Source organism: Erythrobacter sp. JB2-19, assembly GCF_057365005.1.
The window spans coordinates 451,238-673,395 of record NZ_CP200290.1; the positions used below are offsets into that span (position 1 = coordinate 451,238).

The following is a 222,158-nucleotide window of genomic DNA, read 5'->3' on the forward strand; positions in this document are numbered from 1 at the left end:
GCAGGGATAAACGCGTCTACCTGCTGCCCGACACGGAATGCATCGCCTTCTGGCAGTGCATAGATCACCTGAAGCACGCGAACATCGACCCGCTCTGCTGCGCTATTTGTCAATTGACGTTTGGGCACAACCTGCGGCTCTGCGCGGACGAATTTCGCCTCGACCTGGCGATCTGCCGCGCCGCGCGGGCTGACGATGGCCGATGCGCCAAGGCTCAGGCGGACGGCTTCATTCTCGTCAACGTCGACCCGCACGTGGAGCGGCCGTGTCTCACCCATTTGGATGAAGGGCAGCGAATTGCCGCCCCCTTGATTGGAGACGAACTCGCCGGGGCGGATGTTCACCGCGAGGATTTCGCCAGCAATGGGTGCGCGCACGGTCAACCGGCCAAGCTCGGTTCGTGAACTCGCCGCGCCCGCTTGGGCGGCGGCCAGGCGGGCGCGGGCAAGCTCTAACCTGCTCGTTGCCGCGGCAACCTCGCCTTCGGCCTGAATAACTTCGGATTGGCTGACTGCGGCTGGATCGTCGATCTGGGTATATAACGCGAGTTGCCGCTGTGCATTGTTGCGCGCGGTTTGAGCTTCGCGAATGGCCGCGCGGGCTTCACCAACGGCTGCGTTTGTTTCCTGGAGGCGAGCGCGAATGGCTCTGTCGTCGACGACAAACAGCGGCTGTCCCTTCTCAACGAAATCGCCCGGCTGAACTCGCAGGTCGGCGATCAGGCCTGAGAGGGCCGTCCCGACATCGATAATCTCGCTCGATGGTTCGACCAACCCTGCGCCGGCCACGCGCGCTGAATTGGCAAGTTCGCCGCTCGCTTTGGGCGGTTCACGGTCAGGCTCGGATAATTCGCGATCGGGCAGGCCCGTCACGATGAAATACACCGCCGCAATCAGGCCAATGATGGCCAGTATCGGCATGATCTTGCGTGAGAAGCTGAGATTTTCAGGTAAAATAGCCATGGCTGTGCCTCGAAGGGAGAACGAAAAGGTTTAGTGGTCGTCCGGCATTTCTGTGCCGTCATGCGTGACCCGCCCGTCCTCAAGCACGAGGATGCGGTCAGCGAGATCGAAAATGCGGTTGTCGTGGGTCACAATGATGCAGGCGCGGTCTTCGGCGACCGCAACCTCTCGCAGCAAATCCATCACTCTGCGCCCGGACTTGGCGTCCAATGCAGCGGTTGGTTCGTCGCACACCACAAGGCGGGGTTCATGAACCAATGCGCGGGCAATGGCGACGCGTTGCTGCTGTCCCCCAGAGAGCTGTTTGGGCAGCTTGTTCGCTTGATCGCCAATGTTGAGAGCGTCGAGCAATTCGATCGCTTTGCGCCGCGCTGGCTCCATGGCCATGCCTTGAGCGATCAGCGGCACGGCAGCGTTAGCCGCCGCATCGATTGAGGGAATGAGATTGTACTGCTGAAAAATGAAACCGATGTTTTCCAGGCGGAAGTTCACAAGCTCTGTGTCGCTAAGATTGTAGATGTCGGTGCCGAACACACGAACCTCGCCCTCGGTCGGCCAAAGGATCCCGCACATGATGGAGATCAAGGTGGTTTTGCCGGAGCCGCTTTCACCAACGACATAGGTCAGCTCACCGGGCTGAATATCGGTGTCGATACCGTGCAGCACGCGGATCGTGGACTGCCCGGCCTGAAAGTCGCGCACGATTCCGCGGGCGCAAATCGCGGCCTCGCGCGGCGCGGCGTCGGATTCAGATACACTTTGCGTCTGTGCCATATCGCTCACCGGAACACCGCTGCTGGCTCTGTGCGCAGCACGCTGCGGATCGCTATAAAGCCTGTAATCGCGAGGATGATAATGACCGAGGCTAGGCTCACCAGCGGGATTTGCCAGGGAATATAGAACCCTTTGAAGAAGGGGTTGCCTGAAAAAGCGTAGAGAAAGCCAACGGTCCCCAGCACGCCGATGGCGTAACCAATGAAGCCGACGAGGCCCGCTTGGACGGCGACCATGCGGATGATCTTGGCGTTGGTCACACCAATCGCTTTGAGCGCCCCAAACTGCTTAATATTGTCTCTGATGAATAGGCTGAAAGTGAGGCCAACAATCGCCACGCCGACTATGAAGCCAAGTAAGACGGTGATTCCAAAATTGGTCGGGATACCAGTGTTCTCAATGATGAAGTCCACACCAGCCTGCGCCAACTCGTCGCGGGTTTCGGCTTTCAGACCGGTTTGCTCTTCAATGCGATCCGCGACGCCTTCGGCGGTTTCGCCGTCGCTAATCCCGGCGAGCACAAAACTCATTCGGTTGCGCGTGCCCGGCACGTAATTGAGCGCTTGGCTGTATTTCGTGTAAAGCGTGACCTGGCTCGTAAAGCTCGGGATTGCATCGGCAACGCCGCGAACAACGGCGCGCTGGTCGTTGAGCTCTAGTCTCTGGCCGATGGGATCGGTCCCATCCTCAAACATATTGTTGATGCCGACATCATCGATCACGACAGTGTCCGGTTGAGCAAAAACGTCTAGCGATCCCTCAACCATATTCTTAGGCAGGCCAATCAAGCTCGCATCATCAACTCCGATGATTGTGACGCCTTCAAGATCTCCGTTGCTTGTGCGGACGTTTGCAGCGGCGCGCAGGTGCGGGACAGCCCATTCCACGCCAGGCACGGAGCGCACTTGGTCGAGCGCTGTCGCAGGCATCGCAAAGTTCACATCGGTCGTCCGGCTGACCGGATCCATCACCCAAATCTTGGCCGTTGGTACATTGTAGACGCCGCTTGCGCCGCGCTCGACCAGATTCACGAAGATGGTCAGCTGCTGCGTGATCAGCAGGGTTGAAAAGCCAATACCGAACAATAGCCCGTAGAACTTTTGGGCATCGCCGGTCAGCATTCGTATCGCAATCCAAAGCACGTGGCGGGAACCTTTACGGCGAGAGGGGGTTGCGTCTTTGTGACGTCTATCACATTATTGAACGGTCGCGTTTAAATGAACGGAGCCGTTCACTTTGTCAACCCAGTTTCAAAAAAGAACCGGAAGGCCGGTCGATATTGCGAAGCGAGAGGCAATCGTGGAGGCCGGTGCGCGCGCCTTTTTTAATGTTGGATTTGCGGCAAGTTCGATCGAGCAGATCGCTGCCGATGCCGGCGTATCAAAAGTCACAATCTACAATCACTTTAGCGATAAGCGCGGGTTGTTCGCCGCAGCTGTTGACCATGAATGCGAAAAAATGCGCGGCTATTTCTCGATCGATTCGGCCTCTGACGCATCAATTAAAGAGCGTCTGCGTGTGATTGGAGAGGCAATGTTTGCCTTTCTTTCGCGCCCAGAAATGGTCCAATTCGAGCGACGAATTGCCGCCGAGACAGAAACCAATCCGTCGATTGGGCGAGAATTTCTCGAAGCTGGGCCTTGGCGGATGAAGGGAGCATTCAGTAAATTTCTTGCTCATGCCGACGCGTCAGGGGAGCTATCCGTGCCAAATCCTGACTTGGCCGCGGAACAGTTTGTCGCAATGTGCAAGGGAATGGGCGACCTGGAACAGCGTTTTGGTGAGGTGATAACGGCGGAGGCCAGGGACGCCCGGATCAGCGGCGCAGTCGAAGTGTTCCTGCGCGCCTACTCGCCTGTAAAAGCATAACCAATTGGCTTGAATCGCAAAAACAGATCATTCTGTTCGCAATTTCGCATGATCCGATACGTATAAGGATGTCTTGCCATTCATCTCTGCTCACCTACATAATCGGGTGAGAACAAGGAATCTGAGCGCATGAGCGACGAAAACGACCCGCAGCAAACACCACCTGAAAACCCAAACCCTTGGGTCAAACAATTGATGATTTGGGGCGGCATCTTCATGGCGCTGCTCGTCGTGGTATCGATGTTCAGCAATTCCAATGCTGCGCCTGGCCAGCAGATGAGGTATTCTGAATTCCGCGAAGCAGTCGCTGAAGGGCGCGTTTCAGAGGTGCAGATTGCGCCGGACCTGATCACGGGCAAACTTAAGAACAATGACGAGACGTTCTCGACTGTCCCGGTGCCGAGCGACGATCAACTCACTCAATTGCTCGACGATAACGAAGTGAAATATGCCGGACAGGCCCCTGAGCAAATGAATGTGCTCTGGGTTATCTTGATCCAGGCCTTGCCGTTTATCCTGATCCTCGGGATCGCATTCTTTGCGCTGCGCCAAGTGCAAAAAGGCGGTGGCGGCGGCGCCATGGGCTTTGGAAAGTCCAAGGCTAAAATGCTGACTGAACGCCAGGGCCGCGTCACATTTGATGACGTCGCAGGCATTGATGAGGCTCGCGAAGAGCTTGAGGAAATCGTCGAATTTCTGAAAGATCCCCAGCGGTTCTCCAAGCTGGGCGGTCAAATCCCGAAAGGCGCATTGCTGGTCGGTTCGCCTGGTACCGGTAAGACTTTGCTAGCTCGCGCGATTGCGGGCGAGGCGGGCGTGCCGTTCTTTACGATTTCGGGTTCTGACTTTGTCGAGATGTTCGTTGGCGTTGGCGCAAGCCGCGTGCGTGACATGTTTGAACAGGCCAAGAAGAACGCTCCGTGTATCGTCTTCATCGACGAGATTGATGCGGTTGGCCGCTCACGTGGCCATGGCCTGGGCAATTCCAACGATGAGCGTGAGCAGACGCTTAACCAGCTCTTGGTTGAGATGGATGGTTTTGAGGCGAACGAAGGCATCATCATCATCGCTGCGACCAACCGTCCCGATGTCCTCGATCCAGCGTTGCTGCGTCCGGGTCGTTTCGACCGTCAGGTTGTGGTTCCGATCCCTGACATCGATGGCCGGGAAAAGATTCTTGGCGTTCACATGAAGAAGGTGCCGCTGGCACCGGATGTGAACCCGCGCACGATTGCTCGCGGTACGCCTGGCTTCTCAGGCGCTGATCTCGCTAACCTGGTGAACGAGGCCGCTTTGCTGGCCGCGCGCCGGAACAAACGCTTGGTCGCCATGCGTGAGTTTGAGGATGCGAAGGACAAAGTCATGATGGGTGCGGAGCGCCGCTCCATGGTAATGACCGAGGATGAAAAGAAGATGACCGCCTATCACGAGGCGGGCCACGCGATTGTCTCCGTCCACGAGGAAGCATCCGATCCGATCCACAAGGCGACGATCATTCCGCGCGGCCGCGCTTTGGGTATGGTGATGCGCCTGCCAGAGCGGGACAGCTATTCCTACCACCGTGACAAAATGCACGCGAACCTGTCTGTCAGCATGGGCGGACGTGTGGCTGAAGAGATCATTTTTGGTCACGACAAGGTTAGCTCTGGTGCTTCGTCTGACATCCAATATGCGACCGACTTGGCCCGCAATATGGTGACCAAATGGGGCATGTCGGAGAAGCTTGGTCCGCTGCAATATGAGCAGAGCCAGGAAGGTTATCTGGGCATGGGCCAGACTGCCCGTACAATGGGCGGTGCAGAAACGAACAAGTTGATCGATGCTGAGATCAAGGGCCTGGTCGATGGGGCGCATAAGCGCGCGACCCAATTGCTCAAGAAGCATGAGGATCAATTGCACCTCTTGGCGCAGGCCATGCTCGAATATGAGACCCTGACCGGCGATGAGATCAAGCAATTGCTCGACACAGGTAAGATGGACCGGCCTGATGAGCCGAAAGGCCCAGCGGTGGTTCAGCCGGCCCATGGCTCTGCGATCCCGAAAGCGGGTAAGCGCTTTGGATCGAAAGATGACAAAGGCGGGGCCGCACCGCAGGGCGCATAACCTCGATCTAAATCATGCAAGTAAATTGGGGCGTCTGGGGCAACTCAGGCGCCCTTTTTGTCAGGAAGCATTCGGTTGGCCGCCGGCACTTGTCGCGCTCAGAACGCTCCAATCATCAACAGCAGCCATGCGAAACCAAACGTGATCGGCAGCATGATCATACTCAGCAATGTACTCGTTCGCCAAAAGGCCGAGAAATGTGACAGATTATAGGCGCCCTTAAGTTGGCGGTAGATGTGCACCGGCGGAATGAGAAACGTGATCAAGACGATCCAGCCTTCGCTTACCCCAGCCAAAATCAGCATCGAGACGATGATGAACAGCATCGACATAAATGCCAGCGAGTAAGTCACAAAAATCGCATGGTCATAGGCCTTGAAGCGGCGCTTCCAAAAGAACAGGATCCATACGAACGGGATCGATAAAGGGATCAATAGCCAGCTGAATTTATAGGCGTTGTTCTGGAGCTTATAGAGCATCAGTCCCGGGTTTTCATTCCACTTCTTGATGATCCCCTCGTCAAATGCGTCGATACCGGTGCCATTGAGTGAGCTCGGTCCGGCGGCGTCTGGCACCATCTCATCGACCGTATTTATTCCTTTGACGGCTTCTTCCGCCTCTCTAAGCGCAATTTCCGCTGCCAATCGTCCTGGCGAGCCTGTGGGCATGTTCTCAAGCGCTTCAGCCGCAGCATCGCGGTCCGCTATCACTTGCTCTTGCGCTTCATCCAAAGAGATATAGACGTTGGTGCTCTCTGGCAGGGTGGTTGGTGTGCTAATCCCAGCGATTTGGAACACTGCGAACATCAGAAAGACGGTGAACAGGAACATCGCCATCGGGCTGACGAACTTCGCGCGTTCCCCGTCGATATAGCGGCGAGTCAATTGGCCGGGCTTAAACACCAGCATTGGCAATGTGCGCCACAGCTTTCCATCCAGGTGAAGGACACCGTGGATCAAATCATGGGCGATTGCGGCTAGGCTGCTGTGGATGTGCCGTTTCTGGCCGCAGGCAGAGCAGTGCTCGCCCGTCACCTCGGACCCGCAATTCTTGCAGGTGGTTACGGCGTCGCCGTTTGCGTTCAGTGCAGCGTTCTCGCCGTGTGCCGGTTCGACAGCGCGGCTGGCCATGCCCCCTTCAATCGCGGCGCCAACGCCTTCGGTTATGTCGCTCATAGCCCCCTCAATCCACCTGCTGCCTTATAGGCAGCATGGGAGCCAAGGCGAAAGACCTGAGGTTGCCGTATTTCAATCATTTTGAGGAGAAGCGATCAGATAGGCACAAAAAAGGCCGCCAACCGGCAGCCTCTTTCGTAAACTGCGCACAAAAGCGCGCGTGAATGTGTCAGCAGTCTTAGCTGCCGTCGTAGTCCGAACCGATCGACGTTGAGCGTGTCGGAGCCGAAGCGGTAATCCGCAGGGCTTCTGCAGATTGGCTCAGCGAACCGATTTCATCGGCATCATCTTCATCATCAGGAAGGATTTTTTGAAGTCCGGTAACCAGCGCTTCTTTCAATTCCTTCGGCTTGATTGTCTGCTCGGCGACTTCGCGCAGGGCCACAACCGGATTCTTATCACGGTCGCGGTCGAGGGTCAGTTCCGCACCGCCAGAGATTTCGCGCGCACGCTGAGCTGCGAGCAGCACCAGATCAAAGCGGTTTGGAACCTTGTCTACGCAATCTTCAACGGTAACGCGTGCCATACTGGCCTCTTAAATTAGATTTTTCGGAAAAATGAGCGCTGCAGTTAGTCGCAGGGCCGGTCTGAGTCAAGAAATGCGAGCTTTCTGCGGTTCGCGGACTAAGAGGGTGAGACTATGCAAACCGCTCCCGATCCTGCCGAAACGCCAACGAGCGATTACAGCGATTCAGATAGTTTCCAGATAGAAGCTCAGGGCCACGTGTTTACGTTCTACCCCAGAGGTTCAGACAGACTTGCCGCCTTGCTCGGTCATATTGACGAAGCGGAACGCTCTCTGGAGGTTTTTTATTACCTCTTTCAAGATGATGCCTCAGGCACAAAAGTGCGCGATGCGATGGTTAGGGCGGCTGAGCGCGGGGTAAAGGTTCACCTGATCGTCGATGCCTTTGGCAGCGATGCCCCGCCCGATTTCTTCGAACCATTGGAAAGAGCCGGAGGGCGTTTCTCCATCTTCTCTCCGCGTTGGGGTGTGCGATACCTTATTCGCAACCATCAAAAATTCGCGATCGCCGATGGTGTGCGAGTGATGACGGGTGGCTCCAACGTCTCTGACCACTATTATGACCCTCCAGAGAAGAACGGCTGGTGCGATCTTGGCGTGGCAATTGAAGGCCCCGTTGCTGGCCGATTTGGCGAATGGTTTGGTAGTATCTGTAGCTGGGTGGAAAGCGAAGGGGCACAGTTCCGCCGAATTCGCAAAATGGTGCGAGATTGGGATCCTGGCGACGAGCAGGTGCAGCTCGTACTTGGCGGGCCAGTCGTGCGTGCGCAGAATTGGGCGTATCGGCTGAAGAAAGACTTGGCGAAGGCCACAAGGCTGGATTTCGTGACTGCCTATTTCTCTCCGCCACTTAGCATTCGGCGTCAAATGGCCCGTGTCGCAAAGCATGGTGATGTGCGAATGATTACGGCGGGAAAGTCGGACATTATGGCGACGATCGAAGCGGCGAGATTGCTGTACAATCGCTTTCTCAAAGCGGGCGTTCGCATCTTTGAATTTCGCCCGTGCAAACTGCACATGAAATTGCTCGTCGTGGATGCGATCAGCTATTTTGGCAGCGCCAATTTGGACCGCCGGTCTGTGCGGATCAATCTGGAGCTGATGGTACGGGTGGAAGATGAAGCGTTGGCTGAGCGCTTGCGTGAATTCATGAATCACTTGGAGAGCGCCAGCGTGCCAATCACGCCGGAGTGGTACAGCGAAAACGCCACCTTCTTGACGCGCCTGCGCTGGCGATTGTGGTTCTATTTTGGCTTGGCGGATGCCTGGGCCGCACGCAGGCTCAATTCCTGACCACGTTGGTCTTTCGCCTCAATATCACTCGTATCCGTAATCCGAATAATCCTTCAGATTTGGCGAGGTAAATTTGGTGAACTCGCTTTGGAAATGCAGCGGGACCATACCGGTCGAGCCGTGACGCTGCTTCGCAACGTTGACCGCAGCCTTGTTCTTGACCTGCTCGTAAGATTCTTCCCAGGCGCGGTATTTCTCAACCGCTTCTGGAGTGCTCGCCTCGGTCGGGAAATCGGGCCTGGTAGCCTCCAGATAATAATCGTCGCGATAGACGAACCAGACCATATCGGCGTCTTGCTCAATCGAGCCCGATTCGCGCAAGTCAGAGAGCATCGGGCGTTTGTCTTCGCGCTGCTCCACCGCACGGCTGAGCTGCGAGAGCGCGATCACTGGGACACTTAGTTCCTTCGCAAGCGTCTTTAGACCGCGGCTGATCTCAGAGATTTCGTTGACCCGGTTGTCATTGGCGCGGCCCGAACCTTGCAGCAGCTGCAAATAGTCGACCACGATCAGGCCGATGTCATGACGCCGCTTCATCCGCCGCGCGCGTGTCCGCAAGGCACCGATGGTGAGGGCAGGCGTGTCGTCAATGTAGAGGGGCAGTTCGGCAAGGCGCTGGCTGGCGAAGGACAGTTTCTGGAAGTCCTCCCGGCTCATTTTACCGCTGCGCAAAGCCTCAGAACTGATCTCCGCTTGCTCGGCGAGGATACGCGTCGCGAGCTGGTCGGCGCTCATCTCGAGGCTGAAGAAGGCGGCCGGTGCGCCATAGTTGAACTCGCCGCCGTCCTGCTCCCAATTCAAATGGGCTTCGGCGCAATTGAAGGCGATATTGGTGGCAAGCGATGTCTTGCCCATGCACTGGGCGGCCAGCGAGGATGATAAGGTCGGATGAGTGCAGGCCCGATGTCTTGCGATCAATCGAGTCCAGACCTGTCGTCTTTCCCGATAGCCCGCCGCCCGAGTTCATCGCGGCCTCGGCCATCTTGATCGCGGTGAGGGCCGCGTCGCGGAAGGTCGAGGCCTCGCTACCCGTCGCCGCGCCCTCGGCAACCTTAAACAAGTCCGCTTCGGCTTGGGAAATCCGGTCCATCGGATCGACTTCTTCACTGGTATCCAGCGCGCCTTCGACAAGGCCTCGGCCCACGCTGACAAGCTCCCGCAGCAGAGCGAGATCGTAGATTTGCTGAGCCAATTCGCGAGGGGCCAGCAGGCCTGCGCCGTTCGCTGTCAGCTGAGCCAGATAGCTCGTGCCGCCCAGTTCTTTCAGCGCCTCATCACTCTCAAAATACGGGCGCAGTGTGACCGGGCTGGCGGTCGCATTGCGCTCAATCAAAGTGAGGATGCGAGTGTATATCCGATCGTGCAAAGGCTCGAAGAAATGATCTGGGCGCAATGGCGTCTGCAATTCCTCAATCACCCGGTTGTCGATCAGTACTGCACCCAGAAACGCCGCTTCCGCCTCAAGGTTAGAAGGCAGCTTACGCGCATTGTCGGTTTGAGAATCGATGGGGAGAAGAATTTCAGGTTCGGCCATGCGCGTCTCTTGCGCAGCGGATGGGAAATGGCGCAAGGGCAAATGGCGGCAAATTCGCCTCACTTGGCTGTGGATAGCGGGGATGGTTGATCGAAGTGCTTGAACTGTCCCGATACGATCTGCGAAGGCGATGCTTGTAATGGTGACGCCAAGCGAATCTTCTGCGAGCCAATCGGGCAATTATCGCATCACGCATGTTGCGCTGGATGAGGAGACGATCCTCTGGCGCAATGCAGATGTTGAGCAGGAACGGCGCGTCGCGATTTATGACCTGATTGAGGAAAACAGCTTTAAGCCGTTGCGCAGTGCAGAGCGCGGTTCAGATGGACCATACCGGTTGCAATTGTCGGTGCGTGATGGCCGGCTCGCGATGGATATCAGCGATACAGACGAAACGCTGCTTGAAAGTCTGGTGATTGGCCTGGCGCGCTTTCGCCGTCCGATTAGAGAATACTTTGCCATTTGCGACAGCTATTATCAGGCCATTCGCAAGGCGACGCCGTCAGAGATTGAGACGATCGATATGGCGCGGCGCGGTATTCATAATGATGCTGCAGAGCTCTTGCTTGAACGCTTAGAAGGTAAAGTGGAAACCGATTTCGCCACGGCCCGGCGATTGTTCACGCTGATCTGCGTTTTGCATATCAAAGGCTGAAGGCAGGGGCAGGGCACAAGACGTGGTAAGCAGTCGTTCCAAGACCAAGGCCAAACGGCAACGCCCCGCGCGCACGGGGAAACCTCGCCGTGGGCGCTTGCTGGTGTACGCAGCTTCCAGCTTCGCATTGCTGGCGATCGTCTATGCTGCTTGGTTCTGGTGGGACATGCGCAGTTGGCGGCCTGATGAGGCGGTCTTTCCAGAGCAGGGCGCGGTGGTCGCCAGTGGAGCAAAGAACGTCCGGTTTGAAACGCTCAAGGCGCTGGGCGGACAATTCGTCTATCTTGATTTGGGCGATCCGATTGCGCGGCCTGATCCTGAGTTTGCGAAGCACTTAAGTGCGGCCGAGCGCAGCGGGATGAAGGTCGGAATGCTGCATGTGTTCAACCCGTGTCAGCGTGCAGACCCGCAATCGGCCCGCTTTACTCGGATGGTTCCGCGCAGCGCCGACCTGCTGCCGCCCGCGATTGCCTTATCAATGGTGGCTGACACCTGCGAAGATGCGATCAGCGATGCAGCGGTCGAAAGTGAGTTGATGACTTTAATCAATCAGATCGAAATGCATGCGGGCAAGCCAGTGGTGCTAAAAATCAGCCGCGAGTTTGAAGAACGCCATTCGGTGGCTGGCAATATTGAGCGCGACCTTTGGCTGGAGCGTGACCGCGCAAAACCGGCCTATGCCGGGCGGCCTTGGCTGCTATGGAGCGCTAACAGCCAATTGGTCAGTGAAGCGGCAAAGGAGCCTATAGAATGGGTGGTCATCCAGAATTGAATGTCGGCGAACTGGTGGCTGCTGCGCGCGAAGCGGCTGAGCATTCCTACTCGCCATATTCCAATTATTCAGTCGGGGCTGCGCTGTTGTTTGACGACGGGACGGTCGTGACCGGCACCAATGTTGAGAATGCAAGCTACGGACTCGCGCTGTGTGCGGAGACGATCGCAGTGTCCAAGGCGATGGCTGATGGCCGGCGCGGCGGACTGATAGCGGCGGCCGTGACGGGGCCGCATGACAGCGGCGACGGGGAACCGATCACGCCATGCGGGCGGTGCCGCCAGGTGCTGAATGAATTGGCGCAATTGGGCGGGACCGACCCGGAGATTTTGTGCGTCGGCGCGGATGAGATCCGTCGCGTCGCCCTCTCACAGCTGCTCCCGCACGCATTTGGGCCTACACATCTGGCTTAGGATCAGGGCCCTAATTGCCGAAAATGTCACCCAAGGCCTTGCCAACATCGCCAAGCGGGTTTTTGCGAAAAGCGCGCTCTTCGTTGCCGATGTAAGAGAAGATTCCGTCGAGTCCCTGATCGGTCACGCTGCTGTTGATCCGTTCACGATTGAGCCCGGCCGCGCTGATAAAGCGGTGCTGGCTCGATAGCTTTTCAAACTCACCATAAACGCCCAGCTCTTCCAGCGCGCTGTCGACCAGCGGAGAGAGCTTGCCTTGCAGCGTGTCATTTGCGCTGCTGCGCAGATAGCGGGTGCCGCCGTCACCTTTCGAAATGATGCCTGGCGCATCGGTGATCGAGAGATCGCCAATTGCATCGCGAAAGATTGGCTTGGCTTCGCCTGCCGCGATGCCAGCAGCATCATTGATCCGGCGAGTGACACCATCAAGAATCCCGAGCTTTCGCCCTGCGCCCAGGATTGAGCCGAGCAGTCCGCCGCGCTTCTTGCCGATGATGGGCAGGCCAATGCGAATGGCCTCATCGCCGTAAAAGGCGCCGGGCTGCGCGAGCTGGTCGAGAGCGCTGTCGCTGGCCTTGCCCAGCAATGAGGTCAGACTTAGCCCTTGGGCATATGCAGGGGCAGGGAGCATTGCCGCAATGCCGAGCGCCCCTGTTCCAAGCAGAATATCGCGGCGATTCCAGTTCAAATTTGCGGCCATTATCTCATCCCCTTTTTATGCAATATGCTTGATAGTAACACATCGCGGGCTGCGAGCAGACTGAACCGGATGTAAAATCCTATTGCGGCTCATCCAGCCATTCTAGCAGTGCAGCTAGGCAGTCTCGGGCGAGCAGCTTACAGCGCTCTGGTGACCAACCTTGCTCTGGCTCTGGCGCATCGGCCAAATCCTTATACGGCATTTCCAAAGTCATGGCCGTACAGCCGAAACGTTCCGCAACCAAATTGGTGCTGATCCCGAGATTGGCCTTGCCAGCGGGGGCTTTTGGATAGCCGAGCTTTGTTTGAAAGTCTGGCGTCCGCCGGTCCAAAATGCGCTGATAGCGGTAGAACTCCTCGCCTTGCTCGTCGGTCCAGGATGGAATGCCTTCAAAGCCTGCCAGAAACACGGCGGGGATCGCCTCATCGCCGTGTGCGTCAATTGCAAAGTCGACGCCGGTCGCGTCCATATGATTGCGGATCGCGAGGACTTCGGGCGATTTCTCGGCACTTGGCTCGTTCCATTCGCGGTTCAAATTGACGCCAACTGCATTCGTGCGCAGATGGCCGCGGCGTGATCCATCCGGATTGCAATTGGGCATAATGTGTAGGCGGCATTTGCGGCGCAATGCCCGCGCGACCGGATCAGTCGGATCGGTCAGACATTCCAGCACGCCCTCCATCCACCATTCTGCCTGTGTTTCACCGGGGTGCTGGCGCGCATAGAGCCAGACGGAACGTTCACCTTCGCCCATTTCAAGGCAATCGATCGGTTGGCCATCCAGAGTGGTGCCAAGGCGTAGGAGGTCTACACCTTCGCTAGCGGCGGCCTCTGATACTAGGTCATGATGCCGTTCCATGGAGTAGGGCGCGAAATAGGCGAACCAAGCGATATTGCCCGACGGGACATAGCTGATGGTTAGCGTGCCATTGGCCTCGCTTTTGTCAAAGCTGCTGGTCGCGCGCGCCCAGAATTCGCGATCCTCGGACACGCAGGCGTTATAATCAGGCCAGCCGCCTGTAAACGCGCTATCATTAAGGTCAGTGATCTTCAGCGTTAGCTCTTCGCCGGCTGCGCAAGTGACCCGGAAATGGAACCACTGAGCAAACTCCGACATGTGGTCCTTGCGCAGGGCCAGTTTGGCGGTGTTTCCGGAGACGGAGAGAACTTGGATATTGCCGCTGTCAAACTCGGCATCAATGGCAATGTCATTCACTATTTTTGTCACTCACTCGTCTCAATATCTTGCAATTCAATCGTTACGGTGTCGCCATTGCCCCCTGGGAAATCACGAAACAAGGCTTTTGCTAAAATTGGTGCGCTTGAGGCTGCCTGATCTTCAGGTGTGTCCTGCGACACTTCGATTTGAGCGCGCCCTTCCCACAGGTTACCTGGAGATGATGTTTGGGCGCCGGCAGGCCGTAATGTGACAGCCAGCTCAGTGCCGATACGTGCGCGGTTGCTGCCGCCGCCCAGATTGATCCCAATCCCTAGGCCAACGCCGGAGCCAAACGATCCAGTCCGGCCTCCGACCCCGACACTAACGGGCCCGCCGCCTTGGCGCTCGCTCTGCGCTTCAAAACGTTCGAGCGAAATGCTGGCGATAGCGTTTGCTTCGCTGCGCGGTCCCTCGCGATAGCCAAGCGCCACAAGCTCTGCTGCCACCGCGGCTTTATATGGGGCGAGTTCAAGGTCTGCATTGCTCTCGTCAGGCGCGCTTTCGACAAACACAATGCCCTGGCCAATTTGGCCAAGCGTGTCTTGCTGATGGAACCGAGTGACCGAAACAGGGCTGGGCGGCGGAACGGTGGCGCAGGCGCCTAGTGCGGTGGTGGCAGCCAATGCGATGAGCATCGCTGCTTGTTTCATAATGGGTTGAGCCATGTCGGCCTCCTTTAAATATGTGCGACGTTTGATCGCGTAATCCCGTTTCAGCGGCGCACTGTTTGGACCCATTGGCGCGATTGTGCAAAACTGCGTTTCTTTCGATGAGCCATCTACGCTTTTGCACATGTAGCTTGCTAAGGCCTCCCTATGACCGAATTTTCTAAAGTCCCAGTTTTAGTAACAGGCGGTGCCGGTTACATTGGCAGCCATGCGGTGCTTGCGCTTAAAGATGCAGGCTGGCCAGTTGCGGTGATCGACAATCTCACAACCGGCTTTCGTTTTGCGATTCCCGATAAGGTTCCGCTTTACGAGGGCGACATTGAGGATGGGGAGTTGCTGGCGCGCATATTTGCCGAGCAGGGAACGGGTGCGATCATGCATTTTGCGGGTTCGATAATCGTTCCTGAAAGCGTCGAAAATCCGTTGAAATATTATCATAACAACACTGCGAAGAGCCGGGCCTTGATCGAGGCTGCGACCAAGGCAGGCGTGCCGCATTTCATTTTCTCGTCTACCGCCGCGACCTACGGGGTACCAGAAACATCGCCTGTGACCGAGGACACGCCGCGCAATCCGATCAATCCCTATGGCTGGTCGAAACTGATGACCGAGCAAATGCTGGGGGACGTATCTGCGGCGCATGATCTCAACTACTGCGCTCTACGCTATTTCAATGTCGCGGGCGCTGATCCTGAGGCGCGCAGTGGGCAATCAACCGCTGGGGCAACGCATCTTATCAAGGTCGCGGTTGAGGCAGCGCTGGGCAAACGCGAATCGGTGAGCGTGTTTGGCACGGATTATGACACCACCGATGGAACCGGGGTTCGCGATTACATCCATGTCAGCGATCTGGCGGCGGCGCATGTGCTGGCGCTTGAGGCACTTATTGAGCAGCCCAAACGCTCCCTCACGATGAACTGCGGATATGGCCGCGGTTTCTCGGTTCTTGAGGTACTGGACGCGGTTGATCGCGTGACGAATCGCCCGATTAACCGCGTGCTTCAAGGACGCCGCGCTGGCGATCCCGATTCGCTCGTCTCTGACCCAAAGCGGATTCAGTCCACTTTGCCGTGGCAGCCCAAGCATGCTGACCTCGACACGATTATCACCCATGCGCTTGCCTGGGAGCGGAAGCTGTCAGATCTGCGCTAGATCGTATGGCGTATGAATTTACGGCCTAGATTGCTTGACCTTGGCGGTCTCTGGCGCTAGTGGCCGCTCAACAAATTCCGCGCGTCGGGGCTATCTCCGGCGCGCTTACCTTTGGAAGACAGACAATGAAAATCCGCAACAGCCTGAAGTCGCTGAAAAACCGCCACCGCGATTGCCGAGTGATTCGTCGTCGCGGCCGCACTTATGTGATCAACAAGACCAATCGCCGTTTCAAGGCGCGTCAGGGCTAATCAGTCCTGTTATGGCCAATTGTCCAAGAGGCAATTGAGCAACCGCACCGGCCCGCCTCCGCAATGGAGAGCGGGCCGTTGCCGTATTTGGAGCATTCCCAATGAGTAAGGCACCGGCTGCGGTCGTGTTTGATGTGGGGCGCGTGCTGTTCCACTGGCAGCTTCGGGCTCTTTTCGAAAAGCTGATCGAGGACCCTGAAGAGCTCGACTGGTTCCTCGCCAATGTCGTGACCGAAGAGTGGCATTTCCAGCATGATCGCGGTTGCCCGCTGGGTGACATGGTTCCCGAACGCATTGCAATGTTCCCAGAATATGAAGCGCATCTCAATGCCTACACCACACGTTTTAACGAGACCGTGCCCGGCCCCGTCGAGGGGACGCATGATATCGTCAAGCGCCTGCATGCCGATGGGGTGCCGCTGTATTGCTTGACCAATTTTGGGCATGAATTCTGGAACATGTTCCGCCCCGAACATCCGATCTTTGACCTGTTTGAAGATATCATCGTGTCAGGCACAGAGAAGGTCGCAAAGCCTGATCCGCGCATTTACGAGCTTGTCGAGGAGCGAAGTGGTTTTGGGCCTCAAGAGCTGTTCTTCACCGATGATAATGCTGCGAATATTGAGGCGGCACAGGCTCGCGGTTGGTCGGCGCATTTGTTCACCGATGCGCAAAATCTAGAAGCGCAATTGCGCTCCTCTGGCTTCTTGGCGGCATAAACCAAAAGACCCCCGGCGCCGGTTGGGGAAGCGCCGAGGGCCATCATTCATCGTCCGAGTTGGAGAGCTTCGGACGAGAGGAGGTCTTTTAGGTAGGCTTACTTGCCGTTGCACTTGGCCAGCTTGTCTGCTGCCAGCTCTTCACCCTTGGCGGTAAAACTCACGATCTCACCGAATTCACGTGAGAGGCCGCGGCAGATGCGAAGTGGGCGTGAAGGACCTTTGTTCGCGACACACGTGGTGCCTTTGCATGACCAAGCGACGCCCGATGCGACAGTGCGGCTGTCATCTGCGGGCTGAGCAAGAGTTACGGTGTAGTAAGGGCCGCTCTTCGCCATCGCGGGCGCCGTTGCCACACCGAATGTCAGGCCAGTGTAAACTAATGCCATTGCGAAAACCGATAGGCGGCTGAAACGTGAAAGGGAGAGGGTCATCGTTCATTCCTTGTTTGAGATGTTTAATCAGTTGCAATTCAAAACCAGTTGCGAATCACTACCTAAGCGATTAGGTTTTGAGTTGCAACTAAAAACTGAAATCTTTTTGCGTCATCTGAAAATCGCGCTAAAAAGGTTTCAGGGAGAGGACTGAATTATGGGCGATATCCGCGAGCCATTGCGTGAACTAACTGAGTGCGGCCTACCGCAAGCGCTTGAAGTTATGGGCGAACGCTGGTCATTTATGATTCTGCGGGCGAGCTTTAACGGTCTACACCATTTCGAGGAGTTCCTCAGTGAACTCGGCATTGCGCGCAATATTCTGTCCAACAGGCTGGCGAAATTGGTCGAACATGGGATCCTGAAAAGAGAGCCATGCGCCGATGATCGCCGCAAAATTGAATACCGGCTGACGCCCAAAGGCTTCGATTTGCTCCCTGCGATGCTTGCGCTTCGCCAATGGGGCCAGAAATACGGTGTCGAGGTGGAGGAAAGCCCTGTGCTTGTCGATGAGCAGGACCGCCTGCCGATTGGTCCGGTGTCAATCCTCGCTCATGACGGACGCATTTTGACGCATGAAGATCTGTGGCTGGTCGCGCGTGAAAACCTGGGCAAGCGGGCTGATGGCTCAATCGCCTCTGTCGAAGGCGATCTATCGCGCGGCGATGTGGTTGATCTGGCCGCCGCCAAGCGCGCGGCGGGCTAATCCTGAGGCCTGCCTGTTTTCTACATGCGCGCGGGTTGGTGGCGATAGCTAAGCGCCTCGGCGATATGCGCACGTCCAACAGTCTCGGCTCCTGAGAGATCAGCGATTGTCCGCGCGACCCGAAGCATTCTGGTGTATCCGCGCGCTGACAGGCGCAGCTTCTCCGCCGCCTGCATGAGCAATTGCCGACCGGGATCATCTGGCGAGGCATAATGTTCCAGCTTCTCGCCATCGAGTTCCGCATTGGATCGAACACCGCGTCCCTCCTGAACTCGGCGAGCTGCTGCGACTCTTTGCGCCACGGCTTCACTGCCTTCGCTCGCTGGCGGCAGGGCCATATCCATCGCGCTGACTGCGGCCACTTCAACATGCAGATCGATCCGGTCCAGCAAGGGGCCGCTGATGCGCGCTTGGTATTCGGTGGCGCAGCGCGGCCCGCGCGCGCAAACATGGCCCGGTTCGCCGGCATGGCCGCAGCGGCAGGGGTTCATGGCGGCTATCAATTGCACTCTGGCCGGAAAGGTAACGTGCGCATTGGCGCGGGCGACATCGACATGGCCCGTCTCCAGCGGTTGTCTGAGGGAATCGAGCACTGGACGCTGAAATTCGGGCAGTTCATCTAGGAACAGCACGCCGAGATGCGCCAGGCTGACCTCGCCAGGGCGGACTTTCAGGCCGCCTCCGGTCAAGGCGGCCATGCTGGCTGAGTGATGCGGTGCGCGGAAGGGCCGCGACCGGCTGATCCGTCCGCTGTCGAGCAATCCGGCGACCGATTGCACCATCGACACCTCCAACGCTTCGCTGGGCGTAAGTTCGGGCAAGATGCCGGGAAGGCAGGATGCGAGCAGGCTCTTGCCCGATCCCGGCGGCCCCATCATCAGCATATTGTGCCCGCCGCTGGCGGCGATCTCGAGCGCGCGCTTGGCGGTTTCTTGACCCTTAACTTGTTTCAGGTCTGCGCCAATCGGCTTTTCCTCTATCGCACCTCGCTCTGGCTCTGCCAGGGTCTGCGTGCCTTTGAGATGATTGAGCAGGCTGACCAGATCCTTCGCCGCCAATACCGGTATTCCGCTGGCCCATTTTGCCTCAGGGCCTTGCTCTGCCGGGCAGATTAAGCCGATTTCATTTTCACTCGCATGCAGTGCGGCCAGCAATGCACCCGGCGTGGCGACAATTCGGCCGTCAAGTGAGAGCTCTCCAACGGCCAGCCAGTCCCCCAATTGCTCTGCATCGGTCACGCCCATCGCCGCGAGCAGCGCGAGCGCAATTGGCAAATCATAGTGCGAGCCGTCCTTTGGCAGATCGGCGGGAGACAGATTTATGGTGATCCGCTTCGGGGGCAGGGCAAGGCCCATCGCAGCCAGCGCGGCCTGCACTCGCTCTCGGCTTTCGCTGACGGCTTTATCTGGCAATCCGACCACGGTGAAGCGCGGCAGGCCGGACGCGACTTGGCATTGCACCTCTACGCCGCGCGCCTCGAGCCCGAGATAAGCGACCGTTTTGACCAGTGCGACCAAAGAGTAACCCCCTAATAACTATAGTGCGATAGCCACCCAAAACTCATTCATTCGCACTATTCGATTGCATAGGTGCAATTCCTAAACGTCTTGGCAAGCATAAAACTTCGCCATTCCTAAAATATGTCGATTCTAAAGATTAGGGATGCAACATGTTACTCGCCTGCTCATCGCTATTTTCAGCTTACTTGCATTGCCAAGTGTTGCCGCTGCGCAAGAATTTGCAGCATCGCGGTCAGTCGCGGTGGAACGTTGGGTGGAAGAATGGGACCCTGCGGCTCAGCGCTGGGTGCGTCTGCAGTCTTCAGCCGCTGCGCCCGCTAGTTTCCAGTCGGTTTCGGCAGGCAGCAGCGCAGTTATCACCGAATACACTTATGTAGAACCGCAAGCCGACGCGATGACGACCCGCTATGCAGCGCCGCTGCCGGCTGCTGCGCGGCCAGCGAAAGCGGCATTGGCGCAATATGGTCCGTTCCAAGTTCTTGATGAGAACCGCGCCACTGTGGTTGGCTCAACCAACCGGATGAGCCCGCAATACTTCAACGCGATGCTACGCGATTTCCCAGGTCTTAAGCACCTTGAAATGATCGAGGCTCCGGGCACCAGCGATGACATTGCCAACCTTGCCGTGGGCCGCGCCATTCGCGCCGCTGGCCTCTCAACCCATGTTCCCGACGGCGGCTCTGTGCGCTCTGGCGCGGTTGAGCTGTTCCTGGCGGGCAAGACCCGCACTATGGAAGACGGGGCCGAGTTTGCGGTGCATTCCTGGCTCGACAACCATGGTCGTCAACCACAAGACTTTGCCCCGGACGCGCCGGAAAACCGTCTCTATCTCGACTACTACACCGAGATGGGCATGAGCGATGTGCGCGCGCGCGACTTTTACGCAATGACCAATTCTGTGCCGCATCAAAGCGCCAAATGGCTCGGCGCGGACGAAATGCGCACGTGGCTGCGCCCTGAGCGTCCTGCACGTGCTCCAAAGGTTGAGCGCCAGCGCCAGATTGATCTGAACTTTATCATGATGCCGACCATCAAACTGGCATTCAACGATATCGCTCATGTTGAGCTCGCAATGCTTGACTCAGGGTGCGCTTTCCCATAATTGCGCGCTCGTAATGCGGTCGCCAGCAGGCGGCCCTTTTTATTCGCGCGGCAATAAAGATTATCATATTGCTGAGCACACTGATTTCGAGGACGATATGAAGCGGACATTCCAACCAAGCAATCTCGTGCGCGCCCGCCGCCACGGTTTCTTCGCTCGCAAAGCAACGCCAGGTGGCCGCAAGGTTCTGCGCGCTCGCCGCAAGCGTGGCCGCAAGACCCTTTGCGCGTAAATTAGACTGGTCGGCGTCCCTGCTGGGACGCGCAGTTTTTGCTAACGACTGAGACGTCGTATGCTGCGGGCTCCCATTGGGGGCCCGTTCTGCGTATAGCAGCACCTTAATGGCTCAAGTTCTTACAAAGCGGTCTGACTTTTTGGCGGCGAGATCGCGGTTTGCGTGTGGCGCGGCCGGGGTTTGTTTTGCTCACCCGTCCCAATGGCGGTTTGGGTCAGCGCTATGGCATTACCGTGACCAAAAAGATCGGCAATGCCGTGGTTCGCAACCGAATGAAACGCAGGTTCCGCGAAATACTGCGCGCGGCTTTGCCTCAGTTTGGCCTGCCGGATCATGATCATGTGTTGATTGGCCGCGCAGGCGGAGTGGAGCGCGACTTTGATGCGCTGGGTCAAGAGCTTGAGCATGCACTGGAGCGCGCCAAGGCGGGGAAGGGCGATCCGGCCCGTGGACGCAGGCCGCGGCGCGGCAAGCGCCAAATTCCCAGCCAGAAGATCAGTGGTTCAACCCCATCATGAAGCACGTTCTGATCTTTATCGCCAAGCTGTGGCAATGGGGGCCAAGCCGGATTTTGCCGCCGACATGCCGCTATGCGCCGTCGTGTTCGCAATACGCGATCCAAGCCTTGGGGAAATATGGCGCGATCAAGGGTGGATGGCTGGCGACGAAGCGGCTAATGCGCTGCCATCCGTGGGGCGGGCATGGATATGATCCCGTCCCTTGAGTTCGCATTTTTGACTGTCATACCTATATAACACGCCTGCTGCCAAATCGGGCAAACACACAAACAGGATTTACTCTTGGACAATCAGCGTAATTTGTTGCTGGCCGTAGCGCTTTCAGGTCTGCTTATTCTCGGTTGGGATGTGGCCATGCGCCAGTTCTATCCGGATGCCGCGATCACGGCGTCAACCGAAGAGGTTGACCCAGCGGCGGCTGCGAGCGCGGGCGATGTCCCGGGAACCAGCGTCGTTGCAGCGGACTTGCCCAGCGGCGTGACGCCTGCGGCGGGGCCAGTTGATCTGGATGCAGCCTTGGAAAACCCGCTACGGGTGGCGATTGATGCGCCGCGCCTGGCTGGCTCAATCAACCTCGTCGGTGCGCGAATTGATGACATTGTCCTAAAGGATCATCGTCAGACGATTGACGACGACAGCGGCCCGGTGCGGCTGTTCGCGCCGGATCGCACCGACAACCAGTATTTTGCTGAGTTTGGCTTTCTCGCCAATGCTGAGCGGCTGGGCCCGGATGTCGTCTGGACTGCCGACGGGGAGAGGCTGACCGTAGATACGCCGGTCACGCTAACACACACGGCCGCCGATGGACTGACCTATTCGATCAAGCTTTCGATTGATGACAACTACATGCTGGAGGCGGTGCAAACCGTATCCAATGCTGGCGAAGCTGCGGCGGTGGTTCAGCCATTCTCGCTGATCAACCGCACGAGCGCCAATGCCTCGGCAGACGAATTTATTGTCCACGCGGGCCCAGTCGGTGTGTTTGGCGGCACGATCGACGAAGAATACGCATATGACGACCTTGATGAAGTCCCGAGCTACACCCCTGAGGGTCAAGCCAATTGGCTTGGCTTTACAGATCGCTACTGGCTTTCCGCACTTGTCCCGGGCGAGGGAAACTTTGAAACCAACTTCCGTGCACTAGGCGGAGAGATTTACCGCAGCGATCTGATCTATGATGCTGTCACCCTGCCTGCCGGGCAATCCATTGAGCAAACAACGCAGCTGTTCGTGGGCGCCAAAGAGAGTGCGGTGCTGGATTCATATGAGGAGAGCGGGATTGATGACTTCGGTCTGGCGATTTCATGGGGCTGGTTCTGGTTCCTTGAGAAACCGCTGCTGCTGCTGCTCAAGACTCTGTTTGATTTCGTTGGCAATTTCGGTGTCGCGATTGTCCTGCTCACTGTGATCATTCGCGGATTGCTGTTCCCGATCGCGCAAAAGCAGTTCGCCAGCATGGCCGCGATGAAGGCGGTTCAGCCTAAGATGAAGGCGATCCAGGACCGTTATAAGGACGACAAGCAGAAGCAGCAGCAAGAGATTATGAAGCTGTACAAGGATGAGAAGGTCAATCCGCTCGCCGGCTGTTTGCCGCTGCTGATTCAGATCCCGATCTTCTTTGCGCTCTACAAGGTTCTGATCCTGGCGATCGAAATGCGGCACGAGCCGCTCGTTGATTTCTGGATTAAGGATCTGTCCGCACCAGATCCCTGGACAATCCTCAACCTGTTCGGCCTTCTGCCATTTGAAGTGACCGGTTTCTTGGGTATTGGCGTGCTCGCTGTGCTGCTTGGTGTGACCATGTGGCTCACGTTTAAGCTGAACCCATCGGCAATGGATCCGATGCAGCAGCAAATCTTTAACTTCATGCCGTGGATTTTGATGTTCGTGATGGCGCCGTTTGCGGCCGGTCTGCTGCTTTACTGGGTAACGTCGAACATCCTCACCTTGGCTCAGCAAAGCTACCTCTATTCAAAGCACCCGCAATTGCGCGCTGCTGCTGAGAAGGAAAAGGCCGAGAAGGAGCGCAGTAAAGCGCTTGAGGACCAGTCAAAGGGCGAGGCGTGACCCCAGAAAAAGAGCAGCAAGAGCAAGAGGAGCGGGCGCAGAAATTTCGTGAACGCGCCGCTTCCAAGCTCTTCTCCGGGCGCGTGGACTTCCTGTTGTCCGCGCCCCAGCTCAAATTCCTGCCCGAGCCGACGGTGCCGGAAATTGCCTTTTGCGGGCGTTCCAATGTCGGCAAGAGCTCGCTTTTGAACGCGCTAACCGGGCGTCGCTCAATTGCGCGTACCTCCGTTACGCCGGGCCGGACGCAGGAGCTAAATGTTTTCGAGGTGGGTGAGCCGACCCAGTTCCGGCTCGTCGACATGCCGGGCTATGGCTTTGCCAAGGCGCCGCCCAAAGTGGTCGAGACATGGAAGAAGCTGGTGCGCCAGTACCTTCGCGGACGGCCCGTTCTTGCTCGCAATCTTGTGCTCGTCGACTGCCGCCACGGGCTCAAGGATGTTGACCGCGAAATGATGACCATGCTGGACGAGACAGCCGTCGGCTACCGCGTTGTCCTGACCAAGGCGGATAAGATCAAAGCCAGCGAGCTGGCCAAAACGGCAGAGGCGGTTTCCGCTGAGGCGCGCAAACATGTGGCTGCCTTTCCTGAACTGCATATCACCAGCAGCGAGAAGGGCATGGGTATTGCGGAGCTTCGCGCAGCCGTGTTGCTGGACGCTATGGGTGAGAGTTACTTCACCTAAAGATTACTTCGTAAACAGCTGATCGGGATCGGCGAAAGCCTTCATCTCGATCGCATTGCCGGAAGGGTCGCGAAAAAACATCGTCGCTTGCTCCCCGGTTTCGCCTTTGAAGCGCACCGTTGGCTCGATCACGAACGTTGTGCCCGCGTCTTTCAGCCGCTCCGCCAACGCTTCCCAGGCGAGCATATCCAAGACCAATCCGAAATGCGGCACCGGTACGCCGTGACCATCGACAGGATTGCTCGCGCTATCGCCAGCCGCACCCGGTGCCAGATGCGCAACAATCTGATGACCATGGAAATCAAAGTCGATCCATTCGTCGCTGCTGCGGCCCTCTGCGCACCCCAGGACGCCTCCGTAAAAAGAACGCGCGGCGGCAAGATCATCAACCGGGAAGGCGAGGTGGAATGGTGGTGTAGCCATGTCTGGGCGAAGAGCCTTTCTGTGATTGGATGCTAAGAAGTAACCCGTTCAGCCTCGACAGCGAAACACTGAATATCTAGGGCATCGCAAAGCGAGGCGGATAATTGCCTCAAACCTCTAAGCCCCGCAAGATGGAGCAAGCCGTCATGAAGCTGATTATCGGCAATAAGAACTATTCCAGCTGGTCCCTGCGCGGCTGGCTGGCGGCAAAGCAATCTGGTCTGTCATTTGAAGAATTGACGGTGCCGATCCTCGGCGAAGGCTGGGAAGAGCAAAAGCAAGGCATGGGCGAGATGCAACCTTCGCATGGCAAGGTTCCGATCCTGTGGGATGATGACAAGGTCATTTGGGACAGCCTCGCGATCATGGAATATCTCGCCGACAAAGTTGGGCGCGACCGTTTCTGGCCAAAGGATGAGAGCGCGCGCGGGATGGCCCGCGCCATGGTGGCTGAGATGCACTCATCCTATGCCGCACTGCGCAAAGACCTGCCGATGAATGTCCGCCGCAAGGTGAAGCTGGAAGAGGTATCGGAAGAGGCGCGTCAGGACATCGTCCGTATCCTGACCCTATGGGCGGAGGCGCGCTCGCGGTACGGTAGCAGCGGGCCATTCCTGTTCGGAACCTTTGGTGCTGCGGACATCTTCTATGCGCCGGTCGTCTCACGCTTCATCACTTACGGCATCGGCGTTCCGGGCTTTGCGGAGGCCTATATGCAAGCGGTGTGGGAACACGCCTGGATGCAGGAATGGATCGGAGCCTCTGAAGAAGAGCAATGGGTGATTGAACAGTACGAGACAATCGGCTGATGCGTGCCTTCGCAAGGCTATGGCTGTGCGCCTTGGCAATCATGCTCGCTGCACCAAGCCCTGCTTTCGCTTGGGGTTTTTATGCGCATGGCAAGACCGCTGAGATCGGCGAGGCAAATATCTCGCCCAAGGCACGCGCAGAAATAGCGCGATTGCTGCGCTCGGAGGCGCTGCTTGGCACGCCGGAATGTTCGCTTTCCACGTTAGAAGAGGCCTCTGTCTGGCCGGACTGCGTCCGTCGGACTCGCTGGCGCTGGGGCTACACCGCCGCCTGGCATTATCGCACGACACCGATTTGCGAGGCTTACAATCCGCGCGCCAATTGCTCTGGCGGGAATTGCGTCACCGCCCAGATTGAGCGCAGCCACCGCATCCTAGCCGACGAAAGCCTGCCGGATCATATCCGCTTGGAAGCGCTGGCCTTCATGGTCCATTTCGCGGGCGACATTCATATGCCGCTGCACTCGGGCGATAAGGATGATCGCGGCGGCAATGACCGAGAGGCGGACTATGGGATCGTCCCCAGTCTCAATCTGCATTGGATCTGGGATGGTCCCTTGGCGGAGCGCGCGATCACCAGTGGTGAGCGACCTGTTGTTCGGTCCTACAGCGCAGCAGAACGCAGCGAACTGGGCGGCGGATCACCGGCGGATTGGGGCCAGGAAAGCTGGAAGATTGCCCGCGATTTCGTCTATCCGACCGCCTTTGACACGCAGGATGTTTGCGGAGGCCAGCTGCCAAACAAGACCGCCCTCAGCCAAGAGGACATCGTCAAAGGCGTGCCGATCGCGCGGCGGCGCGTCCAGCAGGCTGGCATCCGCATTGCCGAGCTGCTCGAAAGCGCTTTTGCCCCAGGACCATTGCCGGAATCGGAGCGGCGCGGGCGATAATCGGCGCACCAGTGCGAAAAGCGGGTTTGGCGAAGTCACACACCCTGCTAAGCCTAGCGACGATGACCACAGTTCTTGAGATTGCGCAGCGACTTATCGCAGCGCCCAGCGTTACGCCAGCGACCGGCACGGTGTTCGATGCGATGGAGGCGATGCTGGCCCCGCACGGCTTTGCGGTGCATCGTTTCACGCGCGGCGATGGCCCAGAGGGCAGCGATGAAGCAGCGGTTGAGAATCTGTTCGCGATGCGCAAGGGGCCTGCAGGTTCCAAGCATTTCGCCTTTGCAGGCCATCTGGACGTCGTCCCTCCCGGTGAGGGCTGGACCAGCGCTCCGTTCGAGCCGGAGATCAGAGGCGACCTGTTGTATGGCCGCGGCGCGGTCGATATGAAGGGCGCGATCGCCGCCATGATCGCTGCCATTGCCGATGTGCCAGCGGATGCGGGCACGATCAGCTTTATCATCACGGGCGATGAGGAAGGCCCCGCGCTGCACGGTACGCGCGCGCTGATCGACTATATGTGCGAGCAGCATATTCAGCCTGATCTGTGCCTTGTGGGTGAGCCGACCAGCGTTAACAGGCTCGGTGATATGATGAAGATCGGACGGCGCGGCTCCGTCAATATCTGGCTGAGCGTTGAAGGCACCCAGGGCCACGTCGCCTATCCGCATCTGGCCGATAATCCTCTGCCGAAACTGGTGGCGATGCTTGCCGAGCTTGATGCGCTTACTTTGGATACAGGCACCGATTGGTTCCAACCGTCCAATCTGGAAATCACCGATCTGGCCGTCGGAAACAAAGCGCACAATGTGATCCCGGCAAAGGCGGAGGCGCGCATTTCGATCCGCTTCAACGATTTGCACAGCGGCGCCAGCCTGTCTGACAGGGTCAGCTCCATCGCCGAAAACCACGGCGGGGCAGCACGGCCGATCATTTCGGGCGAGCCGTTTCTGACTGAGCCAGGGGCATTTTCGCAGATGATCGCCGATGCGGTTGAGGCGGAAACTGGCATCGCGCCAGAGGCATCAACCAGCGGGGGCACGTCGGACGCGCGTTTCCTGCGCAATGTCTGTCCAGTGATTGAATTTGGGCTTTGCAACGCAACCATGCATAAGCGCGATGAAGCGGTCGCCATTGCTGATTTGGATGCGCTGGCCCGGATATATACGAATGTGGCCTTGGCCGCTCTAAAACACGACTAAACGCGGGAGCGCAGATGTGCTGAAGGCTTGGTTCAATATTCCCTTGTGGCAACGCGTTATCGGGGCGCTCATTCTGGGCATTGCTCTCGGCCTCTACTGGGGGCCGGAAGCAGAGAGTATCAAGTGGATCGGCGACTTCTTCATCAAGTCGATCAAGATGCTGGTCGTCCCACTGATCTTCTTCAGCCTTGTCGCGGGTGTCGCGGCCATCGGCGATCTGCGGAAGCTTGGCGCGGTTGGCGGACGAGCCATTATTCTGTTCGTGGTGAGCGGACAGATCGCTGTCTGGTTGGGTTTGGCTCTTGGAACCGCCGCTGTGAATTTGGGGCTTTTCCCGAGCAAGGAAGAGCTTGGCACGCCCGAAGTTCCGACGCCTGAACCCAACGAAACCACTGCCGTCGATATGGTGCTCTCCGTCGTCCCTGAAAGCCCGGTGCAGGTGATGGCGGATGTCGCTGTGCTTCCGCTCATCGTATTCTCCCTCCTGATCGGGATCGGCATTCTGATGGCCGGGCGCGACGGCGAACCGGTGCAGAAGATTTTCGATAGCGGCGCGATTGTGATGCAAAAGGTCACGATGATCGTGATGGAGCTGACCCCGTTTGGCGTGTTTGCTCTGATGGCTTGGGTCGCGGGCACGCTCGGCGTGGATGCCCTGAAGGCATTGAGCTGGCTTGTCGTGCTCAACTATCTGGGCTGCTTCCTGATCATCGGCGTCATGTATTCGGCGATGATCAAACTGATCGCGAAACTGCCGATCATCGATTTCTTCCGCGGGATCGTGGATGCGATTGCGGTGAGTTATTCCACGGCCAGCTCCAATGCGACGTTGCCGGTTACTTTGCGCTGCGCAGAGCGAAACTTGGGCATTCCCAATTCCATCGCCGCGTTCGTGATCAGCCTTGGCGCGACGATCAATATGAACGGCACGGCGATGTATCTGGGTCTTGCGACCCTGTTCGGCGCGTCAATCTTCGGTGTGGATCTCAGCTGGGGTCAGTATTTCCTCATCTCAATCCTCGCGACGCTCGGCGCGATTGGCGCGGCGGGCATTCCGGGCGCAGGCCTCATAATGATGGCGCTGGTGTTTGGCGCTGTGGGAGTGCCGCTGGAGACCATCGCCTTTGTGGCCGGTGTTGACCGGATCATGGATATGATGCGGACCACCACCAATGTGAGCGGCGATGCAGCCGTAGCGACCACAGTGGCGAGCCTGCTGGACGAGATCGACCGCGAGGAAATGATCAGCGCGGATGATGTGTGAGGACTAAATGAGTCCCTACAAGAGAGCGGCTCTCTTGGTGCTCGCCACGGTGCCGCTTCTATTGACCTTTGTGGAGCTTGCTGGCCGTGACAATGTGGTAGGTGCCATTATTGCAGCTGCGGTAGTCTTGCTCACTTGGGGCGGCGCAATTCTGACGAGATGTCCCAAGTGTGGTCGCTCGGTGCTGCACCATGTCTTTCGTGCTGGAATGCCGTGGCCACGAAAAATCTGCGACGACTGTGGCTATGACCTGACCCGGCGTTAACGCCCCTTCGGCTTCTCAAGCACCTTCTTCCTAAAGCTGCATAGATCCACCAGCTGGCAGCGCCAGCATTCAGGCGTTCGTGCTTTGCAGACATAGCGGCCATGCAGGATTAGCCAGTGATGCGCGTGCAGGCGGAAGGGCTGCGGTACGCGCTTTTCCAGCTTTGCTTCGACCTGTTCCGGCGTCTTACCCTTGGCCAGGCCAGTGCGATTGCCCATCCGCAGGATGTGCGTGTCGACTGCAAAGGTCTCTTGGCGAAACCAGCAATTGAGCACGACATTCGCCGTCTTGCGCCCCACGCCGGGCAGCCGGACGAGGTCTTCACGTGTGTCAGGCACTTCGCCGCCATAATCGTCGATCAGCAATTGTGAGAGCGCGATGACATTCTTGGCTTTGGAGTTGAACAGACCGATTGTCTTGATGTGCTCGGTGAGGCCTTCCAGTCCCAGATCGAGCATCTGCTGCGGTGTCGTTACCTTCGCAAACAGCGCGCGCGTCGCCTTGTTGACGCCAACATCGGTTGCCTGCGCAGACAGGGCCACGGCGACGACCAGTTGATAGGCATTGCCATATTCCAGCTCGGTCTCGGGCTCTGGATTGTCTTCAGCCAGACGGCGGAAGAATTCGAAGATCTGGTTTTTGGTCATTGGCGGTTGATCACAATCCCAAAACGTCGTTCATTGTGTAGCGTCCAGCGGGTTTACCGATCAGCCATTCCGCCGCTTTCACTGCGCCGCGCGCAAAGATCATGCGGTTTTCTGCGCTGTGCGACAGCGTGATACGCTCCTCATCCCCCGCCAGAATGACGCTGTGATCGCCGGCAACGCTGCCGCCGCGCAGCGCCGCAAAGCCAATTGCGCCTTCGGCTCGCGCGCCAGTGTTTCCGTGCCGTCCGCTTTCCATATTGTTTGTAAGATCAATACCGCGCCCTTCAGCCGCCGCCTCGCCAAGCAGTTTGGCCGTGCCAGAGGGAGCATCGACCTTGTAGCGGTGGTGCATTTCCAGCACCTCAATATCCCACTCCGAGCCAAGCTTAGCGGACGCCTCACGCACCAGATGAGCCAGCAGGGTGACGCCCAGTGAAGTGTTGCCGGTTTGAAGCACAGGGATGGTCTCAGCCGCTTTGTCGATCGCAGCGAAGTGTTCCGTTTCCAATCCCGTCGTCCCAATCACAATCGGTGCGCTGGCGGCAAGCGCAGCGTCTAGGTTCGCTTGTAATGCGGCCGGAGCGGAAAAGTCGACCAGCGCGTCAGACACGGCCGCCAATGGGCCAGGCGTCTCGCCTTGATCCACGCCGCCCGCCAATTGATGGCCAGCATCCGCGATGGCCTGGCTTAAGGCTTCGCCCATTCGCCCCTTGCTGCCGATAATTCCGATTTCCGCCATTGCTACCAACCTATTCAAAGTGTTTGATGGCCTCATGGCAGACATTGAACGCATCGTCATCCTGACAGGCGCAGGAATTTCCGCAGAGAGCGGGATTGATACATTTCGATCTGCTGGCGGGCTGTGGGAACAGCACAAGGTTGAAGATGTAGCGACGCCAGATGGGTTTGCGCGTGATCCCGATCTGGTGCTTGGGTTTTACGATATGCGGCGCGAAGCGCTGGCGACAGTAGAGCCGAACGATGCCCACCGCGCGCTGGCGCGGTTGAGCCAGGAATTTGCCGGCGAAGTGCTGCTGGTCACGCAGAACGTTGATGATCTGCACGAGCGCGGCGGTGCCTGTGACGTGCTGCATATGCATGGGCAATTGAAAAGCGCGCTGTGCCAATCATGCGACATTCGTTCGCCCTGGGATGCCCCGATGGCGGATCGCCCGCCATGCCCGGTTTGTCAGGCACCGGCCCTGCGCCCGGATGTCGTGTGGTTTGGCGAAATGGCGTATCAGATGGATCGTATCTACGCGGCCTTACTGACCGCAGATTTGTTCGTCAGCATTGGCACTAGCGGCGCGGTCTATCCAGCGGCGGGCTTCGTCCAGGAAGCAAAGGCAGCGGGCGTGCAGACATTGGAGCTCAATCTGGAGCCAAGCGAGGGTACACATCATTTTTCGGAGGCGCGCCATGGGCCGGCCAGTGCTTTGGTGCCGCAATGGGTGGATGAGGTGTTAGGCGATTGAGGTTCCGCAACCCTTGCACGCTGCGTCTTTGGCAATGCTGAGCGTGCGCATACCGGGCTTCATCCCGTTCAGGATATGAATTTTACCCCATTGCGGATCGCCAAAGGCGCTCACACCGCTGAGCAAGACACGCACGGCCTGCATGGCTGCAAAGCTGCCAGCCCAGCCCGCCATCGCGCCCAGCATGCCGTCCTCCGCGCACGTGTCGCAGTCTTCTGCATCAAACGCATCGCCGACAAAGCAGCGATAGCAGGCATGGTCAGCTAGGTGGCCGGCAAAGGCACCAACTTGGCCCTGAAAACGGCCAACGGCTGCGCTGAGCAGAGGCACACCGGCCGTCACACATGCATCGGATACCGCCAAACGCGTGGCAAAATTGTCTGTGCCATCGAGTACCAGATCAGCGCTACCGATCAGGCCGTGGGCATTATCAGGATCAATCCGGGTGTCAGAGATCTCCGCGTCGATCTCGTCATCGAAATTTGCCAGCCATCGGCGCGCCGAAACAGCCTTGCCATGCCCAACATCGCGGGATGAAAAAATAGTCTGGCGCTGGAGATTGCTGGTATCAACCACATCGTCATCGACCAATGTGAACCGCCCAATTCCGCTTGCCGCCAGATATTGCAGCGCTGGCGATCCAATCCCGCCAAGCCCGATCATCGCGATATGTTTATCAGCGAGTGCGACCTGACCCGCGCCGCCAATCTCCGGCAGCACAATATGGCGCGCAAAGCGATCAAGACGGGCAGGGGATAATGCGCTGGAAACAGTCATGCACCGCCTGTTGGCACCATGTTCACAGCCTGTCGACAGCCTGTGGGCAAGGCTGTTGATGACCCTGTCGACAGACTGTTGGGTTCTTGTGAACTTCAGGAGCCAGCGTTCACATCCGCTTGGCTATCTTGTGGGCTAGGCCGTCCTCAAAAAATCAACTCTCCAGCTGGCGCAACAGACTACGCACATCGCCATCCATATCCGCATCGCGGGTACGCAGATCTTCGATCAGCCGTACTGCGTGGATAACTGTCGAATGATCCCGGCCACCAAATTTGCGGCCAATCTCTGGATAGCTGCGCGGTGTCAGCACCTTCGCAAGATACATTGCGACCTGACGCGGCCGAACAACGGCACGGGCGCGGCGTTTGGACGACATCTCACTGCGATCAATCCGGTAGAATTGGCAGACGGTGCGTTGGATCTCATCAATTGTGATCCGGCGGCGATTGGCCGAAAGAATATCGGTCAGCTGTTCTTCGGCGAGCTGCAGGGATACCTCTTGGCCGGTCAGCTGCGCATAAGCGATCAGCTTATTGAGGCCGCCGACCAGCTCGCGGATGTTGCGAGTGATGGTGCGGGCGAGGAAATCGATCACATCGTCCGGCACGTTGAGAGGCGCAAAACGGGTGAGTTTCGATTCAAGGATCTTGCGGCGCAGCTCAATGTCGGCTGCTTGGATGTCCGCAACCAGACCCATCGACAGACGGCTCAGGAGACGCGGTTCAACCCCGTCGAGCGCCTGCGGCGCTCGGTCAGCGGCAAAGACGAGGCGTTTGCCCTCAGCCAAAAGCGCATCGATCGTGTAGAGCAGCTCTTCTTGGGCGCTTGCCTTGCCGATGATGAATTGGATGTCGTCAACCAGCAGCAGATCAAAGCTGCGCAGCCGCGCCTTAAACTCGATCATCTGGTTGGCTTTAAGCGCTTGGACAAACTCGACCATGAAGCGCTCAGCAGAGCAGTAGAAAATCCGTGCGCGAGGGTGCGCTTGCAGAAACGCATGGCCAATCGCGTGCAGCAGGTGGGTCTTACCCTGGCCGGTCGCAGCCTTCAGATAGAGCGGTGAGAATTGCGGCTGCTCAGTTGCGGCCATACGCTGCGCGGCATTGCAAGCGAGCACATTGGCCTCGCCCGTGACGAAGGCAGCAAAGGTCAGTGATGGGTCAAGCCCTACGGAGCTGGTGAAGCCTGCATCGCCAATCGTGCCTGCAGCCATCGCAATCGCACTGGCATCCGCGTCATTGGCTGGGCGGCGGCCATTGTCCAGCCGCAGCTCTGGCAATTGGCGGCGTCCGGGGTGAACTTGCACGCGAACATTGCGAACTTCGCTGCGCGCAATCTTCCAAGCGAGTTGCAAGCGGTCATGAAACCGGTCTTGCACCCAATTGGCAGAAAACTCAGTTGGCAAAAACAGATCGAGCGTGCCGGTATCTTTATCAATGCCGCCAACCTGGATCGGTTTGATCCATTGGCTGTGCAATTGATGGCCCAGATCCTTGCGAAGTCCTTGGCTGATATCTGACCAATCGGCAGCGAGGTTCACAGCTTCGGAATCTTCCATCAAGTCGTCATCTGCTTTCCGACGCGTAGACCGCGCCTTATCTATTTTATGAACCATCGTACGTAATCCTGTGCCAACTCCAGAGCCGCTGATCTGGAGCGTTTCCCCAACTTCATGACAGGCAAAGCCTTCCCATGACCCGGAATCCAAAGATCCGGGTTTCCCCTCTTCATTCAAACTTTAAAAACCCAGGCTGTCCCGCCCCGAGTCAGTTATGATGTACCTATGCATTTCACCATCAGGCAAGGGTGCATAATGTAAAAAAACAGAAATATTTCTATTGACTCGGCTGTGACCCGCAGGCCTGCGTTCAACGCGCTGAATTACCTTTAATTTTTGGTTTATGACCGTGCGAATCGCGGGGAATCCTAAGCTCTCAGTGTGTCAGGCTTGTCATGTTTCCCGCAAACAAAAAGGGCCGAGCCAATACGGCCCGACCCTTATGTATATTTCTCCGCAATAATACGGATGCGAGTGGGTGCGAATCAGAGCGCAGCGACTCGTTTTGAGAGACGCGACATTTTCCGCGCGACTGTGTTTTTGTGCATAACGCCGCGAGCAACACCGCGAGCCATTTCAGGTTGAGCAGCCTTGAGCGCTTCAGCAGCAGCAGGCTTGTCGCCGGCTTCGCAAGCGGCTTCGACCTTTTTCACAAAACCGCGGATACGGCTCATGCGGGCTGTGTTGATTTCCGCACGGCGATTGTTGCGGCGGATGCGTTTGCGGGCTTGCGGCGTATTGGCCATATCTGTTTCTGTCTCGCGGTTTCTGCGGGCCACCAATGATGGCCTGATCTCTAATATCGTTTGCTCGAAGAATCGGCGCTCAGGAATTCACCCGTTCGCCGGAAAACGCGGCACATAGGGCCAGCCTTGCGAGATCGTCAATGATTTTGGTGCCGCCCTGGCTGAGGGTACGTCAATCTAAGCGGCGCTCATTTTTGACACTTGGAGCAGAACCACGTGCTGCGTCCGCCTTGTGCTATGCGCTTGATAGTTCCACCATCTTCATTGCGGCATGCCTCACCCGTCCGGTCATAGACATCAAAGCGCGTCGCAAAATAGCCCAGTTCGCCGTCGGGCTGCGCATAATCTCGTAAGGTCGAACCGCCATCGCGGATCGAGGTCTCAAGCACATTGCGAATGGCTGGCACTAGCCTGGCCAGCTGCGGCTTTGTCACCTTGCCACCTTGCTTGCGGGGATGAATGCCAGAACGCCACAGAGCTTCGCAGACATATATATTGCCTAGACCAGCGATAATCCTCTGGTCGAGCAGGCATAATTTGATCGACTGGGTCTTGCCTTTCAGCGCCGCTTTCAGGTGATCCACGCTGAGGCCATCGCCCAATGGCTCCGGCCCAAGGTTTGCAAATTGCGGCCACCGGTCCAGCGCATCACTCGGCACTAGATCAACTGAGCCGAAGCGGCGCGGATCGCAAAGCGCAAATTGGTGATCGTCTGTCTCGATGATCAGATGATCGTGTTTGTCGGGCGTTTCAGGATCGATTCGCCAGCGTCCACTCATTCCCAGATGGAAGACCATCGACTGGCCGCGATTGAGATCAATGAGGCCATACTTGGCGCGCCGTGAAAGGCCGGTGATCACTGCGCCAGTCATCACTTGCACCAAGTCTGGCGGAAAGGGACGGCGCAGGTTGGGGCGGTTCAATTGGACGCGCGAAATACGTTCACCCAGCATAAAGCGCTCTAGCCCGCGAACGGTGGTCTCAACTTCTGGTAATTCAGGCATTGTTCTTAGGCTCGCTGATACTCGCGAACCGTAGCCACCCGCTCCCTCCACCCTTCCACCCGGAGCCTACCGGGACACCATCCGGGTGGAAGGGTGGAGGGAGCGGGTGGCTACGGCAGCTTTCGGCAGAAGCCGAAAGCATCGCAACAAACATACGCTGTAACAAGCTTTGCGCGCTGCACAAACTCCCCTAAGGCTCTGCGCCATGAGCGAAAAGACAGTATCCTTCGGTTACGAAGAAGTGGCCCCAGAGGAAAAGACCCGCCGCGTTGGTGATGTATTTTCCAGCGTCGCGGGCAAGTATGACATCATGAACGATGCGATGTCGGGCGGTATGCACCGTTTGTGGAAGGACCGTTTTGTCAGGCGGGTGAAGCCACAGGCTGGCGAGACGATCCTCGATATGGCAGGCGGCACCGGTGATATCGCCTTTCGCATGGCGCCCAGCGGCGCAGCGATCACGGTGTGCGACATCAATCAGGATATGCTCGATGTGGGCGTTGAGCGGGCGATGGATCGCGGCCTGCAGGACGATGAAGGTTCGCTGGTCTGGTCGTGCCAGAACGCGGAGGAACTTAATTTTGCCTCCAGCAGTTTCGATGCCTACACAATCGTATTTGGTATTCGCAATGTCACCGACATTCCAAAGGCTCTGCGTGAGGCAAACCGCGTTCTGCGACCTGGCGGACGTTTTTTCTGCATGGAGTTTTCGACCACGGAATGGCCGGGCTTCAAAGAGGTCTACGACGTTTACTCGCATAAGATCATGCCGAAGATGGGCAAGATCATCGCCCAAGATGAAGAAAGCTATCGCTATCTTGCTGAATCGATCCGCCGTTTCCCAAAAATGCCGGAGTTTGAGCAGATGATCCGCGATGCGGGCTTTGCCAACACCAAGGTGGAGCCGATCCTAGGCGGCGCAGTGGCCATTCACTCGGGGTGGAAGATCTAGGGTGACGCAGCCCGCTACACATCTTTTCCGCCTGCTGAAGTGGGGCATCACGCTCGCTCGCCGCCGCGCGCTCGTCGGTATCGAGAATGATCCCAATGCACCGCCTCCTGTGCGGCGATTGGTCAAGCTGGCGCGCTGGATATCTCTTACCGGCAAATCTGGTACTCCCGACTATGCGGGGGCTTTTCGCGCGATTGGTCCGGCGGCGATCAAGCTGGGGCAATCTTTGGCCACCCGGCCAGATATTGTGGGCGAGGAAGCAGCGAACAATCTGCTCAGCCTGCAGGACAATTTGCCACCTGTGCCTTTCGCTCAGATCAAGGCCGTGATTGAGGCCAGCTTTGGTGCGCCGCTGGAGACTCTGTTCCGCGAAATAGACCCCAATCCCGTGGGCGCGGCATCCATTGCTCAAGTTCACAAGGGTGTGACCACGGATGGCCGCGAAGTTGCGATTAAGGTGCTGCGGCACTGGCATTCGCGAAAAATTTGCGCGTGATATTCAAACCTATGAATGGGCGGCGGCGCACCTTGAGGCATTTGGCGGCGAAGCAGAACGGCTGCGTCCGCGCCTGACAATTGCCAATTTCAAACGCTGGACCAATAGCGAGCTTGATCTACGGCGCGAGGCGGCCTCTGCATCAGAGCTGGCCGAGGGCATGGCCGGTATCGAGGGATACCGCATTCCGGAGATCGATTGGGACCGCACCAATGGCCGCGTCCTGACCGTCGAGTGGATCAACGCGGTCAAGATCAGCCGGATTGAAGAGCTGAAAGCGCAGGGGCGCGACCTGCCGCATATCGCCGAACGCCTGGTGATATCCTTTCTGACGCAGGCGATCAGCGCCGGCTTCTTCCATGCCGATATGCATCAGGGCAATCTGTTCGTTGAAGAAGACGGCACGATTGTCGCGATTGATTTTGGCATCATGGGCCGGATTGATCGGCGCGCGCGGCAATGGCTCGCAGAGATCCTTTATGGCCTGACGACGGGCAATTATAAACGCGTGGCCGAAATTCATTTCGAGGCGCAATATGTGCCGAGCTATCACTCGGTTGGCGAATTTGCGACCGCACTGCGCGCCGTTGGCGAACCGATGCGCGGCAAGCCGGTGAGCGAGCTGAGCGTTGGACAAATGCTCGATGGGCTGTTTGCGATCACGCGGGATTTTGACATGCAGACGCAGCCGCATCTGTTGCTGCTGCAAAAGACGATGGTGATGGTCGAAGGCATCGCGACCCAGCTCAACCCTCAGATCAATATGTGGGACACATCGGCGCCCTATGTTCGCGGCTGGATCCGGGACGAATTGGGGCCAGAGGCCGCGGTTGCCGAACGGATTAAGGAAGACACGCAAACCTTCCTGCGTCTGCCCGGTTTAATCCGCCGGATTGAGGACCGCTTCCCAGCGAAAGGTGGCGCGCCAGAACAGCCTCCGCTGCCCGATGTGCCATTGATGACCGACCGCAAACCGCGCCAGGGCGGCAGTGTGCTTGGGTACCTCGTTGCGGGCGTTGCCGGGGCAGGCGCAATGTTTGGCGCGATGGCGCTGGGTTTGATCGGTTAAATTATCGCTGATTTTACTCGATTTAATGTCCCATTGATCAAGCTTAATTAACCATTGTATCCCAAGGAACTCGCTTGGGCTTGGCCCAAGGGCGCTGTACGTCTAGGTTCTGAAACAGCGTTAATGTGATGTGAGGGAGTGACGCGAGTGATTGTTTGCTTGCCCGGCCCATGTGTAAGTCTATGTGTGAGGACGCAAAAATGACCGAAGCACGGCCGAAAATCCTGTTGGTCGTGGGCGGCGGAATTGCCGCTTACAAGGCTTGCGAGCTGGTTCGCCTGATCCGCAAAGGCGGCGGCGATGTCACTTGCGTTGTGACCAAAGGTGGTCAGCAATTCGTCACGCCCATGTCGCTCGCCGCTTTGAGCGAAAATCAAGTTTACACCAATCTCTGGGATCTCAAGAACGAGATCGAGATGGGGCATATCGAGCTGAGCCGTGAGGCTGACCTTGTGGTCGTCTGCCCGGCGACGGCCGATCTCTTGGCCAAAATGTCGTCTGGGATCGCAGACGATCTGGCGACCACTTTGATCCTGGCAACGGATAAGCCAGTGATGGCCGTGCCGGCGATGAATGTGCGCATGTGGGAGCATGAAGCAACCCAGCGCAATATCGAATGGCTGCGCCAGGCGGGTGTCAATGTGCTGGACCCCGATGAGGGGCCGATGGCCTGCGGCGAGTTTGGCTATGGCCGCCTGCCAGAGCCGGATGCGATCTGGCGCGAAATTGCGTCTTACTTTGACATTGAAGTTGAAGAGCCGGTCGCACCAGCGGCCACTCCCGTTGCTGTGCCTGCCAATGACGGACCGGACGATGAGTATGAGGTGGAGGCGATTGAGCCTGAACCGGAGTACGAAGAAGAAGACCCGGAGAGCAAAAGCGGCGGTCTGGGCGGCCTGTTGTCGATGATTATTCCGCGTTCCACTGCAAAGCGCACGCATGAAGAGATCGAGACCGAGTATGTCGAAGCGGCTGATCTCGATGATGCCGAGGCGGCGGAGTTGGCCGAAGACGGTGAGATCGAAGAAGCGCCTGAGTTCAATCCGGACTTTGGTGGGCCTCTGCTCGCCAAGAAGGGCGGAGCAGGCGCTGCGCCGCCGATGGATCCAAGTGCGATCAACCACGAAGTCGACAAACGCAAAGCCGCGCCCGAGCTGACCGGGCCAGTGGCATCCTTGGAGGACGGCGTTCAAGCCGCGCTGGATGATGCGCTGGGCGGCGGCGGTTTTGATGTTGATCCGAACTACCGCCCGCTTGAGGGACGCCATGTGCTCGTGACCGCCGGGCCAACGTGGGAATCGCTCGATCCGGTGCGCTACATCGCCAATCGCTCAAGCGGTAAGCAAGGTTTTGCCATTGCCGCTGCTGCCGCTGCGCTGGGCGCAAAGGTCACTCTGGTGGCTGGGCCAGTCGCCTTGCAAACGCCCGCCGGTGTTGACCGGATTGATGTCGAGAGCGCTGCGCAAATGTCAGAGCGGGTGAAAGCGGCTCTTCCCGCAGATGCAGCCGTGATGGTGGCAGCCGTGGCCGACTGGAAACCGAAAGAATACATGTCTGAGAAGATGAAGAAGCGCGGCTCGGCTCCGCCAGCATTGCTGCTTACTGAAAATCCAGACATTCTCACAAATCTTGCCGCCGGTTCCAACCGCCCAGAACTGGTCGTCGGCTTTGCGGCTGAGACCGAAAATGTGCTCGAAAACGCTAAGAAGAAGCGCAAGCGCAAGGCCGCCGACTGGATCGTGGCCAATGATGTATCCGGCGATGTGATGGGCGGCAATGAAAACACCGTACATATCGTTTCAAGTGAAGGGGTGGAAAGCCTCGACAAGATGCCTAAGCGTGCCGTTGCTTTGGCACTGGTTGAGCGCATCGCAGAGACTTTGACCGCCGAGGCCGCCGAATGAGCGGTCAGCCGGGTGCTCCGGGCGCCGGAGTAGAACCATCTGCGCCAATTTCCGTTGAACTGAAACGCTTGCCTCACGGTGCAGGCTTGCCTTTGCCAGCATACGCCACGGACGGCGCCGCAGGCATGGACATTGTCGCGGCAGAAGATGTCACTATTGATCCAGGTGCGCGCCATGCCGTTGCAACCGGCCTCGCGGTCGCCATTCCCAAAGGGTTTGAAATTCAGGTGCGCCCGCGCTCCGGCCTCGCACTGAAGCATGGGATTACCGTTCCCAATACGCCCGGTACAATCGATTCTGATTATCGCGGTGAGCTAAAAGTCATCATGATCAATCACGGCGGTGAACCCTTCGCAATTGCGCGCGGTGACCGGGTTGCTCAGCTGGTGCTGGCTCCTGTTACGCAAGGTGCCTGGGTGGAGGTAGAAGAGCTCGACGCGACGAAGCGCGGCGCGGGCGGATTTGGTTCCACCGGCGGCCACGAAAAGCTTTAGCAGCGCTCCAAACGCAAAAAAGGCGGCGCCGTCTCCAGCACCGCCTCTTCAATCCCGTCCAAGGGAAAGGGGTGATCGGCCTTCCGACTAGTCGGTGCGGCGGACCTTTTTGCTTTCTGGCTTAATGGTGATGCGCAAAGTCTCGCCCGAATTGCCGGGGAAGTCTGTGAACATCGCATCCACCAGGTTCGGAACCAGATATTGCAATCGGTTTGAGCTGGAGACGGCCTCAGCCTTGCCTTCAAACAAGCGCTCGCCGGTCGCCGCGCTGTCGATCTTCATATCGATACCGCTGGTATAGACTGTGATGCTTCGCACTTCTGGTCCGCCGAACCACGGATCATAGAAGCCAAATCCCCATGCGCCGCCAAAACGGCTGCGATGGAAACCTCGACCGCGGTAGAAGCCGCGCCGACCAAATCCGCGGTACCAGGGGCTGAAAAAGGGATCACTGCGAAACCCAGCGTTCGTGGTGCGAATTCTCTCGCGTCCTTTGTCGATCCCATAATCGAAACGCACCAGCAGGTTCGCTGCTTCAGGCGCAGCCTGCGAATATCCGAGCCGCTCCATCTCCGATTCCACGAAATCGGCATATTGCGCGAATTCTAAGCCACCCGCGAGCTTCGGATCGTCGGCCACGACCGCAAAGGTCTGACCGGTTGGAGCGGGCAGCGCGCTTTGGAAGCGCGAGACATCGGCCTTAAACGGCGTGGCGCAGGCTGCGAGGCTTAGCAGCAGCACTGGCACGCTCGCACGTCCCAAACGCCTCAATAGCGCGCGGCCTGGCGTTTTCGCCGAGGAAGTATCGGAATTGGTCATGGCATTACCTCTTATCACTCACATGGCTTTCAAAGGCTCATGGTTTGCCGCCGCCATTTCCCTTCATTCGCACTATAAAGTCCTGGTGCGAATCCCATCATCGAGTCGGCAAGCTGTCATCAGCAGGCCTTAGTGTAAAGACGTGGCCTGAACGCATTTTGAACGCGTAATGACTGAATCGCGTGCTTTTAAGCGTGCAAAATACGATTTATCGTGATTGCAGCTATGCCTAGCCACGCACCAGACCAAGCGCCTCATAGGTTGCTTTTAGTGTCGGCGCGCTGCGCTCGCGCGCTTTCGCCGCTCCCTTCGCGAGGATCGCATCGAGCGCTTCACGGTCCTGCATCAGCTCCCGGAAACGGGCGGTAACCGGCGCAAAACTCTCAGTCAGAAGCTCGCCGAGGGCAGGCTTGAACGCTCCGAAACCCTGGCCGCCAAAATCAACCAGAACCTGTTCCTTGCTGATGCTTGCCAGCGAGGCAAAGATACTCACAAGGTTCAGCGCCTCTGCGCGGCCTTCCAGCCCCTCCAACTCGCTTGGCAGCGGCTCTGGGTCCGTCTTTGCCTTCTTCACCTTTTTCATGATGGTATCAGCATCATCGGTCAGGTTGATACGACTGAGATCCGACGGATCAGATTTGCTCATCTTGGCTGTGCCATCGCGCAGCGACATGATCCGCGCGGCTTCTGGCGGAATGTAGGGATCGGGTAGGGTAAAGACCGGCGCATCTTCAGAGGCGAAATCCGTGTTGAATTTCTGCGCAATGTCGCGCGCTAGCTCCAGATGTTGTTTCTGGTCGTCGCCAACCGGCACATGAGTCGCCTGGTACAGCAAGACGTCTGCGGCCTGCAGGACAGGATAGGTGAACAGGGCAATCGATTGCCCTTCACGGTTCTTGCCCGACTTATCCTTCCACTGAGTCATGCGGTTGAGCCACCCCATCCGCGCCGTTCCATTCAGCAGCCATTGCATTTCTGCATGGGCTGGAACCTGCGCTTGGTTGAACAGAACCGAGCGTGACGGATCGACCCCGCAAGCGACCAAGGCCGCCGTCATCTCAAGCGTCGACTGCTTAAGCTGGACCGGATCATGCGGCAGTGAAATTGCGTGCAAATCAGCCAGAAAGAACAGGCATTGGCCATTGTCGCCAATATCATCTTGCATGCTCACCCAATTGCGGATCGCCCCCAGGTAATTGCCGAGGTGAAGATTGCCGGTAGGCTGAATGCCGGAGACGACTTGCATGGGGAAAAGGCTCTTTCAGTTTAGGTTGATTTGCGGGTGAGCTTGGCGATCCGTTCGCGGTCGAGCGCGCCCAGAGCGAAAGCCAAGGTGAAATAGACGATTGCCGCCGCGCCGACCAGCACCGCGAGTGCAAACAAACGCGCAAAGATGCCAGCGGAGTAATAATCGGACAGCATGCCGCTGGTAAAATACAGCGCCGCGCCCATTGCGGCGGCGGCGATGAGCTGCCGCAGGATCTGACCGACCAGCTGCCAATTGGCGCGGTAGTGCCCGCGCATGGCGAGGATCACATAGAGGATTGTGACATTGATCCACGCACCGGCCGCGCTGGCCAAGGCGACGCCGACAACGCCGTATGTTTCCAGGAACAGGATGTTGTAGGTGATGAACACAAATAGCGCGACAAAGGCGGTGTAAACCGGCGTCTTCGTATCGGCGCGCGCATAAAAGTTCGGCACCAGCACTTTGATCAGCACATATGCAGGCAGGCCCATCACCAGTGCGGTTAGGACAGCGCCCGTTTGATTGGCATCCTCGATCGCGAAACGTCCCCCTTCAAAAATCATGGTCACAAACGGCACGCCGCAAATCGCGAGGGCAATTGTGGCGGGCAGCGTCAGCAGCATCGCGAGTTCGATCGCGTCAGACTGGACTTGCGATGCGCCCTCGTGATTGTCGCTGCCGACGAATTTGGACAGGGTTGGCAGGATCGCGGTCGACAAGGCAATGCCGATGATCCCGAGCGGCAACTGATTGAGCCGGTCGGCATAATTCATATAACTGACCGCGCCGGTCTCCAACTGGTTGAGAAAATAGAGCTGGACCAGAGTGTTGATCTGATAAGCGCCGCCGCCAATCGCAGCAGGCAGAGCGATGATGCCGAGCCGTTTCACCTCTGGTGTTAGGCGCGGCAGGCGCATTTTGACCTCGAAGCCCTCAACCCTGACCCAGTAATAGAGCCAGGCAAGCTGCATCACGCCTGCACCGGTGACGGCCCAGGCGATCCCATAGGCGACCTGTTCAAGGCTCGCGCCGGTTGCCATCCAGCGCTCGCCGATAAGCAAGGCAGCGATCAACACCAGATTCAATATGATCGGAAAGCTGGCCCCGGGCGCAAAGCGAGAGACCGAATTGAGCATGCCGGTGAACAATGTCACCAAGCTGACCAGTACAATATAGGGGAACATGATCCGGGCGAAATCGACCGCAATCGGGAAGGTGTTCTCGTCAACTGGCTTTTCTGCGAGCAGCCAGATGACGCCCGGCATGGCGAGCTCAAATATCGCCACCAGCGCAATCAGTACTGGTAAGAATACGCTCAGCACATCAGCGCTGAACGAGCGGGCCTCTTCCATGCCGCCGTCGCCGTGCAGGCGCTTGGAGAACATCGGCACGAAAGCAGCCGAAAATGCCCCTTCGGCAAACAACCGGCGGAACACATTCGGGATAATGAATGCCTGAAACCAGGCGTCGGTGATGTCATTGGCGCCGAGGACACGCGAGAAAATCATCTCGCGCGCCATCCCAGCGACCCGGCTGGCGAGGGTTAACCCGCCAATGGTTCCGACATTTTTAAGCAGGCTCATGGCTGCACCAGCCCTATCACAGGTCTAGCGGTTTGAAAGCCTGTGAGCTGAGCCAAGCAGAAGTCCGCCTTACGCTTCGCCAGCAGGCACACCGCCAGCGGCCGCTTCTTCTTGCTGCTTGCGAGCGAGCTGCTGAAGATAGAGGCCGTTGAAATCAATCGGATCCATCAGCAGCGGCGGGAAGCCAGCATCACGCACGGCATCGGCAACAACGCGGCGAGCGAATGGGAAAAGCAGACGCGGCGCTTCGGCAAACAGGAATGCATGGGTCTGATCTTCAGGCAGGTTGCGCACACCGATGAGGCCGCAATAGGCCAGCTCTACCAAATAGGCGCTGCCTTGCTCGGTCTTGGCATCAATGTTCACTTTCAACGTGATCTCGTGAACATTCTCGTTCACTTGTTCAGCGCCAATATTGAACTGCACGTCGATCTGCGGTTGATCCTGCCATTGATATACGTCTGGTGCATTCGGATTTTCGACCGACAAGTCTTTGACATATTGTGTAATCAGGCCAGCTGCGGGTTGATTATCGGCGCCATTCGCACCGGCTGCTGGATTGTTGAGATCGGTTAGGATGTCGCCTTCTTCGGCCATTTTTAAACTCTTTCCATGATGGATAATGTGAAGCCTGCACAGCGCGCAGGGTGATTGGGTATTCGGTTGGCGGCGCGCCTAGCAGGCGCGAGCCGTGCTCGCAACCGGATGAGATGCACGCAAAAACCTTTAACGGGCACGTCAAAGGTCGTTGTCGATTTGTATTTAGCGCCTATTTAAGGCACTTAAGGTATGTAGGACTCGGAGATCGCGTGTCCGCGTGATTCCAAACCAACCAGGTATTACAAACGTGATTGTTGAAATTATCATCCTCGCCATGATCGCCGCATTTTTGGGGCTGCGTCTCTATTCGGTGCTTGGCCGCCGCGCAGAGCATGAAGAGGAATCGGTTCCAAACCGGTTTGAGCCGAGCGGAAAACAGCCGCCGCACACCCCGCCCAGCCCGGCGGCGGTGCCGGTGGCCGCCAATCCTCAACCAGAGATCACAGGCGTATTACCAGCGGTCGAACGCGGCATTCGCGAGATCGCGGCGGCGGACAGCCGATTTGACCTCACCTCGTTCCTGGAGGGCGGACGCGCAGCCTACACCATGGTGCTTGAGGCATTCTGGCAGGGTGACCGTGAGACCCTGCGCGATCTGTGCGATGACGATGTGTTTGAAGGCTTTTCCGCCGCTATTGATGAGCGTGAGGCCGCTAACCACACCCTCGACAACAAGTTGATCCGGATCGAAGAGACGAAAATCCACTCGGCGCAGCTTGATGGCCGGATGGCCCGGATCGCTTTGTTGTTCGTGGCCGATATCGCGGCTGTTACGCGCGATAAGGACGGCAACATGATCGCCGGTTCGCTAGACGATGCGATCGAAAGCCGCGACATCTGGGTGTTCTCACGCAATGTGAGCGATAAAGATCCAAACTGGGTGCTCGACGAAACCGACGAAGGCTAAGTATTAGCCTTACCGGACACTGACCCTAAGGAGAGTACAATGCGCACAGGCCTGGTTCTGGCGATCGCTGTCCTCTTGTCCGGCTGCGTTCGCGTAATCCCTGAAAGCAACGCGCCAAGCGGGCCAGTTGTTACGACACCGCCGCCACCTGTGACCGCGCCCACTGGGCCGCCTGCTCCCACTGGGCCTGCGCCAACCAGCGCGCTGATGGCGGGCGTGAAGCCTGGCCCATTCGTGTCTGGGCTTGGCTATGCTCAGGCGGATGCAGAGGGGGCTCTGCGCTCATTTATCGAAAGCTGCCCCAGCCTGCTGCGGCGCGAGGACACCACCGGCCTGACCCGGCCCAGCGATTGGCAGCGAGCATGCGAGGCCGCCCCCGCAATCGCGGCACCGCCGACACATTCTTTGCCACTTATTTTGAAACCGCGATTGTCGGCACAGGCGAGGCCTTTGCGACCGGATATTTTGAACCTGAAATCCGCGCAAGCCGCACGCGGGCTCCTGGTTTTCAGACGCCGATCTATGCGATGCCGAGCGATCTGAAACGCGGATGGACAGCGGATATTCCAGCGGCAGAGCGCACAGGACGTCCGCCGCTGGGACGAACCAATGAAGCGGGCGAGTTCGTGCGCTATTACGAGCGCCGCGAAATTGAAGAGGGCGCGCTTGACGGCCGTGTGCCCGTCATCGCCTGGGCCGCCGATCCCGTTGAGCTCTTCTTCCTGCAAATTCAGGGCTCCGGACGCCTGCGGACGCCTAATGGCGAAGTGATCCGCATTGGTTACGCCGGGCAGAATGGCCGTGAGTATGTTGGCGTTGGCCGGGTCATGCGGGACCGGGGTTTGATCGGCGAGGGGCCGGGCAAATATGCTGGCTCCATGCAAGGCATCATGGCCTATATCCGGGAAAATCCAGAGGAAGGCCGCGAGCTGATGCGCCTCAATAAGAGCTGGATTTTCTTCCGCGAACTGACCGGTGATGGCCCCTTGGGTTCGCTCGGTATTCCGGTGCGGCGTGAAAGCTCGGTCGCTGTTGACCCGCGCTTTGTGCCTTACGGTGCGCCCGTCTGGCTCGATCTCGACCGCGATGTCGCCGATGGCCTATGGATTGCGCAGGATACAGGTGGGGCAATCAAAGGTCCGAACCGCTTCGACACCTTTTGGGGTGCGGGCGAAGACGCGCGTCAGATCGCTGGCGGCATGAGCGGCCGCGGCCAAGCGCTCATCCTGCTTCCGCGCGGCGTAGTGGAACGCCACAGCAACCGATGAGCATCCCGCGCGGCCTCAATGAGCAAGAGGCTGCTGCTTGGGCGCATTTGGCGCAGAGTGTAACCCCGCTAGAGGGGCGCATGCGGCCTGTGATGCCGCAAGAGCCAACCGCTGGCGTGCAGACCAAGGCGAAGCCCAAGACTGGCTTGAAAGCGCTGCAGCCGGTCTCGCCAATGCGCAAGCAGTCCAAGAAACTCCCGCGCGCCGCCGCTAAGGTTATTGCCGCCCCGCAGCCAAAGGCGGCCCCGTCCAGTCTTGATGGGCATTGGGATCGCAAACTCAAAACTGGGCGCATTGTGCCCGACTACACTCTCGATTTGCATGGCCACACGCTCGACAGTGCTTACACGCGGCTTTCCAGCGGGCTTGACCAAGCGCGGGCGATGGATGCGCGGGTCGTATTGGTGATTGCGGGGCGTTCGCGTCCGGTTGACCCGGCGGATCGCGGGCAAAAACGCGGTGCGATCAGAGCTAAACTGCTCGATTGGCTTGCCGCTGGACCGCATGCTGGCGCAATCTCTGCGGTTAGAGCCGCGCATCGCAGCCACGGCGGCGAAGGTGCGCTCTATCTTGTTCTGAAACGGCAGCGGTAGAGACGTAGGGCAGCGGCCCTATCAACCTCCTGACCCATCCCAAAGTCCCAAATAAAAAGCCCCCGGCATTTCTGCCGAGGGCTTTCTTGCGACCCGATCAGGCTTGCGCCGGATCAGCCGTGGTATTTCGCATGGGTCAGATCAAAGCGATCTGCGTTCATGACTTTGGTCCATGCCGAGACGAAGTCGGCGACGAACTTCGCTTCATTGCCAGCCTCGGCATAGACTTCTGCCTGCGCGCGCAGCTGAGAGTTGGAGCCGAAGACGAGGTCCGTACGGGTGGCTCGGTATTTCTCAGCGCCGGTCTTGCGGTCCGTGCCGATGTATTCTTCATCGCCGCTGCCATCGACCGGGGTCCACTTGGTTCCCATGTCGAGCAGGTTGGTGAAGAAGTCCGGGGTCAACTGACCAACGCGGTCAGTGAACACGCCGTGACTGGTGCCTCCAGCATTCGCGCCAAGCGCCCGCATACCGCCGACCAGAACGGTCATTTCCGGGATGGACAGGCCGAGCAGATGCGCACGGTCGATCAGCATTTCCTCGGTCCGCACGCTAGCCTTCGTCTTGAGGTAGTTGCGGAAGCCATCAGCAAACGGCTCCAGCGGCTCAAAGCTTTCCGCATCAGTCTGCTCGTCGGTCGCGTCGCCGCGGCCGCCAGCAAACGGAACGCTTACGCTGTGGCCAGCGTCCGCAGCGGCTTTCTCAACCGCAGCCGACCCGGCCAGCACGATTGCATCGGCCATTGAGATGTCGCCGCGTAGCTCGTCGATCTTGGCGAGTACTTTGCCCAGCTCATCGGGATCGTTCGCCGCCCAGCCATTTTGCGGGGCGAGCCGCACGCGGGCACCGTTGGCGCCGCCGCGGTGATCCGAATTGCGATAGCTTGAAGCTGAGGCCCATGCTGCTTTGACCAGCTCGCTGACGGTCAGACCGCTGCCGAGGATGGCCGATTTGAATGCGTTAACCGCACTCTCAGCAGGCTCAGTTCCGGTAGGAACGGCATCCATCCAGATCAGGGTTTCTTCTGGAACCTCTGGACCCATATAGCGGACCTTTGGACCCATATCGCGGTGGCACAGTTTGAACCATGCGCGCGCAAATGCGTCGTCCAGCTGCTCTGGATTGGCCAGGAAGCGCTCGGAAATCTTGCGATATTCCGGATCCATCTTCAGCGCCATATCGGCAGTGGTCATCATGGTCGGAACCTTCTTCGAAGGATCGCGAGCGTCCGGCGCCATGTCGGCTTCTTCAGGATTGATTGGTGTCCACTGCTGAGCGCCGGCCGGTGAGTGCACCAGTTCAAAGTCATATTTGAACATGATCCGGAAGTAGTCATGCGACCATGCAGTTGGATTGTTCGACCAAGCGCCTTCGATGCCAGAGGTGGTGATGTGCCCCTTGGCAATCTCTTCCTCGTCGACCAGCCAACCCAAACCTTGTTGGTGCAGTTCTTCACTTTCTGGAGCGCCGCCAAATGTGTCAGACGGCTGCGCGCCATGCGCCTTGCCGAATGCGTGGCCGCCAGCGGTCAATGCGACGGTTTCCTCGTCATTCATCGCCATGCGGGCGAAGGTTTCGCGCATGTCGCGGGCCGATTGCAGCGGATCAGGATTGCCGCCCGGCCCTTCTGGATTGACGTAGATCAGGCCCATCTGGATTGCTGCCAGCGGGTTTTCGATCTCTGCGCCGTCATCGGGACGGATGCGAGTGGCAACGCCTTCGTTCACCCACTGCTCTTCGGTGCCCCAATAGACACTTTCCGGCTCGAACACGTCCGCACGTCCGCCGCCAAAGCCAAATACCGGGCCGCCCATTGATTCAATCGCGACATTGCCGGTGAGGATGAACAGGTCAGCCCAGCTGATGTTCTTGCCGTACTTCTGCTTGATCGGCCACAGCAGACGGCGCGCCTTGTCGAGGTTACCATTATCTGGCCAGCTGTTGAGCGGGGCAAACCGTTGCTGCCCACTGCCAGCGCCGCCGCGGCCATCGCCGGTGCGATAGGTGCCGGCTGCGTGCCACGCCATGCGAATGAAGAACGGACCATAGTGGCCATAATCCGCTGGCCACCAATCCTGGCTGTCGGTCATCAGCGCGGTGAGGTCTGCCTTCAACGCAGTGTAATCGATTGTGTTGAAAGCCTCGGCATAGTCAAAGTCGTCGCCATAGGGATTAGCGTCGCGACCTTCCTGAGTGAGGATTTCAAGCTGAGTTGCCTCTGGCCACCAATCGCGATTGGTCCGGCCCAAAAGCGAGCGCATCGTACCATCGCCATTAAAGGGGCAGCCATTCATTTCACCAGTCTTTGCATCCATCGGGATTCTCCTATCCAGTTGAGACTCGGGGGTGAGCCAAGGTTATGAGCAGAAGATGACGGTTTGAGTGTGATCTGTCTAATCGATTAATATGCGCTGATTGATTGACAGGATCGATTTGTCGCAAGGCCGATTGCGCACTTCACCGTCTTGGGACTTCCGCGTTCTTTGCTCAGATTGAGAGCCGTTTGGCCTCGCGAAAGCTGATCAATTTGCGGCGATCCTCATCCCATAGCGCCAGCCACATTGAGCTGACCGCTTCGCGCGGGCCAACGCGGTTGACTTCTGCCAGCTCCGGGTGTGCCTTTAGCGCGGTGGGCAGCCGGTAGAACGGGATGCGGCTGACCAGATGGTGGATGTGGTGGATCGCGATATTGCCGGTGAACCAATTCATCACAGCTGGCAGATGTAGGTAGGAACTGCCGCCAATTGCCGATTCGTGATAGGACCAGTTTTCGCGCGTGTCCCAATGCGCATCCTCAAACTGATGCTGGACATAGAACAGCCATACGCCAACCGATGCGGCGGTCAGCAGCACGGGCAAGAACACGATTGCGGTCACATAGGCTCCAAAGATCAGGCCCAGCGTAATGAGCAGCGCTGCGGCAACGGCATTGGTGGCCAGGGCGCTGATCCAATAGACCCATCCGTCCTTCATCAGCCCGATCGGCAGGCGGTGCCTGAGTAGGAACAGATAGGCCGGCCCAATGCCCATCAGCACAATCGGATGGCGATAGAGCCGGTATCCAAACCGCCCAAGCCAGCTCTTTGCCCGGTATTCGCGCACGGTCAGCGTATCGACATCGCCAAACCCGCGCGCATCGAGGTTGCCCGTGCTTGCATGATGCAGCTCGTGGCTGCGCCTCCAGCAATCATAGGGGGTTAGCGTCAACACGCCGATTGAGCGGCCGAGCCAGGTGTTGGCGGTCTTGCTCTTGAAGAACGATCCATGCCCGCAATCATGCTGGATGATGAACAGGCGCAGCAGCAGCATTCCTGCGAGCGGCGTCAGCGCAAAGGCGGCATAATGCCCCGCCTGAACCGCGAACAGCATCGCGCCCAGCAGTACCGCAAACGGCACAAAGGTAGAGGCCACTTCCCAGATGCTGCGCGAGACGCGCGGTGTCCGGAATGCTGCGAGCTCACGGGCGAGGGCGCGCGGATTGATCACTCGTTCAGCCTCTTCGGCGGTGGTTACAGGGGCCGGCTCAGAGCTTACCTCCTCCAGGCCGTTGGCCGAGCTTTCAAGGTGGTGGTCTGAGTGCTGAGAAGGGGAAGAGCGGATGGGGATACCTGCTTGTTCGTTGGAGGGGGACAAAGCGCCGTGCTAGCTAGCCAATGGCGGGTGATGTGGCAATCGGCGTTGGTCGAAAGCCAAGGCCATTTGGTAGTGTTCACGCCGTTCGCACTGCGCGCTGATCTGTATTGCAGGCCCGCATGCTATGCGCCGCCCACCTGGGCACGGTGCAGCAGCTTGTGATCGGCCAGCACCAGCGCCATCATCGCCTCCACCACCGGGGTTCCGCGAATGCCGACGCAGGGATCGTGCCGCCCCTTGGTGCGGACCTTGGTGGCTTCTCCATCAGAGTTGATCGAGTCCACTGGCGTCAGGATCGAGCTAGTGGGTTTGAACGCCGTGCGGCACACCACAGGCTGTCCGGTTGAGATGCCGCCCGCCGTGCCGCCTGCGTGGTTGCTGGCGTATTGCGGAGTGCCATCTGCGCCCGGGCTCATCGCATCGGCGTTTTGCTCTCCGGTCAGCCGCGCTGCCTCGAACCCATCGCCAATCTCAACGCCTTTGGTCGCGTTGATCGTCATCATCGCAGCGGCCAGATCGCTGTCGAGCTTCGCATAGACCGGGGCGCCCCATCCGGCGGGCACGCCCGTTGCCACGCATTCGACCACCGCGCCCAGCGATGACCCGTCTTTGCGCGCTGTATCGACCAGCTCTTCCCAACGTTTCGCCGCCCAGCTGTCTGGGCACCAGAACGGATTGCCTGCGATCTCGCTGAGGTTGAGCGCCTCACGGTCGATCCTGTCCCCGCCCAGCTCGCACACGAAGCCGGTGATGGTGACCTCTGGGATGATCAGCCGCGCCACCGCGCCCGCCGCCACTCGTGCCGCGGTCTCGCGCGCGCTACTGCGCCCGCCGCCGCGATAGTCACGGTGCCCGTATTTCGCATCATAGGTATAGTCCGCATGGCCAGGGCGATAGCTCTTGGCGATCTCGCCGTAATCCTTGCTGCGCTGATCGGTATTTTCGATCATCATGCTGATCGGCGTGCCGGTGGTTTTGCCTTCGAACACGCCAGAGAGGATCCGCACCAGATCGGCCTCTTTGCGCTGAGTGGTGAACTTGCTCGTGCCCGGCTTGCGCGCGTCCATGAACGGTTGAATGTCTGCCTCGCTCAGCGCAATGCCCGGCGGGCACCCGTCCAGCACCACGCCCAATGCCGGTCCATGGCTCTCGCCCCAAGTGGTGAAGCGCAATGCGCGTCCGAAGGTGTTCCAACTCATAGCCGCCCAATTCGCCAATCTCGCCGCGTTTGTCCACCTTTGGCTGCGCGTCTGTTCTGGTTGCATGGCTACCGTTCCTTCCACCCGTCCACCCGGATTGTGTCCCGGTAGGCTTCGGGTGGACCGGTGGAGGGCGCAGGCGGCTCGGTTCATCGCGCGTGACGCACGCTTGGAGCGGCTGGAACACAGTCTACGGGAAGAAAAGCAATCGATCACCGGTGCCCCCATTGATCGGAAATTTTGATCAAGGGCGATTGGTCTGAGCGGCGCAGCGTTTGGCATAGGAGGGTTCATAGCGATTGGCCTAGCGGTAGGAAAATGGGGTTTGTTGTTCCGCAGCACATCCGTGCTGCGATATCCTCGCGGCTTGCGGACAAGTCCGCGCCGCTGCGGGCGGGCAGTCGCCCTTGCGGTCGGCTGATCGCCGACCGTGCTCCGCGACCAAGCCGCTGCGACCGGCCTGGAATGGTTCGGCGAGCGACCAGCGAGCCGCAAGCGCGACCGCGCGTCGGCCGATAGGCCGGAAGCCTGAGTGAGCGGACGCGAACGCCGGCGCTTGAGGCCAAACAAAAAATGTCGCTTGCGCAAAACAAACAACTTCCTCTGGTCAAAGCTGCGCGGTTAAGGCAGGAACAAACCATGTCCAAGGGAACACGAATATGATCGCGAAATTATCCGGACGCCTCGATGAAACGGGCGAGGATTGGGCCATCGTCGATGTTCAGGGCGTGGGCTATCTGGTCCATTGCTCCACCAAAACGCTTGGCGCCATGGGCGAGGTGGGTGAGGCCTGTACCATCCACACCGATTTGCAGGTCAGCGAGAATGATATGCGCCTGCTCGGCTTTGCGGAAAGCGCAGAGCGCGATTGGTTCCGCTTGCTCACCACCGTTCAAGGGGTGGGCAGCAAGGTGGCACTGGCGATCCTTTCTGCCCTCTCGACCGGCGAAGTGCGCGATGCCTGCGCTGGCGGCGATGCGGCCACGGTCGCGCGGGCGCAGGGCGTTGGGCCGAAGCTGGCTAGCAGGATTGTCAACGAGCTGAAGGATAAGGCCGGCGCACTACCTGCTTCTGGGCCGGGCGGCGGGATTGCGGGAGCGTCGATTGGTGCAGTTTCACAAGCAGGCGGCGCGAGCGCGGATGCGGTGAGCGCGCTGGAGAACCTCGGCTTCAAACCAGCGGTCGCGGCGCAGGCTGTGGCCCGCGCGCAAAGCGAGCTGGGCGAGGATGCAAAGGAAGGCGATCTGATCCGGGTGGCGCTTAAGAAGGCAGCTGGGTGATGGAATGGCAGTTTGGACTTGCCGCCTTCGGTGTCTTGTTGGCGTGGACTTTTCAGTTCTATGACAAAACTTCAGACCGCAAAAGGCGGAGGCAGTCAACACTCGTTGCTATTGCATCAGAAGTTCAGGCGATAGGTTTTTTGTTGCGTTCCGACCGCTATCTTGAGCGCTATCATTCACTCGCAAATCAGGTTCGCAATGGCACTTGGACTGGCGACAGCTACGTCATGGACATCCGGAGCAACTACACCAGGGTTTTCGAAGCAAATGCTGATTCACTATCGGAGTTGGAACCTGAGCAGGTATCGAAGATCGTAAGCTTCTACACCTATACACAAGCGTTGATCGACAGCTCTAAACCAGATGGAAGCGCGGTTAACTCAGAGCACCTTGATGATGTAGCCAGCAATGTTCTGGCGCTAGAAGGATATCTGATGGCGATATTGGCGCTTGGTGACGAAATCGTGCAAATGCCCAAGACGCCATTGCCCACGCTGTCAGAAAATGACTGATCGAAGCCTTCAGCCATCACCTCCCCGTCATCCTGAACTTGTTTCAGGATCCATCACCATCGCCACGCAGAGGCAAAGGCTCAAAGCCCAGATCAACTGCCAAGTCTCGCCAATGCGGGTTGGCATCCTCGATCAGATTGATCTTCCATTGGCGGCACCAGTTTTTGATCTGTTTCTCGCGGGTGATGGCACCGTCCATTGCGCCGAAGACCTCAAAATGAACCAATCGGTGAACCGCATATTGGCTGGTGAAGCCTCCAGTGATTCCCTCGCGGTGCTGCCAAAGGCGCGCGGGCAGGTCAGAGGTAACACCCGTGTACAGCGTGCCGCGAAGACCGCTGGCAAGAATGTAGACACAGGGTTGGATATCGCGCTTCACAAGGTGCCTTGTGACGGGCGATGGATGCTGAAACAAGTTCAGCATGACGGCCCGAAATCTGTGCACTCAATATGACCACCAAAGGAACATCCATGCTTTGCTCCAGCAAAACGGCTATACGGTGAATCCGTTTTGACGCAGGACAACGAACTTCGGCCGGGATTGAACATCCCGCGGTGGCTCTTGCCATTGCTCGCGGGCGTGGTGGTGGTCGCCTTTATCCTCGGCGCGAGCGGCGCGGTTGAAATCTCTGGCAAAAGCGAGTGCGAGGAGGCAGGGGGCAGTCTGTTGGATGGGCCGGGCGTGCGCGACTGCATCATGCCAGAGGAAGAGGAGGGCGCATGACCGAAGAGACACCGATCCATTCGCCTGATCGGCAGCCGGACGATCCGGATGCGGCGCTGCGCCCCAAATCGCTTAAGGAATTTATCGGCCAAGAGGCCGCGCGCGATAATTTGCGCGTGTTCATCGAAAGCGCGAAATCGCGCGGTGAGGCGATGGATCACACGTTGTTTTTTGGCCCTCCGGGGCTGGGTAAGACGACGCTGGCGCAGATCGTCGCCAATGAGCTTGGCGTGGGTTTTCGTGCGACCTCTGGGCCGGTGATCGCAAAGGCTGGCGACCTAGCCGCGCTGCTCACTAACCTGGAGCCGCATGATGTTCTGTTCATTGACGAAATTCACCGGCTGAACCCGGTCGTCGAGGAGGTGCTCTATCCGGCAATGGAAGACCGCGCACTCGATCTGATCATTGGAGAGGGGCCGTCTGCCCGCAGCGTGCGGATCGACTTGCCGCCGTTCACTTTGATCGGCGCGACCACGCGGCAAGGCCTGCTGACGACGCCTTTGCGCGATCGGTTTGGCATTCCGGTTCGGCTCAATTTCTACACCCATGATGAGCTGGATCAGGTGGTGACGCGCGGGGCGCGGCTGCTGGGTCTTAACATTGATAAACAGGGCGCGCGTGAGATCGCTCGCCGATCGCGCGGGACGCCTCGGGTCGCTGGCCGCTTGCTACGCCGTGTGCGCGATTTTGCCCATGTCGCGGGCGAGGGCACGGTGACGCGCGCGGGCGCAGACAATGCGCTCACCCGGCTGGAGATTGACCGGCTGGGCCTGGACGCGATGGACCGGCGCTATCTCACCATGATTGCAACCACTTATAAGGGTGGCCCGGTGGGGGTGGAGACGCTGGCGGCGGGTCTCGCAGAACCGCGCGACACGGTGGAGGATGTGGTCGAACCATATCTGATCCAGCTTGGCCTGCTGGCGCGGACAGCGCGCGGCCGGGTGCTCAATGATGGCGGGTGGGAACATCTGGAAATGACCCCGCCAGCGCCCACGGCTGCGAATCGGGCTAGTGGCGATGGCCAGCCCAGCATGTTTGGCGAAGGCGATTAAGCGCGTCAGGCTAACTCAGCGGCTTACTTAGTCCGCATATTCGGTATCAAACTGGGACAGGCCCTCTGAAAAACCACGCTTTTGGCGGGATTTTCAGCGTTAGCCGCTGCGATTCATGGTTAACCGCGTTGTGCACGGCCCTGCCCAAGCATCATGAGAAGATTGGATTTGGTGAAGGAGCGGATGGGCCGCCTCTTAACCGCCCACGCAAATGCAAGGTTCGTAACTCATGTCGATCAAACTGGCCGCAGCTAAGCTATCAGCCACCGCCGCAGGGCTCGCCCTGATGACCGGGGGCGCCGTGCGAGTGGCAGAGCCGATGAACACGGATGATCCGCAGTTCACCACCAATATTGATGGGAAGCTGGTCGAAACCCGCACCCGTCTGGTGAAGGGCGAGCCGCAACTGATCAAGACACGCACGCGTCAACTGCCTCCACCGGAGCAGCGCCGCCGGCGTATCGTAGAGCGCACGATTGAGTGCCAGCCAGAACAGCCTGGCTTTGGTGGCCCGAACGCTGCATCAGGAGCTGGCGCAGTCGCTGGTGCTGGTGCAGGCCGCATTGTGCAGACTTATTTCGATCCAGCTGAGTGCCCGCCCATCGCTCAAGTTGCGTACGCTCCAGCACCGCTTCCACCCTTGCCGCCAATTCGCGGCGGGGGCAGCGCGGCTCCGATTGTAATCGGCGGCAGCGGCGGCTTTGGTGGTTTCGGCGGCGGCTTTATTGGCGGCGGGTTCTTCGGCGGCGGCGGTTCGTCGAGCGGCGATGTCTCTGTGGTCAGCACTACGACTTCTGGCGGCGGCACGACCAGCGATGGCGTTTCATCCTCTGGCGACATCATTATTGATATCGACAATTCAACCTCGACCACATCGTCTTCGGGCGTGGTTACCTCAACCAGCTCTAGCGGTGAGATCACCTCGTCTACCGGCGCGGTTTCGACCTCGACGTCTAGCTCTTCAGGCAATGTGTCTTCTTCGACCGGTCAGGTCAGCACATCGACCGGACAGGTGAGCTCTTCTACAGGTCAAGTGAGCAGCTCTACTGGTCAGGTGTCGAGTTCAACCGGCCAGGTTTCAAGCTCCTCTGGCAATGTTTCGTCGTCATCGGGCAATGTCTCGTCTTCGTCGGGCAACGTTTCAAGCTCGTCTGGGAATGTTTCGAGTTCATCCTCGTCATCGTCGAGTTCTTCGAGCTCTTCCAGCTCGTCTTCGTCTTCTTCCAGCAGCTCATCCGGCGGCGGTAACACCTCCACTGGCGGCAACACTTCGACTGGTGGCAACACTTCAACTGGAGGGATGACTTCGAGCGGCGGTTCGAGCAGTGGCTCCTCCTCAGGTTCGTCTTCGGGCAGTTCGTCCGGATCGTCCTCTGGTGGCAGCAGCTCAGGCAGCTCGTCTGGTTCGAGCAGTGGCTCTTCATCGGGTTCATCTTCGGGCGGTTCCAGCGGCGGTAGCAGCTCAGGCAGCTCGTCTGGCTCGAGCAGCGGCTCTTCATCAGGTTCGTCATCGGGCGGTTCCAGCAGTGGCAGCTCTGGCGGCGGAAGTGGCTCTTCGACAACAACCGGGGGCATGACCTCAACCGGTGGCAGCTCAGGCGGATCATCGTCCAGCTCGTCCTCGAGCTCGTCTTCTTCGTCGAGCAGCTCGTCCTCATCGGGCGGCAGCAATGGCGGCTCTAGCGGCTCCAGCTCTGGCTCGTCTTCAGGTAGCTCATCCGGTTCATCGTCAGGTGGCAGCAGCTCCGGCGGTGCATCGTCCAGCTCCTCGTCTTCAGGTAGCAGCTCTTCATCGAGCAGCTCATCCTCGTCGGGCGGCGGCAGCGGAAGCACGACGTCTGGCATGTCGACCAGCGGCGGCAGCACCTCGGGCGATATGACCAGCAGCACCAGCTCTTCGTCGGGCAGCTCGTCTTCGTCGTCGAGTTCTTCAGGCTCCAGCTCTGGCTCGTCATCGGGCGGCTCAACCAGTTCAAGCAGCAGCTCTTCGAGCTCGTCATCGTCTTCGTCGAGCTCCAGCAGCTCCTCGGGCGGCACCAGCAGCGGCACAGAAGTCCCTGCACCGCCGATGACAGTACTGTTTGGCTTGGCGGCAGCAGCGATCCTGGGCCGCAAGAAGTTTCGGATTAAGCGCGGCGGCTAAGCCTCGCTATTGAGCCTTTGGGCTCACACGATCTCCTGATGAAAAGGGCGGTTCCGCGTTGGGCCGCCCTTTTTCATTACGGGGTGACTTGCTCCGGGATTGGCTGAAGCTGCGCAAACATCGGCTCGCCCGTCCATGGAACGTCCGCGATCGGCATCACGCCGTCCAACTCCCACACGTTGTCATAGCCATAGCCGACCAGATTGATGAAGGTCGGGATGTTGAGTGCGAGCGGCGCTGCCTTCAGGCCGATTGGTTCGACATTATCGCTAAAGTTGTTGTTGCAATAGATGTAGATCGGACGATCACGGTTTTCGCCGATCACCTTGGCCAATTTCTCCTCGGTAAAATCCGAAAACGGCAGGTTCACTGCGCCTTCAATATGGCCAAGCCGGAACGCTTCGGCAGATCTGGTGTCGAGCAATAGGGCACCATCGGCGAGCGCTTGCTTCAGAAACTCATCCTTGGGCAGAAGGCGCCGCTCTCGCAGCTCAGCAACTTCTGCTGTGAGCGCGGCAAAAGCGGGAAAGTCGATTTGTGGAGATGAACTCTCCAATACGTCGGGCTGCGGCTGCGTTTGATCTTGGGCCGAGGCACCTGCCGTGGCCACCAGTGCAAGCATTGGTGCAGTCATCAGAAACAGTCGCATGAAATCGTCCTCCCAGAAGCATTTCTGGAAAACTGCGCTCACGCGGCTGACTTTATCGTGAATGGCGATGATGCGGCCGGTTTGCGGTCGGCCAAACCCTAGAGGTTACGGCGTCGTCTCTGGCTTGTTCGCCTCACGCCAGGCGATGATGCCGCCGCCCAAATGCTGGGCTGGTTCGCCAGTGTGCGCCGCGAGCTTTTCGGCTGCAATCAGCGACCGGCGACCCGAACGACAGTAAAGCACGACTTCCTGGATGTCGTGCTGATCGAGCTTAGCAGGATCAAAATCATCGAGCATGATGTGTTCTGCGCCGGGTATCATGCCCTCAGCCACCTCCTCGGCGGTGCGTACATCTATGAGGCGGAGATGGCCGCTTTCCATGAAGATGGCGAGTTCCTCGACGCTGAGGTCGACCACAGCAGTTTCCGGGGCTGCATCGGTTGCGGCCTCGGCGCTCGCATTTTCCGTTGCTGCATCCGCCGCCTGTTCTGATGCCTCAGATGTGCAAGCAGCAAGGCACAGGCTCGCCGCCATGATCGAAATCATTGCTGTGCGAGCCTGCATGCGTCTGCTTTCTTAGCTTGCGAGTTTGCGCAGAACGTAATGAAGGATGCCGCCGTTGCGGTAATATTCCATCTCGTTCGCGGTATCGATCCGGCACAGTGCGGTGAAGCTGAAGGTACTGCCATCGCCGCGTGTCACATCGATTGTAACGTCCTGACCGGGAGTCAGATCAGCAAGGCCGCGAATGCTGAAGCTGTCGTCTGAGCCAAGGCCCAAGCTCTTGCGCGTGTCGCCGTCCTTAAACTGCAGCGGCAGAACGCCCATGCCGACAAGGTTCGAACGGTGAATCCGCTCGAAGCTCTCAACGATCACAGCGCGCACGCCGAGCAGGATGGTGCCCTTCGCCGCCCAATCGCGTGATGAACCGGTGCCATATTCCTTGCCGCCGACCACGATCAGCGGGGTACCATCCGCCTTGTGCTTCATGGCCGCATCGTAAATCGGCATTTGTTCGCCGTTATAAGTGGTCTCGCCGCCTTCGACGCCTGGGACCATCTCGTTCTTGATGCGGATGTTGGCGAAGGTGCCGCGCATCATCACATCGTGGTTGCCGCGGCGTGAGCCGTAGGAGTTGAAGTCTTTCTTCGCGACCTGATTGCTGTTGAGATAGGAGCCAGCGGGGCTGTCTTCCTTGATCGCGCCAGCGGGCGAAATGTGATCGGTGGTGACCGAGTCGCCGAGGATCGCGAGCGGTTTTGCCCCTTCGATATCGGTGATTGGCGCAGGCTCCATGCCCATACCTTCGAAGTATGGCGGGTTGGCGACATAGGTGCTGCCCGCGCGCCATTGATAGGTGTCGGATGGCTCAACTGTGATCGCCTGCCAATGCTCATCGCCGTCATAAACGTTGGCATAGCGGTTTTCGAACATCGAACGGTCGATATTGGCCGCGCGGTGCTCGGCAATTTCCGCATTGCTTGGCCACAGATCGGCCAGCATCACATCATTGCCATCCTGATCCTGGCCCAGTGGGGTGGCGGTGATGTCTTCGGTGACGGTGCCCTTCAGCGCATAGGCGACGACCAGCGGCGGCGATGCGAGGAAGTTGGCGCGCACGTCTTGCGAAACGCGGCCTTCGAAATTGCGGTTACCCGACAGGACAGAGGCCGCGACAATGTCATTGCCGTTGATCGCCGCGCTGATTGGCGCAGCGAGCGGGCCAGAGTTGCCGATGCAGGTGGTGCAGCCATAGCCGACGAGGTCAAAGCCGATGGCATCGAGATCATCTTGCAGGCCGGACTTGACCAGATAGTCGGTCACAACTTGGCTGCCCGGTGCGAGGCTGGTCTTCACCCAAGGCTTAGGCAGCATGCCGCGCTCATTCGCCTTTTTCGCGACGAGGCCAGCGGCGATCAGCACGTCCGGGTTGGATGTGTTGGTGCAGCTGGTGATCGCGGCGATCACGACGTCGCCGTCGCCAATGTCGTGGTCTTTGCCGTCAACACCGACGCGAACCGGCGCGTCTTTCTTATACGTGGTCTTCAGGTCGCCATTGAACAGCTCGTCAACCTCAGGAAGGATGACCTTGTCCTGCGGACGCTTCGGCCCGGCCAGGCTTGGCACCACCAAACCCATGTCGAGCGAGAGCGTATTGGTGAACACTGGCTCATTCGCCGGGTCGAACCACATGCCTTGTTCTTTCGAATAGGCTTCAACCAGAGCGATGTTTTCTTCTGAGCGGCCGGTGAGGCGCATGTAGTCGAGCGTTTTGTCGTCGATCCCGAAGAAGCCGCAAGTTGCGCCATATTCCGGCGCCATGTTGGCGATGGTCGCGCGGTCGGCGAGGGTGAGGTTGGCAACGCCCGGACCGTAGAACTCAACAAAGCGGCCAACCACGCCCACTTCGCGCAGCATTTGCACGCAGGTGAGAACGAGGTCGGTGGCGGTGATGCCTTCGGCCATGCGGCCTTCCAGTTTAAATCCGACGACCTCTGGGATCAGCATGGAGATCGGCTGACCGAGCATAGCGGCCTCTGCTTCAATCCCGCCAACGCCCCAGCCGAGCACGCCCAGGCCGTTGATCATGGTGGTGTGACTGTCGGTGCCAACGCACGTATCAGGATAGGCGACCATCGCGCCGCTGGTATCCTTGCTCGACCATACGCCTTGGGCGATATGCTCCAGGTTCACCTGGTGGCAAATGCCCGTGCCGGGAGGAACCGCAGAGAAGTTCTCAAAGCTCTTGGAACCCCATTTGAGGAAGTCATAACGCTCCGCATTACGCTCATATTCGAGCGCCATGTTGGCTTCCATCGCTTGTGGATGGCCAAACTCATCGACCATAACCGAGTGATCGATCACGAGATTGACGGGAACCTGCGGATTGATCTTGGCGGTGTCGCCGCCCAGCTCTTTGATCGCATCGCGCATCGCGGCCAGGTCCACCACGCACGGCACGCCAGTGAAATCCTGCAACAGCACGCGGGCCGGGCGGTATTGGATCTCATTACCGGTGACCGGGTTGTTCTGCCAGTCGACAATCGCCTGCGCATGCTCGCGGCCAACGGTGAAGCCCTCATCTTCAAAGCGCAGCATGTTCTCCAGCAGCACTTTTAAAGAAATCGGCAGCTTGGAGACGTCGCCCAATTGCTCGGCCGCTTTCGCGAGCGAATAATAAGCGTATTCAGTGCCGCCAACATTGAGGGTTGAGCGGGTTGCGAGCGTGTCCTTGCCGACCTGTGTCATCGAGGCGTTTCTTCCTTGTCTGTGGTGTGTTCCGGGCGGGTTCCGCGCCGGAGAAATGTCTGCTGGATCACCTGCTAGACCTTGGCCGCTAGGTCAAGTGCGGCGTGGCCCCTGCAATCACGCCAATTCAGATTTTACAATAGTTAACTTTCCGAATCTCGGGCTTCGGTGCAAAAGCGTTTTCGCAGCAGGGACGCGATAAAAATGAATAGAAACGCGCAGTCGCACAAAGCGAAAATCAACAGCTTACGCGCCGGATTATTGGGCGCAGTGATGATGGTCATTGCTTGTTTTGGGGCTGCCATCGCCTTTTCGGGGGAACAGGCGGAGGCACCACAGGGGTACTCGGCGGCGTTGGTCCAATTGGGGGCAACCAATAGCCCTCGGGTCGCAGCTGGAAACGAACCGTAGAGTTCATAACCGGCTTTTACCAAGGGGGTTGGTCGGATCGGCGTTTGCGCGCTGATCCGGCCTTTTTTGTGTTCGCTATGACGGTGGCCGTGATGGTGATTATACCCGCAACTACACTCATCTGTGACGCGCAATTGCGTTAAATTTGCATTCATAATAAAAGACTTAGCGCGCAGTGGCTATTGTGCGGGGGAGATATGCAAATGACACGAGTTTTTCGATCGCTTGTTTTGGGCACGGCGTTGATCGCTGCGACTGGTTGCACCACAGTCATGGACGAAACGGTCGGCCTGATTGGTAGTGCAATTGGGCCGCGAGCCGATAAAACGGCAGATGGATCTTATGCCCTGCCGACCTTTAGCATCCCCGATGATGGTACACGCTTTTCGGCCAAATCAGCGGCAGAGGCGCACAACAGCCTGGCCCGCATGGTCACCGGCATGAACAAGAGCGAGCGGCAGTATTTTGCTCGGGTGTTCGGTTCGCTTGGATATTATCATGGATGCAAGGATCGTGGCCGCCGTAGCTATGTAAAGAACGCCTTCGCCAATCCCCGGCAGTACGGGATTTGCAACATGAGCACCTTCTATGACGACTCTAAGTGGGTGTCGCTCAATCTGATCTACCGCGGTCGGCCCGATTCTGAAGTCGTTCGCACGGTCCAGCGGCGCTATCTGCTGGGCGGTGCGCCGATCGGTGAGCCCTATAATGTTGGCTATGGTTCGGCGACAGCGTGGAACCGCTGGATCGAATGGTCCGGTCATCGGCTGGACGGTATGACGCGCACAGAGATTGTGGCGTTTTTCCTCGACAAGACCAATGGCCGCTTCGGCAATCAGCAGCAGCTTAGCCAGCGGCCCTATCCGGTGCAGGGCAGCTAACGAGCCCTAAGGTGTTTGGCTCGCGTTCGCACTGGGCGGCGCTGGCTGCGTCCTGCGTGTCGCGATCCAGCATCCTGCGATAATCAGCGCAGTGCCGGCGAGCGTCGTCAGCGTCACTTCCTCACGGAAGAACAGCCAGCCGAGCACGCTGGCCCAGAGAAATCCGGAATATTCAATCGGCACCAGCGCCTGCGCCTCTGCCCGGGCATAGGCCCAGGCAATCGCCATTGCGCCGGTGACGGTGAAGGCGCTGGCAATCGCAATGGACCCGACCGCGCTTGGATCTGGTGTGGACCATAGGAATGGCGCGAAGATGAGCAGTACCAGCCCGCCAACCCCGCTGTGAAAGGTGGCCACTTCGACCGGCCCGGCAACCTGCGACTGGCGGCGAATGACGATGAAATTATAGGCGTAGAGCAAGGCGGAGAATATTAGCGCGATCAGCCCGAGGATGAGGTCATTGCTCATTTCCGCGCGGCCAAACTGTCCGCCGATAATCACAATCGCGCCGATAAAGCCGATGATGCTGGCATAGATCGCTTGCGGCTGGATTTCCTCACCCAGCAGTGCGCGCGCAAAATACAGCGCAATCAGCGGCGAGATAAAGCTGATGGCAATCGCTTCTGCTAGCGGCATTTTCGTGAGCGCATAGAAGAAGCTGAGCGCCATAAAAGCGGAGATGACCCCGCGCTCCAAATGCAGCTTCATCACGGCGCGCTCTGGCCACCGTGATGCGCCCTTTCTCAGCATCGGGACCAGCCAAAATGGCGCAATCATTGCCGCCCCGATCAGCGCGCGCAGCAAGGTGGCGGTATAGGCCCCGGCGGCAAGCGCCGCGCCCTTCATAAAGGCATCCATCAGGGACAGCAGCCCGACCCCGGCAAAAGCGGCCAAATAGGGCAAAAGACGGTGGGAGCTATGCATTGCGGCATCCCCTAATGGCGCATCGGCGGCGCGTCACTTGGAAACTCGCGTGGAGGTCTACGTTCGCATGGCTCCGCTAGGGCGATTGAACACGGGCTGCCCCCGCGCCTCTCGTTAATTTGTGTAAACCCCAGCGATTCAGCCAAGCGAAAGGGCATATCGCATAAACATCCGCTTGAATCGGGGGCTTCAGAGCCTTATAACTATGGTTACTGCGCCGTCACCGGGCGGCGCGTATTGGGATGCTAGAGACATTTATGCGCAAACACCTCAGCAAATTTGCCGCTGGAGTAGCACTTTCAGCGATCGCTTTTGGCGGCGCCTCCGCACAGCAGGCCGAGCCTGCTGACCTGCTCGCCAATGCGCAGGCTGACCAAGCTGAGACGCAGACGCCGCCTCAGGAGGCTCCGCAGGAGCAATCTGGCAGCTTTGAAGAGGCTTTTCCGGGCAGCGTTTCCGCGCCAGTTGTGCAAGGCGATCTCGATCCCACGCCAAAGCCGAATATTCAGGCCTGGACAGCTGAAAACGCCGCCGCTCTGATCGCGGTGATCGAAGGCATTGCCAGCGAAGGCCTCGACCCGGCGGATTATGATTTGCAAGCGCTCAAGGTCTCGCAGGCCTCCGGCCCGTCGGCAGAGCTCGACATGCTGGCGTCCAAAAATTTCCGCTGGCTGGTGGAGGATATGCGCGATGGCCGCACGCCAATGGATGCGCGCAAACAATGGTTTGTGGTTGACCCAGACCGCGACACCTATCGCACCGCAGACCTGCTGGAAAAGGCGGTTCAGACCGGCGATATCGCGGGCACTCTGGCGCAACTTGCGCCGACCCATCCCGATTATGCACGGCTGAAGGAAGAGCTGGCCAAGACACCGGCGAGCGAACCCGCCAAACGCAAGCTGATCCGCGCGAATATGGACCGCTGGCGCTGGCTCGCTCGCGATCTGGGCAAGCAATATTTGATCACCAATGTGCCGGAATATCAACTGCGCCTGACGGTGAACGATAAGATTATTTCCACTTATCGCACCGTCGTGGGCAAGCCGGGGCGCACCGCGACCCCGCAGTTGGCCGAGATGGTGTCGGGCGTGGTGTTCAACCCGACCTGGACCGTGCCGCAATCGATCGTGAAGGGCGAAGGGCTGGGCAATAAGGTGCTGAGCAACCCTGCTTGGGCACGGCGCAATGGCTATAAGGCGACCAAGAATTCGAATGGCTGGATCACTGTGGTTCAGCAGCCAGGGCCGGGCAATTCGCTGGGCCGGATGAAGTTGGAAATGCCAAATCGCCACGCGATCTTCTTCCACGATACGCCATCACGGCATCTGTTTAAGAACGCCAATCGCGCGCTGAGCCATGGCTGTATCCGCACCGAGCGGGCGTTGGAGCTGGCGATTACGATGGCGATCCTGGGCAAGGGCGCGAGCAAGGAAAAGGCGGTCGAGATCGCGACCTCGGGCAAATACACCAAGGTCCCGATCAAGAAGGAAATGCCCGCCTACATCACCTATTTCACGATGGCGTCGGACATCGAAGGCAATATGTCGACCTTTCAGGATATTTATGGTCGGGATAAGCCGGTGCTGGCGAGCCTGGACAAGCCGCGCGTCGACAATCGCACCAATGTGAGCGACGATGAGGTTATTGTGATTGAGGACGATCCGCGCGTTGGGGGGTAGGCGCTAGCGGTTAGTTAGCCCACTGGCTCAATTGCCGCGCGGCGACGACCGATTGGCGATACAATAGGCCGGCTGGAATGGCGTAGCATAGCACCGCTGCCAGCCAATACTGGCTCTCCGCTTCCTGCAAAGAGAAGCCCCCTCCTGCCATTAGGTAAGACGCAGCAATCGCTGTGAGCGTTGCGGCGGCGACGGAAATCCATGCGGCTGTGGGTTTTTCGATGTTGTCTCGCAGCAGCGCGGCAATGGGCACGCCGACCACGGCGATATAGAATGCACAGAATGCTGTGCCGATCATGATTCCGAAAAACATCATGAGGAAGAAGGTGACCAAAATCGATCCGATGGACAGAAAACTGAGTTCGAATTGCGGGGTAAATCCAGAAATGGCGACGTAAATCCAGAGGCACAATGAACCGCAGGCAGCAGCTTGAAGGCTGGCTGGCAAAACTCCTCTGAACGCTGATCCAATATTGAGCTCAAGCCCGGCATGGTTCAGCCGATAAGGCACCGCCTTAGAACGATCCCGGGGCGTAGCGCTGAACATCGCTAGGCCGTGCCGGTTGCAGTGGTTCGAGCTGAGGACGCTGCGCGATGCTGCCATCCTCGTTCAGGCCCAGGCTGTCGGCAAACAGCAAACGCCCGCCAGACAGGTTGAGCAGGGCAATACGGAATTGCTCCTCGCCCAGCGCAAAGCAGCCATTGGAACGGCCCAGCCGGCCCCAGCGATCAATATGCGTCGGCTCTGCATATTTGGCGCGGTGCATCACGATATAGCGGCGCAGGGCGGCATCATTGGTCGGGTCGAGCCCGCCCAGCCGCACTGATGTGCCATAGCGCCCGACATACCATTCCCACGTCACATAGGCACCGCGGCTGGTCGCGTTGGAGCCTTCGACATTGGAATAATTGTTGAGCCAGCCGTCATGCTCTGGATCAGAGCCGGCGCCGTGGCTGACGTGATAGCTTTGCACCTCTTGGCGGTCCAAATTGACGAAGTGGAACCGCCGCTGGGCCGAGTGCACGCCGAAATCGGCAATGCCCACGATGTCGCGTTTCCAGATCGCCGCGCCGGCCCGGTTCAATTCGCGCTGGGCAATATCGAACAGCTTGCGGTCGCGCGCAGAGCCTTTGATCGGCTGCGCCGCGAGCATCGCTGGCAATGCAGGTGCAGCCAAGGCCGCGCCTGCGACTAGGCCAGTTTTGAGAAGATCGCGCCGTTTCATCATCGCTAAACTACTAGCGCAAATCTATCCTTTTCGTGAACAAAAAATCACATCAATTTTGGGGTGAGTTTTAGGCCTGGTTTTTCGTGACCGAGGTTTCGCGCGTCGGGGCGGCGTTGTGCTCGGCAAAGGCCTTCATCCCCAGCGCCATGATCCCCGGCATGCATTCCTTCACGACCGAGCCAATGTCGGCAATCGCGGCGAGTTTTGGGCTGCCTTCCGTCATCATTTTGGCCACCGCCGGGCCGGTCGGGTGCAGGCGGCTGCGCGCGTTAAATGCATTGGTTTTTTCGTTTTGTGACAGCAGCCCGGTGCTGCGCAAATTGGCAAGAAACGCGGCCGGATAGGTGCTCGGCGTGTCGGTCAGCGGGGCGGGCGGGCAAAGCGCGTTCTTCTCGTCATCGGTGTCGAAATTCGCCTCCAGGAAGGCTGCGAGCGATGCGCTATAGGGCACGAACGGAGACTGCGCCAATTGCAGGGTGATGGTGTCGCCATCGAAGAATGGGCGTTGATTGCTGCGCGCATCAAACGGCACAGCCGACGCAGTGCAATCGATAAACATGGTGCGTGCTGGCACGCTCACGCTTTCACCTGCAAAGTGCATTTTGCCTGGCTCAATGCGCGTGACCCGGCCCTGGAGATAGACCTGCTGAATGCCGCGCAGCATCTCAATCTCGCCTTCAGAGATCACCGCAAAGTGGAACATTTCCGGCTTGGTCTCCGGATCGATCCGCAGCATCAGACCCTCTTCGCCCAGCTTTGCGAACATTTCATCACCGTTTTCGGAGGCTGCGGCGGCGCGCATTTGCCTCCGCTGGAAATCAACCAGGCGGTCGAGGTGATGTTCGGCGGGTTGCAGGAACTTGCGGTTGAACATCCAGCTGTCGCGTGGGCGCACCCAGCCGATCCGGTCCGCCGCAACGCCTGCCTCCAGCAACCAGACGGCGGTGTCCATCGCGGTCTTGCCCGCGCCCAGGATCACGAAATGCTCAGGCAGATTATCCGCATCCTTCCATAGGCCGGGCAGCTCGCCGGGAATGGTGAAGGGCGTGCCATCCGCGATCTCATAAGCGGGCTTATGCGTGGAGGGGACCGAGGTCTGGAAATAGGTGCCATCCACCAGTTTGCGCCGGACATTCACCTGCCGGGTCTCGCCAGACAAAATGCCTTTGACCTTATGGCCGTCATGATACTCGCTCAGCGGCAGATAGGTGACCCGCCCGCTAGGCAGGAAACGCTCATTCATCAGCTGCTCGTAATAGGCCAGGATTTCCGCATGCTTGGCGAGCGGATACATGCCTGCATTATGCCCATGTGCATCAACCCTGTTGGTGCACAGCTCCACCGAATTGACCCCATAGGTGCTCGACGGCTGGTGCAGCGTCACAAAGGAATAGGCATCGTTCCAGTGTCCGCCCGGCTTTGCATGCTTGTCGACAATGGTGATGTGGCAATCGGGATCTTCGTCGAGCAGGGTGTCGGCGAACGCCATCCCCACCGCGCCAGCGCCAATAACGAGATAATCCGTTTCGAATTCGGCCATGGCTCTGGTATCCCTTGCGCTGCAATTTATTGCGGAATGCGTGGCGTCTTTTGCTGTGTCATGCAAGGCCATGCAAGCTGGGAGTGAGCGAATGAATGCGCGAATGGAGCTGGTTTTTGCCTTGGTTTCAGGGGGCTTGTTGGTGAGTGGATGCGTTGCCTCAGCCAGCAGCGCTCCGTCGGTGCCGCCTCCGGTGGCACAGCCGCAGCCCGCGTCAGAGCCGCCGGTCGAAACGCATCCAGAACCAGAGCAAGCGGCCTATCCCGCCCCCGTGGATCTGCCCGAGCTTAGCGACCGTTCCATCGTCCGCAAGAACATGGCGGAGGGGCCATCGATCATCACGGTTGAGACGGCGGAAATCCCTGAAACGCCGACCAAGATTACGGATCAGGCCGCAGCTGAGCGGTTGTTTGGCAATTCTGGCATAACCCTGCAGTGGATCAGCTGGAAGCAGCGCGGGCCGGTGTTCATCGCGATCGATGAAGACGGGGTCTGGTGGCTGACCGGCAAGCAAGAGGGCGAGGATGGCTCGGGCTTGAAGTTGGAGGGGCGCATTTCGGAAATTGGCTCGGACTATTTCCTGTTTCAGGGCGAGATCAAGATCATCGGTTCGCCAGATGGTGAGCGCTATTGTCGCGGGAATAAACAATGGCGTTTCGGCATAACACAGAACCGCAAATATTGGCGTTTGCGCGAATTTGAATGGTGCGACCGGCTAACCGATTACATCGACATCTATTTTTGAGGCCGCGTGAACGAGCGCCAGTACGCACTATTGCGCGCTCATAACCATCTGATTATCGGCGATTTCGACCGTGCCAATCTTGGATAGATAGGATTGGCCGAGCAGCGATATGCTGAGCCCTTCTGGAATGATCACGGCGGGGATGTTGCGCCGGGCCATGCCGCCGATCTCAACCTCATTAAGGCGGGTCGGCACGCCGTACACCGCGCCGCTTGCGCCTGCACCAATATGGCGGACTTCGCTCTCGTCCCATTGCAGGCCAGCGGCCAGTGCGTCATCCGCGGTCAGCGCGATCACGCTCGCCCCGGTGTCGACCAGCATGCGAATATCCGCGCCATCGACGTAGGCAGAGGCGTAAAAATGCCCATCCGGCTTTCGCTCCAGCACGTGCTCACCTGCAGACCATGCTGCGTTGGATTGTGATTGGGCAGAGGAAGTACCACCAAAGCGCGATGCAGACGCGCTCGTATCGCTCTCGGATGCATCCTCATCAGCAGAGGGCACAGCCAGATAGGCAAAGCCGCAGGCGGCAAGCGCAAAGACAATAAAACGTTCCATCACCTCGCAGCTTAGCGGGGCGAGATTAAGCCTCTCTAAAGAGTGGCAGTGTGTGCGGAAACACGCGCGTTTTCATCCGCCATCGCCAGCATGGAGCGGGCGTGGCGCGCGCCAATTTCCGCCTGATCATCGCCGTACCCGCCGCCCAGCGCGCTGGCCACAGGAAGGCCCCGCGACCGCGCCTCGCGCACGACATAGCGATCCCGCATGGTCAGCCCCTCGTCCGACAGCGCCAGCCGGCCGAGCTTGTCCTCTGCATGGGGATCAACGCCGGCCTGATAGAACACAAAATCGGGCGTGAACTCGGCAAAAACGCGGGGCAAATGCAGCGTCAGCGCCGCCATATAGCTATCATCGTCCACACCATCGGGCAGCGGCACATCCAGATTAGAGCGTGCCTTTCGCACCGGAAAATTCTTCTCCGCATGCAGCGACAGCGTGAAAATATCATCGCGCAGCGCGGTGAGGCTGGCGGTGCCATCGCCCTGATGCACGTCGAGATCGACGATCAATATGCGCGCCGCGTCCCCTTCCGCAATCAGGCGGTTGGAGGCGACGGCCAGATCGTTGAACACGCAGTAACCCGCGCCGGTGTTCTCCAGAGCATGGTGGCTGCCCGCGGCGCTGTTTGCGGCATATCCGTGCTCCATTGCCAGCTTCGCCGCGAGCCACGTTCCGCCATTGGTGTGAGCGACGCGGCTGGCGATGTGCGGGGTGACGGGGAAACCGATGCGGCGTTCCTTTTCGCGCGGGACGCTGGCGGTGAAAACCTCCTCGACATAGGCCGGGTCGTGCACCGCCTCCAGCCATTCGCGCGGGATAGGCTGAGGTGCGTGTTCGGTGATCTCCGCGCCGCTCTCTCGCCCAAATTCCCTGAGCGCCTCCATGACGAGATAATACTTGTCGAACTTGAAGGTGCCGCGCTCTGGACGAGGGGCCATGTAGTCTGGGTGATGAACGACGTGGAGCACCCTGGCATCACTCGCGAGCCTCTTTGCTCAAGTCAACATGCAGCCATTAAGACATTGTTCATTAAGCGAATGTTCCTTTAGGAAGGTTTTTGGGGAGCGTCGTAATGAAACATATTATCGCAACAACAATAGTCAGCGGAGCAGCGATTTGCCTGCCAGCGTCACAGGCGTCGGCACAATATGATGCGGCGCGGCCGGGCAGCTCGCTTTATGCTCAGCCGGTGAAAAACGATGCGGCGCAGGCCTTCATCCAATCGGGTGATGCCTATGTTCACTGGCTAACCAGCATGAAGTGTCCGGTGGAGACCTCTGGTGTGCCGCTGAATGTGCGGAGGCAATACACCATCCAGGGGCATTCGGTTGCCTGCAGTTATGGCGATGGCAAGACCATCCGAACCAGCTTCAATTTCAGGCCGTTCGACCGGGATGAGACCCCTTCGACAATGGTTGAACGTATTTCTGCCAGTATCGAAGAAGGGGGAAGATCGCGGCAAAAAGCGATGTTCAAGAAGTCAGGATGGATTTCGCCGGTGAGCCAATTGCCTGCGTTAAAGTGACCTATGATTATCAGCCCGGTAGCAGCGGAGTTAAGATTTCAGAGAGCATCATGGCATGCAATATGCTCACTTGGGCACTTTCGGTTAACTGGACTGGCCGGACGTCTGAAAAGGCGCGCGGTGACGCACTGATCGAGGATTTCCTCAAGAAACAACAGGCCACCAGACAGCATTTGCGCAGTTGCATTGCCGAGGGCAAAAAACGCCGCGAAATGCAGCCGAGCAGCGCAACGGGATTGAGCATCGCGGTGGACAGGTTCGGCTATCAGGAGAAAGGCAATCCCTGCTTCTCAGGCAATATTAGCGCGAGGGAAGGCCGCGATCCGCTGTTGATATTGGTTTGGCCTGGCAATCCGGATACACCGACGACCCTTCATTCCGTTGCGCAAAACGGCGTCGTAAATCGCCAACCGGTGTTCCAGCTTCAGGATATGTGGGCGACTGTACCGGCAAGCGAGCGCGGGCCGGGTGGTTATGTCATGGTGAAACAGGACGCCGATGGAACCGTGTCGTCTTATGGCGGATATCTGAAGATCGTGAGCAGCGGCAGTATCTATGAAAACTACCTGAAGGTCTTGAGTGGAGAGCTGAAAGCCCAGACGAGTTCCAAGCCCAACAAGGCCGGCGGTTCAAATATCACGATCGGCTAGCTGTGATCGGCGCCGGTTGTGATTGTCATCATGACCGGCAGCCAGGCTGCTTGCCCCCTGCTTTTGCATCCGCGATTTCATAACGGCTTCGCCTTACTAGCGGCTCCAGGCTTCAAGCTCACCGTAAATCGCGTCTTCATCACGGCTTGCGGCGTTGCGCCAGGTGGTCGCCGTGTCCGCGTTGAGCAGCTCGCCCTCAGCCGTCAGGATCAGCACATTGGGCGTGCCGGGCAGGTCCTCAATCCCAAACCGCTGGGCAATCGCGAGATTATGGCCGTCGCCTGATTGCGGCATGCCGACATTGATAAACACTAGCTCGTATTCTGCGTCGATCAGCGCGGCGAAGCGATCGGTCTGAAGCCAGCCCGCAAGGGCGCGGCTGTCGTGGCACCAGTTTGCGCCCATCACCAGCATCACGAGTTTACCGTTTGCTGCTGCCCGTTCAAACGCAGCATCGACATCCGCGTCCACGCTCTCAGAGACGTCATAGGCCTTAGCCTCGGGATAGTCGTGCGAGGTGGACAGCGTTCCTGCCGCCATGACGCCGCCGGTCACCAACAGCCCGCCAGCCAGTCCGCCAAACAATTGTTTGATCACTCGGCAGCCTCTGGCGCTGCTTCCGCCTCGACTGCGTGCGGATCAAAGGCGGTGGCTTCGCCTGCTTCGATCTTCGCTGCTTTTTCCTCGACCAGTTTGACAATGTGTTCGAGTGTGTTCTCATCATTGATCGCATGCGCTTTCACGCCGGAGAGGTAGACCATGTGCTTGCCATTGCCGCCGCCGGTCAGGCCAATATCGGTCTCGCGCGCTTCGCCCGGTCCGTTGACGACGCAGCCGAGCACGGACAGCGACATGGGCGTCTTGATGTGCTCCAGCCGCTTCTCCAGCGTCTCAACCGTGCGGATCACGTCAAAGCCCTGGCGCGAACAGCTGGGGCAGGACACGACTCGGACGCCGCGTGTGCGCAGGCCCAGGCTTTTTAGCATTTCATAGCCGACTTTGACCTCTTCCTCTGGCTCCGCCGACAGTGAGACACGGATCGTGTCACCAATCCCCGCCCACAGCAGGCTGCCCATGCCGATTGAGGATTTGACCGTGCCGCCGATCAATCCGCCTGCCTCTGTAATGCCCAGGTGCAGCGGGCAATCGACGGTTTCCGCCAGACCATGATAGGCGGCCACTGCGAGAAAGACGTCGCTGGCTTTCACGGCGACTTTAAATTCGTGAAAATCGTGATCCTGCAGCAACTTGATATGATCGAGCGCGCTTTCGATCAGCGCCTCTGGGCAGGGCTCGCCATATTTTTCGAGCAGGTGCTTCTCAAGACTGCCAGCGTTCACGCCAATGCGGATTGCGCAGCCATTGGCCTTGGCCGCGCGGACAACCTCACCCACGCGCTGACTGCTGCCGATGTTACCGGGGTTGATGCGCAGACAGGCGGCGCCGCCGTCGGCTGCTTCCAACGCGCGTTTGTAGTGAAAATGGATGTCGGCCACGATCGGAATGCGCGCAGCCTTGGTGATCTTGCCAAAGGCGGCGGTCGCTTCTTCTGTCGGGCAGGACACCCGGATGATGTCCGCGCCCACTTCTTCGCACCGGCGGATCTGATCGAGCGTCGCGACAGCATCTTCGGTCGGGGTGTTGGTCATGGTCTGCACGGTGATCGGCGCATTGCCGCCTACCGGCACATCGCCAACCATGATTTGGCGGCATTGCCGCCGTTCGATATCGCGCCAGGGCCGTATTGAAGACATGCCTTGCGATATAGGCGCGTTGATGGGCAGGGGCAATGATGCAGGCGCGGGTTGGCTAAGGGCACGCAAACAAAAGCGGCGGCCAACTGAACGCTGACCGCCGCCTAAATTTCGTGAGACCTGCCTGTTACCAGCGGATCAGTGGGGGAACCACGATCCGGCCAATGACAGCCGCAATTGCCACGGGCACAACATGCCACAGGCCCAGGTGCGCGACACTGTCGACCGGGCAGGTGATGCCATAGGCAAAGGTGCCAAGTGCGCCCGCTGCTGTACCTGTCAGCCAGCCGGACCGCTCTAGCGAGACCGGTGCGCTGCGGCGCAGCCACAGGATGGACGCTAAGCCAACCAGCAATGAAGCAGACAGCGAAGCCTTGGTGCACATCCAGGCAACCGGTGTGACCAGCTCCCCATGATCATGGCTACCAGTGGCCACGCTCAGTGCCACTGTGATTGGCAGAACAGCGAGCATTGCCGCGCTCCAACCAGGGGCGTTTTCACGCTGGCCAACGCGCGGAGATCCGCCCATGACCAGAGCCAATGCGCTGGCTACGCCAAGCAACAGGACCAGGCCGTTGGTGACCCAAAAGAACGAGGAGGCCTTGCCTTCGAACATGCCGAACCAGAAGTCGAACACGGCCACTGACACGGCAAAGGCAACCAGCGTGGCAAAGCCCACCAGCATCAGACCGCCTTGAACCGTAATCCGGCGGACCGGTTCCAGATCGTCAGCTAGCCCTGCAATCATGTTTTCACGTGTAGTGTTCATCTTAATCAGCTTTCTCAACCAGCGCGGCAAGCTTCTTCAAGCCGCGATGTATATTCACTTTAACCAGACTTTCGCTCTGGCCTGTTCTTTGGGAGGCTTCGCGGATCGAAAGCCCCTCGATTTTGACCAGTTCGATGGCCTCTGCCTGACTTTCATTGAGGTGGCTAAACAGCCGCTCAAGACTAACCCGGGCCAGCGTCACTTCTTCGTCGCTATCCTGCACCGCATCGTCATCTTCGATTTCTTTGCTCTCGTGCTTATACACTTTGCGCAAATGATCGACCCAGCGATAGCGGGCAATGGCGGCCATCCACGGCATAAACGGACGGGTTGGATCGTAGGTTGCCCGTTTATGATGGATCGCCAGCAGCACGTCCTGCACCAGATCATCGAGCTGGGACGGTGGCACGCGCCGGCGAAAATATCTCTCTAGCCACATCCCCGCCTCTGACAGCAGCACATTGTAGGCGGCTTTGTCGCCGTCTTGTGCCGATGCCATCAGGCGGGCAAGGGTGACTTCGTCAGCGATCACAACCCCGTCTCCCGTTACTGGCCGCGTGCTTTAGCGATCAGAGTGTCAGCGGAGAAGATACCGCCACCGCGAGAGACCAGAGCCAGCGCCAGAGCGATGATCGTAACAGCCCAACCAAAGAAGTGATCACTGGTAGGGAATACGAACAACTGGATGACGATTGCCATGCCCATCAATGCGAGAGCTGAGAACCGAGTGAACAGTCCAAGCACCAGCAGGATCGGGAACAAAAACTCTGCATAGGTTGCCATCGGCACCGCTATGTTGGTCGGCAAAGGAAGGCCTGCAAACTCATTCTCAAAGATGAAGTATTGCACTTCACTGATCTGAAGCCACGTGCCTTCCTCGACCTTGGTTTTGTACGACCGCCAGAATACTCCGGCGAGCGCGATGCGGGTGAAGAGCAGCGCAAGCCCTTCAAAGAATCGGCCAGATAACAGCCCGACCAACCGGTCATATAGTGAGATTACGCTGCTCATAAATTCCTCCTAGAATTCGCCGCGCTGCTTAGCGCTTAACCGGCTTTAGCGAACCTTTGCCCTTAGGCGTACTGATTTTAACGCAGCTGCCTTTGTCGACATAGGTCCATGCATTTCCTTGGTAATCGCGGGTCGATGTACCTGCACAGCTTGTGCCTGGACCGGCAGCGCAATCGTTCTTGCCTGCTTTTGAAACTCCGTAGCATTTTTCTTTGGCACCTTGCGCAGCAACTGGTGTGGATGCAAGGCTGGCTGCGATACCGGCGGTCATGGCGAGGCCAGCGAAGGTGGCGATTGACTTAGCGTTCATGATGTTTCTCCAAAAATCTTAATCGGTGTGTTGGTCCAGCTTAATGCCGGGACTGACCATGAGTTCGTGGCCCTACATGCAATGGTTACAGGTGGGCACTTTTTTCTGTTTTTCTTTGGCAGGAGGCCATTTGTTAAAGGGCAGGTGTAACGCCTGCGCCCTCACGCGCGAACACTATCCATGAAGCAAGCATTGCAAGGCGGTGCCTTAAAACCCGCAGCGTAGCAATGTTTCAAAGTCTGGCGAACGCGCGCTCAACCCTAGCATGAGCGCGCGGTTGCCAAGCGGTCTGGTACGCTTGCACGTCTGCCCATTAATCGACCCTTCAAATGGACGAGGAATGTGAGCGTACTAGACCGCTAAATTTCTGCTATAGCGGGAAGAGATATGCAAACCACACAAGAAACGATTGCGCCATTTGGCGGCTTTGGCCTGGGTCTCAGGCGTACGCATTACGAGGATTTTCTGGATCGCGGCAACGGGCGGGATGTGCCGGTCGACTTTGTCGAGGTGATCTCGGAAAACTATATGATCGAAGGCGGGCGCCAATTGCGTATCCTTGAAGCGGTGCGGGAAAAGCACCCGGTGATCATCCACGGGGTGTCGATGTCGATTGGATCGGCGGGCGGATTGGACGCCGATTATCTCGACCGCCTCAAGCAATTGGAACGCCGGATTGACCCTTTGTGGGTGTCAGACCATCTGTGCTGGACCCGCACGAGCGCGCACAATAGCCATGATCTGCTGCCGCTTCCACTGACCGGCGAGGCTCTCGATGCGGTCTGCGCCAATATTGATCGCGCGCAAAGTCACCTTGGCCGGCCAATGCTGTTCGAAAACCCTTCCAGCTATCTCACATTCCCCGAGGACGAGCTGACCGAGTGGGAATTCCTGTCGGAAATGGCGCGGCGCACGGGCTGCTATCTGCTGCTCGATGTGAACAATATCTATGTCAGCAGCCAGAACCACGGATTTTCAGCCGATGACTATCTTGCTGGCCTGCCATTGGAGCGCGTCCGCCAGATCCATTTGGCCGGACATGATCCGGCAAATGAGCAGCGGGATATCATTATCGACACGCATGACCGCGAAGTGTGCGACGAGGTGTGGGCGCTTTATACCAAGGCTTTGCGCATGCTGCCGGTACCGGTCGCGACAATGATTGAACGCGATGACAATATTCCGCCGCTGCCCGAACTGCTGGCAGAGCTGGAGCGTGCGCGCGGCTTGGCTAAAGAGGCTCTGGAGCCGGTTCCTGCATGAGCGCCGCTGATCTCGCTCAGCAGCAGGCCACCTTTATGGCGCAAGTGCTCGATGAAAACGTGCCTCTGCCGAACGGTTGGGGCAATTCGCAGGCTGCCGGAATGCAGGTTTACCGGGGCAATTATCGCTCTGCTTTGATGGATGCGCTCAGCGATACGTTTGAACGGGTGAAGCATTATGTGGGCGATGGGCCCTTCGCTCAGGTCGCTGCGCATCATGCGATCACCAATCCTCCTGCCAGCTGGACGATTGATGATGCGGGTGCGGGCTTTGATGAAAGCTGCGCTCAGTTGTTCGGCAACAATCCGGAAGTGGCCGAGCTTGCCTGGCTGGAATGGACCATGCTGGGCCTGGCGACTGCACCGGATGTTCAGCCGCTGGATGGGACAGGTTTTGGCACGGCAACGGCGCAGTTTGGCGATGCCGATTGGGGCGCGATGAAACTGATGCTTGCACCGCGTGCCGCCGCGCGCGAGGTGGCGCATGATCTCACCGTGATCTGGAACAACCTGGGTGAAGATGGCGCAGAACTCGGCGAATTCACGCTCGAAAGCCCCGGCGGCTGCCTGGTTTGGCGCGAAGGCGAACAAACAGTTTTTGTGATGGTCGAGGCAGAGCAAGCGCGCGCGTTTTCCGCGGTTCAAAGCGGCGCTAGCTATGGCGAGATCTGCATGCTTCTGGCGGGCGACAATGCCGGTGAGCAAGACATCGCAGATGCGGCGATGCGAGCTGGCGCGATGCTGGGGCGTTGGCTCAATGACGGGCTGATCATAGGGCTCGCCTAAAGCGGCCGCTGCTTAGGTATTCGTCGCTCGCTTGCCCAATAGGGGGGCTATTCTACTTCGCTCGCTCCGTGCCCTGAAAGATTCTGGCTCAAGCCACGGTCATGTGCTTAATGGGTCCTGACCTAAGTCAAAGGGAGAGACCATGCTTAGCGGAACCTCGATCGAACTGCGCAGCGCCAAGGCAAGCCTTACCATGCGGCTGGTCAAATGGATCATGTCGCGCAGAAGTGCTGTTTTCCCGCATGATGCCGGAGATTTTGCCTCCTATATGGCGTCGCGCAAACTCCCCGAAGACGCGCCCATGCCGGCCAAGTTTGAGCAGCAATTTCAAATCGAGCATTGGGAGGCTGAGGGTCAGAAGCTTGTCACCTTACACCCCAAATCGGGTCCAGCGGACTGGCACATGCTTTATTTCCACGGCGGGGGATTTATCCTGCCGATGTTCAAGGAGCACTGGCCGCTAGCCGCCGAATTGATCGGTCAGGCGGGCGTTAGCATTACCTTGCCGATGTATGAGGTCGTGCCGGAAAACCATTATTCGCGTGCGGACAGGCTAGCTGATGCCGCCTTTGCCAAGCTTGCAGAAACGCATGATCCGCAAAGGATCGTGATCTGCGGCGACAGCGCTGGCGGGCACATGGCACTCAGCCTGGCTTTGCGGCTGGCGAAGGCGGGCGGTCCGCAGGCTGGTAAGCTCGCATTGTTTGCGCCGTGGCTCGATGTAACGATGGCGGATCCGGCGATGCAGGCGGTGGAGCCGCATGACATCATGCTGAAGATCGGCACCTTGCGCAGCTGCGGTGCGATGTTCGCTGACGAGCGTGATCCAGCCAGCGCTGAGTGCAGCCCGCTATATGCTGCGCCCGAGGCACTGGCTCAATTGCCGCCAACCCGCATTTTTACCGGCCGGCACGATCTGTTCATCATCGACAGCCGCACCTTCACACACAAGCTGTGCGATGCGGGCGTGAATGCCAAGCTTTATGAATATGAGGGCGCACCGCATGTGTTTATGGCGGTCACACCCACGCGCGAGGCTAAGGATGTGTTCGCGCTGGTTCGGCAGTTCTTGGCCGAGGCGTAGCGCAGTCGCGACGAAGGATCAGGCGCTGAAGCTCTCGCCGACCATCTGCTCGCTTAAAGACCACAACCGGTCTGCATTGCCCTTGTCCAGAGCATAGCTGCGCACCCCGCCCTTGGTGGATTGGTCGTCAATCTCGGCGACATGGCAATCCTCGCAGTAAAGCCCGCCTTTGCCATTCAGCTCTGGCGCGGTTGCGGCCCAGGTCTGCGTCGCAGCGCCTTGGGGAATGCTCTTAAAGGCGAAGTTCGGATCGCTGCTGGTGACCCGCTCGATCAATGCCTGCTCCTGCTCTTCGCTCAAATGCCGGCTGAGATTGGTGTTGATCCCGCCCGGATGCACGGCAAAGGCGTGGATGCCAAGCGGGGAAAAGCGGTCCTCCAGCCCGACCGTAAACAGCACATTTGCTGTCTTGGATTGGCCGTAGCTCAGCCATTCGTTGTAATCGCGATCTTCAAAGTTGGGATCGTCCAGATCAACCGGGCCAATATGGTGGCCGCGGCTGGACAGATTGACGATGCGCTTGTTTGCGCCCGCTTCTACCAGCGGCATCAACCCCTTGGTCAGCAGGAAATGGCCCAGGTGATTGGTGCCAAATTGCCGTTCGAACCCGTCCGCTGTCGCTTCCTTGGGGCAGGCCATGACGCCAGCATTGTTGATCAGCAGATCGATCTTGGCAAAGCGCCCGGTCGCCTCTGCGCTGCATGCGCGCACGCTGTCCAGCGAGCCGAGATCGCAAATGATCGTCTCCAACTGAGCGCCGGGCGTTTCTGCCACGATGCCCTGCTTCGCCGCATCAAGCTTTGCCTGATTGCGCCCAGCCAGCACAATATGCGCGCCGTTGGTCGCCATCGCCCGCGCCGTCTCCAGACCCAGGCCAGAATTGCCGCCAGTGATGAACACGGTCTTGCCGGATAGATCCACGCCGGACAGCACTTCATCCGTGGTCGATTGTGCGCCAAATTTGCCCATGCTTGATCTATCCCTTTGTCACATACAATTGGGGCGCGGTAACATAGCCACCGCGCCCCGTCATGTGATTAGGCCAGCGTCCCGCAGGGGACGCCAGCAATCGCTTTATTTGTCGAGCTGTTCCAGCTTCTTGGCGGCCCATTCGCGCCCACCAAGACCGAAGGCCAGCGATGCAGCGACCGCGCCGCCGATGACCAAGGCACCAAAGGCGATGTTCACGATGTCTTGTCCGACATTCATGTTGCTAAGACCCATGAACGTGAAGACGAGGATGGTGGCATAACGCACCACTGAACTCGCCATCGAACCGCCATCGGAGCCGCCGAGCAGCTTAGCCAGCAGGTTAGCGATCAAGAAGCCAACGCCAATGATGACCGCGCCGAACACCACGTTTCCGCCCGTTCCAAGGATTTGATCAAGGATACCGGTCAGCTCTGGGAAGCCAAGAACCTTGGTCGCAGCGATTGCGAAGAACAAGATGATGGCGATTTGAGCAACCCGGGCAAACACGTCAGAGGCGTTGGTTCCTTCTGGAAGCAAGCCCATTGCGGCAATCGGACGATCAACGCCGAGGCCAGACAGCAATTCGCTGAGAATGCCGACCACGAATTTACTGATCAGGTAGCCAATGCCCAGCAACACGCCAGCGGCAATGATGTTCGGGATCGCGCCCATGATCAGGCTCAGCATTTCAGTGGCTGGGCCAGAGATGGCCGCGATGTTCAGCACCCCAAGAGCGCCGATGGCCACTGGAATAGCGATCAGGGCGTAAATGATTGTGCCCAGCGTCTTGCTAATCGTGGAATTGCCGGTGACGTTCTCTACGCCGCCTTTATTCGCCCACTTGTCGAGGTTTATCGTCTGCATCGCGGTGGTTGCGATATCGCGAACGATCCCAGCGATTAAGAGGCCGATGAACAGCAGCAAGCCTGCGCCAACGAGGTTGGGAACATAGCTCATAATATTATTGAGCAATTCGTTGATTGGCCCCGCGACCCCATCCAGTTCAAGCACTTGCAAGATGCCGAGCAGGCCGAACAGCCAGATCAGCAGCGAGACGATTTTTCCAAGCGATGTACCGATGCTTTCACCGCTACCGGTCGCGCGTTGAAAGATGCTGACCTTGTCGACGAGTGTCGCAAAAGCCCATTTAGCCGCCTTCGCAAGCAGCCATGTGACCACCAGAATAGCGACTGCGAACGCTGCTTTTTCAAGCAGTTCCATCGCAAGCGCTTGATCGAATTGATAATTGCCAATTTGCATAGGAGATCCCCTCATTACTGAAGTTCAGCCTAGACGCCGTGTAGGTTTCTACAAAGCGAACAGTTGTAAATTTTGTTGAAGGGGAGCTGAGGATTGGGACTGGCCTATTCGCGTATGAGAGGTATGATCGCGCCTATGCAGACAACGATCACGCGCTTCGCCTTGGGTTTGTTTCTTGGTCTGGTGGCGGCAGGCCCGCTAACTGCTCCCGCCTTTGCTCAAGACCCGAATGAGCCGCGCTGGTCGCTGGCGATCCATGGCGGGGCGGGAACGCTTGATCCAGAACGGATCACGCCGGAGCTGCGGGTACAATACGAGGCCGCGCTGCAAGACGCGCTGGATCGCGGCACGCAGATTTTGAAAGACGGTGGTAGCGCTGTCGATGCGGTGAAGGCGGCAATTGTTCCGCTGGAGGATAATCCGCTGTTCAACGCTGGGCGCGGCGCGGTGTTTACCTGGGAAGGGGAGAACGAGCTCGATGCCTCAATCATGGTTGGTAACGACCGCAGCGCAGGCGCAGTGACGGGCGTCAAAGCGATCAAGAACCCTATTTTGCTGGCCGACAAAGTACGCACCGAAAGCCGCCACGTGTTCCTGAGCGGGGCGGGCGCAGAGGAATTCGCGGTCGACAAAGGGCTGGAGACCGCCGGACCGGAATGGTTTGCGACAGAGCATCGCCGCGAGGCTTTGGTGCGGATGAAGGCGCGTCAGCTCTCTGCGATTGATGTTGATCACAAATTTGGCACCGTTGGCGCGGTGGCGCTTGATCTGTCCGGCAATTTGGCCGCAGGCACTTCGACCGGCGGGATGACCGGCAAACGTTGGGGCCGGATCGGGGACTCCCCCATGATTGGCGCGGGTAATTATGCCGACAACCGCTCTTGCGCGGTCTCGGCCACGGGTTCTGGCGAATATTTCATCCGGGTTGGCGTGGCGAAAGAGATTTGCTCGCGGCTGCGCCACCGGTTCCGAAAGGAAATTGACGCGGCTCAAGCGACCGTGCCGCTCGATACCGACGGCAACCCGACCTATATCGTGCATGCCTCTGAATTCATCTTCGACGAAGCAATCGTGCAGGAGGAAGCCGATGCCGTTATGGCCGAGGTCAAGGATTTGGGCGGCAGCGGCGGCGTGATCTTGGTGACACCGGATGGCTATGCGCTCTACAGCTTCAACACCACCGGCATGTACCGCGGGCGGGCGACCAGCGACGGCGTGAATGAAGTGGCGATTTTTGCGGGCGAATGAGGCGCGGGCCTAAGCCGCCCAGTCTCCTCGTTTTAGCCGCGAGCAAAGTCGACAAGCACTTTGCCAATTTCAGCCAGCAGTGCCTCGGCGGCTGGCTCGACTCGCTGATGCGTATCCTGAGCGCGGAAATATGCAGCGAAGGCTATTGGCGCTCTGCCTGGCGGCTCGGCAAAGCCAATATCGACATACAGGCTGCCCATGCCTGGCCAGAATGACGTGCCAGTCTTGTCGCCCGCGGCCCAGCCTTCGGGCAGGCCCGCTCGCACGCGGTTGAGCCCGGTCTGCGTGTCCACCATCCAGCGGCGCAATTGTTCGCGTTCTTCCGATGGCAGGACATCGCCATAGGTCAGCTTGGCGAGGGTGCGGGCCATGGCGAGCGGGGTGGAGGTATCGCGGACCTCGCCCAACGGCACATGGTTTAGCGCTGGCTCGATCCGGTCGAGGCGGCTCGTCTCATCCCCGATACTGCGCCAGAACTGGTTGAGCGCCTCCGGCCCGCCAAGCTCTCTCAGGAGTACGTTGGCCGCTGTGTTGTCGGATGTTTTCTGCGTCGCCTCGGCGAGTTCGCGCAGGCTCGCCCCTTGCTGAAGACGCGGTGTGGTGAAGGGCGCGTAGGACAGCAGCTCTTCCTCGCTCCAGCGCACATTCCGGTCAGCATCAATCGCGCCGGAAGCGTGACGAGCCAAAACCAGCGCGGCGAGCGAGGTTTTGAAGGATGAGCAATGGCCAAACCGCGCGGAGCCATTGTGGCTGATCGACTGGCCGGTTTCGGTATCGATGATGGCCGCGCCCAATGCGCCGCCTGCGGTTGCAGCCTCGAGAATGCGCAGCCGGGCCGAAAGTCGCCCAAGCGCGCTTTGGTCAATCGGTACGCAGGCCGCCGCTGCGCTTGCGAGCATTCCCGATAGGACTGCGCGCCGCTGCGCCTTGGGTGCTCCGTCAGGATCGCCGGACCTGCTCATGCAAACTTGTTCTGTTTGCGTTTGCCAAAGCGCATATCGTTTTCCAGCTTGGCTCTCAGCTGCGCATAAAACGCCTCTAGGAAGGCTCGCTCATCACCGGCGCCCGGATCCCATCCGATCTTGCCGCAAATGGTGGCGTGCACTGCCGAAATCGCCTCGCCCCTTCCATCGCGCAGCACCTGTTCCAGCGTCTGCAATTCATGTTCGCCGTAAACTGACAGCTCCTCATCGCCGAATTCATAAAGCGCCCCGGTAACGCCGCTTTGCCCGCGCGCGGCGCCCTGCGTAGAAAGCGCCTCGGCCAGCTTCGTACGCGGTGCCTCGACCACCCAAGTGCCCGCGATCACATCGCCGGCGCGCAGAGCGTCTTTGTTAAAGAACGGGAAGGCCATGAACACCATGAACCAGGCCAGACCTGCTAGCCCCGCATTGCCCATCTCGCCAGTGGGGGCGAAGATCAGGAAGACGAGCGGCATAAACAGTTCAATATCGCGCAGCAGGTTGCGCGCCAGTACGGCCTCCGCGGTTAGACGTCCGCCATCGCGCGCAGCGATGCGTATTCCGGTCGCGCGCTTGCCCAGGGTCGCGCCGCGCGGACCAAGTTCAAAGGCGAGGAAGTAGCCATAGCGAGCGAGGAACAATATTAGGATGAAGACGATGACGAGGAACTCTCCAGCGCCAGAGATGCTCTCTTCCATCTCGCTTGTGACTTCGTCGAACAGGCCTCCTGCAATCCAGCCCATCAGTAGGACAAAGATCGTCAGGCCCACATAAAGCAGCACGAAATCGAGGACAAGCGCGCCCACCCGCGATCCGCGCGACGCCACCACGATTGGCACAGTGATGCCCTCTGGCGTGACCAGAGTGCGCTGTCTCTTGTTGACATATTCATAGCTGCCGGCCGCCGCGCTCATGCGGTGTCCTCAATATTCTTGGGCCGATAGGCAAAGAAATAGGCGAGCCACAGCGCGAGCATTGTTCCGCCGATCAGAAAGCGGTCTTCCATTCCGCCAACCAATTGGCGCGGGAAAGCCTCCAAGATAGCAGCGACCACCATCATCAGCACCACGCCTGCCATCACGGTTGCGCCGCGCCGTCCGCTTTCCGCCGCTGCGGTTAGGACAGAGCGATTGCCTGGAAAGGCCATGGAGCGCCCGATATGCAGGCCCGCTGCACCGGATAGCAGGATCGCAAACAGCTCTGTTGTGCCGTGGACGCTGAGCCATGCAGCGAATTCCACTGTCAGCCCCTGGCCCGCGAACAGCCACAACATTGCGCCCAGCACCGCCATATTATGCACCAGCAGCATCAGCGATGGGATGCCAAAGGCAAAGCCGAGCGCAAAGGCGAGGATCGCGACCCCGGCATTGTTGCTGAACAGGCTGGCGGCGAATACTGACAGCCCGCTGGCGTCCTGCTCTACCGCGAGGGATTCTTGCAAAACCTCGCGGCTGGCGCCCGGCACGCGGGTGTCGAGGAATTGGGTGGGCACAAGCCGGAAATACCATTCGCGGTCTTGCACCACGAGCAGCCAGCCGACCACTGTGCCGGCGACCATCACGGCCAAGGCGATGCAAATCTCCAGCCAGATCTCGCGCACTGCGCGGCTCCACCCACCAAACAGGAACGAGCGTAGCCAGCCGCCAAAGCCCTGACGCGGGCCATAAACCTGAAACCAGGCGCGCTGCACCAGGCTCTCAAGATAGCGCAAGGTCGACGCATCGAGCGAGGTTTCGCGCGCGACGGATAGGCTGGATGCCGCCGTGCGATAGAGGGTGGGCAGGGCGAGCAAATCCTCATCGCTCACGCGCCGCAATCCGCCGCGCTCCATGCGTTTCAGGATCTCTTCAAGCCGCCGCCAATCGCCTTCACGCTCCAGACGGAAACGGTCGGAGCGCAGCGCAGCACTTTCAATATCGGCGGGCGCTTCAATCTGGGTTTTGCCAAACCAGCTGGAGATGACAGGGGCCTTCATCCGATCGCCTCGCTGTTCTTGATCATGAAATATCGGTCGATCAGCTGATAGCCGATCTGATCCCACGGGGCCTCGATCACATTGACACCCATGCGGCGCAGGCGTTGCAGTACGACGCGGCGTTGATTGGCTAGGGTATCGGCAGTGACGCTGCGCGCGAGCATGGCGATGTCTGAAGGTTCTTCAGCGATGAATTCCTCCAGCTCGCTATCCGCGATGGTGACGAACAATACGAGATGTTTGTCGACGAGCCTGCCAAGGCTTTCGATCATCAATTCCGCTGCGGTCGGATCAGTGAAATCGGAAAACAGAATGATCAACGAGCGGCGTTGCAGCTTGGCGGTCAGGGTCGCTAGCGCGAGGGTGAAGTTCGGCTCTGTGCTGGTGTAATCGAGCGAGGCGGCTGCGCTTTGCAGGCGGTGGAATGCGCGTGCATCGCCGACGAAAGGCGTCATTACCTGTGGTCGCTGGTCAAAACCAAACAGAGAGACGCGGTCCCCGCTCTTCAGCGCCACGTAGGATGCGGTGAGGGCGGCGGATACCGCCCGGTCAATGCGCGGCATGCCGTCCACCGGCTCGCACATTGCCTGACCGCAATCGAACGCGAAGACGATCTGATTGTTGCGCTCGCTTTCGTTTTCGCGGGCATAGAGCTTGGTGTGGCGGGCGCTGGCTTTCCAATCGATCCGGCGGCGGTCCATGCCCGGTTCGTATTCCGACAAAGCCTCAAATTGCGTGCCTTCGCCGCGAATACGCACTGGCGATCAGGCCAGTTTGAGCATCGCGCAGAAATGTCTGAAGCTCACGGCTGCGCACCGGCGAGAGATCGGGCCAGATCCGCAGCTCTGTATCCAGTTCTCGGCTTTGTTGGCGCGCACCGAGACCCAGCGGACCTGCCCAGCGCAGCCATGCGCGCGGAACCTGCGCGGTGCCGCGCCGCTCCGGCTTGGTCTGATAAGTACCGGTGTAATAATCTTCGGTGGAATGCGGGGTCAGGCTCAGCTCTGCGCGACCGCCGCCGCCCAGGCGCGGGTCAAATTCCAGCGCGCCTTCCACCCGCGAGATCTGCCCGCCAGTAAATTCTGCCAGCATGGTGAGTGCAGCAGGCTGGCCCACCTCGACATCGCGTGGGGCGCGAACGTCCCACTCTCCAGGGCGCCCTGCCAACCCCGCGTCCAGCACGATCAGCAGCAGCAGGACAATCGCCGCCGCGGGGGCTGCGATCCATGTGCCGGGCGCCATCGCCGCAATCACCAGAGCGACCGGCGCAAAACCAGCCGCCAGCCACGCCGCGCGCTCTGTCGGCACGATCGGCAGGCTGGGCATATTTGCCAGTCTGGGCAAAGCGAGAGCCATGGTTTTAGCGCGGCGCCTCGGTGCTTTCGATGAGTTCAGCGACCAGTGCCTCAACATCGCGGCCTTCGATCTCGGCCGCTGGGCTGAGCGTTAGGCGGTGGCGCAGCACGGGGACGGCAAGCGCCTTCACATCGTCGGGAATGGCATAGGCGCGGCCATGCAATGCTGCGCGCGCTCGGGCAGCATTGGCAAGCATCACGGCGGCGCGCGGAGACGCACCGACGGAAAGCTCCGCATGTTCGCGCGTCGCCCGCACCAGCCGCACGACATAGCCGGTTATTTCCTCGGCAACCGTCACATGGTCCAGCGCGCCGCTGGCCGCGATCAGTTTTGCCGTGTCGGCCACCGCCGTCACGCCGAGCGTTGCTGGCCGGATCGGGCCTTGCTTCTGGCCATAGCTGGTGACGATCTTGGTCTCTTCTGCCTCATCGGGATATTGCACCAAGAGCTTGAACAGAAAGCGGTCGAGCTGTGCCTCTGGCAGGGGATAGACCCCCTGGTTCTCAATCGGGTTTTGGGTCGCGACGACCATGAAACGTTCGGCCAGCTGATGAGTTTCGCCGTCCAGAGTGACGCGGCGTTCTTGCATCGCCTCCAGCAAGGCAGCCTGTGTCTTTGGCGGTGTGCGGTTGATCTCATCCGCGAGCAGCAGCTCGCAGAAAATCGGCCCGCGCGTCAGGGTGAACTCGCTGGTTTGAAAATTGAACAGATTGGAGCCCAGAATATCGCCCGGCAGCAGGTCCGGCGTGAACTGGATACGGCCAAAATCAAGGCCCAGCGCGGTGGCAAAACTCTGCGCCAGAAAAGTTTTGGCTGTGCCCGGAGGGCCCTCTAGCAATACGTGGCCTTCGCTGATCATCGCGATCAGCAATTGGTCGATCATCTCGTCTTGGCCGACGATGGCTTTGGCCACTTCGTCGCGGATCGCGTCCGCCAATTCGCGCAGTTCTTCGAGGCTCATGCTCATTTCTGGAGTTTCCTTGTCAGCTCTTTGAGCGCGCGCGCGGCGCGCAGAATATCGGATGGTGAACGTGCGGCGCGCAATTGCTGCGCCCTCACAGAAAATGGCGGATCTTCGGGCAATATACGCCGAACCGCCTCGTCAATCGTGCCTTCGTCAGGCTTGGTCAGTCCCAGTCTGCTCGCCAGCTGCCGTGCGGATAGCGCGACGTAAGGATCGGCGAGCAAGCGCTGGCGACGTGCTTTTACGATCAACCCCGCACCATTGGCGACCAAGCGACGTTTGCCAAAGGCAATGTCCGGCCCGCTAGCCGCCGCCGGACCAAAGCGTTTGAACGCGCGCCAGCCGACAATCAACATGGCCAGGATGAGGCACAAGGTGGCGGCCAGAAACGGCGGACGAAATGCCAAGGTTAGAAGATTGGTCGAACCGCCAAAACCATTGAGCGTAAGGTCAAAGACGACTGGATATTCATAGCCATAGCTCGCCTCGTCAATCAGCGCCAGAGCGAGCGCCGCGCGGCTGGGATCAGCGAGGCCATAATTGTTGACCAGATCAGGCTCGACGACGAAGACCACCTCTTCATTGTCGTCGGTGGTGCCAAATTGGTCCGCAACCAGGAATGACAGGGCGAGGGGTTCCCCGCTCTGGTTCACCACTAAAGCCGCACCGTTTCCGCGGTCTGTCACAACGATGTTCGTTTCCGTTGGCAATGCGCCGGTTAGCTCAAGACCCGCCCAATTGTTGGGCCCATCTTTTGCGTTCTTTAGCTCGGTCTCTACCGCATAATGATCGGGCAGACTTTCGCTCCAATCAAACGGGATCGCACTGTTTAACTGGACCCAATCGTCCTCAATGTCTTCCTCCACCCGGCTTTCGGCTCCAGGTGGAAAACCACTGGCGAACCATTTGGGCAGGATGACCATGGTCGGACCGAGATAGGCCCGCTTTTGCAGGATCTCGCCGAGTTCATCCTTGTCGAAATATTGTGGCAGGGTCAGCACCAACAGATCGGGCGTCTCCAGCCCGCTTGGCGAGCGTGAGGTGGAGACGGCTTCACCTTCAAGCTCCAGCAGCTTGACCAAGCCGGAATAGCCATTGAGACCATTGGAGGCGGCGTGGGCCGCACCATTATTGCCGCGCCCCTGCGTGTCACCAGCCCCGATGAAATAGAGCATGGCGATGAAGGCGAGGAAGCCAAACAGCACAAGGCCCAGCACCGTGCGGCGGCTGAAACCACCGCCGCCGCGCCGGTTGTTGGCCTGTTGCAGTGCGCCGCTCATGCGCCCGCCTCTGCCGCGGCGTCGCGGTCAATCAAATTGCGCTTTTGATGGCTGCCTTCGATCTTGGCCAAGGCGAAATCGGCGTAGGCTTTGCGGGCGGCCTCCCAATCACCGGCATCGAGCGATCGTAGGGCAAACAGGCTTTGCTCCACCCGCTCTGCGATAGTGCGAAAGGCAGCGCGGGCCGCGTCCGAGAGAGCAGGCAATGCCGCCAGTTCGCGCGCGGTGCTGGACGGGACCACCCAATCGGGCCGTGCAGATGCGATTTGCCCGACACTGCGTTGCAGCAGCAGGTGTACCGCCTCGTCATAACGCCCGTCGGCGGCGAGCTTGTCTGCATCCTCCAGCAGGGCCAGCGACTGTGCACGGTCTGGCTGCCATTCAATCTCTTCTTCCGCTTCGGCCATGCGCGCGCCCAATCCAGTCAACGGGCCAAACATTCGCCAGATAATGAACAATACCGCCGCGATCAGCAGGGCCAGAAACACCCAGCGCAGGATCGGCCATGCGCCGCCGAACATACCGCCAAGCGGGCTGAAGAAATCAGCCAGGCTTTGCAGTGCTTCTTCAAATCGGCCCGGTTCGCGCGGTGGGATAGGAGGGATTTCAATCTGTTCAAATTGAATGTCACCATCGCCGCGCAGTTCCTGCCAACTGCCGGGTGCATCCGCGTTGCTGATGGGATTGAGCGCCGCATCGTCTGCGTCAACAGCAGAGCCATCGCCGGGGGCCTCTATTGGCCCTGAATTGGTCCCTGTTACGCTCGTCATGTGGGCATGTTCGTGGCACGGGGCGCTGCAGGGCGCAACACCCGATCCTTAAACAATTGGGTGTGTGCGTGACTCTTGGCCCGCGAATTTGGCGAATCGCCTAAGTAATTTGGCGGGCACGGCCCTGTTTATAGGTGCCCAAAATCCGCAATTCTTTGGAATGAAACGCGAGTTCTTCCAGTGCCCGGTCCACCGCCGGATCACCCGGCGCGCCGAGAATATCAGCGTAAAAGGCGGTTGCAGAGAAACTCGTGCCCTTTTGATAGCTTTCCAGCTTGGTCATATTGACGCCGTTCGTCGCGAAACCGCCCATCGCTTTATAGAGCGCGGCGGGGATATTTTTGACTTCAAACACAAAGGTTGTGATCGCCTCGCTGCCGCCCAGCGTTTCGTCGCGTTCTGGCGTCTCGGCCAAAATCACAAAGCGGGTCATATTGTCCGCGCTGTCCTCGACATTGTGCTGAGCGATTTTGAGACCGTAAAGCTCAGCTGCAATCGCCGGAGCAATCGCGCCCAGCTTGGGATCGCCGCGCTCTGAAACAAAGGCGGCGGCCCCCGCCGTGTCGGCATAGCTCAGCGGAACAATGCCGCGTTCGCGCAGGAAAAAGCGTGATTGACCAAGCGCTTGTGGGTGACTGTAGGCAGCTTCGAATGGCCCGCTGCCCAGCCCCATCAGCGCGTGATTGATCGGCATGAAATATTCGCCAACAATCGACAGGCCGCTTTCTGGCAGCAGGAAATGGATGTCGGCAACCCGGCCGTGCTGCGAATTTTCAATCGGGATGATTGCCCGGGCCGCCCGCCCGTCTTTCACTGCCTCCAGTGCATCTTCAAAGCTGAAGCAGGGCAGCGGCAGATAGTCTGCTGCTGCTTCGGTCGCGGCGCGGTGCGAATTTGCGCCCGGCGATCCTTGAAATGCAATCGCGCGCTCAGGCTGCTTAGCGGCGGCGGCGCGCATGGTTTCAACAATGGCGAGGGCAGGAGCGGGAAAACTGTGCATACAGCCACGCTTGCTAGAGAGGGAGCGGCCCACTCGCAAGCTCGCTCTTGGACCCGCTTGCATTTGCTGCAATGCGTAATGCTGCGATCACTCTTGCACCAAAGGGCATCGGTGATTAGAGCGACCTCAACTTTGACCATAGCAAGATTACCGGATCTCAATTCACCATGGATGATCGTTTTAACACCGCCGCTGGCTGGGTGCTGTTTGCAGGCATTATCGCGCTGGGCTTCTCGATTTTGAGTGGGAAGTATTTCCATGCTGACAATCCGCAGCGCCCTGAGCAATTGGGCTATGAGATTGAAGGCGTGGTGGAAGATACCGCTGAGGCTGAAATGACCATGGCCGAGGCGCTGAACATGACGGAGACCACGGTCGAAAAGGGCGCACAGGTGTTCGCCAAATGCTCGGCCTGTCACACGGTTGATCAAGGCGGTGCGAACGGCGTTGGTCCCAATATCTACGGCATTATGGGTAAGCCGATTGGCAAGAGCGTTGCTGGTTTCGCCTATAGTTCGGCGCTTTCCAGCAAAGACGGCGTGTGGGATTGGGACGCAATGGATGCCTGGTTGAAGAGCCCGCGCGGCTTTGCCGATGGCACCAAGATGAGCTTTGCTGGCCTGTCGAAGATTGAAGACCGCGCCGCTGTTGCGGTCTACATGAACTCGCTCGGCTCTAGCCTAGAGGTGCCAGCTTATGTTGAAGCGGTGGCTGATGAGAGCGGTGAGGAAGATGCAGCCGAGGGTGAAGCAGGCGAAGTTGCAGAAGCGGAAGCTGAGCAAAACGCAGCTGCTGAGATAGAAGAAGCGACTGCAGAATAAGCGCTGAGCGCCTCGCATACGTTAGGCGGCGCCACGTCTGTCTTTCTATCAGGCTTTAGCCGGCCTCCGCGGCGGGTTTAAATCCCTGAGCCACGACATACCATTCCGATGATCCCTTGCGGCTTGCCGGGGGTTTGGCATGCTTTACGCTCTTAAAATGCTTCTTGAGCAGGTTGAGCAAATCGGTGTCCGTGCCGCCTGCAAGCACCTTGGCGATGAAGGTGCCGCCTTCCTCCAGGTTTTCCGTGGCAAACCACGCCGCCGCCTCAACCAGCCCCATCGTGCGCAAATGGTCGGTCTGTTTATGGCCCACCGTGTTGGCCGCCATATCCGACATCACCAGATCGGGCTTGCCGTCCAGCTCCGCTTGCAAAGCAGCGGGCGCGTGATCGGCCATGAAATCCATCTCCAGGATCGCGACGCCTTCAATCGGCTCAGTTGGCAGCAGGTCGATCCCGACAATTGCGGCGCGCGGTGCTTGCTTGCGCACCACTTGTGCCCAGCCGCCCGGTGCAATCCCCAAATCAACGACGCGCTTGGCGCCTCGGATCAAGGCAAAGCGCTCGTCCAGCTCGATCAGCTTATAGGCCGCGCGGCTGCGATAGCCGTCCGCCTTGGCCTTTTTGACATAGGGATCGTTCAGCTGACGCTCTAGCCAGCGGGTTGATGATGCGGTGCGCTTGCGCGATTTTCGCACCCGCTTTTCAGGGTCGCGGCCAGATCGCGTCATCGCCTATTGCTCGCCGCTTTTGGCGGCTTCACCGGCGACAGGAACCTCGCCCGCGCGTATTTTTTGCAAGGCACGCATGCTGCGTTCTCCATCTCGTTCGGCGGCCATCAGGCTGCGCAAAATGCCTTCGCGGATGCCCCGGTCCGCCACGCCCAGGCAGCTTGCCGGCCACAGGTCGAGGATCGATTCCAAAATCGCGCATCCCGCAACCACCAGATCGGCCCGGTCATTGCCAATACAGGGCAGCTCGCTGCGCTCCTCCGGCGACATGGTGGAAAGCCGCGTGCTGATGTCGCGCATTGAGCGAGACGGCACGATCAGACCATCAACGGCCTTGCGATCATAATGTGGCAGCTCAAGATGCAGGCTGGCGAGGGTTGTAACTGTGCCGCTGGTGCCGAGCAGGCGGATATCATCATGCGCGGCGGCCTCGCTGATGCGCTCAGCAAATGGGGCGAAACTTTCGGATACGCGGCGGCGCATCTCAGCATAACGCTCGGCTCTACCCTCGTCAGTGTTGGCGCCGCGCTCGACCGTATCAGTCAGCGAGACAACGCCCCAGGGCACGCTTTGCCAGTCGATAATGCGCGGGACTTTGCCGCCCGGTTCCAGCAGCACAAGCTCGGTTGAGCCGCCGCCAATGTCGAAGATGACCGCTGGTCCGTGACCTTGCTCCAGCAGGATATGGCAGCCGAGAACCGCGAGCCGTGCTTCTTCTTCTGCGCTGATAATGTCGAGCACGATGCCGGTTTCCTGGCGGACGCGTTCGATGAAATCGGCACCATTGCTGGCCCTGCGGCAGGCCTCTGTGGCGACCGAGCGTGCCAAGCGAACTTTGCGGCGGCGCAGCTTGTCTGCGCAAATCGACAGCGCGCCCAGCGCGCGGTCCATCGCCTCGTCAGACAGGCGGCCAGTGCTGGCGAGGTCTTCGCCCAGTTTCACCACCCGGCTAAACGCGTCAATGACGGTAAAATCCTTGCCAGAAGGGCGTGCGATCAAAAGCCGGCAATTGTTTGTGCCGAGGTCGAGTGCAGCGTATGCTTCATTGGGGCGATGTGATCGGCCACCCGCGCGATTGCCGCGAGAATGCTCACCCGGCCGGCCATGGGCGGGGTGCTTGCTTTCATTGGGCTGGTGGGCGCGTTTGTAGCGAAAATCGGCTACTTTACCGGACTTGCGTCCCCTTTTTCTGCCAGCCTTTTTAAAACCGTCCGGCGGAGACAGATCCGCCATACTCAACTCTTTCTTTTCCTCTCGCGCGCATATTCTCGCGAGGACCTGAAAAGAAAACTAACGGATAGCGCGCCTTAGGGCAAGCGGCGCGGCGTGCTGGTTCTCGGTATCCGCTAAAAGGGGGTGGACCTGGAGAGGCATGCTGTCATGTCCCGCAAATATTGCCCGCTGAAGAAGTATTCTTCTTCATACGCCCATTTGCCGAGCAGCCCATCGCTCAGTGTGGAGAAGTCATTCGACGTGATTTGTGACGGCAAGAAACACAATTGCCCGCCCTCGAGTTTATAGCCGAGGGTCTCGCCAGCCATCGCGTCCATGCCAATTTTGAAAAAAATGTCCTGATAGATCATCCTTCGTCCACCAGATCGTATCTCGCGATCCATCATCTCGTACATAGAATTCCATTCCTCCGGTGGAGTTTGAGTTATCACGAAAGCGACATCACGGTCTTTGCAGCCCCGGGCATTGTACTGGATCAAATGCGTGAGGAAAAAATCGTCAGCGGTAAACTCTATGATCGTCCGGTGCGATGTTTCCTCCAGTGTTCCACACGCAGGCACATCCCAACATCCTTGAATGCCACTGGCCTTTGTTTGACAGGTAAAGCTAGTCTGAGGTCCAAACCCCTTAAGGGCCTCGGCTAATTCAGCCGAGCTTTGAGCCGATACGGCATTCGCGGGCAGCAGACAGGCTGATAATGCAAGGATCATAAAGGCTCGCACACAGTTGGGAAAACTTGATTTGGCGGTCAATTGATAGCTCCCTCGGGTAAGACGTCAGCTTAGCAACGCAGATTTATCAACTAAGGCAAGCATTTGAAGGGGGTGTTGAGCGATTTCGGCTCAGTCGCATCTCAGCTCGGCTTGCCCGCGCATGGCTCTGCGCCTAAGGGCATTGATATGACTGAAAAAGACCTCACAGATCGCAAGTTTTACCGTGCAGAGCAGGAAACCCGCTTTGCTGAAGAAGCACCTGAGCACACACCTCAGACCGAACATCCGGCCTATAAATTGGCATTTCGTGACGTCGATTTCATGCTGCGTGATGAGCTGCGCCCGGTGCGTTTTCAGCTTGAGCTATTGAAGCCGGAAATGCTGCTGGACGAGGCGCGCGTTGGCTCCACTCTGGTGATGTACGGATCGGCCCGAATTCCTTCACCTGAAGAGGCGGATGCGAAGGTTGAAGCGGCCAAGAATGGCAGCGAATATGAGCAAAAGGTCGCAGCCAGCCTGGCGGCAAAGTCGAAATATTACACCGAGGCGCATAAGCTGGCGAAAGTGGTCTCGGAAAAAGGGATCGTTGAAGACGGCAAGCGGCAATTTGTCGTGTGCTCTGGCGGCGGTCCATCGATCATGGAGGCGGCCAATCGCGGGGCTTCGGATGCTGGCGCTGAATCGATCGGGCTCAATATCATTTTGCCGCATGAGCAAGCGCCCAATTCCTATGTGACGCCCTATCTCAGTCTCAATTTTCACTATTTCGCACTGCGCAAAATGCACTTCCTGATGCGCGCGCGTGCCGTTGCGGTTTTCCCGGGCGGGTTCGGCACATTTGATGAGTTCTTTGAGCTGCTAACCCTGATCCAGACCGGCAAGATGCAGCCCATTCCGATCCTGCTGTTTGGCAAGGATTTCTGGAACCGCGTGGTCAATTTCGAAGCGATTGCCGAGGAAGGCACGATCTCCAAGAAAGACCTTGAGCTGTTCCATTGGTGCGAAACAGCGGATGAGGCGTGGTCGCACATCTCGGACTTTTACGAGCTGAACCGCTAGGGGTTTTGTCCTTAAGCTGACCGTAGCCACCCGCTCCCTCCAACCCTTCCACCCGGATGATATCCCGGTAGGCTCCGGGTGGAAGGGTTGGAGGGAGCGGGTGGCTACGCCACTTTTTATCAATTGCTAAGCGCGACCTCGCTCAACCAAATCTTCGCGGCGATCCTGCTGGCGCGGGGTGCCGATGTCATGGGCGAGGCCCAAACGTCCCAATCCGGCGATCACCGACCAGCCCGGATCGGCCTGTCCCGGCTCAATGCCGATGCGTGCCGATTCCGGGAAGGCATGGTGATTGTTATGCCAGCACTCGCCATAGGTGATGAGGCCAAGGCCGGGCAGGTTGGAGGCTTGAATGCCCGCATCACGCACCAGCCAGCGGCCGGGGCCGGGGTTGTGGCAGAAGTAGATGATGGTCCAGTGGCCTGCCGTGCTCACGAACACACGGGCGCATATGCCCCAGAGTACAAAGGCCCAGCCGCCGATCCAATATAGGGCGATGGCCAGCGGGATTTGGTGCAATCGCCATGTCGCATCGAGCATCCAGTAGAACGGATCATCGGCGATTTCAGGCTCGATTGCCAACCTTGGCGGGCGCTCGAATTCAAATTTGCAGAACAGGTTCCACGCTAGGTCCCGTGCCAGTGAGCGGCGGTGAGCGAAGAAGTCATGGCATTGCGGCTCGCGCTGGGCCCAGTCTCTGGTGTCATGGATGCGAATGATCCCCGATGGGCCGGAAACGCCGACCAAGGTGCCGATATAAATCAACGCTCTGGCGAGCCATTTGGGCGCCCTGAACGTCCGGTGGATCATCATCCGGTGCATGCCGACACTGTGACCGATCAGCAGCGTGAAATAGGTGAGCCCCAGGAAGAGCGCGATGGCAGGCCCGCTCGCCACAAAAAGCGCAGCCACAGTCCCGCCTAGCATGCCAGCGTTCCATACGGCCTTCGGCCAATCGATCCGCACGCGGCCCCGCACTGGGTTGGCGCCTTGGCCATCCACTCGGATGACCGGCTCCATCATAGGCTGCGCACCGCCTGATGACCTAGAGGTCCGTTGCCAACGCCGTACCCTGGCGATGCTTCAATCGCCTGTCTCACAAAGGTCTGCCCCAACCGGACTGCGTTTTCGAGCGGTTGGCCGTGGCCCAGCAGCACCGCAATGGCGGATGAGAGAGTGCAGCCTGTGCCATGAGTGTGGCGGGTATCGATCTTGGCTTGAGCAAAGTGCTTGGGCACTTCGCCAGAGCGAACCAGAATATCGATAATACGTGCGTCCTCTGTGTGTCCGCCCTTGGCCAGCACATCGCAGCCATGGGCGCGGATCAGCTCTTCGGCGGCGTCTTCAATCAGGCGCGTATCGCCAAGGTTGCGGCGGACCAGATGCTGTAACTCTGGCAGGTTCGGTGTGATGATTGTGGCGCGCGGGAACAATCGCTCGCGCATGATTTCAATCGCTTCATCCGCGATCAGGGTCGCCCCAGAGGTCGAGACCATAACCGGGTCAAGCACCACCGGCACCAGGCTGTCGATCAGCTCCAGCGCGTCCGCCACATGCGCAATAATGTCGGCGTCATGCAGCATGCCGATCTTGATCGCATCGACACCGATGTCGTTGATGCAGCTGGTGATCTGTTTGGCGACAAAGTCACCAGACAGCGGCATGATTGCTTGCACTCCTACGCTGTTTTGCGCGGTCGCGGCGGTTATGGCGGTCATCGCGTAGCCGCCCAGCATGGTGATGGTTTTAATGTCGGCCTGAATGCCAGCGCCGCCAGAGGAATCGGACCCGGCAATCGCCAGAATGCGCGGCGGAGCGGATGGCGGGGGTTGGCTCATCCCTTGAACTTACGCCCCGTACTGGGCGGATATTTCTCTTGTAGAGCCTTGGCGCGGGTGGGCCGATCCATCAATTCGCCGCCGCAATTGGGGCATTGGTCATCGTGCGCGTCCGCGCATTCCGCACAGAACGTGCATTCAAAGCTGCAGATGAATGCACCAGGTGCCTCAGCAGGCAGATCGGTGCCGCATTTCTCGCAATCGGGGCGCATTTCCAGCATGGTCTTGGTCCTCTGAGTTGCTACTCAAACGGCGGCGCGGACGGCGTCGCAAATACGGCCGACCACCGCCTCAACTTGGGCACTGTCATCGCCCTCCGCCATCACGCGGATCACCGGCTCTGTGCCGGATGGGCGGATGACCAAGCGGCCTTTGCCTTCCAGTTCTGCCTCCGCTTCGCTGATAACCTGCTTTACGGCTTCGTTCTCCAACGGCTTGCCACCGGAATAGCGCACGTTCTTGAGCAGTTGCGGGACTGGGTCAAACACATGCAGCAGCTCGCTGGCGGGCTTATCAGCGCGCACCAGACTGGATAGCACGCGAAGCGCGGCGACCGTACCATCGCCAGTGGTCGCGTGATCGAGCAAGATCATATGGCCCGATTGTTCGCCGCCAACGTTAAATCCGCCCTTTTTCATGCGCTCCAGCACATAGCGATCGCCGACCTTGGTCCGTTCCAGCGTGAGGCCTTGCGCGTGAAGATGCCGCTCCAGCCCCAGGTTGGACATGACCGTTGCGACCACGCCGCCGCCCGTCAGTGCGCCCTTTTCATGCATCCGCGTCGCGATGAGAGCCATGATCTGATCGCCATCGACCGCGCGGCCCTTTTCATCAACGACGATAAGCCGGTCTGCATCACCATCCAACGCGATGCCGATATGCGCCTGCTCCTCAACGACTTTGGCCTGCAACGCCTCAATCGCGGTGGAGCCAACGCCGTCATTGATATTGGTGCCATTGGGGTCAACGCCGACGGTGATGACCTGCGCGCCGAGTTCCCAAATCGCCGATGGAGCCACTTCATAGGCGGCGCCATTGGCGCAATCGACCACGACCTTCAGCCCGTCAAAACTGACCTCGTCAGAGACCGATTGCTTGACCGCGTGGATGTAGCGTCCGCGAGCATCCTCGATCCGCCGTGCGCGCCCAATTTGCGAGGCATCGACCAGCGCCGGTTGTAGCTCCAGCAATTCCTCGATCTGCATTTCGTCCTCATCAGACAGCTTAAAGCCATCTGGGCCGAACAGTTTGACGCCATTATCCTCGTAAGGGTTGTGGCTGGCCGAAATCATCACGCCTAGATCGGCGCGCATTTCGCGTGTCAGTAAAGCAATCGCCGGGGTCGGGATCGGGCCGGTCATGATCACATCCATGCCGACACTGGTAAAGCCCGCGACCAGCGCGCTTTCAATCATATAGCCGGACAGGCGTGTGTCCTTGCCAATCACGACCCGGTGGCGATGCTTGCCGCGCATGAAGTGAGCGCCCGCTGCCTGTCCCACTTTCATCGCCATTTCCGATGTCATCACATCGCTGTTCGTGCGGCCACGGATGCCGTCTGTGCCAAAGAATTTGCGTGCCATGGCTGTGTCTGTTCTCTCCATGAAAGCACCGTCGCGGGTGCCCGCGGGGTAAAAGCCGATTTGTCAGGCGCTTCTGGCGCGGTTATCGCACGAATGGAAGGGCGCAAGGCCCAAAGGGGACAGAATTTGAGCGAAGTTGAAGGCCAAAGCGCAGCAGCGACAAGCGGACAGCGCTATGAGCTGGCTTCTATCCGTCTGCCAGTGGCGCTGACATTTGCCGGATTGGTCGCTGGCTTGCTGCTAGGCATGGTGCTGTCGGACGGTGGGATCACCGACTGGCTGCAGCAGATTGTTGCGCTGATCGGCAGCTTGTGGCTGCGGGCGCTGCAGATGACGATCATCCCATTGGTCGCGGCGCTGCTGGTGCTGGGCATCGCGCAAATGGCCGAGGCCGCGAGAGCCGGCGCAGCGGCGCGGCGATTTTTGGCTCTTGTGTTTGCTGTGCTCGTCGCAGGCGGATTGTTCACCGCCTTGATGATGCCGATAATGCTTGGAGCCTTGCCCATTCCCGAAAGCGCGAGTGGATTTTTGGCCGCCGTCCCAGACGGCGAGCAGCAAGTGCCCGGTGTGCTCGATTTCCTTGCCTCGCTGATCGCACCCAATATCATCGCTGCGGCGGCGGAAACGGCGATGTTGCCGCTCACCATATTCTTCGCTCTGTTTGCGGTTGCCGTGACCCGGCTGCCCCAGGATCAGAGCGAGCGGATGCTCGGCTTTTTCCATGCGCTGGCCAACACCATGCTGATGATCATTGGCTGGGTGCTGTGGATCGCGCCGCTCGGCGTGTTTGCGCTGGCCTTTGGAGTGGGCCTGAAAAGTGGCGGCGGCGCGTTTGCGACATTGGCGCATTACATTCTGGTCGTCTCCGCGATGGGCGGATTTATCCTGATACTAGCCTATCTGATGGCATGGGCGCTGGGCGGGGTCAGCCCGCTGCGCTTTGCCAAGGCAGTTCTGCCCGCCCAAGCGGTCGCGGTTTCCACTCAAAGCTCGCTCGCCAGCCTGCCCGCGATGCTGGACAGCGCTGGGCGGCTTAACTTGCGCGAGGAAACCAGTGAGTTCGTGCTGCCGCTGGCGGTGGCAATTTTCCGCGCGACCAGCGTAGCGATGAATATGGCGGTGGCGCTGTATGTCGCCAGCCTGGCCGGAATAGAGGTATCCTGGCCGCTGATGCTGATCGGCATTGGCGTGGCGGTGGTCATCTCCATCGGTTCGGTTAGCCTGCCTGGCTCCATCAGTTTCGTGGTATCGATTGGCCCAATCGCGCTCGCCATGGGTGTGCCAATAGAGCCGCTGGCGTTGCTGGTGGCGGTGGAAATGTTGCCCGATATCATGCGCACTTTGGCCAATGTCACAATGAACGTGGCGGTCGCTGGCACGGTCGACCGATCTAAGGATTGAGGCTTTGCCGGACTAACCCGCCGGACCAGCTTCCTCTTCTGGGCTGCGATTGAACAGCTCGCTGCCAAACAGGGGTTCGCCAAACACAAAGCCGATCAGATTGGGGCTCCCGATGTGATCGAACAATGCGGTGAGCGTCAGCAGGATTGGTACGGATAGGAGCGCGCCCGGCACGCCCCAGATCCATGTGAAATAGGACAGGGCGAGCAAGATCATCACCGGGTTCATGGTGAAGCGCGCACCCAGAATTGATGGGGTGACGACATTCGCCTCCACCGTGTGAAGCACGATGTAAGCTGTAACCGGGACCAAGCCGAGGAACACAGTATCTGCGGTGCCGATGCCGAACATGCCGAGCAGGGCAGCCATGGCGATTGGACCGATATAGGGCACGAAATTGAGGATCGCAGCGAGCCCGCCCCACATGATCGGCGCCTCCACGCCCAGCGCCCACGCGCCCAAGGCCACAACCACGCCGATGCAGGCATTGATGAAGCCTACGGTGAGAATATAGGCGGCAACCCGGTCCTGCACTTCGCGCAGCACTCGCGCGGCCTTGACGCTCGATCCAAAGCTAGAACGGTCAAACAGCAAATGCCGCCTCAACCGGACGCGCGCCTCAATCATGAAGAAGGTCATCAGCAGAGTGATCAAGACCTCAATCAGCACGCTGGGCGTGGACCAAGCGATCTGTTCGAGCAGGGTTGGGGTGGCGAGCACGACTTCGCGTGTGCCGGATTCGCCCAATATTTCGCCCAGCTCTCGGTTGATGATGGCGAGCCATTCAAACTGATCGCGCAGCTCAGCAAAACGCGCGCCCACTTGCTCAGTAATGGCGGGCAAGGTGTCGAACAGGGCAAGGGCGGGTTGAAGCACCAGCGCGAGGGCGAGCAATACAACCGCCAGAAACGCTATCAACGCGCCCAGGGAGGCGAGCACATTGGGTAGGCCGATCCGCGCCAGCCTGTCCGCTAGCGGCGACAGCAGGATGGTGAGCAAGATCGCTGTGACCAGCGGCAAAAACACCACCGATCCGATCGACAAAACGAAGGGTATGGCGAGGAACAGACCGATCCCGATCAGCAAAACCAGGGCCGACACCAGCCGCACCTCCTGCTCAGCAAAGGCCAGCCGTCTGCTTGACGCAGGGGTGGCGCTCGGTTCGCTTGGGTGCGGGTTGGGTGTTTCGCTCGTCATTTCAGGCAATTCCAGCTTGTCGCTGGTCTTATTGCAGGACTGCAAAGCTGCGCCAAGCGCCTGATGCGGGAAGTTTTGAAGTTACGCTCTTCCAAGCCCGCAGGTCGGGCGTGAATTAATCGATCTTCGCGGTTTCGCCATTGCCCGCGGCGACATCGTCCAATTCTTCTAGGATGGCGCGGTGCGCGGCATCATCCCCGATTGAACGTTGAGGGATATTGCCCTCTGCCAGCATGCTGTTGAGTGTGGAGCGAGCGCGGCCCACGCGGCTTTTGATCGTGCCGACGGCGCAGCCACATATTTGCGCGGCTTCCTCGTAAGAAAATCCGCCCGCGCCAACCAATAGCAAGGCCTCGCGCCGTTCCGGCGGCAGCGTCAGCAGCGCACGGTGCATGTCGGACAGGTGGATTGGTTCTTCTTGTCCAGCAGGCGCGGTCAGGATGCGCTCTGCCACCGTCTCATCATAATCGCCGCGAAAACGGTTGCGCCGCATATCGGTGAGATAGGCATTGCGCAGGATTACAAAGGTCCATGCGCGCATTGATGTGCCTGGCTCAAATCGGGCCTGCGCAGCCCACGCTTTCAGTAAGGTTTCTTGAACCAGATCATCGGCCATGTCGGGGCGGCCGCATAGGCCGCGCGCAAAGGCCCGCAAATGCGGTACGACCTCGGTCAGTTCGCGCTTAAAGTCAGCTTTTTCAGAGGCGCTGCGGGTCTCGACCGACATCAGCCATTCCCATTCTGGCTGGCATCATCTGGATCAGTTACATCAAGCTGAGACAGCAGATTTTTGAAGCTGTCGGGAAGCGGTTCTTCGACCACGGAATCGTACAATTGCTTTAGCCCGTCAGCCCATTGTGGCTGCTCCATAGCCTTGGTGCTTGTTGGTTTTTCCGCCGCTGCGTCAGTCGGCGATGTTTCTTTACCCGAGGCCATAATTGATCCTGATATACTCCGCGATAGGCGAAAGGCACCGGCATGTTAGGCCATATCGGTGGCATTACTACATATGAATTTGGGAACGATACGGCCTATGTATTGTTCCCCTGCCATTGACAACTAAGAGCTTGGACTGATGCAGGCGAAGGCATCTAAACGAAAAGATACTGTGCCGCTTGGCGGGGCTCGGCAATGGTTGATTGCCTATCCGAGCGCCGTGCCTGCTATCATTTTTCTCGCTATTTCCGTTGTCACCTTGCTCAGCGTATTCGCGATTGAGACAGGTGCGCGCCATAGCGAGAGCTTGCAGATCCGCAAGATCGCCGCATCCATCGCATCTGAGCTTGGCCATGAAGCCAATATTGCCGTGTCTTACATGCACGCGGGCGCTGTGGTGCTGTCCAGCAGCGGGCGGCCCACGCCGGAACTGCTCCAGCAATTTAGCACTGAGATGGAGGGGGATTTTGAAGTGCCAGGGGCAGGGCCAATGGGCTGGCTGTCGCACGCTGACCCTGCCGATGTCGACGGGCAAGCAAGCCCGATGTTTCAGGAAACTCTGGCCGCCGTTCAAGGCAGCGGCGCACCATCATCCTCTGGCAGACTGATGATTGCTGGCCCGGAGGGCGGCGAGGTTCCTGCCTTTCTGATTGTTATGCCGGTGCTGGCGGGGAATACGGCTGAGGTTGAGCCAAGGGGCTTTGTCCACCGCGCGTTTAACGCGAATATGTTCCTTGCAGCGGCGCTGGATTTGGCGATTGAAAACGATCTGGCTGTGCGCCTGTTTGACGGGATGGAGGATCAGGCTGCATTGCTTGCAGAGCGTTCTTCCACTGCCTCCACTAGCAATGTGATCGAAAAACCGATCCAGATTGCCAATCGCACTATGCGCTTGGAAGTGGCCGCGCCGACGCCTGCTTTGCTGACCCCGCTGTCTGTGGTTACTCTGCTGCTCGGTCTTTCGGTTGCCGCTTTGCTGGCAATGCTCGCGCGGATCCTGACCCGGCAAATAGCCAAGGACAACGCGCGCCTCGAATTCTTCGAAGAACAGCACTCGATCCGCAATTCACTGACTAGAGAGCTTAATCACCGGGTCAAAAATACGCTTGCAAACGTTCTTTCGCTGCTTTCGTTGACGCGCCGCCGGGCAGACAATCTGGATGACTTTGCGGAAGGGCTGGCCGGGCGGATCAGGGCTCTGTCCGCGACCCACGATTTGCTAACCAATTCAGAGTGGGGAACCACACCCATTGCCTCCGTCGTCAAAGCAGAGTTGGCGCATGTCAGTGCAGCAAGAGAGCATGAGGTTGAGATCGAAGGTCCCGATGTTGAGCTTGCCCCCAATGACGCGTTGACCCTTGGTCAGGCAATCCACGAGCTTGCCACCAATGCGGCCAAATATGGTGCGCTCAGCGATGATGTAGGCCGGGTGTCGATCACATGGTCTTTGGTCGATCCGGATTTGGCCGAAGTGGAATGGCTGGAGGCGGGCGGACCAGAGGTGAGCGAGGTGCGCGGAAGCGGTTTTGGCACGGAACTGATCCAGAAAATCGTCGCTCACGAATTAAGGCATCCGGTTGAATTGCATTTCGACACTGGCGGCGTGCGCTGCACTATGCGCGTGCCGGTTCGCCCCGCTGGCGAGTTTCAACTTCGAGATCAATTGGCAGGCTGATTGATCGGGCAGCCTGCCTAGAACATCAATCGAGCGGTTTGCTGGAGCCGAAGAACAGCGCCTGGCTGATGGCGGCGCTGACGGTGCGTTCCTCAAATGGCTTAGTCACCAGATAGGTTGGCTCTGGCCGATCCCCGGTCAGCAGGCGCTCTGGATAGGCGGTGATGAAGATCACCGGGACATCGCCAATCGCCAGGATGTCGTCGACTGCGTCTAGCCCGGATGAGCCATCGGCCAACTGAATATCGGCCAGCACCAATCCTGGGGTCTTTTCCGCGGCGACCTCGCGCGCTTGCGTGCGCGTCGCCGCCGTGCCGCAAATCGTGTGACCTAGCGATTTGACCAAATCTTCGAGCTGCATTGAGATCAGCGGTTCGTCTTCAATAATCAGCACCTCGGTGCTGGTCTCGCGGTCAATTTCGCTCACCGCCTCTTGCACCAGTCGTTCAACATCTGCTGGTTCAAGTTCCATGATTTGCGCTGCTTGCGCAGACGTGAAGTCTTCCAGTGTGGTAAGTAGCAAGGCCTGACGATTGAGCGGTGTGATTGCCTCAAGCCGCGCTTTGGCCGCTGCTTCATGCTCGCCCGCTGGTGTTTCGTCTTTGGTGACTTCCATATAGGCGCTCGCCCAGACCTTGTTGAATGCAGCGTATAATGCGACCCGGCCGCCTTCGAGCGATTGCTTCAGCGTCTCGTCAGCCAGCGCCGCCTCTAGAGTCGCACGAACAAAGGCATCGCCGGTGTTTTGCGCGCCGGTCAGCGCCCGTGCATAGCGCCGCAAATAAGGAAGATTGGTAGCAATGTCTTGGCCAAGTGGCATTGGTTCGCTTTCATTCAAGGATTTGAGCACCTTTATAGCGGGTTGGTGCACCTATTCTATAGCTTCCTTGCAGTTACGCGGCGCGCGCCCGCTTGGTTGCAACGGGTGTCATGTCAGAGATGAATGCCTGCCCTAGCTGCCGGAACGAAGGCGATCCCGGTTTGCCCGATCTGGAAGGCGAGTTTCCAAAAAATTTCAAGGCAACGGGAACCAGAGCGAAGGCGGCGCATTTTGTCTGTATCACCGCCGAGACCCCCCTCCCGTCCAAGCGGCGTGTGGTACGATCCCAAGGCCTTCACTCATCCGAGTGGAGGCCTTTTTTCGTATTCGTGCAAAGCTCTGTTGGGTTCAACGGCTGCGACGGAACCGATCAAACATGCCTTTGCGCGGGGCCGTTTTCAGCATCGCAATGAGGTCGTCTGGCCCGTATGGTTTGGTGAGGACAGGGCCGAGTTTCTGGACCGCTGGCGGAATTTCACTGGGATCGTCAGTTTGAAAAATGATGCGAGTGGCATTGCCGCCAACGGCATCGACGAGTTCCGCGACTTCCCAGCCCATGTCGCTGTCGGCCAAATGCACATCAAGGATAATCGCATCGAACGAGCCGGAGCGCAGACGTTCAAGCGAGCAAGCGGTTGAAGGACAGATGTTCACTTCGTCGACGCCTTCGTGGATCAGGGCTTCTTCCAGCACGCGGCCATGCTCAGCATGATCTTCAACCACCAGAACACGCCGAGGAAGGCGGGCTGGAGCAGCTTTGCCTTTGCGAAATGAGAGCATGCTTCACCCTTGGCTGAACTAGCGAACGACAATCTTCCTTACGGACAGATCGGCGTTCTTGTTACAGTCTGCAAGACGGAATGTCCGGGTGGTCGCCCCTAAGCTATCGGTTTTTCATAGATCGCATATTCGCGGTTGATCTCTGCCTGGATCGTGTCGGCGATCGCAACCATTCCCTGATTATCTTCCAGGATCCAACCGATCTCTGCACGCTTGGAGGCAAAGGTGGTGTAAGCACTCTCGCGAATTTCGTTGATCATCATGAAGGCCAGCTGGCTTGCCAATCGTGAGTTTTGAACCTCTTTCAGAACCCCCATCAGGGGTACTCGCATGCCTGATCCGCGCGGCCCGCGCAGCCAGCGCAGCATGTGAAACCAACCAAACGGCAGCAGCTTGCCATCAATTTTGTCTAACACATCGTTGATGTCCGGGAAGGTCAGCATGAAGGCAACCGGCTTTCCCTCAACCTCGGCAATCATATTCAGCGGTTCGAAGATGATCGTCTTCAGCTTCTTGCCTGCATAGGCGACCTCTTCCGGGGTGAAGGGTGTGAAACCCCAATTGTCTGACCATGCATCATTGAGGATCGACAGCACGATCTCTGCATCACGGTCCCAATTGGATTTGTCGACGCGGCGAATGGTGATCCGCTCGTTGCGCTTGCCCGACTTCACGATCCGCTGCACCAGCGGCGGGAAGTCTTTCGTGATGTCGAGATCATAGGTGTAGAGCGTCTTTGCGCGGCTGTATCCAACGCCTTCGATCCAGCTTTGATATTGCGCGGGATGATGACCCATCATGATCATGGGCGAATGGTCGTGCCCGCTCACCAGCAGCCCTGGCTCCTCCCACATGGCCATGGAAATCGGGCCAACGGCGCGCGTCATCCCTTGCTCAGCGAGCCAGCTCTGAGCCTTTTCCAGCAGAGCTGAACCCACGTGTTCGTCGGCCGCATCGAAGTATCCAAACATGCCGGTTCCCGGGCCAAAGCCCTGCTCGGCAGGCATGGCCAGCGCCAGCTCGTCAATTTGTGCTGAAATGCGCCCGACCATTTTTCCTTCACGGTGGGCGATGAACAGTTGCGCCTTACCGTGCTTGAAAAACGGGTTCTTGTCCGGGTTGACCAATTCCAGCAGTTCAGAGCGCAATTGTGGGACGTGGTGCGGCACGGATGCCGCAAATTCACGCCCCAAATCAACGAATTGCGCCCGCCCACGCTTGTCGCTTACCGCTTCGATGCTTATTTGCGCATTGGTCACGCAGATCGCCTTGTTCAGTCCATTGCCAAGGCGTCTGTTTGTCCCGGCAGCGGCCAACGTGCAAGAGAATCGATCACTCTTGCCAACAGGATGCGTTTGTCCTCGCCGGTAAGATCGCCTAAATGGCGGAATTGAAAGCACCGTAATGACGATGATTGAGCAACCTCTGATCCCTGCTAAGGACGTGCCCAGCGACACCGCTGGTGTGCCCACGCGTGCGCAGTTCCAGACGACCGACGACAAAGATATGCTGCGCGCCGCGCGCGACCTGACCAAGGATTTGGGCGAGGCACGTGCGGGCGTTTACTGGTCTGACATGCTGATTTCGACCGGTGTCGGATACGCGGGTATCGCAGGCGCGATCTTGTCCGGTAATCTCGCATTATCGGCCGTGTTCGGTCTGGTCGCGGCTTTGGCGCTTTACCGCTCGCTGATGTTCATCCACGAGCTTACACATATTCACCGCGATGCACTGCCTGGCTTTCGCAAGGGCTGGAACCTGCTGGTTGGCATTCCGCTGCTGACCCCCAGCTTCATGTATGAGGGTGTGCACACTATCCACCACACCCGCACGCGTTACGGCACGATTGAAGATCCCGAATATCTGCCATTGGCGCTGATGAAGCCGTGGAGCTTGCCCGCTTTTGTGTTGGTCGCGTTTCTCGCGCCAATTGCTCTGATCGTGCGCGCGGCGATCCTGGTGCCACTGGGTGCGATTATCCCGCCGGTCCGCACTTTCGTGTGGGAGCGGTTTTCTGCGCTGTCGATCAATCCCGATTTCCGCCGTAAGCCGCCCAAGGGTGAGCTGTCTCGCCAGGTGAAGTGGCAGGAGGCGGGCGTGTTCGTCTGGTCATGGGCGCTGCTCGCCGGCACGCAGGTGTTTGGCTGGCAACCACTCCTGATCGCGCTTGCTATTCTGTCGCTCACTGCGGTTCTCAACCAGCTGCGCACATTGGTGGCGCATTTGTGGGAGAACGAAGGTGAGCCGATGACGGTGACCGCGCAATTCCTCGACAGCGTGAATGTGCCGCCCCCCGGTCCGATTGCTGAGGTCTGGGCGCCTGTTGGTCTGCGTTATCATGCGCTCCACCATCTTATGCCGTCCATGCCCTATCACGACCTACCAGAGGCGCATCGGCGGCTGGCGGCGGAGTTCGGTGCAGGTTCAACCTATTCCGGTGCAAACCATCCTGGCCTGCTGCCGCTGGTTGGCCGGATCGCGCGCAGCACCATGATGCGCTGAGCGGCGACGGCTAAGGCTACTGAACTGGGTCAGCCTTTATCAGTTTAGACGCTTTGGCATCGATCTCTTGCGAGCTTTCGCCGCGGATCATCGTTTCAGAACCGCTCGCTGCGTCCCCGCCATAATCTGGCCCGCTGGTGATGTTGAGGCCTGAGGTCGCATCATTGCCGCTGCCTTTGCCATCGCCACCATCGGCAGCATCCTCTGCGCCCACGCCGAGGGCCATCTCTTCATCGGTTGGCTCATCGACATCCTCTAGCGGGATTAACTCTGCTGAGGCCTCAGCGGTTTCATCATTGCCATTGCCGCAGGCTGACAGCAGCATGGCGGCGCCCAATGCGCCGATGAGTTGAATGCACTTCATTTTTGTCCTCCCAAGGCTTGGCACTCAGCTTAGGCAGGAAGGCGGGTGTGTTCAAACCAGCTTGCGGCAAAGCGTGGCTGAGAGCGCTCATGACCACCGCGGGGCGGTCAATCGAGGAAATGGATCATCGCACAGCGGCTCTCGGCGGGAATGCCCAAAGCGACGGCACCCTCCAGCGATTCAGCCAAATGCGGACGCCCTTCAAAATTCTCCACCTCAACAAAGCCATGCCGCGCATAAAACGGCGCGTTCCAGGCGATATCGCGAAACGTATTGAGTGTGATCGCCTTGAAGCCGGAGTTGCGCGCATCAATTTTCAAAGCGCCCAGCAGGGTTGCACCAATCCCTTGCCTCTGGTGCTTTCGCGATACGCTGAGCTCGTGCAAATGCAGTTCCCTGCGAACCGGGCCAGCTTCAGCAAAGCCGACGATTTCCTCGCCAGCTACGGCGGTCAGCGAGCGTCCATGCGCTATCGCTTTGATGTGATGCTCGACGCTGGATGTAGGCGGGATCGGAATGCCCTCCAGCTCAGGAGCCTGGCGCAATAGTTCCGCTGCATCGTCTTCGACACAAAAGAAGTACTCTGCATCCTCTTTGCGCGAGAGGCGAATGGAGAACCCGCTCATTCCTCGGTCCGTATGAGAACGGTCTCACCCACAAGGAAGAACAGGAAGAACGGAGCCCATGCGGCTAGGAACGGCGGATACCCGCCAAAGCTGCCCATCGCCAGTGCGGCATTGTCGACCACGAAATAGGCGAAGCCCAGACCCATGCCGATGATCGCGCGCACGAACAATTGACCTGATCGGGCGAGGCCAAAGGCGGCGATTGCACCCAGCAGCGGCATCAAAAATGCGGATAGCGGGCCGGACAATTTGTGCCACCATTTGGCTTTCATTTCTGAGGTTCGCCGGCCAGCGGCCTCATAGGCATCGATTGTTTCTGACAGCTCGAAGAAGGACAAAGCCTCTGGATCGATCGATTCCAGGCCAATCCGCTCTGGCGAGATGCTTGTTCCAACGGTCAGGTTTTCCAGCGGCTGGCTGTCCGCGCTGCCAACCTCAAAGCTCACTGGATTTTCCAGTTTCCAGCCGGGGTTGGCATAGACAGCGCGCGGCGCAAGCACTTGCTGGCGAATGATGCCGCCCGGTGCGCGCTCATACCAGGTGACATTGGTCATGGTGATTTGTTCGCCTGTGCCGCTGAGGCTGGCGGCAGACAAAATGCTAGAACCATCGGTGAGATAGACGTTGGCCTTGATGCTGGAGGCCTCTGGTATCGGACCATAATCGGCCGCTTCCCAGGCTTTGAGTGTAGCGGTCGCCCGGGTCACTACGCGATCGTGAAAACCGAAGCTGATCACCGAAACCAGCGCGGCTGTGAGCAGCAGAGGCGAGAGCACTTGATGTGCAGAGAGGCCAGCGGCCTTCATCGCTACGACCTCGCTGTTTTGGTTCAGCGTCACCAAGGTAATGAGCGTCGCGAGCAGCACAGAATAGGGTAGGAAGCGCGATATTAGTTGAGGAATGCGCAGGCTGGCGTATTTCCAGACCTCGCTATCGCCATTGCCAGGCACCGCCAGGATGTCGCCGCTGTTCGACAGCAGGTCGAGCATCATCAACACAAGCACCAGCATCACCAGGACCGCGAGGATCCGCACGACGAACATCTTTGCCAGGTAGAGCGTGAGCGTGCGCGAAGGGAAGAAGTCGAGCTGCATATTGAGGCTATACCCTGCCTATTCCGCTGGTGATGGTTGCGGGTCAGGATCGGGCCCGCGCAGTCGGTGCGGCTTTCGCCGGTCAAACAGCTTGCGCAGTCCCTTGCCGATCTTTGCGGTACCAGTTTCCAGCGCACCAATCGCTTGCCCGCCGGGCACATGGGCGACGCGGTAATACATCCACAGGATCAGCGCGGCGAACACCACGAATGGGCCCCACAATGCGATGATCGGATCGATCCGGCCCAGCGTCGCGATGTCTTCGCCATATTGATTGATCTTGTGATAGGCGACCACCATCACAATCGAGACGAACACGCCCAGCGCGCTGGTCGATCGTTTGGGCGGGATCGCCAACGCCACCGCCAGCAGTGGCATCAGGAACATCATAACCACCTCGACCAATCGGAAGTGAAAGCTTGCCTGGCTGGCGTCACGGTCCAGCTCTGCGACATTGTCATCTGACCATCCGATCCTGAGCAATTCGGGCAGGATGTATTCTCGCTCCGCATCGCCGCGCGCACGGAACTCCTCAATCGCAGGCAGGTCTATGGGCAGGTCATGGCGGCTGAAGGACAGAACGCGCGGGGTCTCGCTGCCGGTGTCTTGGACGATGGTGCCTTCGGACAGGCGCAGGATGATCGTGTTGGGATCGTCGCTGGTCGCCAGGAACGCGCCTTCGCGGGCGCTGATCGACAGCACTTGATCCTGAGAGTTGGAGACACGGGCAAAGATGCCGATCAACCGCCGTCCTTCGTCTTCGCTTTCCTCAATTCGCAAAGCCATGCGGTCGGCCAGAGTGTTGAATTCGCCAACCTTTATCGATGCGCCCAGCGCGCCAGAGCGCAGCTCAAACTCCATCTGCTCGTAATAATATCGGCTGATCGGCTGGACATAGAACACCAGCGCCACATTGATCGCCACCAGCACGCATGTGATCGCATAGGGAACACGCAACAGCCGCCAATAGCTGAGGCCGACGGCACGCATCACATCGAGCTCGCTGGAGGTCGCCAGTTTTCTAAAGGCGAGCAGAATACCGAGCAGCAGGCCCAGCGGGATCGCGAGGCTGGCATATTCTGGGATCAGCGCACCCAGCATCTTGAAAACAACGCCAATCGGGCCGCCTTCTACTGCGACGAAATCGAACAGGCGCAGCATTTTGTCGAGCATCAGCAGCGAGGCAGCGAGCGCAAACACGCCCAGCATTGGAAACACCACCAGCCGGAAGATATATCGATCAATACTGGGAAAAGCGTTGAGCACGGGAGCTTAGCTGGCTTTCACATCCAAAGGTTTCGCGGCGTGTTCGCGCGGGTAATTGCCCTAGCGAAGCGGTGTCTTATCAAGGCCCATAGCGAGGTTTTTGACCGGGGTCATCTGCCGTCTGCGTAAGCGTCGTGGATGGTGGGGCTGCCACATAAGGCTAGCGGGCCGCGGGCTCAGTGGCCCACGCTGCCCTCACGCCTTTTCAAGCGTGCATTGCAGCGGGTGCTGGTGCTGCTTGGCAAAATCCATCACCTGATTGACCTTCGTCTCGGCCACTTCATAGGGGAAGATCCCACACACGCCGACGCCCTTTTGATGCACATGCAGCATCACCCGCGTCGCTTGCTCCAAATCCATCGAGAAGAAGCGCTTCAGAACCATCACTACGAATTCCATCGGGGTGTAGTCATCGTTCAGCAGCAGCACTTTGTATTGGCTGGGTTTCTTTGGCTTTGTGCGAGTTTTGGTCGCGACACCAACTTCGCTCTCCGACCCGTCATCGCTGTCATCGCCGGCCGACAATTGCGGCAGCAATAGAGGTGTGGTCGCATGGCTGAGGGTGAGAGGCAGAGTGTCAGTCATCATGATGTGCAATATCGGAAAGGTTGGTCCATCTGCAAGGTGCCTTGCGCAACCTTAAGGTTTTACCAAGACGATTCGCCTGATTGCCGTACAGTTTCGGCGCATTCGCCGCGCAGGCGTGCTCATTTCAGCACTTAAAAATAGAGGGGCCGGACAAACCATGATGGTCTATCCGGCCCGGCGCTTTCGCGCGTTTTCGAGAGCCAGTTGGGAGAGTGGAGAGGCTGGCTCTGAAAAGCTCTTTGTTCAAATTCGAATGTTCGAATTAGGCAGCTTTCGAGACTTTCTCAGCAGCTACGCTAACGCGGTTCGAAATTGGTGCGAACGCTTCGTTGTAAAGCTTCACCCATGCTTCGGTGCGCTTGGAACCGTAAGAAACAACCGCGTCAAAGTTGCGACGGGTCAATTCGCCCTGCATCTGGATCAGTTCGGTTGGCGACTTAACCGAAGCCATTTTTTTCACGTCTCCGGTGACGGTTTCAACGACGGTCTTGCCGGTTTCAACTTGCTCGCGGCCCATGTCTTGCATGCCTGCAAGCAGGATCTTGCCCGATTCAACGACGGCATCGACATTGGCTTTGTTGAACTCGCCAACTTCGCTTGCCAGCTCAGTGCCCTTGGCAGCGGCGGTCTTTACGCGGGTTTGGACGTCCGCAGCCAATTCCTTGGCAGTCGCGGTGATGTCGGTGTTCTTGGCAGTGGCCATGATGGTGTCCTTCAGTTTGATGACTGGATTGGTATCTGTGGTCTTCGCTGCGGCTTTTGCTGGTGCCTTCTTGGCAGCAGGCTTCTTCGCAGCGGTCTTTTTAGCGGCGACCTTCTTAGGGGCTGCCTTGCGCGCCGCTGGCTTCTTCTTCGCAGCGGTCTTCTTGGCGGCTGCCTTTTTCTTGGCAGGTGCTTTTTTCGCCGCAGTCTTCTTAGCAGCAGGAGCTGCGGCTGCTTTTTTCACCACCGCTGCCTTTGGGGCTGGCTTCGGTGCGTCGGCGTCAACCGCCTTTGGGGCAGATGTTTCGCTTACAGTCTTCTTTGCAGCAGCTTCGGCATATGCCTTCTCAGCAGCAGCATCAATCTTAGATGGGGCGTTGGTAGCCATAGTAACCTCACTTTATGTTGCACTGCACAAAATAGCGATCGCAACTGCGAAGTCAAGCATTTTTTGTGCACTGCACAATAAGCGAATAAATAACTTTAAAACAGATATTTAGCGGGTTTTAACGTAGCGTCCGGGCGCATCTTCGATGACTGTATCACCGCGTCCACCAGGCTTGCGCTTGCCCTTCACAGGTACTTTTTCCGGCGCCTGCTGATCCAGCCAGCCCAGCCAATGCGGCCACCAACTGCCCGGATGCTCTTCTGCGCTCTCGACGAAGGCTTTGAGTGATCCTGCTTCGCTATCACCCAGCCAATATTGGTACTTACCCGCTGCCGGAGGGTTCACGACGCCAGCGATATGGCCGGAGCCGGCGAGCAGGAACTCCATCGGTCCGTTGAAATGTTCGGTCAGGCGCCACACGCTTTCCGCTGGCGCGATGTGATCTTCCTTACCGGCTTGGACAAAGCTGGGCGTTTTGACCTGCGTCAGATCAATCGGTGTGCCGTCGGCCGACAGCGCATCTGGCACCACCAGCTTATTGTCGCGGTAGAGGTCGCGCAGATAGCCGTTATGCCATTTGGACGGCAGGTTGGTGACGTCGCCGTTCCAATGCAGCAGGTCAAAGGCGGGATAATCCTCGCCCAGCAGATAATTGTTGACGACGTAATTCCAGATCAGGTCCTTGCCGCGCAGCGCGTTAAAGGTCGCCGCAAGATAGCGGCCATCGAGATAGCCCTTGGGAGAGAGCGTATCGATCATTTCCAGATGGCTGTCTTTGATGAAGTGTTTCAGCTCACCGCTCTTCTCAAAGTCCACTTGCGCGGTGAAGAATGTCGCTGTTTTGACTTTGTCCGCCTCGCCGCGGCGCTCCAGCACGGCCAATGTCGCGGCCAGCGTGGTGCCTGCTACGCAATAGCCGATCGTATGCACTGCGGGCACAGACAGGCGCTCTCTCACCAGATCGATCGCTTCGATCTGCGAGCGGATATAATCATCCCATACAACTTCACCCATGCTCTCATCGGCAGACTTCCAACTGACCACGAATACGGTCAGGCCCTGATCAACGGCCCATTTGATGAAGCTCTTTTTTGGTGTCAGGTCGAGGATGTAGAACCGGTTGATCCATGGCGGGAAGATCACCAGCGGTACGTCATAGATGTCTTTGGTCGATGGGCTGTATTGAATCAGCTGAAACAGATCGGTTTCGTGCACGACCTTGCCGGGGCTCGCGGCCAGGTTCTCACCCAGGGTAAAGGCATTGGCATCTGTATGGGTCAGCTGCCCGCGCTTAAGATCTGTGATGAGGTGTTTCATCCCGCGCACCAGATTTTGCCCGCGCGTCTCAACCGTGCGCTTCATCACAACCGGATTGGTGAGTAGAAAATTGTCCGGGCTCATCGCCTCCGCCAGAGCGGTCACTGCAAATTCCAACTGGCGGCGTTTTTCCTTGTCGACGCCTTTCATCGATTTGACGGAAGCTTGGAAATGCTCCGCAAGCATCAGATAAGTCTGATGCAGCAGAGCAAAGGCGGGATACTCACTCCACGCTGGATCGGCGAAGCGGCGGTCTTTGCGCGGCAGTTGCGGTTCGCCTTTAGATGCGGCCGCGACGCCGCCAGCCATAGGCGCAGCGAACCGGCCCATTACGCCTTGCCACAATTGCAGCGTTTCCTGAGCAAGCTTGGCCGGCGCCTCCAGCGGATTGGTCGGTGCTTGCTTCAAAAGGCTTTGCGTCATCAGCATCCACTGTGCTGGATCCAAAGGATTGCTGCCTTGGGTCACCTTCTTTGCGGTTTCACTGGCCTGATAGGCGGCAAATTCGAGCCACATTTTCTGCAGCTCCGAACTGGCTTTGGCCCATTCGGCCAGCTCGCCAGCAGAGGGTGTTTTGCTAAATAGGCCGCCGCTGTTCTCGCCGCCAACGCTGTCTGCGCCCGGCGCGCCGTTGCTGGTCGCTTGCGAAAACATCTCTCGCATCGCCTCGCCCTGCATGTCGAAAAAGGCGCGAAATGGTTCGCCGCCCCCTAGCATTGTGTTGGAGGGATCGTCTTGTGACATGGCCGTTTGTGCTCCGCTTTCCCAACTCACCATAGGGGGTTTTCTGACGTTCCCCAGCAGAATAGCGAAATTGCCTTCCCACTTCGACCGTTAATCGCCTAAACTGATCTCGTGCTCCTGTCGCTATGATGATTGCGCAAAACTGGGTAAGGATCGCAATGAACGACCAATTCTACCGTATGAAGCGGCTGCCGCCGTACGTAATCGCTGAAGTTAATGCGATGCGTCACGAAGCGCGCTCGGCAGGTAAGGACATTATTGATCTGGGTATGGGAAACCCGGATCAACCTCCTCCTCAACACGTGATAGACAAATTGTGCGAAGTCGCCGCGAAACCCAATGCGCATGGCTATTCGCAGTCCAAAGGCATTCCGGGTCTGCGCAAGGCTCAGGCGAATTATTATGGTCGCCGCTTTGGGGTCGATCTCGACCCTGAGAGCGAAGTCGTGGTTACTATGGGATCGAAGGAAGGGTTGGGCAGTCTGGCCAATGCGATCACTGCGCCGGGTGACGTCGTCCTTGCACCCAATCCATCATACCCGATCCACACCTTTGGCTTCATCATTGCAGGGGCGACCATTCGCGCGATCCCAACGACGCCTGACGAGGATTATTGGCGCTCGCTCGAAAGTGCGATGAACTTCACCGTGCCGCGCCCCAGCGTGCTTGTTGTGAGCTATCCTTCAAACCCAACGGCAGAAGTTGTCGACCTTGCGTTTTATGAGCGGCTGGTTGCTTGGGCGCACGAGAACAAGGTTTGGGTCCTGTCCGACCTTGCGTACTCAGAGCTCTATTATGACGACAATCCAACGCCCTCCATCATGCAGGTGAAAGGGGCAAAAGACGTCGCGGTTGAGTTTACCAGCATGTCAAAGACGTATTCGATGGCTGGCTGGCGAATGGGCTTTGCGGTCGGTAATAAGCAGCTGATTGCCGCTTTGACCCGGGTGAAATCCTATCTCGATTATGGTGCATTTACGCCGATCCAGGCGGCGGCTTGCGCTGCGCTCAATGGCCCGCAAGACATCGTTGAAAGCAATCGTAACCTCTATCGCAAACGCCGCGATGTGATGGTGGAGGCGTTTGGCCGCGCGGGCTGGGACATTCCGTCACCATCGGCCTCTATGTTTGCCTGGGCGCCTTTGCCGCCATCGCTGGCGGAGATGGGCAGCCTTGAATTTTCCAAAAAACTGCTGACCGAGGCGGAGGTCGCCGTTGCTCCTGGCGTTGGTTACGGAGAGGAAGGTGAAGGCTTTGTACGCATTGCGATGGTCGAAAATGAGCAGCGGCTGAGGCAAGCGGCGAGAAACATTAAAAAATATTTTGCCTCGCTTGGTCTCAACGCGGGGGCGTCTTGAGATAGAGAATGGCTCAAAGAGAAATTCTTGAGTTTGGTTCGGAGCGGAATGGCTTGGCGAGCGTTGTTCGCAAAAGCACTGCCGATTTGAGGAGAGGCAAATGCCATCCGCCGACCCACGGCCATTAACCGATCGGCAGCGTGACGTTATCGAGCGGATTGATCGGCGCGTCCCGATCAAAGTCATTGCTCAGGAGATGGGGGTTTCTGAGACCCGCATCAATCAGCATATCAGGGCTCTCAAAGACGTCTATGAAGCTGGCAGCCTGAATGAGCTGGTTGAGAAATATCGCGCGACGAAGCCTTCACCATCCGGATCAGGGACGGGCGAAGGCAGCCCGGGTTTGAAACCATTTATTGGTCCGGTTCAATTCCCCGGGCAGATGGGCTTCCCGGGAACTGGCGAAAGCAAGATTTCGCTCGGCATTTTTGATGGCCGCTATGGGGTCTTGGCCCGGCTAGCAGCGGTCGTCGGGATCGCCTTCGGTGTCCTTCTTGCTGTTATCTTGGCGCTTAGCGCCGCTCAGGCGCTCAGCGATATCATGGACGCTAGCGCTTAAAGCACCCCCGCAAATCTGGGAGGTTTAGGGTGGGCCGCCACACTGTTGGTGCCCGGAGAGATGGGTGTTTCTGAATGGCGCCGACAGTGCTTTCAAAGAAAATCACACCACAGATATGCGCAAGTAATTGATGTACATGACATTTGAAAAATGCCGAGCTGAGGCCGGGAACGAATTCATTGTACATTCCTTTAAGATGCATAATACCGAACATAGTTAAGATAGCGGATGGCGTTAATACTTCGCCTATTCTGTCTGTAGGCCGAATTCAGGGGCGGTTGTACAATGTGGGGTGCTGCATCATGGAGTGGGCCGTGAGCTCGATCGCAGCCTATAATCTGGTGCCTGATGGCGACGCTCTGATCCCCAGATTTCGGGAGGCGGGTGATCTAACACTGGACCTTTTCCATCGCGATGGCCGGATCGAGGATCGCTGGCTCGGGCTTCATCCGCGTGAATTTGAACTGCTGTGGCGGCTTGCTGAAGAGCCTCAGGTTACATTATCGCGAGAGCAATTGCTCGCCGATGTTTGGCGCATAATGTACGAACCAGAGACCAATAGTGTTGCCGTCCACGTCGCCCGTGTTCGGGCAAAACTGGCTGGTTTCGATCTGGCGCACATCCTGGTGACGGATGAAAACCGTGGGTACTTCCTTGATGTTCCCGCTGAACCGGGTGTGTTCAAATTTTCTAATGAAACGTCGGAGCATGACGAGAACGAAGTCAGCGGCAAACCCTAAGGTGTGTCTGGACTTGAGGAACGCCTTGCGGCAGTCTTTTGGTAGATGAGGCGGAGCGCCCGTTTCCTAGACCTTGAGGGAAAAGACAATGTCCGAAGCTGCTGCAATGACTTCCAATGATCGCATTGCGATTGAGCTGAGTGATGATGGGGTGGCGCAGGTGCGCTTTACCCGCGGCGACAAAATGAATGCACTCGATCCTGAGATGTTTCAGCGGATCATTGAGGCGAGCAGCCAATTGCAGCGGATGAAGGGCCTTCGTGCGGTTGTCCTCTCGGGCGAAGGCCGCGCATTTTGCGCTGGGCTCGACCTGTCGAATTTCTCGCGGCCACCCAGTCCGGATGAACCGGAATTGACAGAGCGGACCTACGGCAATGCCAACAAGTTTCAGCAGGTGGCCATGCAATGGCGCAAGCTACCTGTGCCGGTGATTGCGGCGGTGCACGGCGTGTGCTTTGGCGGGGGCTTGCAGATTGCCAGCGGGGCTGACATTCGCGTTGTCCATCCTGAGACCCGTATGGCCATCATGGAGATGAAATGGGGTCTGGTGCCGGACATGGGTGGCTATGCGCTGTGGCGCGGGCTGGTGCGTGATGATGTGTTGCGTGAGCTTATTTATACCAATCGCGAGTTTTCCGGGGCGGAGGCGCATCAGCTGGGCCTCGCAACCCACGTTGATGAAGATCCGGTCGCGCGCGCCACTCTGATCGCCAGCGAGATTGCCAATCGCAATCCCCACGCGATCCGGGCAGCCAAACGGTTGCAAGCAGGTATGCTGGAAAGCGACACTGATACGATCCTGATGGAGGAAAGCATCGAGCAGCACGGGATCATGCGCACCAAAAATCAGGTCGAGGCGGTGATGGCTGGCATGGAAAAGCGCAAGGCCAATTTCGACGATGTGTGAGGCTGCGGCTTAACCAGCCTGCTGTGCTAACCAAACACCGCGACGCATTGCAGCCCGTCCAGCATCTGGCGACCTTCGCTGTTCCACATCCGCAGACGCTCTGAGGAATAACCATCGTCGGCGTGCTGGCTGGCGTTTTCGGCCAGATACCAGCCATCGGGATTGCTTGCCTCTGGTTCCAGCACATTAAACGACCAGTTGATCGAGCTGATCGGCCCCATTCGCTGCATAATCCGCATCGCGCCGGGCGGCATCACGTCCCCCATCAGCACCAATTGGCTGACGGCGTCGAGGCTGTGGTCTTCGGTCAGCCGCGCCCATCGACGCACGGTCGCGCCGTGGTCTTTGCCTTTGTCCTGGCCAAAACGCACATCGAAATTTTTCTGGATGAAGGCAGGCGCCTGCCCGGTCATCGCTTGGGCCGCTTCCTCAGGGCGGCCGGGCCAATCGTCTGGCGGGCTGGAGGGGCGCAGCGCATTGGGATCGCGGCCGGTACCGAACAGCCAGAAGCCGGTAAGCGCGACTTTCCCTTCGCTTAAGATTTCGCTGCGGACTTGAGTGACATTGCGTCCCTGCCGGATAATTTCAGCCTTCAGTTCGATCTCTTCGCCGATCGGCGCGACAAAGCCGATTTGCGCGGCCCTTAGCGGGGGCAGATCGGGGAAGGCACGTACCGCCATGGTGTATCCCACCAGCGCTGACGCGCCGCCATATAGAGTGCGTCCCTGCATCCAGTCGCTGGCATGCTCCAGGCGGGCGGGGCCGGGCTTGCCGGTGATCGGTTCGAGAAGGCTCGCGATAGTCATGGCTATCATCTCTGCCGCGCCAAAGTGCCTGCGTCCAGATTGCCCTTACGGAAACTCGCCGCTTCGCGCAAAGGGCACAAGGCGCATTGCCTTTGCCGCCGCGAATCGCTAGTGCGCGCGCTCCGCAGGTCGTAAGACCAAAAGGGTTGGCCCGATGGCGGAGTGGTGACGCAGCGGATTGCAAATCCGTGTACGCCGGTTCGATTCCGGCTCGGGCCTCCATCTTTCCCTTGGGAAGATACATATCTGGGTGGTTCGCCACTATCACCCACCGGCGCCGCTTTAGCTCAGGTGGTAGAGCACATCATTCGTAATGATGGGGTCAGAGGTTCGAGTCCTCTAAGCGGCACCACGTTTTTAAGTGTTTGAAACACAATGATTGATAAGAGTCTGTGATACTCTCTATAGCAGAAGTTGTGCAGGAACTACTTGGGTCAAACTTACAAGACCCTTCGCTCAGCTGCATTGGCTGAGTGTCAAAACCTCACTGCCCGACCCGCGTTCAGCTGCGCCGCGCCAAAACTCTGCCATACTAAGACAAGTTCGCTGTAGCTTCGCAGTGCCATCGGCACTGAGCAAGGAAATCAGGCCGAAGCCATCAAAGTGCCATCGGCAGAACAATTCACATAATCACCGGTCAGCCAGCCCTCTGGAAACACGGAAACCTCGTGCCACAAATGCAGGCCCGGCTGCCCCTGGAATTGCTCCACCATACCGCCGAATTGGGCCATAATATCAAGATGGGTGGGGTGATGGTGAGTCCATTCTTCAAGATGACCCAGCGAAGCAAAATAGCCGAGTCCCACAGTGCGTGGTTGCGGGGCCTCCGCACCGCCGATTTCCTCAATAAAGCGCATGCCGAAGCAACCGGTATCCGCTCCATGCTCACGAATATGAGTGAGCCCTCGGTGCAAAGCGGGTTCGACATCCGCTTTGTACTTCGCAAACTGTTCATCATTGATCATGGCGAGATCTTGCGTTGTCTTAATGAGGCACGCATTCGCCGGCGCTTGCACTTTAACCCTGCGGCCCAGCGATGAACCGGCTGGCACGTCAGATACGCCCCCGGTAGCTGCCAACTGATCATCAATCGTTGCAACCATCCTATCGCGGCAGCTGCCCCAATATGCATGGTCAGGCGTGATCTCCATCGCATCGGCCATATTGGCTATACCGCTGACATTCTCCGCACGGGAGCCTGAAGTTTCGTTATGATCGAGCGAGATACGGCAATATTCGCGCCACAGCCCGACATGACCAGTCAGAAAGGCATCATCCTCGAACAGGGCCTCAATCTCTGAAGCAGCTAGCCATGCGTCATATTGCGATTGGCTCTTCCAATAGGCGAACCAAACTTCGCAATTTGGCCCGAAGCCGGTCTTTACACGTCCATGCTCTAGCACACTGGGACCGGTTTCATGGCCCAGTTCAGTCAAGAGGCGGGCCTTTGCACCGGTATCATCGCTGCCGCGATTCTCGATCCCGAAAGTCACCAGAACCAGATCGTCAATATCCCGGAAACGCGGTTCAAACGCGTCGTATGGAGGCTCAAACCCCTCAGGTTTTGCAACCGGCGGTGCCTTACGACGAGGCCCGATATTGGTCATTCAGAGGCCTCCTGACCACCAATTGTTTCAAACGAAGAAGTGTCTTCGGCCGCATATTCGGCGGGTGAAACGACAGGTCTGATTGGATCGCGATTGAGCAGCAAACGTGTGGCCTCTGGTTTTGAGTAATGACCGGCGGGGTCCGCGACGGCTTTCGCCATCACAATCTGATCGAAATCGAGCTCTGCCACAATCAACCCTTCCTCAGTTTCAGAAAGGAATTCTGCTAGCTTGCGACCATCCGGTCCGAAGATCATAGATGACCCACCGCCGAGCTCGATGAATGGCGGAACTTCGTCACCAACTTTGAAAAAGTCGAGCGCAGCTTGGTCGATCACACTCGTTGCCGCCACGACAAAGGATTGACCTTCGACAGCATATATCTGAGAGGCGGCCATGTTTACTTCGGCGCCCAGCGCATGCGCGTTCTCACGATAGACGACAAAGGCAGGCCAAGCGGAAATGTGAATTTCTTCGTTTTGACTATACAAGGCATATTTTGAAAGCGGTTGGATGTGCTCCCAACAGCAAAGCTGGCCAACTCTGCCGATGTCTGTGTCCGAAACGACGAGATCCGCGCCGTAGCCTTCCCCAAAAACTGATCTCTCGACATGGGTTGGTTTGAGTTTACGGCGCAGAGACACAATCGATCCATCGCGACCGATCAGAACTTGGCTCAGGTACAAACTGCCGCCCGAGCGTTCCGAAATTCCGGTCGAAATCATGATATTGGCATCACGCGCCATTTGACACAGACGCTCAAATTCAGGTGTCCCCACCTCAACAGAATTTTCGAAATAGCGAGTGGTAAACTGCATCCCCCACGCGGGTGCACCGAGCCAGATATGGAATGGGTAACCGGGGAACCAGGCTTCTCCAAACGCGATCAGGTCACAACCCTGCTTCGCCGCATCGTCGACGAATTTCTTTGCTTTATCCAGACAGGCATCGAGGTCGAAGAAAATCGGGGCGGCCTGCACGGCAGCGACTGTGATGGGTAATCTCTTGCTCATTGCTTCCACTTTCTAATTCGAACGATCACAGCAATGACGGATCGCAGGTTGCATTTGCTCGTACACCTGAACGATCCGTCACCTCAATTCGTCAAAAATTGACAGTTACGCTCGCGCCCCATTCGGCACCACGCGCGAAGAGTTTCTGTTGGAAACCGCCGGGGTTGAGAATCGATGCACCAGCAACAGCATAGAGTTCATCGGTCACATTGGTCCCAAAAAAGCTGGCACTATACATTCCATCGAGACTGTCCCAAGTCACGCCAACATTCACGGTTGTATAGCCGTCTTGTCCGACCTCGTTGTTTGCATCGAAAAAGAACTCGCTGCGCGTGCTTACGTCGCCGCGGAACGTCAGCGAGCCAAGGTCACCGATCTCGGCGGTATATTGGGCTCCGGCGTTGACCGTCCATTCCGAAGTGCCTGGAAGGGCACTGTCGAGAGTGATGCCAACGACGCCTGCGTCCAATCGGTCGTATTTCGCGTCAATATAGCCCGCACCCAAGTTAAACTGGAATGCATCAACCGGTTGAATCAGCAATTCCAATTCCGCCCCGTTGATCGTTGCTTCAGCCGCGTTCTGGGTGGTCGGCGCGATGCCAAGCTGCACATTCACCTGAAGGTCATTGTACTTTGTGGTGTAGGCGGCCGCGTTCAACTGGACTGTATTGTCGAGAAGCTGCGATTTCAGGCCAATCTCAAACGTGTCGACGGTTTCTGCATCGAAGGCAGGAATGGCATCAACTGGATCCTGACCAGGTTCAGGGAAGATTGGAGGGAAAACGCGCTGAGTGAAGCCACCCGATTTGAAGCCCTGAGAATAGGTGAAATAGGTCGAGACATCTGGCGTCCATTCATAACGGACATTGACCATCGGCGTCACTTTTGTGGTGGATGTGGATGCGGTCACAACCGGAAGTATCGGCGTGCCTTCAGGAATGCCCGTCGCGATGTCACGCAGCACGCGCTGTTCGGGGCTAAAATCGCGCTTATCCCTAGTCCAGCGTAAACCTGCGGTCAGGCTCAGGCTATCGGTGATTTCGTAGGTCGCTTGACCAAAGGCAGCAATCGACTGGTTTTCGACGGTGCCGCCGCTGAGAATCTCAATGACGGAAAAATTCACGAAATTTTCGTTGGTGCCTTCTTCTGCAAAGAAATAGCCGCCCAATATCCAGTTCAACCGATCATCAAACGCTGTGCCTAGCAATTGCAATTCTTGGCTGAACTGCTCGTAGACGAAGCTGTCGACCGTCGAATTGATACTGACAGGTGCGCTGTCTGGCTCGTTTGTGGAATTGCTGTCGAGGTCGCGGTAAGCCGTGATGGACTTTACAGTGATTGCGTCTGACAACTCATATTCAGCGGTGAATGATACGCCGAAGACATCAAGGTCAGAGAAGGAATCTCCAGTGCCCTGATTTATGCCAGGCACGCCGACCGAAACAGACTGCTCGTTAAAACAAGCCGGATTGCTTGCGCCGATAAAGCAGGCGCTCGGCGGCCCCATCATTCCCAATGGAAAGGCAAGAGTGGGGTCGATTGCTGGAGCTACGACAGCATTGTGAAACCCTGCGAAAGGAGCGTCTTGGTCTAGCGCTGTGATGATAAAGGGCGCCGAAGCCTCGCGCCGCCGTGAATAGTCACCAGACAGGGTCAGCTGCAACGGCCCGTTGTCAAAGGCCAGCGTGCCGCGAGCGGAAAAGCTGTTATCATCGCCTAGGAAATCCCCAACATTGGGGCGGAAGACATAGCCGTCACGCTTGTGGTAGTTTGCCGCAAAGCGCGAAGACAGGTTTTCACCCAAAGGAATGTTGACCAGCCCTTGAACCTGTAACCGGTCATCGGATCCGGTCGTCACTTTCAAGCGGCCACCAAACTCATCGTCCGGCTGTTTCGAAGTGACGTTTACAGCGCCGCCAATCGTGTTGCGGCCGAACAATGTGCCTTGCGGTCCACGCAGAACCTCAATCCGCTCAATATCAACCAGATCAATGAGCCCGCCAACCGCGCGCGATATATAGACACCGTCAACATACAGACCGACGCCGGGGTCTGTGTTGAGCGAGAAGTCAACTTGGCCAACACCGCGCAGGAAGATCGCCGGTGTTGCAGAGCTTCCGGAAAATGCGGCTGATGTATTGATTGTCAAACCCGGCGTAACGTCAGAGATCTGGCCGACATTTGAAATTTGCCGGCTTTCAAGAGCTTCTCCACCAAACGCCGTGATCGAGATTGGTGTGTCCTGAATGTTCTCTTCACGCCGGCGCGCGGTCACGACGATCGTATTAATGCCGCCTCGTTCCGCTTCTTCTTGAGGCTGTGTTTGATCGGTGCCGTCAATTTCCTGAGCGTGGACGCTGCTTGCAGCAAAACCCAATGCCAATAGTGAGGCGGTTGCCGCTAGATGTGTGTTTCTCGTCATTTAAGTCACTCCCTCTAACCTGCCTGGTAAGCCCGCTGTTACGCCCTCAATCAATTTCGAAAGTTCGCCGACTTATTTGGACAGAATCGCCAGTGCTTTCGCGATTCTTCATCATCAACCTAGCTCATGCTTTCCGTGAAACTTGACACTGGCGGCGCAAAATGTTGAATATTCACGTAATGAATTTGTAAGGATGGCAACTTGACCGACGCAACCCTATCTCAGCTTGATCGCTTCACCACAGAAGCGGTGGTGCCATCCAGGCGCGGCGAACATTGGAATCGTTTGGTCAACGCGGCTTTCTTGCCGCTGGAAACGGAGTTGTTGCAAGATAACGAGTTCACGGGCCAGATTGAGTTGCTGCGGTCCGGGCGTACCGGCATCGCTCTGGTGCGTGCAGGATCCCAGATTGTCCGACGTAGCCGGAAGGCTATTCGAGCCGGCGATGGCTCGTCATACATTTTTGTCTGCCAAACGGCTGGTAGAGGGGCCATCTGGCAAGATCAGGAAGAAATCAAACTAGCAGAGGGTGACATCACATTTGTCGATAGTGACCGCCCGTATGAGCTGCGTTTCGACACGTTTTTTGAGCAAGCGGTATTTCAGGTGCCGAAAGAAGTCTTTCACGAACGCTGTCGATGGTTGGCGGGCGCAGCTCCTATCCGTCTCAATGGGCAAGATGCGCTGACAAAAATTATTGCCCAGAATATGAAAACATTGCTGTCGGTTGGGCAAAATTTGCCTGAAGGCCTGCGGCCCCAAGTCTTCGGGAGCCTGACCAGTCTTGTCTCGACTGCGCTGGGCGCCAGGTTCGATTCCACCGCAAATGATATCACACAGCCGCGTATCGAGCATCTGCAGCGCGCAAAACGGTTTATCCTCGACAATCTGAAGGACGAGGCGCTTAATCCCCAAATGGTCAGCGCGGGATGCAACATCTCCCCTCGCTATTTGAGAGATCTATTTGCGAAGGATGGTCAATCGCTAACTGCTTGGATTAAGGCGCAAAGGCTCGATGCGGCGAGGATGGACATGGAATCAAACCTCGGCGGCAGCGAAACTCTCAGTCAGATTGCTTATCGTTGGGGTTTTGCCGACTACACGCACTTTTGCCGGTCCTTTAAAGCGGCCTATGGGACAAGTCCGCGAGCGTGGGTGAAGCAAAGGGGCTTTAGCAATGGCGGTGGAGGCCAAGCGCATTGATGGCCGTCTTTTAGGTCCGATTTGCGGAAATGCCCACCTACTTCTCAGAGGCGCCCGCTAAGTTGCGCGCGATCTTTTGCAACGTTCCGTTGAGTTGAGCGATCTCTTCGGCTTCGACTCCGTCGAAAGCGATCCCATAGATACGGTCTGCCTGATGCCAGGCCAGCGGCCGTGCCCGCCTGCCATTGCGCGTCAGCAAGACTTCGGTCACCCGCGCATCCGAGGCGCGCTGGCGAGTCTCAACCAACCCTTCTGTCTGCATGCGTTTGACAATCCGTGTCATTGTCGAAAGTTTGATGCAAGATTCCTTGGCGAGGTAGCTGACACTGCGCGCGCGGTCGCCCGACAGCAGCATAAGGACCCGCCAGTGAGGAACATCAAGCTCTACGGTTTTGAGGCCTGCCTCCAGAAACTCAAGATACCGGTCATGCGTGCGAATGAGCCAATAGAATGGCCATGTTTGGACATCGAACTTTGGGTTCTCGGTTCCGTCGGTCGCATATGCATCCCTAGTCGCTGTATCGACATCAGGTGTTGTGTAATTCACGAGGCTTCTCAACTTTAGTTGAAAGATCAACTTGTCTATGGCGGCAAAACTTTAAAAAGAAAAGCGTTGCCAGTCGGTTCGCGCAGGCGGCTATGCCAATTCCTTGTCTGGCCACGCCAGCAAGGCAGCATCCGTCGCCTTCTGGATCTGCTCACGGCTGACGCCAGGCGCTATTTCGGCGACTGCCAATCCTTCGCCCTTCACATCGAAAATGCCCAAATCGGTAATGATCCGCTTCACAACGCCTTGCCCAGTTAGAGGCAGCGTGCATTGCTTCATCAGTTTTGCCGCGCCTGATTTTGTGACGTGATCGGTGATCACAACCACGCGTTTCGCACCAGCGACAAGATCCATGCCGCCGCCCATCCCTTTGACCAGCTTGCCCGGGATCATCCAGTTGGCGATATCGCCGTTCTGGGCGACCTCCATTGTCCCAAGGATTGCAAGATCGATATGGCCGCCGCGGATCATCGCGAAGGATGTCGATGAGCTGAAATAAGATGTGCGGTCGAGTTCGGTAATGGTTTGCTTGCCCGCATTGATTAGGTCAGGATCTGCCTCTCCTTCAAACGGGAAGGGCCCCATTCCGAGCATGCCGTTTTCGGATTGGAGGATAAGATCTCGGTCCGCCGGAATGTGGTTTGCAACCAGAGTGGGAATGCCAATGCCCAAATTGACATAAAATCCATCCTCGATCTCTTCGGCAGCCTTTGCGGCCATTTCATCACGGCTCCAGCTCATTGTGCGACTTCCTTCGAGCGTTCAGTCAGTTTTTCAATGCGTTTGGCGCGCGTGCTTTGGACCACACGTTGAACAAAGATGCCTGGCGTATGAATGTGATCTGGGTCCAGCGATCCGGCGGGGACGATTTGTTCAACTTCGGCCACGGTAATGCGCCCACCCATCGCCATGTCAGGGTTAAAATTACGAGCGGTCTTGCGGTAGATCAGGTTGCCGTCTTCGTCTGCGATTTCGGCCTTCACCAGCGCCAGATCAGCGACGATGCCCGTTTCCATGACATGAGGGACACCATCAAATTGGCGGATCTCCTTGCCCTCAGCATTGACCGTGCCGACGCCTGTTTTCGTGTAAAAGCCAGCAATTCCGGCGCCGCCTGCGCGGCAACGCTCGGCTAATGTCCCTTGGGGGCAGAACTCCAGTTCGATCGCACCTGACAAATAGAGGTCAGAAAACAGTTTGTTGTCTCCAACGTAAGATGAAATCATCTTTCGGATTTGCCCGGTTGAGAGAAGCAGGGCGAGGCCTTCGCCATCGGTTCCTGCATTGTTGGACACACAAGTCAGCGCGCTAGCGCCTGTGTCTCGTAAGGCTTCGATCAATGATGCCGGCATCCCGCACAGGCCAAATCCGCCCGCCATGACAGTCATGCCATCGGTGGCGATCCCTGCCAGTGCATCTGCTGCGTTTCCGAAAACCTTTTTCTTCAAGACACCCTCATTTGCTTCACATCTATTTTTTGCTTGCCAATACGCTTGGATCAATTTACGTGATTAATCAAGTTTTATCTTTGAGGATGCAAATTGACCCAGATTTCCACCCCTATGGCAGTTGAAAACGACTCGCTGCATGGTCAGGCCGACTCGGTCTTGGCTGCAAGGGTTAGGGTTGGTGACGGGCGTTTCTCGGTTATGATCAAAGATACAATTGATCTTGCTGGAGCGGTGAGTGCAGCAGGCAGTGCGGCATTAATATCTGAAAAACCAGCATATTCAAATTCCCGGATCGTTGAAAATCTGCTTGATTCGAATTGCAGTATCACTGGCAAGACCAATCTGCACGAGCTTGCTTATGGTGTGACTGGGATCAACGATTGGTCCGGTACGCCGTGCAATCCCCACTATCCGACTCTGATACCAGGGGGTCATCGAGTGGTTCCGCCGTGGCCGTCTCAGCCGGAATGTGTGATTTTTCAATTGGTACAGATACAGGCGGTTCGATCCGAATTCCAGCGGCCTGTTGCGGCATATTTGGTCTGAAGCCGACATTCGGTCGTATTTCCAGAGCGGGCTGCGCGCCCAAGGTTTCTTCGCTGGACTGCGTTGGGCCGTTCGCGCGCGATGCTGGGATGCTGCACAAAGCGATGCAGTGTATCGATCCTGAGTTTTCTCCACTTCCTCCAATCGACCAAATCCGCTTTGGCTGGCTTGAAACTGCGGCAGAAGAAGCCGTTGCGCAAATGGTTTGGCGCTCGGTTGAGGACGCATTCGGTTCGATCCATGAAGGCATTGCGCTTGATGCTTTTGATGATGCTAACCAGGCCGGCCTCACAATCATTGCGCGGGAAACCCACAATGCGTTCGGCCATTTGATTTCTACTGGAAAGCTGGGCGCAGATATTGCCCACCGTCTGACAAAGGCAGGGCAGGTTAGCGACGATCAATTGGTGCAGGCCGAGCGTGTGCGCGGCGAATTTACGGCTGAACTGGATAAAGCGCTGGAGGCTGTCGACATTGTCGCGCTGCCTACGCTTGCCGGGCTGCCGCCGCGCCTTGAGGATGCTGGTGATCTGATGAAGATGCTGGCGCTGACCGCCCTGTGCCGACCATTCAATGTCAGCGGACATCCGGCCCTGAGTGTGCCCGTTGGCGAGATCGACGGCGCGCCGGTTAGCCTCCAGCTTGTCGGCCGTGAGGGTGAAGACGAGACATTGATCGCGGCGGCACAGAAATTTGCACCGCTCCACACCTCCAAAATCAACACAGTTCAAAGCTGAAGGAAGCAATCATGCACATTTCCGATGCAAAAGAATTCTCGCCATCAGAGTTCATTGATAAATCACGTTTTGAGGCTCTCCTCGAAGACATTGCGGCTCGGCGCGACGAATTTCGTGATCAACGCCATGTCAGCAAGGATGTGATCGAGGAGCTGCAAGCTATTGGCCTGTATCGCGCTTTCGTTCCGACTCAGTTCGGCGGGAGTGAAATGCCAGCTAGCGATTTCCTTCAAATCATTGAACGCATCTCTGAGGCTGATGGATCGGTGGGCTGGGTGGCTAGCTTTGCTTTCGCCACAAAATATCTTTCATCGCTCCCGCCAGAGACGCTGTCGAAAATTTACGCGGACACGCCTGATATCGTCTTCGCAGGCGCGGTATTTCCCCCCAACCCGCGAAGAAGGTGGATGGCGGGGTCCGGGTCAGCGGACGTTGGAGCTTCGGCAGCGGGTGCATGGGGGCCTCTCTGATTGGGGTCGGCATCAGTATTGAAGGGCAGGATGGCCCGCCTTTGCCGCTGATGGCGGTCATGCCGGCGGATCAGGTCACGATCGATCCAACTTGGGATACGCTGGGTATGACCGGCACTGGCAGTCATGATCTGGTTGTTGAAGACGTTTTTGTGCCGGATGACTGGATTTTGGTAAGAGGCGCGGCTCCCACTATCAATTCGACTGCCTATGATTACCCGACATTGGGGATTTCGGCGCAAGTGCTGGCGGTCTGCAATCTGGGTATTGCGCGTGCGGCAGTCGACCACGTGATTGGCATTGCCGACAAGTCGAAATCCATCACCGGCGCGCCGACACTTGGCGACCGTGACAATGTTCAAATCCATCTTGGCGAATGCGAGGCAAAGCTGTGTGCAGCGCGCAGCTGGTTTTATGAATTGAGCGATGAAATCTGGGCAAAGTCGGAAGCGCGCGAGGAAATGACGCGTGATGACATGATGCGTCTGCGTTTGGCTTCATCCCATGCCGCGCGCACGGGGGCGGAGGTCGCACGGGCCTGTTTCGAGATGACCGGCACGATGGGCATTTTCAACGCCAATCCTCTGTCCCGCTATCTCGCTGACGCGATGGTGACGGCGCAGCACGCCTTCCTCAATGAAGGATCTTTTATGAACGCGGGCAAGGTTCTGGTCGGGCAACCGCCGATCCCTGGATACGCTTGAGCCAAACGGACCATATTGAAAGGGATTGCCATGACTGAACAGCCTAAGAAAATTCGCACGCTCTTGTGCATTGCCGTGTTGCAACCATTCTTCGATTTGCCTTCCTCAGAGATCGGGAAAGTCTGGAGCGCGTTCGGCGAGATGATGGGACGCATCAACCAGATGGAGGGCGTCGAAGTCCTCGGCATGCTCGACGATGACGAGACAATGGTGGGAACGTCTCCCGACGGCTATCCTTGGACCGCTTACATCATGGCCGACATGCCCGATCGCGACAGCGTTATCGCAGCATGCAATCTGTTCCGCACGATTGAGATCGGTGAGTATCGCCTTTGGAAATATTGCCGGGTCGAGGCGCGGATGGGCCGCGCGCTCGAAGTGCCTGAGCAATACGCGAACGGTTGAGCGCACGCGTGATGTCTAGCCCGTCATCTTCTTTAACTGATCATGCTCGTCTGGCTGAGCTGGAGCGCCGGTTGTTTGCGCTTGAGGCAGAGAGTGCGATCCGCGGTCTTGTCGCTCGCTATATGGAGATTTGCGACGACCTCGATCCCCATACCGATTTCGATGAGCTTGGCAGTCTCTTTGGCGAGAATGCGAAGTGGCTTGGCGGCGGGGCAAGCTATGAGCAGGCATTTGGCGTGCACAATGGCAGAGCCGAGATAGTCGCATTCCTGCGTGGTTATGCCGAACCACCACATTTTGCCTCCAACGCGCATTTTCTCACCAGTGAAACCATCAACGTTGATGGCGAAACGGCCGAGGGCAGCTGGATGATGTTGCAGATGCCAAGCTTTGCGTGCGGCGAGAGCTTCGTGCTCGCTGCGCAGCTCAAGCTTGGTTTCGTATTTGAGGACGGTGCGTGGCGAATTGATCGTTTCCTAACGACCAATCTGCTCGACCGTCAGATCGAGGGACAATGGAGAAACGACTCCAAAATCCCAACTCCCAATTCAACACCGGAAAAAGGGGACTGAAATGGCCACTGCTTTCACCCGTCAAAACTCTACGGAGTTTGATTTTGACCACCTGGTTCAGCATGATCGTGTGCACACATCCCTGTACAATGATGCAGCCATTTTCGACGTGGAGATGGATAAGATCTTCGGCGAGACATGGGTCTGGGTTGCGCATGAAAGTGAGCTTCCGGGCAAGGGCGATTTCATCACCACCCATGTTGGCATGCAGCCGGTTATCGTCTCACGCGACCGCAAGGGTGTTGTTCGCGTTTTGCTCAATCGTTGTCGTCATCGCGCGGCAACGGTGTGTGAAGCGAAAAAAGGCAATGCGGCAAGCTTTGTGTGCCCTTATCATGGGTGGGGTTATGCGCAGGATGGTTCTTTGCGCGGTGTGCCGATGGCGGATGGCTACGATGCGAGCTTCAATAAGTCCGAATACGGTCTGATTAACCTTCGGACCGAGAGCTATAATGGGCTGATCTTCGCAACGCATAACGATGATGCGCCAAGCCTTGATGATTTTCTGGGCAAGGCAAAGCCGTGGATTGACCTGTTTATGAAACAGGGCGGCGGATATCCCGTTTCCACCGGCGGCGAGCATAAGTTTCGTTTCCCAGGCAATTGGAAAATCCAGCTTGAGAACACAACCGACGCCTATCACTTTCCGGTCGTCCACAAATCGTTCCTGAACTCGCTGGATTCGCAAGCCGAGGAATTGTTCTCCTTCCTTGATGGCGACGGCTATGTCGAAGATCTCGGCAATGGCCATTCAGTCATGGTGATGATCCCTGAACTGGTAGATCTCGATGCCAATCTGGATGATCCGATACCTGACCGTTTTGAAGAGCTCGCCGAAGAGCTGCGCAAGGAACACAGCGAAGAAGAGGTTCGCCGCATCGTGCGGGCAGTCGGCGGCACCGGGTTCAACCTGAATTTATTCCCGAACATCGCGTGTTCTATGGCATTTTCCGGGCTCTGCGTCCGATTTCAGTCGAAGAGACAGAGATCCGTCATATTGCGATCACCATGGAAGGCGGGCCTGAGGCCGCCAACCAGATGCGGCTGCGGCTGCACGAACATTTCCAAGGCCCGATGGGTTTTGGCAGCACCGACGATGCCGAAGCGTGGGAACGCGTTCAGCGTGGCTCGCAAGCCGGGCCTGACCTTTGGATAATGCTCAATCGCGGTCTTGATGGCGATGGCAACGGCCCTGGTGGTTCAAACCGTGGTGATGTCAGCGCCGAAACTGGAATGCGTGCCGCCTATGGCGAGTGGAAACGGATGATGCAGGCATGAGCACTTCAATTCAACTCAACGAAGCGACCGCACTGATCTGGCAAGAGGCAGAATTGCTTGACCGTCAGGACTATGACGAGTGGCTCAAAGTGTGGTCAGATGATGGCCTCTACATCATCCCAATCGAGAAAGACTGCGATGATTTCGCGAACAGTCTGAACTACATTTACGACGATCAGAGTATGCGAGACATGCGGGTGAGACGGCTGAAGAGCAGTTTTTCCATGTCCGCGCTGACGGCGGCCAGCACCGTTAGAACTGTGTCGCGTTTCACCGTATCCAATCAGAGCGATAACGCGATTGAAGTTCGCGCCGCGCAAATTCTGATTGAGCACAAGCGTGATAACAGCCGGACCGTTGCGGCCAATGTCGACTACCGCCTTGTTCGCGGTCCAAACGGCCTTCAGATCGCGCAAAAGGTTGTCTGGCTCGCCAATAGCGAGGATTCAGTCAACGGTATTGGATATTTGCTGTGAGCCTTCCTGATTATCACGATGTCGCGATCGTAACAGGGGCTGGGCGTGGTCTGGGCCAGGTGATTGCTCGAGAGCTGGTCGCTGCCGGATATCGTGTGGCGGCGAGCGACTTGGACCGGGCACGCGCCGAGGCGACCTGTACAGCGATTGATCCGTCGGGTCTGCGATCCATGCCGGTCACTCTCGATGTGTCTGGCAAGAGTGCTTTCGAACAGGCCTTGAGCGATGTGAGCGATCAGTGGGGCGGTGTGGGCGTGCTGGTCAACAATGCCGGCATCACCAAGACTACGCCTCTGTTCGAGATTACGCCGGAAGAATTTACCGAAGTCACCAACGTCAATCTGCGTGGCACATTTCTAGGCTGCCAGGTCTTCGGGCGCGCATTCGCTGATCAGGGCTATGGCCGGATCATCAATCTCTCCTCGCTTGCCGCTCAGAATGGCGGAGCCGCTACCGGAGCGCATTACGCTGCGTCGAAAGGTGGAATTGCCACACTGACCAAAGTGTTCGCGCGGGATCTTGCTGCAAAAGGTGTGACGGTAAATGCCATTGCACCAGGCCCGCTGGATGTGGAGCTGGTGCATGAAATTCTGCCCGCTGACAAACTGGCTGCTGTGACCGCTTCAATCCCGGTTGGGACACTCGGTGATCCAGCATTCATTGCCGCCATCGTAAAGCTGATGGCTTCGCCACAAGCGTCCTCGATGACGGGTTCAACTGTGGACTCAAATGGGGGGCTCTATGTCCGCTAAGCCTGTCATCTCGACCAAAGTTGCAAGCCGGATCGACCACCCTTCGGGAGTGATGATCGTCGAGTTGGAACCTGCCGATGGCGCGGTGTTGCCTCCGTTCTCAGCTGGCGCCCATGTCGAGGTTCTGATTGAAGAAGGGCTGACGCGGCAATATTCGCTTTGCGGCGCTCCGTGCTCGGCTGGGTTGTATCGCCTTGGAATTCTTAAAGACCAGAATTCGCGCGGGGGATCTAAGGCGCTCCATGCGCGCCTTTCAAAAGGTGATACGCTCAAAATTAAGGCGCCAGAGAACCTCTTTCCGCTCGCACATGATGCCACGCATGTCACATTGGTGGGCGGAGGAATTGGTATCACGCCGCTGATCGCGATGGCCTATGATCTCCATGAGAAGGGCACGCCGTTTACCCTGCATTATTGCATCAGCGATCCGGGTAAAGCCGCGTTCGAAAGTGAACTCAAACGGGCACCTTTCGCCGCGCAAGTCCACTTGCATTGCAGTAGATCAGACGCGCATCCTGCTTTTGCGGCAGGCGACATCCCGGCGCATTTGGACGGGCATCACATTTACACCTGCGGGCCCGACGGGTTCATGGACCACGTGTTCGATTTGGGTCGAAAGCACGGGTATGCTGACGACGCTTTGCATAAAGAGTTGTTCAGCGCGGATGTCGACACATCAGGGGACAGCTTCGAAGTTGAGGCATCACAAAGCGGCCAGATATTCGCGATTGGCGAAGACGAAACCATTGCCGAAGTGCTCAGTGCAGCCGGAATTGAAATTGCTGTTTCTTGCGAAGAGGGCATTTGCGGCACTTGTCTGACCGACGTGATCGAGGGTGATATCGACCACCGCGATCAGTATCTATCGGATGAAGAGCGCGAAGAGGGCGAACTTATGCTGGTCTGCTGCTCGCGGGCCAAATCGAAAAAACTAGTGCTCGATCTATGAGCAATCCGCTTGCCTCAAATGGTCCCACGATTGAGCGGGTCGAAAGCTGGATCATCTCCATCCCGACAATCCGCGCGCACGCTTTATCAATGGCGACAACGTCTGAGCAGAGGATCGTTCTGGTGAAAATCACCACTTCAAACGGGGATTTTGGGTGGGGAGAAGCAACCACAATTGGCGGCCTCGCCTATGCAGACGAAAGCCCTGACAGCATCAAGCTAACGATTGATCGCTACTTTGCAGATATGTTGATCGGTCGGCCGATCCTACGCCCTGCGTTGGCGATGGCGGCAATAAACCAAAGCTGCGTCGGTAATTACTTTGCCAAATGTGCGGTTGAGATGGCGCTGCTCGATTGTCTGGGCAAGCACACCGAAATGCCGCTTTCCGAATTGCTGGGGGGCCGTTTGCATGACCGGCTGAGCGTCGCCTGGACTTTGGCCAGCGGCAATACAGAGCGGGATATTGCCGAAGGGCGCGAGATGATCGCAGCGCGGCGGCACAACATCTTCAAACTCAAGATCGGCAAAAACCACTGGCAGGACGACTTGGCGCATGTTCGCAAGATTTGTGATGCGCTGGGCGAGCAGGCCAGCATAAGAGTGGATGTCAATCAGGCATGGGATCTGCCAACAGCGCAGAAGGTCATTCCCGCTCTCACGGAGGCGGGGGTTGAGCTTGTCGAGCAACCGATGCGGGGGCAGACCATGCTGGCGCGCGTGAACTGCGCTCGCTCGGGACCGCTGGGATTATGGCGGATGAAGCGCTACGCGGCGGTGTGGAGTCGGCTCTTGCGATCTGCGTCAGCCGCTCTGCTGATGCGATATCCCTAAAGATTGCGCAGGCTGGTGGCCTTACACCTTGCCGGGACGTCGCCAGGATTGGCGTAGCTGCTGGACTGTCACTTTATGGCGGAACAATGCTGGAAGGCAGCGTTGGCACTGCGGCATCTGCTCATCTGTTCTCAACTTTGCCCAACATCGCATGGGGCACAGAGCTGTTCGGCCCACTGCTGTTGACGCGAGACTTCCTGACTACGCCGCTCACCTACGACGATTTTTCGCTGGTCGTGCCCACGGGACCAGGTCTTGGCATTGAGATCGATGAAGCTGCTGTTTCGGAATGCGCCGAGACATGAAGCGGCCCCAGTCAAACAAAGGATAAAGTATGCTGTTCATGGTCGAAATGACGGTCAACGTGCCGCACGGTATTGATCAAACGACATTTCAACAGGAAGTCGCCACCGAAAAAGCACGTGCAGAAGAGCTGCAACGAGCGGGCACCTGGCGGCACCTTTGGCGTGTCGCGGGTCAGTACGCAAATGTCAGTATCTTTGATGTCGAGGGCCCTGGCGCGCTCCACGAATTGCTGATCGGCCTGCCGCTTTACAAATATATGGACGTGAAGGTCACGGCGCTGTGCCGCCATCCGTCCTCAATCCACACCAACGACCAATAGCATTCATCAGGGAGAGAACCGATGCCCAACGTTTACGAGAGCGAGCATGTCCAGAACCTGCTCAAAAGAGTCGCCGGACTTGATCAAGATGGCGGTGACCCGCGCGTGAAGAGCATTGTTTACGATCTCGTGTCCGCGATCTGCGCTACGATTGAAAAGCACGATGTGAGCGAGAGCGAGCTTTGGAATGCTGTAAACTTTTTGGGTGCTGGCGCCGATGAGTATGGCCTGATCGTGCCGGGCATCGGATTGGAGCACTATATGGATGTTCTGATGGATGCTGCGGATGCAGAGGCGGGTCTAAGCGGAGGCACACCGCGAACCATCGAAGGCCCACTATTCGTGGAAGGCGCACCGCAGTCAGACGGTCACGCCGTTATGAGCGACAGCGAAGACGAAGGGGAAGTGCTGATCGTAAATGGCACCGTGCGCGATTTGGAAGGGAACCCGGTTGCCAACGCTGTGCTCGACGTTTGGCATGCTGACACGCGCGGCTTTTATTCGCACTTCGACCCCACTGAACAGCAAGGTCCGTTCAACAATCGCCGCAAGATCAAAACCGGCGCAGATGGCACATACAGTTTCCGTTCGATCATGCCGGTTGGATATAGCGTGCCTCCCGAAGGAACGACGGATCGTTTGATGAAGGCCTTGGGGCGTCATGGCAGCCGTCCTGCGCACATCCACTATTTCGTGCGCGCTGAGGGTTTCCGCCACCTCACCACACAGATCAATATCGCTGATGACCCATTGGTGCACGATGACTTTGCCTATGCAACCCGCGATGAGCTGATCCCCTCGCTGACGCGCTCTGAAGACGGGGCCGCGATCACCTTCGACTTTGAACTCGTTCCCAACGAGGTTGGCGCATACAGGCTGTCTGACCGCGTTCGGACAGCCGCCTGATGCCAGGTCAGGGATAAGTCAGGTGAAACCTCCCAGCCATATCGAAACAAGCGACCGGACGAGGATCGCTATCGACTATCGCCCCGTCGTGGGTGCTCCTGTCCTTGTGCTGTCCAATTCGTTGGGTACTGACATGTCGATGTGGGAACCGCAGATAGAGAGCTGGTCATCGCAATTCTCCATTTTTCGTTACGATACGCGCGGCCATGGAGGGTCTGATTGCCCGCCTGGTTCGTATTCCATCGATCGCTTGGCACTTGATGTGATAGAAATTCTGGATGCTCTCGCAATCGAGCGTGCCCACTTTTGCGGTCTCTCTCTTGGCGGGATGACGGGCCAGCGTTTGGGCTGGCTCGCGCCGGATCGCTTCAAATCGATCACATTGGCCGCGACGAGTGCCTATATGGGGCCTCCATCCGGTTGGCAGGAGAGGATTGAAACCGTCAGCGTAGGCGGGATGCAGGCGATTGCGGACAAAACGCAGAATGTCTGGTTTACGCCAAAATACCAGTCGGAAAGCGGCGATGAGATTGCCCGCCTTCGCGCCATCTTCCTATCCACAGACGTTATGGGATATGCCGGTTGCTGCGGTGCAATTCGTGATATGGATTTGCGAGCATCAGCGCGTCTGAACGCAGGGCCCGTGCTTGTCATTGCCGGTAGGGATGATCATGCAACCCCTGTCTCCCATTCGGAATTTCTGGTGTCTCAGATGCCCGATGCTCGGCTGGCCATGCTTGCCGGCGCGCATCTGGTCAATTTTCAACAACCGCAGAAATTTGCCCAGCTCGTATCTGAGTTCATTCACGAACACGACTAGGAGTACGCAGCATGCCTCATCTAACGATAGAATACAGCCGCCCGGCTTTGGATGAAGCGAGGTTAGGGAAACTCATCGATGCGCTGATCGGCGTTGCGGACCGATCCGATGTGATCGAACTGCCGAATGTGAAATTGCGGGCGATCCCTCTCGATCATTACCGCGTAGGGGCGAATGTAGAACCCTTTGTCCATATCGGCGTCGCCTTGATGGCCGGGCGGCCAAAGGCCGACCTGTCAGGGCTTAGTAACCAGATTTTCGATGCCGCTGCCGATCTCTTGCCTGATGTGGATCAAGTGACGGTCGATATCAGGCAAACAGACCCCGATACTTATCGCAAGCGCGCTAGCTAGGCGTTCACGCTTACCATCAGATCCCACAGGAGTGCAGTATGTCTGACACCAAACAGAAAGATGATAGCGTCGAGGCGCTCAAACAGTGCTTCTTTAACGGGATGAGTTTGGCTGCTGCCACGGTCAATGTGGTAACCACTGATGGCCCCGGTGGACGTGCGGGAGTGACCGTTTCGGCGATGTCATCTGTGTCAGCAGATACGCCAAAACCGACACTGCTGGTTTGCGTCAACGAAGCCAGTGCCGCTGCCAAAATAATTCTTGAGAACGGCGTTTTTTGCGTCAATGTCCTGCGCGATCATCAGTCATATGTGTCGGACGTATTCGCCGGCCGATTTAATGATCAGCTATCAGACAAGTTCGATTGTGCAGAATGGCAACAATTTGAGACGGGCGCGCCAGCAGCAATTGGCGCGTTGGTGGCATTTGATTGCAAGGTATCTTTGACTGAAAAAGTCGGCTCACACTATGTCATCTTTGGGCAAGTCCAGCATGTCGAAGTCGGTGAATCCGGCAGCGCTTTAACCTACGCCAATCGTGCTTACAGTTCGGCTCAGCCGATCGAAATTGGACAGCCGGACGAAGGAGATAAATTTGCTCCGGTATCGATAGGTTGCTTCCACACCTTTGCGCCAACAATTGTGCCGCCCATCATGAGAAGGCTTAGCGATGCGAACACTCCGGTTTCGCTCAATCTTGTTGAGGGGGACAATCGCCGGTTGAAAACTGCATTGCTTTCCGGCGAAATCGATTTTGCATTTCTGTATGATTATGATCTCGCACCGGAACTTGAGACTGAACAGATTGCGGATCTGAAGCCCTATGTGCTGCTGTCGGCCAATCATCCACTCGCCAAACTGGATAAACTCCAACCTGAAGATCTAGCCAATGTTCCGATGGTATCGGTTCGTGAGGAATCGAGTAGAGTGCGGTTGGAAAGCGTCTTGCACCAATTCAATATTGAACCCCAAGTGGTCTACCGATCCTCCTCATTGGAAATGACGCGGGCGATGGTTGCGCAGGGATTAGGCTTCGCAATTGTTATGACGCGAACCGCAAACTCTCGCTCTCATGGAGGTTTGGAATTGGTTTCACGAGAACTCAGCACGACTATACGGGAGAGCCGCATCGTCCTGGCCCGGAAGAAAGGCAGCGCGAGCCATTCGATGGAAAAAAGAATGCTGGAGATAGCCCGTACAGTCTCGATCTAAGCGCGGAGATTTTGTCCGGCGTTACCTGCTAACTGCACCTGATTGACGAAAGAGGCGGCCAGGGGGGTACTCTATATCTAACAGAGACGAGTTCGCTTTTGCCTGACAGAACCGGGTGAAAGCATACTGGTGCTCAGCCCCAAAACCAGTCAATATGATCCCGATATGACACCTGAATTCGGCGAATATACCCTGCGCGATCACCATGCCAAATTGTTGGCAACTGCCGGGTGAGCGCAGGAAACCTGCTCTTCACCGCGCTTAGCTGTGTGTTCTTTATGGCGCTGGTCGGCTGGATCAGCTGGCTGAAAACGCGTGGGACCGCTGACACTAAAGACGGCTATTTCCTCGCAGGGCGCGGGCTGGGTGCGACCTTTATCGCTGGCTCGCTGCTGCTCACCAACCTTTCTGCAGAGCAGCTGATCGGGCTGAACGGCTCTGCCTATGGCTACAATATGTCGAGCATGGGCTGGGAGGTCACGGCGGCGGTCGCGACGATTGCGATGGCGCTTATCTTCCTGCCGAAATATCTCGCGGGCGCTTTCACGACCCTGCCGCAGTTCCTCAATGACCGGTTCGATCCGGTGGTCCGGCGCATGTCGGTGGTATTGTTCATGCTTGGATACGGCCTCGTGACAATCCCCAGCGTGCTCTATTCTGGCTCGGTTGCCGTCTTGCTGTTGTTCGACGTGCCTGCGCTCACTGGCCTTGCATACTTCCCGGCATTGGTGATGACGGTGATTGCGATCGGCGTCACCGGCGCGGTCTATGCAATATTCGGAGGGCTGCGCGCGGTGGCGATTTCCGACACGCTAAATGGCGTAGGCTTGCTGATCATCGGCGTGCTTGTGCCCGTGTTTGGCCTGATCGCGCTGGGCGGGGGCAGTTTCGGCGATGGCCTGGCCCAGATCACGACGCAAAATCCGGAGAAGCTGAACGCTATTGGCGCGTCGGATGATCCCACGCCGTTCGGCACGATCTTTACCGGCATGATCTTCGCCAATCTGTTTTACTGGTGCACCAATCAATATGTGATCCAGCGCACGCTCGGCGCGCAAAGCCTCGCTGAAGGACAAAAGGGCGTGCTGTTTTCCGGCTTCTTCAAGATCCTGGTGCCGTTCATGATGATGATCCCCGGTGTCATCGCGTTCCACCTTTATGGCCCTGGGCTGGGCACAATTGACGAGGCCTATCCGCGTCTGATCCGAGACGTTTTGCCCGTCTATCTGTCCGGCTTCTTCCTAGCGGTGCTGCTGGGCGCGGTGTTCAGTTCCTTCAATTCGCTGCTCAATTCTGCCGCGACTCTGTTTGCCTTGGATGTCTATGCGCCCGCGCGCGGCGGCGAGGCGAGTGACGCGGAGCTGGTGCGGGTCGCCAAGATCGCCGGCCTGGTGATCGCGCTGTTTTCTTTTGTGGTCGCGCCGCTGCTCTATTTTTCGCCAGAGGGGCTGTGGCAAATCATCCGGGTCTTCACCGGCTTTTATAATATCCCGACCGTGGTGATCGTGATCATCGGCCTGTTCACATCGCGCGTGCCCGCGCTGGGCGCGAAACTTGTGATCATCTTCCACGTGGTCACCTACGGTCTCATCCGCTTTGTGCTTGATGATGTGATCACGCTGCACTTCATCCATCTCTATGCCGTGCTGTTCTGGATTGAGGTTGGCATTATGCTGGCCTGCGGCTGGCTGCGTCCGCGCGCAGAGGCGTGGCAATTTACCCGCGACGAGAAGGTCGACCTCACCCCGTGGCGCTTTGCCAAGCCGCTGGCGGTGACGCTGTTCAGCTGCGTCGTGGCGACCTATCTGCTGTTCTCGCCGCTGGGCCTGGCATCAATCAATGGGCCTGGCATCGTGTTCGGGTTGTTGATCAGCGCTCTGGTGATCGCGAACCTTGGCGTCTGGGTAATGGCCGCGCGGCGAACCGCCTAGGCAATCAGTGAGGCGAGCACCCGGCGCTTGCCCGCGAACGGCCGCCGCCCATGCATCACCTGGTAATTGTCGAGCAAGGCCACATCGCCCGCCTGCCACGCCAGATCATGGGTCAGCTCATCCGCAATACGGATCGCGTCGGCCATGTCCTCCGGAGTGATCGGCTCTCCGTCACCAAAAGTGATCGCGTGGTTGGGATCATTGCGGCTGTCGGCCCAGCCTCTGAATGCCGCGATTAACTGGTTGAAGAAGCTGGTGCCGCCAGCAGCGAGTTCGCGCACAGCGGGCAGGGCCGCCGTGGTGACGCGCAGGCTCTCATCCTCCAGCCATTCCCATGAATAGCCGAGCGCTGACAGCCGCGTCTCAGCGCCCGCTTGGTCGGTCACGCTCAACGTGCTGCGCCAACTGCGCCCTTGGCCAGAGCCTGCATCGTCGCTGCCCGGCATAACATTGGTGTATCGCACGCCCTCGGCCTTCACGCGCGCGATGAATTCCGGATTGGCGGTGCGCAATTGATCGAGCACCCAGTCTGACCGGCACAGCGGCGTTGCCCCGCCGCTTTCCGCGGCAATTTCGCAGTAAAAGAGCAGTTTTGCCGGATAGAGCGGCGTCTGCGCCATTTCGTGATGCAGGAAAATTTCGGTCTCTGGTGGCGCTTCATTGGCGGTGAAAACGCGCGGCGTCACATTGGTGCGCACCGCATTGGAGAGCGAATCCTCATAAGTAAAACCTGTCTCGCCATAGGCCTCAATAGCGGCATCGAAGGCCAAGGGATCAGGAACATCGAACCCGCGAAACAGCAGCGCGCCCGCATGGTCCAAGGCCGCGTCGACCGCCGGTTTATTCGCGCTGATAAACGCGCTGAGATCGCCGCCGCCGGTGATGATCGCTGGAAATTCTGGAGTTTCACTCATCGCGTCGCTCAATCGTAAATCGGGTGGAAGGTGCCAAATGCCGCCTCTGCAAACACGCCGGGATCGTTAAATCGGCGATCCTGATTGAGCGCACTGATCGCGGCCATTTCGACCTGACTCAGTTCGAAATCGTCAATGGCCAGGTTCTCACGCATCCGCTCCGGCTTGGTGGTCTTCGGGATCACTGCCGTGCCGCGTTGCACGCCCCAGCGCAGCACCACTTGCGCCGTCGTTTTGCGATGGGCTTGAGCTGCCACCATCACGGGGGCAGAGCCGAGAACGCTCTCTTCTTGGCTAGCCATATTGAGCTCGAAATAGCTTTGAGCGCCGAGTGGGGAAAAGGCGGTGACTGGAATGCCATAAGCGCCCGCGCAGCGGACCAGTTTTTCCTGCGTTAGAAACGGGTGGCTTTCCACTTGCAGCATGGATGGCGCGATCCGGGCGTAGCTCATCAAATCATGGATCAAGCCGGTGTTGTAATTGCACACGCCGATTTGCTTCACGAGGCGCTTATCGACCAGAGCCTCCATCGCCGCCCATGTCGTATGCAGCGGAACCTTGGCCAGTTTCATGCCAGAGTTCGCGGCGGGATCATGCACCCATTCGGGTGGATAGCGGGTTTCAATCGGCACATATTCGAGAGCGATCGGGAAGTGGATCAGATACAGATCAAGCTGCTCGATGCCCAGATCATCCAATGATTTGCGGCAGGCTTTTTCGACGTGCTCGGGCGCGTGGAATGTGTTCCACAGCTTGGAGGTGATCCACAGCTCGTCGCGCGTCACCAGACCTTCGCTGATCGCCTGGGCGATGCCTTGGCCGGTTTCAATCTCATTGCCGTAATCCGCCGCGCTGTCGAAATGACGATAGCCTGCGCGGACCGCCCCAACCACGGTTGCGGCGGTGTCTTCGCGCGGGATTTTCCAAAGGCCAAAGCCAATCGGGGGCATGATCTGCGGCATAGTCTAACCTTCGTCTGAGAAATTGAGTTCGACCGGTTGGCCGGTGGCGATGCTTTGCTGGGCTGCGGCGCCGATGACAACGGAGCGATAGCCATCGCGGGCTGTGATCAGCGGATCGCCGCCGCTCAGCAAGGCCGCGTGAAAATCGCGCAGCTGATAATATGTTGCCCCGTGGTGATCACCCGCAGCCAGTGCATCTGCAGGGGTTTCGACAGTCTCGCGGTGCGGGCCAGACTTGTCGCGTGGAGACCAGGTGACTTGCCCAAGTGGCAACTTCACTTCCATCTTGCCGATGGGGCCAGCGGCGCTGATTTCTTCCTGCTGTTCAGACCCTTCGGCAAACATGCACAGGTCCAGTATGGCGCGCGCGCCGCCCGCGAAATCCACCATGACAAAGGCGTTGTCGATAATGTCCGGCGTTTCGCCGCCATATGTTTCATCAAGGTGATTTACGTCCTGAGCGCCGCTGGCAAAAACGCGCACGGGTTCATCGCGTAGGATGTGCCGCATCAGGTCGAAGAAGTGGCAGCATTTCTCCACCAGAGTGCCGCCGGTATTGCGGTTGAAGCGGTTCCAATCGCCGACCTTCTCCAGGAAGGGAAAGCGATGCTCGCGAATGGCCAGCATTTTGATATCGCCCGCTTCGCCAGCATGAACCCGCTCAATAAAGCGCGTGACCGGCGGCATGTAGCGGTATTCCAGGCCAACCCAGAATAGGCCCTCGTAGTCGCGCGCGGCTTTGGCCAGCGCCTCGGCATCCACTACGCTGGTGCACATTGGCTTTTCGAGCAGCACAGCGCAGCCCGCCTCCATAACTGGCGCAACGACGTCGTAGTGCGTGAAATTGGGCGAAGCGATGATGACGGCATCGGGTCTCGCCTCGCGCAGCATGGCGGCATTGTCATCATAGCAGGTAATGGTCTGGCCAAGCTCGCTTGCGAGAGCGGCGGCGGCGCTGCGCGACCCAGAATCGGGGTCAGCAATAGCGATCAGCTCCGCACCGGAAACCAGCGCTAAGTTTTGCATATGCTCGCGGCCCATCATGCCGCATCCGATGATCGCATATCTGCGTGTGTCGCTCATGGCTGGCTCATGTCTGCGCGGCGGCGGAATGGCAAGCGATCATGCACGGCGAGGCGCAATCGCATAGCCAGCGGGCGCAATTTCCTCGCCGGTCTCAGGCCAGACCATTGGCGCGCTGGAATAGTTGAATGCGAAGATGTGCGAGGCACTGCACCGGGTCCGCAAACTTTCGGGCATAGCAGTGAACGTGACCCCCGCTTCGCTCGCCATGCGCGCGACGAGCTGATCCAGCAAAGCGCGATCGGGCCAGATGGAGACATAGCGGCGACCACCTTGCTTATAGACCACGCCGCAGCCATCAGCGTCGGCAAATTCAGGCTCTAGGTCGCTGGCAATTTCTTCGCGCCAGCGGGTGATATCAAAACCATCGCCCGGTTCGCTCACGCCATCGCGCAGGCTCTCCACGCGGGTGACTTTGAGCGCGAATAGCTCCTGCAATGCGCCGGGTGCCAGATTGTCAGGAATGCAGAAGCTATCGGTTTTACTTCCAGAACGCGGACCGATCAGCACGGGGCATCTGAGTGCTGCCAGCTTCTCTGCAAGGCCATTGGGCACAATCGGCAGGGTCGGGATGACGACCATTTTGTAGTCTGTCAGGTCTGCGGCTGGTGAGACAATATCCACGTCCAATCCCGCACGTCGCAGCGCGGAGTAATGCTCGTACACCAGCTCGAGATAGCGGAAGCTTTCCCCCTGCGGTTGGATGCCGCACACCCATGCTGCCTCGTAAGAGAACACCAGAGAGACAGGCGCTTGCGTGGTCTGTTGCGGGCCAATCTCCGCGATCACGCGCGCGGCCTCTCTCACTTCGTCTGCGGCTGGCGCATCTTCGCTGTCCGGCCTCAGCAGGCCTGCGTGCATTTGCTCCTGCGCAAGTGGGGCCTGCCGCCAGCGGAAATAGCTGGTGAATTCTGCCCCGTGCGCCATCGCCTCCAGCGTCCACAGCGCCACCATTCCGGGCAATGGGGCTGGGTTGAAACGTGCCCAGTTTACCGGGCCGGGTTGCTGCTCCATCACACCCCAGCGCTCGCCTGTGCAGCCGCGATAAAGATCGTGGTGGAAGGCGGCGATATCGGGGTGGCCCTGGTGCAGAAACTCCTGCTTTTCATCTTCGCTGAACCAGAATTGCTCCAGAAACCCGAGTGGGTAGCTGTCCCAAGTGGCGACATCCAAATCCTGGCCGACGTCGTAGTGATCGAACTCGGTGAAGAACCCCATGAAATTGTGCGCAATGTCTCGGCCATGCGATGCGGCGCGCAGAATATCGACTTGCTCACGGTTGAAGCTGGCAACCTCGTCCGACGCAAACCGGCGGTAGTCGAGCCAATGCGCCGGGTTCGCCTCGGTCACGGTGAGGTGCGGGGGATCGACCTCTGCAAAGGTGCGATATTCCATGCTCCAAAACACATTGCCCCATGCGGCATTCAGCGCATCAACATCACCATAGCGCGCGGCGAGCCATTCGCGAAAGCGCTCAGCGGCAGCCTTTGAGAAGCTCAAAACCGTGTCGTGACAGCCATATTCATTGTCGGTTTGCCACATGGTGATCGCCGGATTTGCCCCGTAGCGCTCCGCCATGGCGGCGGTTATCCGGCGGCTTTCGGTGCGGTAACCCAAGTGTGAGAAGCAATAATGCCTCCGCGAGCCATAGCCGCGTGGGCGGCCTTGCTCGTCAATTGCGAGCATATCCGGCATTTGATCGACCAGCCATTTGGGCGGCGTCGCAGTGGGCGTACCAAGGATGATTTTGAGGCCCGCATTGGCAAGCGTCTCAATCGCCCGATCGAGCCAATCCCACTCGAACCTTCCCGGTTCTGGCTCAATCCGGCTCCAGGCAAATTCGCCGATCCGCACCAGGGACAGGCCCATTTCGGCCATGCGGCGCGCATCATCAGCCCACATATCCTCCGGCCAATGTTCGGGATAATAGCAGCAACCCAGCTTCATTTTGCGCGTCCTTTGGCGTTTTCGAAAGCGGGGTTTCGCGCCCGGTGGATCAGAATGCAAGTCCGCGCGTTGTTATGGCAGTATGCTAAGGGTTAACCCTTATGGCTGCGACCTATTTACACATATATAAATATCTTTATATGTTGCTTCTGTGATGAATATCGACACAATCTTCCGTGCGCTTGCCGACCCCACCCGGCTGCGCATTATGCGCTTGCTTTCGGCGATGGAATTGGCCGTTGGCGAGCTTGCGCAAGTGCTGGGGCAGAGCCAGCCGCGTGTTTCGCGCCATGTTGGAATATTGTGCGATGCGGGTCTGGCGGAGCGGCGACGCGAAGGCAGCTGGGTGTTTCTGCGCATGCAGGGCGGGGCGGAGCAAGCCTCTCCTTTAGTGGAAGCTATTGCCCGTTTGCTGGCCATTGCTGAGGCAGAAGATCAGGACTTTGGCCAGTCCTGCGCCGAGGATATGCGCAAGCTGGCCGCGATCCGGACTGCCCGCGAAGAGACCGCGGAGGGTTACTTTGCGCGCCATGCCGGGGAATGGGATGAACTGCGCCGCTTGCACAGCTCAGACAGCGAGGTTGAAAAGGTTCTGGCGCGCGCCCTGGGCGATGCTCCGCTGGGAACGCTGCTAGATATTGGCACGGGAACAGGCCGCATGGCGGAATTGTTCGCGGATAGCGCGGAACGGATTGTCGCGCTCGACAAGAGCCTTGAGATGCTGCGGATCGCGCGGGCTAAACTGCAACATCTACCGACAGAACAGATTGAGCTGGTGCAGGGCGATCTTGGCGATTTGCCTTTTGCTGCGGCGAGCTTTGATACGATTGTGATCCACCAAGTGCTTCATTTCGTACAAGACCCTGCACTTGCACTGCTGGAGGCGGCGCGGGTCACGCGGCCCGGCGGGCGCATCGCAATCGTCGACTTTGCCGCCCACAATCATGAAGAATTACGTGATCGCCATGCGCACGCGCGCCTTGGCTTTTCCGATGCGCAATTGCGCGATCTGCTGTTTGATGCAGGCTTTGAACCCGAAGCGCCGCAAGCACTTGATGGCGAGCCGCTGACTGTGAAAATCTGGCTCGGCGAACGCCGCAGCAACCCTCTCTCAACCCCCGCTAAGGAACGCACAGCGTGAGCCCGACCCTCGATCAAATGCATGAAGCGCGCACGGCGTTGGATACGCCGCTTTTCTCCGGTTTGCCCGGCGACATTGAAATCAGCTTTGAATTCTTTCCACCTAAGTCGGAGAAGATGGCGGAGACCTTGTGGAGCAGTGTCGACACGCTCTCACCGCTGGGGCCGCGCTTCGTGTCGGTTACCTATGGCGCTGGTGGCACCACTCGCGAGCGCACTCATGAGCAGGTTGTGCGGATCAATCAGGAAACCAATATTCCGGCAGCAGCGCACCTGACCTGCGTCAACGCAACTCGCGAAGAGGTGGATGCGGTGGCGCGGCATTATTGGGAAAGCGGCATCCGCCATATCGTTGCTCTACGCGGAGATCCGCCTGAGGGCGCAGGCGGATACACGCCGCATCCCGGTGGATACGCGAATGCCGTGGAGCTGATTTCGGGCCTAAAAAATGTAGCTGATTTCGAGATATCGGTTGCGGCCTACCCTGAGGTTCACCCGGATTCCCCCGATGCGCAGGCCGATATCGACAATTTGAAAGCGAAGTTTGAGGCGGGGGCGACCCGCGCCATCACTCAGTTCTTTTTTGAACCGGAATGCTTCTTCCGATTCCGCGACAAGGCGGCAGCGGCGGGAATCAATGGCGAAATTGTGCCAGGCATCATGCCTGTAATGAGCTTCGCCGCTGTCCAACGCATGTCCGGCATGTGCGGGACGGCGATACCTGGTTGGATGGAAGGCCTGTTCGACGGCTTGGACGAGCGTCCGGCGGCTCGCCAACTGGTCTCCGCAACGATTGCGGCAGAGCTGTGTCGCAAGCTTTACGCAGGCGGCGTGCGCCAATTTCATTTTTACACGCTCAACCGTGCGGAGTTGAGCTATGCGATTTGCCACATGCTCGGCAAACGCCCGGTCGGAGAAGCGGTGTGAACGCGCGGGAAGCCTTGTTGGAGCAAGCTGGCGAGCGGGTGTTGATCTTTGACGGCGCGTTCGGGACGCAAATCCAGGAACGCAAGCTGACCGAAGAGGACTATGCCGGCGATCTGGGCCTGAAGGCCGATCAGAAAGGCAATAATGACATTCTCGCCCTGACCCGGCCTGATGTGATTGAAGACATTACGCGCGCCTATCTTGATTCTGGATCGGACGTGATCTCGACCAACACCTTTTCAGCCAACCGGATTAGTCAGGCGGATTACGCCGCTGAGGCTCAGGTGGCCGCGATCAACATCGCCAGCGGCAAGATCGCCCGAGCGTTGGCCGATGAATATGCGGCGAAAGACGGCCGGCCGCGCTTTGTTACCGGAGCGATTGGACCGACCAATAAAACCTTATCACTGAGCCCCGATGTCGAAGATCCTGGCTTTCGCGAGATTGATTTTGATGAGCTGACCGCAGTCTACAAGGAACAGGCGGCGGCGTTGATGGAGGGTGGATGCGATTTCATCCTGATTGAAACGGTGTTTGACACGCTCAATGCCAAGGCTGGTATTATGGCGGTAAAGCAATTGGAGACAGATCTGGGGCGCGAAGTGCCAGTGATGATCTCTATGACGCTGACCGACCTGTCTGGCCGCAATCTGTCCGGCCATACGGTCGAGGCGTTTTGGTATGCGGTGCGCCACGCCCATCCGATTACCATCGGCCTCAATTGCAGCTTTGGTGCGGATCAACTGCGCCCGCATGTTCAGGTTCTCTCGGGCATCGCCGATACTTTGCTGATGGCTTATCCTAATGCCGGCCTGCCCAATGAGCTGGGGGAATATGACGAAATGCCGGAAACCACGGCGGGACTCGTCAAGCAATGGGCCGAGAACGGTCAGGCGAATATTCTGGGCGGTTGCTGTGGGTCTTCGCCTGCGCATATTCAGGCGATTGCCGACGCGGTTGTGGGCCTTGCCCCGCGCAATGTGCCTGCGCCAGAAACGGCCATGCGGCTTGCGGGCCTCGAACCCTTCACGGTGGCGGCCTGATGGACCAGCAAAATTCGACAGCGCGCTTCATCAATGTGGGTGAGCGTACGAATGTCACCGGCAGCGCTCGGTTCAAGAAGCTCATCATGGCGGATGATTACACCGCCGCCGTCGAGGTCGCGCGCCAGCAGGTGGAAAACGGCGCTCAGGTGATCGACGTCAATATGGACGAGGGGCTGCTTGATGCGGTCCACGCCATGACGACGTTCCTCAAATTGATCGCGGCAGAGCCTGATATTGCCCGCGTTCCAGTGATGATCGACAGCTCCAAATGGGAGGTGATTGAGGCTGGTCTGAAATGCGTTTCCGGCAAGCCGATTGTGAACTCAATCTCGATGAAAGAAGGCGAAGAGCCGTTCCTGGAGCAAGCGCGTAAATGCATGGCCTATGGCGCGGCTGTTGTGGTGATGGCGTTTGACGAGACAGGCCAAGCAGACACCAAGGCACGCAAGGTTGAGATTTGCAGCCGCGCTAATGAACTGCTTACTGGCATCGGTTTCCCGCCGGAAGATATCATCTTTGATCCGAACGTTTTTGCGGTTGCCACCGGCATCGAAGAACATGACCGCTATGGCCTCGACTTCATTGAGGCTGTGCGCGAGATTAAGGCTGCGTGCCCGCATGTGAAGACCAGTGGTGGGCTGTCCAACCTGTCCTTCAGCTTTCGCGGGAACGAGACGGTGCGCCGGGCGATGCACTCGGTCTTTCTCTATCACGCGATCCCCGCTGGGCTCGACATGGCGATCGTTAATGCCGGGCAGTTGGATGTTTATGACACGATTGACCCCGTGCTGCGCGATGCGTGCGAAGATGTGATCCTGATGCGCCCGGTAGAGGGAGAAGACAGCGCGACGGAGCGGCTGATCAACCTCGCCGAAAGCTTCAAAGGCAAATCAAAGGAAGACGATAAGCAGGCGGCGGAATGGCGCGGTTGGGAAGTTCGCAAGCGGCTGGAGCATGCGCTGGTCAAAGGGATCGATGCGCATATCGTCGATGATACTGAGGAAATGCGCAGCGCCACTGCCGACGCTGGTGGCCGCCCAATCGAAGTGATCGAAGGCCCGCTGATGGACGGCATGAATGTCGTTGGTGATCTGTTTGGCAGTGGCAAAATGTTCCTGCCGCAAGTGGTGAAATCCGCGCGCGTTATGAAGAAGGCGGTTGCGCATCTCATCCCGTTTATCGAGGCAGAGAAGGATCTGCTGCCGGAGGCTGAGCGTAAGGCCAAAGGCAAGATCATCATGGCGACCGTGAAGGGTGACGTGCATGATATTGGCAAAAATATCGTCGGCGTTGTGCTGCAATGCAATGGCTATGAGGTGATCGACCTTGGCGTGATGGTGCCCTGGCCCAAGATTCTGGAAATCGCGAACGACAACAATGTCGATATGATCGGCCTGTCCGGCCTGATCACTCCCTCGCTTGATGAGATGGTGACCGTGGCGGAAGAAATGCAGCGCGCGGAGATGACGATGCCGCTGCTGATCGGCGGGGCAACCACCAGCAAGGTTCACACCGCGCTGAAGATCGACCCAGCCTACGAAGGCCCGGTGATCCATGTGCTGGATGCCAGCCGCGCGGTTGGCGTGGCGTCGAAACTACTGTCAGACACTCAGCGCGATGGCTTCGTTGGCGAAACGGCGGGCGACTACACCAAAGTTCGCGAGGCGAGGGCAGGCAAGACGCCGAGCGTGCTGCTGAGCCTAGAAGACGCGCGGGCCAATTATTACGACGCTTACCTCAGCGATAAACCTGCGCCGCCGCTCAATCCCGGTGTGCATGCTTTTGACGATTGGGATTTGGCGGATCTGCGGCAATATATTGATTGGACACCGTTCTTCCGCGCGTGGGAGCTGCACGGCAATTATCCCGCGATCCTGACGGATGACGTGGTGGGCGAAACCGCCAGCCAACTGTTCGATGACGCCAATGCGATGCTCGACCAGATCATTGCGGAGAAATGGCTGACGGCGCGCGGTGTTGCGGGCTTTTGGCCGTGTGCACGCGACGGCGATGATGTGACGATCCACCGGGTTCGGCGCGAAGAGCATGTCACGCTGCCTTTCCTACGCCAACAGGTGAAGAAATCGCGCGATCGGGCGAATATGTGCCTTGCCGACTTTATCGATCCCGATGGCGATTGGATCGGCGGCTTTGCGGTCGGCATTCACGGGATTGAGCCGCATTCGGTCCGTTTCCAAGCGGACAAGGATGACTATTCCGATATTCTGCTGAAAGCGTTGGCTGACCGGTTTGCCGAGGCCTTTGCCGAGCGTCTGCACCTGCACACACGCACCGATCTGTGGGGCTATGCACCCGGTGAGCAGCTGACCAATGAAGCACTGATCAAAGAGCAATATCGCGGCATTCGCCCGGCTCCTGGCTATCCCGCGTGTCCAGATCACTCGCTTAAGCCGATTCTGTTTGAACTGCTCGAAGCGGAAAAGAACGTTGGCCTGACGCTGACTGAGAGCTTCGCGATGTATCCAACGGCGGCGGTCTCAGGCTTCTATTTTGGGCACCCGGAATCGCAATATTTCGGCGTGGCGCGGGTTGGGCGCGATCAATTGGAGGATTATGCCAAGCGGCGCGGGGTCGATTTGGCAACGGCGGAACGCTGGCTGCGTCCAAATCTGGATTAGGCCAATCTCGATTGATTTTGGGCGGCACAGCGGCAATGCTCTGGCGATGTATGCTCGATTGCTTGCCCCGCTGCTCCTTGTTTTGCCGATGACATCGGCCTGCGCGACCATACCAGACATCGACGCCGGTCCGCCGCCTGCCACAGTGGTGGTGGCGTTTGACCGAGAGACTATCACGCCGCTGATTGTCGAAGGTGTACGCAATCGGGAGCGGGGCGAGGCGGTCGAGGCCAACGATCCGGTGCGCATTGCGAGCATTTCAAAGCTCATCATGGCGCTGGCAACCTTGCGGCTGGTCGATGAGGGCAAGGTCGATCTGGATGCCGATGTGTCGAATTATCTCGGGTGGAAGGTGCGCAATCCCAAATTTCCCGATGCCAAGGTAACGCTAGCGCAATTGCTGTCTCACCGATCCGGGCTGCGCGATAATGCGGGCTACGTCATTCCGCTCGGCGAAAGCCTGCAGGCGAAACTTGGCGAGCCGCAGGCGTGGTATGCGGATAGCCCGCCCGGAGAGGCTCCGTTTGAATATGCAAACCTTGGATCGCCTGTTGTGGCGACCGTGCTCGAGGCGGCAGCGGGCGAGCGATATGACCGCATTGTGGAACGCACGGTTTTTGCGCCGCTGGGGATCAAGGCCTGTCTAAACTGGATCGGTTGCGATGAAGATATGACCTCCCGTGCCGTCACGCTTTACCGCGACACGGGCGAGGTGGCCCGCGATGACACTAGTGACCTGCCGCCCAATTGCACTGTACCGGTGGCGGAAGGCACTGCATGCGACCTTGAGAGCTATGTGCCGGGCACCAATGCGTCGATCTTCTCACCCCAAGGTGGCGTGCGGATCGGCATGATAGATCTGGCAAAGATCGGGCAGGAATTGACCAAACGCCATACCGACAGTTTCCTGTCATTTGACTCACTTGGCATGTTTATTTTTTCGATGATGCATAAACCTGAGCCAGGACAGGAGTTCTTTTGTGTTTACGGACTTGGCGTTCAAATGATTGAGGCCCCCAAGAAACGTGTTCCGATGGGCTCTTCGATGACGGTTTGTCGCGCATTGGCCATGCTGGTGAAGCCTATGGTCTTCGTTCAGGGCTGTGGCTCGACGCAGTCGGTGGCACGGGCTTCGCTTACTTCACCACGGCTGTTCCTCCGCGCCAAGGGGCCGAGGACGAGGGCGGGTTCTCGCAGCGCGAAATCGACCTGATGAAGCGCGCTCAGGCGCTGCTGGCGGAGCAAAACTCCAACTGACCGCACGATTGTTTCGCGTTTTCCCGGATAATGCTTGGCGGAGATTGACGCACCCCTTCGCATGCGCAACATGGCGCATGCCCGTCAGAAGTGATTCTGACATCTTTCGCGGGAGAGATTTGGCCGACTTGCTTGCAAAAGCATTCGGGCAAGGCGCCGAAGGAGCAACCGCCCCGGAAACTCTCAGGCAAACGGACCGCGCTGGAATGGGCACTCTGGAAAGCGCTCTTGCGAGCATTCGCAAGGCCACCGAAGGGGAAGGCTCGCTGCGCCGCAAGGCGCGGCCGAGCTAAGCTCTCAGGTTTCCCGACAGAGGGGGCAGGATGAAACGGCGCTTCAATAGTGGAGCGTCGCACGCCTGTGCGGGGACTGATATTGAGCGACGATCACACCACTGATGATATGGAAGATGGCGCACCGCCGATTGCTCAGCTGCCGCTGGACGCCTGGCACCGGGCACGCGGCGCGCGCATGGTCCCGTTCGCAGGTTATGAAATGCCGATCCAATATACGGGCGAGGGCGGCGGCATTGTTGCCGAGCACGAATGGACGCGGACCAGCGCCGGTTTGTTCGACGTGAGCCACATGGGGCAGGTTTTGTTGTCGGGCGAAGGGCTCGACGAGGCCGTCGAAGCAATCCTGCCGATCGATCTTTCAACACTGAAACTGGGGCGCCAGCGCTATTCTCTGTTGCTCGATGAAAATGGCGGCGTGCTCGATGATCTGATGGTCTCACGCTGGCCCGGTAATCTGAATTTGGTGGTCAATGGCGCGACCAAATGGGATGACATTGGCCATCTGCGCGAACACCTGCCTGACGCAATTACGCTTCACCACATGGACGAGCATGCACTGCTCGCGTTGCAAGGGCCGAAGGCTGTCGATGCGCTCGCACGCCATGCGACGGGCGAATATTCCTTGGCCGATCTGACCTTTATGCGCTTTGGCCGGTTCGAGATCGCAGGACATGTGGTGACGATCGCGCGTGCGGGCTACACTGGCGAGGACGGGTTTGAAATCTCCATCCCGGCAGAGGCGGCGGAAGAGATCGCGACCCTGCTGTGCGCGGAGCCAGAGGTTCGCCCGATTGGCCTCGGCGCGCGCGATAGCCTCCGTTTGGAAGCTGGCCTGCCGCTTTACGGCCATGATCTATCGCCCGATATCAGCCCGATCGAAGCGGGGCTGATTTTCGGAATTAACAAGCGCCGCCGCAGCGAAGGCGGCTTTCTGGGAGCAGAGCGCGTCCAGAGCGAGATTGCGAATGGCCCCGCGAAAACGCGTGTCGGCCTCAAAGTCGATGGTCGCATGCCCGCGCGCGAAGGGGCCAAGGTTTTTGCCGGAGACCAAGAGATCGGTGTTGTCACCAGCGGCGGGTTTTCACCCACGCTCGGGGCTCCGATTGCTATGGCCTATGTCGATCCCGCCCATGCGGGCGAAGGCCAAACACTAGAGATTGAGGTGCGGTCCAAGCGCCTCTCCGCCACCGTTTCACCCATGCCATTTGTACCCCATAATTATTACCGAGGGAGCTGATCAAAATGCCGCGTTATTTCACCGATGAACATGAATGGATTGATGTCGAAGGCGAAACCGCCACGGTTGGCATCACCGATTATGCGCAGGAACAATTGGGCGATATCGTGTTCGTCGAACTGCCCGATGTCGGCGCGACGGTCGACAAGGGCGGCGAGGCTGCTGTGGTCGAAAGCGTTAAGGCGGCAAGCGATGTCTACGCGCCGATCACGGGCGAAGTGACCGAGACCAATTCCGCGCTCGAAGATGAGCCCGCGCTGGTCAACACCTCGCCCGAGGAAGAGGGATGGTTTTTCCGCCTGACAATCAGCGACACTGGCGAGCTGGACGGCTTGATGGATGACAAAGCGTACAAGGCGTTTGTCGATAATCTGTGATGCGAAGCGCGCTCACGATCTCTTGCTTTGCGCTATTGTTGGGGAGCTGCGCTTTGTCGGCTCCCGACGATGCATACACGGTGGCTGAGGTCCTCGCTGACATTTCAGCAGAGGACAGCAAGCTAGATGGCAAGGTCGTGGAGGTGACGGGCTGGCTAGGTGAGTGTGGCGGGACCAATTGCGCAATATTCAGCACTTTGGATGATGCAAAAAGGGTCGCTGCTTATCGAGAGCTTCCAGACGAAGAATGGATGCCAGCCTTTCGCCGTGCGCTTGGGATCGGCGGGAATGACGATTTCGATAGTCGAGCGATCTTCATGCAGTTCAATGAAGTTGTCGTTCGGGGAGAAATCAACGCAACTTGGAAAGCGCCTCCTGACGACAGCGGCATGCAATTCGGATGCTTGGATCGATGCGACGACATCAAGCCCCATTCTATCACACTGATTCTTTAGCGAGATTATAGATGCGTTACCTGCCTCTTACCGACACTGATCGCGCCGATATGCTGGCGAAAATTGGTGCCAATTCGATCGATGATCTGTTCGTCGATGTGCCCGCCGTGGCTCAGCTTGATGGCCCGATCCGCGAGCTGCCGATGCATGCCTCCGAAATGGCGGTTGAACGGCATATGAAAGCGCGCGCGAATAAGAATTTGGCCGCTGGTGATGCGCCATTCTTCCTTGGCGCAGGGGCGTATCGCCACCATGTTCCCGCCAGCGTCGATACGGTGATCCAGCGCGGCGAGTTCCTGACCGCGTACACCCCGTATCAGCCTGAGATCGCTCAGGGCACGCTGCAAATGCTGTTCGAATTTCAGAGCCAGGTCGCGCGGCTCTATGGCTGCGTGGTTGCCAATGCCTCGATGTATGATGGCTCTACCGCATGCTGGGAAGCGGTGGCCATGGCTGGGCGCGTCACGCGCCGCCACCGCGCGGTGCTATCAGGCGCGCTGCACCCGCATTACAGCCAAGTCGTTAAGACCATGGCGCAGTTTACCGGCGACACCATCGCTGATGCGATGCCCGCCATTCAAACCGAGCCAGACAATGCTGGCCTGATCAGCCGGATCGATGACGACACCGCCTGTGTGGTGGTGCAATATCCCGATATTCTTGGCCGCATTCCGGACCTCACCGAACTGGCCGACGCTGCCCATGCAAAGGGCGCTTTGCTGGTGGTAGTGAACACAGAGCCGGTGGCGCTGGGCGCGATCAAATCGCCGGGCGAAATGGGTGCGGACATCGTTGTGGGTGAGGGCCAATCGATTGGCGTTGGCTTGCAATTTGGCGGGCCTTACCTTGGCCTGTTCGCGGTGCGCGATCCGAAGCATGTGCGGCAAATGCCGGGGCGGCTGTGCGGTGAGACCACGGATGCAGAGGGCAAGCGTGGTTTCGTACTGACGCTTTCCACGCGGGAGCAGCATATTCGCCGCGAAAAGGCGACGTCCAATATCTGCACTAATTCCGGCCTGTGCGCTCTGGCGTTCAATGTCCACATGACCTTGCTCGGCGAAAAGGGGCTGCGCGAACTGGCGGCGGAGAACCACCGATTGGCCTGCATCGCAGCAGACCGGTTGGAGAAAATTCCCGGTGTGAGCTTGCTCAACAGCGCCTTCTTCAACGAATTCACTCTGCAACTCGGCGGCAAGCCAGCGCGCGACGTTGTGCGCAGTCTGGCCGATCGCGGCGTTCTGGGCGGCGTCTCGCTCGACCGGCTCTATCCCGGTGTTGCGGGGCTGGAGGATGCTCTGCTGGTCGCGGTGACCGAGACGGCGACAGAGGAAGACATCGAAACACTGGCGAGCGAGCTGGAAGGAGTGCTGTCATGAACGCGCCCAACAAATCTGGCTGGAAGCCTGAGATGCAAGTCAGCGAAGACGGTCTCCACAATGGCCCTTCGACCACAACTGGCAACCGCGCTTTGATGCTGGAAGAACCGCTGATCTTTGAGATCGGCCATGCGGAAACAACCGGCGTTGACCTGCCAGAGATTGACCCCAGTGCGCCAAACCGCCTGGGCGGTTTTGACCGCATGGATCCGATTGGTCTCGTCGGTCTGACAGAGCCAGAAACGGTGCGTCATTACACCCGCCTAAGCCGCCAAAATTATGGTATTGATCTGGGCTTCTTCCCACTCGGCAGTTGCACGATGAAGCACAATCCGCGCCTTAATGAGAAGGTCGCGCGGCTTTCCGGCTTTGCTGATATTCATCCGCTGCAACCGGTGCAAACGGTGCAGGGTGCGCTGGAGGTGATGAATGAGCTGGCGCATTGGCTGCTGACCTTAACTGGAATGCACAGTGTTGCGATGAGTCCCAAGGCGGGCGCGCATGGTGAATTGTGCGGTATCCTGTGCATACGTGCCGCACTCGAAGCGCGCGGTGATGCGCGTGAAGTCGTGCTGGTTCCGGAAAGCGCCCACGGCACCAATCCAGCAACGGCTGCTTTTGCCAACTACCGGGTAGAGAATATTCCCGCGACGCCTGCGGGCCGGGTTGATCTAGAGGCTCTGAAAGCCCGGTTGGGCCCGGACGTTGCAGCGGTGATGATCACCAACCCGAACACATGCGGCCTGTTTGAACCCGATCTGCGCGAGATCAGCGATGCGGTCCATGCCGCTGGTGGTTTCGTCTATTGCGACGGTGCAAATTTCAACGCGATCGTTGGCCGAGTGCGCCCTGGCGACCTTGGCGTCGATGCGATGCACATCAATCTGCATAAAACATTTTCGACCCCGCATGGTGGCGGCGGTCCCGGTTCTGGCCCGGTCGTCCTGTCCGAAGCGCTCGCGCCTTTCATGCCGCTACCCTACACGGCGCGCACCGCAGACGGCGTGGTGCATCTGGTTGAAGAAGAGCAGGCGGACGATTTCGCCCGCGAACACTTTGGTGGCGAGCTATCCAGCTTTGGCCGGATGACCGCGTTTCACGGCCAGATGGGCATGTTCACCCGCGCGCTGACCTATATGCTCAGCCACGGAGCCGACGGACTGAAGCAAGTCGCCGAGGACGCGGTGCTCAATGCCAATTATGTGCTGCGCAGTCTGGAAGATATCCTCCACGCTCCGTTCGCAGACAGCGGGCCTTGCATGCACGAGGCGCTGTTTGGCGATAAGGATTTCGGCGGCGGCCTCTCAACGCTCGATCTAGCGAAAGCGCTGATCGATGAGGGCTATCATCCGATGACGGTGTATTTCCCGTTGGTGGTGCACGGCGCGATGCTGGTCGAGCCGACCGAGACCGAGAGCAAGGCGAGCATTGATCAGTTCATCACCGCATTCCGCAGCGTGGCCGAGCGCGCGCTGGCTGGCGATGAGAGCATGAAACAGGCACCGTATTATGCACCGCGCCGCAGGCTGGACGAGACGCAGGCTGCGCGCAAACCGAAACTGGCATGGCAGGACCCAGAACTGTCAGCTTAGACTATTGCGCCTAGAGGGCGGGGCGTTCGGGCTTTTTGAGCTCCGCCTCGCCACCGGGTGCAACGGCGATTTTAATCTCGCGCAGGTTCAGCACCACCACGAAAAAGCCCAGCACGGCGAGAGAGCTTGATCCGAGCATGGCAAAGGCAGCGCCTTTCGCGCCGTCCCACTCGATCGCTGTGCCGAGCAGGAGCAGCGCGAGGATGGTCGGCACTGCCCGCACGAAAAATGCGGTGTGCGCCTTACCAGCGGAAACCAGCAGCGATTCCAGGCTGGCCCCGACCAGCTCCACCGCGCCTGCGATAGAGAGTATCACCATCGCCCAATAAAAACCGGAGAAGTCATCCTCTGCGATGGTTGCCAGGCCCCAACGGCCAAACAGCAGCGCCATTCCTACCGCCAGCCCGCCGGCGACAACCGCTATATTGGCCATGCGCCGCGCGATCTCGACCGCGTTTTCCTTGTCATGAACCAGCTCTGGCAGGATCGCTTTCGATATGGTTTGCGCCAATGTCACCAGCGCCTGACCCAGCTGAGCCGCGACCCGGAAGCCGCCAGCCAGCGCTGCTCCGCCAAACGTGCCAACCAACAGGATGATCACTTGTTTGCCTGCAATCGTCAGGCTGCCTGACATGTTGGTCGACCAGACAAAGCGCCAAACATCGCGGTGCTTTTTGGGGAGCTTGGTCAGGCTGACCTGCGACAGGTCAATCGGTTCCTTGCGCGTTGCAACGATCCAGAGCGTCACCGCCACGGCGACCTCTGCCGCGGCCCAGGCCATGATAAAGCCAGCGACATTGGGCATGAACATCCAGGCGAGAACGGCGCCCGCCGCGCGGATCGCGGGTTGGACCGCTTCAGCCCCGGTCGCCGTGGCAAATTTAAACCTCAGTCGCAGCAGGCCTGTCGGCGTCGTGCGGATCGATAGTAGCGAGACGATGCAATAGCCGAAGGTCAGCCATAATAGTTCGCTGGGCAGAGGTAGCCACATCTGCGCCGTCCATACGACAAAGGCTGCGATTACCGCGCCCATCACAACCGACAGCAGATCAAGCGCGATGGCAAAACCGGTCGCCTCTCCGGGGCCATCGCCGTTTGCGCCCCAGCGGATAATGAATTGCCAGGTCTGAAAATTGGCGAGGCCGGTGACCGTCTGGCCCAAAGCGACAATGATGGCGAAATGGCCAAAGCTCTCAATCCCCAGCGTGTGCGTCGCAAGGTAAAGATACAGCAGGCTCATCGCAGCGTTGAAGCCGCGCCCTCCGAGGAGCCAACCGATGTTTTTGAAGAGGCGCTTCATGGCGGCGTGTCCGTATGTTTAGCCGCGTTTGCCTTCGGTTTTTGCCAGTAGCCGTTCGGTCACTTCAAAGGTCCGTTCATTATCGACGTCGATGGCATATTGCCCCTTAGACAGCACAATCGGCACCATCTTCAATCCGAACCGGTTGGAAATTTGCGCGAACAATTTCTCTTTAGATCCCCAGCCCATGCGGAATCGGATCAGGTTCATAAAACCGAAGGCCTTGATGATGCGGCGCGGGAATTTCACAAATTGCCCACCTTCGCGCATGATCTCGGCGGCTTTTAAAGCGTCCGCACTGCCCATCCAATACATGTTGCAATTGGAATAGCCGCCGTCCTGGAATTGATAGAACTTTGATTGCCCTTCCGGATCGGCGGCTTGTACGTCTTCTTTGCGCGCGAGACCTGCGGCGGCGCCAGCCTCTTCAGCCAAAGCTTTGTCGATGAATTCGGCGTAGCCTTCCGGGGTGACCAGGCAATTGTCAGCGGTGGTGATGAGCATGGGAAACTCCACGCCCTCCGCACCTGAAAACACGCTGTCGACGATGTTGAATTTACCCTCAGCAAAGCTCAGGCGGCCTTCTTCGAGCAGCTTTGCCACGACGGGCTGAGCCGCAATCTCGTCTGGCTCATGCGCTACAATGCGAATTGTACCGACACGGTCACAGGCCGCGACCTGTTCGACCACGCGTGCGACCATGGGGGTGCCATTGACCGGGACGACGCATTTCTGCGCCACACCAGCGCGTTGAGCCAAGGGGTCAAGCACGCCAGAGCGTTTGCCGGCCATGATGAGAGCTGTTGCTTTGATTGATCCGTCCATGCACGCGCCTTTAGCGCTTATCGTGGGAGTGCGCAAAGTGGAGTGCGACGAGTGTTGTGCAACAATGGTTTGCACGCCATGGGTCAGCGCATGCGGATTATCTTCTCTCGCAAAGGGTTTGACAGCGCGGCGGGCGGCGGACCGTCTCCAATAGTGGACGGCCAGCCGATCAGCCTGCCGATCCCAGCCGGCGTGGCCAGCAGCACGCGCTATGGCGATTTGGGATTGGGGGATTTGGTTTCAGCCGCGAGCAAGGGTAAGCTGGGCGCAGGCGATTTGTGCCACCATGATCCGATGTTTCGGGGGATGGTACATGCTGGTTCGGTCAATGCGGCGCAGCGCAAACCCATCTGGAGCGGCAAGGCGTGGGCCTGGGCGATGTGTTTGTGTTCTTCGGGTTGTTTCGCGATGAGCACGCAGACGGCACACGCGGCGATCCACACCACCGCATCTTTGGATATTTGCGCGCTGAAGAGATGGTGGCGCTCACCCAGGATGTCCCAAGCGAACTTGTCAAAGAGGGGCATCCTCATGCGCTCGCGCTGCACGGTTCGAACGATGTGATCTGGCGCGGGGAAGGCCGCACCGCAAACAATACGAGTGATATGCTGCGGCTGACGATCCCCGGCGCCTCGCCCAGCGTGTGGCGCAGGCCCGACTGGCTGAAACGCGGCGGGCTATCCTATCACGACCGGCCATCTCGCTGGGCCAAGCGCGGTCAATTGCAAAGCGTTGCGCGCGGTCAGGAATTCGTCGCCGATATTGGACGCAGGCAGGCTCCGCGCGATTGGCTGGAGCGGATTATTGCTGAGATAAATAGGTCTTGATGATGGCGGAAAAATCCTTGCCGCCATTGCCCGCCCCGTCGAAATCTTCGTAAAGCGCGGCCGCCCGCGATCCCATGGGAACGGCGCTGTCCGAAGTGTCCGCCGCATCCATCGCCAGACGCAGATCCTTCAGCATCAATGCCGTTGCAAAGCCGCCTTCGTAATCATTGTCAGATGGGCTTTGCGGGCCGACGCCGGGGACCGGGCAATAGCTGGTCATCGACCAGTTCTGGCCGGATGAAACCGACGAAATATCGTAGAAGGTTTGCGGGTCCAGACCGAGCTTTTCAGCCATCGCAAAGGCTTCGCATGTGCCCGCCATATGCACCGCGAGCAGCATGTTATTGCAGATTTTCGCCGCCTGACCATTACCGGCGTCGCCCGCGTGGATCACGGCTTTGCCCATCGCGGAAAGGATCGGCTCTGCGCGGTCAAACGCGGCCTTAGTGCCGCCGACCATAAAGGTGAGCGTGCCGCCATTCGCCGCCGCAATCCCGCCGGAGACTGGCGCATCGACCATGTCATAGCCCGCGGCCGTGGCGAGCCCAATCACGTCGCGAGCGGTGGCGACATCGATGGTTGAGCAATCGAGGAAGACGGCGCCAGCGGGCGCTTTGCCGATGACATCTGCGGTAAAAACCGATTTCACGATCGCGCCATTGGGCAGCATGGAGACAACCGCCTCAGCATCGGCGCAGGCTTCAGACGCGCTGGTAAAGGTCGCGCAGCCTGCGTCCTTTGCAGCGTCCAAAGCGGCTTCGCTGAGATCAAAGGCCCGCACATCATGGCCCGCCTTAACGAGGTTGGCGGCCATCCCGCCGCCCATATTGCCAAGGCCGATAAATGCAATTTTCATGTGTTTTTCCTCTCCGATGGCGCGTGGCTGGATTCAATCCAGACCTACCGCCCCTTCCACACGCCTTCACGCTTCTCAATGAAGGCGGCCATACCCTCGGCCTTGTCTTCGCTTGCGGTGAGGATTTGGAAGATCCGGCGCTCCATGATCAGGCCCTGATCGAGCGTCATTTCAAACGCAGCGTTGACCATTTCCTTGTTAGCGATCGCGGCCATTGGCGGCATGCTTGCGATTGTACTCGCAGACTTCAGCGCGTCGGCCAGCAGGTCAGCCTGCGGCACGACCCGCACGATCAGGTTCGCACGCTCGGCCTCTTCCGCGCTCATCATTCGGCCGGTCAGGCACATTTCCATCGATTTCGATTTGCCGATGGCGCGGGTGAGACGCTGTGATCCGCCCATCCCGGGTGCCACGCCCAGCTTGATTTCGGGTTGCCCGAATTTCGCATTGTCCGATGCGATGATGAAGTCGGCCATCATCGCAAGCTCGCATCCGCCACCCAGCGCAAAGCCGTTTACCGCCGCAATCCAGGGTTTGCGGGTTTTCTTCACGATCTCGCTGGTCCAGGGTGAAAAGAAATCGTCGAGATAGAAATCGGCCGCCGCCTTGTCCGACATTTCTTTGATGTCCGCGCCGGCGGCAAAGGCCTTCTCGCCAGAACCGGTCAATACCGCGCACAGTTGGCTGTCATCAGCCTGACAGGCAGCAAATGCCTCAATCAATTCTGCCAGTACAACCGAATTGAGAGCGTTCAGCGCTTTGGGCCGGTTGAGCGTCATCAGTGTGACGCCGGTGTTGCCTTGCGCATTGGCTTCAACGGTTATGGTTTCATAGCTCATAGGGGTTTCCATTCCTCGTTTTCGGGGAGGGGAGCAAAGATGCTCTCGATCAATTCGTCAGACACGCCCTCTGGCGTCGCCGGGTCCCATTTGGGATCGTTGGTCTTGTCGGTGATGACCGCGCGAACGCCCTCGGCAAAATCGGGCCGGGTCAGCACGCGCGATGCGATGCGATATTCCATGCGCATATTGTCCGCAAAATCGGTGAGGCCTGCGCTGTCCGCCAATTGCCGCAGCGCCACTTTGCAGGTCTGCGGGCTCTTGGTGCCCAAAGTATCACGCTCTTTCGCGGCCCAATCCGCGCCGCCATTCTCATCGGTCTCGATCTCAGCCTCCAAGCTGGCGAGGATCTCTTCATAGCTGTCGCTGGCGAAATGCTTGGCAATGCGCAGGGCGTTCTTCTCAATCCGCGCATCAGGCGGCGTGCCCACGGGTTCAGACAAAATACCAGCGATCCGGCCGGGCCGCTCAATAATGCGCGCCTTTAGGTCATCGAGCATGTCGCTCGGCACGTAATGGGTCGCAAGGCCGGTCCATGCGCATTCTGCGCCATCTAGCCGCGCGCCGGTCAGCGCGAGAAACTGGCCGATCCGCCCGCCCAGGCGCGAAAGATACCATCCGCCGCCGACATCGGGGAACAATCCGATCCCGGTTTCTGGCATGGCAAAGCGGGTGTTTTCGGTCGCTACGCGGAATTTCGCAGGCTGAGAAATGCCAACCCCGCCGCCCATAGTGATCCCATCCATGAAGGCCACAATCGGCTTTTCATAGGTGAACATCTGATGGTTGAGCTGGTATTCGTCGTGAAAGAACTTGCGGCCCGATACGCCGCCATCATTCAGCGCTGAGTCCCGCAAGAACGCGATATCGCCACCTGCGCAAAACCCGCGTGTGCCCTCGATGTGGTCGAGGATGACCGCTTCGACCGTGTCGTCATTGGCCCACTCCGTAAGAGCAGCGCTGATCGCATGGCACATCTCCAGTGTCAGCGCGTGCAGCGCCTTGGGCCGGTTCAGCGAGATATGGCCAACAGCGCCAGTTTTGCGGGTGAGGACGTCTTGAGTCATTAGGAACTTTCTAAACGCAGGTTTGGGGTTACTGGCGCAGCAGATCGCGGCCCACGATCATGCGCATTACCTGATTGGTGCCTTCCAGGATTGAGTGCACGCGCAGATCGCGCCAGAACCGTTCAATCGGGTAATCCCTGAGATAGCCGTATCCGCCGAACAATTGCAGTGCATCGTTCACGACCTTGCTGCCGTTGTCGGTTGCAAGCCGTTTTGCCATAGCCGAGAAGCGTGACTTGTCCGGCGCATTGTCTGTCACCTTGGCTGCTGCGAGATAGAGCAGCGCGCGGGCGCTCTCGAGGTCGGTTGCCATATCGGCCAGCATGAACTGCGTATTCTGGAAGTCAGCAATCGGCGTGTCGAATTGCTTGCGATCCTTGGTGTAGGCGATTGCCTCATCGAGACAGCGCTGCGCCCCGCCAAGCGAACAGGCTCCAATATTCAGCCTCCCACCATCTAGCCCCATCATCGCAAAACGGAACCCTTCGCCTTCACCGCCGACACGGTTCGCGACCGGAATGCGTGCATCTTCGAAGACCACCTGCGCCGTGGGTGAAGCGTTCCAACCGAGCTTCTTCTCAGGCGCGCCGAACGAAACGCCTGGTGTGTCCTTGTCGATCACCAGGCATGTGATGCCCTTGGTCTTATGCTCGCCCGTGCGCACCATGGTGACATAAATATCGTTGACCCCGCCGCCGGAAATGAACTGCTTCGTGCCGTTGAGCACGTAGTGATCACCGTCCAGCACGGCATTGGTTTTCAGACCTGCAGCGTCCGATCCGCTGCCCGGCTCTGTCAGGCAATAGCTGGCGATCTTATCCATCGTGACGAGGTCAGGGAGATAGCGTTCCTTGATCTCCGCCCCGCCAAACTGGTCAATCATCCAAGCGGCCATATTGTGGATCGAGATGAATGCGCTGGTGGTGGGGCAACCGTAAGACATCGCCTCCATAATCAACGCTGCTTCAAGTCGGCCAAGCCCGATGCCGCCGCTTTCTTCTGAGACATAGATCGCGCCAAAGCCCAACTCTGCGGTGCTTTTGATCACGTCTTTGGGGAAATGGTGTTTCTCGTCCCATTCGCCGGCAAACGGCGTGATGTTATCGGCGGTGAAACGCTGCGCCATTTCTTGGATCGCGAGTTGATCCTCTGTGAGCTGAAATTGTCCTGTCATGGATGATCTCCTACCCCGCTTAAGGGCGCGAGAAAAGGCGTGATCGGCTGCGAATTTTGCCGGGGCCATGCAATTTTTGTAACTATTTGCTCGCATGCGCGTAACTATTGGTATGACCCAGACAAAGCCCAAGCTGTTGATCGTGTACAATGCCGATGGCGGCATCCTCAACGCGCTGGTCCACGCGGTGCACAAAACCGTCTTTCCCGCGACCTATCCGTGCTCCCTATGCGCGGTCACATACGGCACAGTGTCGATGCGCAAGGTGTGGCGGCAGTTCCTCGATGGCTTGGATATGGAGAAGGTGTTTCATCACCGCGATGATTTCGCCGCTGATTATCCCGGGCATGAATTTGTGCTGCCTGCGATCTTGATCCGTGAGGGTGATGGACAGCCGGAGCTGCTGCTTGGCCCAGAGCAATTGGATCAAATGACCGATGTGGCAGAGCTGATCGCAGCGCTGGAGCTGGCCTTGTCTCAACGCCAGAAGTCTGCCGCTGCTTAGGCGCTTGCCGAACCTTTGACAGAAGGCATTTAGCCAATCGATCTAGGGCTGAACCATAGTGCAGGAATCTGCATTCGAGGCCGCTTTCGCTTCTTCAAACAGAGCCTGGGTCGGTGCCAGTCTTCGGATCAGAACTACGCCGCGCAGAGTTGGGCTGACAATATCGGCCGCGTCCTCGCCGGGCGCCGCCATGCTTGATATCATTCTGACTTTTTGGGCGCTGCCCGCTGTCCGAATGGTTGCAAAATTGTTTGTGTGGGCGTCGAAGAACGAGAGGGACTGATACTCCGGCCATTCACCGATCGTTACGTCGAGCCATGCCGAGCTTTCCCCATTAGTGCTGAGGTCATAGCGACATAGCGAATAGAACAGATCGGGTGAGCTCCTGACCACGGCCTGGCTTTGCGGAGTAATGCGCTGCGGGGTTGTGAAGGCGTGTTCGGCAATACCGCGATTCTTGAGCGTGGCCAGAGTGCGGTCCATAATGACGCCTGGCGCATAATGCAGCGCCGCCCAATGCGTGGCGAGTGCTGTTACGATCAGCATTGCCATCGGGCCAAGCCAGCGGTTCATGCTTCATCCTCACAGGAAAGCCGCTCGACGGACGGCGGCTCAAGCGCGCTCTGCGGGTCGGCTAGCAAGGCTTCGTCAGGCATGTACAGCCTCAGTGTAAGGTCGAAGTTGCCTGCACCGCGGCTCGAAATCCAAAGGCGGTTTTCCTGCGGTTTTCGCGGTGCGATAACGGCTGTCATCACTGCGCCAACAGCCTCTTCATTGGCCTCCGCGACGACGTTCTGATCTGCATTGATGGACAGCGCCTCATCCTCATTCATTGGCAATTTGCTGTCAGCATCATACAAAGTGACCGACCACCATTCAGCAGGCATTTCGGCCACTTTTAGGCGATAGGTGCACTCTTCACGCAGGCGTTCGCCTGAACTGTCAGTCGTGCGAGTGAAATAGACGGCTTCACTCTTTGCAAGTGCCAACAGGCCATGGCGAGCGACCCTTGCGCGGGTGTAGGGATCGGCGGCGTTCGACCCTATGGCGAAATCTGCCCGCCAACCGCGAACCTCAATATCTCCGAAATCGAGCGGTTTCATCCCTGGCCAAAGCCCGGCCATGTAAAGCATGCTGCCAATGCCAATCGCAGCGCCTAGGATCAGTGCCAGGCCATAGCGTAGTGCTGTGCCGATCACGCTAGGATCGCCTCGGCCTCAATCTCGACCTTCCATTCTTCCCGGCACAGCCAGGCTACGCCGGCCATCGTTGCTGCAGGAGGGGTCTCGCCGAAAAAGCGGGCATGCACCTCGCCAACGGCGCTCTGATCGGTGGGATCGGTCAGCAGCATTCGGGTGCGCACAACGTCGCGCGCACTGCCGCCCAAATCCTCAATCGCTTTCACGATCAGAGTAAGACAGCGCTCAGCTTGTTCAGCGGCCCCGCCCGGCGTTGTTTCACCATTCTCCTCAATCGGGCCAGTGCCAGCGACAACGATACGATTGCCGGTCCGCACCGCGCGGCAAAAGCCGAACTGCGCCTCAAAAGGCGAACCGGATGAGGTGCGTTGACGTGTCATTGCGCAGGCTCCTTTTTCAGCTCTGTTTCGCCTAGTACTTCGCGATTGAACCTCTCGCCGAGCTTGGTCGTATCATTGCCAGGATACCAGCGCTGCGATCCGATCCCCTTGTGCCATGCGGCGAGTTCCACCAGGGTCCCCTGCGCCGACGGGACGTCGGGGGCAGCGAGATAGGCCGGATTGGCGAAGGCTTCATCGGCGGTAATAATTGTCCAGCCATTCGCCTTTAGCGCGCCGACCAAATCGCCAATGAACATCGCTGAAAGGTCGGTCTCATGCAGCAGCATATTGTGGGCAATCGGGCGGCCATAGGTCTCGCGGGCAAGCCGGTCATAAAACTCGGCGGCCTCGACGTGGCTCTCAATGAATATGCGCCCGGCAGCGTCCAAATCGAAGAGTTCGCCGCTGCGCTTGGCACGGTTCAATTCGTTGTCGGTAAACCAGTCTGAGGCGTCTACGGTTGGGCTGGCGTTGAGCAGTCCGCGCGATTTTAGCGCCGCACGAATGGCGTCGCGCTTGGCCACATCTTCGCGGCCCTCGTCGAGATAGGGGTAGCGGAACCAGGCGCGGTAACCGCGCCGGTCTTTGAGCCAAGCGCCGGCGCGGTCGATCTCCGCGATGTATTCTGAGGTTTCGGTTTGCGAGAGGCGCGGGTGATCCGCGGTATGATTGGCGATGACGTGCCCGGCGGCAACATAGGCGGCGATACGCTTTTCCGCGCCGGGACGTTCAGCGATTTTTGCCGGATTGAGGAAGAATGCTGCCTGAGTGACACCCGCCTCGTTCAATTGCTTGATCAAACGCTCCGTACGTTCATCGTCGTCAAAGAATGCGCCCGGATGACGCGGCGTATCATCGAATGTCAGCGCGATGCGCTTGTCGCCATCCACCTGCGCTGCGGGTGCTTCCTGCACCGCGTTTGGGCCGATGCAATTGACGAGCAATATGCCCAACAGAGCCAGAAGGCCCGTCTTCATGATTTGGGTAATGCTCCCCGTCATTCGCACCGCTTGCGCGGCATCGGCGTGCCTGCTTGCTCACCGTCCGCATCGACTGGCGTTAGAATATCGCCGCCATCCGTCAGCGTCAGCCGGGTGCGTTCCGTCCAGCTCTCGCCTTCGCCAGACATGGAAAGCGCAACGACCACTTGGTTGTCATTCTCCACCTCGACGCTCTCAACCTCGCCGACGCTTTCGTAGAACATCAGATCGCCAGCGGTTACCTCTAGGCGTAGGTCGGATTCGGGCGCGCAGCTGCCCTCGATATAGTCCCACACACCGCGAAAGTGCTCTGGGATTGCGGCGATGGTCGGAGCCGACGGCGCTTCCGGCGCCGCTGCTGGCTCAGGCGATGCGACGATCGGCGCAGCGGGTGCTTCTGCGTCCACTGGCATGCTCTCTTGCGCGCCCTGATCCACCTGCGAACAGGCAGCCAGAAGAAGAACCGTGGATCCGATCAGCAGTCGCATAGGCCTTACCCCATGGTTGGAATGACAAAGGCGTTTCCGCCATCCGGTGAGCCATCGGGCCAGCGCTGGGTGACTTTCTTGACCTTAGTCCAGAACTTCAGACCTTCCATGCCATATTGATCGGTGTCGCCAAAGCCGGAGCGTTTCCACCCGCCAAAGCTGTGATAGCTGACCGGCACTGGGATCGGCACGTTGATGCCGACCATGCCGACGTTCACGCGGCTCGCGAATTCGCGCGCGGCATGGCCATTGCGGGTGAAGATCGCGACGCCATTGCCATATTGATGATCACTCGGCAGGCGCACAGCCTCTTCAAAATCATTGGCCCGCACAATCTGCAGCACTGGGCCGAAGATTTCTTCCTGATAGCTTTCCATTTGGGGGGTGACCCGGTCGATCAGGGTCGGGCCGATGAAGAAGCCTTTCTCATGACCTTGCAAAGTGAAGCCGCGGCCATCCACGACGATTTCGCCGCCTTCGCGCTCCGCCGTGTCGATCCAGCCCTCGATCCGCGCCTTGTGCTCAGGTGTCACAACCGGGCCGTAATGCGCGTCGGGGTCGTTCGAGACACCAATGTTGAGCGCATGGATCGCCGGGATCAGCTTCTCTTTCAGGCGCTCGGCGGTGTCTTCGCCCACTGGCACAACCACTGGCAATGCCATGCAACGTTCGCCGGCGGAGCCGAAGGCTGCGCCTGATAGGTCATTCACGACCTGATCGAGGTCCGCATCGGGCATCACAATGCCGTGGTTCTTCGCGCCGCCCATGGCCTGCACGCGCTTACCGGCGGCAACGCCGCGCTTATAGACATAATGCGCAATATCGGATGATCCGACAAAGCTGACCGCGCTGATATCTTCATGGTCGAGGATTGCATCGACCATTTCTTTATCGCCATGCACGACCTGCAGCAGGCCCTCTGGCGCGCCCGCTTCAACGAACAATTCCGCGAGGCGAACCGGCACAGATGGATCGCGCTCCGATGGCTTCAGGATAAAGGCATTGCCAACCGCAATCGCCATGCCGAACATCCACATTGGAATCATCGCTGGGAAGTTAAACGGGGTGATGCCCGCGCCAATTCCTAACGGCTGGCGCATGGAATAGACATCAATGCCCGGGCCTGCGCCCTGAGTATATTCGCCCTTCAGGACCTGCGGGATGCCGCAGGCAAACTCGATCACTTCCAGTCCGCGCTGAACATCGCCCTTCGCATCGTCGATCACTTTGCCGTGTTCGGAGGACAGGAGCTCTGCCAACTCCTGCATGTTCGCCTCGATCAGCTCCTTGAACTTGAACATCACGCGGGCACGCTTTTGCGGATTGGTCGCCGCCCATGCCGGCTGCACTTCCTTTGCGGTCGCGACAGCTTTTTCGAGCAGCGCGGCATCGCCCAGTGCAACCTCGGCCTGGATCTCGCCGGTTGATGGGTTCCACACTTGGTGCTTACGTGCGGCAGCGGTGTTTGGTCCGCCAACCATGAAGTGATCAATCTGACGCATGGGGTTGGATGCTCCTCTATTGCCGGATCAATTGCAGTTGGACGCGCGCTGCGCAAGCTCTGCAAGCCTCACAAAAGCTGGTGGGAATTCTCGCCCCCACATTGCGACACGATCTGTCCTGCGTTTGAGCCTTTATGAAATTTTGTGCACGCAGATGGCACAATGCATTTGTCCGACGCCCCTATGGCGGTGCCAGTTGCAGCGGTTTTTTGGCCGCCGCGTACGGATGTTGACGATTACGTGATCCTCGTGTTTATCGCGCAGCGCTCAACGCGGGTGTAGCTCAATGGTAGAGCAGCAGCTTCCCAAGCTGACGACGAGAGTTCGATTCTCTTCACCCGCTCCATCTCCGCCATCGCTGAATCCGCCCTGCTGCGGCTCTATTTAGGAGTGCGTTGGGCGATGTGTTTACAGCGGCATAAATACTGATCCCAACTGTTGGCGTCATTTCCCAATCATCCGCAAGTGATGTTGTGTGGGAAATCGACCATCTCTCTCAAAAGCTCAGAATTCTGCCAATTTTCAAGTTTGGCACGGCTCCTGCAGAGTTGTTTTCATCCAGCGGGATCGCCTCGCCAGATACGAAACAGACCAATAGGAGACTTCAAAATGTTCGCTACCGAAACCAACAACGCCGTCCTCGCAGCTGTGTTCTCACTGACCATTTCTGCCGCTCTGTTCGCCACAGCGATCATCCCAGCCAGCCCAACTCTCTTCGCTTAACAGCGCCAACCCACCCAAAGGAATTCAATCATGTACGCCGACGCCAACAGCACCACGATCCTCGCAGCCGTCCTCTCCGTCGCTATCTCAGCCGTCTTGTTCGCAGGCGCGATCGTTCCAGCCAGCCCCGGTCTGTTCGCTTAAGAGCCGTTTACATGAACACCGACCGCTAAGGCCCTAAGGCCAGCGCCCGGTCTCAACCTTGGAGGCTGGGCGACAGAGAGGCGCAAATTACGGGTAGACCGCCGGACGCTTCGCCATCATCGCAGCCACGCTTTCGCCGAACTCACTCGATTTCAATTGCGCCGCGAAAATCTCACCTTCGACATTCATACATTCGGTGATCGCCTCGTTCTGAGTGCGGACCAGCGCCTTGGAATGCCGCATTGCATTCGGCGCAGCATTGGCAACCAATTGCGCCAGCGCGCGGGTTTCCGCCGCAAACACATCATCTTCAAACACCCGTGAGACCAGCCCCATGCGCAGTGCTTCTGCAGATGTCAGCGTGCGCCCGGTCATGAACACATCGTTCGCCGCCGCCATGCCGATGATCGCTGGCAGCAGCATCGAGGACGCCGCCTCTGGCACCAGGCCCAGCTTTACGAACGGTGCGGCAAAAGTCGCCGAGGTAGCGCAATAGACCAGATCGCAATGCAGCGTCAGCGTCAGGCCGACGCCAATCGCGGGGCCATTGACGGCGGCAATCAGCGGCTTTGGACAATCCTTGATCGCGTGGAGAAATTGCACGACCGGCGGCAAGCCGTCGCCGCGAGGGCCCGTGGCGAAATCTTGCAAGTCATTGCCCGAGGTAAAGTAATCGCCAATACCAGTGAACATCAGCGCGCGCGCACTATCGTCGCTGGCATAGCCGTTCACTGCATCGGCCATGGCCTGATACATATCCTGCGTGATCGCATTCTTCTTTTCCGGACGGTCGAAGGACACCGTCGTCAAACGGTCGGCGGTTTCAATGCGAATATGATCGGTCATCGGCTTGGTTCCTTTGATTGGGGGGCATTCACATTGCGTGCGACAATTGTTTGTGAATGCGATGTCACGTGGTCGAGAAAGCGCGCGATTGTGCGACGCTCCTGCTCGGAAAATGGCTTAAGCAATTCGGTGTTGATCGCCTTTGTGATTGGCGATGTGTGCTGCGCAATTGCGCGCCCAGCCGGCAAGATCGTGAGAGCAATGCGGCGGCGGTCCTGCTCATCCGGCGTCCGTTTGACCAGATTGGCTGCCTCCATCCGATCAACCAAGCCGCTGAGGCCAGATTTGCCTAGGTGCAGCGCTTGCGCAATTTCGCCCAGCGATAATCCATCCTCTTTTGCCAGCATAAACAGGATCGCCTGCTGCGCGCTGCCAAGTCCGATCTGATCGCGCAAATGATGATTCGCTGCCCGGAATAGGGCGGCATGGGCAGCCTGAAGCTGGTGGAAGATGCGAAGCTTGGACATTTGATTGTTCGCATACGAACTAATATTGGACGGTTGTCAAGCTGTGGGTTACCGGATGCAGCGCTCAAACTAGCTATTTGGGTGGCATGCGGATCGCGCCGTCCAAGCGGAATTGGTGGCCGTTGATATAGGTGTTGCGAGCGATCTCCACGATCAGCGAGGCAAATTCCTCCGGCTCTCCGAGGCGCTTGGGGAAGGGGACGCTGGCGTTCAGCTGATCCCACATTTGCGGATTGCGATCCTTCATGCCCAGCATCAGCGGCGTCGCGAAAATCCCAGGCATGACTGAGTTCAACCGAATGCCCAAGTCCATCAGGTCGCGAGCCATCGGTAGAACCATGCCGTTCACGCCGGATTTGCAAGAACCGTAGATCGTCTGGCCGATCTGGCCGTCTTGCGCCGCGACACTAGCGGTAAGGGTTATGGAGCCGCGCTCCCCATCATCGTTGACCGGTTCAGAATTGGCCATACCCAGTGCAGAGATGCTCGCCACCCGGTAGCTCGCGACCAGAATGCCCTGCGCGCCGAATTCATAATCTTCGGTGGAGAGACGCTTGTATCCGCCCTTTTCCTTGTCCCAGCCGATGGTCTTGCCGCGCCGGCTGGCCATGGCGCAGTGGACGGTGACACGTTCCTGGCCATTGGCTTCGCGCGCAGCTGCAAAGCCCGCCTCGACCGAGGCTTCGTCCATGATGTCGACATGGTGAAAGGTGCCGCCAATCGTCTTTGCATGCGCTTCGCCGTCTTCATCATTGATGTCGAAAATCGCGACCTTCAGCCCGGCCTCTGCCAAAGCCGCTGCGCTTGCCCGGCCCAGACCCGATGCGCCGCCGGTAACAACTGCGGCCATGCCTTTTGTCAGTTTCATATGCTCTCCCCGTTTTTCCTGATTGCTCAGACTTGTAAGCGAGCGGCGCGTAGCTGCAAGTCTCAGCCGCAGGAGGCGCTGGCGAAACCGCTGTGGCATAGCTAGGGCGGAGCTATGGACTCGTTTCTCTTTGCTATGCTGCTGGTGTTTGTGATCGCGCTGGGCGGGCGTGATCAGCTGATCATTGCGCAGTTTTCCGAAGTGGAGGAACGCAATTTTGGTTTGCTGATTGCGGGTGCGGCCTGTGCTGTGATGAGCGCGGGCGTGATGGCCTATGCTGGCTCAACCATGGCCGCAATCTTGCCGCCGCGTGCCGCAGATATGCTGGTCGCCTTCGCGCTGGCCATCGCCGCGTTCGAACTGTGCTGGCGGGTCAAGGTCAAACCGATGAAGGAGCCGACCCGATCTTACATTGCGATTGGCGCGGTTTTGCTCGCGCGCCAGATCGGGGATGCGGCGCGCTTTGCGATCTTCGCGCTCGCGGCCGAGGCGGTCTACCCAACCACGGCCTTTATCGGCGGAGCGATTGGCGGCATCGCGGCCATTGGTCTCGGTTGGTCGCTGGGACTCAAACAATTGCAGCGGTTTCCGCTGCGTACCATCCGGTTTGGCTTTGGGTTTTGTTTGATTGTCGCGGCTTTGGTGATTGGATTGAACGCTCGTTACATGTTTCTGTGATTGGCTCGAATGATTGTTGTAACTTCAATTTTCTCGGAACTGATGCGGCAGCTTGGCGATTGATTGGATGCAACTTTACGACGCGCCGACACACCGTTCAGGCGCCCCACACGAGAATAGGAGAGCCTTTCAATGCTCGACCCAAATGACAATTCCAAAACCGCAATGGTAGCCGCAATCAATGGTCTGTTGGCCGATCACTTTGCCCTCTACGTGAAGACCAAGAACTTTCACTGGCATGTAAAGGGACCGCGCTTTCGCGACCTGCATTTGTTGTTCGACGAACAGGCGCTGGCCATCCAGGGCCAGATTGACGCGATCGGCGAGCGCGCCCGTAAGCTGGGCGGCGATACGATTACCTCGATTGGCATGATCGCACAGCATACTCAGGTTAAAAACCAGGACAGCGCGTCCCTGTCTGCTGAGGAGATGATCGCCGAGTTGCGCGATGATAACCAGCGTATGGTTGATCGCCTCAAGTCGATGAAAGAAACCGCAGAGCAGGCCGGTGATAACGCGACCGATGGCCTGATCGACGATTGGACCGATATGGCCGAAGAACGCGTCTGGTTTCTTAACTCACTGCTCCAAGGATAAATGCGCCTGTATCCCCGGCATTGCCGAGCACCGGCGAATACGATTGCAAAGATCACGAAGGGGCCGTTTCCGCTAGCCGGAGGCGGCCCTTTTGCTATGCCGGTGAAATGAAAACACATATGATCGAAGCCGCCACGCCTGAGACCATCGCTGAATTTGTCGCCGGGCAGCTCAGCGATGCATTGAACTCGCCATTGTACCGTGGAGGCGAAGTGGGCAACTTGCCAATTTCAATCACCGTACCCGGTGGTTCAACTCCTTTCCCGATATTTGAAGCGCTGGTAAAACATCCGCTCGATTGGTCGCGCATTATCGTGTGGCCCAATGATGACCGGATCGTGGCAGAGGATCATGCGGCCTCCAACACTGGAAAATTGCGCAGCATTTTTGAGCCGGTTGGCGCACAAGTTGTCGCTCTGCCTAGTGCGGAGGAACCGCCGCGTTTCGCGCTGGCATGGCTCGGGATGGGGGCGGACGGGCATATCGCCTCGTTGTTCCCAAACACTGATCCACAGGTAGACGACGCCCAGCTGATCCGCCGCCTGACGCCCGATCCGCTGCCGCCAGAGGCTCCATTTGATCGTATAACGCTGACCATTCCCGCTCTGCTAAACAGCGGGCAGCTGATGTTTACGCTCGGCGGCTCGGCGGAAAAGCGAAGCGTGTTTGAGGCGGCGCTTGTGAGCGAGCACAATCTGCCGGTTGCACGTTTGATTGGCGCAGTGGGCGAGCAGACGCTAACCTGCTTCGCATGAAGCTGACCGCCCTTATTCCTGCTGCGCTCCATCGGGCTGCGTTGCCCCTTGCGCACAAGGTGCGGCATCGCTGGCGTGGGCTTATGAAACACCCGCTGGCTGGCTGTTCGGTGATCATTACCGACTTTAACGGCAATTTGCTGTTGCTGAGGCACAGTTACGGCCCGCAGGGCTGGGCGCTGCCTGGCGGCGGCCTAAGCAAAGGCGAGGATGCTAGCGAGGCTGCGCTGCGCGAAGTGCATGAGGAGCTGGGTCTGGAGCTAGGTGCCGTGACCCTCATCGGGACAATCGACGAAGTGATTTCAGGCGCGCCACACAAGGCCTATCTGTTCACGGCCGTTTGTGATGATCATCCGAAGCCGGACCAGCGTGAGGTGCTGGAGGCGCGGTTCTTCCCCTTGCATTCATTGCCAGAACCGCTGAACGAGCGAACCCGTGCACGACTGGAATTTTGGCGAGTGCAAAAGGGCGGCAGCAGCGCGGTCGCCGACTAAAGCAGCGACAATTGCGCGGTGTCTTTGGGCGGCGACTTGTTCTCTACGCCCTCCAGATTGGACAGGGTCAGCCCCATCAAACGGATCGGCAGCCTGAGCGGCAAAGCCTCCTCCAGTAGCTCCCGGCCAATGGCCGCAAATTCTTCTTTGTTTGCAACCCAATCCGGCAAAGACTTCGAGCGGGTCATATTCTGAAAATCGGTGTATTTCATTTTTAGGGTCACCGTGCGCCCGCGCGCCTTGGCGTTTTCAATCCGTTCCCACACGATGTCGGTGATATTGGCCAGAGTTTCGCGCAATTGCGCGCCGCTGGAGATATCTTCGTTAAAGGTCCGCTCTCCGCCAACCGACTTGCGTTCCCGATGAGCGCTGACCGGGCGCAGGTCGATGCCGCGTGCGGCGCGGTAGAGATAATCGGCAAAGCTGCCAAAATTTTCACGCAGGAATGCGATGTCTTTCGCGGCCAGATCCGCGCCCGTCGCTATGCCAAAGCGCTTCATTTTCTCTTCCGCCTTTGGCCCGACCCCGTGGAACCGGCGGATCGGCAGGCCAGCGACAAAGTCTGCGCCTTCGCCCGGCCGGATAACGCACATGCCGTCGGGCTTGTTCTGATCGCTGGCAATCTTGGCGAGAAATTTGTTGTAAGAAATGCCTGCGCTCGCGGTCAGCTCGGTCTTGGCTTTGATTTCCTGCCGGATCAGTTGAGCAATGCGCGTGGCCGATCCAATGCCTAGCCTATCCTCGGTCACATCGAGATAGGCCTCATCCAAGCTGAGCGGTTCGACATGCGGCGTGTGGTGTTCAAACACTTTGCGGATGGTCCGGCTGGCCTCTTTATAGGCATCAAATCGGTGGCGCACGAAAATGAGATCGGGGCACAGCCGCTTGGCCGTGACCGATGGCATGGCGCTGCGTACGCCGAATTTGCGCGCTTCATAGCTGGCGGCGGCGACAACCCCGCGCCCGCCAGATCCGCCCACCGCCACCGGCTTTCCGCGCAGTTCAGGGTGATCGCGCTGCTCAACGCTGGCAAAAAACGCGTCCATATCGACATGGATGATTTTGCGCAGGCCAACCGCCTCTTCGTTTCCGCCGCCGGTTCCTGCGTTGCCTTCCATAGCGCTGTATTACGCGATCACTTGGCCAAGCGAAACCTTCGCTGTCCGCCACAAAAACCAAGCTCGATCAAATCGCTGCTTTCCTTCTTGTACGCTTACGCCCAATGACCGCAGACCATGTCAACAACAACAGCCGCCGCAGCTCCCAAAGCCTTGGGTGAGCGCGAGATGATCGTGCTCATGGCGCTGCTGATGAGCCTGCAGGCGTTTGGCATTGACGCAATGCTGCCCGCTCTGGGAGAGATCGCGAGCGATTTTAATGCTGATGGCAATGACCGGCAGCAGGTGATCGGCGCGTATTTTCTTGGATCAGGGCTGGGCGCGTTGTTTCCTGGAATGTTTGCTGATCGTTTCGGGCGCAGGCCAGTGCTGGCCGTCGGCCTGTTCGCATACATCGGATTTTCGGCCGCCTGCGCCTTAGCGACCAGTTTTGACATGCTGATTGCGATGCGTCTGGTGCAAGGTTTTACCTGCGCTGGGCTCAGCGTCGTACCGGCGGCGATTGTGCGAGATCAGGTGGGCGGCGATCGAATGGCCCGACTGATGAGCCTTGTCATGATGATTTTTCTGATTGTTCCGATTATCGCTCCGGCTATTGGTCAAGTCATTCTGATCTTCGCAGGTTGGCAGGCCATTTTCATCGCGATGGCGGTGGTCGGAACTTTTGTGGCTGCGTGGACATGGCTGCGCCTGCCGGAAACGCTGACGGATGAAACTCGGCAGAAAATCGATGTTGCCACTGTTGCGCAAAATATGGGCCAGGCGTTGTTTAACCGTCAGGCAATCGGTTACGTCATTGGCAGCGGACTGGTGTTTGGATCACTGTTTGGCTTTCTCAATTCGTCGCAGCAATTGATCGGCGAGGCGTTCGGAATGGGCGAATACTTCGCGCTGATCTTTGGCGGAGCGGTGCTGGGAATGGTGGCCGCCAATTTCCTAAATTCGCGGATCGTAGAACGCTTTGGCGCGCGCCGGGTCAGCCATACGGCGTTGTTCCTGTTTATCGCCGCCTCCTTGCTGCAATTGTGGTCGGCTAGCCAACCCAATCAGACAATCTGGCAGTTTGTCCCGCTCATGAGCTTCAATATGGCGATGCTCGGCTTTGTGGGTGCGAATTTCAGCTCAATTGCGATGCAGCCATTCTTCCATATCGCAGGTGCTGCCAGCTCTGTTCATGCTGCGCTCCGCATGACATTGGGCGCGCTGCTGGGCGCGGGCATTGGTTCGGCCTATGATGGCACCACCGCGCCTCTGGCTATGTCGATGCTGGTCTGTTCGTTGCTGTCGCTGGGCATCGTGTTGTTCAGCGAGCGGGGCAGGCTATTCACGCGGCCAAATGGGTGAGTGAAGTAATTGTTCTTGCACGCCCCTCCGCCGGCGATCAGATCAGTGAACCTTTGACCTATCAAGTTCCATAACGATCACGGTCGAAACGTCTGACTTTGATATAAGGCCAAGCGATTTTTACTTAACCGCAACTAGTTTTATCTAATGGAACCGTGCATTTTTTGGAGAAGACTGATGCGCGAACTGATTCTTGGTATGGTGCTTGTCCCGGCAGTAGGTCTGGGTGTGTTCTTTTTCCCATCAAGCGAGCCTGCCAAGGTCTATCCTTTGACCAAACAAGAGGCTGTGCGCCTGCTTGATGGTTCAGACAATAAACTTAAGCGCGTTAAGCTGGGCGGTTGGAGGCCATATTCCTACAGCCCTAACCCGGGTCTTGTTGAGTACATTGATCGCAAATCGGGATCAGATGCTGTCTGTATCGCAGAACTTACCACTGTCCGTTCTGAGGGTGTGAACGTCGAAGTATCTTGCCCGGGTGCACAGTTCGAAGGAAAACTCGCGGACCACAAAAAAGCGGTCGCAGAAATCGCTTTGCGTGAAGTGGTTGATGCCACGCTTTCAAGTCGCCCATTGGATCAGAGCCTAGTGGACGAAGCCTTTGCAAAATTCGATCTCGACGGTTTGGTGAAGGAAGAAGTGTTGGTGCTGGAAAGTCAGTCACAATTTGGCAACAAGCCGGCCAATGTGGGCGAGCAAAATCGCTTAGATGCGCGGGAAACCTACGCAAATCACTACAATTCAGAAGGTGAAGGCGATGGTGGCTGGAGCGCTGATGGTGCGTTCAACGCCATCGAAGACTAGTCGGCTCGCGACCCGTTTCGAGACGCCGCCACGCCAGCTCTGCAAATTCGCACAATAGCGGCCGCGTGTCGCGCGGGTCGATAATGTCCTCGACATTGAAGCGTTCAGCGCTGCGGAATGGCGAGGTGACCTTGCCTAGCCTCGCTTTGATCTCTTCAAGCATTGCGGCGGGATCATCGGCCGCCTCCAGCTCGGATTTGTAGGCAACCTCTAGGCCGCCCGCGATGGGCAGGCTGCCCCAATCGCCCGAGGGCCAGCAATAGCGATATTGGAACTTTTCGGCATTGCTCATCGCGCTGCCCGCGATCCCATAGGCGCGGCGCATCACAATGCTGGCGAGAGGGACGCTGGCCTTATAGATCGCGTTCATCGCCTGCACGCCGTAGCGGATCGTGCCCGCCATTTCCGCCTCGCGCCCAATCATAAAGCCGGGATTGTCGACGAGGTGCACGATTGGCAGGCGGAATTGGTCCGCGAGCTTCACGAAGCGCTCAACCTTTTCAGAGGTTTTCGCCTCCCAAGAGCCACCGAGATAGCTCGGATCGCTCGCCACCACTGCTACCGGATAGCCATCGAGCCGGGCAAGCGCGGTGATCGCGGCGCGGCCCCAGTTCTTGCCGATCTCAAACATTGTGCCCGTGTCCAGGATCAGGTCCATCGCGCGGCGCATGGAATACACCTGCTTGTCATCGCGCGGCACGAGCGACAGCAGCGCTTCTTCGCGGCGGTCCACCGGATCGCTCGGCTGCGCACGGCGGGCATGCTGACCGACATGTTCGGGCATAAAGCTCAGGAAATGGCGCGCCCGGGCAAAGGCTTCGGCCTCGCTCGCGACCTCATCATCGACCACGCCGTTGCGGGTGTGAATATCGACACCGCCGAGCTCTTCCTTGGCCTGTGCGTGATCGGCCGAGCCCTTGTAGCTCTCGCCCAGCCCATCGACCACGGCGGGGCCAGCGGCGAACAATTGCGAGAGGCCGCGCACCATGATCGAATAATGACTTGCGACCGTGCGCGCCGCGCCCAGGCCTGCGGTCGGTCCCAGCGCCAGCGCCACAACGGGGACAGTGTCGAGGTTCTCCACCACATCGCCCCAGCCGGGCACGGCGGGGATATAGGTCGCGCCGATCTGCTCCAGTGTTTTGACACTGCCGCCGCCGCCCGTGCCGTCAATCATGCGGATGATTGGCAGTCTCAGCTCATGTGCCATCTTTTCCGCCTGCACCATCTTGCGCGAAATGCCTGCGTCCGCTGCGCCGCCGCGAATGGTAAAATCATCGGCTGTGGCGACGACGGGGCGGCCATTGATGGTGGCTTTGCCGAACAGGAACGGGGCAGGGGTGACGCCGGCTAGGTCGCCGTTTTCGTCATAGCGCCCCTTGCCAGCGATCTTGCCGATTTCACGGAAAGAGCCTTCGTCAACCAGCGCCGCGAGCCGCGCGCGAGCATCCATCTTGCCCCGGCCATGCTGGCGCGCGACTTTGTCTGGCCCGCCCATTTCTTCGGCCAGCGCCTCGCGTGCGCGCAGTTCTTCGAGTTCAGATTGCCAGGTCATTTTCGTTTCGTGCCGGAGCCACCCGCGCCCTCCACCCTTCCACCCGGATTATCACGCCCGGTCATGATCCGGGTGGAAGGGTGGAGGGCGCGGGTGGCGCGGCCGCAAATCATTCGGACGGCTCCACCACGCACAGCACCGCCTCGACCTGAACCTGCGCATCCTGACTGGCGGAAAGCTCGGTGACGGTCCCGTCAAACGGGGCGGTGAGCGCATGCTCCATCTTCATCGCCTCCAGCACCATCAGCCGGTCGCCCGCTTTGACTGCTTGGCCCTCGCTCACATCAACCGCGATAACTTTGCCCGGCATGGGAGCGAGGATCGCGCCGTCTGCGGCGGAAGTGCCTGTCCCACTTTCGGTTCGCGGGAGCGAAATTTTGAACATGTGCCCGCCAATGCTGACGAACTGCGCATGAGGCTCGATACAGTCTCTGAATCCGTGCTCAAAATACTGCCCTTTGGGTGTTGGGTCGTATTGGAACGCTGTCACCTCGCCGTTAACTGCCAGTCTGAATTCCTGCTGTTGCACCCCATTCAGGCGAACACCGATTAAGGGTTCTGCCTTTGGATCGAATTGGCCAAAGCCGGTGGTTTCTCGCACAAACCAATGAAGCGCATCACTCAAGGCGCGGTCGCTCAACTCGGGTTGTGCGGTCAGTGCTTCCTGCTTGCGCTCAATCAAACCAGTATCGAGATTGGCTTGCACGACGTCTTCATCGCGAAGCAAACTAACTAGGAAAGCGAGATTGGTCTTTATGGGCCAGATTGACGAATATTCGAGTTCCACGGCTAGGGCCTCGATTGCCTCTTCCCGCGTTTCACCAAGGGAAACTACTTTGGCGATCATAGGGTCATAAAACGGCGAAACATTTGCCCCCTCCTCGACGCCCGTTTCGATGCGCGCATCGCCACAGAAATCTAGGATATCCAACCGCCCCGTACTCGGCAGGAACCCCTTCGCCGGATCCTCAGCATAGAGCCGCGCTTCGATCGCATGGCCGTTTATGCTCAGCTCGTCCTGTTTTAGCGGGATCGGCTCTCCGCTCGCGACGCGCAGCTGCCATTCCACCAGATCCACACCGGTGATTTCTTCGGTCACCGGGTGCTCGACCTGAAGTCGCGTATTCATCTCCATAAAGAAAATGCGGTCCGCGCGTAGGCCTTCGCTGGCATCGGCGATAAATTCGATCGTGCCTGCGCCCTCGTAATCGACCGCCTTCGCAGCGCGCACGGCGGCGGCGCAGATTTGTGTCCGAGTTCCCTCATCCATGCCAGGGGCGGGGGCTTCTTCGATCACTTTCTGGTGGCGGCGTTGCAGCGAACAATCGCGCTCGAACAGGTGGACGACATTGCCGTGGCTGTCGCCGAAGACCTGCACCTCGATATGGCGCGGTGAGGTGATCCACTTCTCCAACAGCACCTCATCATTGCCAAAGCTCGCCTTGGCCTCGCGCCGGCAACTTTCCAGATCGGCTGCGAAATTCTCTGCCGCGTCGACCTTGCGCATGCCCTTGCCGCCGCCGCCTGCGACCGCCTTGATCAGCACAGGGTATCCAATCGCGTCCGCCTCTTTGGAAAGGCGCTCCAGCGATTGGTCTTCACCTAAATAGCCCGGCGTCACCGGAACGCCCGCATCCATCATCAGCTGCTTGGCCGCATCTTTCAGGCCCATCGCGCGGATGCTGTCCGGCTTCGGCCCGACCCAGATCAGGTCCGCGTCGATCACGCTCTGCGCGAAGTCTGCGTTCTCCGACAGAAAGCCATAGCCGGGGTGGATCGCCTCGGCTCCGGTCTCTTTCGCTGCCGCGATAATCTTCTCGCCGATCAGATAGCTTTCGGCGGCGGGCGAGGGACCGATATGGACCGCCTCATCGGCGCTTCGCACATGCAAAGCCTTGGCATCGGCATCGGAATAGACCGCCACTGTGGCGACCCCCATGGCCCGCGCGGTGCGCATGATGCGGCAGGCGATTTCGCCGCGATTGGCGATAAGGAGTTTTTTGATCATTCAGGACGTCCCGGTGCATCAATATCGGCGCATTGATCGGGCGGAACCATAGTGAAACTGGTATTGCCGACTTTCCATTCGCCGTCAGTTTTCACGAGGCTCAACGAATTGGTCCCGCAATGTGTAATCTCACCCTCGACCCAGAACGTATACGGGCCCCAAACCTGCGCCAGATTGCCAGAGATATGGATATGATCCCGATACATTTTCTCGTCGACTGATCGGGTGTCTTTCGCCCAGCGCGCGAGATGATCGGCCACCGGTACAGTGATCGTGCGCGGATTGTCTGCATCCATCTGATCGATGATCATAATCGTCGCCTCTGGCATTATGGTGTCGGCAAGCGCAGTCTTATCCTCGCTTCGCAAGGCTGCGAAAAACCGTTCCACTGCGGACACGACCTCTCCTGTCGGCAGGACTACAAGCTGCGCGGATGCAGGTGATGCAGTGCACGCAATCACTGCGCATGCGAATGTCAGAATTCCTCTCATGTCAGTTCGCTACGCGCTCAGGGCCGGGGCTTCAAGCCGGATTGGGAGAGGTCGGCCTGAAATCCTTTATCCCCCAGGTGATCGGGCCATCGGGGTGCCTTTCCCGGTTGATCACGGCGGACAGGAATGCGCGTGCGCCATAGAGTGCCTTTTCGGAGCGGGGCACATAGGTGCGGCTGTTCCACGCCTCTGTGCCACGTGCACGAACTTTGCGCCCGATCGCGCCGTAAATCCGCGCTGCCGACAGCACGGCCCAGCGGCTGCGGAAGGGCAGGCGAGCGGCGCCCACGCGGGCGGCGGCTTCGTGTTTCTCAACCAAGGCGACGAGCCGCGCGGCCATATCGGCGAGCTCCTCGCGGTGGTGCGGCTTGGTGTGTTGGCCAGGCTCGATATCTTCCTCGACCAGCCATTCCGCTGGCAGATAGCACCGGCCCGCGGCGTCATCCTCGACAATGTCGCGGGCAATGTTTGACAGTTGGAAGGCTAGGCCCAGGTCACACGCCCGATCGAGCGTGTCCTCATCATCTGGGGCGACGCCCATGACCACCGCCATCATGACGCCAACCGCACCCGCCACGTGATAGCAATAGCGCAGCATGTCGGCCTCGCTGCGCGGGCGCCAATCCTGCGCATCCAATGCAAAACCCTCGATCACATCCTCGGCCATTTGCGCGGTTAGCCCGCATTCTGCCGCCACCACGCCGAGTGCATCGAAGGCAGGATCGCCGGTCGGCTCGCCGCTTAGCGCTTTGTCGGTAAGCTTGCGGATCAAGGCCAAGCGTTCCTCAGCGCTGGATTGATCGCCTAGCGGCCCGCCCATGTCCTGATTATCGGCAATGTCATCCGCGCGGCGGCACCAGGCATAGAGCAGCCAAGCGCGTTCGCGCGTTTCCTGGTCGAACAATTTTGAGGCGGCAGAGAAGCTTTGCGATCCGTGTTTGATCGAGAGGTGGGCTTGTTCGACCAAAGCGGCGCGTTGTTCGCTTGTAGTGTTCATACTGAACGAGCTTCGCGGACCTGCGCCCTCCACCCTTCCACCCGGAGCCTACCGGGATACCATCCGGGTGGAAGGGTGGAGGGCGTGGGCCGGCAAGGAATCATCAAAGATCAGACGCCTTCATCCGAAAGATCGGCGTATGCGGCTGGTAAGCGGCCATTTTGTCCAGCAGATCAGGCATGGTGTCTGCGTGGATCAGGATGTTTTGATGGGCCGGGCGGACAAAGCCGACATCCGCCATTTTGGCGTTGAATGCGATCAGATCATCATAGAAACCAAAGGCATTGAGCAGGCCCACCGGGTCAGAGTGGTAGCCAAGCTGGGCCCAGCTCATCGCCTCCCACAATTCGTCCATCGTGCCGACCCCGCCAGGGATGGTCACAAAGCCATCGGAGAGATCGGTGAAACGCTGTTTGCGCTCGTGCATGCCTGTAACAGTGATCAGCTCGTCGCAATTGTGATTGGCAACCTCGGAATTGACCAGCGCCTCTGGGATCACGCCGATCACTTCGCCGCCCGCGTCCTTCGCGCCGTTCGCCACAGCGCCCATTAGGCCGAGCCGTCCGCCACCATAAACGACGCCAATGCCTCGCTCGGCAAGGCTTTGGCCGACCTCGCGGGCGAGTTCGATATAGCGCGGGTCTTCGGGAGTGGCCGATCCGCAATAGACAGCAAGGCGTTTCATCTTGGATGCTCATCTTCTTTTGGTGGGCGGGCGCGTCCGACATATTCCTTATGGGATGCGCCAAACTCACGGAAATTCAATCGCGCCTGTGCAAGACTAAGGTTCTTGTTGGCGCCGCCCCATTGTTCATCTGCATTCTCATCATTTTGTCCGTCGTCTTGCCACCAGCAAACCATGCAAATCTCAAACGACCATGGCTTTGGCATGGTCAGAAATCCGCAGCACGGACAGGGTTCTTTGCTCATGTCGCCGCTTTGGCCGCCAAATCCTCCAGCATCAAGCCGGCGGTTGCTTTTGCACTGCCGACTACGCCGGGGATGCCTGCGCCCGGGTGGGTGCCTGCGCCAACGAGGTAGAAATTGTCGATCACATCATCGCGATTGTGGCCGCGCAAATAAGCGCTCTGCCATAGGACGGGTTCAAGGCTGAAGGCGCTGCCCAAATGCGCATTGAGATCTTGCTTGAAGTCCTTCGGGGCATAGCTGAATTTGGTCACGATCCGGTCGTGGATGTCCGGGATCAAGCGGCGGCCAACCTCATCGAGGATGGCCTTTTCCAGCTTGGGCCCTTCGACATCCCAATTAATCGGCATTTTGCCCATATGGGCGACGGGCACAAGCGCGTAAAACGTGCTCTTGCCTTTAGGTGCCATGCTCGGATCGGTGACGGTCGGATGGTGCAGATAGATGCTGAAATCCTGCGGTAGCACGCCGTTTTTGTAGATGTCGTCCAGCAAGCCCTTATAGCGCGGACCGAACAGGATCATGTGATGCGGGATGCCCGGCCATGCGCCCTCCAGCCCGAAATGCACCACGAACAGCGACGGGCTGAAACTCTTGCGGGACAGTGACTTTGCCGCCTGTGGTCCGCGCGGTGAGCTCGACAGCAAGTCGCGGTAGGAATGCATGATGTCTGCGTTGGAAGCGACCGCATCGAAGCGCTGTTTCCAGCCGCTCTCGGTCTCCACCTCGGTGGCGCGATTGCCGATCGTGTGAACCTGTTTCACACCGTCGCCAACGCGCATTGTCCCGCCCAGCCGCTCAAAATGGCGGATCATGCCCGCGATCAGGCGATTGGTGCCGCCGCGCGCCCACCACACGCCGCCGTCCTTTTCCAGTTTGTGAATGAGCGCATAGATCGCGCTGGTGTTCATCGGATTGCCGCCAACCAGCAGCGAGTGGAACGACAATGCTTGGCGCAGTTTCTCATTCTTCACATAGCTGGAGACCATGGAATAGACGCTGCGCCAGGCCTGTTTCTTGACCAGCGCCGGGGCGGCTTTCAGCATGCTCTTGAAATCGAGGAATGGCTTATGACCTAACTTGAGATAGCCTTCCTCATGCACGCCTGCGGAATACTCCAGAAAACGTGCATATCCGACCACATCATCGGGATCGAGCTTGGCGATTTCGGCGTTGAGTTCCGCCTCGTCGTTCGAGTAATCGAAATTTGTGCCGTCGGGCCAATTTAGCCGGTAAAACGGCATGACCTTCATCAGTTCAACGTCTTCAGAGATGTCGTGCCCGGTTAGTTGCCACAGCTCCTCAAGACACGGCGGATCGGTGATGACGGTGGGGCCAGCATCAAATGTGAAGCCATCCTTTTCCCAGAAGTATGCACGGCCACCGGGCTTGTCGCGCGCTTCGACCACGGTGGTCGTGATCCCGGCCGATTGCAGCCGTATGGCCAGTGCCATGCCGCCAAACCCCGCACCAACAACGCAGGCGGTGCGCCCCTCATAGGTCTCTGCCAAGGCCGGGTTGATACCCTGTTGGCCAGACGCAGGCGGAGAGCCGAGGTCGAGCTTGGCGGTCTGCGACTCGGGGGCATTCATACCGGCTTCTCCGATTGGGTTTTGGTTGTCAGCGGCTGGCCGCTTTTGATCATGGCGGCGAGTGCACGCGGAATAGCTACGGGCGGTTTGCCCCAAAGGACGCGCAGTTTATCGCGCCGGGTGGAGCGCGCGGCATAGAATCGTTCAATCAAGCCTTCGCGAAGGGTGTAAAAGCGCTGAAATATGTCGACCCGGCGGTGCGGCTTTGCCGCGAAGAACAGCATGCGCGCGAGCGTCCGGTAATATCTGGTCTTACGCCAGTGCCGCGCGGCCCGCGTTTCAAAAAGGGCGGCTAGCTGCGCCCCTGCTAGGTCGGCCTCTGCGGCAATGGTGAGGGCGTTATCGACCGCGATCGCCATCGTATAGCTGGTGAGTGGGTGGACGAAGCCGCCGCGCGCGCCGGCAATGGCTACGCCGGGAATGCGCATTTCGGCTTGATAAGCAGCGAAATTGCCGCCGGTCAGAACGGGCAGCAATCCTGCTTCACTGCCAACAATCGCGCCGTCATCCCAGCCATTCTGGCGGGCGTAGGCATCAATGCGAGAGGATAGCGCGCCGCGGTCCATCTCTGGCTCGTCGGCGTAATAGGTATCCTCGACAAACACGTCATGTGCGCCCAGCGGCAATGTGTAGACGAAGCGGTAGGCCCCGCCATTGCCGCGCGGGGCAAGCTGGTCAACGGCGGCGTCCATGATCACCGGGCGTTCCAGCCCATGTGCCGCGTCCAGCCGCATCTGGCGGCCCATGAAAATCTGCCAGCCCCCGCGTAAATGCGGGCTGGGTGAAAAGCTGCGGCAGTCGATGACGGCGCGGGCATTGATCCGCTCCCCATCCGCCAAGGTCACACCGCGCGCGTCGATTGCCTCTGCCGCGCAGCCTAGGCGCAGTGCCCCCTCCGGCAGCAGCCGCACGAGACCTTCGTGAAAATCGCCGCTGGCCATAGAACGATAACCGGTTCTCAGAGTGCGGCGATATTTCGGGAAGGCGACGTCATAACCGCTGTCCCATTCGGTCTGACGGAAGGCGGCGAGCAGCTCTCGGCCTGTCTCTGACAGGTCGCTGTCGAACCAGCTCCAGCGGTGATTGCCGCCAAAGCTTTTGCCGTTCTCGATGATGGATAGGCGCAGTTCGGGCCGTTCGCGGAAAAGCGCCAGCGCAATCAATCCGCCAGCCAATCCGCCGCCAACAATGGCCACATCGATTATGTTTCCGCTCATCCTGACCTCGCCCTAGGGAATGCGTGAGAGATCGGCAATGGCGCGTTGTAATGGCAGGCATAATGCCGTGCGGCTGCCCTGTTCTTTCCGCTGTGATTATGGGCGCTTGCGGTGATCTTTGCTTGCAAGTGCGCGCGCGCTGATTCACACTCAGACGTGATGGCAAAACTCATTCCCAACCGCACCACTGTGTTCGTCTCTATCGGCATAACGATTGCGACAATCGTAATCCTGCTGGCGATGGATCGCCCGCCGATCTGTGAATGCGGTGATATCAAGTTGTGGCACGGGGACATCAATTCCTCTGGCAACAGCCAGCACATCTCCGATTGGTACACGCCCAGCCACATCATCCACGGAATGATTTTCTATGGGTTTGGTTGGCTGCTCTTCAGCAAATTGGGCCTGGGCGGCAAGAATGCCGTGCGTTGGGGATTGCCGCTCGCGGTGTTTCTTGAAGCGGCTTGGGAAGTGCTAGAAAACACCCCGATGGTGATTGCTCGGTTTCGCTCGGTCACGGCCAATTGGGGCTATTCTGGTGACAGCGTGCTCAATTCCTTCGCAGACATCGGCTGGATGAGCTTCGGCTTTTACCTCGCGCTTAGGCTACCCGTGAGGGTGACCGTCATATTGGCGGTCATCATGGAGATACTCGCTGCCTATGTGGTGCGCGACAATCTGACGTTGAATGTCATCATGCTGTTGTTCCCGGTTGAGGCAATTGCTGAGTGGCAAGCGGCAGGTTCCGCCTGAGCCTTGGGAACCGACCCAAGGACGGTCGGTTGAATGGCTGAAACGGAGCTACAAATGTCACGAAAAACAATTGCGTGGGCGCTGGTCGCTGCCGCTGGCCTGGCCTGCACGCCTGCCTATGCGAACGGCAATAGTGAAGGGGATGCATCTCAGCCGAGCGAGCGAGATACTGTTGGCGGCCAAGCTCAGTCTTCAGAGCGGCAAGGTCCGTCAAGCGGAGCTGGAGGCCCACCACCAGGTGTTTTGAACGGTGAAAACGTCTTTGATGAGACCTGGGTGACGATTGGCATCGGCGCGGGATTGGTGCCGAGCTATTCCGGGTCGGATGACTACAACGTCTTTCCGTTGCCGCTGATCGTTGGCCGCGTTGGCGGGATCGGCATCAGCCCCAATGGGCCCGGCTTTGCGCTCGATCTGCTGTCACAGGCGCCGAGTGCTGGACCATCTGAGACCAGCGTCTCCTTCGGGCCAGCCTTTCGCCTGCGCAGTGACCGCGATGGCGATATCGAAGATCCTGTGGTTGCGCTGACCGAGGACTTAGACACCGCGTTTGAGATCGGCGTGCAAGGCGGCGCGCGTATCCCCGGCGTGCTCAACCGCTTCGATGCGGTTACTTTGTCGACGCAGGTGCGATGGGACATATTGGGCGCGCATGACGGCATGCTGATCGAGCCCAGTGTCGGCTATTTTACCCCAGTTGGACGCGGAGCTGTGGTGCAGGTCAGCGCCAGTGCGAGCTTCGTCGACGATAGCTTCGCCGATTATTACTACACCGTCACGCCTCAACAGAGTGCGGACAGCGGCCTGGCAGAATTCACTGCGGATGGCGGGCTAAACAGCCTTGGACTGACGGCGATTGTCACCTTTGATTTAGGTGGCAACGCTTTGAACGGTGGCCTGAATATTTATGGGATTGGCGGCTACAGCCGCTTGGTCGGCGATGCGGCTGATACGCCGTTCACCTCTGTCCGCGGCAGCGCGGATCAATTCCTGGTCGGCGCGGGTGTGGGTTATACTTTTTAATCTTTCGCACGCTATCCGGCCTGCGCTATCCTCGCAGTTTGCGGGCAAGTCCGCACCGCTGTGGGCGGCCACTTGGCCTTGCGGTCGCTGCGCAACCGATTGGTCCATCGACTGTCAAACATAAAAAGGGCCGCCGGTTAGGGCAGCCCTTTTTGTTTTAGTGAAGCGCGAAATCAATCTTCGCTGTCGTCGTCCACATCATCGGCGCTCGCGCCTTTGGCGCCTTCGGCCAATTGCGGGCGCGGGGCGGGTAGAGCCGCCTTGCGATCGCCCGTCATCAAATAGGTGTCGAACCATTCGAGCATCCGCAGGCTGTAATCATAGCGGCTGCCTGCGCGGCGGTTGCCGTGCCCTTCGCCAGGATACAGCACAAAGCGCACCGGCGTCTCTGGCTTGCGGATTTTCAGCGAGCGGTAAAGCTCAAACGACTGGCCCGGATCAACGCGGGTGTCGCTGTCGCCGTGCATGATCAGGATCGGCGTCTCTGCCTTGTCGACGTGGAAGATCGGGGAAACCTCCAGCATCGCCTGCCAATCATCCCATGGCCATTTGCGGCTGTGCACATTGTACATCTCATAAGGGATGTCGCCGGTGCCAAATTTGCTGACCTGGTTGGAGATGCCGACGAACATCACGCTGGCGGCATATTCCGCTGAATGCGCGGTTGCGCCCCATGCGCTGGCATAGCCGCCGTATGATCCGCCGGTGATCCCGGTGCGGTTCGCATCGGTGATGCCTTCTGCAACCAGCGCGCGTTTTGCATCAACAATGTCGGTGAACTCTGGATCGGTGTAATTGCCCTGATGCTGCTTAGAAAAAGCAGTGCCATATCCGGTTGACCCGCGATAATTCGGCAGGAACACGGCATAGCCTTTGGCTGCGGCCATTTGGCCCGGCTTCGAATAGCCGGTTTGCCAGCCATTGCTTTCGTGTGCTTCCGGCCCGCCATGAATATTCATGATGGTCGGCGCACCGCCTTCTGGAGCGCCGCCAACCGGTTCAATCAGAACGCCTTCGATCTCTTGGCCATCGCGCGCGGTATAGGTGTAGGTACGCTGATTACCGAAGGAGATATCGGCCAGCCATGGGTTTTGGGTGGTCCAGCGGGTGAAGGTGCTGCCGTTTACGGCGAACACTTCATTCGGGTGCTTGGGGCTGTTCGCAGCGACAACCATCTGTCCGCCAGCGGCCTCAACCCGTGTCAGGATCAATTCGCCCGGATCAATCTCGCCTGAAATCTTGCCGTTCGAATTGTAAATCCGCAGCACGCTTTGCGCGCCGGTGTGAATGACGGTGGCAAGGCGGCCATTGGCAAGCCATTCCGCGTCGACGGCGGCTTCTTCAGCGCCCGCGTTAAGCGCGCGGTACACGCCGGTGGCGGTGTCGACGAGATGCAGCGTGGTTGCCGCCGGATCGTTCATATCGACGCCCGCGATCAGCGAAAGCTGTTTGCCATCTGGGGAAATTTCGACATCGTCGATCTTGCCCGGTGTCTCTACGACTGCGCGAACATTGCCGGTGTTCAGATCAATGATGTTCACTCGCTTGCTGGTGAGGCTATCATCGACCAGCGGGGTCGGTGCGGTTTCGACGATGCCGAATGCATTGCCGGGCGCAATGTCGAATGCGCTAACGAAACCGGGCAAAGCAATCTCGCGCGGTTCTTCGTCTACTTCATCGCCGACTTTAGCGGCGAACATGCGTGCTGGCCTGAATTCTTCTTCGTAAACTCGCGCGTTAAAGCCGGCCTTGCGCTGCTTGGTGCGCTGCTTGTCTTCCTCAGCGTTGGCGAGCAGGAACAAGGTGCTGCCATCATCGCTCCAACGGTAGCTGCGGACGTTTGCATCTTCGACTTCGGCGAGCTTCTTATACGTGCCGCCGTCCACTGGAACGCCCCAAACGGCGCGTTTCTCGTCCTTCTTCGTCCATAGGAAGCTGACCATCTGGCCGTCTGGCGAAAACGCAACGCCGCCCGGCGAGACATCATCGGGCAGATAAGCGCGTGCATCGCCCGGTGCGCTTGCCACTTTCAATTCCTGCGTGAACGATCCGTCCTTCTCGCCCTCGGTCACATCCGGCAGGCTAGAGGTCGTGAAGGCAATGCGCTCTCCATCGGGCGAGACGGCCACCGCGCCGACGCTTTCCAGCTTGGCAACGTCTTCAGGCGTCATCGGGCGGGCATGGGCGGCGGCAGTCAGCGAGACGGATGCGAACAATGTGGCGGAAATTACGGAAAGCCGGTTCATAGGAAAATTGTCCCCTGTGGATGGATTATTACGCGCCTGTCATAACGTTCAACTCGCCTTTGGCAAATGATGAGCGCATTCATATCTTATCTGGTGGGCTTGCGGCGCGGCTTAAACCGGGCCTATCAGGGCCAAAACGTAAGAGAGGTTCAATGATGAAATTGCTATCTAAGCTCGCGGTTCCCGCGATGGCTGCTGTGACACTGCTGAGCGCGCCTGCGGCGGCTGAAACGATTGCGATCCGCGCAGGATCTGTGATTGTTGATGCGGATAGCGAACCGACCGGACCGGCGGTCATCTACATTGACGATGGGCGTCTGGTCGCGGTTGATACGGATCCCGCACCCCAGGACCAATCACGGCCGACCGGGTAATTGACCTCTCGGACAAGACCGTGCTGCCCGGTATGATCGATCTGCACACGCATTTGTCCGGCGATCCCAGCGGCGAGTTCTGGCGCGCGGCCACCACGCCGCCAGAATATTACACTCTGATCGCGGCGAAGAACGCTCGCATCACCGCTCTGGCCGGGTTCACCACCGTGCGTGATCTTGGTTCGCGGACAGATCAGGTCACGCAAATGCTGCGCCGCGCCACGGCAGAGGGTATTGTGGCGGGTCCGCGTGTCGTCACCTCCGCCCGCACGATCAGCATTGTTGGCGGGCACGGCGACACCAACGGCTTTCACAAGCATGTGAACGATGTGCTGGATTCTGGGTTTACCTGCACAGGCGCGGTCGAGTGCTCGCAAAAGGTGCGCGAGGCATCCAAATATGGCGCCGACCTGATCAAGATCACGGCCACTGGCGGCGTGCTCAGCCAGCAGGGCCGGGGCCTAGAGGCGCACTTTACTGACGCTGAAATGAAGTCGATTGTCGACACAGCGGAAACGCTCGGTCTGAAAGTCGCCGCGCACGCGCATGGTGCGCGCGGGATCGAGGCGGCGGCGCGCGCCGGTGTGCACACGATTGAGCATGGCACCTATATCGACAAAGCCGCAGCGGACGCGATGAAGGCGAATGGCACCACGCTGGTTCCCACTCTGATGGCGTTCCAAGGGGTGAAGAATAATCTGGGCAAAGGGGTTTATACCCCAGTGGTAGAAGAGAAAATCGTCGCCGTGAGCGAGATTGCTGGCTCGATTGTGGAGCGCGCCAGTGAATACGGCGTGAAGATCGCGTTTGGCACGGATGCGGGCGTCTTCCCACATGGTCAGAACGCGGGCGAACTCGCCTTGATGCGCAGTGGCGGCATGTCAAACCGAGCAGTGCTGGCGTCGGCCACCACGGTCGCGGCAGAAGTGCTGGGCCTAGAGAATGAAATTGGCCGGATCGCGCCGGGCTTCTCAGCCGATATCATCGCGGTCGATGGCAATCCACTGGCTGATGTCAGCGTGCTGGAGGATGTCGATTTCGTGATGGTCCGCGGGCGGGTCATCGATTGATCGGGATGGATTGATCGAACAACATTAGGTGTTGGTCGGGCACGCGCTTGCCCTTGCATTCGGGTAGGCGTAGCGCTCACCGGCAATCAAATTTGGTTAATGGGACTTACGCATCATGCATATTCGCGCTGCACTTCTCGCTGCGACAGCTTTCGCCTTACCGGCTGCACCAGCTCTGGCTGATAATCATGGCGGAGCGGCAGAGGCCGCCGCTGAGCAGCCTCAGTCTGAGCAAGAGAAGCTGTTTGCGTTGTTCGCCGATTCTGACCAGCGCCAATTGGCGCTCAACCCCCTGTCGCGCCTGTTTCGCGGGGATGACAAGGATGCGGGCAAACTCGGTGATTTCCTAACCGATGCGCAGTTCCTGGCGGGCCGCACAGACACGCAATTGAACATGGCGCTGCTGGCGCAGATCGACCGGTCGCGGCTCTCCGCCACCGATCAGCTCGCCTATGATGTGTTCAAGTACAATCAGGAGCAATCGCTGAAGGCCAGCACAGACCGCATTCGTGCGCTTACCGAAGTGCGCCCGGTCAACCATTTCAGCGGTTTTCATACCTTCTACCCCAACTTTGCCAGCGGTACGGGCGCTGCCCCGTTCCGAACGCTCGCCAATTACGAAGATAATCTGTCGCGCCATGATGATTACATTGCGATCACTGACCGGGCGATCGAGAAGTTTCGCGAAGGCATGGAAAGCGGCGTGTTTGAAACGAAGCTGACGATTGGCAATGTCATTTCTCAGCTCGACACTCAGATCGCCATTCCCGTCGCTGAGTCGCAATTTATGGGTCCAGTGAAGAATTTTCCGGAGGACTTCCCTGAGGAAGACAAAACGCGCCTGACCGCTGCTTATGAAGCGAAGACCCAGGAGATCTACGCCGCGCACACGCGGATGCGGGACTTCTTGCGCGATGAATATCTGGCCGTTGCTCGTGACAGTGTCGGGCTCAGTCAGATGAAGGGCGGCGAGGAGCTTTACGCCCAGCTGATCGAGGGTACGACTACGCTGCCGCTTGACGCGGATACGATCCACCAGCTGGGCCTGAATGAAGTGGCGCGGGTCAAATCGGATCTGGAAAAGGTGCAGGCCGAGGTTGGGTTTGAAGGCACGCTCAACGAATTTTTCGACTACGTTCGAACCGATGAGCAGTTCAAGCCGGAAAGCCGCGAGGCGCTGACCCAGAGCTATTACGATCTGGGCAAAGAGGTCGATAAGAAGATCGGCGAATATTTCTCGCTGCTGCCAAAATCAGAACTTCGGATCGAGCCGTATGATCCCTCGATTGAGCAGTTCAGCGCGGGCGGTTCTTACCAATCGGGCACTCCCGATGGATCGCGCCCAGGTACATTCTATTTCAACGCCTATGACCTGCCGAGCCGCCTGACGACCGGCAATATGACGCTGTACCTGCACGAGGGCGCACCGGGCCACCACTTCCAGATCAGCTTGGCTCAGGAAAACGAAGCGTTGCCTGCCTTTATGCGGTTTGGCGGAACGACCGCGTTTGTTGAGGGCTGGGCGCTCTATGCCGAGACCTTGGGTTATGAAATGGGCTTTTTCGAAGACCCATGGAACCGCTATGGCACTTTGCAGGATGAGCAGCTGCGCGCGATGCGTCTGGTGGTTGACACTGGCCTGCACGCAAAAGGATGGAGCCGTGAGCAGGCGATCGAGTTCATGCTGGAAAATTCTGGCATGACGCGGACCGAAGTGGTCTCCGAGGTTGAGCGCTATATCGCCATTCCGTCGCAAGCCTTGGCTTACAAGATCGGCGCGCTCAAAATTCAGGAGCTGCGTGCGCGGGCTGAAGAACAGCTCGCTGATGACTTCGACATCAAGGAATTCCACGCTCAGGTGCTGAACACTGGCGGGCTTCCGCTGGCCGTCTTGGAGGCCAAGATTGACCGCTGGATCGCGGCGCAAAAGGGCGGTTAAGACACCTTGTGCAGCTCTATTCGATTTGCATCCGGTAGGTGATCGTGAAGCCAGGGTGGTTGGTCCCGTCAGATGCGGCCAATTGCCCGGTTGGCTGGATTTGAATTGCACTCACATCCGGATCAAATGTGCCTGTCGGTGAATAGCCGAACGGGGCGGCCCCGCCAGGTTGATCGGAAAATCCAACCATCGTCGAGGCATTAAAGGTGTCTAGTCCGCTAGCGGTGGTGGCTTCGGTAAAGGCCACGCCAAATGCGGCACCATAGGCCATGTCGGCTGGCACAAGATCGATCATATCGAGCGTGTTTGCATCGACCGAGGCATCCCCTTCGTTGCGCACGCTGATAGTGTATTCGATCACGGCGCCCGGGATAGCCTTAAAATCGCTTGTCTCGGCATCATTCGTGATGATTGCGGACGCTTTGTCGACCACAATAATCGCGTCCGGAGGTCCCCGTGTGTTGGTGACTACACAAGTAATAACATCGCCCAGTTGCGGGATGAGGTCGACCCGCCTGCCGCCTGTTGGCAGGCTGGTGGACGAGCTGGGGTTGGTGTTCGTGCACACCGTGTTAGAAGTGTAACGCGAAATAACCGTTGACCCCCGCGCAAATTCAACCAGGCGGATGGTATTTCCTGCTGTCACTTCAATCGGGCCTGCACCATCCACTGTGAATGCCGAGCCAGTGCCCTCGGTATCGATTTGCACCAGATTTGTGCCCGTGGTGAGATCGCGCGTGCGCAGCCGGAATTGGTCGGTGTCGAAAATCCGTCCGCCTGCGCCAAGCTCTTTCCGATAGGTAACATGCGGCAACGGCGTGTTGGTGAAGCGGCATTCGATTGCATCGCCAAATTGCAAGGGACCAAAGTTGAAGCTTACCGTCTGCACACCCGCAGGCAAGGGCGTGGACGAACCGCTGTTTCCGTTGGTGCAGGTTAGTTCGGAACTATAGCTGGTGATCGCGCTGGTGCTGCCAGCGGCCATTTGTTCGCTGATCGTCAGCGGGATGCCTGATGCCGTGGTTAGAACAGCGGCATCAAAGGGACCAAGCCCGCTGCCGTTGGTCGATCCAGTGGCAAAGATGGCCCCTGAAGAGGTTGAGCTGATCATGAAATCAAACTGATCAGCAGGGTCCAGCCGGGTGCCGCCGATCACCTTGTCCAGGCTGATCGAGGCAAAGCGGACTGCGAACATGATCCCTTGCAGGCCAGCACCGTTCATTTCAGCAGACACGTTTGTGGGCGTGTTCGACCCGACAATATAGGCGCCCACGCGGCCGCTCTGACCTAAGCCGTCGCTGCGGAATGTGCTTGTTCCAACGCCAGCAGCGCCCGGCATTTGTGTGCCGCTGATCGGGGGGACATCATCCAGCAGTTCCCACGCACCGCCATCAGTGGTGTATTCCAGATATTCGGCATTGTCGGTGGATTCTGCATCGGCCACCACAAAGGCATAAGTCGTGACGGTCGCAACCCCCGGCGGCGGCGTGATGCTGATATTGCTAAAGTCGAACCTGACCGTTGAACCGCTGTTCGCCATGTAGAGGATTGGACGCCCGGGAATACCCAAAAACGCCGTATTGCCCACGGCTGCTCCGGTCCAACTTGGCGCGGCGCGCGGGTCCGCCCCGGTCGCGGCGCTGCTGGTGGTGCGCAAGGTGAAATTGAGGACTGATCCGTCGGACAGGCCAACGGCGAAGGTTTGACCTGCGGCTGATCGCGCGACGGCATCGTCATAGCCGTCCATATCTATCCAGCAATAGGTTCGCCACGAGGCAGGTGCGGTGCCTTGGCTTGTGGCCGCGCCGCAGCTGCTCGATTGTGCGCTTGCGCTGGGCGCGAGCAGGATCGCAGCAAGCAGCAAAACTGCTAGCTGGATGATCAACACAAATGGTCGCGCCAAATTGGCCACGCGCTGCAGTTCCCCCTTTTTCAAGGTGGCAGTTACTGCAGCCTGGTTAGATTATGGTTAACCAGTTTTCATGTTTGCGATTAGTTAGGAGGCAGTTTTGCCTAATGCCTATTCGAGCGCGCTGGCGAGCGTCTCATAGCCGCTGACGAATTCTTGTTTGAAATCCTGCACCACGCCGCCCGCGCTTCGTACCTCTGTGACGAGGCCAACGCCCTGACCGACAAAGTATGAGCATAGCGCGCGTGCGTCTTCATTGCCGTTCACTGCGGCCTTGTCGATCGCGCGCAGCACCGGCTCAGACAGTAACATCATCAGCGGCATGGGCAGGGCGGGCAGGCCAGCCTCTTCCCAGCGTGCGTGCCAGCCAGATCGCAGCTGACGGCTGAACTTGCCGGTGCGGTGTTTGGAGCGGATGGTGTCGCGGCTGGAGGCGGCGATCATCTTCTCGCGGAAAACCTCATGCGTTTCGGCCTCCTGTGTGGCGAGCCACACGCTGCCGCACCATGCGCCCGCCGCGTCCATCGCCATCATCCCGGCCATTTGCCGCCCGTTCATGATTCCGCCCGCCGCAAGCACGGGAATGTCCGCGCCTGCCCGCTCAATCGCTTCGATCACCTCGGGCACCAGCACGATTGTGCTAACCTCGCCGCAATGCCCGCCGCCTTCGCCGCCTTGGGCAATGATCAGATCAACGCCCGCCTCGATTTGCTTCATCGCGTGCTCTTTTGCGCCGACCAATGCTGCCACCGGAATGCCGTGTTTCTTCCCCGCTTCGATCATCGCTGGCGGGGCCGTGCCCAGCGCATTGGCGATCAGGCGGACCGGGTGGTTGAAGCTTACCTCCAGCAATTCCTGACCCAGCGAGGTGTTGGGTGCCTGGCTGCCGCCCAATGGCGCTGTGCCATCCAGGCTGACGCCCGCCTCGCGTAGAATGGTGGCGGTCATATCGCGGTATTCCGCCGGGATCGCGGCGACGATATCATCCGCGCTTACCGAATGATCGACCGCCTGCACCTCAGGGATCAGCACGTCGATGCCGTATGGTTTGCCCTCGACATTGTCGTCGATCCATTTGAGCTCCGTTTCGAGCTGCTCCGGGGTGAAGCTGACCGCGCCGAGCACGCCAAATCCGCCCGCGCGGCTGACCGCGGCGACCACATCGCGGCAATGCGAAAAGGCAAAGAGCGGGAATTCACATCCCACCATATCTGTCATGCGAAACGGCATTATCGGGTCTTTCGTAAGGGTTGCGATGTCGGTTCAGGATTGCGGCGCGCGGCGCGTGTGGTCAAGGCTTAGCGGCGCGATATTAGCGCATGCCCAGACTGCGCATGACAAAGCCGATGATGGTCTTGTCCCGCTCCGTCCCGGCCTGTCCTAAAACGCCGCGCGCATGATCGGGGATGTGGTCGGCAGATTGCGCTGCACCCTCGCCAAACACGTAGTGATCAAAGAAGCTCCTCCAGGCCTGACGTTCTGACAAGGGGCGTTCTCGGATGGCGAGCATGGCCAGCGCCATGGCGGGCATTTGCACCCCTCGCGGATCGCTCGGCCACCAATAGTTTACCAGCATGTTGAACGCGCCATCGGCCGTGACATGATGCCACCACAGCGGTGGTAGAAACAATGCATCGCCGGGCTGTAATTCAATCTCGATGCGTGCATCCCAGGCCTCGCGAAACTTCGGAAACCGCTCAAAATCCGGATCGGCAAAATCGACCAGGCTGGCGGGCGGACCAGCCATGTTGAACTCCAGCGGGCCGATGTAGAGATTGCCCACTTGATCGGGCGGAAAAACGGTGAATTTGCGTGATCCGGCAATGGCGCAGGCAATGTTCAGCTCCACATCGATATGCGCCGCGACGCGGGATTTATTGCCGATCCAAACGCGCGGCTCGATCCCATTCGCCAGCAGCGGCATTGCATTGTCCGCGGCAAAGCCGGGCAGGCAGCTACTGACCGGAACGGAGCCTGCGTAAATCGCGGGCGGATTGGGCCGATCAGCAACCTCGATCAGCTTGTCGAGCAGAGCGTTCAGCGGTGCCTTTTGCCGCTGAAAATTAAAGCCGCGCATCTGATCATCATAAAAGTGGCGGCCGTCATTGCCGCTCGCCGAGATGAAAGTTTCCACCGGCTGGCCATTGTATCCTGCATTGAGGTAACTGCGCAGCGCCTCTGGCGATTGCTGGGCTGCCTTCACCACTGGCCAATCGCTCACCAATCCGCGCATGATGATCGGCCTGCCGGCCTGCACCACGGCGCTTTCAAACTTGACTCGATCGATGTCAGTGAACTCTTCAATATTGGGCGTTTGCGGGGCGTCCAAGAGGGCTTCCAATCCTTGGGCTGAATGCTGATGGTTGCACGATAGGTGGCAGGGGCGGGCTTGTCATGCCCTCGTATGTTGGAGAAGTTGCTCATCTCAAAAGCAGTAACTGCGCGCTGACTGGACCTGCTGCGGATTGCGGCCTAACCTTAGCGTGCAAATGCATGGATGGAAGAGGAATTGGGCATGGCTTACCGCGCGATAATTGCAGCGGCTTTTGGAGCGCTTACGCTGGCGGGATGCTCTGCCGCGCCAGCTTCTGAAGTTCCGACTGTCGAAAGCAGCGGTGAGGGCAGCGTCACCTCGATCCTTAACGCGGGGGTTAGCGCCAGAATGGGCGGGGCGAAGTTTCTGTTCGACCCATTGTATGACAACCATTTTGGATCGCTGGCTGAAATGGGCGAACCCCTGATCGAGGCGATTATCAATGGCAGCGCGCCGTATGATAATGTCGATGCAGTCTTCGTCAGCCACGCGCATGGCGACCATTTCTCCGCCGAATATCTCAACCGCATGATGGCCGCGCAGCCGGGTGTGCAATTGATCGCACCCGCCCAGGCTGAGGAGGCGATGCGAGGCCATGAGATGTGGCAGGATGACTTTGCCGAGCGGATCACTGGCGTTGAGCTGAGCAATGGTGAGGCAGCCGAACGGATCGAGGTCGCAGGGGCGGTGGTGGAGGCTCTGCGCACGCCGCACGCAGGCTGGCCAGAGCGGCATAGCGAGGTGCACAATATCACCTTCCGGGTTTCCGCGACCAATGCCGCTGGAGCGCCTATTCGCGTGATGCATATGGGTGATGCCGATCCAGCCGCGCAGCATTTCACGATGAATTCAAAGTTCTTTTGCTGCGCGCGGACGAATTTGGTGATGGTGCCGTTCTGGTTCTTCCAGCAGGATGATGCAGGGCTGTTGATTGATCGCACGCTTAACGCAGAGGAAGCCGTTGGCGTGCATGTGCCTGCTGAAACACCTGCATTTTTGACAAGCAGCGAATGGGATTACTTCACCAAGGTGGGTGAGGAATTGCCGATCAAAGAGCTGCCCTAATTGCTATTTATCCGCTGGTTAGCGCGGTATAAGCTCGGCGATTTCTGGCAAATGTGTAACTGACGCTACCAACTTCGCGAACCGGTATTTAGACAAGAATTAAGGGGACTTTCAATGAATTTCACATTGTCACGCACCGTGCAGATAACGGCCTTACTGTTACTCTTGGCAGCTGTGACACAGGCGCTCTACACCGGGCTTTATATCGCTGAGGTTGATGTTCCGCGCCAGCTGCTGTGGGGTCTGGAAGGGCTGATCTTCGTGCTGCTCGCGGCCTTTGCCGGATCCGCGATGGTTCAGGCCAAAAACCTCCATCTTGGCTGGTCGGCGATCGCATTTAGCGCGGTGCTCAACGTCGTTCAGGTTGGTGTCGGTCTCACGATGTTCGGGCCCTTCCGCGAAGCTGCGGAAGCATCCGAAGCGCTCGCTCCGGCGGCTGGCGCGGTCGTGGCCTTCTCTTTCATGGTTTACAATGCGGCCAAGGTCTTGCTGGCGCTTGCGGCGATTGTGTTTGGCATGGCCAAGATGAACGACGGCGCAAAGGCGTTGGGCGGTCTCACCGCTGCTATTGGTGCGGCCGCGCTGATCGCGAACACGCTTTCAATGGCCTTGGGTCGCGGCTTTTCTGGCGAATTGCCGCTGGCAGGTGGCACCGGCGTTCTTGCAACATTGCTGCTTGCATTTTGCCTGTCGAGCGCCGTCAAAGAAGACTGATTTTGTCCGCCATGGCGCCCCTGCGTTTGGCTCAAACGGCTTAACGCGGGGGCTTGCCAAGGCTTGCAGAACCGAGCCCTATCTCCAGCTGGGGCTGTGCGCGGCCAGATAGCTGTGCAGATCGCTGTCGCTTTCTTGCGCGGCCAAGGCGGTGTCATATTCCGCTGGCAGCTCCATACAGCGGTATTGGGTGATTTTCTCCGCAATCTGCGCGTTGCGCTCGGCATTCTCGCTCGCTTCGCCTGCAAAGTGATTGCAGACGGTGAGGCGGCTAACCAACAGGCCAAGGTCCTTTGCAGATTGAGAGGCAAAGGCGCTTAGAATTTCGGGATCGGCGATAAAGTAGGCCTGCGGCTGGGTAATACTGGCATCGTCGCTGCCCGAGGCTGTCACTCCGAAACCATCGGCTTGCCCGTCTCTACTAAGATCGATTGTAATGCGGTCGCCGCCTTTTACGAAATGCAGCTCTTCAAAATTGCCGTCTTGGGCGAGCAACCCACCGCGCGCTTCAAACGTGTTTTGCCTGCCGTCTGGCGTCTCTCTGAGCACCAATTCGCCATCTTCGATAAGAACAGTGATGGCTTCGGTTCCAAAGGTAGCCACCATTACAATTGTATCATTGTCGATGCAGTCGACCTGAAACTCCTCTTCTCCCGAGATGCTGAGCAGGCCGGCCGTTGCGCTGGGCAATTCCATCTCGCGCGCGCCGTGAGCGATAAAATTCATCATCAGATATTCTTCGGTATTGTCAGGATTGCTGATCCGATAGTGCCGCTTGCTCGCGCTTGCATCGACAGGGGCCAGGGTTATGGGCACCGGGCCGGTTTCAGTCCGCGCGATTGCCGGTTCTCCGCCTGAGGCTGACTGAATGCCAAAAAAGCGTTTGCCATCCTGGGTGATGCAGAGGTTTTCGACCCTTGTGTAGCTGGCTGGTGTCGTGCCTTCATTGGTGGTGTGTGCTTCATTCAGCACCCAATAGCTGCCAGCGCGGGCGGTCTGCGTTTGCGCAGCTGGGGCGACGGCCGTGTTTGTGTTTGCCGGGTTTTCAGCGGTGGCTGGCACCGCAAGCGATACCACTAAAACAGCGAGTGAGGCTGGAAATCTGATCAAAACCGTATCCTCTTCATGCTTCATGGGCGGCGCCAGGCGCCGCGCTGAAAGCGGTATACAGCAATTTGCCGATAAAGCTGAGCGATAGATTATCCTTATCGCTAGAAGAGGGAAAAGCCGGCGATTAACACGCGGCCAGATCATGTTTGTGCTAGTCTTTACGGATGCGTTCCAGGAAAGATCTGACCTGATCTGTCAGACGTTTTGCCTGACTTTCAAGGTCTGTCGCAGAGCCTAACAACTCATCTGCCACTGCCCCGACTTTGCTCGCCTGTTCCAGCATTTCTGCCGTGTGGACGGTCACATCCTCTGTCCCTCGCGCGGACAGATCAATGCTATGCGCCAAGTCTTTGCCAGCGACAGATTGCTGATCAACCGCAGCAGCAATCGAAGTCGATGTCGTCTCAAGCTCACGGACGCGTTCGGCAATTGCTTGTAGTTCGGAGACACCTGCACTGGTCGAACCTTGCATGGTTTCGATCTGTGCTGAGACTTCGCTGGTCGCTGTGCTGGTCTGATTGGCGAGTTCTTTTACTTCTGAGGCGACAACTGCAAAACCGCGTCCCGCTTCACCGCCACGTGCGGCCTCGATGGAGGCGTTGAGTGCAAGCAGATTGGTGCGGTTGGCGATCGATTGGATCAGCTCGACCACCTGAGTAACTTGCTCTGCTTCGCTGGAGAGGGTCGAAATCGTCTTGTCGGTTCCCTCTGCAGCGCGTGATGCATTTCGGGCCAATTCCTCAGAGCGTGCCGCCTGCCGGCTAATTTCGTCGATCGAAAGGGCAAACTCATCTGAGGCCGCAGCGGCAGAAGCAACGCCGTTTGATGCGCGGGTCATCGCATCCACCACCATTTGTGCCTTTTCTGAAGAAAGGTGTGCGGAACCGGCAAGGTCGTGCGCTCTTGAGTTTAACTGTGATGCGGCCGTGGCGACGTTGCTTGTGACTTCACCAACCATCTCTTCAAATTGCTCGGCCAGTCTCAGGAATTCTTGGCGCTGATTGTCTTCGGTTTCCAGCCGCAGTTTATCGGCAATATCACGTTCAATTACCAATTGATCCAAATGCGTATAGGCTGTTTTGAACGCGTCGAGAGAACGCGCCAAATCGCCAATTTCATCCTGCCGGGCTTGGCCTGAAATCTCGATATCGCGCGCGCCGCTTGAAAGCCTGCTCATTTCGCTTGCGATTGTGCTGATCGGATCAATCAAGTCGCGTGTCATGCCGCGTTTTGCCAGAGCGACCCAACTGAGGCCCAAAACGCCGATAATAATTGCAACAAGGGTTGGGATCCAACTCCAGTTACCCATAAATAACGATGCGGCATTGCTGACCAATATTACCGCAAGTATTATCAGCAGACTGTCGTTATATAGCCCCATCTTTGCAGTCATGCGCATCGCATTGACACGGCGTGCCATCGCGTTGGCGCCGGCGTCGTCAGGCGGTGAGTAATCTGCATCGACGTCCGATGATCGCACCTCTTGCAGCGGGTGCTGATGATCTTCCGATAGAAAATCTTGCGAGAAATTCATGACAATTGCGTCCCTTTGAGAACGATGGCGTAACCAAAAAGCCCTAATTTCTCGTGAAAAGGGCGTTTAGATTTTCTTGCACGTCATTGTATGGCTGCAATGCTGCCGATCATGGATTTGTTCTGGGACGGAAATGCGCAATCGCTAACCGCGCGCGGCCAATTCGGTTGGAAGTGGGTGTTCGATTCGCCTGCTATGCCGCAGCAGTGGCCGCATCTAACTTGAAGAATCCCCTTAAAAATGACGACGTTGGCAGCGTAAGGTAGGGGAGAAGCGATGATGAGTTTGGCATCGGGTTGGCGCAGACACTGGCATAGCGGAGCCGCGCTTGCGGTCGTGGCCATGGTGACAGGTCTTACAGGGTGCGGCGAAGGTTCCGGTGGCAGCAGCAATGGACCGGCCGTTACGCAGCCAGCCCCGACACCCACGGCAACGCCAACGCCCACACCGACGCCCACAGCAACACCTGTGCCCCCGAGCCCTGGTTCCCAATTGACGCAGTCTGACGCGCGGATTGGCGCATGCATCAACATGTCGAACCAGTTGGAAGGCAATCCCACCGAAGGCAGTTGGGGCCGCCCGATTGCCAATGATGACTTTGCGCAAATCAAAGCGCAGGGTTTTGAAACCGTGCGCATCCCTGTGCGCTGGTCGACCCATGCGCCGGCAACGGCACCCTATACGATAGATGCAGCCTGGATGGACCGGGTGGAAGAGGTCGTTACTCTGGCCCGCGCATCTGACCTGCGTGTTATACTGAACGTCCATCATTATGATGAGATCTTCGTCGATCCTGACGGCCATAGGGATCGTTTCGCTGCCTTCTGGTTGCAGATTGCCGAGCGTTTTCAAAATGCCGATGACATGGTTTGGTTCGAGTTGCTGAATGAGCCGCACAATCAGCTTACCGATGCCAATCTGCTCTCGATCCTGGAACCCGCGCTGGCCAATGTGCGCGCCACAAACCCAACTCGCCCGGTGGTGATTGGCGGCGAGAACTTCAGCGGGATCAATTCCTTGGCCACCCTGCCATTGCCTGATGATCCCTATCTGATCGCCACATTCCACTATTACGATCCGTTTGACTTTACGCACCAGGGCGCAAGTTTTCTGGCAAGTCCGCCTCCGTTCGGCCGCGTGTTCGGCACCCCGCAAGATTTAGGCGATGTCGATAACAGTGTCGCAAAGGTGCAGGACTTCATGACCCGTACGGGCCGCCCTGTGTTCATGGGTGAATATGGCGCGATCCAAACCATCCCCTCGGCCAATCGCGCGCTTTATTATCAGACCGTGACCGATGCGTTCCGCGCGGCGGATGTCGATGGCTGTGTCTGGGGATACATCAGTTCGTTCAACTTCCGCGAGGATGCTCTGGGCGGGGTATGGGATACCGAGATGCTAAACGCCATCGGCCTTTAGCGCACTGGACGCAGGCGCCCGCGTACACTAATCGTAATCGCATCCCCGGGGAGCCAGCGAGTCTGATTATCAGGCGCAGGCTGAGAGGGGCGCATCGCAGCGCTCGACCCGTTGAACCTGAACCTGTTAATACAGGCGGAGGGAAGGGCTCTTGACCCGCTCACCCTGAGCTTGTCGAAGGGCCGAAGTCCCATCCGCCATTCTTGGAGACTTCGCAGCCATGGCAGACATCAACTCACCGGTCGAAATCGGCGTAACCACTGGACCGATCCGTGGCAGCCGCAAGGTCCATATCGGCGCACGCACCGGTAGCGGCATTCAAGTCGCCATGCGCGAGATTGATCTGGAGGGCGGCGAGGCGCCAGTGCGCGTCTATGACACCTCCGGCCCTTACACCGATACGAACATCAACATCGACATCAACGCTGGCCTCGCTGCGAAACGCCGTGACTGGATCATGGCGCGCGGCGATGTCGAGGAATATGACGCGCGCGAGGTAAAGCCAGAGGACAACGGCCAACTCGGCCCGGACCGCAGTGGCGGCGTTCCGCAATTCCCGAACGCGGTGAAGCGTCCGCTGCGCGCGAAGGCAGGCCAGAACGTCAGCCAGATGCACTATGCCCGCAAGGGCATCATCACGCCGGAGATGGAATACGTCGCCGAGCGAGAGAATCTGGGCCGCGAATTGGCTAAGGATTTCGTTCGCGATGGCGAGAGTTGGGGTGCGGAAATCCCAACCGTGATCACGCCGGAATTCGTGCGCGATGAGGTCGCCCGCGGCCGCGCGATCATCCCCTCCAACATCAACCATCCGGAAACCGAGCCGATGGCGATTGGGCGCAATTTCCTGGTTAAGATCAACGCCAATATCGGCAATTCCGCCGTCGCGTCAGACGTCGCCAATGAAGTCGACAAGATGGTGTGGGCCACCCGCTGGGGTGCGGATACGATCATGGATCTGTCCACGGGGCGGAACATTCACGACACCCGTGAATGGATCATCCGCAACTCCGCCGTGCCAGTTGGCACCGTGCCGATTTACCAAGCGCTGGAGAAGGTTGGCGGGGTCGCAGAAGACCTCACCTGGGACATTTTCCGCGACACCCTGATCGAGCAGGCCGAGCAAGGCGTTGACTATTTCACGATCCACGCTGGCGTGCGCCTGGCCTATGTGCCGATGGCCGCAAACCGCGTGACCGGCATCGTCTCACGCGGCGGCTCTATCATGGCGAAATGGTGCCTCGCGCATCACAAGGAAAGCTTCCTCTACGAGCATTTCGACGACATCACCGAGATAATGAAGGCCTATGACATCGCCTATTCCCTCGGCGATGGCCTGCGCCCCGGCTCCATCGCGGACGCCAATGACGAGGCGCAATTTGCCGAGCTTTACACCCTGGGCGAGTTGACCCACCGCGCGTGGAAGCATGACGTGCAGGTCATGATCGAGGGGCCGGGACACGTCCCCATGCACAAGATCAAAGAGAATATGGAAAAGCAGCTGCAAGTCTGCGGCGAGGCGCCGTTTTACACCCTCGGCCCGCTCGTCACCGATATTGCGCCGGGATATGACCACATCACCAGCGGCATCGGCGCCGCGCAGATCGGCTGGTACGGCACGGCGATGCTTTGCTACGTCACGCCGAAGGAGCACCTTGGCCTGCCCGACCGCGACGATGTGAAGGTCGGGGTTGTGACTTATAAGCTCGCCGCGCATGCAGCCGACCTTGCGAAGGGGCACCCGGCGGCGAAGGTGCGCGATGATGCCCTGTCAAAGGCGCGCTTTGAATTCCGCTGGAGGGATCAATTCAACCTGTCGCTCGACCCGGAAACGGCAGAGCAATATCACGACCAGACCCTGCCGGCAGAGGGCGCGAAGACGGCGCATTTCTGTTCCATGTGTGGGCCAAAATTCTGCTCGATGCAGATCAGCCAGGAAGTGCGCGATTTCGCCGCGAAGCAAAACGAAAGCCCCGAGACGTTCCTCGCAGCGGAGAAGCTGGGCGCCGACACCGCAGAGGCCAGCAAGCAGGCTGCGCTTAAAGGCATGGAAGAAATGAGCGAGAAATATAAGGACATGGGGCAGAAGCTGTATTTGCCGGACGAATAAGGGAGGTTGTGTCATGAACGATAAACTATCAATTGCCGCTGTGGCTTTGGGCGTTCTCTGCGCGGGGTGCAGCTCAACATACGCGCCGGTTGATGGCCGCACGGTCGCTCAAGCGGCCCCTTATGCAGCGCCCGCTGCACCGCAATTCCGCCCGCTGGGTGATGACCGTTTCCCCCTCTCCGAAGCAGTGCAGGTGGGCGATATCCTCTATCTGTCAGGACAGCTTGGCCTCGCCAAAGACGGGAGCGGCATCGTGAGCGGCGGCATCGAACCAGAAACCCGCCGAACAATGGATCGGATTGGCGAAACTTTGGCCGAATATGATCTCACCCATGACGCGCTATTCAAGTGCACCGTCTGGCTGGCAGATATGAGCGACTTTGGCGCGTTTAACGCGGTCTATAAGACTTATTTCAGTCCGAGCCGCTATCCCGCGCGTTCCGCTATGGCGGTAAAGGGACTGGCCGCTGGCGCGTTGGTCGAGGTGGAGTGTATGGCGTGGAACCCGCAGGGGTGAGGCTTCAAGAATAAGCGCGTGGGATAGAAGCTGTACTTGCCGGAGGCGTGATCCGAGAAATGTTTGGTTTCTGTAAGAAATCGGGTGCCGTTTCGAAGCTCGAGCATGGCACTTGGCGCTGTGCCAATTTCGATGCCAAGCAGGGTGAGAGTGATGGTATCGTCCCGACTTCGTCATCCTGAACTTGTTTCAGGATAACTCTATCGAGCCAGCATTACTTGTCCGGCCAAGGTGAGTTCAGCGCGGCGATGCGGGAGGAAGTCCAAGCCTTCTTCTAACCCCGCCCCAGTTTTACCAGCACTCGGTCCAGCTCCTGTAGGAAACGCGAGCGGTCGGCCTTTGAGAATGGCGGAGGGCCGCCGCCGATGCCGTCCATCCCGGCGCGCAGGTCTTCCATAATTGCGCGGGTCGCGATTGCGCTGCCAATGCTGGCCGCATCGAACGGCTTGCCATTGTGAGACAGCACCGCCGCGCCCGCCTTTAGGCACCGCTCGGCAAGCAAAATGTCGGCAGTGATCACCACGCTTAGCGGGTCCGCATTTTCCGCAATCCAGTCATCTGCTGCGTCAAAGCCATCGTCGACAACGATGCGCTTTATGCGTGGGTGATCGGGGATGCGGAATGGCGAATTGCTGACGATGCGCACCTGCGCCTTAAACCGCTCTGCCACGCGGTAGACCTCGTCCTTCACCGGACAGGCATCGGCATCGACCAGGATTGTGATGGGGTTTTGTGCTTCAGACATTGCCGAGGTTGTAGCGCCAAGATCTGAAAGAGTCTTTGTTTGGCTTCAAGCGCCAGCGCTCACATCCGTTCGCTTGGCTATCCTCGCTCACGCGATCATAGATCGCGTCGCTGCGGGCGGGCGCAAGGCCCTTGCGGTCGCTAACGCAACCGTGCTCCGCGACCAAGCCAACGGAAGCGGACCAAGTATCTTGGAGCAACATCTATCCCCTAGAATGGTTCGGCGAGCGATTAGCGAGCCGCAAGCGCGACCGCGCGCCGGCCGGTTAGGCCGAAAGCCAAGCGAACGGATGTGAGCGCCCGGCGCCTGAGGGCGCAAACAAAAAACCCGTGCTCCGCGACCAAGCCTCGAAAATCCCCCTCCGAAATCCCTCGAAATTCCCGCGCGGCTCCCCATATCAAATGGTACAACAAACCCCCTAAGAGAGGAGCTTCGCCCCCGATGCCAAACACCGAAACCATGCAGTTCCAGTTCAATTCTGACAGCAGCGTTATGGGCACAGAGAACGTCGCAGAGCGGATCGAGGTCGCTGTGCGTCACAAGCTTGCCCGGTTTGAAAATCGCCTCACCCGGCTCGAGGTTCACGTGCGCGATGACAATGCGCGCAAGGGCGGTGATGATGACAAGGCCTGTATGATTGAGGCGCGCCCGCGCGGGGACAAGCCGATCGGTGTCACCGAACATGCGGGCGATGTGGATACGGCGGCTCGCAAAGCGGCGAACACCATGGCTCAGCGGCTGGAACGCGTGCTGGGCAAGATGGAAAAGCACAAGCACGATCCGCGCCCTGATAAGGAGGTGTGAGGGAGCGGTGCCTGGAGGCTGGTCTTTGGCATTCCAGGACGGCCACAATACATCGTCATCCTGAACTTGTTTCAGGATAACCGTCTCAGAGAGGCTTCACCTGTTATGCTGAAGTGAATTCAGCATGACGGTGGGCATATGGCCAAACAACCTTGCGTCTATATCATAGCGAGCGGTCGCCGCGGCTACATCTATGTCGGCGTTACTTCCAATCTCGGCCAGCGCATGTGGCAACATCGCACTGGCGCACTCGAAGGGTTTGCCAAAGTGCGAAATTGCAAACGTCTCGTCAGGATTGAGGTGTTTGAGACCATGTATGACGCGATATCGCGCGAGAAGCAGCTGAAGAATTGGCACCGAGAATGGAAGATCAATCTAGTGGAGGAAGAGAACCCCGAGTGGATTGATCTGAGTCTGGAGCTGGGTTTGCGAGAGTGAGGCTTGTGGCTTGTCATCCTGAAACAAGTTCAGGATGACGGGGTAGTGGGCGCTTGCTCCGTGATCCTCACCAAGCTCCAGTCATAGCCGAGCTCGCGCACGCGGGCCTCTAGCGCGGCGCGCAATTCCGCGCTGGGCTGGGCCTCGCGGGTGAGCATCCATAAATAGCGCCCTGATGGCTCGCCGACGATCGACCACGGATATTGCCCTTCTGCGTCTGGTTCGCCGCGGTCCAGCACCCAATAATCGCCGTAGAACGGGCCGAAGAAGCTGACTTTCAGCTTGGCTCCGTCCGATCCCTCGACCACTTTGGCGCGGCCTTTGGCTTCGCTGAGCTTGCCATCAAGCCCGCCCTTGCGGCAGGAATTGAGCACCGCGATCTTGCCATCATCGCGCTCCGAATAGGTTGCAGTGACGCCTTCGCAGCCCTTTTGAAATGGCGCCTCATAGCGAGCGTATTCGTGCCAGGTGCCAAGGTAAGATGCCAGTGCGACCGGCTTTGCGGGCTGAGGCACGGCGGTGTTGCCGACCGGGCCGGGAGAGCCAGCACATGCGGCGAGTGCTGCTGCTCCGAACAGTGTGGTGAGGATACGTGAGGTGTGTTTGAAGATCATACTGGCTTAACGCGGGCGAGGGGGCACTTGTTCCGCTTTCCTACTTGCGATGGGTAAGACTATCGTAAGCCGATGCTCCATTTTCTTATGCCTAATCTTGCTTTCCTGAGCAGCGTTCGATCGATTTTTTCGATCAATAGGCGTGTCTGTGATCGGATGGTTTTTGTCCCTAGACTGTGTTCCAGCTGTTCCAAGCGCCCTGTGCGTGCGGCGAGTGGAGGAATGGGGCTTACGGGGCTGCGAAAAGCGACCTTTCATGGCGGCGCAGAAATGGCGGCTAACTCCTTCAAATTAGGTGATTGCCCAAATGTCTGCTAGTTGCGCCTTGCTGACGTCGAGATTTGCGACGGACTTCGAGATTTGCCTTCCGCCGTTTGGCCCCTGTGGCCCCCGGCGTAAACCAGACGACGACTTCCTTTCATTTGACGATTTGACGCACAACCATGCCTCGCATTGGGGCATGGCAATTACCGTTTCGCTTGAAAGGAAACGACTATGTCTAAGACTGGAACCGTAAAGTTCTTCAACACTGACAAGGGCTATGGCTTCATTCAGCCTGACGATGGCTCCAATGACAGCTTCGTCCACATCAGCGCAGTGCAAGCCGCCGGCATGCAATCGCTTGATAAGGACCAGCGCGTCAACTTCGACCTCGAAGAAGGCCGTAATGGCAAAGAAAGCGCTGTGAACTTGTCAGCTGCTGACTAAGCGATCCGTGGCGGGGCGGGGCTGCGATGGCTCTACCCCGCTGCAATCCCTCTGCGCGGGAAAACGCGCAAATGGGCTCGACAGATGTGAGCCAAGATATGAAGCGCTGATGACGCTGGCTATGGCCGCCGCAGCGCTTTCCTACTCGTACTGGCCGTGGTTAGAAGCGAGAGGATGGGCCACAGTAACCTCAGTATTAACCCTATAGTAGCCATGCGCGGTTAACGCGCTGGAAGGATTACGCTGCATGACAGCGGGGCTGGCCTTTGGTGCCAGCGCGGATCGTGACTAAGGGGTTTTGAAAATGCATCAATTGCAGGAAGTCTTTGCGACTGCCGCGGGGGAAAGAGCCTTTGAGGAGCGCTTGCATGCGCTGTTCGCCGCCTCTGATTTTGATGCTGTGGAGACAATCCTTTCAGAGCATATTGCGACCATGGACACCCCAGTGGCTGAACTGTGCCGCCAGCTTGATCATGATGCGATTGAGATCAATGGTCTCGAAGACGTGTTCGATTGCGTCGATGGGCTTGAAGGCGAACCCGTCAGCACGGTGATCATCGTCGCGGCGAACCCGCCAGACCTCGCCTTTGAAAAGGGCAAGACGCATGAGCCTTTCCTCGCGGCCATGCTCTATACGGACGAGGACTATGCCTTCTCGGGTACGCCCGCTGACCAGATAATCGCGGAATGCGGTAATGAAGAGGGTCCGGCCTGGGCTGGCAAAGAAGAAGACATTGAGCTCTATCTAGAGATTGAGGGCTTTGGCCCGCTCAACACCGCTTTGCTGTTCCACAAGCAGCGCCACTTCTTCCGCGATGACAACCCGCCGCAGGCGCCGCTGCGCTACGTCGAATATGTTGTTGGCTGTTGGTGGCGCGCGCTGAGGTGTCAGCAAGCGATCGCGGCCCGCGTGAAAGAGCACCTCCATCCCATCGGCATCGGTGCCGTCGTCGCTGTTGAGGACATGCGCCCTGAGCTGATCAGTGTTCTGGCCAAGCCTGCGATGGAGCAGGTGGCGGAACGCCGTCCGGTCGTGGAGCTTGCATCGATTGAGGCAGAGACCTTCATCCAACGCAAGGTGGTTGAAGAGGAGAAGGAATTCTCCGGTGCAGATCTGCGCCGCAAAGTTGATGAGATCATGGAAGAGGCGCCAGAGCCTGAGCCGAAGAAGCGTGGCTTCTTCAGCCGTTTGTTTGGGCGCGGGCGCTCCGTCGACAAGGCGGCTTAGTCTCAGCGCGCGAGCATTGTCTCTGTACGGCGCGAGTGCGTGCGCGTGTGTTTACCACGAAAGTCGCATAAATTAGGTGTTTGGGTATAAATCTGCTAGCCTTACGGTCTATCCAAAGAATCTGGCGCCGCTGCGCTTAGCTTGCGGCAAGACATGCCAAGTGCTTGCATGCACTCTGACCCCTGCTGAGCCAGAGCATAAAGAGAGACCATTACATGGCCCAAACTTACGAATTCTACAGCGAGCGCGCTGACGAAGCGGCAGCGCAAGCAGAAAAGTCTGATCTCGCCAATGTGCGTGAACGGCATCTGCGGGCTGAGAAAACCTGGCGTGGTTTGGCTGAGCAGGCTCGCAAGACTGTGCAAGACCGCGCCCGCGCCGATGAAGAGCGTGCCGCGCGCCGTGCGGCAGAGGCCGAAGCAGCCGAAGCGGCCAGCGCTTAAGAACGTACGAACGCTTTGTAGTGTGACCTCTCAGCCTATGCTGAGGGGCCAAACTTGCGCGCACTAGACACCTTTCCGGCCAAACACTTTCGCGCGCAATCCCTTGCCGCTTAGGCTTGGCATGCCCGGATTACTGGGTGTTGGCTGGCTGACTTGGGCGGGCTTTGGCGAGTCGGGATCAGGGTGCGCGGCACCTCCGTCTCCAATCGCGCGCACTTCGAACCTTCCGCCTATGCCCTCGGCCATGGTGCGTTTCTCGGCCCACTCATTCGCCAGTTCGGCCTTCGCGTCCTGTTCGCCAGGCATGAGGTTGGCGGGAAAGGACCGGTCGTTGAAGGCGTTTTCGTCAGCGACGTGATCCTCAGCGAGAAAATCATGCTCCACATGTTTAAGCGGAGTGAGTTCATAAAACGCCAATCCCGCTTCGCCATCTTCTGGGTCAGCATCGCGCCAGTTCACTCGGTATGATAGGCTGCGGTCTTCCGGCCCGAATGTATCGCCATTCGGGATGACATAGCCGTTCTCGGCCGTGCAGATATTCATAAAACCAATGATGGTTTCGAAATTGACAGCCCAAGGCAGCACATTGGGCTTGATCATGATTTCGCGGCCCAGCCAATGACGCGCGCCATAGGTGCGAATGCCCAACTCTTGATCTTCGCTGGGTCCTGCTCGTGGCCCGAACAGATACGGGTGGATGTGAAGCGGGCTCGGCGCATCCATGGCGGCAAAGCTGTCAAACATCTCACCAGAGATTAGCTGATCTGACTGCGTCCAATGCACGGAGGATGGGCTGGCATGGTCAGTGATAATCCGGCTCATCAGAGCCAAAACTTGTAAGCGCCGGTCAAATTGCTCCCGCGTCGCGCCTGCTTGTGTCACGCCGATCTGCTCAAACATCGCGGCGATTTTGGGATCGTTTTCGACACCGCCCATCACCCCATGCGACACCTCCAGCAGGATGTGACTGCGCGAGCGAGCAATGCGATCTCGAATGTCCGGGCACAGCATGCCGGTGACGGTCGACGACAATGCCGCGGCGAACACGTCTGGATTGGCCGGACCATCGACATATTCAAAGGTCAACATCAGCTCTTCAGAACCGTTGAATAGCCGATAGAATTTGCCTGGATTGGCCTCAGGCACGTTGAAAATCGCACCCGATTTCATCTCTTCGATCCGAGCGAAATCACGCACAGCCGCCTCTAGGATGTCGTGCGGCTCGTCGAACAGCAAAGCGGTTTGCAAACGGTTCGGATATTTCATCGTCTTGGGTCCCGGTTTCCAATCCGGGGACGGTAATGCAGCAGGCGTAAGTTTCCGGTTAACTATGCACCGCGTGCAGCGTGGCTGTAATGCGTGCAAATTCGCATTTTACGCGCTCGTGTCAGCCGACGCCAAGCTCTCCCAGAATGCTCTCGATCTGCTTTTTGACGCCGAAAAAGCCAGCCTTGGTATGCGGCCACGTGGCCCGATCAAGCTCTGGCAGCAGGGTGACGAGATTACCCGCTGCCTGCAATTCGGACAGCTCCGGCCATAGCGCATCACGGGTCCAACCAATAGGCAGATACGGCGTCACGACCCGCGTGACCTCGGCATCTGACAGTAGGTTAGCAAGGCATTGTTCGCTGTCCCACACGGTAGTTTTACAGCCAAACGCATCGGCCGCCTTGCTAAGCGAACCTGCGACGGCCTCTTCTGCGAAACTCAGCGCCTTATCGCTCATCTCGCGCGGCGACCGCGCGGCGGGACGGGCTGCGCCAATCACTAGGCTCGGCACATTGGGTAAGGTTAGCGTGGCGTGGCTCGCCGCTTCATCATGCAACAGTAGCGCAAACGGTTCTGCAAAAGCATCTTCGCTGGGAACATCGGGCAGGGACAATGGCTGCCTCGGGTGGTCGCGGGGTTCTTCGAGGGCTGTCGCTTCCATTGCCAAACCTTCTGCCGGCAGCGGGCCATTTGGGTGATTGACGGTGTAGGTGGCGATATTGTCCTGGCGAGCAAGGTAAGCCTTACCCTTAGTGTGCAGGCCTGCAACCCAGCGCCAGCTAAGCGTGTTTGAGGCTGCATCGCCGTCGATCAGGTTCCTCAAAAAGAGGTCCGCACCGAGCTGCCAATCAAGTTTGAGCGTGAAAATCCAAATGCTGGCGAACCACATGCGGGCGTGGTTGTGTAGATAGCCTGTTTCCATGAGTTCACGCGCCCACACATCAAAAGCTTCGATCCCAGTGCGGCCATAGATTGCCTCGCTATAGGCTCTTTCGAGGCGAGTATTGCTTTCCAAACGGCTGAAGGCCGCGTCACGATCTTTGCAATATTCCGCCCAAACACTTGGGTGTTGTTCGAGATAGCCTTTGAAATAGACGCGCCAGAACACCTCAGCGATGAATTTCTCCGACTTTTGCGGGCTGTGCTTGGCAAGCACGGAGGTGCAGATTTCGGTCTCGTTCAGCAGCCCTGCGTGCAGCCAAGGTGACAGCAGCGAGACATTGCTGCGGCCCGTTCCATCGTCAAAATTGCGAGCATCGGCATATCGTCTTCCGGCCTTTGGTAAAAAGGCGGCAAATTGCTCAAGGCCAGCGGCGCGAGTGGGTGTCCATTGCATGGAAAGAACAACCAAAGGCGCCTCCTAGAGTTCCAACAAAGTGCGCGCCACCGACCCTGAGTTGTGTAATTTTCGTGCTCAAACGCACAACAAATTTCGGAACATCTAATTTGGGGACTCGTTCGTATCTGTGAGCGAGCAAGCAAAACGGCTTGTTCCCATTCCCCCGCGAATGACTCCGAAATTTTTTGAAGATTACAAGGATGATCCCCCATGAACACCCTTAAATTGGCCTTGGCCTCAACCATCGCATTGTCGATTGCAGCCTGTTCGCCAGAAGCGGCGACCGATGACGTTACAACCGAAGATGCAATGGCGGCGGAAGAAGCGGCACCTGGCACGATTGTTGATGTGGCCGTTGGCGATGACAACCTCTCAACCCTTGTGGCGGCGGTGACGGCCGCCGAACTTGGCGACACTCTATCTGGCGAGGGTCCGTTCACGGTGTTCGCGCCAAACAATGAGGCATTCGCGAAGCTGCCAGAAGGCACAGTCGAAACGCTCACCACCGAAGACACCGAGACCCTCGGTACGATCCTGACATATCACGTCATCGCGCAGGCGGTTGATGCGGCTTCGCTGACCGGTGCAATCGAAGGTGCGGGCGAGGGCGGATATGAAATCCCAACCGTGAATGGCGGTACGCTGACAGCCAATGTTGTCGATGGTGCAGTGGTTCTGACCGATGCCGCTGGCGGCACCGCGACCGTAACCGCGGTCGATGTAGAAGCATCAAACGGTATCGTCCACGTCATCGATTCGGTGCTGATGCCTCAGTAATTCAAGCATTCTTCAACAAAGCTTGGAAGGGGCAGGCTCCATAAAAAGGGTCTGCCCCTTTTTGTGGGTGGAATACGCCTTTACACCCGACCGGGAATGAATTTGTCGACTGTCTGCGGTCAGATAGTGACGCTGGGGTTGGTTATCCCTATTGTTGGCGAGAAGCAGCGCAAAGGTAGATGTGAAATGATTGGCTTAAGGCAGATTTGCTTGATGATGCTGGGGGTGTTGAGCCTTTCCTCGTGCACTGCCAGTGGTGATAACCGCGCCGATACGCCTCAGAATTTTGCCGGTATTGCTGTCGATGAAACGATCAGTTTGAGCGGGACAGAGCCGTTCTGGAGCATGGCAATCGAAGGCAACAAGCTGACCTATACAAGCCCAGAGAACCTTGAAGGCGAGGTTACCGAGATCAGCCGATTTTCTGGCAACAATGGGCTTGGATTTTCTGGCGAGCTTGCTGGAGAGAGCTTGCAGATTGCCATCACACCAGGTGAATGCAGCGATGGCATGAGCGATTTCGAATATCCGTTTACAGCGACCGTCAATTTGGGTGATGCGACACTGCTTGGATGCGGTTACACCGACAGCAATTCGATTACTGGGGAAGAATCCGAATGAGCGATGCGCATGATGTCCAGATGGTCGAGGATCAGGCCATTACAGAGGGTGAAGATGCTGGTGTAGCAAGCGCCTATTCCGTCTCGCGTTATTGGCGGATGTTCTTTTGGACGGCTGCGGTCTTTAACTTGATCGTCGGCTTGGCTGGCATGCTCAGCCCAGAGGCAACGATCGATGCCCGGATCATCGGCTTGTTTATCTTCAGCTTTGGCATAGTGTATTTCCACGTAGCGCGCGAGCCGATGCGCTTTGGCCCGATTTTGTGGGCCGGCATCTTGAGCAAGATTGGCATTTTGGCGCTGCTCGCACCTCAAGTGTTTGGTGCCGCTGTTGTCGATCCGATGGTGGCGGGCGGATTGGTCGCGGACGGGATATTCGCGGTTGGTTTTCTGGTGTTTTTGATGAGCGTGATCGACGATTACGAGATTTGATGGGATACATCTAAGCCGTCACAGGGAAGCCTAAATTGGGCTCTGAGCGCCTGTGACCGGCACTATCTATATCCTCAAGAAACGCAGTCTGCCGCAGGGCTAGAACGAATAATTGCGCCGGAATCTCACCTAAAATCTCTATAGTGCAATGGCTTATCAGTCTGCATGCCTATGGCACCCGAATTTCTTGGAACGCACGCGTCCGATTGCCGTTTGGATGGCAATGAACAGATATGGCCGTTGCATTGATCACTGCGGCGGGAAAGCGGACTATAGTGAGCACCGACGAAGAACGCGATCCTAAGCGATCCGAGCAAGTATCTTTGAGCTTTGACGACGCGCCCGACAGGTTTCGGGCGGGCCACAAAGGCGATCAGTTTTCTGGCGCATCTGGCGTGCTGTTTGAGCAAGCCATGGCGCAAACCCGCATGGCGATCTGCCTGTGCGATCCGCACCAGCCAGACCTGCCGATAGTTTTTGCAAACCGGGCGTTTCGTCGCCTGACCGGCTATGGCGAGGATGAGATATTAGGGCGGTCATGCCGGTTCCTACAGGGCCCTGATACCGATCCGGAGCCGGTTGCGCGCATTCGCGAAGCGCTGGTCAATGAAGACGTCGTGGTGGTTGAGCTGCTCAATTACCGGAAGAACGGCACAACTTTCTGGAACGCTTTGCACCTCGGCCCGATCTACAACAGCGACGGCGAACTCGTCTATTTCTTTGGCAGTCAATGGGACGTGTCTGACGTGCGCGCTGCGCGGTCTGAGGGTCGCCATGCAAAGGAAATGGCGCGCGAGTTGTCGCACCGCATGAAGAATATGTTCGCGGTGATATCGGGCATCGTGAATGTAACCGGGCGTGTGCGGGGCATTCGCGCCGAGGCGGCTGAGATCAATTCCCGCATTCAGGCACTTGGCCGCGCTTACGAAACGACCCTGGATGATGCTTCATCCGGCAGCATCGATATCGGGCAAGCGATCAAGGCCGTTCTGCTGCCTTATGACCGCGATGAGGAACGTATGATCTTGCAGGGGAATGGTGTGCGTATGCCGTTTACCATCATCTCTATTGTCGGTCTAATCCTGCATGAGCTTGCTGCCAATGCGACCAAGCACGGCGCGTGGGCCACAGAAGAGGGCAAAGTCACCGTCAATTGGATGTCAGCGGAGGATAAAGAGGGCCTTGTCATCACCTGGGCGGAAGAAGGCGGCCCTCTCGTCATCCCGGATCAAATCCTCGCGGGGACGGGCACTGCAATTGTCGACCGGATGCTTGCCACGACTGATGGAACGATAGAGCGCGATTGGAACGAAACAGGCCTCAGAGCCGTTATCACTCTGCCGGTTGGGAGCGTGTGATGGCCAAGAGCTACACCATATTGCTATTGGAAGACGAACCTCTGATTCTGATGGATATGGAGTTTGCGGCTGAAGATCGCGGCTGCGAAGTGTTAACTGCGACAAATTGCGATACTGCCCAGCGCCATATTCAAAGGCTTGGGGCAGGCATAGACTTGGCGATATTGGACGTATCGCTGGGTGAGGGGTTGACTTGCTTCCCCGTGGCGCGTGAGCTTGATCGTCTGAAAATCCCTTACATCCTGCACTCAGGCGATCTGGATCGCCACAATGAGCGCATTCGCGAACTGGATGCCGAACTGATTGCCAAGCCAGCCTCAGCAGACAAAGTCATCGCTGCTGCAATCGCGCATTCGCAAGGTGCGGACGCTCAAGCTGTTCGCTTCGCCGCAGAGTAGAGCCTCTGGCTGCAGGCCGTCTGCCTTCTTAGAAGAGTCCCGGGATCTCAAACTGCGCTGCATTCGGCCGTTCTGGTTGCAACATCGTTTGGCGGGCCGAGCCTTGCGCTCGCTGAACCCCAGCGGCGCCTATGGCGGTGCAGGTGCGCCCGTCAAGAAAGTCCAGCGCCGCCGCTATTGAGGCTTCGTTCGGATCGCCAAACGGCGTGAAAATATCGTCGTCCGCTTGGCAGGTGTTGGGAACCTCGCTCGCTAACCCAGTGAAATATTCGCCATTCCCATCGGCATTGTTGGTCTGGAAAGTCACGGCGCGAACCCTGAGGTCGCAGGCCGCCAGGTCAAAGCCAAACTGTCCTACTGGCTTGCCAGAGGTTTCATCCCCGACCAGCGCCAGATTGTTGCCCAAATAAGGGATCATTGAGTTGATCACGAGCTCGCTGGCAGAGGCTGTGCTTCTGCGGCCAATGAAGGCGATCTTCGTTGGCTGGATCGCATTGGCTTCGGACTGGAACAGCTCGGTTGAGTTTTCCGAGGATTTTGAGGGGCGCAGGACCGTCTCGCTAAACACTTGGCCCGTGCGTCCTGAACCCAGCAGGTCGCCGAGCAGGTCGGCAACATCGACCAATCCGCCGCCATTATAGCGGAAATCGATGATCAGTTCGGTTACCCCCTCGCTTTGGAACAGGGCGAATGCATCGCGCAGCTCGTCAGACGCGCTGGCAACGATAAAGGTGCGAAGGTTCAGGTAGCCAACCTTTTTGCCAGCATCATCAAGCACAAGCGCGCCATATCGATCAGATACCGGATCTAGCGCGAAATCAGCCTTCGTAATGCTGGATTCTGTGGTCGTGTTGGTCGCAGTCCGGAACTGGATAACCCGAGTTGTGCCGGCGGTTGACGGGCCAAGCGCGTTGATGACCGATTGCGGCCCGCCTGAGGACATCAGTGAGGACACGTTCTGCAAATTGCCGCTGCTGGTGCCAATCGCCAGCAATTCTGTGCCGCGATCAATGCCTGCACCAAATCCTGGTGCATTCTCATAGGCCTCAAGCACAAAGACACGGTTGTTGACCGTGTCATAACCAAGCCTGATGCCAAAGCCGGCGTTAGAGCCGGAGTTAATCAGCGCGTTTTCTTCTGCGATAGATGTTGCGAAGGTAAAGCCCCGGTCACGCGACTGGGCGCGGGCAGGGGCGACCAATGCATCTAAATAGCCCTGGAGGTCGGTGAAATTGCTGGCCACTACTGTATTGTCGACGAGATTGGGGAACAGGTACCATTCGTCGATTACGTCTTTGGCGAACTGCTGCTGATCAGCGAGCGCGCATCCTGCTGTGGCTCCGCCACTACCACCACCGGTTCCTCCGCCAGTGCCGCCGCCTCCTGTACCGCCGCCGCTAGCGGTTTGGCCTGATCCTCCCCCACCGCCGCAAGCGGCCAATGAGATTGCTAGGAAGGTGGACAGGACAATGCGACCAATGGTCATGCGGTGCGACTCCGGCTTACAAAGGGGTCTTTGATCAGTATTTCTATACGATTAGCATGGCTGATGAACCCTAAGTGAGCAAGATTGCGCCCGCGTTAATGGGCGAATGCCAGGCACGTCTGCCCGCAATGTGCATCAACGAAAGGCGGGAATTCTGCCATTTGGATACAACTTTTCACAAATTTGGACGAGTTTTCCTCAGAAACCGGGGCAAAGCTTAGCTGAAACTCTCGTCTTGGCGATCCGATGCGCCTAGTTTGCACAGAAGATTTAGGAGGAAATTGCTTCGATGACTGGTTTGCCTGATTGGCTTAGAACTGCATTGCCTGCTTCTGCGCAGCATGCGGGCTTGGCGATTGCGCAATTGGGAAGCGAACGCAATTTTGCCCGCGGTGGGTTTAAGCTAACCAGCCCCGCGTTTGATCCTGGTGAAGAACTGGACCCTTGCTTCAGCGCTGAAGAAGAGGACGCCGTCGCTCCGCCGCTTGAATGGAATGCGCCGCCGCCAGGGACGCAAGAATTGGTGCTGATTGCGGAAGACGCAACAAGCGCCAGCGATGAGCCGGATTGCCATTGGCTGGTCTGGGGTCTGAAGGGGCAAAAGGGCATGCTCTTGGAAGGCGAAACGCCTCCGCGTGCCGGAAAGAATTCCAAAGGCAATTCGGAATGGTTGCTGCCTAATCCGCCAGAGGGTGAGACGCGGCAATATGTGTTCCAATTGTTTGCAACAGAATTGCCGCTGACATTGATGCCTGGGGCAACCCGCGCCGATTTGTTGGCGACATTAGAAGGGTCGATAGTCGCCAGCGCATTGTTGGTCGCCCCATTTACTGGTTCTGCCGCTGAAGATGAGGGCGACTGGGCCGAAGACGATATTTGAAGTTGAATACGTGACTTTGATTTTTGAAACCTGCCACCACTGAGAAGGAGAGGATCATGGCTGGAAAGACTAATGCACTGCAGAAACCGGTGCAGCTTTCGTCTGAACTTGAAGCTGTCATCGGCAAAGGCCCGATGACGCGCGCGCAAGTGACGTCAAAGATTTGGGAATACATTAAGGGCAACAGCCTGCAAGACAGCAAAGACAAGCGTCAGATCAATCCTGATGGCAAGCTCAGCGCTGTGATCGGTAAAGACCAAATCTCAATGTTCAAAATGACGGCTGCGGTGTCTAAGCACCTCACCTAAGAGTGATTGCTGGCGGCGTCGCACAGGTTCTACGTGCGGCGTCGCCAGCCCACTTCTCCAGCGAACAGGGCCAGCCAGATCAATATCGGTTGAGCGATCATTCGCGGAACATGATAGCCAAGCTCAAAACCGCCATCAGGGTTCGCCATGTCCATGGCAAAATGATTGATATTGGCGGGCCACACACACAAAGCGTACAGAGCAAGGCCGATACCGCCTGCCCTCCTTATTGGTTTGGAGAAGGGCTGTAGCAGGGCAATTGCCCCGGCGACCTCCGCAATACCCGTCCAGTAAACGACCGCTTCTGATGCGGGCACAAAGCTCGACATGATCGCCAAAAATGGCCCCGGCGTGGCGATATGTGCATAGCCAGCATAGCCGTAAAACACGGCCAAGGTGATCCGCACAAGGGAGCGGCTCAAAGGTTTAAGGTTCCTCTCGC

Annotated in this window: 227 protein-coding genes, 3 tRNA genes, 7 pseudogenes and 3 riboswitches (1 of these 240 cut by a window edge); of the genes and pseudogenes, 115 read left to right on the forward strand and 122 right to left on the reverse strand. The window is 58.2% G+C overall.

The features are described from left to right. The 3 genes in view from AC0V6O_RS02250 to AC0V6O_RS02260 are tightly spaced (at most 30 nt apart) and all read right to left on the reverse strand, a layout consistent with a single transcriptional unit that may run on beyond the window. A protein-coding gene (locus AC0V6O_RS02250; RefSeq protein WP_486141319.1) for an efflux RND transporter periplasmic adaptor subunit crosses the window boundary here: on the reverse strand, window positions 1-962 show its 5' portion. Its footprint begins 55 nt before the window's first position; only the first 962 of its 1,017 coding nucleotides appear in the window; it begins with the start codon at window positions 960-962; the stop codon falls past the left edge of the window. Window positions 963-992: 30 nt separating this feature from the next. Next, on the reverse strand, window positions 993-1,736 hold the full coding sequence (locus tag AC0V6O_RS02255) for an ABC transporter ATP-binding protein (protein ID WP_486141320.1): 744 nt from the start codon (window positions 1,734-1,736) through the stop codon (window positions 993-995). A gap of 5 nt (window positions 1,737-1,741) precedes the next feature. Beyond that, on the reverse strand, window positions 1,742-2,857 hold the full coding sequence (locus AC0V6O_RS02260; protein ID WP_486141321.1) for an ABC transporter permease: 1,116 nt from the start codon (window positions 2,855-2,857) through the stop codon (window positions 1,742-1,744). A 115-nt stretch (window positions 2,858-2,972) separates the two neighbouring features. Between AC0V6O_RS02260 and AC0V6O_RS02265 the strand changes: the two genes are divergently transcribed. Next, window positions 2,973-3,605 carry a TetR/AcrR family transcriptional regulator gene (locus AC0V6O_RS02265; protein ID WP_486141322.1) on the forward strand — a complete coding sequence of 211 codons (633 nt, stop codon included), beginning with the start codon at window positions 2,973-2,975 and terminating at the stop codon, window positions 3,603-3,605. Between the two features lie 129 nt (window positions 3,606-3,734). Beyond that, the gene (gene ftsH, locus AC0V6O_RS02270) at window positions 3,735-5,708 is read left to right on the forward strand and encodes an ATP-dependent zinc metalloprotease FtsH (RefSeq protein WP_472639821.1); all 1,974 of its coding nucleotides are present in this window, start codon (window positions 3,735-3,737) and stop codon (window positions 5,706-5,708) included. A gap of 98 nt (window positions 5,709-5,806) precedes the next feature. Here the strand turns inward: ftsH and AC0V6O_RS02275 are convergent, their stop codons facing one another. Together AC0V6O_RS02275 and rpoZ are read right to left on the reverse strand one after the other, a co-directional pair. Beyond that, window positions 5,807-6,883, reverse strand: coding sequence for a DUF3667 domain-containing protein (locus AC0V6O_RS02275; protein ID WP_486141323.1), 1,077 nt, complete (start codon window positions 6,881-6,883; stop codon window positions 5,807-5,809). A gap of 178 nt (window positions 6,884-7,061) precedes the next feature. Next, a complete protein-coding gene (gene rpoZ, locus AC0V6O_RS02280; RefSeq protein WP_472639819.1) occupies window positions 7,062-7,409 on the reverse strand; it encodes a DNA-directed RNA polymerase subunit omega in 348 nt (115 codons plus the stop codon). 114 nt (window positions 7,410-7,523) lie between these two features. On the opposite strand from rpoZ, the gene AC0V6O_RS02285 reads away from it, so the two are divergent. Then, window positions 7,524-8,702, forward strand: coding sequence for a phospholipase D-like domain-containing protein (locus AC0V6O_RS02285; RefSeq protein ID WP_486141324.1), 1,179 nt, complete (start codon window positions 7,524-7,526; stop codon window positions 8,700-8,702). Window positions 8,703-8,726: 24 nt separating this feature from the next. Here AC0V6O_RS02285 and AC0V6O_RS02290 read toward each other — a convergent pair. Further along, window positions 8,727-10,236 (reverse strand): annotated as a pseudogene (locus AC0V6O_RS02290) (replicative DNA helicase). 139 nt (window positions 10,237-10,375) lie between these two features. Between AC0V6O_RS02290 and AC0V6O_RS02295 the strand changes: the two are divergent. From AC0V6O_RS02295 to AC0V6O_RS02305, 3 genes are all read left to right on the forward strand, one after another. Continuing rightward, entirely contained in the window at window positions 10,376-10,891 is a 516-nt protein-coding gene (locus tag AC0V6O_RS02295) for a UPF0262 family protein (RefSeq protein WP_486141325.1), read from the forward strand. Window positions 10,892-10,994: 103 nt separating this feature from the next. After that, window positions 10,995-11,663, forward strand: coding sequence for a glycoside hydrolase family 25 protein (locus AC0V6O_RS02300; protein WP_472639816.1), 669 nt, complete (start codon window positions 10,995-10,997; stop codon window positions 11,661-11,663). Then, the gene (locus AC0V6O_RS02305; RefSeq protein ID WP_486141326.1) at window positions 11,642-12,076 is read left to right on the forward strand and encodes a cytidine deaminase; all 435 of its coding nucleotides are present in this window, start codon (window positions 11,642-11,644) and stop codon (window positions 12,074-12,076) included. The genes AC0V6O_RS02300 and AC0V6O_RS02305 overlap by 22 nt, the downstream gene beginning before the upstream one ends. Window positions 12,077-12,086: 10 nt before the next feature. Here the strand turns inward: AC0V6O_RS02305 and AC0V6O_RS02310 are convergent, their stop codons facing one another. From AC0V6O_RS02310 to AC0V6O_RS02320, 3 genes are all read right to left on the reverse strand, one after another. Beyond that, on the reverse strand, window positions 12,087-12,776 hold the full coding sequence (locus tag AC0V6O_RS02310) for a DUF4197 domain-containing protein (protein WP_472639815.1): 690 nt from the start codon (window positions 12,774-12,776) through the stop codon (window positions 12,087-12,089). A gap of 79 nt (window positions 12,777-12,855) precedes the next feature. Then, complete coding sequence (locus AC0V6O_RS02315) at window positions 12,856-13,992, reverse strand: M14 family metallopeptidase (RefSeq protein ID WP_486141327.1); 1,137 nt, start codon at window positions 13,990-13,992, stop codon at window positions 12,856-12,858. Between the two features lie 8 nt (window positions 13,993-14,000). After that, window positions 14,001-14,660 carry a hypothetical protein gene (locus AC0V6O_RS02320; protein WP_486141328.1) on the reverse strand — a complete coding sequence of 220 codons (660 nt, stop codon included), beginning with the start codon at window positions 14,658-14,660 and terminating at the stop codon, window positions 14,001-14,003. 150 nt (window positions 14,661-14,810) lie between these two features. On the opposite strand from AC0V6O_RS02320, the gene galE reads away from it, so the two are divergent. The 3 genes from galE (at window position 14,811) to AC0V6O_RS02335 (ending at window position 16,785) form a co-directional block, all read left to right on the forward strand. Continuing rightward, entirely contained in the window at window positions 14,811-15,815 is a 1,005-nt protein-coding gene (gene galE / locus AC0V6O_RS02325; RefSeq protein ID WP_486141329.1) for a UDP-glucose 4-epimerase GalE, read from the forward strand. 125 nt (window positions 15,816-15,940) lie between these two features. Then, window positions 15,941-16,066: a type B 50S ribosomal protein L36 gene (gene ykgO, locus AC0V6O_RS02330; protein ID WP_007165381.1), complete on the forward strand. Its 126-nt coding sequence runs from the start codon at window positions 15,941-15,943 to the stop codon at window positions 16,064-16,066. 101 nt (window positions 16,067-16,167) lie between these two features. Continuing rightward, window positions 16,168-16,785, forward strand: a complete 618-nt coding sequence (locus tag AC0V6O_RS02335; protein WP_486141330.1) for an HAD family hydrolase — start codon at window positions 16,168-16,170, stop codon at window positions 16,783-16,785. Between the two features lie 98 nt (window positions 16,786-16,883). Here AC0V6O_RS02335 and AC0V6O_RS02340 read toward each other — a convergent pair whose 3' ends face one another. Further along, window positions 16,884-17,219 carry a DUF8200 family protein gene (locus AC0V6O_RS02340; protein WP_486141331.1) on the reverse strand — a complete coding sequence of 112 codons (336 nt, stop codon included), beginning with the start codon at window positions 17,217-17,219 and terminating at the stop codon, window positions 16,884-16,886. A 157-nt stretch (window positions 17,220-17,376) separates the two neighbouring features. On the opposite strand from AC0V6O_RS02340, the gene AC0V6O_RS02345 reads away from it, so the two are divergent. Next, window positions 17,377-17,925 carry a winged helix-turn-helix transcriptional regulator gene (locus AC0V6O_RS02345; RefSeq protein WP_486141332.1) on the forward strand — a complete coding sequence of 183 codons (549 nt, stop codon included), beginning with the start codon at window positions 17,377-17,379 and terminating at the stop codon, window positions 17,923-17,925. Between the two features lie 20 nt (window positions 17,926-17,945). Here AC0V6O_RS02345 and AC0V6O_RS02350 read toward each other — a convergent pair whose 3' ends face one another. Beyond that, window positions 17,946-19,442: a YifB family Mg chelatase-like AAA ATPase gene (locus tag AC0V6O_RS02350; protein ID WP_486141333.1), complete on the reverse strand. Its 1,497-nt coding sequence runs from the start codon at window positions 19,440-19,442 to the stop codon at window positions 17,946-17,948. Between the two features lie 145 nt (window positions 19,443-19,587). Between AC0V6O_RS02350 and AC0V6O_RS02355 the strand changes: the two genes are divergently transcribed. From AC0V6O_RS02355 to yihA, 6 genes and pseudogenes are all read left to right on the forward strand, one after another. Further along, window positions 19,588-20,547 carry an alpha/beta hydrolase gene (locus tag AC0V6O_RS02355; RefSeq protein ID WP_486141334.1) on the forward strand — a complete coding sequence of 320 codons (960 nt, stop codon included), beginning with the start codon at window positions 19,588-19,590 and terminating at the stop codon, window positions 20,545-20,547. 97 nt (window positions 20,548-20,644) lie between these two features. After that, window positions 20,645-20,779, forward strand: a complete 135-nt coding sequence (gene rpmH, locus AC0V6O_RS02360) for a 50S ribosomal protein L34 (RefSeq protein WP_119514694.1) — start codon at window positions 20,645-20,647, stop codon at window positions 20,777-20,779. Between the two features lie 109 nt (window positions 20,780-20,888). Continuing rightward, window positions 20,889-21,300 (forward strand): annotated as a pseudogene (rnpA, locus tag AC0V6O_RS02365) (ribonuclease P protein component). Next, window positions 21,297-21,506: a membrane protein insertion efficiency factor YidD gene (yidD, locus tag AC0V6O_RS02370; RefSeq protein ID WP_472639804.1), complete on the forward strand. Its 210-nt coding sequence runs from the start codon at window positions 21,297-21,299 to the stop codon at window positions 21,504-21,506. Before rnpA ends, yidD begins: the two are co-directional and overlap by 4 nt. 76 nt (window positions 21,507-21,582) lie before the next feature. Further along, the gene (gene yidC, locus AC0V6O_RS02375) at window positions 21,583-23,367 is read left to right on the forward strand and encodes a membrane protein insertase YidC (protein WP_486141335.1); all 1,785 of its coding nucleotides are present in this window, start codon (window positions 21,583-21,585) and stop codon (window positions 23,365-23,367) included. Further along, window positions 23,364-24,050 carry a ribosome biogenesis GTP-binding protein YihA/YsxC gene (yihA, locus tag AC0V6O_RS02380; protein WP_486141336.1) on the forward strand — a complete coding sequence of 229 codons (687 nt, stop codon included), beginning with the start codon at window positions 23,364-23,366 and terminating at the stop codon, window positions 24,048-24,050. Before yidC ends, yihA begins: the two co-directional genes overlap by 4 nt. A 3-nt stretch (window positions 24,051-24,053) precedes the next feature. Here the strand turns inward: yihA and AC0V6O_RS02385 are convergent, their stop codons facing one another. Beyond that, complete coding sequence (locus AC0V6O_RS02385) at window positions 24,054-24,473, reverse strand: VOC family protein (protein ID WP_472639801.1); 420 nt, start codon at window positions 24,471-24,473, stop codon at window positions 24,054-24,056. A 146-nt stretch (window positions 24,474-24,619) separates the two neighbouring features. Between AC0V6O_RS02385 and AC0V6O_RS02390 the strand changes: the two genes are divergently transcribed. From AC0V6O_RS02390 to AC0V6O_RS02405, 4 genes are all read left to right on the forward strand, one after another. Continuing rightward, window positions 24,620-25,282 (forward strand): glutathione S-transferase family protein, encoded by a 663-nt coding sequence (locus tag AC0V6O_RS02390; protein WP_486141337.1) that lies wholly within the window; start codon window positions 24,620-24,622, stop codon window positions 25,280-25,282. Beyond that, window positions 25,282-26,172 (forward strand): S1/P1 nuclease, encoded by an 891-nt coding sequence (locus tag AC0V6O_RS02395; RefSeq protein WP_486141338.1) that lies wholly within the window; start codon window positions 25,282-25,284, stop codon window positions 26,170-26,172. The genes AC0V6O_RS02390 and AC0V6O_RS02395 overlap by 1 nt, the downstream gene beginning before the upstream one ends. A gap of 62 nt (window positions 26,173-26,234) precedes the next feature. Then, window positions 26,235-27,374: a succinyl-diaminopimelate desuccinylase gene (gene dapE, locus AC0V6O_RS02400; protein ID WP_486141339.1), complete on the forward strand. Its 1,140-nt coding sequence runs from the start codon at window positions 26,235-26,237 to the stop codon at window positions 27,372-27,374. A gap of 16 nt (window positions 27,375-27,390) precedes the next feature. Continuing rightward, complete coding sequence (locus AC0V6O_RS02405) at window positions 27,391-28,638, forward strand: dicarboxylate/amino acid:cation symporter (protein WP_486141340.1); 1,248 nt, start codon at window positions 27,391-27,393, stop codon at window positions 28,636-28,638. Window positions 28,639-28,899: 261 nt separating this feature from the next. Here AC0V6O_RS02405 and nth read toward each other — a convergent pair whose 3' ends face one another. Beyond that, entirely contained in the window at window positions 28,900-29,550 is a 651-nt protein-coding gene (gene nth / locus AC0V6O_RS02410) for an endonuclease III (RefSeq protein ID WP_486141341.1), read from the reverse strand. Between the two features lie 10 nt (window positions 29,551-29,560). Then, window positions 29,561-30,289, reverse strand: a complete 729-nt coding sequence (gene dapB / locus AC0V6O_RS02415) for a 4-hydroxy-tetrahydrodipicolinate reductase (protein ID WP_486141342.1) — start codon at window positions 30,287-30,289, stop codon at window positions 29,561-29,563. Window positions 30,290-30,323: 34 nt separating this feature from the next. Here dapB and AC0V6O_RS02420 point away from each other — a divergent pair, with 34 nt between their 5' ends. After that, window positions 30,324-31,025: an NAD-dependent deacylase gene (locus AC0V6O_RS02420; RefSeq protein WP_486141343.1), complete on the forward strand. Its 702-nt coding sequence runs from the start codon at window positions 30,324-30,326 to the stop codon at window positions 31,023-31,025. Here the strand turns inward: AC0V6O_RS02420 and AC0V6O_RS02425 are convergent. From AC0V6O_RS02425 to mutM, 4 genes are all read right to left on the reverse strand, one after another. Next, the gene (locus tag AC0V6O_RS02425) at window positions 31,014-31,802 is read right to left on the reverse strand and encodes a HesA/MoeB/ThiF family protein (protein WP_486141344.1); all 789 of its coding nucleotides are present in this window, start codon (window positions 31,800-31,802) and stop codon (window positions 31,014-31,016) included. The two genes, AC0V6O_RS02420 and AC0V6O_RS02425, sit on opposite strands and share 12 nt — an antisense overlap. Window positions 31,803-31,956: 154 nt before the next feature. Next, the gene (gene dnaA / locus AC0V6O_RS02430; protein ID WP_486141345.1) at window positions 31,957-33,420 is read right to left on the reverse strand and encodes a chromosomal replication initiator protein DnaA; all 1,464 of its coding nucleotides are present in this window, start codon (window positions 33,418-33,420) and stop codon (window positions 31,957-31,959) included. 428 nt (window positions 33,421-33,848) lie between these two features. Continuing rightward, the gene (gene rpsT / locus AC0V6O_RS02435) at window positions 33,849-34,109 is read right to left on the reverse strand and encodes a 30S ribosomal protein S20 (protein WP_472640822.1); all 261 of its coding nucleotides are present in this window, start codon (window positions 34,107-34,109) and stop codon (window positions 33,849-33,851) included. 188 nt (window positions 34,110-34,297) lie between these two features. Beyond that, complete coding sequence (mutM, locus tag AC0V6O_RS02440) at window positions 34,298-35,113, reverse strand: bifunctional DNA-formamidopyrimidine glycosylase/DNA-(apurinic or apyrimidinic site) lyase (RefSeq protein ID WP_486141346.1); 816 nt, start codon at window positions 35,111-35,113, stop codon at window positions 34,298-34,300. A gap of 205 nt (window positions 35,114-35,318) precedes the next feature. On the opposite strand from mutM, the gene AC0V6O_RS02445 reads away from it, so the two are divergent. The 4 genes and pseudogenes from AC0V6O_RS02445 (at window position 35,319) to dut (ending at window position 40,028) form a co-directional block, all read left to right on the forward strand. Further along, window positions 35,319-36,065, forward strand: coding sequence for a class I SAM-dependent methyltransferase (locus AC0V6O_RS02445; protein WP_486141347.1), 747 nt, complete (start codon window positions 35,319-35,321; stop codon window positions 36,063-36,065). Between the two features lies 1 nt (window position 36,066). Next, a pseudogene (gene ubiB, locus AC0V6O_RS02450) lies at window positions 36,067-37,630 on the forward strand (2-polyprenylphenol 6-hydroxylase). Window positions 37,631-37,830: 200 nt separating this feature from the next. After that, entirely contained in the window at window positions 37,831-39,534 is a 1,704-nt protein-coding gene (locus AC0V6O_RS02455; RefSeq protein ID WP_486141348.1) for a bifunctional phosphopantothenoylcysteine decarboxylase/phosphopantothenate synthase, read from the forward strand. Next, window positions 39,531-40,028 (forward strand): dUTP diphosphatase, encoded by a 498-nt coding sequence (gene dut, locus AC0V6O_RS02460; protein ID WP_486141349.1) that lies wholly within the window; start codon window positions 39,531-39,533, stop codon window positions 40,026-40,028. The genes AC0V6O_RS02455 and dut overlap by 4 nt, the downstream gene beginning before the upstream one ends. Window positions 40,029-40,115: 87 nt before the next feature. On the opposite strand, the gene AC0V6O_RS02465 is transcribed toward dut, so the two are convergent. From AC0V6O_RS02465 to secB, 4 genes are all read right to left on the reverse strand, one after another. After that, window positions 40,116-40,847 (reverse strand): DUF4136 domain-containing protein, encoded by a 732-nt coding sequence (locus AC0V6O_RS02465; RefSeq protein ID WP_486141350.1) that lies wholly within the window; start codon window positions 40,845-40,847, stop codon window positions 40,116-40,118. 229 nt (window positions 40,848-41,076) lie between these two features. Further along, on the reverse strand, window positions 41,077-42,093 hold the full coding sequence (gene trpS, locus AC0V6O_RS02470) for a tryptophan--tRNA ligase (RefSeq protein WP_486141351.1): 1,017 nt from the start codon (window positions 42,091-42,093) through the stop codon (window positions 41,077-41,079). A 20-nt stretch (window positions 42,094-42,113) separates the two neighbouring features. Then, window positions 42,114-43,679 carry a murein biosynthesis integral membrane protein MurJ gene (murJ, locus tag AC0V6O_RS02475; protein WP_486141352.1) on the reverse strand — a complete coding sequence of 522 codons (1,566 nt, stop codon included), beginning with the start codon at window positions 43,677-43,679 and terminating at the stop codon, window positions 42,114-42,116. A 69-nt stretch (window positions 43,680-43,748) separates the two neighbouring features. Beyond that, on the reverse strand, window positions 43,749-44,276 hold the full coding sequence (secB, locus tag AC0V6O_RS02480) for a protein-export chaperone SecB (protein WP_486141353.1): 528 nt from the start codon (window positions 44,274-44,276) through the stop codon (window positions 43,749-43,751). A gap of 250 nt (window positions 44,277-44,526) precedes the next feature. On the opposite strand from secB, the gene AC0V6O_RS02485 reads away from it, so the two are divergent. The 3 genes and pseudogenes from AC0V6O_RS02485 to AC0V6O_RS02495 all read left to right on the forward strand — a co-directional run bounded on the left by AC0V6O_RS02485 (window position 44,527) and on the right by AC0V6O_RS02495 (window position 47,047). Continuing rightward, window positions 44,527-45,186, forward strand: coding sequence for a Tim44/TimA family putative adaptor protein (locus AC0V6O_RS02485; protein WP_486141354.1), 660 nt, complete (start codon window positions 44,527-44,529; stop codon window positions 45,184-45,186). Between the two features lie 39 nt (window positions 45,187-45,225). Further along, window positions 45,226-46,454: pseudogene (gene mltA / locus AC0V6O_RS02490) on the forward strand (murein transglycosylase A). Then, window positions 46,451-47,047, forward strand: coding sequence for a Smr/MutS family protein (locus AC0V6O_RS02495; protein WP_486141355.1), 597 nt, complete (start codon window positions 46,451-46,453; stop codon window positions 47,045-47,047). Before mltA ends, AC0V6O_RS02495 begins: the two are co-directional and overlap by 4 nt. A 113-nt stretch (window positions 47,048-47,160) precedes the next feature. Here AC0V6O_RS02495 and katG read toward each other — a convergent pair whose 3' ends face one another. The 3 genes from katG to aroC all read right to left on the reverse strand — a co-directional run bounded on the left by katG (window position 47,161) and on the right by aroC (window position 51,879). Continuing rightward, window positions 47,161-49,362, reverse strand: coding sequence for a catalase/peroxidase HPI (katG, locus tag AC0V6O_RS02500; protein ID WP_486141356.1), 2,202 nt, complete (start codon window positions 49,360-49,362; stop codon window positions 47,161-47,163). 172 nt (window positions 49,363-49,534) lie between these two features. After that, window positions 49,535-50,680: a fatty acid desaturase gene (locus AC0V6O_RS02505; RefSeq protein WP_486141357.1), complete on the reverse strand. Its 1,146-nt coding sequence runs from the start codon at window positions 50,678-50,680 to the stop codon at window positions 49,535-49,537. A 122-nt stretch (window positions 50,681-50,802) separates the two neighbouring features. Then, window positions 50,803-51,879: a chorismate synthase gene (aroC, locus tag AC0V6O_RS02510; RefSeq protein WP_486141358.1), complete on the reverse strand. Its 1,077-nt coding sequence runs from the start codon at window positions 51,877-51,879 to the stop codon at window positions 50,803-50,805. 659 nt (window positions 51,880-52,538) lie between these two features. Here aroC and ruvA point away from each other — a divergent pair. Then, the gene (gene ruvA, locus AC0V6O_RS02515; RefSeq protein WP_486141359.1) at window positions 52,539-53,159 is read left to right on the forward strand and encodes a Holliday junction branch migration protein RuvA; all 621 of its coding nucleotides are present in this window, start codon (window positions 52,539-52,541) and stop codon (window positions 53,157-53,159) included. After that, entirely contained in the window at window positions 53,159-53,671 is a 513-nt protein-coding gene (locus AC0V6O_RS02520; RefSeq protein ID WP_486141360.1) for a hypothetical protein, read from the forward strand. Before ruvA ends, AC0V6O_RS02520 begins: the two co-directional genes overlap by 1 nt. Window positions 53,672-53,714: 43 nt before the next feature. Here AC0V6O_RS02520 and AC0V6O_RS02525 read toward each other — a convergent pair whose 3' ends face one another. Further along, entirely contained in the window at window positions 53,715-54,095 is a 381-nt protein-coding gene (locus AC0V6O_RS02525) for a GIY-YIG nuclease family protein (RefSeq protein ID WP_486141361.1), read from the reverse strand. 87 nt (window positions 54,096-54,182) lie between these two features. On the opposite strand from AC0V6O_RS02525, the gene AC0V6O_RS02530 reads away from it, so the two are divergent. Continuing rightward, window positions 54,183-54,395, forward strand: coding sequence for a hypothetical protein (locus AC0V6O_RS02530; protein ID WP_486141362.1), 213 nt, complete (start codon window positions 54,183-54,185; stop codon window positions 54,393-54,395). Next, entirely contained in the window at window positions 54,392-55,450 is a 1,059-nt protein-coding gene (gene ruvB / locus AC0V6O_RS02535; protein ID WP_472639775.1) for a Holliday junction branch migration DNA helicase RuvB, read from the forward strand. The genes AC0V6O_RS02530 and ruvB overlap by 4 nt, the downstream gene beginning before the upstream one ends. Before the next feature lie 606 nt (window positions 55,451-56,056). Here the strand turns inward: ruvB and AC0V6O_RS02540 are convergent. The 6 genes from AC0V6O_RS02540 to AC0V6O_RS02565 all read right to left on the reverse strand — a co-directional run bounded on the left by AC0V6O_RS02540 (window position 56,057) and on the right by AC0V6O_RS02565 (window position 62,057). After that, the gene (locus AC0V6O_RS02540; RefSeq protein ID WP_486141363.1) at window positions 56,057-56,419 is read right to left on the reverse strand and encodes a hypothetical protein; all 363 of its coding nucleotides are present in this window, start codon (window positions 56,417-56,419) and stop codon (window positions 56,057-56,059) included. 81 nt (window positions 56,420-56,500) lie between these two features. Then, a complete protein-coding gene (locus AC0V6O_RS02545) occupies window positions 56,501-57,565 on the reverse strand; it encodes a hypothetical protein (RefSeq protein WP_486141364.1) in 1,065 nt (354 codons plus the stop codon). 104 nt (window positions 57,566-57,669) lie between these two features. Further along, the gene (locus AC0V6O_RS02550) at window positions 57,670-58,284 is read right to left on the reverse strand and encodes a rhodanese-like domain-containing protein (protein ID WP_486141365.1); all 615 of its coding nucleotides are present in this window, start codon (window positions 58,282-58,284) and stop codon (window positions 57,670-57,672) included. 63 nt (window positions 58,285-58,347) lie between these two features. Further along, entirely contained in the window at window positions 58,348-58,806 is a 459-nt protein-coding gene (locus AC0V6O_RS02555; protein WP_486141366.1) for a rhodanese-like domain-containing protein, read from the reverse strand. A gap of 12 nt (window positions 58,807-58,818) precedes the next feature. Next, window positions 58,819-61,491, reverse strand: a complete 2,673-nt coding sequence (gene acnA, locus AC0V6O_RS02560; protein WP_486141367.1) for an aconitate hydratase AcnA — start codon at window positions 61,489-61,491, stop codon at window positions 58,819-58,821. Between the two features lie 143 nt (window positions 61,492-61,634). After that, window positions 61,635-62,057, reverse strand: coding sequence for a hypothetical protein (locus tag AC0V6O_RS02565; RefSeq protein WP_486141368.1), 423 nt, complete (start codon window positions 62,055-62,057; stop codon window positions 61,635-61,637). A 48-nt stretch (window positions 62,058-62,105) separates the two neighbouring features. On the opposite strand from AC0V6O_RS02565, the gene AC0V6O_RS02570 reads away from it, so the two are divergent. Beyond that, window positions 62,106-62,783, forward strand: coding sequence for a YceK/YidQ family lipoprotein (locus tag AC0V6O_RS02570; RefSeq protein WP_486141369.1), 678 nt, complete (start codon window positions 62,106-62,108; stop codon window positions 62,781-62,783). 6 nt (window positions 62,784-62,789) lie between these two features. Here AC0V6O_RS02570 and AC0V6O_RS02575 read toward each other — a convergent pair whose 3' ends face one another. After that, entirely contained in the window at window positions 62,790-63,707 is a 918-nt protein-coding gene (locus AC0V6O_RS02575) for a DMT family transporter (RefSeq protein WP_486141370.1), read from the reverse strand. A 257-nt stretch (window positions 63,708-63,964) separates the two neighbouring features. Here AC0V6O_RS02575 and AC0V6O_RS02580 point away from each other — a divergent pair, with 257 nt between their 5' ends. After that, window positions 63,965-65,386: a L,D-transpeptidase family protein gene (locus AC0V6O_RS02580; protein WP_486141371.1), complete on the forward strand. Its 1,422-nt coding sequence runs from the start codon at window positions 63,965-63,967 to the stop codon at window positions 65,384-65,386. 10 nt (window positions 65,387-65,396) lie between these two features. Here AC0V6O_RS02580 and AC0V6O_RS02585 read toward each other — a convergent pair whose 3' ends face one another. From AC0V6O_RS02585 to AC0V6O_RS02595, 3 genes are all read right to left on the reverse strand, one after another. After that, complete coding sequence (locus AC0V6O_RS02585) at window positions 65,397-65,798, reverse strand: hypothetical protein (protein WP_486141372.1); 402 nt, start codon at window positions 65,796-65,798, stop codon at window positions 65,397-65,399. Between the two features lie 103 nt (window positions 65,799-65,901). Beyond that, window positions 65,902-66,615 (reverse strand): murein L,D-transpeptidase catalytic domain-containing protein, encoded by a 714-nt coding sequence (locus AC0V6O_RS02590; protein ID WP_486141373.1) that lies wholly within the window; start codon window positions 66,613-66,615, stop codon window positions 65,902-65,904. A 67-nt stretch (window positions 66,616-66,682) separates the two neighbouring features. Beyond that, window positions 66,683-68,155, reverse strand: a complete 1,473-nt coding sequence (locus AC0V6O_RS02595) for an NAD(P)-binding protein (protein ID WP_486141374.1) — start codon at window positions 68,153-68,155, stop codon at window positions 66,683-66,685. A gap of 91 nt (window positions 68,156-68,246) precedes the next feature. Here AC0V6O_RS02595 and AC0V6O_RS02600 point away from each other — a divergent pair, with 91 nt between their 5' ends. After that, the gene (locus tag AC0V6O_RS02600; RefSeq protein ID WP_486141375.1) at window positions 68,247-68,900 is read left to right on the forward strand and encodes a hypothetical protein; all 654 of its coding nucleotides are present in this window, start codon (window positions 68,247-68,249) and stop codon (window positions 68,898-68,900) included. Window positions 68,901-68,927: 27 nt separating this feature from the next. Here AC0V6O_RS02600 and AC0V6O_RS02605 read toward each other — a convergent pair whose 3' ends face one another. Continuing rightward, the gene (locus tag AC0V6O_RS02605) at window positions 68,928-69,458 is read right to left on the reverse strand and encodes a retropepsin-like aspartic protease family protein (protein WP_486141376.1); all 531 of its coding nucleotides are present in this window, start codon (window positions 69,456-69,458) and stop codon (window positions 68,928-68,930) included. 35 nt (window positions 69,459-69,493) lie between these two features. Then, window positions 69,494-70,429 (reverse strand): histone deacetylase family protein, encoded by a 936-nt coding sequence (locus AC0V6O_RS02610; protein ID WP_486141377.1) that lies wholly within the window; start codon window positions 70,427-70,429, stop codon window positions 69,494-69,496. A gap of 104 nt (window positions 70,430-70,533) precedes the next feature. Here AC0V6O_RS02610 and AC0V6O_RS02615 point away from each other — a divergent pair, with 104 nt between their 5' ends. Further along, the gene (locus AC0V6O_RS02615; RefSeq protein ID WP_486141378.1) at window positions 70,534-70,986 is read left to right on the forward strand and encodes a hypothetical protein; all 453 of its coding nucleotides are present in this window, start codon (window positions 70,534-70,536) and stop codon (window positions 70,984-70,986) included. Continuing rightward, on the forward strand, window positions 70,947-71,636 hold the full coding sequence (locus tag AC0V6O_RS02620; RefSeq protein ID WP_486141379.1) for a hypothetical protein: 690 nt from the start codon (window positions 70,947-70,949) through the stop codon (window positions 71,634-71,636). The genes AC0V6O_RS02615 and AC0V6O_RS02620 overlap by 40 nt, the downstream gene beginning before the upstream one ends. Window positions 71,637-71,732: 96 nt before the next feature. Here AC0V6O_RS02620 and AC0V6O_RS02625 read toward each other — a convergent pair whose 3' ends face one another. From AC0V6O_RS02625 to AC0V6O_RS02650, 6 genes are all read right to left on the reverse strand, one after another. Beyond that, window positions 71,733-72,233: a thioredoxin family protein gene (locus AC0V6O_RS02625; protein WP_486141380.1), complete on the reverse strand. Its 501-nt coding sequence runs from the start codon at window positions 72,231-72,233 to the stop codon at window positions 71,733-71,735. Next, window positions 72,230-73,390, reverse strand: coding sequence for a flavodoxin-dependent (E)-4-hydroxy-3-methylbut-2-enyl-diphosphate synthase (ispG, locus tag AC0V6O_RS02630; protein ID WP_486141381.1), 1,161 nt, complete (start codon window positions 73,388-73,390; stop codon window positions 72,230-72,232). Before ispG ends, AC0V6O_RS02625 begins: the two co-directional genes overlap by 4 nt. Before the next feature lie 127 nt (window positions 73,391-73,517). Continuing rightward, complete coding sequence (locus tag AC0V6O_RS02635) at window positions 73,518-74,159, reverse strand: NrsF family protein (RefSeq protein WP_486141382.1); 642 nt, start codon at window positions 74,157-74,159, stop codon at window positions 73,518-73,520. Between the two features lies 1 nt (window position 74,160). Next, window positions 74,161-74,691, reverse strand: coding sequence for a sigma-70 family RNA polymerase sigma factor (locus AC0V6O_RS02640; RefSeq protein WP_486141383.1), 531 nt, complete (start codon window positions 74,689-74,691; stop codon window positions 74,161-74,163). Window positions 74,692-74,705: 14 nt separating this feature from the next. After that, complete coding sequence (locus AC0V6O_RS02645; protein WP_486141384.1) at window positions 74,706-75,170, reverse strand: DoxX family protein; 465 nt, start codon at window positions 75,168-75,170, stop codon at window positions 74,706-74,708. 28 nt (window positions 75,171-75,198) lie between these two features. Further along, window positions 75,199-75,480 (reverse strand): BufA1 family periplasmic bufferin-type metallophore, encoded by a 282-nt coding sequence (locus AC0V6O_RS02650; protein ID WP_486141385.1) that lies wholly within the window; start codon window positions 75,478-75,480, stop codon window positions 75,199-75,201. A gap of 387 nt (window positions 75,481-75,867) precedes the next feature. On the opposite strand from AC0V6O_RS02650, the gene bufB reads away from it, so the two are divergent. From bufB to AC0V6O_RS02665, 3 genes are all read left to right on the forward strand, one after another. Further along, a complete protein-coding gene (bufB, locus tag AC0V6O_RS02655; RefSeq protein WP_486141386.1) occupies window positions 75,868-76,743 on the forward strand; it encodes an MNIO family bufferin maturase in 876 nt (291 codons plus the stop codon). Beyond that, on the forward strand, window positions 76,740-77,528 hold the full coding sequence (locus tag AC0V6O_RS02660; protein WP_486141387.1) for an HvfC/BufC family peptide modification chaperone: 789 nt from the start codon (window positions 76,740-76,742) through the stop codon (window positions 77,526-77,528). The genes bufB and AC0V6O_RS02660 overlap by 4 nt, the downstream gene beginning before the upstream one ends. A gap of 142 nt (window positions 77,529-77,670) precedes the next feature. After that, the gene (locus tag AC0V6O_RS02665) at window positions 77,671-78,612 is read left to right on the forward strand and encodes an alpha/beta hydrolase (protein ID WP_486141388.1); all 942 of its coding nucleotides are present in this window, start codon (window positions 77,671-77,673) and stop codon (window positions 78,610-78,612) included. 18 nt (window positions 78,613-78,630) lie between these two features. Here AC0V6O_RS02665 and AC0V6O_RS02670 read toward each other — a convergent pair whose 3' ends face one another. Beyond that, entirely contained in the window at window positions 78,631-79,581 is a 951-nt protein-coding gene (locus tag AC0V6O_RS02670) for an SDR family NAD(P)-dependent oxidoreductase (RefSeq protein WP_486141389.1), read from the reverse strand. Between the two features lie 105 nt (window positions 79,582-79,686). Beyond that, window positions 79,687-80,844, reverse strand: a complete 1,158-nt coding sequence (locus AC0V6O_RS02675) for a mechanosensitive ion channel (RefSeq protein WP_486141390.1) — start codon at window positions 80,842-80,844, stop codon at window positions 79,687-79,689. A 114-nt stretch (window positions 80,845-80,958) separates the two neighbouring features. On the opposite strand from AC0V6O_RS02675, the gene AC0V6O_RS02680 reads away from it, so the two are divergent. Then, window positions 80,959-82,092: an isoaspartyl peptidase/L-asparaginase family protein gene (locus tag AC0V6O_RS02680; RefSeq protein WP_486141391.1), complete on the forward strand. Its 1,134-nt coding sequence runs from the start codon at window positions 80,959-80,961 to the stop codon at window positions 82,090-82,092. A gap of 32 nt (window positions 82,093-82,124) precedes the next feature. Here AC0V6O_RS02680 and bla read toward each other — a convergent pair whose 3' ends face one another. The 8 genes and pseudogenes from bla to AC0V6O_RS02720 form a co-directional block, all read right to left on the reverse strand. Further along, window positions 82,125-83,054, reverse strand: coding sequence for a class A beta-lactamase (gene bla, locus AC0V6O_RS02685; protein WP_486141392.1), 930 nt, complete (start codon window positions 83,052-83,054; stop codon window positions 82,125-82,127). Beyond that, on the reverse strand, window positions 83,051-83,968 hold the full coding sequence (locus tag AC0V6O_RS02690; RefSeq protein ID WP_472639745.1) for an RDD family protein: 918 nt from the start codon (window positions 83,966-83,968) through the stop codon (window positions 83,051-83,053). Before AC0V6O_RS02690 ends, bla begins: the two co-directional genes overlap by 4 nt. Further along, window positions 83,965-85,029: a stage II sporulation protein M gene (locus AC0V6O_RS02695; protein WP_486141393.1), complete on the reverse strand. Its 1,065-nt coding sequence runs from the start codon at window positions 85,027-85,029 to the stop codon at window positions 83,965-83,967. The genes AC0V6O_RS02690 and AC0V6O_RS02695 overlap by 4 nt, the downstream gene beginning before the upstream one ends. Beyond that, window positions 85,026-86,355, reverse strand: a pseudogene (locus AC0V6O_RS02700) (DUF58 domain-containing protein). The gene AC0V6O_RS02695 and the pseudogene AC0V6O_RS02700 overlap by 4 nt, the downstream one beginning before the upstream one ends. A 34-nt stretch (window positions 86,356-86,389) precedes the next feature. After that, window positions 86,390-87,346, reverse strand: coding sequence for an AAA family ATPase (locus AC0V6O_RS02705; protein WP_486145468.1), 957 nt, complete (start codon window positions 87,344-87,346; stop codon window positions 86,390-86,392). Between the two features lie 2 nt (window positions 87,347-87,348). Beyond that, complete coding sequence (locus tag AC0V6O_RS02710; protein ID WP_486141394.1) at window positions 87,349-88,629, reverse strand: DUF4350 domain-containing protein; 1,281 nt, start codon at window positions 88,627-88,629, stop codon at window positions 87,349-87,351. Then, on the reverse strand, window positions 88,626-89,399 hold the full coding sequence (locus tag AC0V6O_RS02715; protein WP_486141395.1) for a hypothetical protein: 774 nt from the start codon (window positions 89,397-89,399) through the stop codon (window positions 88,626-88,628). The genes AC0V6O_RS02710 and AC0V6O_RS02715 overlap by 4 nt, the downstream gene beginning before the upstream one ends. A 100-nt stretch (window positions 89,400-89,499) precedes the next feature. Further along, window positions 89,500-90,399 carry a prephenate dehydratase gene (locus AC0V6O_RS02720; protein ID WP_486141396.1) on the reverse strand — a complete coding sequence of 300 codons (900 nt, stop codon included), beginning with the start codon at window positions 90,397-90,399 and terminating at the stop codon, window positions 89,500-89,502. A 167-nt stretch (window positions 90,400-90,566) separates the two neighbouring features. Here AC0V6O_RS02720 and AC0V6O_RS02725 point away from each other — a divergent pair, with 167 nt between their 5' ends. Further along, a complete protein-coding gene (locus AC0V6O_RS02725; protein WP_486141397.1) occupies window positions 90,567-91,220 on the forward strand; it encodes a c-type cytochrome in 654 nt (217 codons plus the stop codon). Window positions 91,221-91,275: 55 nt separating this feature from the next. Here AC0V6O_RS02725 and AC0V6O_RS02730 read toward each other — a convergent pair whose 3' ends face one another. From AC0V6O_RS02730 to AC0V6O_RS02740, 3 genes are all read right to left on the reverse strand, one after another. Beyond that, window positions 91,276-91,950 (reverse strand): RlmE family RNA methyltransferase, encoded by a 675-nt coding sequence (locus tag AC0V6O_RS02730; protein ID WP_486141398.1) that lies wholly within the window; start codon window positions 91,948-91,950, stop codon window positions 91,276-91,278. A gap of 3 nt (window positions 91,951-91,953) precedes the next feature. Then, window positions 91,954-93,183 (reverse strand): Ppx/GppA phosphatase family protein, encoded by a 1,230-nt coding sequence (locus AC0V6O_RS02735; RefSeq protein ID WP_486141399.1) that lies wholly within the window; start codon window positions 93,181-93,183, stop codon window positions 91,954-91,956. Window positions 93,184-93,296: 113 nt separating this feature from the next. Further along, the gene (locus AC0V6O_RS02740; RefSeq protein WP_486141400.1) at window positions 93,297-93,935 is read right to left on the reverse strand and encodes a hypothetical protein; all 639 of its coding nucleotides are present in this window, start codon (window positions 93,933-93,935) and stop codon (window positions 93,297-93,299) included. A gap of 147 nt (window positions 93,936-94,082) precedes the next feature. Here AC0V6O_RS02740 and AC0V6O_RS02745 point away from each other — a divergent pair, with 147 nt between their 5' ends. Beyond that, window positions 94,083-94,955 carry an LOG family protein gene (locus AC0V6O_RS02745; RefSeq protein WP_486145470.1) on the forward strand — a complete coding sequence of 291 codons (873 nt, stop codon included), beginning with the start codon at window positions 94,083-94,085 and terminating at the stop codon, window positions 94,953-94,955. 126 nt (window positions 94,956-95,081) lie between these two features. Here AC0V6O_RS02745 and AC0V6O_RS02750 read toward each other — a convergent pair whose 3' ends face one another. From AC0V6O_RS02750 to glmM, 4 genes are read right to left on the reverse strand one after another with little or no spacing between them, the layout of a single operon-like run. After that, window positions 95,082-95,978, reverse strand: coding sequence for an acyl-CoA desaturase (locus AC0V6O_RS02750; protein WP_486141401.1), 897 nt, complete (start codon window positions 95,976-95,978; stop codon window positions 95,082-95,084). Next, window positions 95,975-96,793 carry a bifunctional hydroxymethylpyrimidine kinase/phosphomethylpyrimidine kinase gene (gene thiD / locus AC0V6O_RS02755; protein WP_486141402.1) on the reverse strand — a complete coding sequence of 273 codons (819 nt, stop codon included), beginning with the start codon at window positions 96,791-96,793 and terminating at the stop codon, window positions 95,975-95,977. The genes AC0V6O_RS02750 and thiD overlap by 4 nt, the downstream gene beginning before the upstream one ends. After that, entirely contained in the window at window positions 96,790-97,014 is a 225-nt protein-coding gene (locus tag AC0V6O_RS02760) for a DUF1272 domain-containing protein (protein ID WP_486141403.1), read from the reverse strand. The genes thiD and AC0V6O_RS02760 overlap by 4 nt, the downstream gene beginning before the upstream one ends. 24 nt (window positions 97,015-97,038) lie before the next feature. Further along, window positions 97,039-98,376 (reverse strand): phosphoglucosamine mutase, encoded by a 1,338-nt coding sequence (gene glmM, locus AC0V6O_RS02765; RefSeq protein ID WP_486141404.1) that lies wholly within the window; start codon window positions 98,374-98,376, stop codon window positions 97,039-97,041. Between the two features lie 126 nt (window positions 98,377-98,502). Between glmM and AC0V6O_RS02770 the strand changes: the two genes are divergently transcribed. Further along, entirely contained in the window at window positions 98,503-99,777 is a 1,275-nt protein-coding gene (locus AC0V6O_RS02770; protein ID WP_486141405.1) for a dicarboxylate/amino acid:cation symporter, read from the forward strand. Window positions 99,778-99,789: 12 nt separating this feature from the next. Here AC0V6O_RS02770 and AC0V6O_RS02775 read toward each other — a convergent pair whose 3' ends face one another. From AC0V6O_RS02775 to AC0V6O_RS02785, 3 genes are all read right to left on the reverse strand, one after another. Then, on the reverse strand, window positions 99,790-100,974 hold the full coding sequence (locus tag AC0V6O_RS02775; RefSeq protein ID WP_486141406.1) for an AI-2E family transporter: 1,185 nt from the start codon (window positions 100,972-100,974) through the stop codon (window positions 99,790-99,792). Window positions 100,975-101,089: 115 nt separating this feature from the next. After that, on the reverse strand, window positions 101,090-101,701 hold the full coding sequence (locus tag AC0V6O_RS02780; RefSeq protein WP_472639729.1) for a sigma-70 family RNA polymerase sigma factor: 612 nt from the start codon (window positions 101,699-101,701) through the stop codon (window positions 101,090-101,092). Beyond that, complete coding sequence (locus tag AC0V6O_RS02785; RefSeq protein ID WP_486141407.1) at window positions 101,701-101,910, reverse strand: NepR family anti-sigma factor; 210 nt, start codon at window positions 101,908-101,910, stop codon at window positions 101,701-101,703. The genes AC0V6O_RS02780 and AC0V6O_RS02785 overlap by 1 nt, the downstream gene beginning before the upstream one ends. A gap of 139 nt (window positions 101,911-102,049) precedes the next feature. On the opposite strand from AC0V6O_RS02785, the gene AC0V6O_RS02790 reads away from it, so the two are divergent. After that, entirely contained in the window at window positions 102,050-103,585 is a 1,536-nt protein-coding gene (locus tag AC0V6O_RS02790; protein ID WP_486141408.1) for an HWE histidine kinase domain-containing protein, read from the forward strand. A gap of 25 nt (window positions 103,586-103,610) precedes the next feature. On the opposite strand, the gene AC0V6O_RS02795 is transcribed toward AC0V6O_RS02790, so the two are convergent. The 3 genes from AC0V6O_RS02795 to AC0V6O_RS02805 form a co-directional block, all read right to left on the reverse strand. Next, window positions 103,611-104,405, reverse strand: a complete 795-nt coding sequence (locus AC0V6O_RS02795; protein WP_486145472.1) for a response regulator — start codon at window positions 104,403-104,405, stop codon at window positions 103,611-103,613. Between the two features lie 348 nt (window positions 104,406-104,753). After that, window positions 104,754-105,185 carry a response regulator gene (locus tag AC0V6O_RS02800; protein WP_486141409.1) on the reverse strand — a complete coding sequence of 144 codons (432 nt, stop codon included), beginning with the start codon at window positions 105,183-105,185 and terminating at the stop codon, window positions 104,754-104,756. A 98-nt stretch (window positions 105,186-105,283) separates the two neighbouring features. Next, complete coding sequence (locus tag AC0V6O_RS02805) at window positions 105,284-106,444, reverse strand: N-acetyltransferase (protein WP_486141410.1); 1,161 nt, start codon at window positions 106,442-106,444, stop codon at window positions 105,284-105,286. Between the two features lie 151 nt (window positions 106,445-106,595). Here AC0V6O_RS02805 and AC0V6O_RS02810 point away from each other — a divergent pair, with 151 nt between their 5' ends. Next, entirely contained in the window at window positions 106,596-107,687 is a 1,092-nt protein-coding gene (locus AC0V6O_RS02810) for a fatty acid desaturase family protein (RefSeq protein WP_486141411.1), read from the forward strand. A 16-nt stretch (window positions 107,688-107,703) separates the two neighbouring features. Here the strand turns inward: AC0V6O_RS02810 and AC0V6O_RS02815 are convergent, their stop codons facing one another. The 6 genes from AC0V6O_RS02815 to AC0V6O_RS02840 all read right to left on the reverse strand — a co-directional run bounded on the left by AC0V6O_RS02815 (window position 107,704) and on the right by AC0V6O_RS02840 (window position 112,328). Continuing rightward, a complete protein-coding gene (locus tag AC0V6O_RS02815) occupies window positions 107,704-108,051 on the reverse strand; it encodes a hypothetical protein (protein ID WP_486141412.1) in 348 nt (115 codons plus the stop codon). 107 nt (window positions 108,052-108,158) lie between these two features. Then, on the reverse strand, window positions 108,159-108,677 hold the full coding sequence (locus AC0V6O_RS02820) for a GNAT family N-acetyltransferase (RefSeq protein ID WP_486141413.1): 519 nt from the start codon (window positions 108,675-108,677) through the stop codon (window positions 108,159-108,161). Beyond that, window positions 108,674-109,771: an LPS export ABC transporter permease LptG gene (gene lptG / locus AC0V6O_RS02825; RefSeq protein ID WP_486141414.1), complete on the reverse strand. Its 1,098-nt coding sequence runs from the start codon at window positions 109,769-109,771 to the stop codon at window positions 108,674-108,676. Before lptG ends, AC0V6O_RS02820 begins: the two co-directional genes overlap by 4 nt. Window positions 109,772-109,789: 18 nt before the next feature. After that, the gene (gene lptF / locus AC0V6O_RS02830) at window positions 109,790-111,037 is read right to left on the reverse strand and encodes an LPS export ABC transporter permease LptF (RefSeq protein WP_472639719.1); all 1,248 of its coding nucleotides are present in this window, start codon (window positions 111,035-111,037) and stop codon (window positions 109,790-109,792) included. A gap of 195 nt (window positions 111,038-111,232) precedes the next feature. After that, a complete protein-coding gene (gene clpS / locus AC0V6O_RS02835) occupies window positions 111,233-111,562 on the reverse strand; it encodes an ATP-dependent Clp protease adapter ClpS (protein ID WP_486145474.1) in 330 nt (109 codons plus the stop codon). A 325-nt stretch (window positions 111,563-111,887) separates the two neighbouring features. Next, window positions 111,888-112,328: a phasin family protein gene (locus tag AC0V6O_RS02840; protein ID WP_486141415.1), complete on the reverse strand. Its 441-nt coding sequence runs from the start codon at window positions 112,326-112,328 to the stop codon at window positions 111,888-111,890. Between AC0V6O_RS02840 and AC0V6O_RS02845 the strand changes: the two genes are divergently transcribed. After that, window positions 112,327-112,827 (forward strand): hypothetical protein, encoded by a 501-nt coding sequence (locus AC0V6O_RS02845; RefSeq protein WP_486141416.1) that lies wholly within the window; start codon window positions 112,327-112,329, stop codon window positions 112,825-112,827. The genes AC0V6O_RS02840 and AC0V6O_RS02845 overlap by 2 nt on opposite strands. Here AC0V6O_RS02845 and AC0V6O_RS02850 read toward each other — a convergent pair. Further along, the gene (locus AC0V6O_RS02850) at window positions 112,824-114,809 is read right to left on the reverse strand and encodes a PHA/PHB synthase family protein (protein WP_486141417.1); all 1,986 of its coding nucleotides are present in this window, start codon (window positions 114,807-114,809) and stop codon (window positions 112,824-112,826) included. The two genes, AC0V6O_RS02845 and AC0V6O_RS02850, sit on opposite strands and share 4 nt — an antisense overlap. A 125-nt stretch (window positions 114,810-114,934) precedes the next feature. On the opposite strand from AC0V6O_RS02850, the gene AC0V6O_RS02855 reads away from it, so the two are divergent. From AC0V6O_RS02855 to AC0V6O_RS02870, 4 genes are all read left to right on the forward strand, one after another. Next, window positions 114,935-116,134, forward strand: coding sequence for an LL-diaminopimelate aminotransferase (locus tag AC0V6O_RS02855; protein ID WP_486141418.1), 1,200 nt, complete (start codon window positions 114,935-114,937; stop codon window positions 116,132-116,134). 100 nt (window positions 116,135-116,234) lie between these two features. Next, window positions 116,235-116,693, forward strand: a complete 459-nt coding sequence (locus tag AC0V6O_RS02860) for a helix-turn-helix transcriptional regulator (RefSeq protein ID WP_486141419.1) — start codon at window positions 116,235-116,237, stop codon at window positions 116,691-116,693. A 314-nt stretch (window positions 116,694-117,007) separates the two neighbouring features. After that, a complete protein-coding gene (locus AC0V6O_RS02865) occupies window positions 117,008-117,433 on the forward strand; it encodes a winged helix-turn-helix domain-containing protein (RefSeq protein ID WP_472639712.1) in 426 nt (141 codons plus the stop codon). A gap of 88 nt (window positions 117,434-117,521) precedes the next feature. Then, the gene (locus AC0V6O_RS02870) at window positions 117,522-118,340 is read left to right on the forward strand and encodes a crotonase/enoyl-CoA hydratase family protein (protein WP_486141420.1); all 819 of its coding nucleotides are present in this window, start codon (window positions 117,522-117,524) and stop codon (window positions 118,338-118,340) included. A 26-nt stretch (window positions 118,341-118,366) separates the two neighbouring features. Here the strand turns inward: AC0V6O_RS02870 and AC0V6O_RS02875 are convergent, their stop codons facing one another. Continuing rightward, complete coding sequence (locus AC0V6O_RS02875) at window positions 118,367-119,146, reverse strand: acyl-CoA thioesterase (protein WP_486141421.1); 780 nt, start codon at window positions 119,144-119,146, stop codon at window positions 118,367-118,369. A gap of 148 nt (window positions 119,147-119,294) precedes the next feature. Between AC0V6O_RS02875 and AC0V6O_RS02880 the strand changes: the two genes are divergently transcribed. Continuing rightward, window positions 119,295-119,368: transfer RNA gene (locus AC0V6O_RS02880), tRNA-Cys, on the forward strand. Window positions 119,369-119,422: 54 nt separating this feature from the next. Then, a tRNA-Thr gene (locus AC0V6O_RS02885) sits at window positions 119,423-119,498 on the forward strand. 232 nt (window positions 119,499-119,730) lie between these two features. Here AC0V6O_RS02885 and AC0V6O_RS02890 read toward each other — a convergent pair. The 3 genes from AC0V6O_RS02890 to AC0V6O_RS02900 all read right to left on the reverse strand — a co-directional run bounded on the left by AC0V6O_RS02890 (window position 119,731) and on the right by AC0V6O_RS02900 (window position 124,188). Further along, entirely contained in the window at window positions 119,731-120,753 is a 1,023-nt protein-coding gene (locus AC0V6O_RS02890; protein WP_486141422.1) for a phenylacetaldoxime dehydratase family protein, read from the reverse strand. After that, window positions 120,750-121,766: a carbon-nitrogen hydrolase family protein gene (locus AC0V6O_RS02895; RefSeq protein ID WP_486141423.1), complete on the reverse strand. Its 1,017-nt coding sequence runs from the start codon at window positions 121,764-121,766 to the stop codon at window positions 120,750-120,752. Before AC0V6O_RS02895 ends, AC0V6O_RS02890 begins: the two co-directional genes overlap by 4 nt. Window positions 121,767-121,857: 91 nt before the next feature. Continuing rightward, on the reverse strand, window positions 121,858-124,188 hold the full coding sequence (locus AC0V6O_RS02900; protein ID WP_486141424.1) for a TonB-dependent receptor: 2,331 nt from the start codon (window positions 124,186-124,188) through the stop codon (window positions 121,858-121,860). 201 nt (window positions 124,189-124,389) lie between these two features. Between AC0V6O_RS02900 and AC0V6O_RS02905 the strand changes: the two genes are divergently transcribed. Continuing rightward, window positions 124,390-125,391 (forward strand): AraC-like ligand-binding domain-containing protein, encoded by a 1,002-nt coding sequence (locus AC0V6O_RS02905; RefSeq protein ID WP_486141425.1) that lies wholly within the window; start codon window positions 124,390-124,392, stop codon window positions 125,389-125,391. Window positions 125,392-125,428: 37 nt separating this feature from the next. Here the strand turns inward: AC0V6O_RS02905 and AC0V6O_RS02910 are convergent, their stop codons facing one another. The 3 genes from AC0V6O_RS02910 to AC0V6O_RS02920 all read right to left on the reverse strand — a co-directional run bounded on the left by AC0V6O_RS02910 (window position 125,429) and on the right by AC0V6O_RS02920 (window position 127,386). Beyond that, the gene (locus AC0V6O_RS02910) at window positions 125,429-125,938 is read right to left on the reverse strand and encodes a MarR family winged helix-turn-helix transcriptional regulator (protein ID WP_472640622.1); all 510 of its coding nucleotides are present in this window, start codon (window positions 125,936-125,938) and stop codon (window positions 125,429-125,431) included. A 90-nt stretch (window positions 125,939-126,028) separates the two neighbouring features. Continuing rightward, window positions 126,029-126,679: a 3-oxoacid CoA-transferase subunit B gene (locus AC0V6O_RS02915; RefSeq protein ID WP_486141426.1), complete on the reverse strand. Its 651-nt coding sequence runs from the start codon at window positions 126,677-126,679 to the stop codon at window positions 126,029-126,031. Next, on the reverse strand, window positions 126,676-127,386 hold the full coding sequence (locus tag AC0V6O_RS02920) for a CoA transferase subunit A (RefSeq protein ID WP_472640624.1): 711 nt from the start codon (window positions 127,384-127,386) through the stop codon (window positions 126,676-126,678). Before AC0V6O_RS02920 ends, AC0V6O_RS02915 begins: the two co-directional genes overlap by 4 nt. A gap of 201 nt (window positions 127,387-127,587) precedes the next feature. Here AC0V6O_RS02920 and AC0V6O_RS02925 point away from each other — a divergent pair. The 19 genes and pseudogenes from AC0V6O_RS02925 to AC0V6O_RS03015 form a co-directional block, all read left to right on the forward strand. Next, window positions 127,588-127,994 (forward strand): annotated as a pseudogene (locus AC0V6O_RS02925) (amidase family protein); the annotation flags it as partial. 30 nt (window positions 127,995-128,024) lie between these two features. Then, window positions 128,025-128,672 carry an amidase family protein gene (locus AC0V6O_RS02930; protein ID WP_486145476.1) on the forward strand — a complete coding sequence of 216 codons (648 nt, stop codon included), beginning with the start codon at window positions 128,025-128,027 and terminating at the stop codon, window positions 128,670-128,672. Window positions 128,673-128,683: 11 nt separating this feature from the next. Continuing rightward, window positions 128,684-129,142, forward strand: coding sequence for an acyl-CoA dehydrogenase family protein (locus tag AC0V6O_RS02935; protein WP_472640626.1), 459 nt, complete (start codon window positions 128,684-128,686; stop codon window positions 129,140-129,142). Beyond that, window positions 129,127-129,846, forward strand: a complete 720-nt coding sequence (locus AC0V6O_RS02940) for an acyl-CoA dehydrogenase family protein (protein ID WP_486141427.1) — start codon at window positions 129,127-129,129, stop codon at window positions 129,844-129,846. Before AC0V6O_RS02935 ends, AC0V6O_RS02940 begins: the two co-directional genes overlap by 16 nt. A 30-nt stretch (window positions 129,847-129,876) precedes the next feature. After that, window positions 129,877-130,251, forward strand: coding sequence for a hypothetical protein (locus AC0V6O_RS02945; protein ID WP_472640628.1), 375 nt, complete (start codon window positions 129,877-129,879; stop codon window positions 130,249-130,251). Window positions 130,252-130,262: 11 nt separating this feature from the next. Then, the gene (locus AC0V6O_RS02950) at window positions 130,263-130,823 is read left to right on the forward strand and encodes a nuclear transport factor 2 family protein (protein WP_486141428.1); all 561 of its coding nucleotides are present in this window, start codon (window positions 130,263-130,265) and stop codon (window positions 130,821-130,823) included. Between the two features lies 1 nt (window position 130,824). Next, on the forward strand, window positions 130,825-131,979 hold the full coding sequence (locus AC0V6O_RS02955) for an aromatic ring-hydroxylating oxygenase subunit alpha (RefSeq protein ID WP_486141429.1): 1,155 nt from the start codon (window positions 130,825-130,827) through the stop codon (window positions 131,977-131,979). Beyond that, window positions 131,979-132,101, forward strand: a complete 123-nt coding sequence (locus AC0V6O_RS02960) for a hypothetical protein (RefSeq protein ID WP_486141430.1) — start codon at window positions 131,979-131,981, stop codon at window positions 132,099-132,101. Before AC0V6O_RS02955 ends, AC0V6O_RS02960 begins: the two co-directional genes overlap by 1 nt. Further along, on the forward strand, window positions 132,098-132,577 hold the full coding sequence (locus AC0V6O_RS02965; RefSeq protein WP_486141431.1) for an aromatic-ring-hydroxylating dioxygenase subunit beta: 480 nt from the start codon (window positions 132,098-132,100) through the stop codon (window positions 132,575-132,577). The genes AC0V6O_RS02960 and AC0V6O_RS02965 overlap by 4 nt, the downstream gene beginning before the upstream one ends. Further along, window positions 132,574-133,329 (forward strand): SDR family NAD(P)-dependent oxidoreductase, encoded by a 756-nt coding sequence (locus AC0V6O_RS02970; RefSeq protein WP_486141432.1) that lies wholly within the window; start codon window positions 132,574-132,576, stop codon window positions 133,327-133,329. The genes AC0V6O_RS02965 and AC0V6O_RS02970 overlap by 4 nt, the downstream gene beginning before the upstream one ends. Beyond that, window positions 133,319-134,278 carry a PDR/VanB family oxidoreductase gene (locus tag AC0V6O_RS02975; protein WP_486141433.1) on the forward strand — a complete coding sequence of 320 codons (960 nt, stop codon included), beginning with the start codon at window positions 133,319-133,321 and terminating at the stop codon, window positions 134,276-134,278. Before AC0V6O_RS02970 ends, AC0V6O_RS02975 begins: the two co-directional genes overlap by 11 nt. Beyond that, window positions 134,275-135,111 (forward strand): enolase C-terminal domain-like protein, encoded by an 837-nt coding sequence (locus AC0V6O_RS02980; protein WP_486141434.1) that lies wholly within the window; start codon window positions 134,275-134,277, stop codon window positions 135,109-135,111. Before AC0V6O_RS02975 ends, AC0V6O_RS02980 begins: the two co-directional genes overlap by 4 nt. Beyond that, complete coding sequence (locus AC0V6O_RS02985) at window positions 135,030-135,416, forward strand: enolase C-terminal domain-like protein (protein ID WP_486141435.1); 387 nt, start codon at window positions 135,030-135,032, stop codon at window positions 135,414-135,416. Before AC0V6O_RS02980 ends, AC0V6O_RS02985 begins: the two co-directional genes overlap by 82 nt. Before the next feature lie 29 nt (window positions 135,417-135,445). Further along, window positions 135,446-135,736 carry a muconolactone Delta-isomerase gene (gene catC, locus AC0V6O_RS02990; protein WP_486141436.1) on the forward strand — a complete coding sequence of 97 codons (291 nt, stop codon included), beginning with the start codon at window positions 135,446-135,448 and terminating at the stop codon, window positions 135,734-135,736. A gap of 21 nt (window positions 135,737-135,757) precedes the next feature. Continuing rightward, window positions 135,758-136,642, forward strand: coding sequence for a dioxygenase family protein (locus AC0V6O_RS02995; protein ID WP_486141437.1), 885 nt, complete (start codon window positions 135,758-135,760; stop codon window positions 136,640-136,642). A 22-nt stretch (window positions 136,643-136,664) separates the two neighbouring features. Next, window positions 136,665-137,462 carry a 3-oxoadipate enol-lactonase gene (gene pcaD, locus AC0V6O_RS03000; RefSeq protein WP_486141438.1) on the forward strand — a complete coding sequence of 266 codons (798 nt, stop codon included), beginning with the start codon at window positions 136,665-136,667 and terminating at the stop codon, window positions 137,460-137,462. Window positions 137,463-137,473: 11 nt separating this feature from the next. Further along, window positions 137,474-137,815, forward strand: a complete 342-nt coding sequence (locus tag AC0V6O_RS03005) for a 5-carboxymethyl-2-hydroxymuconate Delta-isomerase (RefSeq protein ID WP_486141439.1) — start codon at window positions 137,474-137,476, stop codon at window positions 137,813-137,815. A gap of 38 nt (window positions 137,816-137,853) precedes the next feature. Continuing rightward, complete coding sequence (locus AC0V6O_RS03010) at window positions 137,854-139,026, forward strand: LysR substrate-binding domain-containing protein (RefSeq protein ID WP_486141440.1); 1,173 nt, start codon at window positions 137,854-137,856, stop codon at window positions 139,024-139,026. A 230-nt stretch (window positions 139,027-139,256) separates the two neighbouring features. Then, window positions 139,257-140,957, forward strand: coding sequence for a solute:sodium symporter family transporter (locus AC0V6O_RS03015; protein WP_486141441.1), 1,701 nt, complete (start codon window positions 139,257-139,259; stop codon window positions 140,955-140,957). On the opposite strand, the gene AC0V6O_RS03020 is transcribed toward AC0V6O_RS03015, so the two are convergent. The 4 genes from AC0V6O_RS03020 to AC0V6O_RS03035 are packed head-to-tail and all read right to left on the reverse strand — an operon-like array spanning window position 140,954 to window position 145,863. Further along, a complete protein-coding gene (locus tag AC0V6O_RS03020) occupies window positions 140,954-141,871 on the reverse strand; it encodes a TauD/TfdA family dioxygenase (protein ID WP_486141442.1) in 918 nt (305 codons plus the stop codon). The genes AC0V6O_RS03015 and AC0V6O_RS03020 overlap by 4 nt on opposite strands. Window positions 141,872-141,879: 8 nt before the next feature. Further along, window positions 141,880-142,833: an aldo/keto reductase gene (locus AC0V6O_RS03025; RefSeq protein ID WP_486141443.1), complete on the reverse strand. Its 954-nt coding sequence runs from the start codon at window positions 142,831-142,833 to the stop codon at window positions 141,880-141,882. Window positions 142,834-142,836: 3 nt separating this feature from the next. Beyond that, window positions 142,837-143,916: a Gfo/Idh/MocA family protein gene (locus AC0V6O_RS03030; protein WP_486141444.1), complete on the reverse strand. Its 1,080-nt coding sequence runs from the start codon at window positions 143,914-143,916 to the stop codon at window positions 142,837-142,839. Between the two features lie 39 nt (window positions 143,917-143,955). Beyond that, on the reverse strand, window positions 143,956-145,863 hold the full coding sequence (locus AC0V6O_RS03035; RefSeq protein WP_486141445.1) for a beta-galactosidase: 1,908 nt from the start codon (window positions 145,861-145,863) through the stop codon (window positions 143,956-143,958). A 154-nt stretch (window positions 145,864-146,017) separates the two neighbouring features. On the opposite strand from AC0V6O_RS03035, the gene AC0V6O_RS03040 reads away from it, so the two are divergent. The 7 genes from AC0V6O_RS03040 (at window position 146,018) to gcvH (ending at window position 154,782) form a co-directional block, all read left to right on the forward strand. After that, a complete protein-coding gene (locus AC0V6O_RS03040; RefSeq protein WP_486141446.1) occupies window positions 146,018-147,004 on the forward strand; it encodes an ArsR/SmtB family transcription factor in 987 nt (328 codons plus the stop codon). A 17-nt stretch (window positions 147,005-147,021) separates the two neighbouring features. After that, window positions 147,022-147,930, forward strand: coding sequence for a methylenetetrahydrofolate reductase (gene metF, locus AC0V6O_RS03045; RefSeq protein ID WP_486145478.1), 909 nt, complete (start codon window positions 147,022-147,024; stop codon window positions 147,928-147,930). Beyond that, window positions 147,927-148,973 (forward strand): homocysteine S-methyltransferase family protein, encoded by a 1,047-nt coding sequence (locus AC0V6O_RS03050; protein ID WP_486141447.1) that lies wholly within the window; start codon window positions 147,927-147,929, stop codon window positions 148,971-148,973. The genes metF and AC0V6O_RS03050 overlap by 4 nt, the downstream gene beginning before the upstream one ends. Then, the gene (metH, locus tag AC0V6O_RS03055) at window positions 148,973-151,615 is read left to right on the forward strand and encodes a methionine synthase (RefSeq protein ID WP_486141448.1); all 2,643 of its coding nucleotides are present in this window, start codon (window positions 148,973-148,975) and stop codon (window positions 151,613-151,615) included. Before AC0V6O_RS03050 ends, metH begins: the two co-directional genes overlap by 1 nt. A gap of 88 nt (window positions 151,616-151,703) precedes the next feature. Beyond that, on the forward strand, window positions 151,704-152,828 hold the full coding sequence (locus tag AC0V6O_RS03060) for a serine hydrolase domain-containing protein (RefSeq protein WP_486141449.1): 1,125 nt from the start codon (window positions 151,704-151,706) through the stop codon (window positions 152,826-152,828). A 143-nt stretch (window positions 152,829-152,971) separates the two neighbouring features. Next, a riboswitch (glycine riboswitch) is annotated at window positions 152,972-153,081 on the forward strand. A gap of 2 nt (window positions 153,082-153,083) precedes the next feature. Further along, window positions 153,084-153,189: riboswitch (glycine riboswitch) on the forward strand. 58 nt (window positions 153,190-153,247) lie between these two features. Further along, entirely contained in the window at window positions 153,248-154,405 is a 1,158-nt protein-coding gene (gene gcvT / locus AC0V6O_RS03065; protein WP_486141450.1) for a glycine cleavage system aminomethyltransferase GcvT, read from the forward strand. Window positions 154,406-154,410: 5 nt separating this feature from the next. Further along, entirely contained in the window at window positions 154,411-154,782 is a 372-nt protein-coding gene (gene gcvH / locus AC0V6O_RS03070) for a glycine cleavage system protein GcvH (RefSeq protein ID WP_486141451.1), read from the forward strand. 155 nt (window positions 154,783-154,937) lie between these two features. On the opposite strand, the gene AC0V6O_RS03075 is transcribed toward gcvH, so the two are convergent. Beyond that, window positions 154,938-155,216: a hypothetical protein gene (locus AC0V6O_RS03075; protein WP_486141452.1), complete on the reverse strand. Its 279-nt coding sequence runs from the start codon at window positions 155,214-155,216 to the stop codon at window positions 154,938-154,940. 32 nt (window positions 155,217-155,248) lie between these two features. Between AC0V6O_RS03075 and gcvPA the strand changes: the two genes are divergently transcribed. Further along, the gene (gene gcvPA, locus AC0V6O_RS03080) at window positions 155,249-156,613 is read left to right on the forward strand and encodes an aminomethyl-transferring glycine dehydrogenase subunit GcvPA (RefSeq protein ID WP_486141453.1); all 1,365 of its coding nucleotides are present in this window, start codon (window positions 155,249-155,251) and stop codon (window positions 156,611-156,613) included. Then, window positions 156,610-158,205: an aminomethyl-transferring glycine dehydrogenase subunit GcvPB gene (gcvPB, locus tag AC0V6O_RS03085; protein WP_486141454.1), complete on the forward strand. Its 1,596-nt coding sequence runs from the start codon at window positions 156,610-156,612 to the stop codon at window positions 158,203-158,205. Before gcvPA ends, gcvPB begins: the two co-directional genes overlap by 4 nt. Before the next feature lie 10 nt (window positions 158,206-158,215). Here gcvPB and AC0V6O_RS03090 read toward each other — a convergent pair whose 3' ends face one another. Together AC0V6O_RS03090 and AC0V6O_RS03095 are read right to left on the reverse strand one after the other, a co-directional pair. Beyond that, on the reverse strand, window positions 158,216-159,505 hold the full coding sequence (locus tag AC0V6O_RS03090) for a lipopolysaccharide biosynthesis protein (protein ID WP_486141455.1): 1,290 nt from the start codon (window positions 159,503-159,505) through the stop codon (window positions 158,216-158,218). Between the two features lie 18 nt (window positions 159,506-159,523). Next, on the reverse strand, window positions 159,524-160,330 hold the full coding sequence (locus AC0V6O_RS03095; protein ID WP_486141456.1) for an NTP transferase domain-containing protein: 807 nt from the start codon (window positions 160,328-160,330) through the stop codon (window positions 159,524-159,526). Window positions 160,331-160,420: 90 nt separating this feature from the next. On the opposite strand from AC0V6O_RS03095, the pseudogene AC0V6O_RS03100 reads away from it, so the two are divergent. Then, window positions 160,421-161,157, forward strand: a pseudogene (locus AC0V6O_RS03100) (Nmad3 family putative nucleotide modification protein). Here AC0V6O_RS03100 and mmsB read toward each other — a convergent pair. From mmsB to AC0V6O_RS03120, 4 genes are read right to left on the reverse strand one after another with little or no spacing between them, the layout of a single operon-like run. Beyond that, on the reverse strand, window positions 161,132-162,013 hold the full coding sequence (gene mmsB, locus AC0V6O_RS03105; protein ID WP_486141457.1) for a 3-hydroxyisobutyrate dehydrogenase: 882 nt from the start codon (window positions 162,011-162,013) through the stop codon (window positions 161,132-161,134). The pseudogene AC0V6O_RS03100 and the gene mmsB sit on opposite strands and share 26 nt — an antisense overlap. Before the next feature lie 44 nt (window positions 162,014-162,057). Further along, entirely contained in the window at window positions 162,058-162,852 is a 795-nt protein-coding gene (locus AC0V6O_RS03110; RefSeq protein ID WP_486141458.1) for an enoyl-CoA hydratase-related protein, read from the reverse strand. Next, window positions 162,849-163,919, reverse strand: coding sequence for an enoyl-CoA hydratase/isomerase family protein (locus AC0V6O_RS03115; RefSeq protein WP_486141459.1), 1,071 nt, complete (start codon window positions 163,917-163,919; stop codon window positions 162,849-162,851). The genes AC0V6O_RS03110 and AC0V6O_RS03115 overlap by 4 nt, the downstream gene beginning before the upstream one ends. Window positions 163,920-163,947: 28 nt before the next feature. Then, window positions 163,948-165,093, reverse strand: coding sequence for an acyl-CoA dehydrogenase family protein (locus AC0V6O_RS03120; protein WP_486141460.1), 1,146 nt, complete (start codon window positions 165,091-165,093; stop codon window positions 163,948-163,950). A gap of 112 nt (window positions 165,094-165,205) precedes the next feature. Between AC0V6O_RS03120 and AC0V6O_RS03125 the strand changes: the two genes are divergently transcribed. After that, window positions 165,206-165,598 (forward strand): hypothetical protein, encoded by a 393-nt coding sequence (locus AC0V6O_RS03125; RefSeq protein ID WP_472640659.1) that lies wholly within the window; start codon window positions 165,206-165,208, stop codon window positions 165,596-165,598. Between the two features lie 42 nt (window positions 165,599-165,640). Here the strand turns inward: AC0V6O_RS03125 and AC0V6O_RS03130 are convergent, their stop codons facing one another. The 6 genes from AC0V6O_RS03130 to AC0V6O_RS03155 are packed head-to-tail and all read right to left on the reverse strand — an operon-like array spanning window position 165,641 to window position 170,147. Beyond that, window positions 165,641-166,171 (reverse strand): DUF1254 domain-containing protein, encoded by a 531-nt coding sequence (locus AC0V6O_RS03130; RefSeq protein ID WP_486141461.1) that lies wholly within the window; start codon window positions 166,169-166,171, stop codon window positions 165,641-165,643. Beyond that, window positions 166,168-166,797, reverse strand: a complete 630-nt coding sequence (locus AC0V6O_RS03135) for a DUF1214 domain-containing protein (protein WP_486141462.1) — start codon at window positions 166,795-166,797, stop codon at window positions 166,168-166,170. The genes AC0V6O_RS03130 and AC0V6O_RS03135 overlap by 4 nt, the downstream gene beginning before the upstream one ends. Further along, entirely contained in the window at window positions 166,794-167,177 is a 384-nt protein-coding gene (locus AC0V6O_RS03140) for a RidA family protein (protein ID WP_486141463.1), read from the reverse strand. Before AC0V6O_RS03140 ends, AC0V6O_RS03135 begins: the two co-directional genes overlap by 4 nt. Then, the gene (locus tag AC0V6O_RS03145; RefSeq protein ID WP_486141464.1) at window positions 167,174-168,154 is read right to left on the reverse strand and encodes a polysaccharide deacetylase family protein; all 981 of its coding nucleotides are present in this window, start codon (window positions 168,152-168,154) and stop codon (window positions 167,174-167,176) included. Before AC0V6O_RS03145 ends, AC0V6O_RS03140 begins: the two co-directional genes overlap by 4 nt. A 20-nt stretch (window positions 168,155-168,174) precedes the next feature. Then, window positions 168,175-168,645, reverse strand: a complete 471-nt coding sequence (locus tag AC0V6O_RS03150; protein WP_486141465.1) for a hypothetical protein — start codon at window positions 168,643-168,645, stop codon at window positions 168,175-168,177. A gap of 5 nt (window positions 168,646-168,650) precedes the next feature. Continuing rightward, complete coding sequence (locus tag AC0V6O_RS03155) at window positions 168,651-170,147, reverse strand: CoA-acylating methylmalonate-semialdehyde dehydrogenase (protein WP_486141466.1); 1,497 nt, start codon at window positions 170,145-170,147, stop codon at window positions 168,651-168,653. Between the two features lie 272 nt (window positions 170,148-170,419). On the opposite strand from AC0V6O_RS03155, the gene AC0V6O_RS03160 reads away from it, so the two are divergent. Both AC0V6O_RS03160 and AC0V6O_RS03165 read left to right on the forward strand, forming a co-directional pair. Further along, a tRNA-Gly gene (locus AC0V6O_RS03160) sits at window positions 170,420-170,493 on the forward strand. A gap of 407 nt (window positions 170,494-170,900) precedes the next feature. Beyond that, complete coding sequence (locus AC0V6O_RS03165; RefSeq protein ID WP_472640666.1) at window positions 170,901-171,014, forward strand: enoyl-CoA hydratase; 114 nt, start codon at window positions 170,901-170,903, stop codon at window positions 171,012-171,014. An 87-nt stretch (window positions 171,015-171,101) separates the two neighbouring features. Here the strand turns inward: AC0V6O_RS03165 and AC0V6O_RS03170 are convergent, their stop codons facing one another. From AC0V6O_RS03170 to AC0V6O_RS03180, 3 genes are all read right to left on the reverse strand, one after another. Further along, the gene (locus AC0V6O_RS03170) at window positions 171,102-171,860 is read right to left on the reverse strand and encodes an enoyl-CoA hydratase-related protein (protein WP_486141467.1); all 759 of its coding nucleotides are present in this window, start codon (window positions 171,858-171,860) and stop codon (window positions 171,102-171,104) included. Beyond that, window positions 171,857-172,327, reverse strand: a complete 471-nt coding sequence (locus tag AC0V6O_RS03175; RefSeq protein WP_486141468.1) for a MarR family winged helix-turn-helix transcriptional regulator — start codon at window positions 172,325-172,327, stop codon at window positions 171,857-171,859. Before AC0V6O_RS03175 ends, AC0V6O_RS03170 begins: the two co-directional genes overlap by 4 nt. A 73-nt stretch (window positions 172,328-172,400) precedes the next feature. Then, window positions 172,401-173,195, reverse strand: a complete 795-nt coding sequence (locus AC0V6O_RS03180; RefSeq protein ID WP_486141469.1) for an SDR family oxidoreductase — start codon at window positions 173,193-173,195, stop codon at window positions 172,401-172,403. 114 nt (window positions 173,196-173,309) lie between these two features. On the opposite strand from AC0V6O_RS03180, the gene AC0V6O_RS03185 reads away from it, so the two are divergent. The 4 genes from AC0V6O_RS03185 (at window position 173,310) to AC0V6O_RS03200 (ending at window position 175,719) form a co-directional block, all read left to right on the forward strand. Further along, window positions 173,310-173,873: a hypothetical protein gene (locus AC0V6O_RS03185; RefSeq protein WP_486141470.1), complete on the forward strand. Its 564-nt coding sequence runs from the start codon at window positions 173,310-173,312 to the stop codon at window positions 173,871-173,873. A 132-nt stretch (window positions 173,874-174,005) separates the two neighbouring features. Then, the gene (locus AC0V6O_RS03190) at window positions 174,006-174,470 is read left to right on the forward strand and encodes a Dps family protein (RefSeq protein WP_472640670.1); all 465 of its coding nucleotides are present in this window, start codon (window positions 174,006-174,008) and stop codon (window positions 174,468-174,470) included. 107 nt (window positions 174,471-174,577) lie between these two features. Next, the gene (locus tag AC0V6O_RS03195; RefSeq protein WP_486141471.1) at window positions 174,578-175,225 is read left to right on the forward strand and encodes a 6-phosphogluconolactonase; all 648 of its coding nucleotides are present in this window, start codon (window positions 174,578-174,580) and stop codon (window positions 175,223-175,225) included. 83 nt (window positions 175,226-175,308) lie between these two features. Beyond that, a complete protein-coding gene (locus AC0V6O_RS03200) occupies window positions 175,309-175,719 on the forward strand; it encodes an NUDIX domain-containing protein (protein ID WP_486141472.1) in 411 nt (136 codons plus the stop codon). On the opposite strand, the gene dinB is transcribed toward AC0V6O_RS03200, so the two are convergent. After that, window positions 175,716-176,837: a DNA polymerase IV gene (gene dinB / locus AC0V6O_RS03205; protein ID WP_486141473.1), complete on the reverse strand. Its 1,122-nt coding sequence runs from the start codon at window positions 176,835-176,837 to the stop codon at window positions 175,716-175,718. The genes AC0V6O_RS03200 and dinB overlap by 4 nt on opposite strands. Before the next feature lie 117 nt (window positions 176,838-176,954). Here dinB and AC0V6O_RS03210 point away from each other — a divergent pair, with 117 nt between their 5' ends. Next, entirely contained in the window at window positions 176,955-178,181 is a 1,227-nt protein-coding gene (locus AC0V6O_RS03210; RefSeq protein WP_486141474.1) for a multidrug effflux MFS transporter, read from the forward strand. Window positions 178,182-178,358: 177 nt separating this feature from the next. Next, window positions 178,359-178,985 carry a hypothetical protein gene (locus tag AC0V6O_RS03215; RefSeq protein ID WP_486141475.1) on the forward strand — a complete coding sequence of 209 codons (627 nt, stop codon included), beginning with the start codon at window positions 178,359-178,361 and terminating at the stop codon, window positions 178,983-178,985. Here the strand turns inward: AC0V6O_RS03215 and AC0V6O_RS03220 are convergent. From AC0V6O_RS03220 to crtY, 8 genes are all read right to left on the reverse strand, one after another. Then, entirely contained in the window at window positions 178,966-180,540 is a 1,575-nt protein-coding gene (locus tag AC0V6O_RS03220) for an acyl-CoA carboxylase subunit beta (RefSeq protein WP_486141476.1), read from the reverse strand. The genes AC0V6O_RS03215 and AC0V6O_RS03220 overlap by 20 nt on opposite strands. A 109-nt stretch (window positions 180,541-180,649) precedes the next feature. Beyond that, window positions 180,650-182,548 (reverse strand): acetyl/propionyl/methylcrotonyl-CoA carboxylase subunit alpha, encoded by a 1,899-nt coding sequence (locus tag AC0V6O_RS03225; protein ID WP_486141477.1) that lies wholly within the window; start codon window positions 182,546-182,548, stop codon window positions 180,650-180,652. Next, complete coding sequence (locus AC0V6O_RS03230; protein WP_486141478.1) at window positions 182,545-183,039, reverse strand: nuclear transport factor 2 family protein; 495 nt, start codon at window positions 183,037-183,039, stop codon at window positions 182,545-182,547. The genes AC0V6O_RS03225 and AC0V6O_RS03230 overlap by 4 nt, the downstream gene beginning before the upstream one ends. Window positions 183,040-183,070: 31 nt before the next feature. Further along, window positions 183,071-184,036: a phytoene/squalene synthase family protein gene (locus AC0V6O_RS03235; RefSeq protein ID WP_486141480.1), complete on the reverse strand. Its 966-nt coding sequence runs from the start codon at window positions 184,034-184,036 to the stop codon at window positions 183,071-183,073. A gap of 103 nt (window positions 184,037-184,139) precedes the next feature. Then, on the reverse strand, window positions 184,140-184,721 hold the full coding sequence (locus AC0V6O_RS03240; protein WP_486141482.1) for an LOG family protein: 582 nt from the start codon (window positions 184,719-184,721) through the stop codon (window positions 184,140-184,142). Then, entirely contained in the window at window positions 184,718-184,966 is a 249-nt protein-coding gene (locus AC0V6O_RS03245; protein WP_486141484.1) for a CPCC family cysteine-rich protein, read from the reverse strand. Before AC0V6O_RS03245 ends, AC0V6O_RS03240 begins: the two co-directional genes overlap by 4 nt. Continuing rightward, on the reverse strand, window positions 184,963-186,555 hold the full coding sequence (locus AC0V6O_RS03250) for a phytoene desaturase (RefSeq protein WP_486141486.1): 1,593 nt from the start codon (window positions 186,553-186,555) through the stop codon (window positions 184,963-184,965). Before AC0V6O_RS03250 ends, AC0V6O_RS03245 begins: the two co-directional genes overlap by 4 nt. Further along, entirely contained in the window at window positions 186,552-187,772 is a 1,221-nt protein-coding gene (gene crtY, locus AC0V6O_RS03255) for a lycopene beta-cyclase CrtY (RefSeq protein WP_486141488.1), read from the reverse strand. Before crtY ends, AC0V6O_RS03250 begins: the two co-directional genes overlap by 4 nt. 159 nt (window positions 187,773-187,931) lie before the next feature. Here crtY and AC0V6O_RS03260 point away from each other — a divergent pair, with 159 nt between their 5' ends. Both AC0V6O_RS03260 and AC0V6O_RS03265 read left to right on the forward strand, forming a co-directional pair. Beyond that, window positions 187,932-188,525, forward strand: a complete 594-nt coding sequence (locus AC0V6O_RS03260) for a DUF2585 family protein (RefSeq protein WP_486141490.1) — start codon at window positions 187,932-187,934, stop codon at window positions 188,523-188,525. 54 nt (window positions 188,526-188,579) lie between these two features. Further along, the gene (locus tag AC0V6O_RS03265; RefSeq protein ID WP_486141492.1) at window positions 188,580-189,548 is read left to right on the forward strand and encodes a MipA/OmpV family protein; all 969 of its coding nucleotides are present in this window, start codon (window positions 188,580-188,582) and stop codon (window positions 189,546-189,548) included. Window positions 189,549-189,721: 173 nt separating this feature from the next. Here the strand turns inward: AC0V6O_RS03265 and AC0V6O_RS03270 are convergent, their stop codons facing one another. After that, on the reverse strand, window positions 189,722-191,794 hold the full coding sequence (locus AC0V6O_RS03270) for a S9 family peptidase (RefSeq protein WP_486141494.1): 2,073 nt from the start codon (window positions 191,792-191,794) through the stop codon (window positions 189,722-189,724). A gap of 152 nt (window positions 191,795-191,946) precedes the next feature. On the opposite strand from AC0V6O_RS03270, the gene AC0V6O_RS03275 reads away from it, so the two are divergent. The 3 genes from AC0V6O_RS03275 (at window position 191,947) to AC0V6O_RS03285 (ending at window position 195,177) form a co-directional block, all read left to right on the forward strand. Then, window positions 191,947-192,168, forward strand: coding sequence for a hypothetical protein (locus tag AC0V6O_RS03275; RefSeq protein ID WP_486141496.1), 222 nt, complete (start codon window positions 191,947-191,949; stop codon window positions 192,166-192,168). Between the two features lie 32 nt (window positions 192,169-192,200). Further along, on the forward strand, window positions 192,201-193,238 hold the full coding sequence (locus AC0V6O_RS03280; RefSeq protein WP_486141498.1) for a metal-dependent hydrolase family protein: 1,038 nt from the start codon (window positions 192,201-192,203) through the stop codon (window positions 193,236-193,238). 115 nt (window positions 193,239-193,353) lie between these two features. After that, window positions 193,354-195,177 carry a DUF885 domain-containing protein gene (locus AC0V6O_RS03285; protein ID WP_486141500.1) on the forward strand — a complete coding sequence of 608 codons (1,824 nt, stop codon included), beginning with the start codon at window positions 193,354-193,356 and terminating at the stop codon, window positions 195,175-195,177. Window positions 195,178-195,193: 16 nt separating this feature from the next. On the opposite strand, the gene AC0V6O_RS03290 is transcribed toward AC0V6O_RS03285, so the two are convergent. The 3 genes from AC0V6O_RS03290 to AC0V6O_RS03300 form a co-directional block, all read right to left on the reverse strand. After that, on the reverse strand, window positions 195,194-197,089 hold the full coding sequence (locus AC0V6O_RS03290; protein WP_486141502.1) for a CshA/CshB family fibrillar adhesin-related protein: 1,896 nt from the start codon (window positions 197,087-197,089) through the stop codon (window positions 195,194-195,196). Between the two features lie 108 nt (window positions 197,090-197,197). Then, window positions 197,198-198,304: an NAD(P)H-dependent flavin oxidoreductase gene (locus tag AC0V6O_RS03295; protein ID WP_486141504.1), complete on the reverse strand. Its 1,107-nt coding sequence runs from the start codon at window positions 198,302-198,304 to the stop codon at window positions 197,198-197,200. A gap of 94 nt (window positions 198,305-198,398) precedes the next feature. Continuing rightward, complete coding sequence (locus tag AC0V6O_RS03300; RefSeq protein ID WP_486141506.1) at window positions 198,399-199,415, reverse strand: cupin-like domain-containing protein; 1,017 nt, start codon at window positions 199,413-199,415, stop codon at window positions 198,399-198,401. A 168-nt stretch (window positions 199,416-199,583) separates the two neighbouring features. Here AC0V6O_RS03300 and AC0V6O_RS03305 point away from each other — a divergent pair, with 168 nt between their 5' ends. Beyond that, on the forward strand, window positions 199,584-200,465 hold the full coding sequence (locus AC0V6O_RS03305) for an MBL fold metallo-hydrolase (protein ID WP_486141508.1): 882 nt from the start codon (window positions 199,584-199,586) through the stop codon (window positions 200,463-200,465). Window positions 200,466-200,579: 114 nt separating this feature from the next. After that, window positions 200,580-201,179: a thiamine biosynthesis protein ThiC gene (locus AC0V6O_RS03310; protein WP_472640691.1), complete on the forward strand. Its 600-nt coding sequence runs from the start codon at window positions 200,580-200,582 to the stop codon at window positions 201,177-201,179. 78 nt (window positions 201,180-201,257) lie between these two features. On the opposite strand, the gene AC0V6O_RS03315 is transcribed toward AC0V6O_RS03310, so the two are convergent. After that, complete coding sequence (locus AC0V6O_RS03315) at window positions 201,258-202,313, reverse strand: hypothetical protein (RefSeq protein ID WP_486141510.1); 1,056 nt, start codon at window positions 202,311-202,313, stop codon at window positions 201,258-201,260. Between the two features lie 127 nt (window positions 202,314-202,440). After that, window positions 202,441-203,823, reverse strand: coding sequence for a methyl-accepting chemotaxis protein (locus tag AC0V6O_RS03320; RefSeq protein WP_486141512.1), 1,383 nt, complete (start codon window positions 203,821-203,823; stop codon window positions 202,441-202,443). A gap of 90 nt (window positions 203,824-203,913) precedes the next feature. On the opposite strand from AC0V6O_RS03320, the gene AC0V6O_RS03325 reads away from it, so the two are divergent. From AC0V6O_RS03325 to AC0V6O_RS03340, 4 genes are all read left to right on the forward strand, one after another. Next, a complete protein-coding gene (locus AC0V6O_RS03325) occupies window positions 203,914-204,048 on the forward strand; it encodes a hypothetical protein (protein ID WP_486141514.1) in 135 nt (44 codons plus the stop codon). A 267-nt stretch (window positions 204,049-204,315) separates the two neighbouring features. Further along, window positions 204,316-205,242, forward strand: coding sequence for a glycoside hydrolase family 5 protein (locus AC0V6O_RS03330; RefSeq protein WP_486141516.1), 927 nt, complete (start codon window positions 204,316-204,318; stop codon window positions 205,240-205,242). Between the two features lie 36 nt (window positions 205,243-205,278). Beyond that, a riboswitch (TPP riboswitch) is annotated at window positions 205,279-205,404 on the forward strand. 58 nt (window positions 205,405-205,462) lie between these two features. After that, window positions 205,463-207,352, forward strand: coding sequence for a phosphomethylpyrimidine synthase ThiC (thiC, locus tag AC0V6O_RS03335; RefSeq protein WP_486141518.1), 1,890 nt, complete (start codon window positions 205,463-205,465; stop codon window positions 207,350-207,352). 13 nt (window positions 207,353-207,365) lie between these two features. Next, complete coding sequence (locus tag AC0V6O_RS03340; RefSeq protein ID WP_486141520.1) at window positions 207,366-207,869, forward strand: RidA family protein; 504 nt, start codon at window positions 207,366-207,368, stop codon at window positions 207,867-207,869. 274 nt (window positions 207,870-208,143) lie between these two features. On the opposite strand, the gene AC0V6O_RS03345 is transcribed toward AC0V6O_RS03340, so the two are convergent. Next, on the reverse strand, window positions 208,144-208,614 hold the full coding sequence (locus AC0V6O_RS03345; protein WP_486141522.1) for a YaiI/YqxD family protein: 471 nt from the start codon (window positions 208,612-208,614) through the stop codon (window positions 208,144-208,146). Window positions 208,615-209,055: 441 nt separating this feature from the next. Here AC0V6O_RS03345 and AC0V6O_RS03350 point away from each other — a divergent pair, with 441 nt between their 5' ends. Together AC0V6O_RS03350 and AC0V6O_RS03355 are read left to right on the forward strand one after the other, a co-directional pair. Next, window positions 209,056-209,418, forward strand: a complete 363-nt coding sequence (locus AC0V6O_RS03350) for an HPF/RaiA family ribosome-associated protein (protein WP_486141524.1) — start codon at window positions 209,056-209,058, stop codon at window positions 209,416-209,418. A gap of 138 nt (window positions 209,419-209,556) precedes the next feature. After that, window positions 209,557-209,856 carry a GIY-YIG nuclease family protein gene (locus tag AC0V6O_RS03355; protein ID WP_486141526.1) on the forward strand — a complete coding sequence of 100 codons (300 nt, stop codon included), beginning with the start codon at window positions 209,557-209,559 and terminating at the stop codon, window positions 209,854-209,856. 29 nt (window positions 209,857-209,885) lie between these two features. Here AC0V6O_RS03355 and AC0V6O_RS03360 read toward each other — a convergent pair whose 3' ends face one another. Further along, the gene (locus tag AC0V6O_RS03360; RefSeq protein ID WP_486141528.1) at window positions 209,886-210,470 is read right to left on the reverse strand and encodes a lipocalin family protein; all 585 of its coding nucleotides are present in this window, start codon (window positions 210,468-210,470) and stop codon (window positions 209,886-209,888) included. Window positions 210,471-210,965: 495 nt separating this feature from the next. Between AC0V6O_RS03360 and AC0V6O_RS03365 the strand changes: the two genes are divergently transcribed. From AC0V6O_RS03365 to AC0V6O_RS03375, 3 genes are all read left to right on the forward strand, one after another. Next, complete coding sequence (locus AC0V6O_RS03365; RefSeq protein WP_472640701.1) at window positions 210,966-211,178, forward strand: cold-shock protein; 213 nt, start codon at window positions 210,966-210,968, stop codon at window positions 211,176-211,178. A 304-nt stretch (window positions 211,179-211,482) separates the two neighbouring features. Beyond that, window positions 211,483-212,406: a hypothetical protein gene (locus AC0V6O_RS03370; protein WP_486141530.1), complete on the forward strand. Its 924-nt coding sequence runs from the start codon at window positions 211,483-211,485 to the stop codon at window positions 212,404-212,406. A 215-nt stretch (window positions 212,407-212,621) separates the two neighbouring features. Beyond that, window positions 212,622-212,849, forward strand: coding sequence for a hypothetical protein (locus AC0V6O_RS03375; protein WP_472640703.1), 228 nt, complete (start codon window positions 212,622-212,624; stop codon window positions 212,847-212,849). A gap of 63 nt (window positions 212,850-212,912) precedes the next feature. Here AC0V6O_RS03375 and AC0V6O_RS03380 read toward each other — a convergent pair whose 3' ends face one another. Then, window positions 212,913-214,115: a hypothetical protein gene (locus AC0V6O_RS03380; protein WP_486141532.1), complete on the reverse strand. Its 1,203-nt coding sequence runs from the start codon at window positions 214,113-214,115 to the stop codon at window positions 212,913-212,915. A 121-nt stretch (window positions 214,116-214,236) separates the two neighbouring features. After that, window positions 214,237-215,454, reverse strand: a complete 1,218-nt coding sequence (locus AC0V6O_RS03385; protein WP_486141534.1) for an FAD-binding domain-containing protein — start codon at window positions 215,452-215,454, stop codon at window positions 214,237-214,239. Between the two features lie 213 nt (window positions 215,455-215,667). Between AC0V6O_RS03385 and AC0V6O_RS03390 the strand changes: the two genes are divergently transcribed. The 5 genes from AC0V6O_RS03390 (at window position 215,668) to AC0V6O_RS03410 (ending at window position 219,042) form a co-directional block, all read left to right on the forward strand. Further along, the gene (locus tag AC0V6O_RS03390) at window positions 215,668-216,234 is read left to right on the forward strand and encodes a fasciclin domain-containing protein (RefSeq protein ID WP_486141536.1); all 567 of its coding nucleotides are present in this window, start codon (window positions 215,668-215,670) and stop codon (window positions 216,232-216,234) included. Window positions 216,235-216,447: 213 nt separating this feature from the next. Then, window positions 216,448-216,855 carry a COG3650 family protein gene (locus AC0V6O_RS03395; RefSeq protein WP_486141538.1) on the forward strand — a complete coding sequence of 136 codons (408 nt, stop codon included), beginning with the start codon at window positions 216,448-216,450 and terminating at the stop codon, window positions 216,853-216,855. Continuing rightward, window positions 216,852-217,286: a hypothetical protein gene (locus AC0V6O_RS03400; protein WP_486141540.1), complete on the forward strand. Its 435-nt coding sequence runs from the start codon at window positions 216,852-216,854 to the stop codon at window positions 217,284-217,286. Before AC0V6O_RS03395 ends, AC0V6O_RS03400 begins: the two co-directional genes overlap by 4 nt. Window positions 217,287-217,561: 275 nt before the next feature. After that, complete coding sequence (locus AC0V6O_RS03405; protein WP_486141542.1) at window positions 217,562-218,644, forward strand: PAS domain-containing protein; 1,083 nt, start codon at window positions 217,562-217,564, stop codon at window positions 218,642-218,644. Beyond that, window positions 218,644-219,042, forward strand: coding sequence for a response regulator (locus tag AC0V6O_RS03410; protein ID WP_486141544.1), 399 nt, complete (start codon window positions 218,644-218,646; stop codon window positions 219,040-219,042). The genes AC0V6O_RS03405 and AC0V6O_RS03410 overlap by 1 nt, the downstream gene beginning before the upstream one ends. 28 nt (window positions 219,043-219,070) lie before the next feature. On the opposite strand, the gene AC0V6O_RS03415 is transcribed toward AC0V6O_RS03410, so the two are convergent. After that, window positions 219,071-220,528 carry a S41 family peptidase gene (locus AC0V6O_RS03415; RefSeq protein ID WP_486141546.1) on the reverse strand — a complete coding sequence of 486 codons (1,458 nt, stop codon included), beginning with the start codon at window positions 220,526-220,528 and terminating at the stop codon, window positions 219,071-219,073. Between the two features lie 289 nt (window positions 220,529-220,817). Between AC0V6O_RS03415 and AC0V6O_RS03420 the strand changes: the two genes are divergently transcribed. Further along, complete coding sequence (locus AC0V6O_RS03420) at window positions 220,818-221,408, forward strand: YbhB/YbcL family Raf kinase inhibitor-like protein (RefSeq protein ID WP_486141548.1); 591 nt, start codon at window positions 220,818-220,820, stop codon at window positions 221,406-221,408. Window positions 221,409-221,464: 56 nt separating this feature from the next. Then, window positions 221,465-221,716: an SWIB/MDM2 domain-containing protein gene (locus AC0V6O_RS03425; protein WP_472640715.1), complete on the forward strand. Its 252-nt coding sequence runs from the start codon at window positions 221,465-221,467 to the stop codon at window positions 221,714-221,716. A 29-nt stretch (window positions 221,717-221,745) separates the two neighbouring features. Here AC0V6O_RS03425 and AC0V6O_RS03430 read toward each other — a convergent pair whose 3' ends face one another. After that, entirely contained in the window at window positions 221,746-222,138 is a 393-nt protein-coding gene (locus tag AC0V6O_RS03430; RefSeq protein ID WP_486141550.1) for a DoxX family protein, read from the reverse strand. Window positions 222,139-222,158 lie beyond the last annotated feature (20 nt).

Bases quoted from the DNA above. Each gene is read 5' to 3' on its own strand.
- AC0V6O_RS02255 (WP_486141320.1), bottom strand. From the start codon at position 1,736: ATGGCACAGACGCAAAGTGTATCTGAATCCGACGCCGCGCCGCGCGAG.
- AC0V6O_RS02260 (WP_486141321.1), bottom strand. From the start codon at position 2,857: ATGCTGACCGGCGATGCCCAAAAGTTCTACGGGCTATTGTTCGGTATT.
- ftsH (WP_472639821.1), top strand. From the start codon at position 3,735: ATGAGCGACGAAAACGACCCGCAGCAAACACCACCTGAAAACCCAAAC.
- AC0V6O_RS02275 (WP_486141323.1), bottom strand. From the start codon at position 6,883: ATGAGCGACATAACCGAAGGCGTTGGCGCCGCGATTGAAGGGGGCATG.
- rpoZ (WP_472639819.1), bottom strand. From the start codon at position 7,409: ATGGCACGCGTTACCGTTGAAGATTGCGTAGACAAGGTTCCAAACCGC.
- AC0V6O_RS02285 (WP_486141324.1), top strand. From the start codon at position 7,524: ATGCAAACCGCTCCCGATCCTGCCGAAACGCCAACGAGCGATTACAGC.
- AC0V6O_RS02295 (WP_486141325.1), top strand. From the start codon at position 10,376: ATGGTGACGCCAAGCGAATCTTCTGCGAGCCAATCGGGCAATTATCGC.
- AC0V6O_RS02305 (WP_486141326.1), top strand. From the start codon at position 11,642: ATGGGTGGTCATCCAGAATTGAATGTCGGCGAACTGGTGGCTGCTGCG.
- AC0V6O_RS02310 (WP_472639815.1), bottom strand. From the start codon at position 12,776: ATGGCCGCAAATTTGAACTGGAATCGCCGCGATATTCTGCTTGGAACA.
- AC0V6O_RS02320 (WP_486141328.1), bottom strand. From the start codon at position 14,660: ATGGCTCAACCCATTATGAAACAAGCAGCGATGCTCATCGCATTGGCT.
- galE (WP_486141329.1), top strand. From the start codon at position 14,811: ATGACCGAATTTTCTAAAGTCCCAGTTTTAGTAACAGGCGGTGCCGGT.
- ykgO (WP_007165381.1), top strand. From the start codon at position 15,941: ATGAAAATCCGCAACAGCCTGAAGTCGCTGAAAAACCGCCACCGCGAT.
- AC0V6O_RS02335 (WP_486141330.1), top strand. From the start codon at position 16,168: ATGAGTAAGGCACCGGCTGCGGTCGTGTTTGATGTGGGGCGCGTGCTG.
- AC0V6O_RS02340 (WP_486141331.1), bottom strand. From the start codon at position 17,219: ATGACCCTCTCCCTTTCACGTTTCAGCCGCCTATCGGTTTTCGCAATG.
- AC0V6O_RS02345 (WP_486141332.1), top strand. From the start codon at position 17,377: ATGGGCGATATCCGCGAGCCATTGCGTGAACTAACTGAGTGCGGCCTA.
- AC0V6O_RS02355 (WP_486141334.1), top strand. From the start codon at position 19,588: ATGCAACATGTTACTCGCCTGCTCATCGCTATTTTCAGCTTACTTGCA.
- rpmH (WP_119514694.1), top strand. From the start codon at position 20,645: ATGAAGCGGACATTCCAACCAAGCAATCTCGTGCGCGCCCGCCGCCAC.
- yidD (WP_472639804.1), top strand. From the start codon at position 21,297: ATGAAGCACGTTCTGATCTTTATCGCCAAGCTGTGGCAATGGGGGCCA.
- AC0V6O_RS02385 (WP_472639801.1), bottom strand. From the start codon at position 24,473: ATGGCTACACCACCATTCCACCTCGCCTTCCCGGTTGATGATCTTGCC.
- AC0V6O_RS02390 (WP_486141337.1), top strand. From the start codon at position 24,620: ATGAAGCTGATTATCGGCAATAAGAACTATTCCAGCTGGTCCCTGCGC.
- AC0V6O_RS02395 (WP_486141338.1), top strand. From the start codon at position 25,282: ATGCGTGCCTTCGCAAGGCTATGGCTGTGCGCCTTGGCAATCATGCTC.
- dapE (WP_486141339.1), top strand. From the start codon at position 26,235: ATGACCACAGTTCTTGAGATTGCGCAGCGACTTATCGCAGCGCCCAGC.
- nth (WP_486141341.1), bottom strand. From the start codon at position 29,550: ATGACCAAAAACCAGATCTTCGAATTCTTCCGCCGTCTGGCTGAAGAC.
- dapB (WP_486141342.1), bottom strand. From the start codon at position 30,289: ATGGCGGAAATCGGAATTATCGGCAGCAAGGGGCGAATGGGCGAAGCC.
- AC0V6O_RS02420 (WP_486141343.1), top strand. From the start codon at position 30,324: ATGGCAGACATTGAACGCATCGTCATCCTGACAGGCGCAGGAATTTCC.
- AC0V6O_RS02425 (WP_486141344.1), bottom strand. From the start codon at position 31,802: ATGACTGTTTCCAGCGCATTATCCCCTGCCCGTCTTGATCGCTTTGCG.
- dnaA (WP_486141345.1), bottom strand. From the start codon at position 33,420: ATGGTTCATAAAATAGATAAGGCGCGGTCTACGCGTCGGAAAGCAGAT.
- rpsT (WP_472640822.1), bottom strand. From the start codon at position 34,109: ATGGCCAATACGCCGCAAGCCCGCAAACGCATCCGCCGCAACAATCGC.
- mutM (WP_486141346.1), bottom strand. From the start codon at position 35,113: ATGCCTGAATTACCAGAAGTTGAGACCACCGTTCGCGGGCTAGAGCGC.
- AC0V6O_RS02445 (WP_486141347.1), top strand. From the start codon at position 35,319: ATGAGCGAAAAGACAGTATCCTTCGGTTACGAAGAAGTGGCCCCAGAG.
- AC0V6O_RS02455 (WP_486141348.1), top strand. From the start codon at position 37,831: ATGACCGAAGCACGGCCGAAAATCCTGTTGGTCGTGGGCGGCGGAATT.
- dut (WP_486141349.1), top strand. From the start codon at position 39,531: ATGAGCGGTCAGCCGGGTGCTCCGGGCGCCGGAGTAGAACCATCTGCG.
- AC0V6O_RS02465 (WP_486141350.1), bottom strand. From the start codon at position 40,847: ATGACCAATTCCGATACTTCCTCGGCGAAAACGCCAGGCCGCGCGCTA.
- trpS (WP_486141351.1), bottom strand. From the start codon at position 42,093: ATGCAAGTCGTCTCCGGCATTCAGCCTACCGGCAATCTTCACCTCGGC.
- murJ (WP_486141352.1), bottom strand. From the start codon at position 43,679: ATGAGCCTGCTTAAAAATGTCGGAACCATTGGCGGGTTAACCCTCGCC.
- secB (WP_486141353.1), bottom strand. From the start codon at position 44,276: ATGGCCGAAGAAGGCGACATCCTAACCGATCTCAACAATCCAGCAGCC.
- AC0V6O_RS02495 (WP_486141355.1), top strand. From the start codon at position 46,451: ATGAGCATCCCGCGCGGCCTCAATGAGCAAGAGGCTGCTGCTTGGGCG.
- katG (WP_486141356.1), bottom strand. From the start codon at position 49,362: ATGGATGCAAAGACTGGTGAAATGAATGGCTGCCCCTTTAATGGCGAT.
- aroC (WP_486141358.1), bottom strand. From the start codon at position 51,879: ATGAGTTGGAACACCTTCGGACGCGCATTGCGCTTCACCACTTGGGGC.
- ruvA (WP_486141359.1), top strand. From the start codon at position 52,539: ATGATCGCGAAATTATCCGGACGCCTCGATGAAACGGGCGAGGATTGG.
- AC0V6O_RS02520 (WP_486141360.1), top strand. From the start codon at position 53,159: ATGGAATGGCAGTTTGGACTTGCCGCCTTCGGTGTCTTGTTGGCGTGG.
- AC0V6O_RS02525 (WP_486141361.1), bottom strand. From the start codon at position 54,095: ATGCTGAACTTGTTTCAGCATCCATCGCCCGTCACAAGGCACCTTGTG.
- ruvB (WP_472639775.1), top strand. From the start codon at position 54,392: ATGACCGAAGAGACACCGATCCATTCGCCTGATCGGCAGCCGGACGAT.
- AC0V6O_RS02555 (WP_486141366.1), bottom strand. From the start codon at position 58,806: ATGCAGGCTCGCACAGCAATGATTTCGATCATGGCGGCGAGCCTGTGC.
- acnA (WP_486141367.1), bottom strand. From the start codon at position 61,491: ATGACACAGGTCGGCAAGGACACGCTCGCAACCCGCTCAACCCTCAAT.
- AC0V6O_RS02565 (WP_486141368.1), bottom strand. From the start codon at position 62,057: ATGAATGCAAATTTAACGCAATTGCGCGTCACAGATGAGTGTAGTTGC.
- AC0V6O_RS02570 (WP_486141369.1), top strand. From the start codon at position 62,106: ATGACACGAGTTTTTCGATCGCTTGTTTTGGGCACGGCGTTGATCGCT.
- AC0V6O_RS02575 (WP_486141370.1), bottom strand. From the start codon at position 63,707: ATGCATAGCTCCCACCGTCTTTTGCCCTATTTGGCCGCTTTTGCCGGG.
- AC0V6O_RS02580 (WP_486141371.1), top strand. From the start codon at position 63,965: ATGCGCAAACACCTCAGCAAATTTGCCGCTGGAGTAGCACTTTCAGCG.
- AC0V6O_RS02590 (WP_486141373.1), bottom strand. From the start codon at position 66,615: ATGATGAAACGGCGCGATCTTCTCAAAACTGGCCTAGTCGCAGGCGCG.
- AC0V6O_RS02595 (WP_486141374.1), bottom strand. From the start codon at position 68,155: ATGGCCGAATTCGAAACGGATTATCTCGTTATTGGCGCTGGCGCGGTG.
- AC0V6O_RS02600 (WP_486141375.1), top strand. From the start codon at position 68,247: ATGAATGCGCGAATGGAGCTGGTTTTTGCCTTGGTTTCAGGGGGCTTG.
- AC0V6O_RS02605 (WP_486141376.1), bottom strand. From the start codon at position 69,458: ATGGAACGTTTTATTGTCTTTGCGCTTGCCGCCTGCGGCTTTGCCTAT.
- AC0V6O_RS02615 (WP_486141378.1), top strand. From the start codon at position 70,534: ATGAAACATATTATCGCAACAACAATAGTCAGCGGAGCAGCGATTTGC.
- AC0V6O_RS02620 (WP_486141379.1), top strand. From the start codon at position 70,947: ATGGATTTCGCCGGTGAGCCAATTGCCTGCGTTAAAGTGACCTATGAT.
- ispG (WP_486141381.1), bottom strand. From the start codon at position 73,390: ATGTCTTCAATACGGCCCTGGCGCGATATCGAACGGCGGCAATGCCGC.
- AC0V6O_RS02635 (WP_486141382.1), bottom strand. From the start codon at position 74,159: ATGAACACTACACGTGAAAACATGATTGCAGGGCTAGCTGACGATCTG.
- AC0V6O_RS02645 (WP_486141384.1), bottom strand. From the start codon at position 75,170: ATGAGCAGCGTAATCTCACTATATGACCGGTTGGTCGGGCTGTTATCT.
- AC0V6O_RS02650 (WP_486141385.1), bottom strand. From the start codon at position 75,480: ATGAACGCTAAGTCAATCGCCACCTTCGCTGGCCTCGCCATGACCGCC.
- bufB (WP_486141386.1), top strand. From the start codon at position 75,868: ATGCAAACCACACAAGAAACGATTGCGCCATTTGGCGGCTTTGGCCTG.
- AC0V6O_RS02660 (WP_486141387.1), top strand. From the start codon at position 76,740: ATGAGCGCCGCTGATCTCGCTCAGCAGCAGGCCACCTTTATGGCGCAA.
- AC0V6O_RS02665 (WP_486141388.1), top strand. From the start codon at position 77,671: ATGCTTAGCGGAACCTCGATCGAACTGCGCAGCGCCAAGGCAAGCCTT.
- AC0V6O_RS02670 (WP_486141389.1), bottom strand. From the start codon at position 79,581: ATGGGCAAATTTGGCGCACAATCGACCACGGATGAAGTGCTGTCCGGC.
- AC0V6O_RS02675 (WP_486141390.1), bottom strand. From the start codon at position 80,844: ATGCAAATTGGCAATTATCAATTCGATCAAGCGCTTGCGATGGAACTG.
- AC0V6O_RS02680 (WP_486141391.1), top strand. From the start codon at position 80,959: ATGAGAGGTATGATCGCGCCTATGCAGACAACGATCACGCGCTTCGCC.
- bla (WP_486141392.1), bottom strand. From the start codon at position 83,054: ATGAGCAGGTCCGGCGATCCTGACGGAGCACCCAAGGCGCAGCGGCGC.
- AC0V6O_RS02690 (WP_472639745.1), bottom strand. From the start codon at position 83,968: ATGAGCGCGGCGGCCGGCAGCTATGAATATGTCAACAAGAGACAGCGC.
- AC0V6O_RS02695 (WP_486141393.1), bottom strand. From the start codon at position 85,029: ATGAAGGCCCCTGTCATCTCCAGCTGGTTTGGCAAAACCCAGATTGAA.
- AC0V6O_RS02705 (WP_486145468.1), bottom strand. From the start codon at position 87,346: ATGAGCCTCGAAGAACTGCGCGAATTGGCGGACGCGATCCGCGACGAA.
- AC0V6O_RS02710 (WP_486141394.1), bottom strand. From the start codon at position 88,629: ATGAGCGGCGCACTGCAACAGGCCAACAACCGGCGCGGCGGCGGTGGT.
- AC0V6O_RS02715 (WP_486141395.1), bottom strand. From the start codon at position 89,399: ATGACGAGCGTAACAGGGACCAATTCAGGGCCAATAGAGGCCCCCGGC.
- AC0V6O_RS02720 (WP_486141396.1), bottom strand. From the start codon at position 90,399: ATGCACAGTTTTCCCGCTCCTGCCCTCGCCATTGTTGAAACCATGCGC.
- AC0V6O_RS02725 (WP_486141397.1), top strand. From the start codon at position 90,567: ATGGATGATCGTTTTAACACCGCCGCTGGCTGGGTGCTGTTTGCAGGC.
- AC0V6O_RS02730 (WP_486141398.1), bottom strand. From the start codon at position 91,950: ATGACGCGATCTGGCCGCGACCCTGAAAAGCGGGTGCGAAAATCGCGC.
- AC0V6O_RS02735 (WP_486141399.1), bottom strand. From the start codon at position 93,183: ATGGCGGATCTGTCTCCGCCGGACGGTTTTAAAAAGGCTGGCAGAAAA.
- AC0V6O_RS02745 (WP_486145470.1), top strand. From the start codon at position 94,083: ATGACTGAAAAAGACCTCACAGATCGCAAGTTTTACCGTGCAGAGCAG.
- AC0V6O_RS02750 (WP_486141401.1), bottom strand. From the start codon at position 95,978: ATGATGGAGCCGGTCATCCGAGTGGATGGCCAAGGCGCCAACCCAGTG.
- thiD (WP_486141402.1), bottom strand. From the start codon at position 96,793: ATGAGCCAACCCCCGCCATCCGCTCCGCCGCGCATTCTGGCGATTGCC.
- AC0V6O_RS02760 (WP_486141403.1), bottom strand. From the start codon at position 97,014: ATGCTGGAAATGCGCCCCGATTGCGAGAAATGCGGCACCGATCTGCCT.
- glmM (WP_486141404.1), bottom strand. From the start codon at position 98,376: ATGGCACGCAAATTCTTTGGCACAGACGGCATCCGTGGCCGCACGAAC.
- AC0V6O_RS02775 (WP_486141406.1), bottom strand. From the start codon at position 100,974: ATGACGAGCGAAACACCCAACCCGCACCCAAGCGAACCGAGCGCCACC.
- AC0V6O_RS02780 (WP_472639729.1), bottom strand. From the start codon at position 101,701: ATGTCGGTCGAGACCCGCAGCGCCTCTGAAAAAGCTGACTTTAAGCGC.
- AC0V6O_RS02785 (WP_486141407.1), bottom strand. From the start codon at position 101,910: ATGGCCTCGGGTAAAGAAACATCGCCGACTGACGCAGCGGCGGAAAAA.
- AC0V6O_RS02790 (WP_486141408.1), top strand. From the start codon at position 102,050: ATGCAGGCGAAGGCATCTAAACGAAAAGATACTGTGCCGCTTGGCGGG.
- AC0V6O_RS02795 (WP_486145472.1), bottom strand. From the start codon at position 104,405: ATGCCACTTGGCCAAGACATTGCTACCAATCTTCCTTATTTGCGGCGC.
- AC0V6O_RS02800 (WP_486141409.1), bottom strand. From the start codon at position 105,185: ATGCTCTCATTTCGCAAAGGCAAAGCTGCTCCAGCCCGCCTTCCTCGG.
- AC0V6O_RS02810 (WP_486141411.1), top strand. From the start codon at position 106,596: ATGATTGAGCAACCTCTGATCCCTGCTAAGGACGTGCCCAGCGACACC.
- AC0V6O_RS02815 (WP_486141412.1), bottom strand. From the start codon at position 108,051: ATGAAGTGCATTCAACTCATCGGCGCATTGGGCGCCGCCATGCTGCTG.
- AC0V6O_RS02820 (WP_486141413.1), bottom strand. From the start codon at position 108,677: ATGAGCGGGTTCTCCATTCGCCTCTCGCGCAAAGAGGATGCAGAGTAC.
- lptG (WP_486141414.1), bottom strand. From the start codon at position 109,771: ATGCAGCTCGACTTCTTCCCTTCGCGCACGCTCACGCTCTACCTGGCA.
- AC0V6O_RS02845 (WP_486141416.1), top strand. From the start codon at position 112,327: ATGATGGTGTCCTTCAGTTTGATGACTGGATTGGTATCTGTGGTCTTC.
- AC0V6O_RS02840 (WP_486141415.1), bottom strand. From the start codon at position 112,328: ATGGCCACTGCCAAGAACACCGACATCACCGCGACTGCCAAGGAATTG.
- AC0V6O_RS02850 (WP_486141417.1), bottom strand. From the start codon at position 114,809: ATGGTGAGTTGGGAAAGCGGAGCACAAACGGCCATGTCACAAGACGAT.
- AC0V6O_RS02855 (WP_486141418.1), top strand. From the start codon at position 114,935: ATGAACGACCAATTCTACCGTATGAAGCGGCTGCCGCCGTACGTAATC.
- AC0V6O_RS02860 (WP_486141419.1), top strand. From the start codon at position 116,235: ATGCCATCCGCCGACCCACGGCCATTAACCGATCGGCAGCGTGACGTT.
- AC0V6O_RS02870 (WP_486141420.1), top strand. From the start codon at position 117,522: ATGTCCGAAGCTGCTGCAATGACTTCCAATGATCGCATTGCGATTGAG.
- AC0V6O_RS02875 (WP_486141421.1), bottom strand. From the start codon at position 119,146: ATGACTATCGCGAGCCTTCTCGAACCGATCACCGGCAAGCCCGGCCCC.
- AC0V6O_RS02890 (WP_486141422.1), bottom strand. From the start codon at position 120,753: ATGACCAATATCGGGCCTCGTCGTAAGGCACCGCCGGTTGCAAAACCT.
- AC0V6O_RS02895 (WP_486141423.1), bottom strand. From the start codon at position 121,766: ATGAGCAAGAGATTACCCATCACAGTCGCTGCCGTGCAGGCCGCCCCG.
- AC0V6O_RS02900 (WP_486141424.1), bottom strand. From the start codon at position 124,188: ATGACGAGAAACACACATCTAGCGGCAACCGCCTCACTATTGGCATTG.
- AC0V6O_RS02915 (WP_486141426.1), bottom strand. From the start codon at position 126,679: ATGAGCTGGAGCCGTGATGAAATGGCCGCAAAGGCTGCCGAAGAGATC.
- AC0V6O_RS02930 (WP_486145476.1), top strand. From the start codon at position 128,025: ATGCTGCACAAAGCGATGCAGTGTATCGATCCTGAGTTTTCTCCACTT.
- AC0V6O_RS02935 (WP_472640626.1), top strand. From the start codon at position 128,684: ATGCACATTTCCGATGCAAAAGAATTCTCGCCATCAGAGTTCATTGAT.
- AC0V6O_RS02940 (WP_486141427.1), top strand. From the start codon at position 129,127: ATGGGGGCCTCTCTGATTGGGGTCGGCATCAGTATTGAAGGGCAGGAT.
- AC0V6O_RS02945 (WP_472640628.1), top strand. From the start codon at position 129,877: ATGACTGAACAGCCTAAGAAAATTCGCACGCTCTTGTGCATTGCCGTG.
- AC0V6O_RS02950 (WP_486141428.1), top strand. From the start codon at position 130,263: ATGTCTAGCCCGTCATCTTCTTTAACTGATCATGCTCGTCTGGCTGAG.
- AC0V6O_RS02955 (WP_486141429.1), top strand. From the start codon at position 130,825: ATGGCCACTGCTTTCACCCGTCAAAACTCTACGGAGTTTGATTTTGAC.
- AC0V6O_RS02960 (WP_486141430.1), top strand. From the start codon at position 131,979: ATGCTCAATCGCGGTCTTGATGGCGATGGCAACGGCCCTGGTGGTTCA.
- AC0V6O_RS02965 (WP_486141431.1), top strand. From the start codon at position 132,098: ATGAGCACTTCAATTCAACTCAACGAAGCGACCGCACTGATCTGGCAA.
- AC0V6O_RS02975 (WP_486141433.1), top strand. From the start codon at position 133,319: ATGTCCGCTAAGCCTGTCATCTCGACCAAAGTTGCAAGCCGGATCGAC.
- AC0V6O_RS02980 (WP_486141434.1), top strand. From the start codon at position 134,275: ATGAGCAATCCGCTTGCCTCAAATGGTCCCACGATTGAGCGGGTCGAA.
- AC0V6O_RS02985 (WP_486141435.1), top strand. From the start codon at position 135,030: ATGGCGGATGAAGCGCTACGCGGCGGTGTGGAGTCGGCTCTTGCGATC.
- catC (WP_486141436.1), top strand. From the start codon at position 135,446: ATGCTGTTCATGGTCGAAATGACGGTCAACGTGCCGCACGGTATTGAT.
- AC0V6O_RS02995 (WP_486141437.1), top strand. From the start codon at position 135,758: ATGCCCAACGTTTACGAGAGCGAGCATGTCCAGAACCTGCTCAAAAGA.
- AC0V6O_RS03005 (WP_486141439.1), top strand. From the start codon at position 137,474: ATGCCTCATCTAACGATAGAATACAGCCGCCCGGCTTTGGATGAAGCG.
- AC0V6O_RS03010 (WP_486141440.1), top strand. From the start codon at position 137,854: ATGTCTGACACCAAACAGAAAGATGATAGCGTCGAGGCGCTCAAACAG.
- AC0V6O_RS03020 (WP_486141442.1), bottom strand. From the start codon at position 141,871: ATGAGTGAAACTCCAGAATTTCCAGCGATCATCACCGGCGGCGGCGAT.
- AC0V6O_RS03025 (WP_486141443.1), bottom strand. From the start codon at position 142,833: ATGCCGCAGATCATGCCCCCGATTGGCTTTGGCCTTTGGAAAATCCCG.
- AC0V6O_RS03030 (WP_486141444.1), bottom strand. From the start codon at position 143,916: ATGAGCGACACACGCAGATATGCGATCATCGGATGCGGCATGATGGGC.
- AC0V6O_RS03035 (WP_486141445.1), bottom strand. From the start codon at position 145,863: ATGAAGCTGGGTTGCTGCTATTATCCCGAACATTGGCCGGAGGATATG.
- AC0V6O_RS03040 (WP_486141446.1), top strand. From the start codon at position 146,018: ATGAATATCGACACAATCTTCCGTGCGCTTGCCGACCCCACCCGGCTG.
- metF (WP_486145478.1), top strand. From the start codon at position 147,022: ATGCATGAAGCGCGCACGGCGTTGGATACGCCGCTTTTCTCCGGTTTG.
- metH (WP_486141448.1), top strand. From the start codon at position 148,973: ATGGACCAGCAAAATTCGACAGCGCGCTTCATCAATGTGGGTGAGCGT.
- AC0V6O_RS03060 (WP_486141449.1), top strand. From the start codon at position 151,704: ATGACATCGGCCTGCGCGACCATACCAGACATCGACGCCGGTCCGCCG.
- gcvH (WP_486141451.1), top strand. From the start codon at position 154,411: ATGCCGCGTTATTTCACCGATGAACATGAATGGATTGATGTCGAAGGC.
- AC0V6O_RS03075 (WP_486141452.1), bottom strand. From the start codon at position 155,216: ATGGGGCTTGATGTCGTCGCATCGATCCAAGCATCCGAATTGCATGCC.
- gcvPA (WP_486141453.1), top strand. From the start codon at position 155,249: ATGCGTTACCTGCCTCTTACCGACACTGATCGCGCCGATATGCTGGCG.
- gcvPB (WP_486141454.1), top strand. From the start codon at position 156,610: ATGAACGCGCCCAACAAATCTGGCTGGAAGCCTGAGATGCAAGTCAGC.
- AC0V6O_RS03090 (WP_486141455.1), bottom strand. From the start codon at position 159,505: ATGAAGCGCCTCTTCAAAAACATCGGTTGGCTCCTCGGAGGGCGCGGC.
- AC0V6O_RS03095 (WP_486141456.1), bottom strand. From the start codon at position 160,330: ATGGACGGATCAATCAAAGCAACAGCTCTCATCATGGCCGGCAAACGC.
- mmsB (WP_486141457.1), bottom strand. From the start codon at position 162,013: ATGAAAATTGCATTTATCGGCCTTGGCAATATGGGCGGCGGGATGGCC.
- AC0V6O_RS03110 (WP_486141458.1), bottom strand. From the start codon at position 162,852: ATGAGCTATGAAACCATAACCGTTGAAGCCAATGCGCAAGGCAACACC.
- AC0V6O_RS03115 (WP_486141459.1), bottom strand. From the start codon at position 163,919: ATGACTCAAGACGTCCTCACCCGCAAAACTGGCGCTGTTGGCCATATC.
- AC0V6O_RS03120 (WP_486141460.1), bottom strand. From the start codon at position 165,093: ATGACAGGACAATTTCAGCTCACAGAGGATCAACTCGCGATCCAAGAA.
- AC0V6O_RS03125 (WP_472640659.1), top strand. From the start codon at position 165,206: ATGACCCAGACAAAGCCCAAGCTGTTGATCGTGTACAATGCCGATGGC.
- AC0V6O_RS03130 (WP_486141461.1), bottom strand. From the start codon at position 166,171: ATGAACCGCTGGCTTGGCCCGATGGCAATGCTGATCGTAACAGCACTC.
- AC0V6O_RS03140 (WP_486141463.1), bottom strand. From the start codon at position 167,177: ATGACACGTCAACGCACCTCATCCGGTTCGCCTTTTGAGGCGCAGTTC.
- AC0V6O_RS03145 (WP_486141464.1), bottom strand. From the start codon at position 168,154: ATGAAGACGGGCCTTCTGGCTCTGTTGGGCATATTGCTCGTCAATTGC.
- AC0V6O_RS03150 (WP_486141465.1), bottom strand. From the start codon at position 168,645: ATGCGACTGCTGATCGGATCCACGGTTCTTCTTCTGGCTGCCTGTTCG.
- AC0V6O_RS03155 (WP_486141466.1), bottom strand. From the start codon at position 170,147: ATGCGTCAGATTGATCACTTCATGGTTGGCGGACCAAACACCGCTGCC.
- AC0V6O_RS03165 (WP_472640666.1), top strand. From the start codon at position 170,901: ATGTACGCCGACGCCAACAGCACCACGATCCTCGCAGCCGTCCTCTCC.
- AC0V6O_RS03170 (WP_486141467.1), bottom strand. From the start codon at position 171,860: ATGACCGATCATATTCGCATTGAAACCGCCGACCGTTTGACGACGGTG.
- AC0V6O_RS03175 (WP_486141468.1), bottom strand. From the start codon at position 172,327: ATGTCCAAGCTTCGCATCTTCCACCAGCTTCAGGCTGCCCATGCCGCC.
- AC0V6O_RS03180 (WP_486141469.1), bottom strand. From the start codon at position 173,195: ATGAAACTGACAAAAGGCATGGCCGCAGTTGTTACCGGCGGCGCATCG.
- AC0V6O_RS03185 (WP_486141470.1), top strand. From the start codon at position 173,310: ATGGACTCGTTTCTCTTTGCTATGCTGCTGGTGTTTGTGATCGCGCTG.
- AC0V6O_RS03190 (WP_472640670.1), top strand. From the start codon at position 174,006: ATGCTCGACCCAAATGACAATTCCAAAACCGCAATGGTAGCCGCAATC.
- AC0V6O_RS03195 (WP_486141471.1), top strand. From the start codon at position 174,578: ATGAAAACACATATGATCGAAGCCGCCACGCCTGAGACCATCGCTGAA.
- AC0V6O_RS03200 (WP_486141472.1), top strand. From the start codon at position 175,309: ATGAAACACCCGCTGGCTGGCTGTTCGGTGATCATTACCGACTTTAAC.
- dinB (WP_486141473.1), bottom strand. From the start codon at position 176,837: ATGGAAGGCAACGCAGGAACCGGCGGCGGAAACGAAGAGGCGGTTGGC.
- AC0V6O_RS03210 (WP_486141474.1), top strand. From the start codon at position 176,955: ATGTCAACAACAACAGCCGCCGCAGCTCCCAAAGCCTTGGGTGAGCGC.
- AC0V6O_RS03215 (WP_486141475.1), top strand. From the start codon at position 178,359: ATGCGCGAACTGATTCTTGGTATGGTGCTTGTCCCGGCAGTAGGTCTG.
- AC0V6O_RS03220 (WP_486141476.1), bottom strand. From the start codon at position 180,540: ATGACCTGGCAATCTGAACTCGAAGAACTGCGCGCACGCGAGGCGCTG.
- AC0V6O_RS03225 (WP_486141477.1), bottom strand. From the start codon at position 182,548: ATGATCAAAAAACTCCTTATCGCCAATCGCGGCGAAATCGCCTGCCGC.
- AC0V6O_RS03230 (WP_486141478.1), bottom strand. From the start codon at position 183,039: ATGAGAGGAATTCTGACATTCGCATGCGCAGTGATTGCGTGCACTGCA.
- AC0V6O_RS03235 (WP_486141480.1), bottom strand. From the start codon at position 184,036: ATGAACACTACAAGCGAACAACGCGCCGCTTTGGTCGAACAAGCCCAC.
- AC0V6O_RS03240 (WP_486141482.1), bottom strand. From the start codon at position 184,721: ATGAAACGCCTTGCTGTCTATTGCGGATCGGCCACTCCCGAAGACCCG.
- AC0V6O_RS03245 (WP_486141484.1), bottom strand. From the start codon at position 184,966: ATGAGCAAAGAACCCTGTCCGTGCTGCGGATTTCTGACCATGCCAAAG.
- AC0V6O_RS03250 (WP_486141486.1), bottom strand. From the start codon at position 186,555: ATGAATGCCCCCGAGTCGCAGACCGCCAAGCTCGACCTCGGCTCTCCG.
- crtY (WP_486141488.1), bottom strand. From the start codon at position 187,772: ATGAGCGGAAACATAATCGATGTGGCCATTGTTGGCGGCGGATTGGCT.
- AC0V6O_RS03260 (WP_486141490.1), top strand. From the start codon at position 187,932: ATGGCAAAACTCATTCCCAACCGCACCACTGTGTTCGTCTCTATCGGC.
- AC0V6O_RS03265 (WP_486141492.1), top strand. From the start codon at position 188,580: ATGTCACGAAAAACAATTGCGTGGGCGCTGGTCGCTGCCGCTGGCCTG.
- AC0V6O_RS03270 (WP_486141494.1), bottom strand. From the start codon at position 191,794: ATGAACCGGCTTTCCGTAATTTCCGCCACATTGTTCGCATCCGTCTCG.
- AC0V6O_RS03275 (WP_486141496.1), top strand. From the start codon at position 191,947: ATGATGAAATTGCTATCTAAGCTCGCGGTTCCCGCGATGGCTGCTGTG.
- AC0V6O_RS03280 (WP_486141498.1), top strand. From the start codon at position 192,201: ATGATCGATCTGCACACGCATTTGTCCGGCGATCCCAGCGGCGAGTTC.
- AC0V6O_RS03285 (WP_486141500.1), top strand. From the start codon at position 193,354: ATGCATATTCGCGCTGCACTTCTCGCTGCGACAGCTTTCGCCTTACCG.
- AC0V6O_RS03295 (WP_486141504.1), bottom strand. From the start codon at position 198,304: ATGACAGATATGGTGGGATGTGAATTCCCGCTCTTTGCCTTTTCGCAT.
- AC0V6O_RS03305 (WP_486141508.1), top strand. From the start codon at position 199,584: ATGGAAGAGGAATTGGGCATGGCTTACCGCGCGATAATTGCAGCGGCT.
- AC0V6O_RS03310 (WP_472640691.1), top strand. From the start codon at position 200,580: ATGAATTTCACATTGTCACGCACCGTGCAGATAACGGCCTTACTGTTA.
- AC0V6O_RS03315 (WP_486141510.1), bottom strand. From the start codon at position 202,313: ATGAAGCATGAAGAGGATACGGTTTTGATCAGATTTCCAGCCTCACTC.
- AC0V6O_RS03320 (WP_486141512.1), bottom strand. From the start codon at position 203,823: ATGAATTTCTCGCAAGATTTTCTATCGGAAGATCATCAGCACCCGCTG.
- AC0V6O_RS03325 (WP_486141514.1), top strand. From the start codon at position 203,914: ATGGCTGCAATGCTGCCGATCATGGATTTGTTCTGGGACGGAAATGCG.
- thiC (WP_486141518.1), top strand. From the start codon at position 205,463: ATGGCAGACATCAACTCACCGGTCGAAATCGGCGTAACCACTGGACCG.
- AC0V6O_RS03340 (WP_486141520.1), top strand. From the start codon at position 207,366: ATGAACGATAAACTATCAATTGCCGCTGTGGCTTTGGGCGTTCTCTGC.
- AC0V6O_RS03345 (WP_486141522.1), bottom strand. From the start codon at position 208,614: ATGTCTGAAGCACAAAACCCCATCACAATCCTGGTCGATGCCGATGCC.
- AC0V6O_RS03350 (WP_486141524.1), top strand. From the start codon at position 209,056: ATGCCAAACACCGAAACCATGCAGTTCCAGTTCAATTCTGACAGCAGC.
- AC0V6O_RS03355 (WP_486141526.1), top strand. From the start codon at position 209,557: ATGGCCAAACAACCTTGCGTCTATATCATAGCGAGCGGTCGCCGCGGC.
- AC0V6O_RS03360 (WP_486141528.1), bottom strand. From the start codon at position 210,470: ATGATCTTCAAACACACCTCACGTATCCTCACCACACTGTTCGGAGCA.
- AC0V6O_RS03365 (WP_472640701.1), top strand. From the start codon at position 210,966: ATGTCTAAGACTGGAACCGTAAAGTTCTTCAACACTGACAAGGGCTAT.
- AC0V6O_RS03370 (WP_486141530.1), top strand. From the start codon at position 211,483: ATGCATCAATTGCAGGAAGTCTTTGCGACTGCCGCGGGGGAAAGAGCC.
- AC0V6O_RS03375 (WP_472640703.1), top strand. From the start codon at position 212,622: ATGGCCCAAACTTACGAATTCTACAGCGAGCGCGCTGACGAAGCGGCA.
- AC0V6O_RS03380 (WP_486141532.1), bottom strand. From the start codon at position 214,115: ATGAAATATCCGAACCGTTTGCAAACCGCTTTGCTGTTCGACGAGCCG.
- AC0V6O_RS03385 (WP_486141534.1), bottom strand. From the start codon at position 215,454: ATGCAATGGACACCCACTCGCGCCGCTGGCCTTGAGCAATTTGCCGCC.
- AC0V6O_RS03390 (WP_486141536.1), top strand. From the start codon at position 215,668: ATGAACACCCTTAAATTGGCCTTGGCCTCAACCATCGCATTGTCGATT.
- AC0V6O_RS03395 (WP_486141538.1), top strand. From the start codon at position 216,448: ATGATGCTGGGGGTGTTGAGCCTTTCCTCGTGCACTGCCAGTGGTGAT.
- AC0V6O_RS03400 (WP_486141540.1), top strand. From the start codon at position 216,852: ATGAGCGATGCGCATGATGTCCAGATGGTCGAGGATCAGGCCATTACA.
- AC0V6O_RS03410 (WP_486141544.1), top strand. From the start codon at position 218,644: ATGGCCAAGAGCTACACCATATTGCTATTGGAAGACGAACCTCTGATT.
- AC0V6O_RS03415 (WP_486141546.1), bottom strand. From the start codon at position 220,528: ATGACCATTGGTCGCATTGTCCTGTCCACCTTCCTAGCAATCTCATTG.
- AC0V6O_RS03420 (WP_486141548.1), top strand. From the start codon at position 220,818: ATGACTGGTTTGCCTGATTGGCTTAGAACTGCATTGCCTGCTTCTGCG.
- AC0V6O_RS03425 (WP_472640715.1), top strand. From the start codon at position 221,465: ATGGCTGGAAAGACTAATGCACTGCAGAAACCGGTGCAGCTTTCGTCT.